The organism is Brenneria izadpanahii (assembly GCF_017569925.1).
GTDB classification, from domain to species: Bacteria; Pseudomonadota; Gammaproteobacteria; order Enterobacterales; family Enterobacteriaceae; genus Brenneria; species Brenneria izadpanahii.
Genome location: NZ_CP050854.1, coordinates 1,379,239 through 1,609,924 on the forward strand (window position 1 = coordinate 1,379,239; position 230,686 = coordinate 1,609,924).

General features: G+C 53.9%; 205 protein-coding genes, 2 tRNA genes, 2 pseudogenes and 1 riboswitch (1 of these 210 cut by a window edge). Of the genes and pseudogenes, 119 read left to right on the plus strand and 90 right to left on the minus strand.

What is annotated here, in order from left to right; genetic code table 11:
• Positions 1-200: 200 nt before the first annotated feature.
• Together HC231_RS06120 and HC231_RS06125 are read left to right on the plus strand one after the other, a co-directional pair.
• Positions 201-446, plus strand: a complete 246-nt coding sequence (locus HC231_RS06120; RefSeq protein WP_208230177.1) for a helix-turn-helix domain-containing protein — start codon at positions 201-203, stop codon at positions 444-446.
• A 251-nt stretch (positions 447-697) separates the two neighbouring features.
• The gene (locus HC231_RS06125) at positions 698-1,084 is read left to right on the plus strand and encodes a hypothetical protein (protein WP_208230178.1); all 387 of its coding nucleotides are present in this window, start codon (positions 698-700) and stop codon (positions 1,082-1,084) included.
• 21 nt (positions 1,085-1,105) lie between these two features.
• Here HC231_RS06125 and HC231_RS06130 read toward each other — a convergent pair whose 3' ends face one another.
• The 7 genes from HC231_RS06130 to HC231_RS06160 form a co-directional block, all read right to left on the minus strand.
• Positions 1,106-1,690, minus strand: coding sequence for a DUF4303 domain-containing protein (locus HC231_RS06130; RefSeq protein ID WP_208230179.1), 585 nt, complete (start codon positions 1,688-1,690; stop codon positions 1,106-1,108).
• Positions 1,691-1,892: 202 nt separating this feature from the next.
• Positions 1,893-2,264: a hypothetical protein gene (locus HC231_RS06135; protein ID WP_208230180.1), complete on the minus strand. Its 372-nt coding sequence runs from the start codon at positions 2,262-2,264 to the stop codon at positions 1,893-1,895.
• Between the two features lie 735 nt (positions 2,265-2,999).
• The gene (locus HC231_RS06140) at positions 3,000-3,614 is read right to left on the minus strand and encodes a hypothetical protein (RefSeq protein WP_208230181.1); all 615 of its coding nucleotides are present in this window, start codon (positions 3,612-3,614) and stop codon (positions 3,000-3,002) included.
• The gene (gene hisP / locus HC231_RS06145; RefSeq protein ID WP_208230182.1) at positions 3,614-4,426 is read right to left on the minus strand and encodes a histidine ABC transporter ATP-binding protein HisP; all 813 of its coding nucleotides are present in this window, start codon (positions 4,424-4,426) and stop codon (positions 3,614-3,616) included. The genes HC231_RS06140 and hisP (HC231_RS06145) overlap by 1 nt, the downstream gene beginning before the upstream one ends.
• A 258-nt stretch (positions 4,427-4,684) precedes the next feature.
• A complete protein-coding gene (locus HC231_RS06150; protein WP_208230183.1) occupies positions 4,685-5,518 on the minus strand; it encodes a lysine/arginine/ornithine ABC transporter substrate-binding protein in 834 nt (277 codons plus the stop codon).
• 232 nt (positions 5,519-5,750) lie between these two features.
• Complete coding sequence (locus tag HC231_RS06155; RefSeq protein WP_208230184.1) at positions 5,751-6,470, minus strand: ABC transporter permease; 720 nt, start codon at positions 6,468-6,470, stop codon at positions 5,751-5,753.
• Positions 6,467-7,192 carry an ABC transporter permease gene (locus HC231_RS06160; RefSeq protein WP_208230185.1) on the minus strand — a complete coding sequence of 242 codons (726 nt, stop codon included), beginning with the start codon at positions 7,190-7,192 and terminating at the stop codon, positions 6,467-6,469. Before HC231_RS06160 ends, HC231_RS06155 begins: the two co-directional genes overlap by 4 nt.
• A gap of 288 nt (positions 7,193-7,480) precedes the next feature.
• On the opposite strand from HC231_RS06160, the gene HC231_RS06165 reads away from it, so the two are divergent.
• The 4 genes from HC231_RS06165 (at position 7,481) to HC231_RS06180 (ending at position 11,554) form a co-directional block, all read left to right on the plus strand.
• Positions 7,481-8,389, plus strand: coding sequence for a LysR substrate-binding domain-containing protein (locus tag HC231_RS06165; RefSeq protein WP_208230186.1), 909 nt, complete (start codon positions 7,481-7,483; stop codon positions 8,387-8,389).
• 338 nt (positions 8,390-8,727) lie between these two features.
• Complete coding sequence (locus HC231_RS06170; RefSeq protein ID WP_208230187.1) at positions 8,728-9,018, plus strand: (2Fe-2S)-binding protein; 291 nt, start codon at positions 8,728-8,730, stop codon at positions 9,016-9,018.
• A 17-nt stretch (positions 9,019-9,035) separates the two neighbouring features.
• Positions 9,036-10,412 carry an FAD/NAD(P)-dependent oxidoreductase gene (locus tag HC231_RS06175; RefSeq protein ID WP_246494703.1) on the plus strand — a complete coding sequence of 459 codons (1,377 nt, stop codon included), beginning with the start codon at positions 9,036-9,038 and terminating at the stop codon, positions 10,410-10,412.
• Entirely contained in the window at positions 10,409-11,554 is a 1,146-nt protein-coding gene (locus HC231_RS06180; RefSeq protein WP_208230189.1) for an NAD(P)/FAD-dependent oxidoreductase, read from the plus strand. The genes HC231_RS06175 and HC231_RS06180 overlap by 4 nt, the downstream gene beginning before the upstream one ends.
• 223 nt (positions 11,555-11,777) lie before the next feature.
• Here HC231_RS06180 and HC231_RS06185 read toward each other — a convergent pair whose 3' ends face one another.
• Positions 11,778-12,347 (minus strand): hypothetical protein, encoded by a 570-nt coding sequence (locus HC231_RS06185; protein ID WP_208230190.1) that lies wholly within the window; start codon positions 12,345-12,347, stop codon positions 11,778-11,780.
• 66 nt (positions 12,348-12,413) lie between these two features.
• On the minus strand, positions 12,414-13,184 hold the full coding sequence (locus HC231_RS06190) for a nucleotidyltransferase domain-containing protein (protein WP_208230191.1): 771 nt from the start codon (positions 13,182-13,184) through the stop codon (positions 12,414-12,416).
• A gap of 188 nt (positions 13,185-13,372) precedes the next feature.
• On the opposite strand from HC231_RS06190, the gene HC231_RS06195 reads away from it, so the two are divergent.
• On the plus strand, positions 13,373-15,352 hold the full coding sequence (locus tag HC231_RS06195) for a tetratricopeptide repeat protein (RefSeq protein WP_208230192.1): 1,980 nt from the start codon (positions 13,373-13,375) through the stop codon (positions 15,350-15,352).
• A gap of 123 nt (positions 15,353-15,475) precedes the next feature.
• Positions 15,476-16,444, plus strand: a complete 969-nt coding sequence (locus HC231_RS06200) for a threonine ammonia-lyase (RefSeq protein ID WP_208230193.1) — start codon at positions 15,476-15,478, stop codon at positions 16,442-16,444.
• A gap of 90 nt (positions 16,445-16,534) precedes the next feature.
• Here HC231_RS06200 and HC231_RS06205 read toward each other — a convergent pair whose 3' ends face one another.
• Positions 16,535-17,407: a LysR family transcriptional regulator gene (locus HC231_RS06205; protein WP_246494796.1), complete on the minus strand. Its 873-nt coding sequence runs from the start codon at positions 17,405-17,407 to the stop codon at positions 16,535-16,537.
• A 139-nt stretch (positions 17,408-17,546) separates the two neighbouring features.
• Here HC231_RS06205 and HC231_RS06210 point away from each other — a divergent pair, with 139 nt between their 5' ends.
• Together HC231_RS06210 and HC231_RS24325 are read left to right on the plus strand one after the other, a co-directional pair.
• Positions 17,547-18,557 (plus strand): MFS transporter, encoded by a 1,011-nt coding sequence (locus HC231_RS06210; RefSeq protein WP_425490510.1) that lies wholly within the window; start codon positions 17,547-17,549, stop codon positions 18,555-18,557.
• Positions 18,494-18,757: a hypothetical protein gene (locus tag HC231_RS24325; RefSeq protein ID WP_425490511.1), complete on the plus strand. Its 264-nt coding sequence runs from the start codon at positions 18,494-18,496 to the stop codon at positions 18,755-18,757. Before HC231_RS06210 ends, HC231_RS24325 begins: the two co-directional genes overlap by 64 nt.
• A 205-nt stretch (positions 18,758-18,962) precedes the next feature.
• Here HC231_RS24325 and HC231_RS06215 read toward each other — a convergent pair whose 3' ends face one another.
• A complete protein-coding gene (locus HC231_RS06215) occupies positions 18,963-19,622 on the minus strand; it encodes a GntR family transcriptional regulator (protein WP_208230194.1) in 660 nt (219 codons plus the stop codon).
• A 348-nt stretch (positions 19,623-19,970) separates the two neighbouring features.
• Here HC231_RS06215 and HC231_RS24115 point away from each other — a divergent pair, with 348 nt between their 5' ends.
• From HC231_RS24115 to HC231_RS06240, 6 genes are read left to right on the plus strand one after another with little or no spacing between them, the layout of a single operon-like run.
• The gene (locus tag HC231_RS24115) at positions 19,971-20,102 is read left to right on the plus strand and encodes a hypothetical protein (RefSeq protein ID WP_281397392.1); all 132 of its coding nucleotides are present in this window, start codon (positions 19,971-19,973) and stop codon (positions 20,100-20,102) included.
• Positions 20,099-21,934, plus strand: coding sequence for an ABC transporter ATP-binding protein (locus tag HC231_RS06220; protein ID WP_208230195.1), 1,836 nt, complete (start codon positions 20,099-20,101; stop codon positions 21,932-21,934). Before HC231_RS24115 ends, HC231_RS06220 begins: the two co-directional genes overlap by 4 nt.
• 42 nt (positions 21,935-21,976) lie before the next feature.
• On the plus strand, positions 21,977-23,512 hold the full coding sequence (locus tag HC231_RS06225) for an ABC transporter substrate-binding protein (RefSeq protein WP_208230196.1): 1,536 nt from the start codon (positions 21,977-21,979) through the stop codon (positions 23,510-23,512).
• A gap of 35 nt (positions 23,513-23,547) precedes the next feature.
• Positions 23,548-24,513, plus strand: coding sequence for an ABC transporter permease (locus HC231_RS06230; RefSeq protein ID WP_208230197.1), 966 nt, complete (start codon positions 23,548-23,550; stop codon positions 24,511-24,513).
• A gap of 6 nt (positions 24,514-24,519) precedes the next feature.
• Complete coding sequence (locus HC231_RS06235) at positions 24,520-25,368, plus strand: ABC transporter permease (protein ID WP_208230198.1); 849 nt, start codon at positions 24,520-24,522, stop codon at positions 25,366-25,368.
• Between the two features lie 6 nt (positions 25,369-25,374).
• A complete protein-coding gene (locus HC231_RS06240; RefSeq protein ID WP_208230199.1) occupies positions 25,375-27,105 on the plus strand; it encodes a M14 family metallopeptidase in 1,731 nt (576 codons plus the stop codon).
• Between the two features lie 137 nt (positions 27,106-27,242).
• On the opposite strand, the gene HC231_RS06245 is transcribed toward HC231_RS06240, so the two are convergent.
• Positions 27,243-27,395 (minus strand): hypothetical protein, encoded by a 153-nt coding sequence (locus HC231_RS06245; RefSeq protein WP_208230200.1) that lies wholly within the window; start codon positions 27,393-27,395, stop codon positions 27,243-27,245.
• Between the two features lie 64 nt (positions 27,396-27,459).
• Complete coding sequence (locus tag HC231_RS06250) at positions 27,460-27,852, minus strand: ArsR/SmtB family transcription factor (RefSeq protein WP_208230201.1); 393 nt, start codon at positions 27,850-27,852, stop codon at positions 27,460-27,462.
• A gap of 103 nt (positions 27,853-27,955) precedes the next feature.
• Here HC231_RS06250 and HC231_RS06255 point away from each other — a divergent pair, with 103 nt between their 5' ends.
• The 4 genes from HC231_RS06255 to HC231_RS06270 all read left to right on the plus strand — a co-directional run bounded on the left by HC231_RS06255 (position 27,956) and on the right by HC231_RS06270 (position 30,511).
• Positions 27,956-28,123 (plus strand): hypothetical protein, encoded by a 168-nt coding sequence (locus HC231_RS06255; protein ID WP_208230202.1) that lies wholly within the window; start codon positions 27,956-27,958, stop codon positions 28,121-28,123.
• Positions 28,120-29,334, plus strand: a complete 1,215-nt coding sequence (locus HC231_RS06260) for an MFS transporter (RefSeq protein ID WP_208230203.1) — start codon at positions 28,120-28,122, stop codon at positions 29,332-29,334. The genes HC231_RS06255 and HC231_RS06260 overlap by 4 nt, the downstream gene beginning before the upstream one ends.
• A 139-nt stretch (positions 29,335-29,473) precedes the next feature.
• Positions 29,474-29,746 (plus strand): hypothetical protein, encoded by a 273-nt coding sequence (locus tag HC231_RS06265; RefSeq protein ID WP_208230204.1) that lies wholly within the window; start codon positions 29,474-29,476, stop codon positions 29,744-29,746.
• Positions 29,747-29,947: 201 nt separating this feature from the next.
• Positions 29,948-30,511 carry a L,D-transpeptidase family protein gene (locus HC231_RS06270; RefSeq protein ID WP_208230205.1) on the plus strand — a complete coding sequence of 188 codons (564 nt, stop codon included), beginning with the start codon at positions 29,948-29,950 and terminating at the stop codon, positions 30,509-30,511.
• 78 nt (positions 30,512-30,589) lie between these two features.
• Here HC231_RS06270 and HC231_RS06275 read toward each other — a convergent pair whose 3' ends face one another.
• Positions 30,590-31,501 carry a LysR family transcriptional regulator gene (locus tag HC231_RS06275; RefSeq protein ID WP_208230206.1) on the minus strand — a complete coding sequence of 304 codons (912 nt, stop codon included), beginning with the start codon at positions 31,499-31,501 and terminating at the stop codon, positions 30,590-30,592.
• Positions 31,502-31,611: 110 nt separating this feature from the next.
• On the opposite strand from HC231_RS06275, the gene HC231_RS06280 reads away from it, so the two are divergent.
• From HC231_RS06280 to HC231_RS06325, 10 genes are all read left to right on the plus strand, one after another.
• Entirely contained in the window at positions 31,612-32,886 is a 1,275-nt protein-coding gene (locus HC231_RS06280) for an SGNH/GDSL hydrolase family protein (protein ID WP_208230207.1), read from the plus strand.
• 3 nt (positions 32,887-32,889) lie between these two features.
• Positions 32,890-33,063 carry a hypothetical protein gene (locus HC231_RS24220; RefSeq protein WP_208230208.1) on the plus strand — a complete coding sequence of 58 codons (174 nt, stop codon included), beginning with the start codon at positions 32,890-32,892 and terminating at the stop codon, positions 33,061-33,063.
• Between the two features lie 25 nt (positions 33,064-33,088).
• Positions 33,089-34,075: a GlxA family transcriptional regulator gene (locus HC231_RS06290; protein WP_208230209.1), complete on the plus strand. Its 987-nt coding sequence runs from the start codon at positions 33,089-33,091 to the stop codon at positions 34,073-34,075.
• Positions 34,076-34,150: 75 nt separating this feature from the next.
• Positions 34,151-35,161 (plus strand): type I glyceraldehyde-3-phosphate dehydrogenase, encoded by a 1,011-nt coding sequence (gene gap, locus HC231_RS06295; protein ID WP_208230210.1) that lies wholly within the window; start codon positions 34,151-34,153, stop codon positions 35,159-35,161.
• A 398-nt stretch (positions 35,162-35,559) separates the two neighbouring features.
• On the plus strand, positions 35,560-36,162 hold the full coding sequence (locus HC231_RS06300; RefSeq protein WP_208230211.1) for a CDP-alcohol phosphatidyltransferase family protein: 603 nt from the start codon (positions 35,560-35,562) through the stop codon (positions 36,160-36,162).
• A complete protein-coding gene (locus HC231_RS06305) occupies positions 36,155-37,084 on the plus strand; it encodes a phosphatidate cytidylyltransferase (RefSeq protein ID WP_208230212.1) in 930 nt (309 codons plus the stop codon). Before HC231_RS06300 ends, HC231_RS06305 begins: the two co-directional genes overlap by 8 nt.
• Before the next feature lie 9 nt (positions 37,085-37,093).
• Positions 37,094-37,726 (plus strand): lysophospholipid acyltransferase family protein, encoded by a 633-nt coding sequence (locus tag HC231_RS06310; protein ID WP_208230213.1) that lies wholly within the window; start codon positions 37,094-37,096, stop codon positions 37,724-37,726.
• Entirely contained in the window at positions 37,723-39,486 is a 1,764-nt protein-coding gene (locus tag HC231_RS06315) for a bifunctional alpha/beta hydrolase/class I SAM-dependent methyltransferase (protein WP_208230214.1), read from the plus strand. Before HC231_RS06310 ends, HC231_RS06315 begins: the two co-directional genes overlap by 4 nt.
• On the plus strand, positions 39,479-40,795 hold the full coding sequence (locus tag HC231_RS06320) for a phosphatase PAP2/dual specificity phosphatase family protein (RefSeq protein WP_208230215.1): 1,317 nt from the start codon (positions 39,479-39,481) through the stop codon (positions 40,793-40,795). The genes HC231_RS06315 and HC231_RS06320 overlap by 8 nt, the downstream gene beginning before the upstream one ends.
• Positions 40,777-41,163, plus strand: coding sequence for a hypothetical protein (locus HC231_RS06325; protein WP_208230216.1), 387 nt, complete (start codon positions 40,777-40,779; stop codon positions 41,161-41,163). Before HC231_RS06320 ends, HC231_RS06325 begins: the two co-directional genes overlap by 19 nt.
• Before the next feature lie 140 nt (positions 41,164-41,303).
• Here the strand turns inward: HC231_RS06325 and HC231_RS06330 are convergent, their stop codons facing one another.
• The 8 genes from HC231_RS06330 to HC231_RS06365 form a co-directional block, all read right to left on the minus strand.
• Positions 41,304-42,293 (minus strand): LacI family DNA-binding transcriptional regulator, encoded by a 990-nt coding sequence (locus HC231_RS06330; protein WP_246494705.1) that lies wholly within the window; start codon positions 42,291-42,293, stop codon positions 41,304-41,306.
• Between the two features lie 147 nt (positions 42,294-42,440).
• Positions 42,441-43,904, minus strand: coding sequence for an inositol monophosphatase family protein (locus tag HC231_RS06335; RefSeq protein ID WP_208230218.1), 1,464 nt, complete (start codon positions 43,902-43,904; stop codon positions 42,441-42,443).
• A 208-nt stretch (positions 43,905-44,112) separates the two neighbouring features.
• Positions 44,113-45,216 carry an ABC transporter substrate-binding protein gene (locus tag HC231_RS06340; protein ID WP_208230219.1) on the minus strand — a complete coding sequence of 368 codons (1,104 nt, stop codon included), beginning with the start codon at positions 45,214-45,216 and terminating at the stop codon, positions 44,113-44,115.
• Positions 45,217-45,280: 64 nt separating this feature from the next.
• A complete protein-coding gene (locus HC231_RS06345; RefSeq protein ID WP_208230220.1) occupies positions 45,281-46,360 on the minus strand; it encodes an ABC transporter ATP-binding protein in 1,080 nt (359 codons plus the stop codon).
• Position 46,361: 1 nt separating this feature from the next.
• Entirely contained in the window at positions 46,362-48,185 is a 1,824-nt protein-coding gene (locus HC231_RS06350) for an ABC transporter permease (protein WP_208230221.1), read from the minus strand.
• 755 nt (positions 48,186-48,940) lie between these two features.
• On the minus strand, positions 48,941-50,488 hold the full coding sequence (locus tag HC231_RS06355) for an efflux transporter outer membrane subunit (protein WP_208230222.1): 1,548 nt from the start codon (positions 50,486-50,488) through the stop codon (positions 48,941-48,943).
• Between the two features lies 1 nt (position 50,489).
• Positions 50,490-52,058: a DHA2 family efflux MFS transporter permease subunit gene (locus HC231_RS06360; RefSeq protein ID WP_208230223.1), complete on the minus strand. Its 1,569-nt coding sequence runs from the start codon at positions 52,056-52,058 to the stop codon at positions 50,490-50,492.
• On the minus strand, positions 52,055-53,188 hold the full coding sequence (locus HC231_RS06365; protein ID WP_425490512.1) for an HlyD family secretion protein: 1,134 nt from the start codon (positions 53,186-53,188) through the stop codon (positions 52,055-52,057). Before HC231_RS06365 ends, HC231_RS06360 begins: the two co-directional genes overlap by 4 nt.
• Positions 53,189-53,891: 703 nt before the next feature.
• On the opposite strand from HC231_RS06365, the gene tsuA reads away from it, so the two are divergent.
• The 4 genes from tsuA to HC231_RS06385 all read left to right on the plus strand — a co-directional run bounded on the left by tsuA (position 53,892) and on the right by HC231_RS06385 (position 57,429).
• Positions 53,892-54,947 (plus strand): thiosulfate utilization transporter TsuA/YeeE, encoded by a 1,056-nt coding sequence (tsuA, locus tag HC231_RS06370; protein ID WP_208230225.1) that lies wholly within the window; start codon positions 53,892-53,894, stop codon positions 54,945-54,947.
• Between the two features lie 18 nt (positions 54,948-54,965).
• The gene (tsuB, locus tag HC231_RS06375) at positions 54,966-55,190 is read left to right on the plus strand and encodes a thiosulfate utilization sulfurtransferase TsuB/YeeD (RefSeq protein ID WP_048637947.1); all 225 of its coding nucleotides are present in this window, start codon (positions 54,966-54,968) and stop codon (positions 55,188-55,190) included.
• A 279-nt stretch (positions 55,191-55,469) separates the two neighbouring features.
• Entirely contained in the window at positions 55,470-56,243 is a 774-nt protein-coding gene (locus tag HC231_RS06380; protein ID WP_208230226.1) for a DUF3750 domain-containing protein, read from the plus strand.
• A gap of 406 nt (positions 56,244-56,649) precedes the next feature.
• Positions 56,650-57,429: an L-threonylcarbamoyladenylate synthase gene (locus tag HC231_RS06385; protein ID WP_208230227.1), complete on the plus strand. Its 780-nt coding sequence runs from the start codon at positions 56,650-56,652 to the stop codon at positions 57,427-57,429.
• A gap of 21 nt (positions 57,430-57,450) precedes the next feature.
• On the opposite strand, the gene HC231_RS06390 is transcribed toward HC231_RS06385, so the two are convergent.
• Together HC231_RS06390 and HC231_RS06395 are read right to left on the minus strand one after the other, a co-directional pair.
• Complete coding sequence (locus HC231_RS06390) at positions 57,451-58,347, minus strand: LysR family transcriptional regulator (RefSeq protein WP_208230228.1); 897 nt, start codon at positions 58,345-58,347, stop codon at positions 57,451-57,453.
• A 49-nt stretch (positions 58,348-58,396) separates the two neighbouring features.
• Complete coding sequence (locus tag HC231_RS06395; RefSeq protein ID WP_208230229.1) at positions 58,397-58,975, minus strand: TetR/AcrR family transcriptional regulator; 579 nt, start codon at positions 58,973-58,975, stop codon at positions 58,397-58,399.
• A 165-nt stretch (positions 58,976-59,140) separates the two neighbouring features.
• Between HC231_RS06395 and HC231_RS06400 the strand changes: the two genes are divergently transcribed.
• Positions 59,141-59,602, plus strand: a complete 462-nt coding sequence (locus HC231_RS06400) for a hypothetical protein (protein WP_208230230.1) — start codon at positions 59,141-59,143, stop codon at positions 59,600-59,602.
• Between the two features lie 193 nt (positions 59,603-59,795).
• Complete coding sequence (locus HC231_RS06405) at positions 59,796-60,605, plus strand: isocitrate lyase/PEP mutase family protein (RefSeq protein ID WP_208230231.1); 810 nt, start codon at positions 59,796-59,798, stop codon at positions 60,603-60,605.
• 21 nt (positions 60,606-60,626) lie between these two features.
• On the opposite strand, the gene HC231_RS06410 is transcribed toward HC231_RS06405, so the two are convergent.
• Positions 60,627-61,520: a LysR substrate-binding domain-containing protein gene (locus HC231_RS06410; RefSeq protein WP_208230232.1), complete on the minus strand. Its 894-nt coding sequence runs from the start codon at positions 61,518-61,520 to the stop codon at positions 60,627-60,629.
• A 139-nt stretch (positions 61,521-61,659) separates the two neighbouring features.
• On the opposite strand from HC231_RS06410, the gene HC231_RS06415 reads away from it, so the two are divergent.
• On the plus strand, positions 61,660-63,033 hold the full coding sequence (locus HC231_RS06415) for an MFS transporter (protein ID WP_208230233.1): 1,374 nt from the start codon (positions 61,660-61,662) through the stop codon (positions 63,031-63,033).
• Between the two features lie 57 nt (positions 63,034-63,090).
• Here HC231_RS06415 and HC231_RS06420 read toward each other — a convergent pair whose 3' ends face one another.
• The gene (locus HC231_RS06420) at positions 63,091-64,236 is read right to left on the minus strand and encodes an alpha/beta fold hydrolase (protein ID WP_208230234.1); all 1,146 of its coding nucleotides are present in this window, start codon (positions 64,234-64,236) and stop codon (positions 63,091-63,093) included.
• Positions 64,237-64,337: 101 nt separating this feature from the next.
• Between HC231_RS06420 and HC231_RS06425 the strand changes: the two genes are divergently transcribed.
• Positions 64,338-65,234: a LysR family transcriptional regulator gene (locus HC231_RS06425; RefSeq protein WP_208230235.1), complete on the plus strand. Its 897-nt coding sequence runs from the start codon at positions 64,338-64,340 to the stop codon at positions 65,232-65,234.
• Between the two features lie 9 nt (positions 65,235-65,243).
• On the opposite strand, the gene HC231_RS06430 is transcribed toward HC231_RS06425, so the two are convergent.
• A complete protein-coding gene (locus HC231_RS06430; RefSeq protein ID WP_208230236.1) occupies positions 65,244-65,885 on the minus strand; it encodes a helix-turn-helix transcriptional regulator in 642 nt (213 codons plus the stop codon).
• A gap of 25 nt (positions 65,886-65,910) precedes the next feature.
• Here HC231_RS06430 and HC231_RS06435 point away from each other — a divergent pair, with 25 nt between their 5' ends.
• From HC231_RS06435 to HC231_RS06445, 3 genes are all read left to right on the plus strand, one after another.
• Positions 65,911-66,093: a hypothetical protein gene (locus tag HC231_RS06435; RefSeq protein ID WP_208230237.1), complete on the plus strand. Its 183-nt coding sequence runs from the start codon at positions 65,911-65,913 to the stop codon at positions 66,091-66,093.
• Between the two features lie 595 nt (positions 66,094-66,688).
• Positions 66,689-67,591, plus strand: coding sequence for a winged helix-turn-helix domain-containing protein (locus tag HC231_RS06440; RefSeq protein ID WP_208230238.1), 903 nt, complete (start codon positions 66,689-66,691; stop codon positions 67,589-67,591).
• Between the two features lie 137 nt (positions 67,592-67,728).
• Positions 67,729-68,055: a hypothetical protein gene (locus HC231_RS06445; RefSeq protein ID WP_208230239.1), complete on the plus strand. Its 327-nt coding sequence runs from the start codon at positions 67,729-67,731 to the stop codon at positions 68,053-68,055.
• Between the two features lie 71 nt (positions 68,056-68,126).
• On the opposite strand, the gene HC231_RS06450 is transcribed toward HC231_RS06445, so the two are convergent.
• Positions 68,127-68,492, minus strand: a complete 366-nt coding sequence (locus HC231_RS06450) for a hypothetical protein (protein WP_208230240.1) — start codon at positions 68,490-68,492, stop codon at positions 68,127-68,129.
• 331 nt (positions 68,493-68,823) lie between these two features.
• On the opposite strand from HC231_RS06450, the pseudogene HC231_RS06455 reads away from it, so the two are divergent.
• The 8 genes and pseudogenes from HC231_RS06455 to HC231_RS06490 all read left to right on the plus strand — a co-directional run.
• Positions 68,824-69,354, plus strand: a pseudogene (locus HC231_RS06455) (LysR substrate-binding domain-containing protein); the annotation flags it as partial.
• Positions 69,355-69,579: 225 nt separating this feature from the next.
• On the plus strand, positions 69,580-69,906 hold the full coding sequence (locus HC231_RS06460) for an HMA2 domain-containing protein (protein WP_208230241.1): 327 nt from the start codon (positions 69,580-69,582) through the stop codon (positions 69,904-69,906).
• 17 nt (positions 69,907-69,923) lie between these two features.
• Positions 69,924-70,046: a hypothetical protein gene (locus HC231_RS24120; protein WP_281397393.1), complete on the plus strand. Its 123-nt coding sequence runs from the start codon at positions 69,924-69,926 to the stop codon at positions 70,044-70,046.
• Positions 70,046-70,615, plus strand: coding sequence for a YtxH domain-containing protein (locus tag HC231_RS06470; protein ID WP_246494708.1), 570 nt, complete (start codon positions 70,046-70,048; stop codon positions 70,613-70,615). The genes HC231_RS24120 and HC231_RS06470 overlap by 1 nt, the downstream gene beginning before the upstream one ends.
• Complete coding sequence (locus tag HC231_RS06475; protein WP_208230244.1) at positions 70,599-70,913, plus strand: magnetosome protein MamC family protein; 315 nt, start codon at positions 70,599-70,601, stop codon at positions 70,911-70,913. Before HC231_RS06470 ends, HC231_RS06475 begins: the two co-directional genes overlap by 17 nt.
• Positions 70,900-71,193 (plus strand): YtxH domain-containing protein, encoded by a 294-nt coding sequence (locus HC231_RS06480; RefSeq protein WP_208230245.1) that lies wholly within the window; start codon positions 70,900-70,902, stop codon positions 71,191-71,193. Before HC231_RS06475 ends, HC231_RS06480 begins: the two co-directional genes overlap by 14 nt.
• Complete coding sequence (locus tag HC231_RS06485; RefSeq protein ID WP_246494710.1) at positions 71,190-73,280, plus strand: heavy metal translocating P-type ATPase; 2,091 nt, start codon at positions 71,190-71,192, stop codon at positions 73,278-73,280. Before HC231_RS06480 ends, HC231_RS06485 begins: the two co-directional genes overlap by 4 nt.
• A 103-nt stretch (positions 73,281-73,383) precedes the next feature.
• A complete protein-coding gene (locus HC231_RS06490; protein ID WP_208230246.1) occupies positions 73,384-73,947 on the plus strand; it encodes a GNAT family N-acetyltransferase in 564 nt (187 codons plus the stop codon).
• An 89-nt stretch (positions 73,948-74,036) separates the two neighbouring features.
• Here HC231_RS06490 and HC231_RS06495 read toward each other — a convergent pair whose 3' ends face one another.
• Entirely contained in the window at positions 74,037-75,380 is a 1,344-nt protein-coding gene (locus HC231_RS06495) for an NCS2 family permease (RefSeq protein ID WP_208230247.1), read from the minus strand.
• A gap of 27 nt (positions 75,381-75,407) precedes the next feature.
• Positions 75,408-77,198 (minus strand): adenine deaminase, encoded by a 1,791-nt coding sequence (locus HC231_RS06500; RefSeq protein ID WP_208230248.1) that lies wholly within the window; start codon positions 77,196-77,198, stop codon positions 75,408-75,410.
• 131 nt (positions 77,199-77,329) lie between these two features.
• Between HC231_RS06500 and HC231_RS06505 the strand changes: the two genes are divergently transcribed.
• The 3 genes from HC231_RS06505 to thiD all read left to right on the plus strand — a co-directional run bounded on the left by HC231_RS06505 (position 77,330) and on the right by thiD (position 80,100).
• The gene (locus HC231_RS06505; RefSeq protein ID WP_208230249.1) at positions 77,330-78,268 is read left to right on the plus strand and encodes a LysR family transcriptional regulator; all 939 of its coding nucleotides are present in this window, start codon (positions 77,330-77,332) and stop codon (positions 78,266-78,268) included.
• Between the two features lie 98 nt (positions 78,269-78,366).
• Positions 78,367-78,462: riboswitch (TPP riboswitch) on the plus strand.
• A gap of 40 nt (positions 78,463-78,502) precedes the next feature.
• Positions 78,503-79,297 carry a hydroxyethylthiazole kinase gene (gene thiM / locus HC231_RS06510; protein WP_208231241.1) on the plus strand — a complete coding sequence of 265 codons (795 nt, stop codon included), beginning with the start codon at positions 78,503-78,505 and terminating at the stop codon, positions 79,295-79,297.
• Positions 79,294-80,100 (plus strand): bifunctional hydroxymethylpyrimidine kinase/phosphomethylpyrimidine kinase, encoded by an 807-nt coding sequence (gene thiD / locus HC231_RS06515; protein ID WP_208230250.1) that lies wholly within the window; start codon positions 79,294-79,296, stop codon positions 80,098-80,100. The genes thiM and thiD overlap by 4 nt, the downstream gene beginning before the upstream one ends.
• A gap of 204 nt (positions 80,101-80,304) precedes the next feature.
• Here thiD and fbaB read toward each other — a convergent pair whose 3' ends face one another.
• Positions 80,305-81,354 (minus strand): class I fructose-bisphosphate aldolase, encoded by a 1,050-nt coding sequence (fbaB, locus tag HC231_RS06520; RefSeq protein WP_208230251.1) that lies wholly within the window; start codon positions 81,352-81,354, stop codon positions 80,305-80,307.
• Positions 81,355-81,905: 551 nt separating this feature from the next.
• Between fbaB and psiE the strand changes: the two genes are divergently transcribed.
• Entirely contained in the window at positions 81,906-82,313 is a 408-nt protein-coding gene (gene psiE / locus HC231_RS06525) for a phosphate-starvation-inducible protein PsiE (RefSeq protein WP_208230252.1), read from the plus strand.
• Positions 82,314-82,378: 65 nt separating this feature from the next.
• Here the strand turns inward: psiE and yegS are convergent, their stop codons facing one another.
• From yegS to idnO, 12 genes are all read right to left on the minus strand, one after another.
• Positions 82,379-83,278 carry a lipid kinase YegS gene (yegS, locus tag HC231_RS06530; protein ID WP_208230253.1) on the minus strand — a complete coding sequence of 300 codons (900 nt, stop codon included), beginning with the start codon at positions 83,276-83,278 and terminating at the stop codon, positions 82,379-82,381.
• 597 nt (positions 83,279-83,875) lie between these two features.
• Positions 83,876-85,240, minus strand: coding sequence for a prephenate-dependent tRNA uridine(34) hydroxylase TrhP (gene trhP, locus HC231_RS06535; protein ID WP_208230254.1), 1,365 nt, complete (start codon positions 85,238-85,240; stop codon positions 83,876-83,878).
• A 137-nt stretch (positions 85,241-85,377) separates the two neighbouring features.
• On the minus strand, positions 85,378-86,340 hold the full coding sequence (locus HC231_RS06540) for a glutathione S-transferase family protein (protein ID WP_208230255.1): 963 nt from the start codon (positions 86,338-86,340) through the stop codon (positions 85,378-85,380).
• A 328-nt stretch (positions 86,341-86,668) separates the two neighbouring features.
• The gene (baeR, locus tag HC231_RS06545; RefSeq protein WP_208231242.1) at positions 86,669-87,388 is read right to left on the minus strand and encodes an envelope stress response regulator BaeR; all 720 of its coding nucleotides are present in this window, start codon (positions 87,386-87,388) and stop codon (positions 86,669-86,671) included.
• A gap of 291 nt (positions 87,389-87,679) precedes the next feature.
• Positions 87,680-89,062, minus strand: coding sequence for an envelope stress sensor histidine kinase BaeS (baeS, locus tag HC231_RS06550; RefSeq protein ID WP_208230256.1), 1,383 nt, complete (start codon positions 89,060-89,062; stop codon positions 87,680-87,682).
• 8 nt (positions 89,063-89,070) lie between these two features.
• Positions 89,071-90,474: an MFS transporter gene (mdtD, locus tag HC231_RS06555; RefSeq protein WP_208230257.1), complete on the minus strand. Its 1,404-nt coding sequence runs from the start codon at positions 90,472-90,474 to the stop codon at positions 89,071-89,073.
• 113 nt (positions 90,475-90,587) lie between these two features.
• The gene (mdtC, locus tag HC231_RS06560) at positions 90,588-93,668 is read right to left on the minus strand and encodes a multidrug efflux RND transporter permease subunit MdtC (protein ID WP_208230258.1); all 3,081 of its coding nucleotides are present in this window, start codon (positions 93,666-93,668) and stop codon (positions 90,588-90,590) included.
• On the minus strand, positions 93,665-96,784 hold the full coding sequence (locus tag HC231_RS06565) for an MdtB/MuxB family multidrug efflux RND transporter permease subunit (RefSeq protein ID WP_208230259.1): 3,120 nt from the start codon (positions 96,782-96,784) through the stop codon (positions 93,665-93,667). The genes mdtC and HC231_RS06565 overlap by 4 nt, the downstream gene beginning before the upstream one ends.
• The gene (locus HC231_RS06570) at positions 96,784-98,004 is read right to left on the minus strand and encodes an MdtA/MuxA family multidrug efflux RND transporter periplasmic adaptor subunit (RefSeq protein WP_208230260.1); all 1,221 of its coding nucleotides are present in this window, start codon (positions 98,002-98,004) and stop codon (positions 96,784-96,786) included. Before HC231_RS06570 ends, HC231_RS06565 begins: the two co-directional genes overlap by 1 nt.
• A 291-nt stretch (positions 98,005-98,295) precedes the next feature.
• Entirely contained in the window at positions 98,296-98,769 is a 474-nt protein-coding gene (locus HC231_RS06575; RefSeq protein ID WP_208230261.1) for a NanQ anomerase/TabA/YiaL family protein, read from the minus strand.
• A gap of 67 nt (positions 98,770-98,836) precedes the next feature.
• A complete protein-coding gene (locus tag HC231_RS06580) occupies positions 98,837-99,367 on the minus strand; it encodes a gluconokinase (RefSeq protein ID WP_208230262.1) in 531 nt (176 codons plus the stop codon).
• A 33-nt stretch (positions 99,368-99,400) separates the two neighbouring features.
• Positions 99,401-100,165 (minus strand): gluconate 5-dehydrogenase, encoded by a 765-nt coding sequence (gene idnO, locus HC231_RS06585; protein ID WP_208230263.1) that lies wholly within the window; start codon positions 100,163-100,165, stop codon positions 99,401-99,403.
• 735 nt (positions 100,166-100,900) lie between these two features.
• Between idnO and HC231_RS06590 the strand changes: the two genes are divergently transcribed.
• The 4 genes and pseudogenes from HC231_RS06590 (at position 100,901) to edd (ending at position 105,790) form a co-directional block, all read left to right on the plus strand.
• Positions 100,901-101,848, plus strand: coding sequence for a 2-hydroxyacid dehydrogenase (locus tag HC231_RS06590; RefSeq protein WP_208230264.1), 948 nt, complete (start codon positions 100,901-100,903; stop codon positions 101,846-101,848).
• A gap of 181 nt (positions 101,849-102,029) precedes the next feature.
• Entirely contained in the window at positions 102,030-103,346 is a 1,317-nt protein-coding gene (locus HC231_RS06595) for an MFS transporter (protein ID WP_208230265.1), read from the plus strand.
• A gap of 124 nt (positions 103,347-103,470) precedes the next feature.
• The gene (locus HC231_RS06600) at positions 103,471-103,983 is read left to right on the plus strand and encodes a heme-degrading domain-containing protein (RefSeq protein ID WP_208230266.1); all 513 of its coding nucleotides are present in this window, start codon (positions 103,471-103,473) and stop codon (positions 103,981-103,983) included.
• A pseudogene (gene edd, locus HC231_RS06605) lies at positions 103,980-105,790 on the plus strand (phosphogluconate dehydratase). The gene HC231_RS06600 and the pseudogene edd overlap by 4 nt, the downstream one beginning before the upstream one ends.
• 132 nt (positions 105,791-105,922) lie before the next feature.
• Here the strand turns inward: edd and HC231_RS06610 are convergent.
• Positions 105,923-107,113: a NupC/NupG family nucleoside CNT transporter gene (locus HC231_RS06610; RefSeq protein WP_281397415.1), complete on the minus strand. Its 1,191-nt coding sequence runs from the start codon at positions 107,111-107,113 to the stop codon at positions 105,923-105,925.
• A 366-nt stretch (positions 107,114-107,479) separates the two neighbouring features.
• Between HC231_RS06610 and dsdA the strand changes: the two genes are divergently transcribed.
• A complete protein-coding gene (gene dsdA / locus HC231_RS06615) occupies positions 107,480-108,808 on the plus strand; it encodes a D-serine ammonia-lyase (protein ID WP_208230268.1) in 1,329 nt (442 codons plus the stop codon).
• 17 nt (positions 108,809-108,825) lie between these two features.
• Here dsdA and galR read toward each other — a convergent pair whose 3' ends face one another.
• A complete protein-coding gene (gene galR / locus HC231_RS06620; RefSeq protein ID WP_208230269.1) occupies positions 108,826-109,845 on the minus strand; it encodes an HTH-type transcriptional regulator GalR in 1,020 nt (339 codons plus the stop codon).
• Between the two features lie 329 nt (positions 109,846-110,174).
• Here galR and galT point away from each other — a divergent pair, with 329 nt between their 5' ends.
• Positions 110,175-111,215 (plus strand): galactose-1-phosphate uridylyltransferase, encoded by a 1,041-nt coding sequence (gene galT / locus HC231_RS06625; protein WP_208230270.1) that lies wholly within the window; start codon positions 110,175-110,177, stop codon positions 111,213-111,215.
• A gap of 9 nt (positions 111,216-111,224) precedes the next feature.
• On the plus strand, positions 111,225-112,391 hold the full coding sequence (galK, locus tag HC231_RS06630; protein ID WP_208230271.1) for a galactokinase: 1,167 nt from the start codon (positions 111,225-111,227) through the stop codon (positions 112,389-112,391).
• A 37-nt stretch (positions 112,392-112,428) separates the two neighbouring features.
• Here the strand turns inward: galK and mgtE are convergent, their stop codons facing one another.
• From mgtE to HC231_RS06650, 4 genes are all read right to left on the minus strand, one after another.
• Positions 112,429-113,853: a magnesium transporter gene (mgtE, locus tag HC231_RS06635; RefSeq protein WP_208230272.1), complete on the minus strand. Its 1,425-nt coding sequence runs from the start codon at positions 113,851-113,853 to the stop codon at positions 112,429-112,431.
• Positions 113,854-114,283: 430 nt separating this feature from the next.
• The gene (locus tag HC231_RS06640) at positions 114,284-114,466 is read right to left on the minus strand and encodes a YfgG family protein (protein ID WP_425490513.1); all 183 of its coding nucleotides are present in this window, start codon (positions 114,464-114,466) and stop codon (positions 114,284-114,286) included.
• A gap of 247 nt (positions 114,467-114,713) precedes the next feature.
• On the minus strand, positions 114,714-115,946 hold the full coding sequence (locus tag HC231_RS06645; protein WP_208231243.1) for an MFS transporter: 1,233 nt from the start codon (positions 115,944-115,946) through the stop codon (positions 114,714-114,716).
• A 557-nt stretch (positions 115,947-116,503) separates the two neighbouring features.
• Positions 116,504-116,839, minus strand: coding sequence for a hypothetical protein (locus HC231_RS06650; RefSeq protein WP_208230274.1), 336 nt, complete (start codon positions 116,837-116,839; stop codon positions 116,504-116,506).
• Positions 116,840-117,334: 495 nt separating this feature from the next.
• Here HC231_RS06650 and HC231_RS06655 point away from each other — a divergent pair, with 495 nt between their 5' ends.
• Positions 117,335-118,579: a Zn-dependent hydrolase gene (locus HC231_RS06655; protein ID WP_208230275.1), complete on the plus strand. Its 1,245-nt coding sequence runs from the start codon at positions 117,335-117,337 to the stop codon at positions 118,577-118,579.
• Here the strand turns inward: HC231_RS06655 and HC231_RS06660 are convergent, their stop codons facing one another.
• A complete protein-coding gene (locus HC231_RS06660) occupies positions 118,580-119,467 on the minus strand; it encodes a helix-turn-helix domain-containing protein (protein ID WP_208230276.1) in 888 nt (295 codons plus the stop codon).
• 419 nt (positions 119,468-119,886) lie between these two features.
• Between HC231_RS06660 and HC231_RS06665 the strand changes: the two genes are divergently transcribed.
• Both HC231_RS06665 and HC231_RS06670 read left to right on the plus strand, forming a co-directional pair.
• Positions 119,887-120,687, plus strand: coding sequence for a dihydroorotate dehydrogenase electron transfer subunit (locus HC231_RS06665; RefSeq protein WP_208230277.1), 801 nt, complete (start codon positions 119,887-119,889; stop codon positions 120,685-120,687).
• Positions 120,684-121,616 (plus strand): dihydroorotate dehydrogenase, encoded by a 933-nt coding sequence (locus tag HC231_RS06670; RefSeq protein WP_208230278.1) that lies wholly within the window; start codon positions 120,684-120,686, stop codon positions 121,614-121,616. The genes HC231_RS06665 and HC231_RS06670 overlap by 4 nt, the downstream gene beginning before the upstream one ends.
• Before the next feature lie 87 nt (positions 121,617-121,703).
• On the opposite strand, the gene ppx is transcribed toward HC231_RS06670, so the two are convergent.
• Both ppx and ppk1 read right to left on the minus strand, forming a co-directional pair.
• Positions 121,704-123,239 carry an exopolyphosphatase gene (gene ppx, locus HC231_RS06675; RefSeq protein ID WP_208230279.1) on the minus strand — a complete coding sequence of 512 codons (1,536 nt, stop codon included), beginning with the start codon at positions 123,237-123,239 and terminating at the stop codon, positions 121,704-121,706.
• Complete coding sequence (ppk1, locus tag HC231_RS06680; protein WP_208230280.1) at positions 123,239-125,311, minus strand: polyphosphate kinase 1; 2,073 nt, start codon at positions 125,309-125,311, stop codon at positions 123,239-123,241. The genes ppx and ppk1 overlap by 1 nt, the downstream gene beginning before the upstream one ends.
• Before the next feature lie 390 nt (positions 125,312-125,701).
• Here ppk1 and HC231_RS06685 point away from each other — a divergent pair, with 390 nt between their 5' ends.
• The 4 genes from HC231_RS06685 (at position 125,702) to HC231_RS06700 (ending at position 130,919) form a co-directional block, all read left to right on the plus strand.
• A complete protein-coding gene (locus HC231_RS06685) occupies positions 125,702-127,867 on the plus strand; it encodes an ABC transporter permease subunit (protein WP_208230281.1) in 2,166 nt (721 codons plus the stop codon).
• On the plus strand, positions 127,864-129,516 hold the full coding sequence (gene pstA / locus HC231_RS06690) for a phosphate ABC transporter permease PstA (protein ID WP_208230282.1): 1,653 nt from the start codon (positions 127,864-127,866) through the stop codon (positions 129,514-129,516). Before HC231_RS06685 ends, pstA begins: the two co-directional genes overlap by 4 nt.
• Before the next feature lie 24 nt (positions 129,517-129,540).
• Positions 129,541-130,347: a phosphate ABC transporter ATP-binding protein PstB gene (gene pstB, locus HC231_RS06695; protein ID WP_208230283.1), complete on the plus strand. Its 807-nt coding sequence runs from the start codon at positions 129,541-129,543 to the stop codon at positions 130,345-130,347.
• A gap of 134 nt (positions 130,348-130,481) precedes the next feature.
• The gene (locus HC231_RS06700; RefSeq protein WP_208230284.1) at positions 130,482-130,919 is read left to right on the plus strand and encodes a helix-turn-helix domain-containing protein; all 438 of its coding nucleotides are present in this window, start codon (positions 130,482-130,484) and stop codon (positions 130,917-130,919) included.
• A 200-nt stretch (positions 130,920-131,119) separates the two neighbouring features.
• Here the strand turns inward: HC231_RS06700 and HC231_RS06705 are convergent, their stop codons facing one another.
• From HC231_RS06705 to ppiB, 6 genes are all read right to left on the minus strand, one after another.
• A complete protein-coding gene (locus HC231_RS06705; RefSeq protein WP_208230285.1) occupies positions 131,120-132,487 on the minus strand; it encodes an L-serine ammonia-lyase in 1,368 nt (455 codons plus the stop codon).
• Between the two features lie 69 nt (positions 132,488-132,556).
• Positions 132,557-133,840 (minus strand): HAAAP family serine/threonine permease, encoded by a 1,284-nt coding sequence (locus HC231_RS06710; protein WP_208230286.1) that lies wholly within the window; start codon positions 133,838-133,840, stop codon positions 132,557-132,559.
• Between the two features lie 458 nt (positions 133,841-134,298).
• Positions 134,299-135,369 carry a 5-(carboxyamino)imidazole ribonucleotide synthase gene (purK, locus tag HC231_RS06715; RefSeq protein WP_208230287.1) on the minus strand — a complete coding sequence of 357 codons (1,071 nt, stop codon included), beginning with the start codon at positions 135,367-135,369 and terminating at the stop codon, positions 134,299-134,301.
• Positions 135,366-135,875: a 5-(carboxyamino)imidazole ribonucleotide mutase gene (gene purE / locus HC231_RS06720; RefSeq protein ID WP_208230288.1), complete on the minus strand. Its 510-nt coding sequence runs from the start codon at positions 135,873-135,875 to the stop codon at positions 135,366-135,368. The genes purK and purE overlap by 4 nt, the downstream gene beginning before the upstream one ends.
• Positions 135,876-136,097: 222 nt before the next feature.
• Entirely contained in the window at positions 136,098-136,820 is a 723-nt protein-coding gene (lpxH, locus tag HC231_RS06725; RefSeq protein ID WP_208230289.1) for a UDP-2,3-diacylglucosamine diphosphatase, read from the minus strand.
• Positions 136,821-136,830: 10 nt separating this feature from the next.
• Positions 136,831-137,325: a peptidylprolyl isomerase B gene (gene ppiB / locus HC231_RS06730; protein WP_208230290.1), complete on the minus strand. Its 495-nt coding sequence runs from the start codon at positions 137,323-137,325 to the stop codon at positions 136,831-136,833.
• Between the two features lie 402 nt (positions 137,326-137,727).
• On the opposite strand from ppiB, the gene HC231_RS06735 reads away from it, so the two are divergent.
• Together HC231_RS06735 and cysS are read left to right on the plus strand one after the other, a co-directional pair.
• Positions 137,728-138,147: a DoxX family protein gene (locus HC231_RS06735; protein ID WP_208230291.1), complete on the plus strand. Its 420-nt coding sequence runs from the start codon at positions 137,728-137,730 to the stop codon at positions 138,145-138,147.
• 232 nt (positions 138,148-138,379) lie between these two features.
• On the plus strand, positions 138,380-139,765 hold the full coding sequence (gene cysS, locus HC231_RS06740) for a cysteine--tRNA ligase (RefSeq protein WP_208230292.1): 1,386 nt from the start codon (positions 138,380-138,382) through the stop codon (positions 139,763-139,765).
• Positions 139,766-139,950: 185 nt separating this feature from the next.
• On the opposite strand, the gene ybcJ is transcribed toward cysS, so the two are convergent.
• The 3 genes from ybcJ to HC231_RS06755 form a co-directional block, all read right to left on the minus strand.
• Complete coding sequence (ybcJ, locus tag HC231_RS06745) at positions 139,951-140,163, minus strand: ribosome-associated protein YbcJ (protein WP_208230293.1); 213 nt, start codon at positions 140,161-140,163, stop codon at positions 139,951-139,953.
• A gap of 31 nt (positions 140,164-140,194) precedes the next feature.
• A complete protein-coding gene (gene folD, locus HC231_RS06750) occupies positions 140,195-141,061 on the minus strand; it encodes a bifunctional methylenetetrahydrofolate dehydrogenase/methenyltetrahydrofolate cyclohydrolase FolD (protein ID WP_208230294.1) in 867 nt (288 codons plus the stop codon).
• 167 nt (positions 141,062-141,228) lie between these two features.
• Entirely contained in the window at positions 141,229-142,506 is a 1,278-nt protein-coding gene (locus HC231_RS06755; protein WP_208230295.1) for a DUF1835 domain-containing protein, read from the minus strand.
• Between the two features lie 476 nt (positions 142,507-142,982).
• Here HC231_RS06755 and HC231_RS06760 point away from each other — a divergent pair, with 476 nt between their 5' ends.
• Positions 142,983-144,017 carry a CAP-Gly protein gene (locus HC231_RS06760; RefSeq protein ID WP_208230296.1) on the plus strand — a complete coding sequence of 345 codons (1,035 nt, stop codon included), beginning with the start codon at positions 142,983-142,985 and terminating at the stop codon, positions 144,015-144,017.
• 379 nt (positions 144,018-144,396) lie between these two features.
• Positions 144,397-144,723 carry a PTS lactose/cellobiose transporter subunit IIA gene (locus tag HC231_RS06765; protein ID WP_208230297.1) on the plus strand — a complete coding sequence of 109 codons (327 nt, stop codon included), beginning with the start codon at positions 144,397-144,399 and terminating at the stop codon, positions 144,721-144,723.
• 255 nt (positions 144,724-144,978) lie between these two features.
• On the opposite strand, the gene HC231_RS06770 is transcribed toward HC231_RS06765, so the two are convergent.
• A complete protein-coding gene (locus HC231_RS06770) occupies positions 144,979-146,571 on the minus strand; it encodes a methyl-accepting chemotaxis protein (RefSeq protein ID WP_208230298.1) in 1,593 nt (530 codons plus the stop codon).
• Between the two features lie 597 nt (positions 146,572-147,168).
• Between HC231_RS06770 and HC231_RS06775 the strand changes: the two genes are divergently transcribed.
• The 3 genes from HC231_RS06775 to HC231_RS06785 all read left to right on the plus strand — a co-directional run bounded on the left by HC231_RS06775 (position 147,169) and on the right by HC231_RS06785 (position 148,587).
• Positions 147,169-147,570, plus strand: coding sequence for an H-NS family histone-like protein (locus tag HC231_RS06775; protein WP_208230299.1), 402 nt, complete (start codon positions 147,169-147,171; stop codon positions 147,568-147,570).
• 77 nt (positions 147,571-147,647) lie between these two features.
• The gene (locus tag HC231_RS06780; protein WP_208230300.1) at positions 147,648-148,091 is read left to right on the plus strand and encodes an acetyltransferase; all 444 of its coding nucleotides are present in this window, start codon (positions 147,648-147,650) and stop codon (positions 148,089-148,091) included.
• A gap of 145 nt (positions 148,092-148,236) precedes the next feature.
• Positions 148,237-148,587: a YybH family protein gene (locus HC231_RS06785; protein ID WP_246494798.1), complete on the plus strand. Its 351-nt coding sequence runs from the start codon at positions 148,237-148,239 to the stop codon at positions 148,585-148,587.
• A gap of 240 nt (positions 148,588-148,827) precedes the next feature.
• Here the strand turns inward: HC231_RS06785 and HC231_RS06790 are convergent, their stop codons facing one another.
• A complete protein-coding gene (locus tag HC231_RS06790; protein ID WP_208230301.1) occupies positions 148,828-149,658 on the minus strand; it encodes a hypothetical protein in 831 nt (276 codons plus the stop codon).
• Positions 149,659-150,396: 738 nt separating this feature from the next.
• Positions 150,397-150,473: transfer RNA gene (locus HC231_RS06795), tRNA-Arg, on the minus strand.
• A 377-nt stretch (positions 150,474-150,850) separates the two neighbouring features.
• On the opposite strand from HC231_RS06795, the gene HC231_RS06800 reads away from it, so the two are divergent.
• Complete coding sequence (locus tag HC231_RS06800) at positions 150,851-153,292, plus strand: DUF3772 domain-containing protein (RefSeq protein ID WP_208230302.1); 2,442 nt, start codon at positions 150,851-150,853, stop codon at positions 153,290-153,292.
• Between the two features lie 301 nt (positions 153,293-153,593).
• Here the strand turns inward: HC231_RS06800 and HC231_RS06805 are convergent, their stop codons facing one another.
• The 5 genes from HC231_RS06805 to HC231_RS06825 form a co-directional block, all read right to left on the minus strand.
• Entirely contained in the window at positions 153,594-154,454 is an 861-nt protein-coding gene (locus tag HC231_RS06805; protein ID WP_208230303.1) for a D-amino-acid transaminase, read from the minus strand.
• Positions 154,455-154,496: 42 nt separating this feature from the next.
• Positions 154,497-155,477 (minus strand): N-acetyl-D-Glu racemase DgcA, encoded by a 981-nt coding sequence (gene dgcA, locus HC231_RS06810; RefSeq protein ID WP_208230304.1) that lies wholly within the window; start codon positions 155,475-155,477, stop codon positions 154,497-154,499.
• Positions 155,474-156,475, minus strand: coding sequence for an N-acetyltransferase DgcN (dgcN, locus tag HC231_RS06815; RefSeq protein ID WP_208230305.1), 1,002 nt, complete (start codon positions 156,473-156,475; stop codon positions 155,474-155,476). The genes dgcA and dgcN overlap by 4 nt, the downstream gene beginning before the upstream one ends.
• Positions 156,476-157,090: 615 nt before the next feature.
• Complete coding sequence (locus HC231_RS06820; protein WP_208230306.1) at positions 157,091-158,563, minus strand: coniferyl aldehyde dehydrogenase; 1,473 nt, start codon at positions 158,561-158,563, stop codon at positions 157,091-157,093.
• A gap of 72 nt (positions 158,564-158,635) precedes the next feature.
• Positions 158,636-159,667, minus strand: coding sequence for a zinc-binding dehydrogenase (locus tag HC231_RS06825; protein ID WP_208230307.1), 1,032 nt, complete (start codon positions 159,665-159,667; stop codon positions 158,636-158,638).
• An 856-nt stretch (positions 159,668-160,523) separates the two neighbouring features.
• On the opposite strand from HC231_RS06825, the gene HC231_RS06830 reads away from it, so the two are divergent.
• The 9 genes from HC231_RS06830 to HC231_RS06870 all read left to right on the plus strand — a co-directional run bounded on the left by HC231_RS06830 (position 160,524) and on the right by HC231_RS06870 (position 172,258).
• Positions 160,524-161,405: a LysR family transcriptional regulator gene (locus HC231_RS06830; RefSeq protein ID WP_208230308.1), complete on the plus strand. Its 882-nt coding sequence runs from the start codon at positions 160,524-160,526 to the stop codon at positions 161,403-161,405.
• A gap of 625 nt (positions 161,406-162,030) precedes the next feature.
• The gene (alaC, locus tag HC231_RS06835; protein WP_208230309.1) at positions 162,031-163,272 is read left to right on the plus strand and encodes an alanine transaminase; all 1,242 of its coding nucleotides are present in this window, start codon (positions 162,031-162,033) and stop codon (positions 163,270-163,272) included.
• Positions 163,273-163,465: 193 nt separating this feature from the next.
• Positions 163,466-164,299: a prepilin peptidase gene (locus HC231_RS06840; RefSeq protein ID WP_208230310.1), complete on the plus strand. Its 834-nt coding sequence runs from the start codon at positions 163,466-163,468 to the stop codon at positions 164,297-164,299.
• Positions 164,300-164,344: 45 nt separating this feature from the next.
• The gene (locus HC231_RS23860; RefSeq protein WP_246494712.1) at positions 164,345-164,827 is read left to right on the plus strand and encodes a hypothetical protein; all 483 of its coding nucleotides are present in this window, start codon (positions 164,345-164,347) and stop codon (positions 164,825-164,827) included.
• Positions 164,828-164,916: 89 nt separating this feature from the next.
• Positions 164,917-165,414, plus strand: a complete 498-nt coding sequence (locus HC231_RS06850; RefSeq protein ID WP_208230312.1) for a YbaK/prolyl-tRNA synthetase associated domain-containing protein — start codon at positions 164,917-164,919, stop codon at positions 165,412-165,414.
• A gap of 216 nt (positions 165,415-165,630) precedes the next feature.
• Entirely contained in the window at positions 165,631-167,013 is a 1,383-nt protein-coding gene (gene dbpA / locus HC231_RS06855; protein ID WP_208230313.1) for an ATP-dependent RNA helicase DbpA, read from the plus strand.
• A 1,106-nt stretch (positions 167,014-168,119) separates the two neighbouring features.
• Positions 168,120-170,330, plus strand: a complete 2,211-nt coding sequence (locus tag HC231_RS06860) for a bifunctional diguanylate cyclase/phosphodiesterase (protein ID WP_208230314.1) — start codon at positions 168,120-168,122, stop codon at positions 170,328-170,330.
• A gap of 141 nt (positions 170,331-170,471) precedes the next feature.
• Positions 170,472-171,335, plus strand: a complete 864-nt coding sequence (locus HC231_RS06865) for an amino acid ABC transporter substrate-binding protein (RefSeq protein ID WP_208230315.1) — start codon at positions 170,472-170,474, stop codon at positions 171,333-171,335.
• 14 nt (positions 171,336-171,349) lie between these two features.
• Positions 171,350-172,258, plus strand: coding sequence for an amino acid ABC transporter substrate-binding protein (locus HC231_RS06870; protein WP_208230316.1), 909 nt, complete (start codon positions 171,350-171,352; stop codon positions 172,256-172,258).
• A gap of 24 nt (positions 172,259-172,282) precedes the next feature.
• Here HC231_RS06870 and HC231_RS06875 read toward each other — a convergent pair whose 3' ends face one another.
• Positions 172,283-173,686, minus strand: a complete 1,404-nt coding sequence (locus tag HC231_RS06875; RefSeq protein WP_246494713.1) for an aminotransferase-like domain-containing protein — start codon at positions 173,684-173,686, stop codon at positions 172,283-172,285.
• A 224-nt stretch (positions 173,687-173,910) separates the two neighbouring features.
• On the opposite strand from HC231_RS06875, the gene glyA reads away from it, so the two are divergent.
• Positions 173,911-175,182: a serine hydroxymethyltransferase gene (gene glyA, locus HC231_RS06880; protein ID WP_281397395.1), complete on the plus strand. Its 1,272-nt coding sequence runs from the start codon at positions 173,911-173,913 to the stop codon at positions 175,180-175,182.
• A gap of 171 nt (positions 175,183-175,353) precedes the next feature.
• Here the strand turns inward: glyA and HC231_RS06885 are convergent, their stop codons facing one another.
• Together HC231_RS06885 and dalD are read right to left on the minus strand one after the other, a co-directional pair.
• Positions 175,354-175,782 (minus strand): SemiSWEET family sugar transporter, encoded by a 429-nt coding sequence (locus HC231_RS06885; protein ID WP_208230319.1) that lies wholly within the window; start codon positions 175,780-175,782, stop codon positions 175,354-175,356.
• Position 175,783: 1 nt separating this feature from the next.
• Positions 175,784-177,193: a D-arabinitol 4-dehydrogenase gene (dalD, locus tag HC231_RS06890; protein ID WP_208230320.1), complete on the minus strand. Its 1,410-nt coding sequence runs from the start codon at positions 177,191-177,193 to the stop codon at positions 175,784-175,786.
• Positions 177,194-177,621: 428 nt separating this feature from the next.
• Between dalD and HC231_RS06895 the strand changes: the two genes are divergently transcribed.
• Positions 177,622-178,530 (plus strand): DUF808 family protein, encoded by a 909-nt coding sequence (locus HC231_RS06895; RefSeq protein ID WP_208230321.1) that lies wholly within the window; start codon positions 177,622-177,624, stop codon positions 178,528-178,530.
• 72 nt (positions 178,531-178,602) lie between these two features.
• Positions 178,603-178,788, plus strand: a complete 186-nt coding sequence (locus HC231_RS06900) for a hypothetical protein (RefSeq protein ID WP_208230322.1) — start codon at positions 178,603-178,605, stop codon at positions 178,786-178,788.
• A gap of 126 nt (positions 178,789-178,914) precedes the next feature.
• Here the strand turns inward: HC231_RS06900 and HC231_RS06905 are convergent, their stop codons facing one another.
• Positions 178,915-179,166 (minus strand): putative hemolysin, encoded by a 252-nt coding sequence (locus HC231_RS06905; RefSeq protein ID WP_208230323.1) that lies wholly within the window; start codon positions 179,164-179,166, stop codon positions 178,915-178,917.
• A 665-nt stretch (positions 179,167-179,831) separates the two neighbouring features.
• On the opposite strand from HC231_RS06905, the gene HC231_RS06910 reads away from it, so the two are divergent.
• Positions 179,832-180,383: a nucleotidyltransferase family protein gene (locus HC231_RS06910; protein ID WP_208230324.1), complete on the plus strand. Its 552-nt coding sequence runs from the start codon at positions 179,832-179,834 to the stop codon at positions 180,381-180,383.
• 334 nt (positions 180,384-180,717) lie between these two features.
• Entirely contained in the window at positions 180,718-181,200 is a 483-nt protein-coding gene (locus HC231_RS06915; RefSeq protein WP_208231244.1) for a YjjA family protein, read from the plus strand.
• A 72-nt stretch (positions 181,201-181,272) separates the two neighbouring features.
• Here the strand turns inward: HC231_RS06915 and HC231_RS06920 are convergent, their stop codons facing one another.
• The 3 genes from HC231_RS06920 to HC231_RS06930 form a co-directional block, all read right to left on the minus strand.
• Positions 181,273-181,671 carry an H-NS family histone-like protein gene (locus tag HC231_RS06920; RefSeq protein WP_208230325.1) on the minus strand — a complete coding sequence of 133 codons (399 nt, stop codon included), beginning with the start codon at positions 181,669-181,671 and terminating at the stop codon, positions 181,273-181,275.
• A 611-nt stretch (positions 181,672-182,282) separates the two neighbouring features.
• A tRNA-Arg gene (locus HC231_RS06925) sits at positions 182,283-182,357 on the minus strand.
• Positions 182,358-182,451: 94 nt separating this feature from the next.
• Complete coding sequence (locus HC231_RS06930) at positions 182,452-183,390, minus strand: formate/nitrite transporter family protein (protein ID WP_208230326.1); 939 nt, start codon at positions 183,388-183,390, stop codon at positions 182,452-182,454.
• Positions 183,391-183,757: 367 nt separating this feature from the next.
• Here HC231_RS06930 and mlaA point away from each other — a divergent pair, with 367 nt between their 5' ends.
• Both mlaA and mqo read left to right on the plus strand, forming a co-directional pair.
• Positions 183,758-184,519: a phospholipid-binding lipoprotein MlaA gene (gene mlaA / locus HC231_RS06935; protein ID WP_208230327.1), complete on the plus strand. Its 762-nt coding sequence runs from the start codon at positions 183,758-183,760 to the stop codon at positions 184,517-184,519.
• A gap of 373 nt (positions 184,520-184,892) precedes the next feature.
• Entirely contained in the window at positions 184,893-186,482 is a 1,590-nt protein-coding gene (gene mqo / locus HC231_RS06940; protein WP_208230328.1) for a malate dehydrogenase (quinone), read from the plus strand.
• 60 nt (positions 186,483-186,542) lie between these two features.
• Here mqo and fadL read toward each other — a convergent pair whose 3' ends face one another.
• A complete protein-coding gene (gene fadL / locus HC231_RS06945) occupies positions 186,543-187,856 on the minus strand; it encodes a long-chain fatty acid transporter FadL (RefSeq protein WP_208230329.1) in 1,314 nt (437 codons plus the stop codon).
• 514 nt (positions 187,857-188,370) lie between these two features.
• On the opposite strand from fadL, the gene HC231_RS06950 reads away from it, so the two are divergent.
• The 3 genes from HC231_RS06950 to fadJ all read left to right on the plus strand — a co-directional run bounded on the left by HC231_RS06950 (position 188,371) and on the right by fadJ (position 192,375).
• Positions 188,371-188,667, plus strand: coding sequence for a YfcZ/YiiS family protein (locus HC231_RS06950; RefSeq protein WP_208230330.1), 297 nt, complete (start codon positions 188,371-188,373; stop codon positions 188,665-188,667).
• 208 nt (positions 188,668-188,875) lie between these two features.
• Positions 188,876-190,189, plus strand: a complete 1,314-nt coding sequence (gene fadI, locus HC231_RS06955; RefSeq protein WP_208230331.1) for an acetyl-CoA C-acyltransferase FadI — start codon at positions 188,876-188,878, stop codon at positions 190,187-190,189.
• Positions 190,186-192,375, plus strand: coding sequence for a fatty acid oxidation complex subunit alpha FadJ (fadJ, locus tag HC231_RS06960; RefSeq protein WP_208230332.1), 2,190 nt, complete (start codon positions 190,186-190,188; stop codon positions 192,373-192,375). The genes fadI and fadJ overlap by 4 nt, the downstream gene beginning before the upstream one ends.
• A gap of 11 nt (positions 192,376-192,386) precedes the next feature.
• On the opposite strand, the gene HC231_RS06965 is transcribed toward fadJ, so the two are convergent.
• From HC231_RS06965 to HC231_RS06985, 5 genes are all read right to left on the minus strand, one after another.
• Positions 192,387-193,349, minus strand: coding sequence for a Csu type fimbrial protein (locus tag HC231_RS06965; RefSeq protein ID WP_208230333.1), 963 nt, complete (start codon positions 193,347-193,349; stop codon positions 192,387-192,389).
• A gap of 4 nt (positions 193,350-193,353) precedes the next feature.
• Positions 193,354-195,750, minus strand: coding sequence for a fimbria/pilus outer membrane usher protein (locus HC231_RS06970; RefSeq protein WP_208230334.1), 2,397 nt, complete (start codon positions 195,748-195,750; stop codon positions 193,354-193,356).
• 25 nt (positions 195,751-195,775) lie between these two features.
• Positions 195,776-196,561 (minus strand): fimbrial biogenesis chaperone, encoded by a 786-nt coding sequence (locus HC231_RS06975; protein ID WP_208230335.1) that lies wholly within the window; start codon positions 196,559-196,561, stop codon positions 195,776-195,778.
• A gap of 18 nt (positions 196,562-196,579) precedes the next feature.
• The gene (locus tag HC231_RS06980) at positions 196,580-197,107 is read right to left on the minus strand and encodes a Csu type fimbrial protein (protein ID WP_208230336.1); all 528 of its coding nucleotides are present in this window, start codon (positions 197,105-197,107) and stop codon (positions 196,580-196,582) included.
• Between the two features lie 179 nt (positions 197,108-197,286).
• Positions 197,287-197,832, minus strand: coding sequence for a Csu type fimbrial protein (locus tag HC231_RS06985; RefSeq protein WP_208230337.1), 546 nt, complete (start codon positions 197,830-197,832; stop codon positions 197,287-197,289).
• Positions 197,833-198,678: 846 nt separating this feature from the next.
• On the opposite strand from HC231_RS06985, the gene sixA reads away from it, so the two are divergent.
• Entirely contained in the window at positions 198,679-199,164 is a 486-nt protein-coding gene (gene sixA, locus HC231_RS06990; protein WP_208230338.1) for a phosphohistidine phosphatase SixA, read from the plus strand.
• Between the two features lie 42 nt (positions 199,165-199,206).
• Here the strand turns inward: sixA and smrB are convergent, their stop codons facing one another.
• A complete protein-coding gene (gene smrB, locus HC231_RS06995; RefSeq protein ID WP_208230339.1) occupies positions 199,207-199,743 on the minus strand; it encodes an endonuclease SmrB in 537 nt (178 codons plus the stop codon).
• Between the two features lie 170 nt (positions 199,744-199,913).
• Between smrB and prmB the strand changes: the two genes are divergently transcribed.
• The 6 genes from prmB to HC231_RS07025 are packed head-to-tail and all read left to right on the plus strand — an operon-like array spanning position 199,914 to position 204,504.
• Complete coding sequence (gene prmB, locus HC231_RS07000; protein ID WP_208230340.1) at positions 199,914-200,846, plus strand: 50S ribosomal protein L3 N(5)-glutamine methyltransferase; 933 nt, start codon at positions 199,914-199,916, stop codon at positions 200,844-200,846.
• Positions 200,847-200,892: 46 nt separating this feature from the next.
• On the plus strand, positions 200,893-201,978 hold the full coding sequence (gene aroC, locus HC231_RS07005) for a chorismate synthase (protein WP_208230341.1): 1,086 nt from the start codon (positions 200,893-200,895) through the stop codon (positions 201,976-201,978).
• A 6-nt stretch (positions 201,979-201,984) separates the two neighbouring features.
• Complete coding sequence (mepA, locus tag HC231_RS07010; protein WP_208230342.1) at positions 201,985-202,815, plus strand: penicillin-insensitive murein endopeptidase; 831 nt, start codon at positions 201,985-201,987, stop codon at positions 202,813-202,815.
• Between the two features lie 3 nt (positions 202,816-202,818).
• Complete coding sequence (locus HC231_RS07015; RefSeq protein ID WP_208230343.1) at positions 202,819-203,619, plus strand: sulfite exporter TauE/SafE family protein; 801 nt, start codon at positions 202,819-202,821, stop codon at positions 203,617-203,619.
• A complete protein-coding gene (locus HC231_RS07020; protein ID WP_208230344.1) occupies positions 203,619-204,182 on the plus strand; it encodes an elongation factor P hydroxylase in 564 nt (187 codons plus the stop codon). Before HC231_RS07015 ends, HC231_RS07020 begins: the two co-directional genes overlap by 1 nt.
• Positions 204,183-204,216: 34 nt before the next feature.
• Positions 204,217-204,504 (plus strand): YfcL family protein, encoded by a 288-nt coding sequence (locus HC231_RS07025; protein ID WP_208230345.1) that lies wholly within the window; start codon positions 204,217-204,219, stop codon positions 204,502-204,504.
• Between the two features lie 57 nt (positions 204,505-204,561).
• Here the strand turns inward: HC231_RS07025 and HC231_RS07030 are convergent, their stop codons facing one another.
• The 4 genes from HC231_RS07030 to mnmC form a co-directional block, all read right to left on the minus strand.
• Positions 204,562-204,873, minus strand: coding sequence for an AzlD domain-containing protein (locus HC231_RS07030; protein ID WP_208230346.1), 312 nt, complete (start codon positions 204,871-204,873; stop codon positions 204,562-204,564).
• Positions 204,870-205,520, minus strand: coding sequence for an AzlC family ABC transporter permease (locus HC231_RS07035; RefSeq protein ID WP_246494799.1), 651 nt, complete (start codon positions 205,518-205,520; stop codon positions 204,870-204,872). Before HC231_RS07035 ends, HC231_RS07030 begins: the two co-directional genes overlap by 4 nt.
• 294 nt (positions 205,521-205,814) lie before the next feature.
• A complete protein-coding gene (locus HC231_RS07040; protein WP_208230348.1) occupies positions 205,815-206,672 on the minus strand; it encodes a helix-turn-helix transcriptional regulator in 858 nt (285 codons plus the stop codon).
• A gap of 71 nt (positions 206,673-206,743) precedes the next feature.
• Positions 206,744-208,762 carry a bifunctional tRNA (5-methylaminomethyl-2-thiouridine)(34)-methyltransferase MnmC2/FAD-dependent 5-carboxymethylaminomethyl-2-thiouridine(34) oxidoreductase MnmC1 gene (gene mnmC / locus HC231_RS07045; protein WP_208230349.1) on the minus strand — a complete coding sequence of 673 codons (2,019 nt, stop codon included), beginning with the start codon at positions 208,760-208,762 and terminating at the stop codon, positions 206,744-206,746.
• Positions 208,763-208,921: 159 nt separating this feature from the next.
• Here mnmC and fabB point away from each other — a divergent pair, with 159 nt between their 5' ends.
• Positions 208,922-210,136: a beta-ketoacyl-ACP synthase I gene (gene fabB, locus HC231_RS07050; protein WP_208230350.1), complete on the plus strand. Its 1,215-nt coding sequence runs from the start codon at positions 208,922-208,924 to the stop codon at positions 210,134-210,136.
• A gap of 285 nt (positions 210,137-210,421) precedes the next feature.
• On the plus strand, positions 210,422-211,621 hold the full coding sequence (locus HC231_RS07055) for an MFS transporter (RefSeq protein WP_208230351.1): 1,200 nt from the start codon (positions 210,422-210,424) through the stop codon (positions 211,619-211,621).
• Here the strand turns inward: HC231_RS07055 and flk are convergent.
• Positions 211,601-212,773, minus strand: a complete 1,173-nt coding sequence (gene flk / locus HC231_RS07060; protein ID WP_208230352.1) for a flagella biosynthesis regulator Flk — start codon at positions 212,771-212,773, stop codon at positions 211,601-211,603. The genes HC231_RS07055 and flk overlap by 21 nt on opposite strands.
• A 171-nt stretch (positions 212,774-212,944) precedes the next feature.
• On the opposite strand from flk, the gene pdxB reads away from it, so the two are divergent.
• The 14 genes from pdxB to hisP (HC231_RS07130) all read left to right on the plus strand — a co-directional run bounded on the left by pdxB (position 212,945) and on the right by hisP (HC231_RS07130) (position 226,526).
• Positions 212,945-214,081, plus strand: coding sequence for a 4-phosphoerythronate dehydrogenase PdxB (gene pdxB, locus HC231_RS07065; RefSeq protein WP_208230353.1), 1,137 nt, complete (start codon positions 212,945-212,947; stop codon positions 214,079-214,081).
• 97 nt (positions 214,082-214,178) lie between these two features.
• A complete protein-coding gene (locus tag HC231_RS07070) occupies positions 214,179-215,189 on the plus strand; it encodes an aspartate-semialdehyde dehydrogenase (protein ID WP_208230354.1) in 1,011 nt (336 codons plus the stop codon).
• Entirely contained in the window at positions 215,189-216,010 is an 822-nt protein-coding gene (gene truA / locus HC231_RS07075; protein WP_208230355.1) for a tRNA pseudouridine(38-40) synthase TruA, read from the plus strand. The genes HC231_RS07070 and truA overlap by 1 nt, the downstream gene beginning before the upstream one ends.
• Before the next feature lie 75 nt (positions 216,011-216,085).
• On the plus strand, positions 216,086-216,748 hold the full coding sequence (locus tag HC231_RS07080; RefSeq protein WP_208230356.1) for a DedA family protein: 663 nt from the start codon (positions 216,086-216,088) through the stop codon (positions 216,746-216,748).
• Between the two features lie 229 nt (positions 216,749-216,977).
• Positions 216,978-217,892, plus strand: coding sequence for an acetyl-CoA carboxylase, carboxyltransferase subunit beta (accD, locus tag HC231_RS07085; protein WP_208230357.1), 915 nt, complete (start codon positions 216,978-216,980; stop codon positions 217,890-217,892).
• A gap of 90 nt (positions 217,893-217,982) precedes the next feature.
• Positions 217,983-219,251, plus strand: coding sequence for a bifunctional tetrahydrofolate synthase/dihydrofolate synthase (gene folC / locus HC231_RS07090; protein WP_208230358.1), 1,269 nt, complete (start codon positions 217,983-217,985; stop codon positions 219,249-219,251).
• On the plus strand, positions 219,241-219,954 hold the full coding sequence (gene dedD / locus HC231_RS07095; protein WP_208230359.1) for a cell division protein DedD: 714 nt from the start codon (positions 219,241-219,243) through the stop codon (positions 219,952-219,954). Before folC ends, dedD begins: the two co-directional genes overlap by 11 nt.
• Before the next feature lie 160 nt (positions 219,955-220,114).
• A complete protein-coding gene (cvpA, locus tag HC231_RS07100) occupies positions 220,115-220,606 on the plus strand; it encodes a colicin V production protein (protein WP_208230360.1) in 492 nt (163 codons plus the stop codon).
• A gap of 30 nt (positions 220,607-220,636) precedes the next feature.
• Positions 220,637-222,154, plus strand: coding sequence for an amidophosphoribosyltransferase (gene purF / locus HC231_RS07105; RefSeq protein WP_208230361.1), 1,518 nt, complete (start codon positions 220,637-220,639; stop codon positions 222,152-222,154).
• Positions 222,155-222,395: 241 nt separating this feature from the next.
• Entirely contained in the window at positions 222,396-222,965 is a 570-nt protein-coding gene (locus HC231_RS07110) for a UbiX family flavin prenyltransferase (protein WP_208230362.1), read from the plus strand.
• Between the two features lie 406 nt (positions 222,966-223,371).
• Complete coding sequence (locus HC231_RS07115) at positions 223,372-224,151, plus strand: lysine/arginine/ornithine ABC transporter substrate-binding protein (protein WP_208230363.1); 780 nt, start codon at positions 223,372-223,374, stop codon at positions 224,149-224,151.
• A 186-nt stretch (positions 224,152-224,337) separates the two neighbouring features.
• Positions 224,338-225,027 (plus strand): histidine ABC transporter permease HisQ, encoded by a 690-nt coding sequence (gene hisQ / locus HC231_RS07120; RefSeq protein ID WP_208230364.1) that lies wholly within the window; start codon positions 224,338-224,340, stop codon positions 225,025-225,027.
• Positions 225,020-225,736 carry an ABC transporter permease gene (locus tag HC231_RS07125; protein WP_208230365.1) on the plus strand — a complete coding sequence of 239 codons (717 nt, stop codon included), beginning with the start codon at positions 225,020-225,022 and terminating at the stop codon, positions 225,734-225,736. The genes hisQ and HC231_RS07125 overlap by 8 nt, the downstream gene beginning before the upstream one ends.
• 16 nt (positions 225,737-225,752) lie before the next feature.
• Positions 225,753-226,526 (plus strand): histidine ABC transporter ATP-binding protein HisP, encoded by a 774-nt coding sequence (gene hisP / locus HC231_RS07130; RefSeq protein ID WP_208230366.1) that lies wholly within the window; start codon positions 225,753-225,755, stop codon positions 226,524-226,526.
• A gap of 158 nt (positions 226,527-226,684) precedes the next feature.
• Here the strand turns inward: hisP (HC231_RS07130) and HC231_RS07135 are convergent, their stop codons facing one another.
• Positions 226,685-227,590: a TIGR01777 family oxidoreductase gene (locus tag HC231_RS07135; protein WP_208230367.1), complete on the minus strand. Its 906-nt coding sequence runs from the start codon at positions 227,588-227,590 to the stop codon at positions 226,685-226,687.
• Positions 227,591-227,831: 241 nt separating this feature from the next.
• Entirely contained in the window at positions 227,832-228,221 is a 390-nt protein-coding gene (folX, locus tag HC231_RS07140; RefSeq protein WP_208230368.1) for a dihydroneopterin triphosphate 2'-epimerase, read from the minus strand.
• Positions 228,222-228,684: 463 nt separating this feature from the next.
• Between folX and eat the strand changes: the two genes are divergently transcribed.
• Together eat and HC231_RS07150 are read left to right on the plus strand one after the other, a co-directional pair.
• Complete coding sequence (eat, locus tag HC231_RS07145; protein ID WP_208230369.1) at positions 228,685-230,070, plus strand: ethanolamine permease; 1,386 nt, start codon at positions 228,685-228,687, stop codon at positions 230,068-230,070.
• 177 nt (positions 230,071-230,247) lie between these two features.
• Positions 230,248-230,686 carry the beginning of an ethanolamine ammonia-lyase subunit EutB gene (locus HC231_RS07150; protein WP_208230370.1) on the plus strand. 953 nt of this gene lie beyond the right edge of the window, so only the first 439 of its 1,392 coding nucleotides appear in the window; its start codon is at positions 230,248-230,250; its stop codon lies off the right edge, out of view.

Consider the following 230,686-nt stretch of genomic DNA (forward strand, 5'->3'; position numbering starts at 1 on the left):
TTTCAGAGATAGTATCAACATGCTTCTTCCCGTAAATAGGATGGGGGAGAGATTTTCTTAAACCTATCACCAGATCTTACACGCGCGTTACTCATTTTATTAAAAATATCCTCTTATGTGACTCATCGTCCGTGGTCCGACAGCTAATAAACGGCAAGACTATCTCCGCAGAAATAAATTTTTTTATGTGTGGAGGGGATATGGAACCACATGACTGGCATCCGGCGGATATTATTGCGGGTTTAAAAAAGCAGGGAACAACGATGGCGGCGATTTCCCGAGGGGCGGGGTTGGCATCGTCCACGCTGGCGAATGCATTGACGCGACACTGGCCGAAAGGCGAACGCCTGATCGCCGAGGCGCTAAATAAACGCCCCGAAGAGATCTGGCCTTCGCGCTACCGAAACATCGGGAGCGGGCAGGGCGGGGGAGGGAAATCAGAATGAAAAATAGCCAATAGCGATTTGCGAAATTTTGTGTTTTGCATAGGTAGATTTCGGCGCTGCACACTTGATACGGGAAAGCTGGCGCGGTGCATTATCGTTGCCGCAAGCTGCATTCTGTTCGTAAAGCTACCGCTTCGCTGTTATCCGCCTACGCGCTGATGCGTATTCACATATCAAACATTGCAACTTTTCGGTAAAAATTTAGGTATCCGGGTATATTAAACGGCTGAAAGGATAAGGGGGGAGCGGATATGCAACCAATACGGCGAATGGGTGATGGATATGAACCGCACGTCGATCAGTTTGGCGAGCGGTTGACCTACTCGCTGCCTGTCGACTCGGGGTTTGTCAGCTTCAGCTTCTCGTTTGAGATTCGCCAGACCGATCTGGATGTCCTGCTTTGCGATGACTACCGGCGTGCCGTTCTCGAAGTCACCGCGCATACGTTGCTACAGCGTTCGACGCTGAAGGGAAATAACCGCTTTACCCAAAGCGACTTCGATAGCCTTGTCACCGATGCGCTTCACTCCGGGGGCGATTTTCTCCAGGCATTTATCGCGCGGGTGAGCCGGGAAAATAACATTGCTATTGATCACTATGTGAAAGAAGTTATGAACCGGCGCTCCGCTGCAAGCTGAGCCTGCTATGACAAGATCCGTTCAACTGAAAATTTTAGACAGCAATGCGCCATTGACCGTTTGCCGCATGATACTGAGTAAACGATCGTCATCGGCATCATGCAGGGTTACAAAAGCGATAAAATCCGCATGTTGATCAAACCGGGCTAGCGCCGTCTGCGTCTGCCTAATCGCCCCGGCAGCGCAGGATACGATCTCTTTTTCGACCACGGATTGATAATATTGCTGATAAAACTCGGCGCCTTTTTCATCATACAATGGGCCCAATTGGTCCATGATCTCGCCAAGCGCCTGATCGAGCCCGTCATCATCGTCATCCAACTCATCCAGATGGAACGAAAAGTCGCCCGAATTATATTTGATGCCGCTGACGCCATCGATATCCAGTGCGCAGTGCCGATTCTCATGCTGGCGATATTCTGCCAGCGTGGCGTCGAAGGCATCCTGCGTATTCCAGGAGACTCGACATCCGCCGTTTTCAATATCCAAATCCAGACAAAAAGCATAAACCTCTCGGTTTTCCGCATGTGAAGAGAATACCAAAGCCGCACGTTCAATTTGGCGAACAAAACAAGACGCCACCCGGTCAATATTTAAATTAATCATTCTGCTTCCATTATTTTCAGTCACGGCTCCAATCATCGGCAAATCCGTTAACGCCACTCTTATCGCCGAATTATTATGTCATCCTCAGTTATAAGGGTAACAATTCGATATTCTTCGGCAAGGCAGCCAACGACAGCTGTGCATAAAGTCGCCGCTGGCCCGCAACGCCGGGTAGCGAAAATAGCGCCCCCCGAGTGAACGACTACTCGTCGAATATCAGCAAGTCGGCGATCTTCCAGCCATCATTGGTCAGCTTAAATAGCCATAGCTCGCGACATTCCCTATTGAGTTCACGACGTTGAATAACGATAAATACCGCATCATTAAAGTTCTCACCCGATTCGATCAGCATGCTGTCATCGAAAGTATATCTCGATGTGTCGCCATACGAATTATCCAGCCAGTAATCATCATTACGGCACCAGTATTTCTGATAGATCTCCGCCCGCCGCGGCGTCATCTTTTCCAGCCGGGCATTTATTTCGTTGTCATCCGCTGGTAGTGGCAAATAGAGATCGTCAAGCGCCTTCATTTCGGCAAAATAATTTTTAATACATGCTAACGGCGTATCCACTTCTCTCTCCGAACATGATGGTGTGCTAAAAGCGATGTCAGCGGCCCAACAGCATAGCGCACGCGCCGCCATCGTTGGGTACGAATTTGAACGCCACAAACGGTGATTTCGCGCAGAAACCAGGGATTGACCGAGTAAGGCGTTTGCAGTGGTATCTACTGAGTTCCGCTAACCCCTGAAATCGCCAGTAGAATCCGGCGATTCTATCTTATGATGACTATCGACTTCCATCCTGTTCCGTTCATTTTTACCGTGAGGTTTACGGCAAAAAACAGAGCAGGCCGCGGGGGGACGGTATGTTGGCGGAAACTAATCTCAGGGCGTTAAAACTCAAAGACAAACTTTGCAAGGCGACCGACAGTGACGGCTTGTATGTTACTGTCGCTAAATCTGGCCTGATCGCCTTTCGTTTTGACTAGCAGATCAACGGCCGTCGTGAAATGCTGACGATGCCAACTACAAAGACGGTACGCGCCGGTGATATCTCGCCGGATCGGCGGGCGTCTTAGGCACGCCTTCGCGCTCAAGTGCGTTGTTGGTTGTTGTGGCACTACTGCTCACGGCATGGAGCGGCTTTCTGGACCGCAAGGCTTTGGCTGAAAATAGCGAGTAGAAACATGATGCAGATTAGAGCGAATATCCCCTCGGCCATAGACCTGATACGGGTTCCCGGCCAGTTCGCCTTAACACAACAGAAAATGCTCAAAAGTAGATTATCGCCGAAGGCAGAGTTGTCTACTTTATAACTACGTATTGGTCTGCACCAACGGAATACTGGTATGGTATTCCTCCTGTGGCAGAAAAATCCCCATCAGGGGGATTTATGCCATTTAGAGCAAGAAAGTGAATTAGATAAGTGCCTGAATTTTCTATGCTATGTACGAATGTGAGCTCATAGGTCTCACTGGCTCCAACATTAACGAATTGTAATGGTATACGGCTGAGCGTTCCCGCGTAGCGACCAGAAAGGAGACTGATCGGTTTCTGGTAGATTGGCTTCCCCTCAGAAAAGGTAATGGGCACCAAAGTCAAAGCATCATCGTCCAAGGTAACTTTGCTTTCTTCATTGCCAAGATTAGACAGAATGACCTTAACTTGAAGCAGATTTTTTCCATTATCGAGTGGTTGAACCGTTGATTCGACCTTTGCTTGGATATGTGGTTTTTGCGTGGTCTTCTGAGCCAACTCCTTCAATGTATATTCTGTGACTTGTTTTTCCTTTTTCACATATATGGTTGAATAGACTCCCCATACCGCGACGGCTATAGCAGCAATGATCGTTGTAGCTTGTGAGAGGATTTGAAACCGTAGATGGATTTTTTCAATTTTGCTGAGCGAATTCTCCGTCATTATTGGCTCCTTGTTAAAATAGGTGAGGCATTATCGGAGGCGGTCAGCGCCCCCGACAAAAACCTCTTCAGACGCGGACTTTGTGGATTGTCGAACACGGCTTCCGGGGAGCCTTGCTCTTCAATTTTCCCTTGATCCAGGAAGATCACCTGAGTGGACACTTTACGGGCAAACTCCATTTCGTGGGTCACAACGATCATGGTTTTGCCTTCTTCAGCCAGCTTCTGCATGATTTTCAAAACTTCTCCCACAAGCTCCGGATCCAACGCCGAAGTGGGTTCATCGAATAGCAGCGCTTCTGGCTCCATCGCCAGGGCGCGTGCAATGGACACGCGTTGTTGCTGGCCGCCGGACAGCTCAGAAGGATATTTACTGCACGCCAATTCATCGATGCCGACTTTATTCAGATATCGTATCGCCCGTTCCCGCGCTTCCGCCTTGCTGATGCCCAGCACATGTACCGGGCATTCCATCACGTTTTCCAGTACGGTCATATGGGTCCACAGGTTAAAATTCTGAAACACCATGGCAAGACGAGTACGTAGTAATTGTAGTTGTTTACTGTCGAACACCTTCAACTGGCCGTCTTTGTCCCGAACCATACGCACTTCTTCGTTATTGATGCGGATAACGGCTTCACTTGGTTTTTCCAAAAAATTAATGCAACGCAGGAAAGTACTTTTGCCAGATCCTGATGAGCCGATGATAGAGATTACGTCCCCGGCTTTGGCGGCCAGCGACACGCCTTTAAGCACCTCCTGTTCTCCATACTGTTTGTGCAGTTCGGTTACGATTAATTTATGTTCTGACATGTGTGTGATTCTCGTTGATATAAGCAGTTGAATCTGCTTTCCCTTGCTGATCTCACAGGCGGGAACCTTCGCTGCGCACAGGGATTGAGTACAAATTATTATTTAAAATAAATGAGAGAGAATAGTGTTAGCTGGTTTATCCCGGGACGGAGTAATAGCCGAAATTCCGCTATTCCTCCTCCGGGGTGATCAAATTCATCAGGCTGGTATTTCGATATAAATTTATTGATCCCAAATAGGGATGAAAACCATGCCGTATTAATCTTTGGGTGTAATGTCAAAACCAAACCATTTTTCGCTCAGTTTTTTGAGTGTCCCGTCCGCACGCATCTCTTTTAAACCCGTATCCAACTCTGATTTCAGGGCTGTATCTTCTTTACGCAGACCTATCGCGACTGCGCCAAAGGCTTTTCCGGAAAATAACGGCCCGGTAATGTTCGCATCCTTCATGTCTGGTGTTTTCAGCGCCTCCTGAAGTACCGTGACGTTTGCTAATATCGCATCAATGCGTCCGGCTATTAGATCCAGATTTGCCTCATCGATCGTTTTATACTCCCGCACGTCTGTACCTTTAAAACGGTCGGCGAGAAATGAAGCTGCTGTGGTTGATGTCTGAACGCCGATAACCTTGCCTTTCAGTTGGCTGGAAAGTTCGCTAATGACGGCGTCCGCATTAGCCTTGTCGGCTTCTAGCCCAAGACTTTCGCCCTTACCGGCAAGAGAAGGAAGCGAACCGTCCTTGAGCGTCAGGAAAGTATTGACTGCAACGGCATAGGGTTCAGAAAAAGCGATGACCTCTTGACGCTTTGGCGTAATGCTCATTGATGCAATGATGACATCATATTTCCCTGTTTTGATCGATGGAATAATGCCATCCCAGCTTTGGGCATAAATAGCGCAGTCGGCTTTAATGCGGGCACAAAGTTCATGGGTGAGGTCAATCTCGAATCCGTCAAGCTGCCCCTTGGCATTGGTGAAGTTCCATGGCGCAAAGGCGCCTTCGGTGGCGACACGTATTTTACTCTGCGCAAAAGCCGGGGCTGTGATAGTCATGGCGACGGCGGTAATAAGAGTGAGTATGGTGAGTCTCATATTATTGACCTTTTATATTATCATTGCAGTTATCAGCTAATTTGATTTTTTCATGATGCGGTAACCGAGGAAACTACATCAACGCGCTGGATATTTTGTTGTCAATGTCATTTATTGTTGAATTTATTCCCCTTGATGTTTTGGCGATGAAATTTTTTATTGCTTGCTTCCAAATTTCATTCGCCATGTTGATACTTCCCAAAAATAAATGGCGTCTCATATCAATTTGTATTCAGAAGTAATTCCTACTCTGGCATTGTTTGGCAACGGCGGATGTGGGAGACATACGGGATTCCAGTAAACGGATGATGTATACGATTGAGAAATTTAGTCCCAGATAAATCAGACCGGCGACGGCGAATATTTCAACGGGACGATAGGTTTCAGAAATCGCTTTCGCCGCAAGCCCGGTAATCTCCATTAATGTAATCGTTGACGCCAGCGCCGTTGCCTTTACCATTAGTATGATTTCATTGCCATAGGCTGGCAGCATGCGAACAAACGCTTGCGGAAGGATGACCCGCCGATACGTCAGTCTGGTCGTCATACCGAAAGCTAGCGCCGCCTCAATCTGCCCTCTGGGTACGGTAATAATTGAACCTCTAACGATTTCAGCGACGTAAGCAGCCGTGTTCAACGATAAAGCGAAAACCGCACACCACCAGGGCTGACGGAGCAATGGCCAGATGACGCTCGAACGAAGCTCAGGAAACTGACTAATCCCATAGTAAACAAGGTAAATTTGTACCAGAAGCGGCGTTCCCCTAAAAAGCGTCATGTAGCCCTTGGCGATCAGATCGAGGGGGCGTATCCCTGAGGTTCTCATCAGCGCCAGAATCAGCCCGAGAATTCCGCCGAAAAACACCGAGCAGGCGGTCAATTGAATAGTTAAAGGAATGCCTGGCAGCAGACGCATTAACATCTCATGCAGGAAATTCAGTTCGGTCATCATGATTTATGCTCTGTGCCGCGGTTGATTGAACGCATTGAGATCTTTTCTGCTTTATCAAAACATTGCCCTGAGAGCCAGGAAATGCAGAGGTAAAGTAGCGCCGCAGCCAGGTAAAAAGTGAAGTACTGATGAGTGGAGCCGCCGGCAATCTGCGACTGGCGCATGAGTTCAACAACCCCAATGACAGAAATGAGAGCCGTTTCTTTTAACAACATTTGCCAAATATTTCCTATTCCCGACAAAGCATGACGCGCGGCAAGCGGCAGCACTATGCGTCTTATACGCTGCATCACACCCATACCAAATGCCAGGGCGGCCTCTATTTCTCCTTTGTCTATTGCCTGAATGGCTCCCCTGAAAATTTCGGTCAGATAGGCTCCGGAAACGATCCCTAGCGCGCAGACGCCGATAGCAAAAGCAGGGACGCCGACAAATCCCTCGCCGCCAAAAAATCGGCTGACTGCCGTCAGGGCGCTCGAAGAGCCAAAATAGAATAGGTAAATCACCAAGAGATCGGGAATACCGCGAAACACGGTTGCATATACTTTGGCGAGGCTGCGGAAAATCGGAATACCAGAAAGCATGGCGAGCGAACCACACAGGCCCAGTAGCGTGCCGAAAATCATACCGGAAATCGCCAAGGCGAATGTGGTTCCCAACGCTTCTATCAGGAAGAATCCCCAGCCTCCTTCACCGAAAGACAATAGTTGTAAACTGGACATTGCTAATACCTTCTGTGTATCTGAATTTTTAATACTGTGTCCCAGCAGTGTTGCAATGGATTACGGGATCTGGAAAATTAAAATTTAAACGCCTTGCATTACATAATGTTATGCTTTTACATTAACCATTGAATGATAATGGATTATTGGCGGATCTACTCTGCAACTCGACGATTTTGCCGATTAACTTAGCATTTATCATGCTCATGCAATCCCGCGGAATGCTTACATAAAGCAATACCGGAACAGATTGAGTTTTATCCATTTACCATGTCATAAGGAAATATTATGTTCCAATCGCACCGACTTAATCTCAGACAGGTTGAAGCATTTCGCGCAGTCATGCTGACCGGTCAGATCACGGCGGCCGCGGAGCTCCTGTTTGTGACGCAGCCGGCGGTCAGCCGTCTGATTGCTGATTTTGAGCGCAGTACAAAACTGCATTTGTTTGATCGTAAAGGAAACCGCTTAGTCCCCACGTCGGCGGCGTTTGCATTGATGCATGAAGTTCAGAATGCTTTTATCGGCCTGGACCGGATCGGAAAGGCGGCGGAAGATATCGGACGCAATTTTGCAGGAACATTACGCATCGTGGCGATGCCCGCATTGGCAAATGGCATTCTCGCCCGCTTTCTCGCACAATTTGTGCGTGAGCGAGAAGGGCTGCATGTTTCACTTGATGCATTACCGTCGCCAACGGTTATTGAGCGGATTGCTTCAGGTAATGTGGAACTTGGATATGTTGACTTCCAATTTGATCGTGCCGGAATGCTCTGCCGTCATCGTTCAATTGCCGCTGTTGTTGCATTGCCATCCGGTCATCCACTTTGTATGAAGCCTTTTTTGACGCGCAGTGATTTAGTCGGTGAAAAGCTGATAGACATTGAGCCCGGCTCGATTTTCTCCAAACGTTTGAGCGTAGAGCTGGAGGGCATCGACAAGGCTTCCATGATCGAAACCTATTATTCTCATACCGCCTGTTCCATGGTCATGGCGGGGGCGGGTTTGGCCGTGACGGATCCCTTTTCCGCCCATGAGTTTCTGGGGCGCGGCCTGACAATCCGTCCTTTTCAGCCATTTCTTGAGGCGGGGTTTACGGAAATAAGATCGGTTGATCATGCAAACGGCGATCTAACCTCGGAATTTACCGATGCATTTTGGGTTTTTCTTCAGACCGAGTTAGATATTGCTGGGTGAAAGCAAACGGCAGACGAGCCAGTCTGCTCCGACATTATTCCAGTTTGGTTATTATAAAAGCATTACGCTTCCCGGTTTATATATCACCCATTTCCCCCCTTGGTTAATGAACCCCTATTTGTCATAGAAGTTTTTCTTATATTCTCAAGGTCACTCTGTTTAGTGAATTATATTTGTCGCGATGTCCATAATATTCAGGCATGGAAGCCCCGCCTAAACTCATTTGAATTATCCTCGTTTGGGCGGTTTGATTGTAACCATTGAAAGCGGAAGAGGAAAAGTTCACAGACTTCGCCCCTGACGCGTTATTCGAAGGTTTATTATCCGGAGATTTAGTCATGCCTAAACGTATTGAGAATATGGATACGGTAGTCACTTTTACTTTCGAAGGGCAAACCGTCAGAGCTCAGGCGGGCGATAGCGTCGCCGCCGCTTTAGTGGGCGCCAATCTGCGTAGCCTGCGCGATAGCGTCGTTAGCGGAGCTCCGCGAGGTGTTTTTTGTATGATGGGCACATGCTTCGATTGCCTGGTGGAAATTGAAGGCGTAGCCAACCGTCAGGCCTGCATGACGCCCGTTCGCGAAGGCATGAATGTACGTCGCCAGCGCGTTTATGAGCAGGTGAAATAATGATACGAGTTGTCGATGTGGCGATTATTGGCGCCGGTCCCGCAGGCATGGCGGCCGCTATTGAAGCATCAAGGGCGGGGCTGTCGGTTATCGTGTTTGACGAACAGTCATCCCCGGGCGGGCAGATATATCGGGGAATAGAAACAGCCAGCGGCGCGCGCCATAAAATACTCGGCAAGGACTATACGTCGGGGCTTGCTTTGGCAGAACGTTTCCGTGACAGCAGTGCCGAATATTTTTCCAATACCACGGTTTGGAACATCGGTACAGACAAACTCGTTGAATTTAGCCAGAACGGTCAGTCAAAAAGCATCCGCGCCAAATCAATTGTCTCTGCGACGGGCGCGCTGGAACGTCCTTGCCCGCTCCCCGGCTGGACGTTGCCCGGTGTGACCACGGCTGGCGCTTTACAGATACTACTTAAAGCCGCTGGTATCGTTCAGGAGGATACGGTTCTGGTCGGATCCGGACCGCTTTTATGGGCGATTGCCGCACAGATGGTTGATGCGGGTATCCCGCCAAATGCAATCGTCGAAAATTTACCTAAAGGCCGGATGAAAGCCGCGCTGCCGTATCTCCTAAAGGCGCTTAGGGCGAAGGAATATCTCATCAAGGGGGTTATGTTGATGCAAAAAGTCCGCCGCGCCGGGGTTCCTGTTTATCGCCATGCGACCAATATTAAAATTGAAGGCGAGGGGGCCGTCGAGGCGATTACTTTTGCGGCGAAAGGCAAACGTCACCACATTGCGGCGAAATATATCGCTCTGCATCAAGGGGTTGTGCCAAACCAGCAGATCACTCGGCTTCTATCCTGCAAGCACTTCTGGGACCAGAGCCAATACTGCTTTCGCCCTGAGGTCAATGAAAGGTACGAAACTTCAGTGCCGGATGTTTATGCGATTGGCGATGGCGCGGGGATCGGCGGCGCGAAGGCCGCTGCGCTTCAAGGACGCCTTGTCGGGCTAAGCCTTGCGGTGAAAGCTGGCAAGGCAGACAATCGGGACATTGCGCGCATTCGCAAGGCGTTATCCCGTGAGGGCAGCATTCGTCCCTTCCTTGAGGCGTATTATTCTCCGGCGCCGGATATCCTTCAGCCCGCGGATGAAACCATCGTCTGCCGTTGTGAAGAAATTACGGCGGGTACGGTGCGAAACTCGGTAAAATTGGGCGCCACGCGGCCAAACGAGGTGAAATCGTTGTTTCGAACGGGAATGGGGCCCTGCCAGGGCCGTGTCTGTGGTCTGGCCGTCATGGGCATCATCGCCGCTCAGCGCAATGAAGATCCGGAACTCGTGGGCTATTACCGCATACGAGCGCCACTCAAACCCATCCCGCTTGATGAACTTGCGCATTATGCCGTCGAACCTGGCGCTTCGGAAGGTCGCGCCGTATGAATAATTCTTCTAATACTTCAAAAAACTGCGACCTCCTTGTCATCGGCGGGGGCATACAGGGCTGCGCAACGGCGCTTTATGCCGCAATGAACGGCATGTCGGTCATTGTTCTGGAAAAGGACAGCGTGGGGCGCCACGCGTCGGGAGTCAATGCCGGCGGCGTTCGGCGCTTGCAGCGCCATATCGCTGAACTGCCGATATCCAATATGTCCATGGGGATCTGGCATGACATCGAAAATATCCTGGATGATGACTGCGGTTTCAAGATTGCGCCGCAGATTGAGGTTGCTGAAACCGAGTCTGAAATGGAACTGCTGAAGTCCCGCGCCGCACTGATGCGCAGTCTGGGTTATGACAACGAGGTCTTACTCGACTGCCGTGAACTGAAGCAATATTTGCCGGCCGTTTCGGACCATGCCGTTGGGGCGCTGGCCAGCCTTCAGGATGGTTTCGCCCAGCCATACAAAACGATGTTGGCTTTTAAACGAAAGGCCGAAGCATATGGCGTTCGTTTTAACGAAAACATCTCAGCTCGTCGGCTTGACAGGAAAGGCGCGTTCTGGGAAGTAACCACTTCCGCCGGCGTATTTCGGGCGCCCAAAATTTTGAACGCGGCCGGCGCTTGGGGAGGAGATCTTTCCGCGTCGCTTGATGAGCCCGTACCTCTCGAAGCCGTTGCCCCAATGATGATCGTCACCGCTCGACTGCCGCATTTCTGCGATGCCGTGGTTTTGGCGGCGGCGCGGCCCCTCTCTTTCAAACAGATGCCTAACGGAACGGTGGTCATCGGCGGTGGGCGTCTTGGGCGTACGGACAGAGACTGCAACCTCTCGGAGGTGCTTTTTTCCAACCTGCGTCCAACGGCCGAAACGGCAATCGACCTGTTTCCCATTATGAAGAATGCGACGATAGTCCGTACATGGTCCGGTGTGGAGGGGTGGGTGCCTGATGGCATTCCGGTTATTGGTCCTTCCTCAAAACATGAAGGGCTTTATCACTGTTTTGCCTTTTGTACTCACGGATTCCAGATGGGGCCGGGTGTCGGTAAGGTGATGAGCGATCTGATCGCCACCGGATCGACGGATTTTGATCTTTCACCCTTCGCCATCTCACGTTTTCAGCGTGAGTCAAAAAATCTATAAAACAAAAGCGTTAGCCGGTTTGAATCTTTGTACATTGGAAAGACCTGACCGGCAAATATACGATAACTTCCCAGCGTCTCTTTACGGTTTGTTTGAACACAAACGCGCCGCCAGTCCAGTCGCGCTTTATCATCGGCAATTTCCGGCCAGGCCAATGGCGGGGTTGTGCTGGCAGGCATCGGTTTGTTGGTATTTGAATTCCTACCTGACCCTGGTTTCAAGATTAATAACTCTTGCTGTCGATAGAGAATAGATAGTTGATATCGATCTCCGGCATCGGGTGAGGGTGTTCCGTTTTCTTCAAAACGAACTCAAAGGCGGGCTCGTAGTCATCGTTTCTGAGAATCTCTCCGCCCAGGATCTCGACATCATAAATGCCGTTCTCGATTTCGATCTGTGGTCGGCCCGGTTCGCGATAGCGTTCTTGAAGTGTGTTGATGGCATCATTGGTGAAGTTTTGCAGGATCCGCCAGGTGAAGAGGAGAATCTGCCGATTTTCGACCCGCAAGAGATAGCCGCCGCGCCGGTGTTGCAAACGGTTCTCCGGTTTGAGTAGTTCCGGCGTGTCATTCGAACGATTGAAAATAATCGTGTACGGGTAATTTTCAATGCCCGCTAATGGTATGACGATACCGTCCTGAACAGCCCGGTCGGCGCTATCATTACTGACGAACTCTGATGCCAGATTGTCAGCAAGCGCGTGGTCTTCCTGGTATTTTTTCAGAAGGCGAATATCGCCGAGCAAAAAATAATCAACCAGATCGTTGAGGACTTCAACGAATTCATCACGCATCAATCCGCTCCTAAAACAGTTTCTAAATTAGTTGTGAGAAAAATAGACTAGGATGTGGGCATGCATTTAACGATGATGCCCGCTGGCCTCAGTCAACCATCCCATAAATGCTTTCAGGTTTGCTGTGAACTTCTTTGCTTCATCTTCTGGAGCATTGCTTTCACGCAAAAAGTATCTGATTTCATGCTCCCGGGACGGGTATTTTTTTACAAATCTTGATACATACTCATCAAGCGTATCAGGCCAGTCTGTATCTTCATCAGACCGTAGCAGATTAGTCGAGCGGATCAGCTTTCTGGATGCGGCTCTTTGCAGCGGCTTACGCTGATGATCGTCGCCAGCCTCACCCAGTCTTCTTATATAGTCTTCCAGAACAGCGATAAAATCACCGTTGACAGCAACGGCTATCGCCTTCGAGGGTTTGAAGCGGTCAAACCTTTTGGAAAGGTCTTCGCCATAAATACATCTACAGTGATGTTTTAACCAGTAACCCCAGCTGTACAGATTATCGGGGTTAAGCGCTTCTGGCAGAATGCCGACGTCAAAATCAATCTTGCACACAATAGGATGATTTAAATCAATATTTTTACGAATTTCAGATAAGGTGTGGGTTTCGATGTTATTCGCCCGGCGAGTCAATAATATGCAGACATCCAAGTCTGAAACTCCCGCCACCGCCTTTCCTTGTGCAACGCTGCCATATAAATAAACGCTATGGAGTATGTGTTCCAATCTTAGCGTCAGATGGTTCGTCACTTCATCCACCACCTCCTGGAACGGGGCCTGAAGCCTGACGGGCGGCGAAATGTTGATATATCCCTCTGCATCAAGGGTCATGACTTCTCTCCCAGAATAAGCTGGCCGTACTTGTAATGTGAACGCACATTCAGCTTCATGCGGTTTGGCTAAACTATAGGCCGACGCAAAGCGTCATCCGCCTGATTGTATGCAATAGACGAAGCCTTGGTTTTATGCCAGTCTTTTGCCTGATGTTTTTTGTCCCCATTAATATGACGACTTCACCTATGTTCAAACGTATCCTGTCCGCCCTGCGCGGCAAAAAAGATAGCGCGCATGCCGCCGTTTCCGAGCACGCCAATGAGGCGGAACCCGCGGCCGCTAACGACGAACCGATTGTCGCCTATGACGCTTACGGGCGGGAAATGCATATTACTCGCGACGACTGGCACGACAAGATCTTCCTGCCGGCTTTGCAGCAAAAGTGGGACAACGCTGACGAACTCTATAATGCGATCCTATCAGGTTTGAACGACGGTTTTGCCGCCGATTTGATACCGGCCGCCGAACGTCTCGTTGAGATTGACGATATTCCCGAGCGCAGTCATGTCATCCTGGGTATTGTGCTGATGAAAAATGGCCGCCTTGATGACGCCGAGCGCGCGCTGCGTGCGGGCATTGAAAAATCAGGCGCGACCGGAACCCTGTTGACGAATTTGGCTAAGGTATTTGCCGAGCGTGGTGAAGACGCTCGCGCGGACGAAACGCTTTGGCAGGCGATTCAGGCCGATCCGAATCAAGACAATGGATTGCTCTGGTGGGCGGCCATTCAACAGGAGCGCGAAGGCGAGGCGGGCTATCTGACGGCCCTGCGAACGGTAGCGGCTTTGCCCGGCAGTTGGCGAGCGCAACTGTGGCTGGCGCGCCATTATCTGGAACACAAGGACGTTGAAGCCGCCCGGGCCTTATATGCCGAAGTGCTGGCCGGCGGTATGTTTGACGATAGCGCGTTGATGATGATTTCCGGCGACCTCGGCAATAATGGCCAGATTCCGCCGATCGTCGAACTTGTCGCGCCGGTTTACGACGAGCGCCGGCATGACCCTATGGCTGGTATCAACGTGCTGCGCGCCTATCAGGAACTCGGCAACGCCGAGGAGGGCGAAAAGCTGCTTGCGCGCATGTATTCGCTGGGGCTCGCTCCAATCAAACAATATCTTGATGGGTTCGCTCAGGCCTTTCAGGAGATGCGTAATCAGGCCGAACAGGGGATTCCAACCGATCCGGACAAGCTGAAGATCAGTACGTTGGCGCTAACCCAGCCGATCTGGCATTACGGCTTGCGTAAGGCCGATTGGTTGTTCAAACAAAAAACTGAGAGCGCGCAAAAAATAGGTTTCTTTGCGCTTTCAAAAATCGCGGACGGCGCGCCACGCTCCGAATCGCAGCGTGAAGACGATCTTGGTCGTCTGACGCGCGCTATTCCTCTCTATCTTGCCGAAGCGGCACACTATTGGAGCGAGCACGCGACAAACTGCTATATCTCAGTCGCAGAGGGCGTCGGTCCGGTGGTATCGGCAGGCGAAACCGATGGCAACGCGCTTTTCGATATAGTGCCGCCGGAGATGACCTATTTTGTCACCGGTGAAATTGGCTGCACTGGTGAAGACGAGCGGCGGCAATGGCAAATATCGTTAAGTCTCTGGAACTGCGCCAGCCGAACGAAACAGGCGTCGGAAAGCGGCAACGCAATTCATTCAGAGCTTGGCGCTTTGGTGCTGAACCTTGAGCAACGCTTGCTCGCCCACGTTGGCCTGACGCGTGAACAGCCTTTGGATGCGTTCTACCTGCGTCCTTCCGTCGAGGCGATGCCAATTTATCTGACGGCGTTGGGTCAGGCTTTCATGCTGACGCTGGCCGCCAATGAACGGATATCCCGCACCTCAATGTGGGGTGAAAGAGCGATGCTGGATTGGCCGCTCAATATGGCTTTACATTGGCCCCAGGCGGAAGTGCCTAAGCTGATGTACATCTCCGGGCTGGGTAAAGCTTTCGACTATCAGTCTGATGCGCTTGCCGAATATAAGGAGCGAAGCCTGGGGCTGCTGCGCGAAGCCGAGGGGGCGGACAGCGCCGCGGCCCGCCTGGCGCCGCTCATATGGAAAATCTTCGCGATGCGCGAAGAGTTCAACGCCCATCGCCAGAGTTTGCCGGCTGATTCAAACGCGGCATATCTAGCGTGGCTGGCGCGCGTGGCGGAAAAATAGAAACCGACGCGCCAATAAACAATTAACGGGCCTGCATATTCATGTGGCGACGGGATATGCAGGCCGGGTAAATTCGACGCCGAATCAGCATATTGCTAATCCACTGACAAGAGCCGGATTTCGATGATTAATTTTATAAGTTCCAGGTCCATAGCCGAGGCCGCTGAGCGATTAAGCGGAGCGGTGATTCGAACGCCGGCCGTATTTTGTCCGGCATTGACGGATAAGTTCCAACGAACCGTTTATCTCAAGCTCGAAAATATGCAAATTGGCGGGTCGTTTAAGGCCCGTGGCGTGCTCAATCTGTTTTCGGCTTTGGGAAAAGAGATGAGCGAAGCTAAATTTGTCGCAGTAAGCGGAGGGAATTTCGGCATCGCAATCGGAGAAGCCGCGAGAACCTTTGGGGCCGATGTCACCGTCATCATGCCGCGGAGCGCGCCATCGTCGTCAGTTAAACGGATTCGCGACACCGGCAGCGTGGTGATTGTGGAAGACGATGTAAATTCTGCATTTGCCCGCGCCAGGGAACTTGAAGAAAAAGGATATCGGGTAATAGATGATTGCCGCGACACGCTCATAGCCGAAGGGCACGGGACGCTTGGGCTTGAGTTCATTGCCGATTGTCCTTCACTGACCGATGTCATTGTCGCCGTTGGCGGCGGAGCCATGTTGGCCGGCGTGGCTACGGCATTGAAATCCATCAAACCCGAGATTAGGGTTTGGGGCGTGGAAACTGCCGGCGCCAGCTCAATGTATCAGGCTTTGCAAGCCGGAAAGCCGACTAAAGTCGATATCAGCTCAATCATTTCAACGCTTGGCGTGCCGGTCATAGATGAACTGATGCTTGCCCACGCGCAGCGTTATGTTGAGGAGATCGTCGTGGTTTCTGATGATGATGCCATTAACGGGATGATCTCTTTCGGCGAAGCGGCCAAACAGTGGGTTGAGCTTGCCTCCGGGGCTCTTTTACCCGCCGCCGCCGCCATCTCGATGAAAGTTCCCGAGAGTGCGGTCATCGGACTCGTCGTTTGCGGGGGAAATATTTCACATCAGGATATGAATAAATGGCTCACCTTCAGACAAAATTCCTGATTTGGGCGACATCGCCGTCATTCCGTCTGCGCCTGCGGTGAAACGCATAAGCCCGAATCGGATACGTTAAAAAAACACTAGACCGGCTGTTTAACCCACACGGCATCGTTCCGCGATAAAGTCGAGGAAGACGCGGACACGGGTCGGGAGCCGTTTGCCTGGCCCGATAAAAACGGCGTGTATTTCTTCCCGATCGCCAGGATTGTAGCCCTCTAATAGCGGTACGAGCCGTCCGGCTTCTATGTCCTTTTTAACATGAAAATGCGCTAACCGGGCCAGGCCAAGACCGTCGATCGCGGCGTTGCGCATGGTTTCGCCGTCGCCTAACAGCAAATTCCCGGATGGAGGAAGCAGGCGTGGTTCATCAACGCCATTGAAGGGCCACGCCTTGGTATGGCGGGTAAAACCAAAGCCGAGCCGGTGATATCTCGCCAGATCGGCGGGCGTTTTAGGCACGCCTTCGCGCGCAAGGTAGCCGGGGGAGGCAACCACCACCATTCGGCTGCCGCCCAGGCTGCGCATAATCAGACGCGAATCGGTTAAAGGACCGGTGCGGATGGCGACGTCGGTACGATCGTCCAGTAGATCGACTATCTGATCGCAAAGAACGATATCCAACGTTATTTCCGGATACTGTTTAAGGAACGCCGGGATTTGCGGCATCAGATAGTGCTTTGCGAATGCAACGTGCGAATTGACGCGGATACGACCGCGTGGCGTTGCGCCTCGCGCCGCTTCCCTCTCCGCCGAAGAGATATCGTCCAAAATACGCAGGCAGCGCTCATAGAATAGGGAGCCTTCCGGGGTGAGTTGATGCTTGCGCGTGGTGCGGTTGATCAGGCGAACTCCCAGCCTGGTTTCAAGCCGGTGAAGAAGTTTGCTTACCGCAGAAGGCGTCATGTCCAGTTTCCGCGCCGCAGCCGAAATGCTCGTCGATTCCACGACCTGAACGAAGGTCGCCATTTCAGTAAAGTGATTAGAACGGTTGTACTGGCGCACGGATTCGTGAATTTTTTTCCAAGGTCCATTAACCGTTGAATTATAGTTCAAAAGCACGGGGTCTTCTAAAGTTACCGCTACACTTTTCTGCTTGGAGATAAACGTGCAAATTCGTTCGCATAACCCGGCATTGTGGGCGTTGATGCTCAGCGCTTACGGCATCGGAACCACGGAATTCGTCGCGGTAGGCATTTTGCCTAATATCGCTTTTGATATGGGCGTTGATATTTCTGCCGCGGGCCTGGTGGTAAGCCTATATGCGCTGGGCGCTACCGTTGGCGCGCCCGTTTTGACCGCGTTGACGGGGCGGGTGCCGCGCAAGACGTTACTGCTGGCGCTGATGGCATTGTTCACCATCGGCAACATGGCCGCGGCGACCAGCGCCAATTATGGCATCCTGCTTGGGGTAAGGGTTGTGAGCGCATTTTCGCACGGCGTATTTTTTGCCATCGGCGCTACGATCTCCGCGAGTTTAGTTCCCCATGACCGTCGGGCTTCAGCTATCGCGATGGTGTTCTCCGGGCTGACTATCGCCATCGCAACCGGGGCGCCGATCGGCACCCTTGTGGGTCAACAATGGGGATGGCGGGCCACTTTCTGGATGGTCGCCGGCCTGGGGTTGATTTCATTCATCGGTATCGCCGTGCTGTTGCCGCGCACGATTAACGTTGACCGTCCGGGGAGCCTGCGCGACCAAGCCAAGGTATTGAGCAGCGCACGGCTGTTAATTGCATTTTCCATGAATCTGTTCGGTTATGGCGGAACGTTCGTGGCATTCACCTACTTAGCGCCATTGCTGGAACAGATCGGCGGATTCCAGTCGAACAGCATCGGGAAGATCCTGTTTCTCTACGGGCTGTCGGTGATCGCGGGAAACGTTATCGGCGGGCGTATCGCCAACCTTAAACCGATACCCGTACTCGTCGTGCTGTTCACGCTACAGGCTTTGGGGCTGCTGGTATTCGGTTTTACCGCCTATTCCCAGACAGGAACTCTGATTACCTTAGCGTTCCTGGGGGGCTTTGCTTCGCCAATGTTCCGGGGCTGCATTTGTATGTTGTCCAACTGGCGCAGAAACACCGGCCGAAAGGCGTCGATGTCGCCTCGGCGTTGAACATTGCCGCCGCCAATTTGGGGATCGCACTGGCCTCTTTTATCGGCGCGCGCGTGGTTGCCTCGCCTTTGGGCTTACAAGCCACCCCGTGGATCAGTGCGTTGCTGGTTGCTGTGGCATTGCTGCTCACGCTATGGAGCGGCGTTTTGGACCGCAAGGCTCAGGCTGAAAATAACGGGCAAAAATGTTATGCGGATTAGAACGCGCATCCCCTCGGTCATAAGTCTAATACGGGATTAACGTGAGGGATTGAACGCCCTGTGGACGATGACCGGTTTGCCGGTGCTGAAACGGTACAGCAACGATCGCGCTGTCCGGCGCGGTCTGTTAGCACGTTAGGCTTGCAGGCCGCCGATTGAGCCGGCGCGTTGCCGGTCGTCGCGGCGGCATCAATTCGGGGCGAAGCTATGCAGTGCGCCGCGACCAGGCGGCGAGGATCACCCGTTCCGATTGGTCGAGATAGCTCGCCAGCGCATCGGCGGACTCCGCCGCTTTACCCGCTTCAATCAGCACCAGAATATGGGCGTTCATTTCGATGTAGGGCACATGCAGGTGTTCGGGGTCGTCCAGCAGGTCGAACGCCAGTCGCAGCTCGGCGGAGACATGGCGATAGAAGGTGTTGAGCCGCGGGCTGTCGGCCAATTCAACGATGGCGGAGTGAAACGCCATGTTGGCGGTGCCTATGCCTATCCAGTCGCGGCGTTGACGGCAGACGTGCGCCTGTTCCATCGCCCGGCGCATTTTTTCCACCGCCGGGTGCATGGGATACGAACAGGCCAGCGCCTGGCACTCCACCAGACGCCGCACCCGGTAGATATCCACAATGGTGGCCATGTCCGGCGTGGCGACGAACACCCCGCGGTTCGGCTCATATTTCAGCAGCCCCTCCAGCGTCAGAATGCGGAAGACTTCGCGCAGGGTGTTGCGGGAGATATCGAGGCTCTCGCTCAGCGCGGCTTCGGACAGCCGCTGCCCCGGACGAAGCTCGCCGTGGGTGATTCGGTTACGCAGCGCTTCGGCTACGCTATCGCTCAGGGTACGGTTTTCGGTGCTCTCTTTTTTCATTTGCTGTGATCTTTATTCCTGTATCGGGCGCCGGGGGGAATCTGGCGATGCCGTTCATCTTCACATAAACCACTGATTATCGCCAGCCAACCGTCGCTAATAACCACTTGATTTTTATGCATTATTTCGGTGCGAGTTTTATCTTTTTGCGCAATTGTGGTGCATCTGGACAACCGTTTTCTTGGCGCTTTTTTCTGGCAGCGCAATATTGTCATACATCTATTTCTTTATTGTTCAACAATTTAATCTTGCCCTCCCGTCGGTAAATATTCTTTTTAAGATCAATGGCATTAATTTTGCTTGTTGCCTTTCCTCAGTATCATTCGTCAGACAGGCGGGAACAGGGCGATGAAACGTATCGATTTAAACAGCGAGTTAGGAGCGCGCGCCGGCGTCCGGCGCCGCTGGATGCTCATCAACAGCGACGCGGCCAAGGCTGCAATTAAAACCGTCCGAACTGAGCTGGAGACACGGGCATGATCGCTCCAACCGGTGATAACAAAAATAGTAAATCGCTTCTATCGGTTCAGGGGTTGAGCGTTGAGTTTGGCGAGAGCCGCGTTGTGGACGATCTCTCCTTCAACGTCGCGCCGGGCAAAACCGTCGCCGTGGTTGGCGAGTCGGGGTCCGGCAAGTCGGTAACCTCGTTGTCGGCCATGCGCCTTGCCGACATGATGGGCGCGAAGTTTACAAGCGGGCGCATTTTGTTTGGCGAGAAAGATCTTCTACAGGCTTCGCAAAAGGAGATGATGTCAATCCGCGGCAAGGAAATTGCAATGATCTTCCAGGAGCCGATGACGTCGCTGAACCCGGTCTTCACCATAGGGGACCAGATTTGCGAGGTGTTGACGCTGCATGAAAAAATGGACAAAAAGGGGGCGATGGCTGAGGCCAGGCGGCTGCTTGATATGGTTCGTCTGCCGGACTCCGCGGCGCTTTTGCATCGTTATCCGCATCAGCTCTCCGGGGGGATGCGTCAACGCGTGATGATCGCTATGGCGCTAGCCTGCCGCCCCAAACTCCTGATCGCCGATGAACCCACCACGGCGCTTGATGTGACAATTCAGGCGCAGATCCTCAACATCATGCGCGACCTGCAAAAAAGGCTCGGCATGGGGATGATCTTCATCACTCACGACATGGGCGTGGTGGCCGAAATGGCTGACGACGTCGTCGTTATGTGGCGGGGTAAGAAGGTTGAGGAGGGGCCGGTCAGGGAAATCTTCGCCAACCCGCGGCATCCCTATACGCGCACGCTCCTTGCGGCCGTCCCTCGCCTTGGTTGCATGGCGGGCGAAGCATTCCCGAAGCGCATGCCGCTAACGGTAATACAAGACGGCAAACCGACCGTGGTTGGCGAAGAGCGAGTGCAAAACACGGCGAAATACGACGGGAAACCGCTGCTTGCGGTTAAGGATCTCTTCGTCCGCTTTGATATCCGCAAGAATCTATTCGGCAAGGCGACGCACCGGTGCAGCGCGGTCAAAAAGGTCAGCTTTGACATTTATCCAGGGGAAACGCTGGCGCTGGTCGGCGAATCCGGCTCCGGGAAATCGACCATCGGCCGTACAATCCAGCAATTGCAGTCGGCGATATCCGGCGATATCGCCTTCAACGGCAAAAGCTATTCTTCGCTGACGGCGGCAGAGCGTTTTCGCCTGCGCCAGGAAGTGCAATACATCTTTCAGGATCCCTTCGCTTCGCTTGACCCTCGGAAGACCGTCGGCTTTTCGATTGCCGAACCTATTAATACACATGGTTTGATAACCGACCGCAAGGCCGTGCGCCGCCGCGTCGACGAACTGCTTGAGCGCGTTGGTTTGAGCTCCGGCCTTGCCGGGCGTTATCCGCATGAGTTTTCCGGCGGCCAGCGTCAACGAGTCTGTATTGCCCGCGCGCTCGCTTCCGAGCCGAAATTGATCATCGCCGACGAAGCCTTGTCTGCGCTCGACGTTTCCATCCAGGCGCAAATCATCAATTTGTTTATGGATCTGCAAGCGGAGAGGGGACTGGCTTATCTCTTCATCAGCCACGACATGGCGGTGGTGGAGAAAATGAGTCATCGCGTCGCGGTGCTCTATCTCGGCCAGATTATGGAACTCGGTTCGCGCCGCCAGGTGTTCGAAACGCCGACGCATAACTATACACGCCGCCTGCTATCCGCCGTGCCGGTCGCGGATCCGATGCTTAAACGCGATACCGCGCTGATTGAAGGAGAAATTCCTAACCCGGTTCACCGCGTCGGCGACGAACCGGCAATCCTTACCCATGAAGAAATAGAACCAGGCCACTTTGTGGCGAAAAGCGCCTGAAAAGCCGCGAAAAAATCATAAATATCCGAAGAGGAGCAGATAATGACAACCTTCACCAGGGGACTGAGCGCGACCGTTATCGCGCTGGCTTTATCGGGCGCGGCCTTCACCGCTGCTCCCGCTTACGCAGCGGGCAAGATAACCATTTCGACGCCGCAGGATCCGGGCAGTTGGGATCCGGTTGATACTTTCCTTGTGCAGTGGGCCAGCGTAGGCACTAACATCTTCGACGGTTTGACATACCGAGGCCCGGATCTCAAAGTTGTGCCCGGCCTGGCTGAAAGCTGGGAAGAGTTGGATGGCGGCACGCGGATTCGCTTCAAGCTGCGCCACAACGTCAAGTTCCACGATGGCGAACCCTTCAACGCCGCGGCGGTAAAATTCACCTTCGACCGGCTTCTTGGCGAACAGGGCGCCAAAGGTCCGCAGCGGTCTAACTACATCACTATCGATAGTGTCGAAGTCATCGATGACTACACGGTCGATATGAAGTTGAAGGCGCCCGATCCGGTGCTGTTAACCAAACTGGCGGGCTATGGCGCGATGATCGTGCCGCCGAAATATATCCAGGAAAAGGGCGAGGACAACTTCAACGTCAACCCGATCGGCACCGGCGCGTTCAAGTTCGTCTCCTATCAGCCGAAGATCAACATCAAGCTCGCCGCCAATCCGGATTATTGGGGCGGCGCGCCGAAGCTTTCCGAACTTGAGTACCGCTTTATCACCGAACCCTCAACCGCGGTTGCCGAACTTCAGGCCGGCCGGGTCGATCTGGTGATCCCGCCGACCATTCCGATCGGCATGATCCCCGTCATCAAGGGGAACGCCAAGCTTGAGGTCGTCAGTGTTCCAAGCCCGACCGTCGATGCGCTGCGCTTCAACACGCGCGATGGCGTTACCGCCGATCCGCGCGTTCGCAAAGCCATCATCATGGCGGTAGACCGCGCCACCATCGTCAAATCCATCCTTGCCGGCCAGGCTTCCGAGATCGCCAGTTTCCAGAGCGCGCTCTCTTTCGGCTACGATCCGAACCTTAAGCCGCTGCCTTTCGATCCGGCCGCCGCGAAGCAGCTGTTGGCCGAAGCCGGGGTAAAACCGGGTACGACGCTGCAAATCGACATCCGCGGTAACGACGCCACCATGAACGAAGTCGCGCAGGTTATCTCCAGCTACCTGTCGATGGTCGGCCTCACGGCGACCATCAAGCCTTATGAAACCAACGTTCTCACCAACGACATCATTCCGCAGGGCAAGACCGGCGCGATGTTCCAACAGAAGTGGGGCGGCTGGACTTTCGATTTCGATAACACCGCCTACGCCATGTACCACTCAGGCGAAAAATGGAACCCGTACGATAAAGACGAAAAGATGGACAAACTGCTGGAATCGCAGCGTCCGCTGACTGACCGCGCCGAGCGTGAAAAGATCCTCAGGGAGATCGGCGCTTATGCCGCCGAACAGGCTCTTGAACTGCCGCTTTATAATTCCAATGCCATTTTTGGCATCAATAAGCGGGTTAAGGGGTTCGTGGCTCCGCCGGATAACCGTTTGAAACTTAACGAAGTCAGCGTCGATTGAGCAGACGTTTCATCTGATAACAAACCTCACCCGCGATGGTTCGGGCGAGGTTCAAATTTCTCTTTAAGGAAAACAACGTGGCCGGCTTCCTTATTAAACGATTGCTACAGGCGATCTTCGTCGTCATAGCGATTACTCTCATCGTTTCTTTCGCCATTCGCCTGACCGGCGATCCGGCATTGATGATGTTTCAAGGCGGCGGCAGCATGACGGAGGACGATCTGGCGCGTATTCGCGCGTCGCTTGGAACCGACCAGCCTTTCATCGTCCAATATTGGCACTTTCTCACCGGTCTGCTCTCGCTCGACTTCGGTCACAGCTTTTCCGGCGGCGCCTCCGTTGCGCGGCTGATCGGCGACGCCGTGCCCGCCACCCTGCTGCTGGCTTTCGTATCGATGGCGGTTTCGATCGCCTTGTCGATCCCCCTTGGGATCAAGGCGGCGACGGCTCGCGGCAAGTTCGCTGACCAAGCGATCCGTATCCTATCGCTGGTCGGTCTGTCGTTCCCGAATTTCTGGCTTGCGACTATGCTGGTCCTGCTGTTCGCCATCGTGCTCGGCTGGCTTCCTCCCAGCGGCATGTCGGGCGTGGCAAGTTATGTGATGCCCGCTGTCACCATGGGCGTCATCCTGACGGCGACCAATGTGCGCCTTGTGCGAACGGCCATGTTAGAGACGTTGCAGTCGCAATATATCATGGTGGCGCGCGCCAAGGGCTTGAGCGAAAACAAGGTGCTTTACAAGCACGCGCTGCGTAACTGCGCAATTCCGTTGATCACCTATTTCGGGTTGCAGTTTGGCGGCCTTCTCGGCGGCATTGTCGTCATTGAGCGGGTATTCAACTGGCCGGGCATGGGCTCGCTTGCCTTCGACGCGGTTGCCGCGCGCGACTATCCCGTGCTCCAGGGCGTCATCACGGTGCTATCGCTGATGATCGTCGGCATCAATCTGTTGGTCGATATCGCCTATGGCGTTGTCGATCCGCGTATTCGCACGGAGTAATCGCTAATGGCTAGCAGAACCTCACGCCTTTCACGCTTCGCGAACCTGGAATTCATTCTGGGGACGTTACTCACCGTCGTTATTTGTCTTGCCGTTATCTTTTCCGACGTACTCTTCCCGGGCGGGGCGGATAAGATCGACCTGATGGCGCGGTTGGTAAAACCCTTCGCCGACGGTGCGCATCCGTTTGGCACCGATCCTCTCGGCCGCGACGTGATGGCCAGGGTTGTCGCCGGCGGTAAAATTTCGCTGCTTGTCGGCTTCACTTCGGTTATCGGCGCGGTGATTTTCGGCGTCATGATGGGGCTGATCGCCGGCTATTACCGCGGCTTCTGGGATATGTTGGTCATGCGGTTCGCCGATCTGCAACTCGCCATGCCGTTCATCCTTCTGGCGATTACTTTTATCGCTATCGTCGGCGGCAGCTTGACCAATACCATCATTCTGCTGATCGTCTCGCAATGGGTGCAATATGCCCGCCTGGTGCGCGGCTCGGTGCTGACGTTGCGCGAACGAGAGTTCATTCTGTCGGCGCGGGCGATCGGCGTGAAAGACTGGCGTATTATCCTCCAGCATCTGCTGCCGAACCTGATCGGCCCGGTGATTGTGCTGATGACGCTCAACATCGCCAACAATATCCTGCTGGAAAGCAGCCTGACTTTTCTTGGCCTCGGCGTCGATCCGACCATTCCGAGCTGGGGAGGCATATTGGCCGACGGCCGGACTTATCTACAGACCGCCTGGTGGATTAGCGTATTTCCTGGGCTTGCCATCCTGCTCACCGTGCTCGGTCTTAACCTGTTGGGAGACTGGCTGCGGGATAGTCTCGATCCGACCGGCAGAACTTCAAGGTAATTGGACATGACTTCTATCTTCGAGAAATCTTTTAAGCGCAGCCTCGATCAACTGATGGATCGCGCGGTTTCCGGCCAGTCCTTCGAGGCCTGGACGTTCGATGACGCAAAGAGCCGCCGCGCCGCGGAACGGCGACTGCAAGCCAGGGGAGTCACGGCGCGTATTCGCAGCGCCTATAAGCCGCTGCTCTTCGCTTTTCTGGAAGAGATCGATCTTGACGGCGTTACGGCGATCGAGGTGTGTTATCCGGTGCATGAGCATGCGCCGGCCAACCGCTTTCTGCTGGAGGCCTATCCGCTCGCCTCTCTGGTGGGCGACCGGGAGATCGCGTTTATTGCGCGCAAAGACGGCGCATTCTTCTACGATGTGACGCTAACGCGGCGCGGAACGCGTGAAACATTGCAGGTAGCGGCGCCGAATCGCGTTCACTCCGATATCGTCGGCCAAACCAACGTATCGCCGAGCGGCTGGTTCAGGCTGGCCGGAGAGGAAAGCGGCGAGAGGTTAGAGACGGATTACGAGCTGCTTTTCGCCGAAACCGTTCAGGCTATCGCCGAACATGATTGGGGGAACGACGAGCCTTATTTCGAGGAGCTTAACATCCGCGCGGCGTATCCGGCCGAAGACCTTCCGCTTGCCGTCGGCGACGAGGTCGTCAGCCTTCGCGAGGCGCTGCACGAAGATCTCTATTTCTCGCTGCTGGAGTTTTTCCAGAAGAAATCAGGCAGACCGCTCGGCGACCGCGGTTTGCGGCCTGGTCAAATCGTGCCGGAAATCGTCGAAAGCGAAGGGGAGGTATCGGTCCGCGTCGCTACCCGGCCGCTCGCCACCGCCTTTTTTGACGGTGCCGACCAGTCGATCGATCAGGCGGTGGAACCGCCCGCGGCGCGGCAGATCGCGCAGCTGCTGGCCGAGATCGGCGGGGAAGCGTTCCATGCCAGGTCGCGATCGGGGCGCGAGTCGTCGGCGCGCTATATCGCCGGCAGTGACGCCGCGGTCATGATTAGCGGCGGACAGCATCCGAACGAAACAACCGGCATCGTCGGCGCGATCCGCGCCGCGCGCAAATTGGCGGAAAAACCCAACGCGCATTTCACCATCTCGCCGCTTGAGAACCCGGATGGATATGCGCTGCATCAGCGCCTGCGCGTCGATAATCCGCGCCATATGCACCACGCCGCCCGTTATACCGCTCTCGGCGACGATTTAGAGTACCGCACCCGCGAGAATGCCGGCGCTTATCTCAACGAGAAGGAAATTCGTTTCAAGGCGCAGGCATTGAGCGGCGCGAAGCTGCATGTCAATCTGCACGGCTATCCCTCGCACGAATGGACGCGTCCGCTGTCAGGCTATGTGCCGCACAATTTCGCCATGTGGACCCTGCCTAAAGGCTTCTTTTTGGTCGTTCGGCACCACCAGGGTTGGGAAAGACAGGCTGAAATGCTATTGGATCACTTGACGCGCCATCTGGGCGCGATCCCCGGACTTCTCGACTACAATAATCGGCAGATTGCGCTTTACGAAATTCATGCCGGCGAAACCGGCTTCCAAATCATCAACGGATTCCCCTGCTTGTGCTCCGTGGATGATCGGCATGACGTGCCCATGACGCTGATCACCGAGTATCCGGACGAAACGATCTACGGCGAGGAGTTCATCGCCGGTCATACCGTACAGATGGAAACCGTTATAGCGGCTTATGCTATATGGCAGACCTTGCAGGCGAATATCGCCTGAGCTGAAACGTTTTGAGCGAGGGAGCATCACGGCGGCCGCCGGCGTCGAAATCCGCTGGAACCGGGAGTTTGACGCCAGCGGCCGGAAACTGAAACGGGCCGGGCCTTACCAGCAAGGGGCGGTATAAAAATTATCGCTTAAGACAGTGGCTCATCCGGCGGGGCGTCATGATGCTCGACATCTTCAACGATCAGTCCATCGCTGCCGTTCAATATGGTGCGATAAAACGCTCTTGTTTTATCGAACTCGTCTGCGTTAACAAAAACGCGGGTGTAAGAATCAAGAATCATAGTAAACCATCTCTGACGGCGAACATTGTCAGATCTTCTGGCTTTCTTTGCTGACTTGGCTATTTCAGCTATCCGAAACTTTTTCCCCCGGCGCCGGCGCTTTTCCCGGCTGGGCGGGGGTTAATTGCCAATGCTCGATCAAACTCAGCAGACTAGGAAAACGCGCTTCGATATCTTCTCGGCGTAATCGGCTGCGCCGTTCTAATCCGTATTGGCGTTGGCGGATCAAACCCGCTTCCCGCAGCGTTTTGAAGTGATGGGTCAACGTCGATTTTGGGCGATTGAATCCGAACCAGCCGCAAGGATGGTCATAAGCGTCCGACTCCAGCATCAGCTTGTGGATGATTGTCAGGCGCAAAGGATCGGCCAGCGCGGCGAATATCGTTTCTAACTTTAAATCCTTCGCCGCAGGTTCTTCCAGCGGTGGGGGCAGATTGGTCGGTTGTTCTATTTTCATCACGAAACTATATGGTTGGTTAATGAGTATCAGTCCATCATAGCACTTGTACGAATTTTTTCGAACATGCTATAGTTCGAAAAAATTCGTACAAGGAAAGGCTATGTCTGTTTATCATACTACGACTTGTCGCCGCTTATCCCGATCTGACCCCGCCACGATCGAATTCGGCTTGGGCTACGATCTTGGCGGTATCGAAGCTATCAATCCGGCTGATCATGCCCGCTCCTATTTCGAGCGCGTTTTACAACGCGAAGGAGATGAACAATGACGGGACGCGCATCGCCGGCTCTTATGGTGAGCGCCGCATGGGTGGTAACGGCGGTATTTATGTTGTCGAACCTGCCCACGCCGCTTTATGTTCACTGGCAGCAATCGCTCCATTTTTCTACCGCCACGCTGGCGATTATATTCGCTTTCTATATTGCCGGGCTGCTTGGTACGCTGCTGGTCGCGGGGCAGTTATCCGATCGTTATGGACGAAAAATAGTTCTGCTCCCCGGTTTGCTGGCGGCGTTGACGGCCTGCGTTTTGTTCTCTATCGCGCAGTCAGTGGCGGTTTTGGCAATAGCCCGCTTGTTAACCGGCGTTGCCGTGGGAACGGTGGTATCGGCGGGCATGGCGGCAGTCGGCGATCTGGGGGGCATAGCGCGTAGGCGGCAGGCGGCTTTGCTGGCGTCGGTGTCGATGGTGCTTGGCGCGGGTCTGGGGCCGCTGCTGGCGGGAACTATCGCCCAGTGGCGAGCCGCTCCCATTACGCCGATTTTTGGCGCGGAGTTTGTCATTCTGATTAGCGCGCTGATCATCATCTTGTTACTGCCGCTGCGAGCCGCTTCGCAAAAAGAGACGAAAACCATACGGCTGCGCCTGCCGACGGTTCCCGCTGAAAATCGCCGGCATTTGCTCTACGGCATCGGTACGTTCGGGCCGGGAATTACCGCCACATCCTTTATGCTGGCTCTGGGGCCGTCGGTATTATCCCGGTTGCTGGATGTCAGCAGCCCTATGATCGCGGGCGGCATGGCCTGCGCCATGTTTCTCACGGCGACGGGCGTACAGTTTATGGTGCGCCAATGGAAGGTGCAGTCGATTTTCCTGGCGAGCGCGCTGGCGACGATATTGGCAATGATCGGTCTAATCATCACCGTGCATGCTTCGCTTGCCGTTGTTCTCGTTCTGGCTGCGCTGTGCGCGGGCGTAGGGCAAGGGTTAGGGCAGTTGGGGGGGCTGACGTTGATCGGTCTGTATGTTGCTGACGGACGCCGCGCTGAAGCAAATGCGGTTCTGAATATCGGCGGATACATTCCGGCTTGTCTGCTGCCCGTCGCCGCCGGCTATGCGATCGATCTATTCGGATTGGCGAACGGCGCCAGCGTGTTTGCAGTAATACTGGGCCTGATTGCGGGCATCTGCGGTTTATTTATCTATAAAAGCCTTAGCGAAACGCTGGCGTCGCCAAATCCGGCGCAGGCCGATGAATAAGTCCGCATAATACAACTTGGCGGAATGGCGGCGAAATGTCTTAAAGCCCTTAATAAGTTTAGGTGAAAAAGATATTTCCCACCCCGCTGGCCGCTCGATTATTGTCGCTACATCCATTGGTTTCCCTACGAGCGGGCAAATGAGAAACGTCATCCCTTTCAGATTGCTTAAGCATTTCATTTTGATGACGGCAGGCGCGTCAATATTGCTGTCGGCTTCTCTGGCGTGGGCCGAAGGCCGGATTCGTATCGCTTATCAGTTTGGCATTAATGAACTGCTGCTGCATGTCGCTAAGGATCAACGGCTGATAGAGAAACGCGGCGAGGCGCAAGGGCTGAAGATCGACGTTGAGTGGGAGCAGCTTGCCGACGGGAGACTGGGTGCGCGTCGATCCGCAAAGGCGCGCTATTAGCATTATCGGCGACCGGCGGTAATGGGTTCCAGTTCGCAGATCGCGATCTCTTAACCACGAAGCCGCCAAACGCGCCAGGGGACGCAACGCTTCGCCGTCGCCGGCCTCGATGGTCGCGCACTATCGGGGTGATAGGCTTAGGGTTATACTTGGCGATTACGGACATTCTGATTATTACAGATGGAACAAGAAGTTATTGCTATGTCTAATGTTAAACGCCGCCTCTTTTCCCGCAAAATAGCTTTCGTCGCTTGCATACTGTTTGGCCTGTATGCCTATACCCTGGCGATGGCCAGACTGGGGAGCGGCACGCCGCCGGAATCCGCCCCTGCCGATCGGCTGGCCGATCGGATCATCGTATATAAAGCTAAACGCGTGCTGCTGCTGATGAAAGACGGAAAGGAACTGGCTCGCTATCATATCGCTTTGGGGAGGGCGGCCGATCGTGGCCCGAAACGTCGCGATGGCGACAAGAAAACGCCAGAGGGCGATTACGTCATCGACTGGCGTAATGCGCATTCGCGCTTTAGTCTTAGCCTGCACATTTCCTATCCGGATAGTCATGATCGGCGGCGTGCGGAGGCCGCCGGAGAGAAAACGGGCGGCAATATCATGATCCACGGAACCGCCAATGGTTGGCAATGGCTGGAGCCAGTGCTTCAACGGCTGGACTGGACCGATGGCTGTATCGCCGTGACGAATGCGGAAATGCGCGATATCTGGTCAAGAGTGCCGGTCGGCACCCCGATCAGCATTGAGCCGTAATCAGCGGCGTTATTCCCGCGATTAAACGCCATCGCGCCTTTAGCCCCGACGCTGAGTTTATCGTCTCCCTCGACAAGATTACGCTTCGCCGATCCTGACTCGCTCGACGAGAAAGTCGAGCAAGGCGCGTACCCGCAGCGGCAGATAGCCGCCCTGTCCGACGAAAACCGCGTGGATCTCTTCGATATCGCCGGGGTTACACGCCTCAAGCACCGGCAGCAGCCGGCCGGCTGCGATATCCTCTCGCACCTGAAACGCCGCTAAACGCGCCAGCCCCAGGCCGGAAAGCGCCAAACGTCGCAGCGCTTCGCCGTCGCTGGCCTGCGCGTTGCCGGTTGCTGGAACGATAATGTCCTCGCCAGCGTGACGCAGCAGCCAGCCGGGTTGGGCGCGTGCATAGTTGGCGTCCAGGCGGTTGTGATGCGCCAATTCATCCGGCGTGGTCGGCATGCCGTTGCGGGCCAGATAATCCGGCGCGCCGACGATCATCATGCGCGTCTGGCCGAGTTTGCGCGCCACCAGGCTGGAGTCTTTGAGCGGGCCGGCGCGCACGGCCACGTCGGTGCGCTGTTCCAGAATATCAATGACCTCATCGGTCAGTACGATATCTAACGCCACATCGGGGTAACGGGCGAGAAATTCCGGCGCCAGCGGTAACAGAAAATGGTGGCCGAACGGCACGTTGGCGTTTACCCGCAGCCGCCCGCGCGGCGTCGAGTGGGCGCTGGCGCAGCGTTCCGCTTCAGCCAGATCGGCCAGGATGCGCACGCCGCGCTCGTAAAAGGCGCAGCCTTCCGGCGTGAGCTGGAGCTGGCGGGTCGAACGGTTCAACAGCCGGGCGCCCAACCGGCGTTCCAGGCGAGTGATCAGCTTGCTTACGGCGGAGGGCGTCATCCCACAGGCGCGCGCAGCGGCAGAAAATCCACCCTGTTCAACAACCTGCACAAAAACGTCCAGTTCGCCGGAACGGTTGATTTCCAACCGGGCCATCGCGGCCTCCTTGTGACTTCAATTCATAAATGTTTTTCCTTAAGGCAGTCTAGTGCATTTTAGCCGTTAGGTTCACCCTTTAGCGACACATTGCCATTGAGATCACCAGGATGAAAAACGCCAAAACCCTATCGGCAGGCATGCTGTTAGCCAGTGTATTCAGCGCAGGAGGCGTGGCGGCATCCGCTTCCCATTGGGTGGCCAGTTGGAGCGCCAGTCCCCAGCCCGTTTGGGCTGCGGATTTTTTATTTCCGCGCAATACGCCCGCGCAACTGCACGATCATACCGTGCGCCAGGTGGTGCGCGTCAGTTTGGGCGGGCCGCGGATACGCATCGTCTTGTCCAACGCCTACGGCGGCCGGCCGCTTTTTTTGGGCCAGGCGACGGCTGCCCAGCCGGCGCCCGACGGGGCCGTACACGTTGAGAGCCTGCGTACCATTACCTTTGGCGGCCAGGCGGCGGCGGTGATCCCTCCCGGGGCCGTTCTGCTTAGCGATCCGATCGCGCTGCCGGTGCCCGCCTTGGGGCAGGTGGCGGTGAGTTTGTACCTGCCGGCGGCTACCCCCATCAGCACCTTCCACTGGGATGGCCGCCAGACCGGCTGGATTGTGCCGGGCGATCGGGTCATGGCGCCGGCGCTATCCGGCGGGGAAACCACGACGACGCGGCTGCTGCTGGCCGGGGTTCAGGTCGAGGCGCCCGCAGCGGCGCGCGCGGTGGCAGTTATTGGCGATTCGATCACCGACGGCGCCGCCGCCAGCCTGGATAACAACGCGCGCTGGCCCGATTTCCTGGCCGCCCGCCTGGCGCCGTATGGCGTTGCCGTGCTCAACGCCGGTATTTCCGGCGGGCGTTTGTTATCCGACGGCATGGGCGTTAATGCGCTGGCGCGCTGGGAGCGTGATGTGCTGGCGCAGCCGGGCGTGCAAAGCGCCATTGTGATGCTGGGGATAAATGATATTGCCTGGCCGGGAACGGCATTCGCGCCGGCAAGCGCGCCCCCCACGCTGGCCGCGTTAACCGCGGGCTACCGCCAACTGATTGCGCAGGCGCACAGCCACGGCGTGCGCGTCATCGGCGCCACGCTGACGCCGTTCGAGGGCGCATTGCCCGGCACGCTGCTGGAGGATTACTACCAGCCGGCCAAGGATGCCCTGCGCCGGCAGGTGAATGACTGGATACGCCACAGCGGCGCGTTCGATGCGGTGATCGACGCCGATGCCATCCTGCGCGATGGCGCGCACTCCGCCCGCCTGGCGGCCCGTTTCGATTCCGGCGATCGCCTGCACCCGGGTGATGAGGGCAACCGCGCGCTGGCCGCGGCCGTCGATCTACAGGCCTTGTTACCGGATCTCAAACTGCCGGCTACCACACAGGAGCACTAACCTATGCTTTTTACCCCTTATCGAATGGGCGATCTGACGTTACCCAACCGTATCGTGATGCCGCCGATGACCCGTTCGCGCGCCGGCGCCGCTTCCGTTGCTGTGGATATCCCGCCGTGTGAGCGGGTGAAAAGCGTCGTTGCATTGCCGCGCCGTAAACGAGTAATATTGGCTTAAATTGTATTTTTATATATTTTAGGTCATGCATACTTTTCTAATTATCGTCCCCGACGGGGGAATGCTGTTCGAAGCAACGGGCGTCGCCGATATTCTGATTCAGGCCAATCGGTTGCAGCCGGCGGATGCGCATCAGCCGCTCTACCAGGTGACGATTGCGACGACGCAACCTCATAAAGTGGTCCAAGGAATGTCGGGGCTAAATCTCCTGGCGGACCAGCGGTTGTCCGATCTCGACCCCAAGATTAAGCGTGACACCATCATGATCACGGGCAGGGGCGTGACAGAAGAAGAACGGGACGGTGTCGCCGCCTGGGTGCGTCAAGCCGCTCCTTATGCCGGACGCGTCGTTTCCGTCTGCGGCGGCGCGTTGCTGCTCGCGCGGACCGGACTTCTTGATGGACGCCGCGCCACCACACATTGGCGTTTGCTGGACACTCTGCAAACGGATTTCCCCAGCGTGAAGGTCGAAAGGGGGCCGATTTACGTTCAGGATGGCCCGATATGGACTTCCGCAGGCGTCAGTTCAGGCTTCGATCTTACCCTGGCGCTGGTCGAAAACGATTATGGTTTTCCCTTGGCCCGCGATGTAGCGCAAGATCTCGTCATGTTTCTGCGCAGACCCGGCGGGCAGTCTCAGTTCAGCCGCTATCTGCTGAAACAGGCCAGGAGGCCGGGGCCAATCCGCGACCTGCAGTTTTGGATCCTGGCGAATCTTGCTGGCGATTTATCTGTCGACAAGCTGGCCGAACGGATCTCCATGAGTCCGCGTAACTTCACGCGGGTGTTTACTCGTGAAGTGGGGACGCCGCCGGCCAGATATGTGGAAGAGGTGCGTTTGGACGCGGCGCGGCAGCTTCTGGAGCAAAGTACGGACGGGATCGAGATGGTGGCGCAGAGCACCGGGTTTGGCAGCGGTCTTAACCTGCGCCGCGTTTTTGAAAGGAACCTACAGCTTACCCCGACGGAGTACCGTGAACGGTTTCATGCGCGAAATTTTGGCGTAAATTGATCTTTTTATGTCGTATGCGCCATCGTTATCCTGCGCTAAATTTAGCGCATAGACGGATAACAAAGGAGTTCTGGTATGGTCAATGTAGGTATTAACGGGTTCGGAAGAATCGGTCGCAATGTTCTGCGCGCCGCTTTAGGAAACGATGATTTCCGGGTCGTCGCAATCAACGACCTAACGGATAGCAAAACCCTGGCCCATCTTTTGAAATACGATTCGCTTTCAGGCGTTTTGCCGGCCAGCGTCGAAGCCGCTGAGGACAAATTGATTATTGATGGCGAGCCGGTGCGGGTTTTCTCGGAAAGAGATCCCGGCGCGATCCCATGGCAAAGCGCCGGCGTCGATATCGTGATTGAGGCCACCGGGTTCTTCACCGACAAGGCTCAGGCCGAGGTACATATCACCAAAGGGGGAGCTAAGCGGGTTATCATTTCCGCGCCGGGAAAGAACGACGATCTCACCGTGGTGATGGGCGTGAATCACGATAAATACGATCCGCGCCATCATACGGTCGTCAGCAACGGCAGTTGCACCACCAATGGCCTGGCGCCCGCGGCTTTGGTCCTTCATCAGTCTTTCGGCATCGAATATGGTTTGATGAACACCACGCATGCCTATACCAATAGCCAGGCGCTGCACGATCAGCCGGAAAAGGATCTGCGCGGCGCCAGAGCCGCGGCGCTGTCAATCGTTCCCTATTCCAGCGGCGCGGCTAAGGCGATCGGCAAAGTTATTCCAGAGTTGGATGGACGCCTGACGGGGTACTCTTTGAGAGTTCCGGTGCCGGTCGTCTCTATCGTCGATTTGTCGGTGACGTTGAAGCGTGCGGTGACGGCGGATGAAGTCAATGCCGCCTTTCGTCGCGCGTCCGAGTCGGGCCCGCTGAAGGGCATTCTCGGCTATAGCGACGAGCCGCTGGTATCGAGCGATTACAAAGGCGATCCGCGTTCGTCGATCATTGACGGGCTATCCACGCTGGTGATTGGCGGCAACATGGTCAAGATCCTCGCCTGGTATGACAACGAATGGGGTTTTTCCAACCGTCTTATCGATCTGGCTCTCTGGATGGAAAAGAAAGGATTGTGACGGCTGTCCTTTTATAAGGTTCGACCGGGTTATTCAAATACTAACCCGGCTTTTCAATCAGGCCGTCAATTCCGGCGGCCTCCGCTCCGGCATCATTATTCTCCCGCGGCTGGCTTGAAGCGCGGAGCCCGCAATTATTCCCTCTCTACCGGTAAAACGCGCCTTATTATATCTACCGTATCCGACCCACGAAACGCGCCGCAATTCGGGGATCGCGATAAAAACGGCGGCGTTTGAGTATATTACAGTTGATTACCACCGGCGCCGTCGGCATAGTGCCACGGTAGACCCGGCTTGATAAAATTTGAAGAAAGCAAACTCGTTTATGGCTAGTAGGTCTACTGTTGCTGAGCACATTTTAGCGATGCACTACTTTAAACAACGACAGGAGCCGCCAAGTGACGTTGTATGATATTAAGCCGAAGTTTCAAAATCTATTAAGACCGATAGTTATCAAGCTGCATCATTGGGGAGTATCGGCAAACCAGGTGACGCTGTCGGCGATGTTGATATCGGTGGTTCTGGGCGGATTATTGATGTTATTTCCGCTTCCTCTCTTATTTATTTCCCTGCCGATTTATTTATTTTTTCGTATGGCGCTCAACGCGATTGACGGCATGTTGGCGAGGGAGTTTAACCAACGGACAACGTTAGGCGCCATTCTGAATGAAGTCGGGGATATTATTTCAGATGCGGCGCTGTACCTCGCTTTCGCCTTCCTGGCAGGGGTTTGGCCCTGGTTGGTCGTTCTCGTTGTTTTGCTCTCCTGGCTAACTGAGTTTTGCGGCGTCGTCACGCAAACGTTAACGGGTCAAAGGAACTATCGCGGTCCGCTTGGCAAAAGCGATCGCGCATTTCTGTTCGGCGCATTAGGTCTTGGTATTGCGCTATGGCCTCAGTATGCGGCTTTTGCAAATATCGTATTTATTATTGCCGCATTATTACTGGTTTGGACCTGTATCAACCGTTGCCGTAGCGCGTTGGAGAGCCGGCATGTCTAATACAACACAAACTTTATATTATTGTCTGGGCGGCATTTTCAGCATTCTGATGCTGGCGACCGTCACGATATTCATATTGAAACGCTGTCGTCCTCAGCGTGACTGGCTTGAATTGCAGCAGCGGATTAACAGCTGGTGGGTGATTATTTGTCTGTTTTCTCTGGCGATGCTCTCGCCCAAATGGCTGGCGCTGACTTTCTTTGGATTCATCAGCTTCTTATCCCTAAAAGAATATTTGACGCTGGCGCCAACGCGGCGTTCGGATAATGTTCCCCTGCTATGGATGTATGCGGCTATTCCATTACAGTACATCTGGATAGGAATGTCCTGGTACGGCATGTTCATTATCTTTATTCCCATTTATGTATTTTTATTTTTACCCGCTCGAATGGTGATCATCGGCGATACCAAAGGCTTTTTGCATTCCGCATCGGTTATGCACTGGGGCATGATGACGACCGTGTTTGCATTAAGCCACGTCGCTTTTTTGCTGGCTTTGCCGGGAGAGGATGTCAGCGCGGGCGCATTGCTGGTGGTTTTCCTCGTCGCGCTGACCGAAATAAATGATGTCGCTCAGTACCTGTGGGGCAAGTCGCTGGGCAGAATTAAGGTTACGCCGAAAGTCAGCCCGAATAAAACGCTGGCCGGGCTGCTCGGCGGGGTATGCACCACCACTCTCCTGGCGGCCATCCTGGGGCCGGCGCTAACGCAGATGGACTGGCTCCATTCATTAGGGGCGGGCGTTATTATCGGCGTTAGCGGATTTTGCGGCGATGTCGTGATCTCTGCCATTAAGCGGGATTTCGGCGTTAAAGATTCCGGGAAACTGCTGCCTGGGCACGGCGGCATTTTGGACCGTCTGGACTCGTTGATTTACACCGCGCCGCTGTTTTTCCACTTTTATTACTATTTCTATATTTAAGGAGCGCTCATGAACCGCATGTTGCGCTGGTTGTTCACTCTGTGCGTCGCTTATCCCGTAGTATGGATTTGGCTTGGGGTTTCAATTTCCAATAGAAAAAAACTACCGGTCAGCGGCCCGGCCATTATCGTGGCTAACCACAATAGTCACTTGGATGTACTGACGTTATTTACGCTCTTTCCTCTCTCCACCCTTGTTAATGTGCAGCCCGTCGCCGCGGCCGATTACTTTTTAAAGAATAAACTGATCGCCTGGTTCGCCCTCAAAGTTATCGGCATCATTCCTGTTTATCGCGGAGCCCATAAGGCGAATCCATTACAATCCTGTGTTGATGCATTGGCTGAAAATAAAATAATTATTCTGTTTCCTGAAGGAACCCGCGGCGAGCCGGGCAAGTTATCAGACATTAAGTCGGGCATTTGGCATTTAAGTCAGCAATGTCCTGAAGTCCCCATTATTCCCGTCTATATGCATGGGCTGGACAGATCGATGGGGAAAGGCCAAAAAATACCCGTGCCGTTTTTTATCGATATTTATGTTGATGACCCGCTATTTTTTGAGGCCGATAAAACGTCCTTCAAAAATAACTTATTAAACCGCTTTCTTGCATTACAACAGAATGCCACAAGGAAAATATTATGAGTCGTGATGCCCGTTTATTTAAGGAGGGAACATTCTCAACCAGCGACGATACATCGTTGTATTTTCGTCATTGGCCGGCAGTGGAAGGCGATGGCCGTAAAGTCATTGTGCTATTTCATCGTGGACATGAGCATTCTGGCCGGTTACAGCACGTCGTTGATGAGCTGGTAATGCCGGATACGCATTTTTACGCCTGGGACGCGCGCGGGCACGGGAAGTCTCCCGGAGATCGCGGCTATAGTCCTAGCCTTGCCCGCTCGGTGCGGGATGTGGATGAGTTCGTCCGCTTTGTGGCGGCGGACGCCAATGTCGCTAGTGAAGATATTATTGTGATCGCGCAAAGCGTGGGCGCGGTGCTGGTCGCCGCATGGGTTCATGATTATGCGCCCAAAATTCGCGGCATGGTGCTGGCGTCTCCGGCGTTTAAGGTCAAACTCTATGTGCCTTTCGCCCGCGCAGGCTTGGGATTATTGCAGCGGATACGCGGCCTGTTTTATGTAAACTCTTACGTTAAAGGGAAGTATCTAAGCCACGACCCCGAACGTATCGCCAGCTTTGAACGGGACGAATTAATCACGCGGCAAATCGCCGTCAATATTTTATTGGACCTCTATAAAACCGCGCAACGTATCGTTTCCGATTCTTCAGCCATCACGCTGCCTACCCAACTACTTATTTCCGGCGATGACTTCGTGGTGCACGCAAAGCCGCAAAAGCGATTTTATGCCGGTTTACGCAGCGCGATAAAAGAACAGCATATTTTACCGGGTTTTTACCACGATACCTTGGGTGAGAAAGCGCGGCATATCGCCTTCGATAAAATGAGGGATTTTATCTCGCGCCTCTACAGCAGCGACGTTTACTCATTCGACTACAGTCATGAAGATCGCTGGAGCCCAAGCGCCGATGCCTATCGCGAATTGCAGGCTCCGCCGAAATTGCTTTCGCTGGAAGGGATGTACTACGCCGCGTTGAGTTACTGCATGAAAACTATCGGCAGACGCTCAAAGGGAATGCAACTGGGCTATGATACCGGTTTTGACTCCGGCAGCACCCTTGATTATGTCTATCGCAACGCCCCGGAAGGGAAAGACGCTATTGGGCGGATGATTGACCGTAACTATCTTAACAGCATCGGCTGGCGCGGCATTCGCGTACGCAAAATTCATATCCAGCAGATGATCCAACGGGCCTTGGCGACGTTGAGAGAAAAAAATATGCCGATACGCGTCGTGGATATCGCCGCCGGGCATGGCCGCTATGTGCTGGATGCATTGGAAAAACAGCCCGATATTGAAAGTATTCTGCTGCGGGATTACAGCGAGCTGAATGTGACAAAAGGGCAGGCTATGATTGAGGAGCGGGGACTAAGCCAGCTTGCTCAATTCAAAACGGGAAATGCCTTTGACTACGACTCCCTCGCGTCAATTGAACCGGCCCCTACGTTAGGGATAGTTTCTGGTTTGTATGAACTGTTCCCGGAAAATGAGTTACTTCGCGCTTCTTTGGCCGGGCTTGCCGCATCAATTCCTCCGGGCGGCGTATTGGTCTACACCGGACAGCCCTGGCATCCGCAGTTAAAAACGATCGCCTATACCTTAACCAGCCACCGGAACGGCACTCCCTGGATGATGCGGGTTCGCAGCCAGCAAGAGATGGATTCGCTGGTGGAGCAGGCCGGTTTTGAGAAATGCGGGCAGCTTATCGATGAGTACGGCATCTTTACCGTATCGATGGCGGTAAGAAAACGGCATGACTGAGTTAGCCATTTCACGCGATCAATTTAGCCGTTGGAAACACGGACTGTGCTGGCTGTTATTGCTGGGGCCGCTGTTTTTTCTTACCTATGGGCTAGTCAACCAATTTACGGCGACGAGGCATGATGTCGGCTGGATCGTATTTAGCTGGGAGCATGCGATCCCGTTCATGCCGTGGACCATCGTGCCATACTGGAGCATTGATATTCTGTACGGCATTTCACTGTTTATCTGTAGTTCAAGGCAAGAGCTGACGCGACATGGATATCGGCTATTGGCGGCATCGCTGATCGCCTGTTGCGCCTTTCTATTGTTCCCGCTGAAATTCACCTTTGTCCGCCCGGAAACCGAGGGGATATTTGGCTGGCTGTTTCGCCAGTTGGAGCAATTTGACCTGCCTTATAATCAGGCTCCGTCGTTACACATCATTCTCGCGTGGTTGTTGTGGCTGCGTTTCCGGCAACATCTGCGCGGCTGCGGGGCGCAAGCGGTATTGGGCGGCTGGTTTTTACTGATCGCAATATCCGTTTTAACCACCTGGCAGCACCATTTTATTGATGTGCCCAGCGGAATGGTTACGGCGATTTTTATCAGCTATGCGATTCCGATCGCGGGGAAATGGCGCTGGCGACGCCCATCCGCTCAGGCGGTTCGCCTGGCGTTAAAATATGCGATAGGAGGCGCGGCGCTTCTGCTTGCCGGCTTAACCATCCCTTATGGCGAGATATTGCTGTGGCCGGCGCTATCCTTGTTTATTGTCGCTGTCGGCTATGCCGGATTGGGCGCCGCCGTTTTCCAAAAAAACGCGCAAGGACAACTATCTCTTTCCGCGCGGCTTCTGTTGCTGCCTTATTTAGCCGGCGCCAGACTTTCCATGCGCTGGTTTTCCCGCCGCCTGGCCAAAACATCCGCCATTTGCGATGGCATCTACCTTGGCGGTTTCCCTGAAACTGAGGTGCGGCAAAGCGCCGTGCTGGATCTCACGGCTGAGTTTCACAAAGAGATTAAACAGACCTGGTGCGCCTATCCGTTAATGGATTTAGTGGCGCCCGATGAGCGAAGTATTTCGAACGCGGTGGCGAAACTGAGCTGCTTGCGGCAAACGCACGATACGGTTCTGGTGTGCTGCGCGCTCGGTTTATCCCGCAGCGCGACGATTGTCGCGGCCTGGTTACTGGCTCAGGGGAAAGTAACCAGCGTTAAGCAGGCCGTTGAGCTGATAAGATCTCAGCGTCCGCAGGTTGTGTTAACGCCAGCCCACATGCGTGCGCTGGAACAGTTTCAGGACAGGTTATGCCAAACATCGCGCTGACGAACCGCATCATGCAAATCCATCTTTCGAGCTGGCGTTATTTGGCGCTGCTGACGCTCCCGCCTTTAGCTATCGCCTTCAACTTTTTGTCTTCACCGTACAGCGTTTTGCTGCTTATTTTGTTTTTCATCACCCACTATTTTTGCTGGCGTTTATGGCTTGATGAGCGGCTTTTTGCGTTACTGAATGACGAAAGCGATCTCGCTTCATTCGATGACGGAATGTCGCGCTTGTGGCCAATAAAACAAGGTAAAACGCGGACGCTGGCCGAGCGTTGGCTGGGCGCCCGCCGGTTATTGCGCCGGGCGATGTTTGCCACGGTTGTTTTGTGGCTGGCCGCCTTGATCCTGGCGCTCTGGCAGTCTTAAGGCCGGAATGGCGCTCATCGGCAGATTGCGTCGGCTCACTCTTCGGATAACCCGGATTTTCAATCAGGCCGTCAATATCGGCGGCCATCGTTTTGATCTGCAACTCGGCGTTCATCGGGTATAGATTGCGCCGGATTGATTCATTCAAGACGCACCGTTTTACGCCATACCGGCGCGGCCTGAAACAGCCGCTTGCCCGGCACGCGCGGCGTCGGCGAAGGGTGCAATAACTCGATGATGGCGTTTGCCATATCCGCCAGCGGTTGGGAAAAGGTTGTCAACTGATAGCCGACCCAACCGGCCTGTTCAATGTCATCAAAACCGATAACGCAGATGTCCTCGGGAATACGCAAACCGAACTCATGACGCGCTACGTCGATAAAACCGCAGGCAATCAGGTCGGTAACGCAAAATACGCCGTCCGGCCAGTCTGGATCCGCCAGCAGTTTTCGTGCGGCGGCCGCGCCGGTTTCATAGCTGGCCGTTCCTGGGCGGATTAACCGGCACGGTTCCTGGGCATGGACGGCGGCTTCAAGAAATTTGGTTTCCCGGATGACCATACTGGGCGATCGGGCGCAGGAGGAAACGAGCGCGATGCGCTGGCAGCCCGCCTGGGATAGCATGTGGTAAGCATCCGCCATCGTCGAGGTATAGTCGATTTCGATGTTGTCGGCGCCATCAAACTGCCCCATGCGGTTAATCAGTATGACCTGCTGACCGCTTTGCAGACAGGTTTCAATCAGCGACGCCTGAGGCGTGCCTGACAAAACAATGGTGACGGCGGCGCGGTAATTAAGGGTTTGGCGCAATGCCGCGTTCGAACTTTCTTCTCCTCCGTCGGTATTGATCACCATGACCGCGCGCTGCGCCTGATGCAGCCGCCGGGTGATCTGGTCAAGCAGACTCGCCTGATAAGGGGCGCTGAGATTGCCGCCCAGGATGCATACCGGGCGGCAAGCCTCTTTAGACAGGCCGCGCGCCAGGTGGTTGACGTGGTAGTTAAGCGTTTCGGCGGCGGCCAGAACTTTACGGCGCGTTTCGGCGGAAACGCTGCCGCCGGGGGTAAAGGTGCGCGAAACCGCCGAACGGGAAACCCCGGCCAGGCGGGCCACCTCCGCTGCGCTGGACATACATTTATTCGGCAAAGAAGACATCCATTTACCTCTTATCGATGGGGTGCGGATCGCTGACCGGCCTGCCGTCCGGGGACTTTAGGGAGAGAGGCGCTCTCCCCGCGCTCGTCCCGGCGGCAACCGGCGTTATCATCGAACTCTTGCCTACCCGGCCTGTTGTGGAGCAACGCCCAAACCAGCCGCCCTTAATGCCTGCTCCATCTCAATGGCGCGCTGCGCCAGTGCAATCAGCGCCGGCTTCGGCGTTTCATACCACTCATCCGGGTGCAACTGGCGTTTATCCCGAACATGCGCGATAGCCGATTCTAACGTTGGGTAGCGTTCCGGGCACTCCAAATGCATAAATAAGGCGACTAACGCCACGGAACGGCTGCGTCCGCCTCGGCAGTTGACCAAAATATTGCCCCGTTCCCGGTTACGGTAAGACGGCTTGTCGGGAATTTGCTGCAGCAGGGCGGAGCGCATCAGGTGATAGCCCGCGTGCAGCATGGCCGGCTCGTTTCCTGAACCGTCGACTAACCCCAGTTTATAGTAGCGGATCGGGCCTGAGCCGTGGTTGAGCAGGTGAGCGCGCATATTCGCTTCCGGGGAAGAGACCCAGTCGATATCGAGATTAACGGCGCAGTTAATCACGGTTTTGATGCCGTGCTGTTCCAGCAGCGCCAGGTCGGTTACTCCTGCGCTGCCGCCGATATAAATATCTATGCCCCAACCGGGAAAATCGGACGCTATCAGGCTGATAGCGGGACGGTCATAGCGCGGCGCGGCTGATTTGGCGTCGCGCTGTTCAGCTACAGGCGGGATATCATCGGCGGCGAGCGGGATCCCGGCGGCGCGCGCCAACGCATTCGCCACGCCCGGCGCCGCCGCTAAAACCGGCCAGCCGTTAAAGATCCCCGCGGCGTCAGCGGGGATCTTTCCGGTGCTGCCGCCGGCTTCACGCACCAGCAGCAAACCGGCCAGACAGTCCCAGGCGTTCATATGCAATTCGGCGTAGCCGTCGGTACGGCCTTCCGCCACCCAGGCCAGCGCCAGCGCGCCTGACGATCCGCGGCGCACGTTTGCTCCCTGGCTCAGTATCGCGGTCATTACGTCCAGATAACGCCGCTGGGCGACGCGGGTGGACCAGCCAAGTTCGAAGGTGGCGTTACGTGCGTCGTCCGTTTTAGCGGTATGCAACGCCTGACCGTTTTTCTGCGCATAGCGGCCGCGACGCGCCATATACAGTTCCTGGCTCGTTGGGTTGTAAATCGCGCCCAGTTCGGCGATGCCCTGGTTGACGAATGCGATGGCGATGCAAAAGTGTTCGATGCCGCGCGCAAAATTGGCGGTGCCGTCGATCGGATCGACCACCCATAGCGCCGAGGCGTCGCAGGTTTTACTGCCGGTTTCTTCGCCCAGCAGGGCGTCTTCAGGAAACTCGTCGGCAATGGCGCGGCGGATCTGTTGTTCCACCAGGGTATCGGCTTCGGTCAGAAAGTCCTGGTGGCCTTTAAGCGAGAACTCTCCCGGCCGGCGGGAACGGAAATGCCGGAGTGCGGTATCGCCGGCGTCGAGAATAATGCGTTGTAAAGCGGCTTCGCGCCGCTCCAGGTTAATTTGAATCAAGTAGCGCTCCTGATACGAAAATAATAAAGAGTGCGGCAATCGCTGAAACTGCCGGCAAACCTTCTGGCTCTAACCCCACCTCGACCCTCCTCTTCGCAGGGGAGGGAGGGGGTCGCTAACGGCAAGGTTTCGAGCGTTGTCATCAAACTTACCCTCGACCTTCCCGCAGGCTCCCGCCTACTGTCGCGCCGCTCCCCCGCGAACGCGCTTATTTCTGGTAGTTCAGATTCCACAGATCCTGCCAGTCCTGGCGGCTCTGCCAGTCGGCTTTTGCCGTCGCGGTTTTGTACACCATTAACTCATCGCGATATTTTTCGATACCGGAGGCTTCATCCGCAGGCAGTTTTATCGTCTGGTTGGTGGACATCTTGCCGTCCACACCCTGCGGCGCGATGCCTTCGGCGGTCATCAGGTAATGCATAAACAGTTTGGCGGCGTTCGGGCTATGGCTGCCGGTGGCGATAACCCCCATGCTGGGGTAATTCCAGCCGATGAACGGTTTCATGCCGTGGCAGAGGCCCAGTTTCATGCCGTTCTTGTTATCGCGGAATTTCGCCGTGGAAACCAGACCGACGAAATCGCCTTTACCGTCCGGCGCGCCAATCGCTTCCGCGGCATCGTTGTCGGAATGCGTCAGCAGCGGACGGTTGGCCGCCAGCGCTTTCACGAACGCCGCCATCGCCGAGTTTTCATCCGTTTGCAGCGGCTTGCCGAATTCCTGTTGATAGGCATCGCGCACTAATTGATCGTAGTTGGCGGACATCTGATTGAACCAGTCGGTGTAGGCCGGCTTGCTGGTGGGATCCTGCATAGCCACTTTGCCGCGCCACTTCGGTTCGGTCAGTTGCCAGATATTGGTGATCGGACAACTGTCGTAATGCGCGGTGTTATAGGCGAAAACATTCGGCGCCAGCACCACCGTCAGCGGATTTTGATAGTGCGCCGGGATATTGGCCTTCATGTCGTCGGGCACCCAGCTTTGCACATAACCTTTGCTCAGCAACTGCTCCATGCCGGCGGGAGCGTCTTCTATTATCGCCACGTCGGCTTTGACGTTATGCGCCTGCGCTTCGCGGCTGATGATCTCGATAACCTGCGGCGCATCGGCCTTAATACCGACCGCATTAACGCCGTATAGCTGGCTGAAATCTTTAGCCTGTTGGACGATCTTGCCGGTTGACGCGTAGACGGTGATCGGCGCTTCTTTTTTGGCTTCGGCAATCAGTGATTGCAGATCGAAGGACTCCTCCGCGTGCGCCCCGGTCGCGCACGTTGCGAGGATGACCAGGCTCGTTATCAATTTACGGTTCATAACATTTCCTATGGTGGCGAGTTTCGGTTGGTCTTGAACGAATACGTTTACTCTCGGTTTGCCGTTAGCTCACAACGTGTTCCTGGCGTTGTCCCTGCTGGTTGAAAAAGTGCAGCGAAGCGTCGGGCAACCGACAGTACACTTGCTGATTGGCCTGCCAGCGCGGGCGCAATTGCGTGGAGTGGAGCAGGCGATCGCCGTCTCTGACCAGCTCAATCACCCAACTGCCGCCGGTTGGCATGATGTTGTCGATAATCATCGGCACGCTATCGATCTGCGGCTGTTCGCATAGCGCGACTTCTTCGGGGCGAATGCCGCAGACATGCATGGTGTTACGCAGGGAAAAGCGCTGTTGAATATAGGCCGCCAACGCGCTGGACGGCTGATTAAGCGGGATCATGTTCAGTTTCGGGGTGCCGATAAACTCGGCGACAAATCGGTTGGCGGGTCTGGCGTAGATCTCATCCGGCGTGCCGACCTGCTGTAAATGCCCGGCGCTCATTACGGCGATGGTGGTGGCGAGAGTCATCGCTTCCCACTGATCGTGGCTGACAAAGACGATGGTGGTGCCGAAGGTTTCGTGCAGACGGCGCAACTCGGCGCGCATTTCCAGGCGCAGGGTGGCGTCAAGATTGGATAGCGGTTCGTCGAGCAGCAATACGCCGGGATTGACCGCCAGCATGCGGGCCAGGGCGACGCGCTGTTGCTGACCGCCCGAAAGTTGGGCCGGGTAGCGGCCGGCATACTCGGCGATGCGCAGCTTTTCCATCACATCCTGGCATCGGGCCACGCGTTCCGCGGCCGGGACTTTCTGTAGCCGCAGGCCGAAATCGACGTTCTGCTCAACCGTCATATGCGGCCACAGGGCGTAGCTCTGAAAGACCAGGCCGACGCGGCGCCGCTCCGGCGGAACAAAGGTCGATTGGGCGACGGAATCCATCACCGCGCCGCCGATGGCGATTTCGCCGCCGCTGGCGTGTTCAATACCGGCGATCATACGCAGGATGGTGGTTTTACCGCAGCCGGATGGACCAAGCAGACACATGAACTCGCCGTCTTTGACCGTCAGGTTGATGGCATCCACGGCGGGTTTCTGGCTGCCGGGGTAGGTTTTGATCAGATTGGTTAAGGTAATCTCAGGCATATTAGCTCTCCAGGCCTTCAGCCAAACCAGTACCGGAAATCTTCTGGATCAGTACCGTTCCGGCCCATGAAATCAGCGCGATCATCAACACCACGGCGTTGGCCGCCTGTTGGTAGTTGTAATCAATCAAGCGCAGGGAATAGGTGGTGAGGACGTCGGTGGCGGGGATCGCCAGAATGATGAACAGGCTGACGCCTTTAATTCCTGAAATAAACGGCAGCAGAATGCCGGTAGTCAGCGGCGCCGCCTGGATGGGGATCACAATCCGTCCGATACGGGTAAACCAGCCGGCGCCGGCGATACGCGCGGCTTCTTCCGGCTCTTTGCCCAACTGGGTCATCGCGGCGATGCCGGAGCGGCTGGCGTACGGCATCTTTTCCGCGATCAGCGCAATCACCAGTATCAGGGGCGTGCCGTACAGAGCGGGCACCGGGCCGCGCGCCACGGCGAACAGGGACAGAAAGGCGGCGGCGAACGCAATGCCGGGAACCAGATAAGGCAGGAAGGTAATCTGGCGTAAAAATCCCCCGACCCAGCGGAAGGAGCAGCGTATCACCGCATAGCCCACCAGCAGACCCAATATGCCCGAAGCGAGCGAGGCGGAACCGACGATAACGACGGTATTCCATACCGCGCGCCAGAAATCAGGCGTGATCAGAATACCGTTGTGCAGGGCGACCGTATCCAGGTTATGACCAATCCAGAAATCAAAGGTGAAGTTATCGGCGGTAAAGCGTCCGGGCAGCTTCATGATGGTGGAAAAGAACAGGGTAAGGAGCGGAATGGCCACTCCCAGCAGCACGAACATCAACGCGATGCCGGATGCGGCGATACGCCACCGGCCCAATTGACGACGGCGATCCATGCCGCCTTTGCCGCTCACGGTTACAAAGCGCCTGGCTTCGCGCAGCATGCGCATATCCAGCAGCAGCGTGATCATGCCCATCAGCATAATGACGGCGGCGATCACGGCGGCAACCCCGGTCTGGCGCGATCCCAGCGCCCGGTACAGACCGGTGGAAAGCGTATCGAAGCGCACGGGTAAACCGAGAATGTAAGGGATGGCGAACTCGCCGATGCAGTCGGCGAAAATCAGCAGCGCGGCCGACAGCAGGGCCGGGCGAACCAGGGGCACCACAATATTAAGCGCGATGACCCTGCGCGACGCGCCGAGCACCCGCGCGCAATCCTCCAGCTGGGTGTCCACCCGTTTCAGGGCGTTACCCACGATCAGGATAACCAGCGGCGCGTAGTGGAGCACCATGATCGTCACAATAGGAAAGTAGCCGTAAGCCAGCCAGTCCGGAGTATGGAAGCCGAGCGTTTCCAGCCAGCCGGGCTGGCCGCCCACGGTGTGGTTCTTAAAGAGGGTGGTCCAGGCCAGGGCGAAGGTCCAGGATGGCAACATGAACGGTACAATCAAAGCGGTTGCGAACCATTTCCGCCCGGCCATATCGGTGCGGTTGACCAGCCAGGCCAGCGTTACGCCGATGACCAGCGCGCCGAATACGGTACTGGCCGCCACCGCCAGGGTATTGATCAGCGGCGTCCACAGCAGCAGCTCGGACATGCGCGACGTCAGCGTGCGCAGCAGATAATAGTCGGTAAAGGCGCCTTCGGCGGCGTGTACGCGCGCGCTATCGCCGTTTTGTACCACGATAGCGTCAAGCAGAATGGATAATACCGGCGCCAGAATAATCCAGGTGAACAGCATTATCAGCACGATACCGATTAGATTCGCCGGCTCGTGGCGCGCTATCGCAAAGGCGTGCCGTAATTTGCGCCACCATGAGGGCTCTACCTGGTTAATCGCTTCGGATGTCACTTGGCTTATCTCTTTTCTGGTTTCAAACAGAAAAGGACTATATCGGCGCTTTATTACGGTTCGGTGATCGCTTTGCACATATGTGCAATTATTTTTTTATTCGGTTTTGGGCTGTTTGACCGCCGGAGGATGATCTGCGCCTGCGAAGGGGAGGGTCGGGGCGGGATCAAGCAGAACATAAGCGATGCCAGCGGCTACCCCCTCCCTGCCTCCCCCTTGTCAGGGGGAGGCGCTGAACTCCCGCGCCTGCGAAGGGGAGGGTTGGGGCGGGGTCAGGCAGAATACAAGCGATGCCAGCGGCTACCCCCTCCCTACCTCCCCCTTGTCAGGGGGAGGCGCTAAACGCCCGCGCCTGCGAAGGGGAGGGTTGGGGTGGGGTAAAGCAGAACATAAGCGATGCCAGCGGCTACCCCCTCCCTACCTCCCCCTTGTCGGGGGGAGGCGCTAAACTCCCGCGCCTGTGTAGGGGAAGGTTGGGGCGGGATCAAGCAGAACATAAGCGATGCCAGCGGCTACCCCCTCCCTACTTCCCCCTTGTCAGGGGGAGGCGCTGAACTCCCTCCCCTGCGAAGGGGAGGGGGGGGGGTCAGGCAGAATACAAGCGATGCCAGCGGCTACCCCCTCCCTACCTCCCCCTTGTCAGGGGGGAGGCGCTAAACGCCCTCCCATGTGAAGGGGCGGGTTGGGGTGGGGTGAGAACCAGAAAGTTTGTCATCAAAAGGGTAATGCCACCGCTCTTAATGGAATACCGCCGATCAGCCATTCTGACTATCGGCCGGGCCAAACACCGGATACTCCGGCAACTGAAGCTGCTGATAGGGCTCCCAGCCGCCGCCCAGCGCCTTATACAAGGCGACCAGATCCAGGCTGCATTGTACGCGCGCCAGGATGGCCTGCTGTTTCGCCTGGGAGAGCTGACGCTGCGCGTCCAGCGCGTCAATAAACGACGATAGGCCTTTGCTGTAGCCGTCGCTGGCCAGTTCAAATGCGTTTTGCAACGCGCCGACGCTGCGATCGAGCTCTTCAACCTGTTGCTGGTCGGTGCGATAGCTAACCAGCGCGTTTTCCACATCTTGCAGCGCGGTCAACACCGTCTGGCGATAGCCTAACGCCGCGCTGGCCTGTTCCGCCCGCGCCAGCTTGACGCCGGAGATCAGCCGCCCGCCCTGAAACAGCGGGATCGACACGGAGGGGCCGAAGCTATAGAAATGGCTGCTCCAGTTATCCAGATAGCTGGCGTCGGTATTACGCACGCCGAACTGGCCGGTGAGCGACAGATCGGGGAACAGTTGCGCGATAGACACGCCGATATTGGCGGTGGCGGCATGCAGTTGCGCTTCCGCTTCACGGACGTCCGGTCTGCGTCTGGCCAGCGTTGACGGCACGCCGACCGGTACGGCTTTGGGCAGCGTCGGCAAGGATTTGTCCGCCGCCAGTTCGCCGTCAAGGGCGCCGGGAACCCGGCCGATCAGCACCGCCAGGCCGTTCATCGCCTGGCGTATCTGCGCTTGATACTGCGGCAGTTGCGCGCGCAGCGAACTAAGCTGAGCGCGGGCGTTCTCTACGTCCAACTGCGGCGCCAAACCGTTGCGCTGTTGGCTTTGGGTCAGTTCCAGCGTTTGCTGCGCGATTTCGATCTGGGTTGCCAGCGTCTGGCTGGCGGACTGCGCGCCGCGCAGTTGCAGATAGGTTCTGGCGACTTCCGCCTCCAGTGAGACCAGCGCATCGTTCCGGCTTTCAATCGACTGCTGCTGCTGGGCGTCGGCCATTTCAACCTGGCGGCGCACTTTGCCCCACAGATCCAGCTCCCAGGAGGCGTCGAAGCTGCCCTGGTACAGCCCGACTGGCTGAGTCAGGCTATCGAGAGCCGAATGCAGGTCGGGGTTGGCTTGATCCACCTGACTGTAAACATGGTGGGACTCCAGCAGTCCTTTCAGCCCCATTTGCTGACGTTTCGCCGACAAACCGCCGTTGACCGACGGCAGCCAGGCGCCGCGCGCCTGATTGAGCTGCTGGCGCGAACCGGCAATACGCAGCACCGCCTGTTGCAGAGTCAGGTTGCCGGCGATGGCCCGATCGATCAGACCGTCAAGCTGCGGATCGTTAAACGATTTCCACCAGTTCGGATCGGTGGCCGTCTCCTGCGGTTTTGACGCGCTGTTCGATGCGATGTCATTGAACTTGCCTGGCGTGGCGGGAGTAGGCGCCTGATAATCGGGTCCGACCGAACAGGCCGACAGCGTCAGTAAGGCCGCCATCAACATGCCGGATCGTGAATATGAAAATGATGGAGAAACCTTCATGTCAGTGTGCTCCAGCGCTGCCTTTGCTCTTGATCGGCGCAAGCAGTAAACAAAACGGAATAAGAAGCAGGGCGATAATACTCAGACCCCTGAAAATGTCGATGTAGGCAAGCATACGTGCCTGGACGATCATCTGTTTATACATTTGGCCGGTGGCGAGCGCGACGGGATCGCCCGCCATCGTGGAAAAATCTCTGATCGCATGCGCCCAGCGTTCAACCGTCTGGTTGAACGGCTCGTTCAGCGTGGACATGTTATGCACCATACTGGCGCTGTGCGCCTGCTGCCGTTCGGTAAGCATCGCCGTGGACAGCGAAATGCCGATCGATCCCGCCACGTTGCGGCACATGGTGAACAGCGCCGACGCATCCGCATTCAGCCGCCGTGGAATGGTGACGAAGGCGATGGTGGTCAGCGGCACAAACAAAAAGCCGAGCCCGATAGTTTGCGCGCTGCGCATCAACACCAGCGTGGTGAAATCGATATTCGGCGCCAGCGTGGACGAATAGACAAAAGAGGCGGCCAGCGTGGCGAAGGCGCCGGCGATCATCCAGCGCGTTTGCACCAGCGGCATCAGTTTTAACGCTATCGGGATAGTCAACACCACCAGTACGGCGCCCGGCGAGAGGATCATCCCCGACCAGGTGGCGGTGTAGCCTAAGTCCTGCTGCGCCAACTGCGGGATCACCACCGCGCTGGCGTACATAATCATCGCCATGCCCGCCATCAACACGCTGGAGGCCGCGAAGTTGCGGTCTTTCAGGCAGTAAAGATCCACCACCGGCTTTTTGGCGTACAGCAGCCAGTAGACCGCCCCGACCAGACCGATGGCCGTCAGCACGGCAAAGGTGATGATAAAGTTGGAGTGAAACCAGTCGTCATCTTCGCCACGGTCGAGCATGACCTGCAAACAGCCCAGCCCAAGGGTCAGCAGGCTGATGCCGATATAGTCGATACTCAGCTTATCCTTCGCCATCTTGCGCTCCCACGGCGGATCCTCAAGCAACTGATAGATGGCGAGCACGCTGAAAATGCCGATCGGAATATTGATGAAGAATACCCAGCGCCAGCTGTAGTTATCGGTGATCCAGCCGCCCAGCGTCGGGCCGAGCACCGGGGCGACGATCACCGCGATCGCCGCCAGGCCGAACGCCTTGCCGCGCTCTTCCGGCTTGAAGTAGTCCAGCAGCACCGATTGCTGCACCGGCTGCAGGCCGCCGCCGAAAAAGCCCTGCATCACCCGGAATAGGATGATCTGCCATAGCTCGGTGGCGATGCCGCACAGAAAGGAGCAGACGGTAAACATCACGATGCAGATCAAAAAGAATTGCTTGCGGCCGAATACCCGGCTCAGAAACGCCGAAATGGGCAGCACGATGCCGTTGGCCACCAGATAGGAGGTCAGTACCCAGGTGGACTCGTCATAGCTGGATGAGAGGGAGCCGGCGACGTGCGGCAGCGCCACGTTAACGATGGTGGTGTCCAGGATCTCCATGAACACCGCAAGCGTCACCGTAATGGCCACCAGCCAGGGATTGCCCGCCGGCCGCCAGCTCTGATCCTGGCTCATTCCACCGTCACCTTGGGTTCAACCGACAGGCCCAACGGCAGCGGATTATTCGGATCCAACCCCTTATCGATGATAATTTTCACCGGCACGCGCTGCACGATTTTCACATAGTTGCCGGTGGCGTTTTCGGCCGGGAAGGCGGAGAAACGCGAACCCGATCCCATCTGAATACTATCTACGTGGCCTTGTAGTTTCATATCCGGCCAGGCATCGACGGCGATTTCAACTTTGTCGCCCGGCCGCATCCGTTGCAACTGGGATTCTTTAAAGTTCGCGTTGATCCATACCTCCGGTGAAACCAGGGAGAACAGCGAACTGCCCGCCTGCACCAGGCTGCCGACCTGCACGTTGCGCCGGGTGATAAAGCCGTCATAAGGGGCGCGCACTTCGGTATAGGAGAGGTTGAGATTCGCGGTATTAAGCTGGGCCTGCGCCTGTTGCACCTGCTGTTGGCGCGCTTCAACGGCGGTTTCCTGCTGGCGGATTTGCAGCGCGACCTGCGAGGCGATTTCCACCTGCGCTTTGGCGTTTTCCCATTCGGCCCGCGCGCTTCTTAACTGTGCGCTGGCCGCATCAATGTTGCGTTGCGATGTGGCGCGCGGATCGACGCCCCGTTGCCGTTTGTAATCTTCCTGCGCGTTGAGAAAGGCGGCTTCCGCTTTCGCCAACTGAGCCTGCGCCTGATCTTTTTGCGCCGGGTATTGAACTCTGGCAAGGTCCAGCGTCGCCTGCGCTTGATGGAGCTGCGCGATAGCCAGCCCCAACTGAGCCTGGGCTTGATCGCGCTGGGCGGTGCTGTCGCGCGGGTCGATCACTATCAATAAGTCGCCCTGCTTCACGCGCTGGTTATCTTTCACCAGCAGTTGGGTGACGTAACCGGACGCTTTTGGTGCGATGGTGACCGCATCGGATTCGGTAAAGGCGTCGTCGGTGGTTTCAATGTTGCGTGTGGTCAGCCAGAACCATAGCGCGGCGATCAGCATAATCACCACCACTATCGCAAGGATAATCAGAGGCTTTTTGCCGGGACGCCGGCGTTCGGATGGTTCGTTGTCGGGATTATTCTGCTGCTGGTCGCCATCTTGGTGACGCAGGTCATCCTCTGACGGTGAAATCGATTGATTAGCCATAGTTCTCATCGTTATACGGCGGACTCAGGCCGAGTCCTCTAAATTAACGCTGCTATTTGAGACGGATAACTCATCCGGCATCACCAGGTATAACTGATTGCGGACTGATGTGATTTGTATAGCTTACGCCGTCTTAATCTTTAATAGCGCTTAGGCATACCTTCCGGTTTTATATTTCACCGATGGTGTTTTTGACCATATGACTAACGGCCCGCTCAATCAAGGTGTGGGCGGGTAAATGACTGGTAAGAAAATGAAACGAGGAGCGGCAAAATGTTATTTCCTGAGTCCATTTGAGTTCACCGTCCGCAGACGTTTTTTTCGTCAATATGCTGTCGGCAATGACTTTATTATGACCACAAAGGGAGCCTGTAACCGGCGTATAGACCGATGGTACGGGGTTATCCGCGCGATTCCGGCGCGCGGGCGCCGATGTATCCGGGGGCTGGCGGGGTATGGCGGATATAAGCGGGATAGATAGCCTATGGAGAAAATAGCGACATGATTTGTAACGGTATTTTGATTACCTGTACGCTGCCGGCGTGCTGATCGCCCGCGATGTCCTCTAAGTCCGCACGGCGGAAACGGCCGGCGCGCGGGCTAATTTCATTTCTCTATATATTATTTTATTTGGTTATTTGCTGGACGGCGGCGGGAGGAGAATACTTTGCTCTCCATATAGTTTGAATGCGATCGATTTACTATGCTGCAAATGATTTTCACCGGGCTGCTGTGCGGCGCTCTGCTCGGCTTCGTCATGCAACGAGGCCGATTCTGCCTTACCGGCGGTTTTCGTGATATGTACATTGCCAAAAATAACCGTATTTTTTACGCCTTATTAATCGCCATCTCTATTCAGAGCGTAGGGGTTTTCGCTTTAATCGCCGCCGGACAGTTGAACTATGACGCCGGCGCTTTCCCGTGGTTTGGCACCATTGTGGGCGGCTATGTCTTCGGTATCGGCATTGTGATGGCGGGCGGTTGCGCCACCGGCACCTGGTATCGCGCCGGGGAAGGGCTGATCGGTAGTTGGATTGCGCTGTTCGCCTATATGCTCGCCAGCGCCGTCATGCGCTCCGATCATATGGCTTCGTTCAATCGTCAGATAAAGTCTCTGAGCACGGAGCATAACTCTATCGCCGATACGTTTGGCCTGTCGCCGTGGCCGTTTATTGCGCTGCTGGTTGTGGCGACCCTCTGGCTGGCGGCGAAGGAATTGAAAAAGCCGAAGCTGAAGATAGCTTCTTTGCCGCCGAAGAAATCGGGCCTTGCCCATCTGTTATTCGAAAAACGCTGGCATCCGTTCGTCAGCGCCGTGCTGATTGGCCTTATCGCGCTGCTCGCCTGGCCGCTCAGCACCGCCACCGGCCGTGTTTTCGGCTTAGGCATTACCGCGCCCAGCGCCAATATTTTGCAGTACCTGGTGGTGGGCGACGGCAAGTTTCTTAATTGGGGCGTTTTCCTGGTGCTGGGGATTTTCCTGGGGGCGTTTATCGCCGCGAAAGGCAGCCGGGAGTTTCGTATTCGCGCCGCCGATGCCGCCACCTCGGTACGCAGTTTTATCGGCGGTATCCTGATGGGGTTCGGCGCCAGCATTGCCGGAGGATGCTCTATCGGCAATGGTCTGGTGATGACCGCCATGATCACCTGGCAGGGCTGGGTTGGGTTAACGTTTATTATCCTGGGCGTATGGACCGCGTCATGGTATCTGTTTGTTCGTCCAAAACGCCAGACGCGCCTGCAAGCCGCGTCTGTCTGATAAGTAATTGGGGTTGTTATGATTAAAAAACTCGATGTGGTAAATCAGGTCTGTCCGTTCCCGCTTATCGAAGCGCAGGCGGCGATGGCGGAATTGCAATCCGGCGATGAACTGGTGATTGATTTCGACTGCACCCAGGCAACGGAGAGCATTCCGCTGTGGGCGGCGGAAGAGGGACATACCGTCTCCGACTATCAACAGGTCGGCGACGCGCAATGGAGCATCACGGTGAAGAAAGGCTGATTCGGCTTTCATTCTCAATACGGTTGAAAACAACGGGCTGTTGCGAACGCAACAGCCCGTTGTTGCATTGGCGAAGGCATAACCGTCGGCCCCATGCGATGCGGCGTTGCGAGCGCGCCATTTTTTGACGGTATCTCTTTTCAATTGTTGTGATAGATTGAAAAACATACGGTATTAAGTGATGGTATCAGGTAAAGGTTCTGACTACCGGCCCGGTGACGGGATTGAAATGGTTAATATCCTTCATTTTTATTTCTTTTCATTGGGTTAATTGAATATATGAGTTATATCAAGGCGCTGAGTATCGGGTTTATCTGTATGTTGCTGCTGTCGTTTTGGCAGAGTTATGCTAAAACGACGCAGCGCGGGGAGGCATTAACCGGCCAGAGTTTTTGGCATGCCCGCAGAGATTCCGCGGGAATAGCGCCGGACCCGGTGAAATTTCGCCAAACCGCGATAGTGCAAGTCTATGCTGCGCCCACTTACGGCTGGCGCGGCCTGCTGGCGGTTCATCCCTGGATCATCTTCAAGAAGGCCGGCGAAACCCAATACAGCCGCTATGAGGTTACCCGCTGGGGCGATGATAATGTTATTCGCCGTAACCGTTCGATCCCCGATGGATACTGGTATGGCTCACGTCCCGAACTGCTGGCGGACCATCGGGGGGCCGGCGCCGAGGCGATGATCCCGCAGATTGAAGCCGCGATCAAAAGCTATCCCTATCCGCATACCTATCGCGTATGGCCCGGCCCAAACAGCAATACCTTTATTGCGCATATCGGCAGGGAAGTGCCGGCGTTGAAGCTGGATATGCCGGCTAACGCGATCGGCAAGGATTACCGGCCGTTAACGCGTCCGATTGGTTTACCCCCCTCCGGCAAAGGCGTGCAGCTCTCGCTGCTGGGCGTGCTGGGCTTGACGCTGGGCGTGGAAGAGGGCGTTGAGGTCAATGTCTTGGGGCTCAATGCGGGAGTGGATATTAAATCCCCGGCGTTGCGTTTACCCTTTATTGGCCGGCTGGGCAGCGACGATTTGAAAAAAGATGAAGGCTGACTATTTTATACTCGTCATGCCTCCCCGAAAGATGAAGGAATATCGTCATATTTTTTTCCGGCTATTATCAGGGAAACGAACCACTGTTTCCTGACGGAAACAATGCCGGCCAATTGACAATACTCATTGTCAATCTTCTCTATCTCGTTATGATAATGCTTAATTTAAATTAAAGGGGTAATTATCATTAGTTAATTTATGGTTTTATACTCGCTTTAGTTATTTAAATATATGGGTTCGGGCTGAAGTTTTATTGCAAGGTTTTCGGTTAATCCTTTTATATAGTGCCGTTATTAACGAAAAATATATTTTCGGCGTTTTGCTTCGTGCTGAAAATTTATTTTTTGACCTCCTATTGCTGCTGAATATCGTTTTTAATCAGCATAACCATGATGGATGAAAGTCAATGACCAAAGAGAAAACGATTAAGTGGAATGGCGGCGTACAGCAGGAAGCCGTGGATATTTTATCCGGCAAAGGCGGGATGATCGTCAGCCCCACCAAAGTGGGCTATATCATTATGACTTCGGATGCCGAAGGGTTGGAGCGCAAATTCGAAGCCAAACAGCGCAAGCGAAATAAGCCGGGCGTGGTGCTGTGCGGTTCGCTGGAGCAGGTGAAAGCCCTGGCGCAAATGACGCCGGAAATCGAGCGGTTGTATGAGCAACACTGGCGGCAGGATATTTTATTGGGCTGTATTTTGCCCTGGAAGCCGCAAGGGAAAGCGTTAATCCCGAATGACGGCTGTCAGGCGTTGATGATGGACGGCCGGGAAACCAGCTGCTTCGTGATCAAGTTTGGCGTGCCGGGAGAGAATATCGCCCGTACTTTGTGGGAACAGGGGCGTTTCTCGTTTGCCAGCTCCGCGAACCCGTCGGGGAAAGGAAACCGGGGTATGGTTGAAGGTATCGGCGAGCGAATTGCGCAGCGTGCGGATTTGATTATCGAAGCCAACGATTACGTCAAATCCATTCAGCCTAACGAATCAGACGAAACCCGTTATGAACAGGGCGTGATGGTTTCGCTGGTCGATGAGACGGGAAAGCTGGTGCCGGAACAGCACGGTCAGCGTGGGGTAAGCCCTTGTCCGATATTGATTCGTAAGGGGTTACAGGCGGATCGGATCATGGCGATTATGAGCGATATTTTCCCTAGCTGGGACTACCGCCACGGGAATTACTACTGAGCCGGTTAGAGAACGAAGCTCTTAAGACACATGCAGCGCGTGTTGCAGACTCTCAATAAAAAGCGCGATCCGCGGAGCATTGAATTGCGACTTCTTAAACAGCGCATAGGATTTGTAGACCTCCATTTGCCACTGCGGCAATAGCCGGATGATATCGCCTTTTTGTACGTGTTCATCGGTGATATAGGCCGGAAGGTAGGCGATGCCGAGGTTATCCAGCGCCGCATTTAACAGTGCGGTGCTGTTATTCGCGCGCAATCGGCAATGTACTTCGATATTCAGTTTCTGTTTATCTTTATGAAAGGGTAAAGCGATAGTATGCGCATTACCGCGGAATAAAATATAGTCATGGTGCGGTAATTCGTCGGGATGAGTAATATCAGGATACGCGCGCAGGTATTTCTCAGTGGCATATAATCCCCACTCGATATCAATAAGCGGTTTAAATGATGCGTTTTCCGGTAATTCCCGCGCAATAGCGATGGCAACATCGTAATTCTCATCTTCTATATTAATCGGCCGATCGGTTAAATCGAGATCGACGGTAATATGAATATTGTTCTTAATAAACTGATTAACAACCGGCATAACGCACTGGGTGCCGAAAGTGACCGGCGCCGCGATACGAAGGCTGCCGCTGGGATCTTCATGAACTTGCCTTATGAATCGCTCCGCGCTTTTTATCTCCTGCAGAATACGATGGCAATATTGATAGTAAGTTAATCCCAGTTCGGTAACCTGAATTTTTCTGGTGGTTCTCTGTAGCAGTTTAGCCCCCAACCTGATTTCGAGTTGGGAAATTTCTTTGCTAACCGATGATTTGGCAATGTTTAATTGATTAGCGGTATCGGTATAGCTCAAGGTTTCGACAACGTTGGCAAATATAATCATCGCGGTGAGATTATCGAGTTTGTTCACCTCTGCTCCTTAATGGCTTTAACCCTGGATATAATCGGCGGCGCTAACGTCATGCTCTGTCTGGCGAAAGCAGGTGGTCTAATAACCCGGTTAGCCCTTCCTGTGTGGCGGCGAGCTGCCGTAGCTCAAGATATTCAAACCCGATCACTGCCGCATACAGTATTTTTCCGCGCAAGGCCGCGCGTTGATGGGAAAAACCGGCGCGAACAAATTGCGCGGTCAGATAATTCAGTCTCTCGGTATCAACCTCAAACTGGGCGGCGGCGACGCGGCTGTTGGTCACCGACCATTGTCTGATCGCGCTTTCGGAGCGTAGCCCTCCATCGGCGGCGTTACGCAACCCTGCGATGATACGCGCCAACTCCTGTAGACCTTCTTGCGGCGATTTTCCCGCCGACGCCACTGCCGCGATCACCTCTTCGTTCGCCCGCGCCCGCCAATAAGCCAGCATCGCGCTTTCAAAGTCGGCGACGTCCTTGAAATGCCAGTAAAACGACCCTTTGGTCGTTCCGAGTTCGCGCGCCAGCGCTTCCGCCTTGAGAGCGGACGAACCGGAACGGGATAGCGCCCGGAAGCCGGCTAATATCCAGTCTTCACGGGACAGTCTGTTTTTCTTTTGTTGCGTCATGTCGCTAACCATACGCTAGCGTATTGACACTTTCAATCGAATAGGCAATACATACGTATCCGTATGGTTTTGGCGCTGTCCGCATTGGTTCGATCTTTGTCGGGCGGTATTTCTTGCCATGTCGCCGTCCATGTTATGGCGAATGAGATTTTCTGGAGAGGATCTATGGCCGATTTACGTGGAAATTCGACGCCTGTACCTGCCAAATACAATGCGTTATTGATTGTTGCCGCCGGGCTGAGCGCCATTGCCGCTGTGCTCCATGTCGCCATCATTATTGGCGGCGCGTCCTGGTATCGTTTTTTCGGCGCGGGAGAACGCATGGCGTCGGCCGCCGCCGCGGGACAGTGGTATCCGCCGTTGGTCACCGCGCTCATCGCATGCATCCTGGCGATTTGGGGGCTGTATGCGCTTTCCGGCGCTGGCGTTCTCCAGAAACTGCCGATGCTTAAACCTGCTCTGTGCGCCATTACGGCCGTCTATTTACTGCGCGGGCTGACGATACTTCCGCATTTGGTCATCGAGACCGGCCCGATCGCGCTTTTCGCTATATGGAGTTCCCTTATTTGCCTGGTTTATGGCGTACTGCATCTTTTCGGTCTTCTCCAGGTCTGGCGGCGGATTTGAGTTATTTCAACGTGCCGGCGGACCGGGAAAATGAGCCATAACTATCATGGCGCTATTATCAGTCGCCTCGCGGTAGGTCTATTTTCCCTATGCTAAGTATTTTTTCTTGCGAGCCGGGGGCTTTGCTTCTATTTTGAGCACCGGAGCATGCCGTTGTTAACATAATAAATGTATTGGCTAACATGGAGGAACAATGGAGAACGCCGGTAAGATTTTTCGACAGTTACATGAAGGCCCCCGCGCATTTATCATTCCCAATCCGTGGGATATTGGCACGGCTCGAATTCTGGCCGCGATGGGGTTTCAGGCATTGGCGACGACCAGTGCGGGTATGGCTTTCTCGATGGGCGTCAGGGAAGGGCGCGTTGAGTGGGAAAACGTGATAAAGCATTGCCAATCACTGGTTGAGGCAACCCCGCTCCCTGTTTCGGCGGATCTTGAAAATGGGCTCGGCGACAGTCCTGAAAGCGCCGCCGAGACGATCCGGGTTGCCGCCGGCATTGGTCTTGCCGGATGCTCTTTGGAAGATTATACCGGGAACGCCGAACACCCTATTTATGATTTCCAACTTGCGGTGGAGCGCATTCAGGCCGCCGCTGAAGCCTGTCGTCATTTATCGCATGACTTTGTGCTCACCGCACGCTGTGAAAATTATCTGTGGGGTAAACCGGACCTCGACGATACCATCAGACGGCTACAGGCTTTTGAAAAAGCGGGGGCGGATGTGCTTTATGCGCCCGGCTTACGCGATCTCGATACTATCCGAACCCTATGCCAGTCACTCACTAAACCGGTTAACGTCATTACCGGCATTCAGGGGACAACGTTCAGCGTCGCTCAGTTAGAAGACGTCGGCGTGAAGCGCATCAGCGTCGGATCCGCTTTGGCTCGTCTGGTTTTTGGCACGTTTATCCGGGCGGCCGGGGAGATGAAAGCGGGTGGTGATTTCTCCTCTCTTGACGCGGCGATAGGGTTTAGCGAAATCGAGCGTTACTTCCCTTAATGCCTATCGGGGCGCCAGGTTTTATACGGTTTCTTTCATTTTACTGAGCAGCCAGCTTCTCAGGCTGGCGATATCCTCCCGAACGGCATATTCCGGCAGGGTCACCAGATAGTAATTCGCGCCGGGAAGTGCATGTGCAAACGGCGCGGTGAGAACGCCTTGTTGAATGAAATCGTGGGCCAGCAGGCTGCTGACGATCGCGACGCCCTGACCGGCGACCACCGCCTGAATGGCATGGGTTTCATCGGTGAAGTGTAAGCCGGTTTCAATATTCAGATCGGCGGGGCCAAAGCGATTGCGCCAGTTCTCCCAGCTTGGCGCAAGCGCGGGGACATGGCGATTATCGACGTGAAACAGCGTTGCCGATGGCAAATCCCTAAGCTGTTTGATTTCCAGCATCGGGCTGGCGACCAGGATAAAGCGATCTTTATAAAGCAGCGTCGATGCTAATGTTTCCTCTTCTTCCTCACGGTAGCGGATTGCCGCATCCACCGTTTTTTTCGTCAAATCAATTCGTTCCACGCTGGTATGCAAGCGTAAATCGATATCTGGCAACGCTGTCTTCAGTTCGGCTAGACGCGGCACCAGCCAGTGAGTAAGAAAGTTCGACGTGGTGGTGATGGTTAACGCCGGCGGCGCGGTATCGGCATGAATACTTGCTATGGTGTCCTGTAGTTCGCTGAATACACGCTCTGTGGTGTGGAAAAGTTTCTCTCCGGCGGAGGTTAACGTTACGCCTTTGGCGCTACGTTCGAACACTTTCGTCGCCAGTTGTTCTTCCAGTACGCGTATTTGATGGCTGATTGCCGTGGCGGTGACGCCAATCTCATCGGCAGCCAGTTTGAAGCTGCGATGAACGGCAACGGCATTGAAGGCTCTGAGCGCGCCTAACGGCGGCAGACGTTTCTTTTTCACGCTGAATTTATCTCATCTATGGATGAAATCAATGACTTTGAATCGGCTTTATCAATGGATATAAGCTGATTAAACCCTGTATCAATGATGAATTCAATTCATTGTTGATGGTTTGATTTTTTCCGATGGATAGAGAGCGATGACAAATTGTATTCCTAAAGATGACAACCTTCTGCCGCGTTTATCACTCACGCTGATAGTGCTGTCGCTGGCGCAGTTTGTTATCGCGCTGGATTATTCGATTATTTATGTCGCCTTGCCCAATATCGCCAGTAGCCTGCAATTGGCCGATTCGCATGCGCAATGGATCGTTTCCGCCTATGGGGTGATATTCGCCGGATTTTTGCTGGTGGGCGGCAGGCTCTGCGATGCGATTGGCGCTAAAAGCATGTTTATTTTTGCGCTTACGTTGTTCAGCCTGGCGTCATTGCTGGGCGGGATGACCACCTCCGCCGCCGCGCTGATCGCCGCCCGTGGTATTCAGGGACTGGGGGCGGCGTTTTTGCAGCCCGCCATTATCGCGTTGATTTCACACCATTTCAGTCCGGGACGAGAGAGGGCGAAGGCGTTAACCGTATGGAGTGCGGTGGGGGCCGCGGGATTGGTTGCCGGCGTCGTGCTGGGGGGACTCTTTACCCAGCTCAGTTGGCGGCTGGTGTTTTTGGTCAATGTGCCGATCGGGCTGATGTGTATCTGGTCTGCTCGCCGCTATTTTCACGCTATCGTTCGCCCGGCGCAGCGTCAAAGGCTACCGCTATGGTCATCATTATTGGGAACCCTGAGCGTACTCAGTATCGTGCTGGCGATGACGTCGTTAGCCGATCATGGCCTTCACCATATCAACACGCATCGTTGGTTCGGTATGACCGCAATATCCCTATCACTGTTTCTCCTCGGCGAGAAATACGGCAAACAACCGCTGGTCGGCCGGGGCGTAAGGCGATTGGTCTCGTTGCGGCGCGGCAGCCTCTCCAGCGCGTTATACATGGCTAGCGTGGGGACCGAACTCTTTCTGCTTACCTTACTGATGCAGGATCACTATGACTACAGCGCGTTGCAGACCGGGCTGCTTTTCATCCCGTTGACGCTGATGATTATTGCCGGCAACGCCGTAGCCGGTAAGCTGTTTACGCGAATGGCGGCGCTTAGGGTGTTGCGCTGGGGGTTTCTGCTTGGGGCCGCAGGGTTATTGCTTATCGTTTTCTCTCTCGAAGAACAGATCGACTGGCTTTGGTTTATCCCCGGATTGATACTGAGCGGCGTGGGACATGGGATGATCTACACCGCCAAATTCGTTGTCGGCATGCATGAGGTGCCGGATGAGCAGCAGGGGATAGCCAGCGGACTGATGATTACGGCGCAGTACGCCAGCGGTGCGATTGCTCTCGCCTTGATGGTGATCGTTCTCAATCTTCATCCCGGTATGGCCGGCTTTCAATACGGTTTTGCTGCGTTGATCGGCTTTGCTTTGCTGGGCGCGCTGCTGACGGAGGAAATAAACAACACCGTATGAGCTAAGTCATCGTCGCACCGGTTATTTTCGCATCGGCAGGGATGTTCGCGCGGATAGTCACTCCCGTTCATCATTTTCGGCCGCCAGGAAGCGGCTTACGGCGGACAGAAACTGGCCTCTGCCGGCCTCGTTCCGGTCGAGGTGGACGAAATGCGTGGCCGCCGGGATGGTCAGCGCCTGCGCGTTGGGCGCTTCTTGCGCCAGCGCGTCGGCATCTTCCGGGCGGCTCCAAAAGTCTCTCTCCGAGCGGATCACCAGCACCGGCATGGTAAGGCGCGACGCCTGCCACTGTTTGTTGCCAATCGCCAGTTCAAAGCTATCGGCCATCGCGCCGGAAGGCGCTCTGAAGCCGGGCGGATCTCTGCGGTAGGCTGTATCGTCCGATGCCAGCGCCGCATCGGCATACGCCTGCGCGATCCGCTCATCCCGCCAGCGCGTCTTGTCCTGCAGCGGAATGCTGTTGTCCCAGGCGGGAAACAGGCTGTCGCGGCTATTGACCCGGTAGCCGCCGAAGCGGGGGGCGTTAAAAATGCCGGGATTGTCGGGGGTGTCGAGCGGCGAACCCAGGCCGAGCGTGTCGTGGTGGCTGCTGCCGCCGTAAAGCGTGTTGTAGAGCACCAGCCGATCGACCTGCTGCGGATATTGCGCGGCATAAGCGCCGGCCCAGTGTCCGCCGGTCGCCCAGCCGACGATGCTGACTTTGTCGCTGTGGCTCCACTGCATAATGGCGCCGATCGCGGCGCCGATGTCGTCGACGGCATCGGCGGTGCGCATTAGCGGCGCGCTGCGCTCCGGCGGTTCGCTCATAGCGGGCGGGCGGCTGGAAAAACCGTAGCCGCGCAGATCCATGATATAAACGCGATGGCCCGCCGCCGCGAGATCGCCGGCGAGCGAGCCGCCCGGCGCCGGCAGATCAAAGGAGGCGACGCCGGGCACGCGCGCGCCGTGCAGCAACAGCACTGGCGCTGCGCGGTTGCCGCCGGGTAATGACGCCGGTCTGACTTCCCGGATGAATAGCGACGTTCCCGGTTGCAAAGCAATGCGCCGATCTTCCCTGAGCAGCGCTGTTTCCGCCGCCGTCGTCGATGTGATTCGCGCTTGTTCCGAACCGTCCGCCGCCAACGGAGCGGCGGCCAGCAGCAGGCTCGCCAGCGTCTTTCCGCTGCGGCCCGCGCAAGAAGGTGAATTGCCTGAATGCGTCATCTTGGTATTCCCTGAGTGAAATAAGATTTATCATCGGCAAGGGATAATGATATGTCTAATACTATTGATCTTGTTATTTAATACATTAAAGGTATTGCTTTATGTTAAGCCTGCGCCAACTACAGCAATTTCTGGCCGTCGCGGAGACCATGAACTATCACCGGGCGGCCGAACGGTTGAACATGGCTCAACCGCCGCTGACGGCCGCTATCCGCAACATGGAAGAGGCGCTGGGCGTCCGCCTGTTTGAACGCACCAATCGTATTACCGGTTTAACCGCCGCCGGGGCGGTGCTGCAACAGGAGGCGCGCCGGACGCTGGCGCAGGTGGCGCGCGCCGAAGCGCTGACGCGGCGCGCGGGGCAAGGGCTGACCGGATCGCTGCGCGTCGGCTTCGTCGCCAGCGCGGTGCGTCACCGCTTGCCTGAGATAGTCGCCGGTTTCAGCAGGGAGCATCCTGATGTGGCTCTGGAATTACATGAGGCGACCACCGCGCGGCAGGTTAAAGCCCTGCTGGAAGATCGGCTCGATGTCGCCATCGTCGCCCTGCCTGTACCGGAGTATGCCGCCCCGTATCTGGCCTTGCAGCCGTTGTTATCCAGCCAGTTGGTTGTAGCTTTGCCGCGGGATCACGCGCTGGCCGCGGCGGCGACGTTGACGATCGGCGCATTGGCGAATGAGCCCTGGATTATGTTTCCAGAGAGCGAAGGGCCGGGTCTGTACCGCGTCATTCATTCCGCCTGCGAACGGGCGGGGTTTACGCCGCGCATCGCTCAGCGGGCGGTGCAGATGGAAACTATCATAGGGCTGGCGGCGGCGGGATTGGGCGTCGCGTTAGTGCCTGAATTCATGCGGGGCGGCGGCTGGGATAATGTCGCCTTTCGCCCGCTGGAAGGGCAGGGAGCCCCGGTGGCGTATGAGACGGCTTTAGCATGGCGCAAACAGGACGACGCGCCGGAATTGGCCGCGTTTCGCGCCGTCATTAGCCCGCCGCAATAATGCCGTTTCTTAGCAACCCACCCAGCAGATGAGTTGATTTAATAATGAGGTCAACTCAGTTTTATTTTTCGTACCGGTTTTACCTAATATTATTTTTATACGCTGACGGGCATGTTCATAGGTAATACCGATCATCTGCGCGGATTCGATTAAACTACATCCTTTTGCCAACAGGCGGCAAAGTTTCGCTTCAGTATTCGTCACCTTGTAAAGGTTCTTTAATAGATTTATATCCAGTTCTCCTTTGCGCAGGCTGGCATCTATTATTGAAAATAAAATCAATTCGGATGCATTTAATAAAGGATTGCCGAGATCTCTACTGATGCGAGTAAATTTTATAATTAAACTTTTAAAACCGCACTGTACCCCAAGCATTTGCGGCGAACCAAGCGGCGAGGCATTTAGCATTTTAACTTGCTCGACGATAATATTATTCAATGCATCATTTCTGAAACTAATCAGCCCCTGACGACAGCGAACGAAACTCCCTTTAGAAATAAGCGTCTCAGCGTGAAAATTCATCTCGAAAAGTTTCATTTTTTCATCCACAACGAATGACGCGTCCGCTAAAGATAAGGAGATCGCCGCTTTCGCGGCTACACGCTGTCGTATGCTATTAACGCGTTTTTCTTCTACGGGAACTCTTAACATCTGCGAGAACCCTTAACTGCGGCGTGTGATTGATGATGCGGTAACGATTGCCGGGCAGCCGGCCATTGAAATATTGAATGAGGATCCCCCGGCAAAATTTCCGACGCTGCTCAACGAGGCTGGAGATACATTACCCAGCGATACTGACGCGCTGGTTCCGCTTGAGTCCATCGAGTTGGCTGAATTAAGCGCTGTGCCAGTGAAATAAATAGCCTCGTCAGCAGTAGAAACGGTTTGCGCCACTAATCGAGCGTAGGCCGGAACAGCAGTCCGAATAATGGTTGCTAATGACATAATATACCCTTTCTGTTAATAAAAAACTCTTCTCATTAATAAAGAGATATCTTTTTAAGGAAAAGTTCCTGGTGGTTGACCTTTGTAATTTCTGATTTTTTGAAATATTCAAATCAGAGAGTAAATTTTGTTTTTTGAGCCTGGTTTATTTTATCTATTTAGAATGTATGTATTCTGTTTTTTACCTGTTCTATTTGTGCTGGATTGTATTTATCAATCTAACTTTATAAAAATGATTTTTTACTTAAGATTACTGAATTTATTCTTGAGTTATAGACGATTGATGTGTTGATTATCACTTAATGAATTGTTTTTTATTGTGTTTTTTCATTAACTACGAGAGATGGGGAAATGATTGAAAGGAGGTGGGATATTTTAGTTAAGGGAATCGGTTGTTTTATATCGCTAAAGATCATTATCATACAGTGGATGTAAAGCTAGACAGAATGATTATTGGGGATCCTATTCGGTAGATGAGGCTGTTCCCTGTGTTACATTGAGATAATGTTATGTATAAGGTTTATCGTATTAATGGAGTGGTTGATTTTTATGTCAATAGAAATCAACTAAAATCGCTGATTAGCGATAAAACGGAGGTTCTTAATAAACCAGTAGGGCGCTGCCTGCTGCTGCTGATCGAGAAAAGATATGAAATTATTGAACAAGCGACTTTTTTCTCTGAAGTCTGGAATAAATTTGGCGTTTTTGTTACGCCTAATACTTTTTATCAAAATATTTCGCTACTAAGGAAAAGCCTTAGTGCCGTTGGTTTGGGCGATGACGTAGTAAAAACCGTATCGCGCAAAGGACTGATGCTTTCTCACAATATTGAAATAGAATTTATTGATTATGAAAGGAATTTTCTTTCGTCCAGCGCTGAGCCGGCTGAATGCCAACCGCTCTCCGATGCCGAGGTTGAACCAGCCGGCGAGTCTGAATTCATATCTGAATCGGAAGTTAGCGATGAACCTCAACTTGAACCTGAAGAACCTGAACCTGTCCTGGAGGAAAGGGGAGAGAGCGACGAGGAGATTCCTCGCCGGCGGACGGCGGGAAAAATACGTCATATAAGGTATTTATGGCTTATTGCGCTATTGATTTTCCTGATTGTATTGTCGTACGGTCTTCATCATTCGAACGTTCGCGTTAGCGGCTATTTTGATAATTACGCTTATCTTTTCGAATATAAAGGATGTCATCTTTTTTCCAATGCCCTGGCGCCCAAAGGAAAAGTATTGAATATCATTGACAATGACGAGATTTCTTGTTCAGTGAATAAGTATTCCTATATTACGACTTATGATTTTTCAATCGTGAGTTCTGTTGTGCAATGCCAGTTCGAGCTTGGTGATGAAAATAAGAATAATCATTGTGTATCACATTTATTTGTTGGCGAAGGAATGGAAAAGTGAGGCGCGTTAATAAACATATCGTTATTATTTTATCGGTGACGATGATATTCTTAGTTGCGTTAATTTATATTTATCGCCCTAGACCGACAAAGTTATCTTGTGATGCGTCATTTGTTCTGCACAAAAACGGACACGTCATGAAATTATTAGTGAGTTACATTTTTCATGATAAAACCGGAATAGCTATGCTAAATGGCGCAGAGACCACGCCGGATGGCTTAACAATCACGCTGAACAGAAAAACGGTCTTCACCTATACGAATGTGAACAATAGCTATTTCCTCACGTCAACGGACTCTTATGCAATGCCTAATCAGGTGGCTAATCCGGTTTTTAGCGAACAGTTGCCGGAATTCTATTTTAAAAAGGATATTAATTTTAATATTAATATATATCCGCAGGGTAATGAGGGGTGGGTTTTTTCAACCGATCCGGCGCCTTCGTTTCTGTGTGAAAAACGGTGATATGGAAAAAGAGAGGCGTGGCGTAAAGCAAGGCGCCTCGCTTACTATTCGTCATCTCTTATTGGGGGGCATTAACGGGCCAGCACGCTCATCGCCATAATAATCGGGCCGCCGACGGTGCGTTTTAATGCGCCAATAGCCAGCCCTTTCAGCAGCGTTTTGGCGCCCCGGCGAATCGTACTATCGATGTAATCTTGATCTTTGGTCGGGGTTAGCCAGCCAAGCCGTTCGAATTTTTCCAGCAATTCAGCGGCGGCGACTTTGCGGCTATCAAAACAGATAGCGACGGACCCGGCATAGATACGATGAGTTACTTCCTGCACGCCATCTTGTAGATGCAATTCCCTGACGATCCGCTCTACCTGCTTGGGATTCCGCTGTATGTAGTCGGAGCGAACGCGAATACGATTCTGAGTCTGGTGCAGGTAAGGTTTCATGGCGACCTCTGATAGGCAAATAACGATCTATGTGCAAATAACAATTTATATGCAAATAACAATGCGAATAATTTACGTTACCACTCCTGGCTTGTCTACTTAGTTGGCAACGGAAACGCCGTTTTTGTGATCGGCCATCCCTGGCCGTCATCCTGCGGGCCGTCGCGGCGCGGCGTTATTGACCTACGGCGGGCAGAGCGGCATCGGCGATGTGGGCCATCAAACCCGTTTGGTTGGGCACGACATGGCCGGCCAGCACATGGCGATCCTGATAGTCGCCGCCGTTCTGCGGACGGAATGCAATCGGTGCGTCCTCGAACAGCCGTTCCACTCGGCTGCGCCAGCGACACGCCTGGCCATCATGCAGAGCGTTCCTTCGCAAGTGGCGAGAAAAGCGGAGCAAGGCGACATCGATCTGGCCTCCCTCATCGGTTCCGAAGCGTCGCCAGATATGCGGCGCAGGCCGATGTTCACGGAACGCTATGTCTTGGCCGGCCGCGCCGGACATCCTCGTTTGACGCGCCGTCCAAGCCTGGCGCAGTTCTGCAAACTCGATCATGTCATCGTATCGCCGGACGGCGGCGGATTTCATGGCGTTACGGATACGGAACTTGCCAAACGGGGCATGACGCGCCGCGTCGTGCTATCCGTGCCGCATTTCCTGTTTCTTGACGCGGTGCTGACGAGCACCGATCTGGTCGCGATGGTGCCGTCCCGCTTGGTGCGCGGCAATACCGCGTTGCAAGTGGTCGAGCCTCCGCTCGACGTTCCCGGCTTCGAGATGCTCATGCTCTGGCCTGAACGGCTCCACCGCGACCCCGCGCATCAATGGTTGCGGGAACGCATCGCAAGCTCGGTATAAACGCCAGTATCGGGGGCATCCGATAGATGATTCATATGCCCGCCCAATCTCCTTCGTCCCTTCGCCGCAAACGGCGTTTTTTTACGCCGTACCTAACAAAAACTAAAGCTGCTTGATGAACCGCAAAGAATCCCCCTTCCATCGGCTGATAATGGCAAGGTCGTGTTTTTTTTCTGCTTGTCCGCTGTTAATTCTGGGCAGGTTTTCGCAGATGTAGGAAGCAGTATGGAGTCAGAAGAGTTAAGCGGACTGATGATGTTGCGTCGCTTTGTTACGGTGGAACATCACATACCGGGGCGTATACGTTTACGTTTCACTAACCGGTTGATCCCCAGTCTTGGCAAGGGAAAGCTGGAAAAACTGGAGGCGTTATGCCGCCCCGATGGTACGTTGCGTAGCTATAGCCTCAATGCGCATACCGGAAGTTTGCTGCTGGAATATGACGCGAAGCAAATCAATCCGGCGGTGCTGACGCAGCTTTTCGGCGCGGATGATACCGCGGCCCGGCAAGCGCTGGAACAGTTGATTCAGTCGCTCTCGCCGTCATCCTAATCATTAAGGAAATGAATATGAGCAATGATAATAGCAATTCAGCCAATCAGGGGGAGCCTATTATCCGCCGTTTGGCTACCCATACTATCCGCCTGTCGCTCCGGCACCAGAGGCCGCCGCACCGCCCCAGCAACCGGTAATGTACTGGCCGCAACCGCCGATGTGGTATCCGCCGCAGATGATGCCGGGCTTTCCGCCGATGGGATACCCTATGCCGCCTCAACCCGGTACGCCGCCGCAGGCCATGACTCCTCCGCCATATCCCCACCATCATCATCACCCCCATACGCAGCCGCAGCCCGCTTTTGACTGGAACAGCCAGGCGCAAAATATGGTGGAAAACATGATGGGCGAACAGGCCGGTATACTTAAAAACATCATCGGCGCCATCGGCATGGATGATAAGGAGTTCTGGAAAGGGGCGATGATCGGCGCGGCGGCGACGCTGCTGTTAACCAATGAAAGCGTGCGCAATATGCTGCTGCAAACCGTCGCCAGCACCGGTGATTTACTCAAAACGGGCGGCGCTAAAGTTAAGGACGGCGTGAAGAGCGGCGCGGAAACGCTGAAAGAAACCGCTACCGCCAGTTCGACTATTTTCCGCGATACGCTGAAAGCGGGAAAAGAAGGCTTCAATGAATCGGTAGAGCGCCACCGCCAACAAGGACAGCCCGCAAGCGAGGAGCCGCACAATGAGCAACAATCGTGACAGCCTGAGCCCGGTAAGCCGGGCGGTCATCGCGGGGGCGCTGGTCGGCACCACCGCGTCCTGCGTTGAGCAATGGCGTCGTTATCAGAACGGCGAGAAAACCCTGCATCAGACGGCCGCCGCCGTGGCGTGTGATGCGGCGAAAGGCGGTCTGGTGGGGGGCGCGGTGATGGCCGTAGCGAATGCCACCGCCGGCCGGCCGGTTTTGACGTTGCTGACGTTGTTGAGCGCCGGCGCCGCCGGTATCTATCTGATGGATGCGATCGGTAAAAAGGATGCAGATAATGAAACAGCCTAACTATCCGTATGGATACTACCCGTATTACGCGCCTTATGCCCCGGCGCCGCAAACGCCGTATCGCCAGGCCGACGGCCGAGCGCACTTGATTACCGGCGTGGTCGCCGGAGCCGCCATTGCCTATTTGCTCAGTAATCGTGAAGTTCAGCAGGGCATCACGACAACGGCCAGCAAGGCATGGGGCACGGTGCGTGGCGAAGTGGAAGAGTTAAAAGAACGGTTAGCCGATTTACAGGCTGAACTGGAGTATTACCGTAGCCGTGAACAGGATGCTGAGTGATCTCTCATTTGCCTGAAACCATTACGTTGGTTCATCAATTGCCGGGGCGGGTACGTTTGCGCATTCCGCAGATACGGCGCTACCCGCAAAGTTTGGCCTGGCTGAAACGTCAGTTGCTCTCTTTTCGCGGCGTTAACGGGGTACGTCTGCGCCCTGAAGCCTGCTCAGCCGTCATTACTTACGATCGCCAGCAGACCAAAGGCCAAACCCTGCTGCAAAAAGCGCTGGCGTTGGACTGGCAGGCGAGCGCGCCGGGCGATTATGACGCGGAATATAGCAGCAGCGATAATCTAATCAACCTTGGCGGCATCGCGCTGGCTTGGCTGCTGCCCGGAAACTGGGCCGCGCTGCCGGCCTTGGCGCTCACCGCGCCCACGTTGGCGGAAGGGGCGGAGAGCCTGGCTCACGGCCAGTTGAAAGTGGACGTGCTGGACGCCATGGCGCTGGGTTTGTCCATGGCGCGGGGCGATCACCGTACGGCGATGATCACCCAGTCGCTGTTGACGTTGGGCGAGTATCTGGAGCAGGAAACCAGCCGTCATTCCGATGCGCTTCTGGCCGATCTGATGCAGCCCAGAGAGCACCCGGTCTGGGTTGAGCGGCAAGGCGTGCGTGAAGAAATTCAGAGCGGCGAGTTGGTCAACGGCGATCTGATGTTGCTGGGGCCGGGGGACAATATCCCCGCCGACGGCGCGGTTCTGCGCGGCGTGGGGCTGATTAATCAGTCCTCGATGACCGGCGAAGGCGTACCGGTACGCCGGGAGCGCGGCGCCTGGGTTTATGCCGGCACACAGGTGCAGGACGGCAATATCGTCGTTCGCGCCGAGCGGGTCGGCGATGAATCCTCCACGGCCAATATCCGGCGTTTTATCAGCGAATCTCTGAGTCAGCGCAGTGAAACGCAGCGCGTGACGCAACAAATGGCCGATCGGCGGGTCGCCATCACTATGGGCGTCGGCGCGGCGGTTTTCGCCTTAACCCGTGACTGGCAACGCCTGGCCGCCGTCTTCCTGGTGGATTATTCCTGCGCCCTGAAGCTAAGCACGCCCATTGCCTTTAAATCGATCATGAGCCGGGCGGCGCGTCAGGGACTCCTGCTGAAAGGGGGACGGGCGATTGAACAACTGGCCGCGATCGATACCGTGGTGTTTGATAAAACCGGCACCCTGACGCATGGAGATATGCAAGTGACCGATGTCGTCAGTTTCGATCCGCAAAAAGCCTGGGCCGAGCGCTTGCTGGCGATTGCCGCGTCCGTTGAGGAACACAGTAATCACCCGTTGGCGAAAGCGGTGGTTGCGGCAGCGGCGCACCATGCGTTGCCGCACATCAATCATGGCGAAGTGGAATACGTTATTGCCCACGGTTTACAGTCCGAAATGGACGATCATCGTATGGTGGTGGGGAGCCGTCATTTCCTTAGCTGCCATTATCAGATTGATTTTTCAGAATTTGAAGATGAGATCGACAGGTTGGAGTCGCAGGGGCGTCACCTGTTGTTCATCGGCCTGGATGAACGGCTGGTCGGCATGATCGGCCTGCAAGACAACGTGCGGCAAGAGGCCGCGCAGGTGATCCAGCGCCTGCGTCAACAGGGAATAAAAAATATCGTGCTGCTGACCGGTGATAAAGCCGAGAAGGCGCGGCAGCTGGCGCAGGAATTATCCATCGACCGTTTCTTTTCCCAGGCGACGCCGGAAAGCAAAGTCGATGTGGTGCGCGATCTGCAACAGCAGGGCCATCGGGTGCTGTTTATCGGCGACGGCATCAATGATGCCCCGGTATTAACCCAGGCCGATGTGGGCATGGCGATGAATCAAAGCACCGAGCTGGCGCAGCAGGCCGCCGATGCCGTATTGCTGCGGGATAACCTCGAAGGGGTGGTGACCGCCTGTGAAATGGCTCAGGAAGCGATGCGCCTGGTTAACAGCAATATCCGCCTGACGGAGTGGGTGAATAGTTCGATTATGCTGGCGGCGGCCATGGGCTGGCTGAAACCGGCGGCCAGCGCGTTATTGCACAACGGCACCACGCTCGGCGTGTTACTGCGCTCGCTGGCGGCAAAAAACCGCAAGTATCCAGACTGATGACAAAGCCAATTATTACTCGCCGCGGGTATCTCGGCTTTACAGACAGGTTTGCCTGCAAACTCAAGTCTCCTGATTTGCCACAGCGATAAGAGACAACAATTTGATTATTGATAATAAAGCATTTGAGAAAAATGGACTGACCTATGTCATTCGCTCCGCCATTGCCGCCGATGCGAAAGCGTTGTCTGCCTTAAGGCCGCAGATCGATGGCGAGACGCAGAATATGGATCGGCAGCGCGGCGAGGGTTTTATTGATGCTCCGGGCTTTGAACGGTTAATTCGGATGGATACGGCCAGTCCGGTGAATTTATTTTTGGTCGCCGTCGTCGATAAACGACTTGTCGGTTTTTCGCGCTGCGAAGGATCTAACCTCGCGCGGCTGGCGCATAAGGTCGAATTTGGCGTGTGCATGCTGAAGGATTTTTGGGGATACGGCATCGGGAAAAACTTACTACAAACATCTGTCGCCTGGGCTGACGCCTGCGGTATCAAAAAGATGGCGCTGAGCGCGTTGGAAACTAATGTCAAGGCGATTGAACTGTATAAAAAATTGGGTTTTGAGGTTGAGGGCATACTGAAAAACGACAAATTGCTTGCCGATGGAAAGTATTACAACACTATTGCGATGGGGCGCTGCCATGACATCGAAAGCGCGTTTCGTTGAGAGCGGCGGGGCGGATAACCGGGTTCTGAGCGCAAAGAAGGCCCGGTTTTCGCATAACGCCAACCGGGCCTTCCGCAATACGCCGTTTATTAGTGCTTAACCAATGTCGCGAAGTAGTAAACCAGCGGCACGGCCATAATCCACAATCCGATAGGAATTTCCCGCCACTTGCCGGCGATGGCCTTGATAAGAATGTAAAACAGCAGGCCGCCCGCAATCCCGGTGCCGAAGCTGTTGGCGATCAGCGTGATCATCACCATCATCAGCACCGGCAGCCCGTCGGTGAAATTGCCGAGATCGACTTTCCGTAATCCGCTGAACATATTCAGGCCAATCAGGATCAGCGCCGGCGCCGTAGCTTCTTTGGGGATCATCAGCGCGACGGGCGTGAATAATAGCATCAATAGAAACATGATTGCGGCGGCCAGCGCGGTCATGCCGCTTTTGCCCCCGGCTTCGGCGGCGGCGGAAGATTCAATCAGCGCCGTCGCCGCTGGAATGCCGACCCACGGCCCCAGCGCGGCGGCGATGGAATCCACCATAAACGGACGGTTGATCAGCGGCATGTTGCCTTCTTCGTCCAGCAGGCCCGCCTCGCCGCCCACCGCCAGCGTCGTGCCCATGGTTGAAAAAAACTCCGAGGCGAAAAAAACGAACAGGAACGGCAGGAAAGCAATATTCAGCGCGCCCAACATATCGATATGGCCGAGAACCGGGGCCAGCGAATGGGGCAGCGCGATGAAACTTTCCGGCAATTTCGTGACGCCGGCCGGTATGCCGACCAGCGTGGCAAACAGAATGGCCCACAGGATGGCGCCCGGTATGCGCCGCGCCTGTAGCGCAATCGCCAGAAACAGTCCGCATAGCGCCACCAGCGCGCCCGGCGAAAGGAAATTGCCCAGCATCAGCGCGCTGGTCTTGGCGTTGGCCAGCACCAGACCGGCGTTGCGAAAACCGAGTACCGCCACAAACAGGCCGATAGACGCGGTTAATCCCAGCTTAATGGATTGCGGAACGGAGCGCGTCACCACTTCGCGCAGGCCGAATTTCGTTAGCAGAAAGAATAAAATCCCGGACCAGCAGGCGATGCCGAGGCCAATTTGCCAGCCGATGCCTTCGCTTCCGGCCAGCGTCACGCCGACCAGCACCGAGCCGCCAATGCCCGGCCCGACGATAAACGGCAGGTTGGCGTAAAACGCCATCAGGAGCGTCCCGGCCACAAAGACCAGAATGGTGCCGGTGGTGGCGGCGCCTTTGTCTATGCCGCCGACGGCCAGCAATCCGGGGATCACCACCAGCAGGTAAGCGGCGGCAAGAAAGCCGGTGACGCCGGCCAGACATTCTGTTTTTGCCGTACTGCCGCGGGAGTACAACGCGAAACGGCGTTCTAACCAGCTCCCTGGCGCTGGCGTGTTAACGGTATTATCGGCCATTATCCGGCTCTCCTGTTGCTCTTCTATTTAGTGTTGTGGTTGGTCTGGAATTTCCCGCCAGTCGATAAGCGGGTCGATAATCTGTCGCGTGGCGCCGTCCGTCAGGCCAAGATCGGTCAGATGCGGGCCTGCGTTGCAGGCAAGGCAGGTTCCCTCAATGGCCTTAAACACGCGGTAGGGCGGCTCCCAGTCGGCGATATCGTTACTGCGTTCACGCAATTGACGAAACTGAGCGGCCAGCTCCGCCGCCGGCAGATCGGACAGCATACCGGCTATCGGCATCGCCACGTGCGCGATGATGTCGCCATTCCTGGCCAGCGCCATGCCGCCGCCGCTGTCGATCAGACGATTTGCCGCCAGCGCCATGTCAACAGGATCGCGCCCCAGAACCACCAGGTTATGCGAATCGTGCGAGTAGCTGGTGGCAATGGCGCCGCGCAGTTCGCCCCAGCCTTCCAGCAAGGCCATCTGCGGCTGCGCCGCGTGACGGCCGTGGCGATGCCGTACCCAGATCAGGCTGAAGCCGTCCGGCAATCGCACCTTGCCATCGCGCACTTCGACTTCTTTTTCTCCCCATTGGGTAAAGCGCGCCCCGCGGATATGCCGCAGGCGGGCAACGCCGTGGCGCAGCGTGGCGATGCGCATAATAAAATCATTATCCGTCACCGGCGCAAGACGCAGGGTATCGCGCGGAGGAAGTACGTTTTCCGGGCCGCTGATGCCGTTTAGCATGGCGCCGTTGTCGGCGGTAAGCTTGCCGGCGACGTAAACCCGCCGCGCCTGAAGTTTCTCCAGCGAGTCGAAAACCACCAGATCCGCGCGCCGGCCGGCGGCGATCAAACCAAGATCGTTGCGACGCAGCCGAATCGCCGCGTTCAGCGTGGCGAATCGCAGCGCATCCATCGCCGGCAAGCCGTGTTCAATCAGCAAGTTGAGCAGGGCGATAACGCCGCCTTTTTCCAACAGCATGTCGGGCGGAACATCATCGGTGCAGACGGTAATTTGCGACGACAGATGCGGCAGGGTTTTCAGCGCCGCGACGATATCAGGCAACAGATAGGGATGAGAACCGCGTATTTCGAGGGTTAACCCGGCGCGCAGCTTTTCCAGCGCGTCGTCGGCGGAAGTCAGTTCATGATCGGAAGTGACGCCCGCCGCCAGATAAGCCTGTAAATCTGCGCCGTGCAGACCGCGCGCATGGCCTTCAATCAGTTTACCGCTGGCAAGGCCGGCATGAAGAATTTCCATCATGCGTTCGCTGCCGTGTAGTACGCCGTGCATGTCCATCACTTCCGCCACGCCGGATACCTCAGGCCAGCCGAGCATGACCGCCATCTCTTCGCCGGCGAAGTCGGCGCCGGACATCTCCAGTCCGGGCGTGGAGGGCACGCTCGACGGCGCGGCGACCATCACCTGCAGCGGCAGGCCGCGGCTGGCGGCAACGGCATAGCGCACCCCTTCAACGCCCAGTACATTGGCCAGTTCATGCGGATCCCAAAACACCGCGGTGGTGCCTTGCGCCAGTACGATCTCGGCGTAGCGCGCCGGCGGCAGGTGCGAACTTTCAAGATGTACGTGGGTGTCCATCAAGCCGGGCGAGAGATACGCCTTCGCAAGATCGTGAATTTCCCCGGCGTCAGTGCGGCTGCCGCGCGGATGAACGCTGGCGATCAGTTCCCCGACAATCCCGACGTCCGCATCGCGGATCTCCCCGGTCGCCATATCGACAACCCTGGCCTGGGTCAGCAACAGATCGAAGGGGCATTCTCCCCTGGCGGCCAGTACCGCGCGTCGGCGCGTGTCTGCTGTAACGCTCATGAATAAATACTATCCGGCAAACAAATAATGACGATACTCTAGGCACGTAGCAAACGTTTGCCTAGCTGAATAAATTTATCGCCTGATAAGAAAGGGTTATCCTGAAGCAAATATCGACAGCGAACAGAACCATGACAGAACCCTGGCTGCGCCTGCCCGCGCTTTCTTTAAAACAGTTGCAGTATTTTGTGACGCTGGCGCAACTGCGTCACTTTACCGAAACCGCCAACCGTCTCGCCATCAGCCAGCCGGCGTTAAGCAGCGCGCTGCGGCAAATAGAAACGGTGCTTGGGGGCAAGCTGGTTAACCGCACGGCTTCATCCGTGACCCTGACGGAGCTTGGCGCGGCTATTCTGCCGCATGCGGAAAGGGTGCTCAGCGTCGCGCAGCGGTCATTTCAGGATATGCGGCGGATTGTCGAGGCCGGGGGCGACGGCACCGTGCGTATCGGTCTGGTTCCTTCCGTTAGCTCTCTGCTGTTTCCTGATATCCCGGCGAAGCTGGCGCAGCAGTTTCCGCGCCTGAAAGTGGAATTTCACGATCAAACCAATGACTCGCTTACCGCCCAATTGCTGAAAGGACAAATCGATTTTGGTATCGGCGCATTGGATAGCGCCGTTCCGCCGGAGTTAAAGGTGTTTTCCCTGCAGGAAGATCCCTTTGTCGCCGTCCTGCACCGCGATGACGTTCTGGCGCAGTCGGCGCATTTGCCGTGGAAACTGCTGACGGGACGCGATGTCGTGGTATTTTCCAAAGGCAATATCCAGCGGCTGGTCGCGGCGATGGCGGAGAGCAACCGGCTTACGCTGCGCACCCGCTATCAGGTCGATTACATCGAAACCCTGTATGGACTGGTGCGCTCGAAACTGGCGGTGGCCATCCTGCCGCAACTTTACACCACGCATTTACAGGACGCGGAGCTGACGGTGGTGCAATTACAGCAACCCGCGCTGACGCGAACCGTGGCGTTGATGCGCGGCCCTCAGCCTCTGCCGCATTTGATCGAATCCTGTTTTCAGCTTCTGCTGGCGACGCTGCGTCCAGGGGGAAATCAGCGTCCCGGCGTTTGATCGAACGCCGTTACTCCAGCCCTGCATTTACAACTCATTAGACGGGCAGTATTCTGTCTGAGGCGAGGCCGTATGCCTGCTGTAAAATCTGATGATTTTTCAACGACTCGGGGTGCCCTTCTTTGTGAAGGCTGAGAAATACCCGTTGACCTGAACTGGATAATGCCAGCGTAGGGAAGTCCCGGTATGCCAACCAACCGGTTACCGCCTTCTTAAACGCCGGTTGGGGGAATGATGAACACTCGACCTGTCGATTTACCGGCCGCCCATGCGGCGGCGTCGTTAACGCAATTCCATGCGTTGTCTCCTTTAGTGCACTGTCTGACCAACGATGTGGTGCAATCATTTACCGCTAACGTTTTACTGGCGCTCAATGCTTCGCCCGCGATGGTGGTGGATCCCGCCGAAGCCGCGCAGTTCAGCGCATTGGCCGATGCGCTGCTGATTAATGTCGGAACGCTGGAGCGCCATCGCGCCGACGCCATGCTGGCGGCGGTTAACGGCGCCAATCGCTCCGGTACGCCCTGGGTGCTCGATCCGGTTGCGGTCGGCGGGCTGACGTTTCGTACCGAATTCGCCCGTGAACTGCTGCAATTAAATCCGGCGGCCATTCGGGGAAACGCTTCCGAAATCATGGCGTTGTCCGGGCTGAGCGCGCAGGGGCGCGGCGTCGACAGCGCCAACGACTCGTTTACCGCGCTGCCCGCCGCGCGCGAATTGGCTCATCGTCTCTCTACGGTGGTCGCGGTGACGGGCGAAGTGGACTACGTAACGGACGGTTCCCGCGACTGGGCGATCAGCGGCGGGGATAAAATCATGACCCGCGTGGTGGGCACCGGTTGCGCGTTATCCGCGGTGGTCGCCGCTTTCTGCGCGCTGGAGGGCGACCGTTTGCAACATGTGGCGACGGCCTGTCGCGTTATGGCGCGGGCGGGAGAACAGGCCGCCATGCAGTCTCAGGGGCCGGGCGGCTTTATTCCGGCCTTTCTCGATCGGCTGTACTGTCTGCGCGGGGAGGATCTGTTATGAAACAACGTATTAATGCATTAACCATCGCCGGCACCGACCCCAGCGGCGGGGCGGGGATCCAGGCCGATTTAAAAACGTTCTCCGCGCTGGAGGCGTACGGCGCGTCGGTGATCACCGCGCTGGTGGCGCAGAATACCCGCGGCGTGCAGTCTGTTTACCGGATTGAACCGGCGTTCGTGGCGGCCCAGTTGGATTCCGTGCTGAGCGACGTGCGTATCGACAGCGCCAAGATCGGCATGCTGGCGCAGGCGGATATCGTCGACGTGGTGGCGGAGCGTCTGCGTCACTACGCCGTACCTTATGTGGTGCTGGATACGGTCATGCTGGCAAAAAGCGGCGATCCGCTGTTATCGCCCGACGCGGTGGAGTCGATTCGGCGGTTGCTGTTGCCTAATGTCTCCCTGATTACCCCTAACTTACCGGAAGCGGCTGCCCTGCTTGACTGTCCGCCGGCCGGCAATGAGCGGGAGATGCGCGCTCAGGGGCAGGAACTGCTGGGTATGGGCTGTCAGGCGGTATTGATGAAAGGCGGACATTTAAGCGAGGATGAAAGCCCGGACTGGCTGTTCCTTCAGGGACAGGCGCCGCAGCGCTTCACCTCTCCGCGCGTCGATACCCGCCATACGCATGGCACCGGCTGCACGCTCTCCGCGGCGCTGGCGGCCCTGCGGCCGCGTTATGCTGATTGGCCGGCGACGGTCGCGGCGGCGAAAAATTATCTGCAACAGGCGCTTGAGCAGGCCGATACGCTGGAAGTCGGGCAGGGGATTGGCCCGGTGCACCATTTTCATGCCTGGTGGTAAGTTCGGGGGAAGAGCGCGCGGCGTTAACCTGATGCGGCTCACTAGGGGCAACACGGCGGAGAGGTTTTCGCAGGAAGCCGCGCGCCGGGGCCGCTAAAGATAACTCGATCCTTAAGCGCGCGGTATTACGGCGCAAGCCTGAATTTTATCGTACGGGATTGCCCGGCAGCGGCAAAATCCGCCGGCCGGACAATCCCTGACGGATTACGCGATGGTTATACTTTTATCAAGATAGGTATCCTGCACGGCGTTGATCAGCGCCACGCCTTCTTTCATTGATTTTTTGAATGCCTTGCGGCCGAGAATCAGGCCCATGCCGCCGGCGCGCTTATTGATCACCGCGGTACGCACGGATTCCTGTAGATCGTTATTGCCGGCGGCGCCGCCGGAGTTAATGAGCCCGGCGCGGCCCATATAGCAGTTGGCCAACTGGTAACGAACCAGATCGATCGGGTGATCGGTGGTCAGTTTGTCGTAGACGCGATCGTCGGTATAGCCGAATTTGATGGCGCGGTAGCCGCCGTTGTTTTCCGCCATTTTCTGCTTCACGATATCGGCGCCGATGGTGGCGGCAATGTGGTTGGCCTGGCCGGTGAGATCGGCGCTGGAATGGTAGTCTACGCCGTCTTTTTTGAAGGCCGGATTGCGCAGATAGGCCCACAGCACGGTGACCATGCCCAACTCGTGAGCGCGTTCGAATGCGCTGGAGATCTCTTCAATCTGGCGGCGCGACTGCTCAGAGCCAAAATAAATGGTGGCGCCCACGGCGACTGCCCCCAGATTGAACGCCTGCTCAACGCTGGCGTACAGCGTTTGGTCGTACTGGGTCGGATAGCTCAGGGTTTCGTTGTGGTTGAGCTTGACCAGAAACGGGATTTTGTGCGCGTAGCGGCGCGAAACCGCGGCCAGTACGCCATAGGTGGACGCCACGCAGTTACAGCCTGCCTCGATCGCCAGTTCAACGATATTTTTAGGATCGAAATAGAGCGGATTGGCGGCGAAAGACGCGCCGGCGGAGTGCTCGACCCCCTGATCGACCGGTAAGATTGACAGATAGCCGGTGCCGGCCAGTCGGCCGTGGTTGAACAGCGTCTGCATTGAACGCAGTACGCTGTTGGGGCGGTTGTTATCGATCATCACCCGATCGACAAAGTCGGCGCCCGGCAGGTAGAGGTTTTCAACAGGGATTGTGGTACAGCGGTGTTGCAGTAGATCTTCCGCTTCCTCACCTAATAACTGTGCAATATCAGTCATGATTAGCTCCTGGTTTGGCTTTTCCTTATCGCCGTCTCAGGTAATTTCGCTTGTTATTCTGAGGTGGTAGCCTTTACGACCTCTATCTGCCCCAGGATGACAGGTGAAAAATGGTCACGGCGTTAATGAAAAGCGATGATTTGATTGAAGTCGTTAAGGCAGGATGAATGAAATCCTGACGATCACAGAAGAAACAATAGATGCGATCGCCGATAAATGCCATTTTGTGCCGCAAATTAACCGCGTTTTGTGAGCGCCTCCGGGGTTGTTCCGTCTGCGGGGGGCGATGCGGCGGAACGCTTTGCCTGGCGAGGGGAAAAATGAAATATCGGAATCTGCGGTTGACGCAACCGCGGCGCGGCGTTGTTATCGCCGGCGGCGGGTGAAGTGTCAACGCCGCCGGCTCGCGAAATGAAGGGCCGGCTGTTCGGGAATATGTTGTCGCGGGTAATTTTGCTTACAAATAAGCAGGTTGTCTCCCTGATGATGGATAAGGGTGGTAACCTGTAAACGCTAAGGCGACAGATTTAATTGGATGTGAGGGAATAAGTATGGCGGCTTCAACGCGCAGCATTATGGTTTCAAAAGGACTTCAGACGATACTCAATATTGGATTGCTGATATTGGCTATTATTCTGGTGATTTTTCTGGGGAAAGAGACCTACCATTTAGCGCAGGTATTGCTGATTACCAATGAGAAGGATTCATCCTATCAATTGATTGAAAGTATTGTAATTTACTTTCTGTATTTTGAGTTTATCGCCTTGATCGTGAAGTATTTTCAGTCGGGATATCATTTCCCGTTACGTTATTTCGTTTATATCGGCATCACGGCGATTATCCGGCTGATTATCGTCGATCATAAAAATCCGCTTGATACGCTGATTTACGCCGCCGCCATTCTGTTGCTGGTGATTACGCTGTATCTGGCGAACAGCAACCGCCTGAAGCGCGAATAATCTCCCGGCAGCCCCAGCCCGGCCATTCGCCGGGCGCATCGCATATCCGGCGATGGGTTGCCGGATCATCCCAGTAATGGGCACTGCGGCGGCAGACGGCAATAAATGGCAGCCGGAACCACTTCAATCAGAAACCGTTTGGCTTTAAACGGTTCGCCATCCAGATTAAACGTCATGTCATTCGGCGCGGTAATTTCCAACCAGGGCAGGGCGGCTGAAATCATGTTGGGATTTTCGGTGCCGGTAAACCAGGCTTGCAACATATTGGGCAGCAGCTCTTGCGCCGACAGGATGCTAAGATCCAGCAGACCGTCGTTTACCAGCGCATCCGGGCAAAGGCGCTGACCGCCGCCGGCCTGACGGCCATTGCCGATCGCAACAACCCAGGTATCCCCTGACCAGTCAAAATCCGGGCCGCGGATTTCACAGCGTTCGGATTGCAGCATATCCATGCGCAGCAGCGCGTTTAAAACATAGGATGCGCCGCCCAGCGCCGCTTTCATTTTCGCCGGAGTTTCCGTGGTAATACGGGTGGCGAATCCGCCCGTCGCCATGTTGATGAAGTAGTGTTCATCATTCACTTTGGCTAAATCGATAGCGGTTGCCCGTCCCTTGATCGCCAGCGCCAAAGCGTTATGCAGGTCGATGGGGATCTGGCAGCCGGTGGCGAAGTCATTGGCGGTTCCCAGCGGGATGATCCCCATACAGGGACGAACCGCTTCGGGCTGTTCCGCCAGCGCGCCGGCGACTTCGTTGATCGTGCCGTCCCCTCCGGCGGCGATGACGTTATCGACGTTCAGTCGTACCGCTTCTTTCACGTAACGGCGTGCATCGCCAGACTCCCAGGTCACTCTGACATGCAGTACATTTCCATCCTTGCGCCACTCTCCAATGGCCTGACGGAGCTGATCATTATCGGTGTTTTTTCCATTCAGAATGAGCAGCGTAGCAGGGGTTTGATCCATGGAGTTCTCCCAATTAGGTGTTTCAAATTTAATAGGCCTTAATGGCAGACCCGCGACGACAGGGGAGAGATATTGGCTTCCTCTCGGAAAATAACAAGTTTTATCAACAATCTGTTACATGTCGTAGGGGGAATGCACTCTAATAATACTCAGTAAATACAATTAGTCAGTAAAAACAGGGATTGAAATCAGAAGATTCGGCGAATGGCCGCGGCTGGCACATGAGCGGAGGGTTATGGGCGGATCGCAATCGGGGCGCGTTGAAAAAAGAAAAAGCCAGCTCAAGGGAGATTGAGCTGGCCAAGGAGGTGGTTCCTAGTAGTATCACTACGCTTATTTTTCGTTCTACATTTTCTCAGCCACACAATACTAACTTTAAGGCGCAGTCATTGATGTGATCTGATTCTAATATTTGTCTAAAGACACCAATCTTTGTGTCTGTATCCGGCATTTTCCAGCCGCTGGCCCTAGCCTCGTAGCCTAATGCCGCCCGCTTAAGTTTGATCTTTAAGAGAAACGCGACGATGAAATTGCCTCTCTTCGCGCTTGCTCTGTTATCTCGCTCCTTAAACGTTCGGCATTAATGTCTAACCGGGATTAGGCCGCGTTTGGATTTCGGGTGGTGGCGGCGTTCGGCAGATTGCGCAATAACAGCGCATATTCCAGCTCGATATCTTCCGGCACCGGCAAATAGACGATATGCCCGTTGCCTGGCGCGACATCCGCCGCTTGCCCTTTGGCGTTTTGCATCGCTTCGATGGTGAATTGAACATTGCCTTTGGGCGTCATCATTTCCACGCTGTCGCCGCAGGAGAATTTGTTTTTCACCGCGACTTCCGCCAGTCCGTCGCGCCGCGCGCCGGTGAATTCGCCGACGAACTGCTGACGGTCGGACACGGAATAGCCGTAGTCGTAGTTCTGATAATCCTCATGCACATGGCGACGCAGGAAACCTTCGGTATAACCGCGGTGGGCCAACCCTTCCAGCGTTTCCAGCAGGGTCGGGTCAAAGGGCTTACCGGCGGCGGCGTCGTCAATGGCGCGGCGGTAGACCTGCGCGGTGCGCGCGCAGTAGTAGAATGACTTGGTGCGGCCCTCAATCTTCAGCGAATGAATCTGCATCTGCGTCAGACGTTCCACGTGCTGAATGGCGCGCAGATCGCGCGAGTTCATGATGTAAGTGCCGTGTTCGTCTTCGAAGGCGCTCATGTATTCGCCGGGCCGCTGGCTCTCTTCCAGCATAAAGACCTTATCGGTCGGCGCGCCGATGCCCAGCGTAGGCTCAACGTTTTTCACCGCGATAGGCTCATGCAGATGAACGATATTGCCGGCTTCGTCTTCTTTCCCTTCCTGTACCTTGTATTCCCAGCGGCAAGCGTTGGTGCAGGTTCCCTGATTGGGATCGCGTTTGTTGATGTAGCCGGACAGCAGGCAACGGCCGGAATATGCCATGCAGAGCGCGCCGTGCACGAAGATCTCCAGTTCCATATCCGGCACTTTGCTGCGGATTTCGGCAATCTCTTCCAGCGATAGCTCGCGGGACAGAATGACGCGGCTCAGCCCCATCTGTTGCCAGAACTTCACCGTCGCCCAGTTAACCGCGTTAGCCTGAACGGAAAGGTGGATCGGCATCTGCGGGAAGTTTTCCCGTACCAGCATGATCAGCCCCGGATCGGACATAATCAGCGCATCCGGCCCCATGTCTATCACCGGTTGCAGGTCGCGCAGGAAGGTTTTCAGCTTGGCGTTATGCGGCGCGATATTGACCACCACATAGAATTTTTTACCCAGCTCATGCGCTTCATTGATGGCCTGCGCCAGCGTCTGATGGTTGAATTCGTTGTTGCGCACCCGCAGGCTGTAGCGTGGTTGGCCGGCATAAATAGCGTCTGCGCCATAGGCGAAGGCGTAACGCATATTTTTCAGCGTTCCGGCCGGAGAAAGCAGTTCCGGTTTAAACATGATGTCTCTCGATTCTGATTACAAGTCAGGCTGCTCCCGATGGGAGCAGTAAAGGCGGGGAATTCTAACGCTAATGAATGAAAAATGCAGCAGACGGCCCACAAAAAGTAGGCCTATTGCCGGCGTGATTGAACTAATCAGCGTTTGAGCGCTACGCGGGAAGCGCCAAGCCGTTTGCGATCGTGCGGCCGTTCGAAATCCGCCGCCGGACCTAATGGCACGATACCGGTAGGGTTCAGCCATCGGATGCCATAATAACCGGCCTTAATATGCCCGATATTGACGGTCTCTTTCACGCCGGGCCATTGATACAGTTCGCGCAGGTAGTTCGAAAGATTGGGGTAATCTTCGATACGGCGGAGATTGCACTTGAACGCGCCATGATAGGCGACGTCAAAACGCACCAGCGTCACGAACAGACGCCAGTCGGCTTCGGTCAGCGTATCGCCGGCGATGTAACGGTGCGACGCCAGATGCGCCTCTACCTTATCCAGCGTGGAAAACAGGGTGGTGGCCGCCTGGTTGTAGCTCTCCTGCGTTTTGGCGAAGCCGGTTTTATAGACGCCGTTGTTGATGCCGTGATAAATGATTTCGTTCCAACCGTCGATGTCGCCGCGCAGCGCGGGCGGATAGAAATCGAGGTCGTTGCCGGTCAGCTGGTCAAAGCCGCTGTTCAGGATACGGATAATGTCCGCCGATTCATTGTTGACGATGCGCCCTTCCTGGCGATCCCATAAAACGGGCACCGACACTTTCCCGGTGTAGTGTTTATCGGTTGCGGTGTACAACTGATGAAGGAAACGAATAGGGCCAACCCGCTCGCCCGCCTCCTGCGGCGCGCTGAATTCCCAGCCGTTGTCCCCGATGCATGGTTCCGCGATGGAAAGTTTGATGACGTTCTCCAGCCCTTTCAGCTTACGGAAGAGCAGGGTGCGAGAAGCCCATGGACAGAGGTAGGAGACAAAAAGTTGATAACGGCCGGATTGCGCGACAATTTCGGTTTGGCGGAATGTCGTTTCCTGCCGATGAAATGCGCCGTTTTTAATTTCTTCGGCCGCGACGTCGCCGCTAACCCATTTTCCATCCACTAAGCCTGACATTACGCCTCTCTGTTAAATCTGATAATTATTGCCATGCGATAAAGCCTATCAGCCTGAGATAAAGAAAAAATGATAAATATTTCACTAAGTCGGACAGATTTTTTGACCGGCGGTGAAGGTTGGGGATTACCGCCGTTTACTGATCGGTGACGCGCCGTCTTCTCCACGCTGAAGCCAGCAGTCCGTACAGCGCGGAGTCTGAATCGTGGTTGTCGCGGAAAATAACGCTATAACCCTTATCCCTTTAATCGTAAGTTATCGGTTTTTTAGCGCCGCCGGGGCTGAAAATAATCGGTCTATTGCGACAGCGCAGGCCGCCAGAGAAGGTCTACACCAGCTCGCAGGGGGCGGCTTCCCAGCGGTATCCCATACCGTAAACCGTGCGAATGAAAGAGGTGTCCCCGTCAATTTGCTCCAGCTTGCGGCGCAAATTTTTGATATGGCTGTCGATGGTGCGATCGGTGACGACGCGGTAGTCGTCATAAAGTTTATCCAGCAGCTCTTCGCGCGAGAAGACTTTGCCCGGTTCGGTGGACAGCGTTTTGAGCAGACGGAGTTCTGCGGGCGTCAGGTCAAGATTCTGCCCCTGATAGCTGGCCTGAAAACTGCTTTTATCAATCAGCAGGGCGGATTTGTCCGCCGGTTTTTTGATTTCCGACTGCCAGCCGCAGCGGCGCAGCAAGGTTCTTACCCGCACCACCACTTCCCGCGGGCTGAATGGCTTACAGATATAATCGTCCGCGCCGATTTCCAGCCCCAGCAGACGATCGATCTCTTCGCTGCGGGCGGTGACCATAATGATGGGAACGTTGGAAAACTGGCGGATGGTGCGGCACAGCGTCAGACCGTCGACGCCCGGCAGCATCAAATCCAGCAGGATCAGCGCCGGCGGGTTTTGCTTGACCCAGTCGAGCACTTCGTTGCCGTTGTTTATCCAGTGCGTCTGATAATCCGCGGCCTGTAGATAATCAATCAACAACTGCCCCAGCTTGGGTTCATCTTCAACGATCAGCACCGGTAAAGGATTAGCGCAAATAGGTTCTGTCATCATTATTTCAGTTCTGTCATGGAAGGTTTCTATACCCGTCATACTTCAAGTTGCATGTGCGTTGGCTGCGCTACTCGGTTCTTCCCTGGACCTCGCCCCGTTGGGGCCGCCGCACGCGGCGTTCAAATCTGCTTCAGGCAGATTTGTCAGTCACCCGAATCACTTACTTGAGTAAGCTCATCGGGATTGATGAGAGACATCCTGTCTCTCACCGAAGGCCAGCCGCTGGCTGGTCAAATTCGTTCCCGACGAATTTGTCCTTCGATTGCCGTCTTCCTGCAACTCGAATATTTAGGGTATATCTGGCGAATAATATAAGGGAAGCTCGACGGTAATCAGCAGGCCGCCCAACGGAGAATGCTCAGCATACAGTCGTCCGCCATGCGCCTCAACGATATTGTTACAGATAGCCAGCCCTAGTCCGGAACCGCCGCTGGCGCGGTTACGCGAGTTTTCCGCCCGGTAAAAACGTTCAAATATCAGCGTAAGTTGCTCGTCGGTCACCCCAGGGGCGCTGTCCTGCCAGGTGATCGCCAGCAGTTTCTGGCGAGGGACGGCCCGTACTTCCAGTCTACCCTGTTCGTCCGTATAACGCAGGCTGTTTTCCAGCAGGTTGTTAAACAGCTGGATTAAGCGATCCGGATCGCCAAACGTGCTGGCTTGGGCGGGGAAATCTACCGTCAGCGTGATGTGTTTTTTCTGGAAGCGCTCGTTAAAGGCCGCGATGGCGATGTGCAACAGCTGTACGACATCCACGGCGCTCTTGCGATAGGTCAGCGTTCCCCGATCGGACAAAGAGAGTTGGTGAAGGTCGTCCACCAGCTTGGTTAAGGTCGTCACTTCCGCCTGTAACGAATGCAACGAACCGGCATCGGGTTGACGAACGCCATCCTGTAGCGCTTCCAGCTCGCCGCGCAATACCGCCAGCGGCGTGCGCAGTTCATGGGAGATATCCGCCATGAACGCGCGGCGGGAGTGCTCGTTTTTTTCCAGCGCGCCGGCGAGCTGGTTGAAATCCTGCGCCAGCCGGCCCAATTCGTCGTGCGAGGTCGCGGTGACGCGGGCGCTGAAATCACCCGCCGCCAGACGGTGTATGCCGTTGACCAGCCGTTTGACCGGCGCCAACAGGCCGCGGGCGGTCAGCCAGGTGGCGAGGATCGCCAGCAGAGTGGAGAGCGCCACGATAAGCCAGCTGGTTCGCTGCTGTTGCCGGTCAAAATTGATATCGGCATTACGCGTCAGGCGTTCGACGGGGGGCGCGACGACCCAGCCGACCGTTTGGTTTTGAACGTCGATCGCCCGCCATATCCCTTCCGCCGGAAGCGACTGCGGGGGGCCGAACAATATTTTTTTGCCGGCATCCAGTACCCAGAGCCGAACGCGCCAGCCTTGCAGAGCGTTGTTGACGCCGTCTTCATTATTCTGCTCCATCGAATGCAGTATCTTGGAGACGAAACGTTCGTTGTTGCGTAAAAATGACCAGTCGCCGTGCTGCTGGTACTGTTCCGCCAGCGTATCGCGTAACTGCACCACCCGCTGTTCGTTGCCGCGTTTAATGTAGTCGGTGAATCCGCGTTCAAAACTGATGCGGACGCCCCAATGCATGGTAATCAGCACCAGCATGCAGGTGGCGAAAATAGCGAGGAACAGTTTAGCGGTAATGCCGAATTTCATGGCGGGCCTCACGACCGACGGGGCAGCGTCGACTGTTTAACGGTATCTGGCGGCACGCGGTTAAAGATTAACGCGGGCAAAGCAATAATCACCGCCATGCTGAGATAGGTATAAAGGAATACGCTGTGTTTTTCCGCGGCGTCCGTCATCAGATGGTGCTGGGAAAAAATGCCCAACAGTAACCCCGCAATGCTGACGCCCAGACTCATGGAAAGCTGCATCGTCATTGACAGCAGACTGTTGCCGCCGCTGGCGAGGGTATCGGGCAGATCTTTCAGCGTCAGCGTATTCATGGTGGAAAAACGGATGGCGTTCATTGAACCGAGGAAAAACAGCACGATAGGGATCAGCCAGACCCAATTCATCATCGCCACCAGCGCGAATAGCAGGGTAACGAGGGCCAGCAGCAGCGTTGAGGTTATCAGCACCCGACGGTAGCCGAAGCGGTTAACAATGCGCACGACTATCCGCTTGATCCCCATATTGCCCAGCACCATGGGGATCATCATAAGCCCGGCGTGAAAGGGCGAAAATCCCATGCCTAACTGTAGAAACAGCGGCGTCATAAAAGGCAGCATGCCGTTGCCGATGCGCGCCAGAAAACCGCCGGTCAGCCCGACTGAAAAGGTCGGGGTATTGAACAAATTCAAATTAAACAGCGCACGGCTATTATTGCGGGCATGGAGCCAATAGCTCAGCAGAGAAATCAGCCCGGCGGCGATCAGCGCGAAAATCACAATGGGCGGGATGCCGAGATTGTTGTGCCCGTCCAGCGCCAGCGTCAGGGTCGCCATACCCGCGGCGAGCCACAAAAAGCCGCGAATATCGAAACGCTGGGTCTGCATGGTGTAATTAGGCATGATCAACCAGGTGGCTATCGCTCCGGCGATGCCAACCGGCAGATTGATAAGGAAAATCCAGTGCCAACTGGCGTACTCGACCAGAAAGCCGCCAAGCGCCGGCCCCATCAACGGGCCGATCTGGCCCGGCAGCGTCACGAACGTCATGGCGGCCATATACTGATCGCGCGGCACGATTTTCATTACCGTCAGCCGCCCTACCGGCACCATCATGGCGCCGCCGACCCCTTGCACCACCCGCGAGAGCACCAGTTCATTCAGGGTTTCCGCGCGCGCGCACAGCAGCGAGCCAAAGGTGAACAGCAGGATAGCGGAGAAGAATATGTTTTTGACGCCGATGCGGTCCGCCAGCCAGCCGCTGGCGGGCAGCATAATGGCGACCGTTAATACATAGGAGACAATTACGGAGTGCATATGCAGCGGGTTTTCGTTCAGACTGACCGCCATTGAAGGCAGCGCGGTATTCACGATAGTGGTATCCAGCGTCTGCATAAAAAAGCCAAAAGCGACAATCCATAGTTGCCAGCGAACGGAAGCGGACTGAGTCGGCATTATTCAGGATGCTCCTGATTGGGGATCTAACAGAAAAACATTGCAACTTTCGCGCACCAAACTTTCCTCTGTGTGACATGTTTCCTTTATGAAGGCTGACGATGAAGCATCGGTCACGATAGTGACACGCTCTTTTCCGGCGCCGTGCGCCGCCAATGGCGCAGTTTATCGAAAAACAGATAAACCACCGGCGTGGTATACAGCGTAAGCAACTGACTCATCACCAAACCGCCGACGATGGTGATCCCCAACGGCTGGCGCAGCTCCGCGCCGTCGCCGCTGGTAAGCGCCAGCGGCAGCGCGCCAAACAACGCGGCCAGCGTGGTCATCATAATCGGACGAAAACGCAGCAGGCTGGCCTGAAATATGGCGTCTCTGGCGCTGAGACCGCCGCCACGTTGCGCCGCCAGCGCAAAATCCACCATCATAATGGCATTTTTTTTGACAATGCCGATTAATAGCATAATACCAATTAGCGCGATCAGGCTAAACGGCGCGCCGAACCACTCCAGCGCCAGCAAAGCGCCCACCCCGGCGGAGGGCAGGGTGGAAAGAATGGTTAACGGGTGCACATAGCTTTCGTACAGCACCCCCAGCACGATATAAACCGTCATAATGGCGGCCAGGATCAGCACCACCTGCGATGATTGCGATTGCTGGAAAGCCAGCGCGGTGCCGGAGAACTGGCCGCGTACCGCGGATGACACCCCCAGCGACGTCATGGTTCTTTCAATCGCCGCCGTGGCGTCGGAAAGCGTGCCGCCTTCCGGCAGGTTAAAGGAGATGGTTGAGGCGGCCGACAGTCCCTGATGATTGACCGACAACGGCGCATTGATCGGCCGCCAACTGGCGAAATAGGAGAGCGGAATCGGCTTGCCTTCGCTGTTGATCACAAACATTTTGTCCAGCGAGCTGACATCCTGCGTGTACGCGGAATCCACCTCCATCACCACTTTGTACTGGTTTAATGGCTGATAGATGGTGGATATCTGACGCTGGCCAAAGGCATTGTTCAGTAAGGCGTTGGCGGTCGACACGCTGATCCCAAGCTGGGCCATGGCGTCGCGATCGTAAGTCAGCGCCATTTCCGCCCCTTTATCCTGTTGGTCGGAGTTAATGTCCGCCAGTTCGGGCAATTTACTCAGCGCCTGACGGATTCTCGGCTCCCAGATGCGCAGTTCGCTGAGATCGTCGGACAGCAGGGTATACTGGTAACCGGCGCTGGATTCGCGTCCGCCGATGCGTATGTCCTGCTCGGCCATTAAAAACAGGTTCGCCCCCGGTTCTTTCGCCAGTTTGGCGCGCAGGCGGCTGATGACCTGCTGGGCGCTGACGTCGCGTTCAGACAGCGGCTTGAGTGAAATAAACATGGAGCCGCTGTTGGTGCGGGAACCGCCGGTAAAGCCGGTGACGTTAGCCACCGCCGGATCGCTGCGCACGATGGTCATAAAGTCCTGGAGCTTCCGCTTCATGGCCTGAAACGAAATGCTCTGATCGGCTTGGATAAAGCCCATCAGTCTGCCAGTGTCCTGCTCAGGGAAAAACGTTTTCGGAATGCTGATATACAGCCAGACATTGAGGGCCACCGTAGCCAGCAGCAGCACCAGTACCCAGCGCGCATGATTGAGCACCCAGTTAAGCGATCGGCCGTAAGACTGCTGTAAAGCGACTAATACGCGGCCGAAGCCGCGTTTGCGCTGCAGGCTGCGTTTGGGCGCCGCGCGCAATAGTCTGGCGCACATCATGGGCGTCAGCGTCAGCGAAACCAGCAGTGAAATCATAATGGCGACCGACAATGTAACGGCAAACTCACGAAACATCCGGCCCGGCAGCCCCTCCATCAGCAGCAGCGGAATAAACACCGCCACCAGCGAGAGGCTCATCGATAGTACGGTGAATCCGACCTCGCGCACCCCCTGCAGCGATGCCTGCAACGGCTTCATTCCCGCTTCAATATGGCGTGAAATATTTTCCAGCACCACGATGGCGTCATCCACCACAAAACCGGTGGCGATGGTCAGCGCCATTAACGACAGATTATTCAGACTGAAACCGCACAGATACATGGCGGCAAAGGTGCCGATCAGCGAGACCGGCACCGCGACGGCGGGGATCAGCGTGGCGCGCCCTGAGCGCAGGAACAGAAAAACCACCAGGATGACCAGCGCGACGGCGATCGTCAGCGATTGTTCCACCTCGTTCAGCGAGGCGCGGATCGTCGGCGAACGATCCTGCGCGATATTAAGCTGAATCGCGGCGGGCAGGCTGGCGCGCAGTTCGGGCAACGCCGCGTGGATACTGTCCACGGTGGTGATGATATTGGCGTCGGACGCGCGGCGGATGATGATCAGTATCGCCGGTTTGGCATCGGTCATGCCGGCATTGCGCGCGTTTTGCACGGAATCTTCTACCGTGGCGACATCGCTCAGCCGCACGGCCGAGCCGTTGTTATAGTGGACGATCAGCGGTTCATAGGCGGCGGCGGTTTTCAGTTCGTCATTGGTCGTTATCTGCCAGCGCCGCTGCGGGTTTTCGATGCTGCCCAATGGCTGCCGCACGTTCGCCTGGCTGATGGCTTGCCGAACCTCATCCAGCGAAACGCCCTGATTAAACAGCGCCTGCGGATTGAGCGCCACGCGCACGGCAGGCAGCGAACTTCCGCCGATGGAGACGTCGCCCACCCCCTCCATCTGGGAAATTCTCTGCGCCAGCCGGGTAGAGGCGTAGTCATACAGTTGCCCCTGACTGTAGGTATCCGAGGTTAGCGTCAGGATCATAATCGGGGCGTCGGAAGGGTTGGCTTTCCGGTAGGTCGGCCGGCTGGCCATGCCGGACGGCAGCAGACTCTGCGCCGCATTAATGGCGGCCTGCACATCGCGCGCCGCGCCGTTGATATCCCTGTCGAGATTAAATACCAGAGTGATGCGCGTACTGCCCAACGAACTGGTGGAGGTCATTTCGTTGACGCCCGCGATTCTGCCCAATGCCCGTTCCAGCGGCGTCGCGACCGAGGACGCCATGGTTTCCGGCGATGCGCCGGACAGCGAGGCGCTGACCGAAATCACCGGAAAATTCACCTGCGGCAGAGGCGATACCGGCAGCATGCGAAAACCAATCGCGCCGCAGATGGCGATAGCCAGCGTCAGCAAAATGGTGGCGACCGGCCGGTGGATGAACAGGGCGAAGAATCTCACTCGATCTCCTCCTGTCGGGGCGTCCGGCGGAAATACAGCGACATGCGATCGAACAGCAGGTAGATCACCGGCGTGGTGAACAGAGTCAATATCTGACTCATGATCAGACCGCCAACCATGCAGATTCCCAGCGGTTGGCGCAATTCGGCGCCGACGCCGGTGCTCAGCATCAGCGGCAGCGCGCTGAGCAAGGCGGCCATGGTGGTCATCAGGATCGGACGAAAACGCAACAGACAGGCCTGGTAGATGGCGTCATACGGGGTCATGCCCTGTTCGCGTTCGGCGGCCAGCGCGAAATCGATCATCATGATGGCGTTCTTTTTCACAATGCCGATCAGCAGAATGATGCCGATGATGGCGATCACATCCAGTTCGTTGCCCGCCATCATCAGCGCCAGCAGCGCGCCGACCCCCGCCGTCGGCAGCGTGGACAGGATGGTCACCGGATGGATAAAACTTTCATACAGCACGCCGAGAACGATGTACATGGCGACAATCGCGGCGATAATCAGCCACACGGTGCTGCCCAGCGAGGACTGAAAGGCCAGGGTGCTGCCCTGAAAACGGGTCGTGATATCCGAAGGCAGGTTCATTTGCTGCTCTGCCCGCGTAATGGCCTCTACCGCATCGCCCAGCGAATAGCCGCCGCTCACATTGAAGGAAATCGTGGTGGCGGGAAACTGGTCGAGATGGTTGATGGATAGCGGCCCCAGCCGTTCCTCGATGGTTGCGATGCTGTTGAGGGGAATGGTTCCGCCGTCGCTGCTGATTAAACGGACATCGCGCAGGGCGTCCAGCCCATTATTCCGGCTTGTATCGTGTTCAAGCACCACGCGGTACTGGCTGGATTGGGTGTAGATGGTGGAAATCAGCCGCTGGCCGAAAGCGTTATACAGCGCGCTATCCACATCGGACATGCTGATCCCCAGACGGCTGGCGCTGTCGCGGTCGACGTTCACATAAGCGATGGGCGCCTGATCCTGCCAGTCGCTGCTGACATCCTGCAACTGCGGCAGTTGCCGCAGTTCGGCCATCAATTCGGGCACCCACAGACTCAGTTCATCCAGCGACATCGCCTGTAGCGTGAACTGATACTGCGTCCGGCTGATTTGCGTATCAATGGTGAGATCCTGCACCGGTTGCAGATAAAGCTGTATGCCGGGGACTTGCGCGGTTTGCCGTTGCAGCCGGGCAATAATCGCCGGAACCCTTTCGCTGCGCTCGCTAAGCGGCCTCAGATTGATTTGCAGACGGCCGCTGTTAAGGGCGGCGTTGGCGCCGTCGACGCCGACGAAGGAAGACACGCTCTGCACCGCCGGATCCTTCATGATGATGGAGGCGATCTGCTGCTGACGTTGCGCCATGTTGCTGAATGACACCGACTGCGGCGCCTGCACTGTGCCCTGAATAATGCCGTTGTCCTGTATCGGGAAGAACCCTTTGGGGATCCACAGATAGAGCAGCACGGTGAGCAACAGCGTTCCCAGCGCAACGCTCAACGTCAGCCAGGGGTGATTCAGCACCTTGCGCAACCAGACGCCGTAAGTATCAATCACTCGCGTGAAAAAACGCTCGCTGGCGCGGGTAAAGCGATTCTGTTTGCGCAGGGATTGATGGCTAAGCAGCCGGGCGCACATCATCGGCGTGAGCGTTAGCGAAACCACGGCGGAAATCAGAATGGAGACCGCCAGGGTAATCGCGAACTCGCGGAACAGCCGGCCGATGACATCGCCCATAAATAGCAGCGGGATCAGTACCGCGATCAGCGAAAAGGTCAGCGAAATGATGGTGAAGCCGATTTCCCCGGCGCCTTTTAACGCGGCGTCGAGCGGCTTTTCGCCTTTTTCGATATAGCGGGAGATGTTTTCAATCACCACGATCGCATCGTCCACCACAAAACCGGTGGCGATGGTGAGGGCCATCAACGTCAGGTTATTAATCGAAAAGCCGAGAAAGTACATTGCGGCGAAGGTGCCGACCAGCGACAGCGGGACGGCAATGCTGGGGATGATGGTGGCGACGGCGTTACGCAGAAACAGATAAATCACCATCACCACCAGGGCGATCGCCAGCAGCAGTTCAAACTGCACGTCTTTTACCGACGCGCGAATGCTGGTGGTTCGGTCGGTCAGCGTGGTGACTTCAACCGATTTAGGCAAGCTGGCGGTAAGCCCCGGCAGCATCCGGCGGATACTGTCCGTGGTGGTAATCACGTTGGCGCCCGGCTGACGCTGAACGTTGATAATGATCGCCTGCTGACGGTTGGCCCAGGCCGCCAGATAGGTATTTTCCGCCGCCTGCTCGATGACGGCGACGTCGCGCAGACGTACCGGAGCCTCATTGCGCCAGGCGATGATTAACTGACGATAATCCTCAATGGATTTCATCTGGTCGTTGGCCGACAAGGTTACCGAACGCGTCGGCCCGTCGAGGCTGCCTTTGGCGGAGTTAACGTTGGCGGCGGTGATGGCGGTACGGACTTCTTCGCTGGTCAGTCCGTAAGCCGATAGGGCCGGCGCATTCAGCTTGACCCGAACGGCCGGGCGCTGTCCGCCCGCCAGAGAAACCAGACCGACGCCCGCCACCTGTGAGATTTTCTGCGCGATACGGTTATCCACCATATCTTGTAACTGCGTCATCGGCATGGCGCTGGAGGTGACGGCCAGCGTCATAATCGGCGGATCGGCGGGATTGACCTTACTGTAGATCGGCGGATTGGGCAGATCGCCGGGCAACAGATTGGTGGCGGCATTGATGGCGGCCTGTACGTCTTGCTCGGCGATATCCAGCGAGAGTTCGAGCTGAAATTGCAGCGTGATGACGGATGCGCCGCCGGAACTTTGGGTCAACATCTGTTTCAGCCCGGAGATTTGTCCGAACTGGCGCTCCAGCGGCGCGGTAATCGCCGACGTCACGACTTCGGGGCTGGCGCCCGGATAGAGCGTGACCACCTGGATGGTGGGATAGTCAACCTCCGGCAGCGCCGACACCGGCAAAGCCCGGTAGCCGATGATGCCGGCCAGCAATATCGCCACCATCAACAGCGTGGTGGCGACCGGCCGCAGGATAAAAGGCCGCGATGGGCCGCCGCCGCTGGCGGGAACGGTATCCTGCATCAGGGTTTCTCCCCGCTAATCGTCGGCGTTTTCGTCGTGGAGGCGGACGCTATCACTTCGACCTTAGCCCCTTCGGTCAGGCGGTCAATGCCGTCGGTGACGACCTGGACATCCTCTCCCAGACCTGCGGTAATCACGATCTGTTGGCCATACTGAATGCCGGTGGTCACCAGGCGCTTGCTGACTTCGTTTCTGTCGTTCATTATCCAGACAAAATGGCCTTCATTACCCATTTGCACCGCCGCCGCCGGGGCGACGATCGCATTTTGCAGCGTATCCACCTTCATGCGGATGTTCACGAACTGGTTGGGGAATAACGCGTCGTCGCTATTCTCGAAGCGGGCTTTCAGCTTGACGGTGCCGGTGGTGGTATCGATCTGGTTATCCATACTCAGCAGACTGCCTTGCGACAGCTTCTGCTGATTGGTTCGATCCCAGGCTTCAACAACCGGCGCCGGCCCTGATTTCTGCGCTTTCAGTACGGTGGCGATTTCACCCTCCGGCACGGTAAACACCACGTCGATAGGGTGTGTCTGCGTGATAACCACAATGCCGCTCGCGTCGCTGCTGGTGACGTAGTTGCCCACATCCACCTGTTTCAACCCCACGCGCCCGCTGATGGGGGCGGTAATTTTACTGTAAGCCAGCTGTAGTTCGGCGCTGGCCACCGCGCCTTCATCGGCCTTTACCGTACCTTCAGACTGGCGTACCAGCGCCAGTTGCGCATCCAGCTCCTGTTGGGAGATCAAATTGGTTTTCACCAGTTTCTGATAACGGGCGAAATCCTGCCGGGCGTTGGCCAGTATCGCCTGATCTTTCGCTAACTGCCCCTGGGCCTGCGTCAACTCCACCTGATACGGCCGGGGATCGATTTCGGCTAACAGCGCGCCCGCTTCCACCTGTTGGCCTTCCTGAAAGTGCAGCGCCATCAGTTCACCGCTTACCCGGCTGCGGATCGTTACCGTGTTGGCGGCGGTCACGGTGCCCAGCCCGGAAAGATAGTAGGGCACCGTGACCGATTGCGTCCGCGCCGCCTGAACCGGGGGCTGGGCGCTCATCGCCGACCGGCGGCCGCTGGCGCCCGGTCGTGACGGGGGGCTTGCCTGAGTCTCTCTCTGGCCGGACGTGGCCGAGGGTTGAGTAAAATGACGCCAAAGCAACAGAGCAGCAATAACGACGACAAGAAGTATTAACAGGCGAGTGAGGCGTTTGGCATTCATAATAATGGGATAATCTCTCCAGATTGCTCAGGCGCGGAGCTGGTCCATGGAACAATTTTTTATCATACAAGTTTAAACAGGGTATACCGGACAAAAATGAAGGAAATATGGAATATATGTCAGGGTTTGTTGGCGAATCGCGGGTTGTTAGCAGGAGATCCTGCGAGGCGATAATAGAAATGCCGCCTTGTTCCGGCAGGGTAGAAGGCAAGGCGGCATTGGCGATGCGTTATCCCCGGCGGCTTTTACCTCGCCGGGAAGTCGCTCTTTTGGGGCGCGAAGCCAGCGGAGCTAGTCGCGCAGTAGATGCGCGGCAATTTTGACGACCAGCTTGCGCAGCGGCGCGGGCTGCGTCAGGGTCGCCATCGGCCGGTGCAGTTCGCCGGGAAATAACAAGGCGAAATCGCCGGGCGACAACGCCAGCAGCGTTTCATTGCTGATGCCTTCATAGAAGCCATAGTCCCGTTCCGTATCGAACTCCATACTGGGGCGCTGGCCCTGGACGCCGGGCGCCGCGCCGATGTATTCATGGCCTTCGATCGGAAAATGAAGGTCTATATAGTAACGGTGCAGTTCCGGCTGCTGTTCGTGCAGCGGTTTGGTTTGGCCGATAATATGATTCAGATAGATTTCACGGCCTTCAATCTCCTGCTCTCCGGCGGGAAGGGCGGCGAAATCCAGTTTGCTAATCGCAACCAGCGTCCGGCGGATGGCGTCGGGATAGCATGGGTTATCCAGCGCATTTTTAAGTTCGTCAACGATCATAATCAATCCTGTTGTTAGCGTTTATCCGGGTCTCGGCGGCTATTTTTTCTTTCCCGCGCGGAACTTTTCACGCGCACTGCGGCGCGGCGGCTTTCTGTGACAGCGCGCCGATGCAACGGTCGACCACGCCGTCGAATGACGTGCCGATATCGATCGGTATCACGTCGGTTTCCTGCTTATCGGGCGGCTCCAGCGTGGCGAACTGACTTTTCAGCAGGCTTTCCGGCATGAAATGACCGGCCCGCTGTTTCATCCGTTTTAATACCAGGTCGTAGTCCCCGTTCAGCCACAGGAAGGTCATGTCGTTATTCCCTTCCCGCAGCCGATCGCGGTAGCGCTTTTTCAATGCGGAACAGACCAGAAAACCGGTTTCGTGTTTTTGCTGCAGGCTATAGGCCACGTCGCTCAGACGCTCAAGCCAGGGCTGCCGATCGTCGTCGTTTAGCGGCTGGCCGGAGGCCATTTTTTGAATGTTTGCTCGCGGGTGCAGGTCATCCCCATCAATGAACTTGGCATTGAGGCGATTGGCCAACGCTTGGCCGACGCTGGATTTTCCCGTGCCGGACACGCCCATGATAATAATGCATCTACCGGACATAATATCCTCTTCAGAGTCAGTGAGCGGCGGCCATCACACCGCGACCAGCATGCCGCCGTCAACGAACAGCAGGTGACCGTTGACAAAATCCGATGCTTTGGAAGAGAGGTAAACCGCGGCGCCGATTAACTCTTCCGGATCGCCCCAGCGGGCGGCGGGCGTGCGCTTGCATAACCAATCGGTAAACGCTTTGTCATCCACCAACGCTTTGGTCATATCCGTTTTGAAATAGCCGGGAGCAATGCCGTTAACCTGAATGTTATAGCGGGCGAGTTCCACGCACATTCCGCGGGTCAGCATTTTTACCGCGCCTTTGGAGGCGGCGTAAGGGGTGATGGTGTCGCGCCCCAGTTCACTCTGCATGGAGCAGATATTGATGATTTTTCCGCGCTGGCGTTTGACCATATAGCGGGAGACGGCCTGAGAAACCAGGAAAACCGATTTCTGGTTAACGTTAATCACGTCATCCCACTCTTGTTCCGGAAATTCGGTAAAAGGATGACGGCGTTGGATCCCGGCGTTATTAATCAGTACGTCAATTGCGCCGATATTGTCTTCGATATACTGAATGGATTCCTGAACGGCATCATGGTCGGTCACATTAAACGCCGCCGCATAGGCCTGATGGCCGGCATCACGTAATTGCCCGACGGCTTTTTCCGCCCGTTCGGCCGTAATATCATTAATAATAATTTCCGCGCCGAATTCGGATAAACCTTTAGCCAGCAGAAAACCAATGCCTTGTGCGGATCCTGTAATAAGCACTTTCTTTTTTGACAGGGAAAACAGATCTTTCATAAAAATAGTTCCTGATGGCCGTTTGAATGAATTTACGAAACTCAGAATGATATTTAATATTTTCGTTTCGCTATGCATAAATAAAACGCCGGAAAATTTCGCCAGACCGAAAAATAGAATCATCGGACGTTTATTTATTTCGCATTTTTCAATAAAAATATCATCGTAAATGACGTGGAATTATGAAACCGTTTTATGCCGGGTAAAACTGTGATGGAGATCACTTTAAATTATGTTACTGCAAGCTGTTACAGATTACGTGACCGCTATCCGTTCAAGGAAGGGGAATATCGCCTATCGTCGCGGCGTAAAAAAATGAAAATCGGCGATTAATTATAATAATTGATTGATAAATGAAGATTTTTATTTTTACCGCCGCTATGTTACCACCAGTGTAGTTACCCGTAACATCCTGGCGGGCGGCGAAGAAATGTTGCACGAAAGACGAGGCTTTTTTACCTGAAAATAACCTATTGAAACAATCCTCCGGGGGAAATGTCGACACGATCACGTTACCGGTAACATGTTTTCTTAACATGGTTTGCAGTGATATTCGTCACAAAATTAGCCATCAAAAACAGGTTTTATAACCGTACCGAAAAAAAGGCCATATCAGGAAAACGAAATAGCGTGTTGGCGGCCGCTGGAATTAACGTTGAACGCGGCGGCGGGCGGATAACGCGGCTTTCCGATAGTGCTTTTATTAATTTAATCAAAATATCAGGTGGTTATAGAATGAAAAATGATGCTCAGGCGGTTCTGGTCATCGCGCCGATTTTGGCGCATCTGATGCAAAATCTGGAAGAGAACTTCGTGGTTCATAAACTCTATGAACAAGAAGATCAGCAGGCTTTTCTCTCCCGGCAGGGTAAAAATATCAAAGGCATTGTTACCCGCGGTGACATCGGCGTCGCCAACAGCGTGCTGGAACATCTGCCGAATCTGGGGATTATCGCCATTTTCGGCGTGGGAACCGACGCCGTTGATTTGGACTATACCCGTCAACGGGGCATTACCGTCACCACCACGCCGGGCGTTCTGACCGATGATGTCGCGGATACCGCATTAGGGCTGATACTGGCGGTATCCCGCCGTTTATGCCAGGCCGATAAATTCGTGCGTGACGGTCAATGGCTGCATGCGGGGCTGCCGCTGGGAACGAAAGTGACGGGCAAACGCGTCGGTATTTTCGGCATGGGAAACATCGGACGAGCCATTGCGCGCCGCACGGCGGGTTTCGACATGAAAATCGCCTATACCGATCTGCGGGAAGATACGTCGCTGCCGTATCAGTATGTGGCTGATTTATCTGAGCTGGCCGCCCAGAGCGATATCCTGGTGATATCCATTTCAGGGGGAAAGGGCAGCGAAGGCTTAATCAATGCCGACATTTTCTCGGCTATGCCGGATAGCGCTTTTCTGATTAACATCGCCCGCGGCAGCATGGTGAATCAGCCAGAGCTGATTCAGGCGCTGCAACAGAAAAAAATCGCCGGCGCCGGTCTGGATGTTTTTGCTGATGAGCCCAATGTTCCAGAGGAATTAATCAACATGGAAAATGTGGTTCTGTTGCCGCATATCGCCAGCGCGACGGTAGAGACCCGTATTCGGATGAGCGAGATCGTCTTTTCGAATATTCAGGCTTATTTCAAAGGCGAGCCGGCGCCGACGGCCATTAAATAATTACACTCAATAAATTTCAAAATACCGGGAATCGATACTCCTGCAATTTGAAATATGAGAGGCAATCTGATTTCAGAGAATTAATACCGCTATTTTTTTAAATTAATGCAGCACGCGGAACTCTTCTGTTTATTTATTAACAGGGGGCGGTTCTCTCTTATTCTGAAAAGGCGTAATAAGTATGGACAATAAGATCCCTAATGCTCGCTGGTTGCGTGTCATTGTTCCTATCATGATCGCATGTATTATTTCTTTTATGGATCGCGTAAATATTAGCTTAGCGCTGCCGGGAGGAATGGAAACCGATTTAGACATGGGTAGCCAGATGGCGGGGTTAGCCGGCGGTATTTTCTTTATCGGCTACCTGTTCCTGCAAATCCCGGGGGGAAGAATGGCGGTGCACGGCAGCGGCAGGAAATTTATCGCCTGTTCCCTGCTGGCCTGGGCCGTTATCTCCATATTGACCGGTTTTGTGACTAATCACTATCAGCTACTGGCGCTGCGCTTTTTGCTCGGGGTGTCTGAAGGGGGCATGCTGCCGGTGGTTTTGACGATGGTCAGCAACTGGTTTCCCGAAAGGGAGATCGGCCGGGCCAACGCATTTGTGATGATGTTCGCCCCGTTGGGCGGAATGTTCACCGCGCCGCTGTCCGGTTTTATCATCAATATGCTTGACTGGCGCTGGCTGTTTATTCTGGAAGGCGTGCTCTCGGCGGTCATCATGGTGATGTGGTGGTTTGTTATCAGCGATCGCCCGGAAGAAGCCAAATGGCTGTCCGCGAAAGAGCGCGATTATCTGGTGACGGAACTGACCCGTGAACGCGAAGCGCGTATAAACATCGCGCCGGTGACCAACGCGCCGCTGAAGGACGTATTCCTGAACAACGGATTGGTGAAGCTGATTATCCTGAACTTCTTTTATCAGACCGGGGATTACGGCTATACGCTCTGGCTGCCCACCATTTTGAAAAACCTGACCGGCGGTAATATGGCTTCCGTGGGGATACTGGCCATTCTGCCGTTCGTCGCCACCATCCTGGGGATTTACGCCATTTCCGTGCTGGTGGATAAGACCGGGAAACGCCGCTTATTCATTATGCTGTCGCTGTTCTGTTTCGCCGCCGGATTGATTTGCTCGGTCATCTTTAGAAGCAATCCGGTCGCCTCTTATATTTCGCTGGTGGTATGCGGCTTCTTCCTGAAAGCGGCCACCGGCCCCTTCTGGTCGATTCCCGGATGTATCGCGGTTCCGGAAGTCGCCGGAGGGGCGCGCGGCGTGATTAACGGATTGGGTAATCTCGGCGGGTTCTGCGGCCCCTATCTGGTGGGCGTGGTGCTCTACTTCTTCGGGCAGGCGACGGCGGTTTGCGTGTTGTCTATCTCTCTGATTATTGCCGGACTCATTACCTGCATGTTGCCGAAACACTGCGATATGGCCGTCGGCGGTCAGGGGAAAAAAGCCGGAGTAAAGCCGCTGGGCAGCGTTGAGCGTACCTAGCTGGACACGGACGGCCGCGGCGAGGGAGCGTTACCGCCGCGGCCGGGCGGTATGAAAAATCGCCGCTTGCGGCGGTCGGAAGGGGGAGGGGCAGGACGCCCGCCATAATAAATCGGAGTGGGTTATGAATGCGCAGTATCAATTCGAATTATGTCAGCAACAGCAAAAGCTGATTGTTTTACCGGCCTTCGATCGGCGACTGGCCTGGTCATTGGGCGAGGCGCTCAAAAATCAGGCGGAGCGCCAGTCTCTGTCATTGGCGATCGCCATTACCGTTAATCATCAAACCTGGTTTAGCTATGCCATGCCGGGCTCGACGGCGGAAAATATTGATTGGCTGCGCCGCAAACGTAATGTGGTCGATCTGCTGGAAATGAGCTCATACGCCGCCAATCTGATGTTGCAGATTCGCCAGACCACGCTGGCGGAACGTTATGGCGTCAACGAGCGCGACTACGCCGCCTTTGGCGGCGGTTTTCCGTTACAGACCGGAAATGCCGGGATTATCGGCAGCGTGGTGGTTTCCGGCGCTCCCCATCGGGACGATCACGATTTTCTGGTTGGCGTGCTGGCCCGTTTCGCCGGCCTGGATCCGGAAACCGTTAGTCGTTTGACCCAGGCGCAGGAGGCGGTATGAATCCGGTCGTATTACAGGTTACACAGCGCATCGCCGCACGCTCGGCCGCTACGCGGCAGGCCTATCTCGATCGGATCGCCGCCGCCAGAGACGGTAAAGTCCATCGTTCCCGTCTGGCCTGCGGTAATTTGGCGCACGGCTTTGCCGCCTGTACGCCGGATGATAAAGCCATGCTTAAGAATATGGTCCGCAGCGATATTGCGATTATCACGGCGTATAACGACATGCTTTCCGCCCATCAGCCTTACGAGCGCTACCCTGAGCTATTGCGAACGGCCTTACGCGACGTGGGCGCCGTGGGGCAGGTCGCCGGGGGCGTGCCCGCCATGTGCGATGGCATTACCCAGGGGCAGGACGGCATGGAGCTGTCGTTAATGAGCCGGGATGTCATTGCGATGTCGGCGGCGGTGGGGCTGGCGCACAATATGTTTGATGGCGCCCTGTACCTCGGCATTTGCGACAAAATCGTCCCCGGTTTACTGATGGCGGCGCTGTCGTTTGGTCATCTGCCCGCGCTGTTTGTGCCGGCCGGTCCGATGACCAGCGGATTGCCTAATAAAGAGAAGGTGCGCATCCGGCAGCTTTATGCCGAGGGCAAGATCGACCGCCAGGCATTGCTGGAATCGGAAGCCGCTTCTTATCATGGCATCGGCACCTGCACGTTCTACGGAACGGCCAACTCGAACCAAATGGTGATGGAGGTCATGGGGCTGCATTTGCCCGGCGCCTCTTTTGTGCACCCGGACACCCCGCTGCGCCAGGCGCTGAATGAAGCGGCGGCTCGGCAGATTGTGCGTATGACCGAGGTTTCCGGCAACTACTTGCCCGTCGGCCGGTTGGTTAACGAACAGACGATCGTCAATGGGATTGTGGCGCTGCTGGCCAGCGGCGGTTCCACCAATCTCACCATGCATTTGGTGGCTATCGCCCGGGCGGCGGGCATTATCATCAACTGGGACGATTTTTCGCGCCTGTCGGAAGCGGTTCCGCTGTTGTGCCGCATCTATCCGAACGGCCCGGCGGATATCAACTACTTCCAGGCTGCCGGCGGCGTCTCGCTGCTGGTTCGTGAATTGCTCGGCTGCGGTTTGCTGCATGAGGATGTGGACACCGTGGCCGGGCGGGGTTAGCGCGTTATACCCAGGAGCCGTATCTTTCGCGCGAGGGCTTACAGTGGCGCAACGGCCCGGAGGCGTCTCTGGATCCTGCGGTGATCGCGTCGGCCGATCGGCCCTATTCGCCTCACGGCGGATTAAAGGTATTGTCGGGGAATATCGGCCGCGCGGTGATGAAAACATCCGCCGTGCCGGATGAATCATTGGTGATTGAAGCCCCGGCGGTGGTGTTCGATAGCCAGCACGATGTCGGCCCGGCGTTTGAAGCCGGCGCGCTTGATAAGGACTGCATCGTTGTGGTGCGTTATCAGGGGCCGAAGGCGATAGGTATGCCGGAGCTGCATAAGCTGATGCCGCCGCTTGGCGTGCTGATGGATAGGGGATTCCGGGTCGCGCTGGTGACCGATGGCCGTTTGTCGGGAGCCTCCGGGAAAGTGCCGTCCGCGATACACGTTACGCCGGAAGCCTGCGATGGCGGCGTGCTGGCGAAAGTGCGAACCGGCGATATGATGCGCGTTGACGGGCTGCACGGGGAGATCTCGCTGCTGATCGACGATGCGGAATTGTCGCGGCGGGAGGCGATTCCCTACGATTTAACCCCTTATCATCAAGGATGCGGCAGAGAGCTGTTTAGCGCGCTGCGTGAGCGGCTTTCCGGTGCGGAACAGGGAGCCTGCTGCATCCCTTTCTAAAGCGATACCGGTCTCTGTGTTTGCATATAAATATGACTAAGTGACTGGCCTTGCCGGGGGCGATGGAGGAAGGACCAGGCTATCAATATCATGACGTTGATAGCCTGGCTCTTAGTGAATCAAGCCGGCCGTTTACAGCACCAGCCCGGCGATGGCGGCGGAAAGAATGCTCACCAGCGTTGAACCGTACACCAGTTTCAGGCCAAAGCGGGAAACCACGTTGCCCTGGTGTTCGTTCAGCCCTTTGATCGCGCCGGCAATGATGCCGATAGATGAAAAGTTCGCAAAGGAAACCAGGAATACCGACAGGATGCCGACGCTGCGCGGCGAAAGTTCACCGGCGACCTTTTGCAGTTCCAGCATGGCCACGAATTCGTTGGAAACCAGTTTGGTCGCCATGATGCTGCCGACCTGCAAGGCTTCATTGGCGGGGATGCCCATAATCCAGGCGAACGGGTAGAACACATATCCCAGAATATCCTGGAAGCTCACGCCGAAAATAGCGCTACAGATAGCGTTGATGGCGGCAATCAGCGCGATGAAGCCAATCAGCATAGCGGCAACGATAACCGCAACCTTAAAGCCCGCCAGAATATATTCGCCCAGCATTTCGAAAAAGCTCTGGTTTTCATGGATATTGCCCAGTTGCAATTCGGGTTCGTCGCCGACTTTGTACGGGTTGATGAGCGACAGCACAATAAAGGTGCTGAACATGTTCAACACCAGCGCGGCCACAACGAACTTGGAATCCAGCATCGACATATAGGCGCCGACGATCGACATGGATACGGTCGACATCGCCGTTGCCGCCATGGTGTACATGCGTTTTTCAGACATCTTGCCCAGAATGTCTTTGTAGGCGATGAAATTTTCAGACTGTCCGAGGATCAATGAGCTGACGGCGTTAAACGATTCCAGTTTGCCCATACCGTTAATTTTGGAAAGTATGGTGCCAATCAGCCGGATAATAATCGGTAATACTTTGATGTATTGCAGAATCCCGATGAGGGCGGAGATAAATACGATAGGGCAGAGCACCTTAAAGAAGAAGGAGATTAGATTCTTATCAGTATTGACCATATCGCCAAAGACAAAATCGGTTCCCTGACCGGCAAAGCCGAGTAATTTATCGAACAGGGCGGCAAAGCCTTTCACCACGCCTAATCCGATATCAGAGTAAAGGAAAAAGTAAGCAAGTAGAATTTCAACAACCAGCAGCTGGATGATAAACCGGATGCGGATGCTTTTACGGTCGCGGCAAATGAGTAATGCCAAAACAGCAACGACAACCAATGCTAATGCAAATTGTGCAATATGTGACAGAGACATGTTTGCTCCAAATATGAGGCAGGCCGAGTTTTCCAGGTCATTCTATGTAACGAGTGCACTAAAAATGAGATGAAGAACGCAAAAGCGTGATTATATCTTGGATTATTGTGCAAACTAAATGCTGCGTCTTGTTATCGCTTCATTTTTATTCATTCATTATTTTGATATCACCGGGCAATGGCGATATTTCCATCAATAAACGCATAAAATAACGCTCCGGTTGAATGATGAAGGACGAAAGCGCCATAACAGGAGGTTATGGATGATGGAATTAACGGAATAATTGAGAGCCAAAATGAGGCGCAACGCGCTTGGCGCGGTTTGCTGACCATCGATATTGTGAGAGTAAAGAGAAACGCGATGAATAAGAGTGAAATTGAAAAACTTGTTAAGCAGTATCCTTTGGTTCAACGCCTCATCGATCTGGACGACGTCGCCTGGTTTAATCCCAATGCCGCCTCGCTGAAACAAGGACTGCCTTATGTCGGGCTAACGGCTGCGGATGTCGATGACGCGCAAGCCCGGTTAAAACGTTTTGCTCCCTATCTATCCGTGGCTTTCCCGGAAACCGCCGAGGCGCAGGGCATCATTGAATCCGACGTGGTGGCTATTCCGGCGATGCAGCAAGCGATGACGCAACGCTATCGGCAGCCGATCCCCGGTCAGATGTGGTTGAAAAAAGATAGCCATCTGCCGATTTCCGGCTCTATCAAGGCGCGCGGAGGGATCTATGAGGTGCTGGCTCACGCGGAGAAGCTGGCGCTGGATGCCGGTATGCTCAGCCTGGATGATGATTACCGCATTCTCTACTCCGATAAGTTCCGCCGGTTTTTCAGTCAATACCGTATCGCCGTGGGATCAACCGGCAATCTGGGCATGTCGATTGGCATTATGAGCGCTAAGCTGGGGTTCAGCGTCAGCGTTCATATGTCTGCCGATGCGCGCGCCTGGAAAAAGCAAAAGCTGCGCGATAACGGGGTAAATGTGGTGGAGTACGCGGAGGATTACGGCGTGGCTGTGGCGCAGGGACGTAAAGAGGCCGAGTCGGACCCGCACTGCTTTTTTATTGATGACGAAAACTCACGTACCCTGTTTCTGGGTTACGCCGTGGCCGGCAGCCGTTTACGCCGGCAGTTCGAACAGCTTGATAAGCCGGTAGATAAACAGCATCCCCTGTTTGTCTATCTGCCTTGCGGCGTAGGCGGCGGTCCCGGCGGCGTGGCGTTTGGCCTGAAGCTGGCGTTTGGCGACCATGCGCACTGTATTTTTGCCGAGCCAACGCATTCGCCCTGTATGTTGCTGGGCGTCCATACCGGGCTGCATGACGAGATCGCGGTACAGGATTTGGGGATTGATAATCAGACCGCCGCCGATGGCCTGGCGGTGGGGCGGGCGTCCGGTTTTGTCGGTAGGGCGATGGAACGGCTGCTGGATGGTTTTTATACCTTGAGCGACCGCGAAATGTACCATCTGCTTGGGCTGCTCAATAGTAGCGAAAACATTCAGTTGGAACCGTCCGCGCTGGCGGGTATGGCCGGGCCGTTGCGGGTGTGCGGCGCTGCGGAATATTTGCGCTTTATGGGCATTGACGCCGAAACGCTGCAACAGGCGACGCATCTGGTTTGGGCGACCGGCGGCGGGATGGTGCCGGCGGACGAGATGGCGCAATATCTGGCGCAGGCGCAATAACTATGTAACCGTTTCCATTAAATGCGTTGTTTCCCGCGCGGCGGCGGACTGACGGAGTGACGGCGAACCAGCGTTGGACAGAACATATTGGTGGTTTCTTTCAGCGTTTTCCCCTTATGCAAAGCGAGCGCCAGCTCAGCCGCCTGCGTCGCCATCGCGGCAATGGGATAGTGCACCGTGGTCAGCCGGGGACGCAGATAGCGGGCGATCAGCACATCATCAAATCCCACTACGGACATATCCTGAGGAACGTTGATGCTGTTATCGCTAAGTACGGATAGCGCGCCCGCCGCCATGGAATCGTTGTAACACACCACCGCCGTCATATTACCGCCGCGGCTCAGCAGCTCGATCATGGCCGATTCGCCTCCCACTTCATCGGGGGCGGCGCGGGCGATCAGCCGCTCATCTACCGTGAAATGGTGCTCATGCAAGGCATCGATATAACCCTGTAAACGATCGAACGAATCGGAAATCTGGTGGTTCGAGCAAATAACGCCAATCTTCCGGTGTCCTTCCTGAATCAGATGGCGGGTGGCCAGCCAGGCGCCATAGCGATCGTCCAACGCGACGCAGCGGCTTTCATAGCCCGGCAGCGTGCGGTTGATCAGCACCATATCGGGAATATGATTCATCAATGCCGCCAACTCCTGATCTGCAATCATTTTGGCGTGAACCACCAGCCCGGCGCAGCGGTGGCGGATCAACTGTTCAATCGCTTTTCTCTCCTGCTCGGCGTTGTGGTAGCCATTGCCGATGAGCAAAAAATTGCCCGTCGCCTGGGCGATCTGTTCCACCGACTTCACCATAGTGCCGAAGAAAGGATCGGAAACGTCCGCCACCACCAGGCCCAGCGTTTCCGCACTCTGGTGAGCAAGCGCTCTGGCGTTGGCGTTAGGATGATACTGCAATTCAGCCATGGCCTTATGTACGGCCTTCCGCGAGGCATCGCTGGCTTTGGGCGAGTCGTTGATGACGCGCGAAACCGTTGCGACGGATACGCCGGACAGGCGGGCGACGTCTTTTATTGTGGCCATGTATGATTCCTGAACAATAGGTTGCCGAATATGCCGATGTTACCTACTCATTCTTGCCGCTGCGGCAGGCAGAAGGCGCTTATGTGATCGATGTCACGACCAGAATAACTCGCCGCTTTCCAAATATCATCCCGAGGTTTAAATTTAGGGTAAACGGTTACACAAAAAGTGTAAGCGGGAATACGCTGGCCGGCTACAGGCTGTTATCAACATGATTATGCCCGTTATTTTTCAGACAACAAACAAACGAGCATGGGCATGACTCCGTTTGCCGCTGGCAAGTATCGCCGCAGTGAGAAAGGGCTATCTTGTTTTGAGGAGCGATCTCTATGTTATTTGCACCCGCGGAGCACCCGCATCGCCGCTTTAATCCGTTGAGAGGCGAATGGATTCTGGTTTCTCCTCACCGGGCTAAACGTCCATGGCAAGGGCAGCAGGACGAACCCGATCGCCGGACGCCGCCGCCGCATGACCCGAACTGTTATCTGTGCGCGGGGAATAAGCGCATCACTGGCGATGTTAACCCGCAGTATCAGGGCACCTTTGTTTTCACCAATGATTTTTCTGCTTTGCTGGAAGATACCCCGGCGGCGGCGTCTGGCGACGATCCGCTGTTTCGGATACAGAGCGCCCGGGGCGTTAGCCGCGTGATCTGTTTCTCGCCCGATCACAGTAAAACTCTGCCTGAATTACCGCTATCGGCGCTGAAAAAAGTGATCGATACCTGGAGTGAGCAGACCTCGGAACTGGGACGGCGCTATCCCTGGGTTCAGGTTTTTGAAAACAAAGGCGCGATGATGGGCTGTTCCAACCCTCATCCGCATGGACAGGTCTGGGCCAACGACTTCTTACCAAATGAAGCGCTGCGCGAAGATCGGGAGCAGCGCGCTTATTTTGAACGCTACGGCGGCGTGCTGTTGCTTGACTATGCGCGGCGTGAACAGGCGGACGGCAGCCGTTTGGTGGTGGAAACCGAGTTCTGGCTGGCGGTGGTGCCCTATTGGGCCTCCTGGCCGTTTGAAACGCTGCTGCTGCCCAAGTTCGCCGTGCGGCAGTTGCCGCAGCTAAGCGAGCCGCAGCGTGAAGATTTGGCGGTGGCGCTGAAAAAATTGACCAGCCGCTACGATAACCTGTTTCAGTGTTCATTTCCGTACTCGATGGGGTGGCACGGCGCGCCGTTTAATGATGCGGATAATGCGCACTGGCAACTGCATGCCCACTTCTATCCGCCGTTATTGCGTTCGGCCAGCGTGCGTAAGTTCATGGTCGGTTATGAAATGTTGGCGGAGGCTCAGCGCGACCTGACGGCGGAGCAGGCCGCCGAACGCCTGCGCGGCGTTAGCGATATTCATTTTCGTGAACAAGTTTGAGGGCGTTTTATGAACCGTATCGATTTTTTGCGTCAGTCGGGCAGGTTAGCTTTCGAACGCCTGTTTGGCTATACGCCGCAGGCGGAGATTCAAGCGCCGGGGCGAGTAAACCTGATTGGCGAGCATACCGATTACAATGATGGGTTTGTTTTACCCTGCGCGATTGATTACCAGACGGTGATCGTCGCGGCCGTCCGGCGGGACAACAAGGTGCGCGTGGCGGCGCTAAATTTTGACGAACAGCTGGATGAGTTTGATCTGAGCCAGGAGATCCAGCCGCATGCGCAATACGCCTGGGCAAACTATGCGCGGGGCACCGTAAAATTTTTGCAGGCCCGCGGCCTGCCGATTAGCGGTATGGATATGGCGATCGTGGGCAATGTACCGTCTGGCGCGGGGCTAAGCTCATCGGCGTCCCTTGAAGTGGCGATCGGGCAGACCTTCAAGACGCTTAATCATCTTAATATCAGCCAGTTGGAGCTGGCATTGACCGGTCAGCAGGCGGAGAACGATTTTGTCGGCTGTAGCTGCGGCATTATGGATCAGTTTATTTCGGCTCATGGGCAGGCCGGCCATGCGTTATTGATCGATTGCCGAACGCTGGAGGGAAGGGCGGTGCGTATGTTGACAGGATTCGACATCCTGATTGTCAATTCCAACGTGCGCCGCGGGCTGGTGGACAGCGAATACAATACCCGCCGCCGGCAGTGTGAGTCGGCGGCGCGTCATTGCGGCGTTAAAGCGCTTCGCGATCTCTCTTTAGAACAGTTTGAGGCGAGGATGGCGGGACTGGATGCGCTGGCCGTTCGCCGCGCCCGGCACGTCATTACGGAAAATAACCGCACGCTGGAAGCGGCCGACGCGCTGGCGAAGCAGGACGCCCGCCGTTTGTTTGCTCTGATGGCGGAATCGCACATTTCCATGCGTGACGACTTTGAAATCACGGTTCCCCAGATTGATACGCTGGTTGAATTGATCCAGTCATATGTCGGCGATCAGGGGGGAGCCAGAATGACGGGCGGAGGTTTTGGCGGCTGTGTGGTATCGCTGGCGCCTTCCGCATTGACCGGCGGCGTTTGCCGGATGCTTGAACGCGAATACCCGGCGCGCACGGGATTGCAGCCTTCAATCTATCTCTGTCGGCCCTCTAATGGCGCGGGGCCATTGACCGATTGATGGCCGCCGCCCGTCGACGGGCGGCTAAACCAGCCGGCTAGGGCAACAGAAACAGCGTCGCCAATCCCAGGAAGATGAAAAAACCTCCGGTATCGGTAATCGCCGTAATCATCACGCTGGAGCCAATGGCGGGATCGCGCCCGAATTTGTCCATAATCAATGGGATCAGCACGCCCATCAGCGCGGCCAGCAGCAGATTGAGCAGAATGGCCAGCATCATCACGCCGCCCATTTTGAGGCTGCCATAAAGCGCGAAGGTGACCACGCCCATAACGCCGCCCCAGATCACGCCGTTGACCACCGCCACGCCCAATTCTTTCAGCAACAGATAAGACTTCCTGCCATGATCCAACTGATGCAGCGCCAGCGCGCGAACGATCATGGTGATGGTCTGATTGCCGGTGTTGCCGCCGATCCCCGCTACGATCGGCATCAGGGTCGCCAGCGCCACCAGGTGCGACAGCGTGTTTTCAAACAGGCCGATCACCCGCGAAGCCACCATCGCGGTACACAGGTTGATGGCCAGCCAGGTCCAGCGATTACGCACCGCTTTGTAGACTGGCGCATAGACATCTTCGGAGGGGGTTAACCCGCCGGAACGGCGCAGGTTACTGTCGCTCTCTTTATTAACGACATCCACGATATCTTCCACCGTCAGACGCCCCATGAGCTTGCCCTTGCTATCCACCACCGGGGCGGAGATCAGGTTATACCGTTCAAACGCCCCCGCAGCGTCGGCTACCTGGTCTTCCGGCTGAAACTTGGTCAGTTGCTTATCCATAATGGCGGATACCGGCGTTTCCGGCGCATTCAGCAGTATATTAGCCAGCGATAGCTCGCCAATCAGCGCATTTTTGCGATCGGTGACGAACAGCTTATCGGTGGAGTCCGGGATGACTTTTCGATAGCGCAGATAACGTTGAACGACGGCAAGGGTAACATCAGGACGTATGGTGATCAGCTTGAAGTCCATGATGTGGCCGACGCACTCTTCGTCATAATTGATCGCTCCGCGTAATTGCGCGCGCTGTTTCGGCTCCAGCGAGGTGAGTATTCGTCCCAGTAGACTTCGGGGAAGAATGCGCGCCAGATGGGCCTGTTCATCGATATCCAGCACGCGGACCGCTTTCAGAATGTCTTTATTCCGCATATCGCTGATGAGATCGTCTGAAATGCTGTCAGAGACTTCGATCAGCACGCGCCCACGCCGCTCAATGGGAATCAGCCGCCAGAGCGCCAGACGCTCATCATAGGGCAGCGATTCCAATAGGTCCGCCAGGTCGGCGGCGTGCAGCCCGGTGATTGACTGGCATATTTCGGCCGTCTGGTCGAGTAAGACTTTATTGTCTGTGGCGGAGTCATTGTTGCGCCGGTTGAGAATGTCATCAACCAAATCACTGTTTTCTAAAAGTAAAAGAGAAATACGGCGCCGCAAGGCGGAAACTTTTTTTGTATTCGACATGGGTTTTTATGCTCGGTACGGTTTCATTTCTGATGTGTCTATAGCACTGAGATACCCGTCATATTTTAAGTCGCGGATGTGTTGTTTTTATTTACCCAGGCAAGCAACTGGGGATCGGCGGCGAAAAAGCCTTCCGGCAACTCGAATTATTCAAGGTATAACGCACCCGTTTTCCGTCTGATTTATTATTCTCGAACTGTCGCGGATGGGCGGCGTTTGTTTTATTCACGGAGACAGGCATGTGCTAAACATAGCGCAAAATCAGTAAATTAAGAATAGACCGGTTTACGATTAATGCCGCTAAATATTGGAAGGCATGAATTACCGGCGGCGGAAAACGCGCATGACGAAGCGTGACATGACAAGATGCCGGATGATGGAGTTACATTTGCGAATGCGGTCTAAACCCGCCGTTAATTAACGGTAAACGCTATTCTTTCTTATTGATGAGCACATCAGAGATAGTAAAAGATTGTTCGATACGCTGTTGCTGTTTGTCCTGATGGTAAGCAATCGCGCTGATGGTGGAGTAAGTGAAGCGGCCTAAAAGAATGATAAAACTGATAAGTAACACGGCACGAGCAATACGCGTACCACTTCGTCGTGGCCGCATGGATATTCGTCGTTTGTGGGTAAGCGTAGACATTACCGGAAAATCTCCTGTGGAAGCGAACATTCGCTATTAATTATTTATGCACAAGCATCAGGTCAGGTCAATCGTTCAGCATAAAAAAATGGCTATCGTGACGAAATGCGTCCGTAACTGGAGAAGTTAACGACGTTCGCGGCTGTTGAGGGGGATTAAGAAGAGGCCGACAGGGAGTGAATCACTGCCTGGCCTCTTCGCCGACTTAACGGAATCAGTCGAGTTTTTTGCCTTTTAGTTCCGGCACCAGGAACAGGGTCGCCAGGATATCAAGGACGTAAATCGCCGCCAGTAAGGCAATGGCCACCTGGAATGAATACAGGCTGATTATTGCGCCGATAACCACCGGGCCGAAACCGCCAACGGCGCGGCCGATGTTGAATAGCACGTTTTGGGCGGTGGCTCGGGCCTCGGTTGGGTAGGCTTCGGACATCAGCGCGCCGTACCCTCCCATCATTCCGTTGACAAACATTCCTAGCAGCGCGCCGGCCCATAGCATGGCGACTGGATCGGATAGCTGCGAATAGGTCAGAACCATGATCAGCGCGCCGCTCTGAAACAGTAGAAAACTGGGTTTTCGTCCGATGCGATCGGCCAATTGCCCGAAGACCCAAATACCGACAATCATCCCCATGATGGTGACAGACGTCCACATGGCTGATTTGGTCAGGTTGAATCCCAGCGTTTTGGCGAGAAAGCTTGGCATCCAGATCATGATGCCGTAATAGCCGAAATTCTGTACGGAAGTCAGGATGATAATCCCTGCGCTGACTTTGCTGGCCGCCTTGTCCTTGACCAGCAGTTTGAACGACTCCAGCGCCGGTTTTCTTTTTGTGGCCTTACGGACGAACACCTCTGGCTCATGCAGACGATGGCGGATGAACCAGGCGACAAACGCCGGGATCACGCCGACAATAAACATGCCGCGCCAGCCGATATGCGGTAGAAGAAGCGGCGTCAGTATGGCGGCGGCCAATACGCCGGTCTGCCAACCCAGTGCGACATAAGAAGAGGCGCGTGCGCGATGACGGGCCGGCCATGCTTCGGCGGCCAGCGCCATGCCGATACCAAATTCGCCGCCCAGACCGATACCGGCGATCGTGCGATATAGCAGTAAATCCCAGTATCCCTGGGCAAAGGCGCACAGGCCGGTAAACACGGCAAAAAGCACGATGGTCCAGGTCAGTACGCGGATACGGCCAAAGCGGTCGCTCAACGCCCCAAAAATAAGGCCGCCGATCACCGCGCCGATCAGCGTCCAGGTGACCAGCGATCCGGCCTGACCCGATGTCAGGTTAAGATCGGTTGAGATGGCGGTCAGCATGAACCCAAGGATCAGCAGATCGAAACCATCCATGGCATAGCCTATCGCCGATCCGGCCAGCGCCTTCCAACTATAACTATCAACAACTTGTTTTTCCTCGTATTGAGGTGTCGCAGAGGACATTTTATTAGGACAGGTTGGGTCCATGGGTTCGCTCCTGGTGTTCGCAATGTAAATGTCAAAGTTAAATTATGTTGTAATGCTCGTTGCTTTAGTGAGTGTGAGCAATGGAAGTATCAATTTTGATACAAAACATTAAGCAATAATGGTGCCAAAATTTTATCTTAAAGTTATCTCTGGAATGGGGGCGCATTATTATGCCGAGTCGATGGGGTGTGTTCTTAATTGATTGATATGTAACTATTTTTGTGCTTTTAAATGAAGTTGTTCCGCACGAAAATTAATAAGATTCGACAAGCCCGCCGCTATGGGGAAAGGTTATTAGTGGCAGAGGTTGCACTAAAATAACACTCGACTGGCACCAAATTGGTGCGCAATACGGCGTACTGCACTAATTTGGTTACCACATTGACTAGGCTAAAGAAGTGAAACGGCGATGGTATTAGACGCTGAAAACGAAAGTTGTTTCATTTTTGATACGATAGACGGTGAAAACACCCTGGCAGGCTGATGAGGCGCGGCGGGTCAGGTATCGTGACGCCGAACCTGACCGGGGCGTTTTAGAAGTGTTTTTTGCCAGACCAGTAGGTGACGACCAACCGGTTAATTGCATGGTAACGTTGTTCCGCCGTTACGTTATCGCCAGACAAAATGTCTTTAACGATATCCAGAAGCTGCGTCATTTCCTTTTTGGCTCTGGACGCGAAATCAGGCGTGATCGCCTGGTCGGCGTAGAGCGTGACATAACTGTCGGCCAGGCCGCGCAGGATGTAATAAGACACCGCATTATCGGGATCGCTGCTGATCAAATCGTCTAAATCCTTCCGCAGGGAAACGTAGCTGTCAGTCCCGTCGAGACTTTCAGTAAATGCATGATATACGTTTGTAAAATCCATCGCTGCCACCTTTGATTAGCATCATCCGGCTATATTCATCAGATGAGCTACCGTGGTTTTGGTTTCCCTTCCATTCCGCTACTCGCCACGCGAGTTAAGTAACGGAAACGGGGAAACGAAATATCCGCCTGTAGCCTGATATCTGTTGAGTATAGATTTGGAAAACTTCACTTTCTAAAACTAAAGCCAGGTCTTGTCAACCGCTCTCTGACACTTTTGTATAAAAAAAGATACAAAATCAGTCAAAATATGAATTTTCGCTATTCCATTAAATCAGTATTAAAAAATAAATCCAAAATAAACAAAAAGATAGTCAATCCTGTTGAGACTGGTGAAAATTAATTGTCTAAATTTTTAGACAAAAATATTGACTCGCCCTGGATAAGCGAGCAACACTGAAATCCCCCGCCATCTGAATGGCGGGAAGTGCGATCGAAAGTTCGATCCTGCTAAAGCAGGCCGAATAGTGCTTGAGCGAACGAGCGGAGTGTTGTTATGGGGCCGTATTTTGGTGCCGAAGAAATCGGATGTTTACTGGAAGAGCTGAGTCTTTTTTCCATAACGACGGGAAAAAGCGGCGTAACGCGGCTGGCTTTCGGTGAAGCCGATGAAACTGCGCATCATTTTCTGGCGGAGAGAATGGCGTCGTTGGGGCTTAACGTGAGCCGCGATGCGATGGGCAATATTTTTGCGCGCTTACCGGGGCGGGATCGATCGCTACCGGCGGTGGGTACGGGTTCTCATATTGATACCGTGCCGTCCGGCGGTCTCTACGACGGAACCCTGGGGGTCGTCGGCGGCTTATATTCGCTGTTGCAGTACCGGCCCGGAGAACTGCGCAGAGATTTGGAACTTGTTGTTTTCAGAGGCGAAGAGTCAAGCCGCTTTGGTTTCTCCTGCATTGGCAGCAAGATTTTAACCGGCCATAGCGACGAGGAAAAATGGCGTGAGAATACCGACGATCATGGCTTGAATGTTTTTCAGGCGATGGAGCAGAGCGGTTATTCCGCGAACCAGCTGGCGCGCTGCGAACTGGAGGCTCAACGCTATTCGGCATTTGTGGAGCTGCATATTGAACAAGGCCGGATACTGGAAAACGAAGAGAAGGCCATCGGCATTGTGTATGGCATCGCCGCGCCGACCCGTTATCGGGTAACGGTGACCGGCTGCGCCGATCACTCCGGCGCCACGCCGATGTATCAACGGCACGATGCGCTGGTGGCCAGCGCAATGATTATTAACGATATTAATCATGCCGCCTGCAAAGAGATTATTTATGGAACGGTAGGCACCGTCGGCAAGCTGGATGTTTTACCGAACGCGATGAACGTGATCCCCGGACTGGTGAAATTTTATGTTGATATCCGTGGCGTCGACCCGGCCAGTATTCGGCGCGTCGCCGAGCGTCTGAAAGATTCGGTCAGTAAAACCGCCAGAGAAAATGACGTTGATATTTCACTTGAGCTGGTCGCGGAGGAAACCCCGGTTCCGCTTGATAATGCTATTTGCGATGTGATTGAAAACGTCGCTCTTGAGCAGGGGGTCAGCTACCGGCGCATGTTGAGCGGCGCCGGGCATGATGCCATGTATATGGCCAGCAAATATCCTACGGCCATGATATTTGCGCCGTCGAAAAACGGCATCAGCCATCATCCGGACGAATACACCAGTCCGCAGGAGATTATTACCGCGGCCAAAGTGTTGAAGCAGACGCTAGGGCAGTTAGCCAATGCGGATTGATTAGAAACGGTCCAGCGTTTCCTGTAATAACCGGCAGGCTTCTTCGCCTTTGGCGGCGTTATTCCAAAGCCCATCAAACAGCGACTGGTGATGAAGAATCGCCTCTTTTGATGAAGAAACCCAGGCTACGCCTGAATGAATATTAGGGAGTTCGCCGAGGCGGAACGGGCTGGAAGCAACCGAGAGCGGTTCGCTGTCTTTATAAAAAATTTGAAATGTGGATGAGGGAATAGTCTCGGTTGTGATCGCCACCTGAACAATGTGCTTTTTCTCTTCAAGAACCTGCAGCAGGTGTTGAACTTCCTGCCGCGCCAGCAGAACACGTTCCATTCTGGCGCTGGGGGAAATATTCAGCGTGCCGATGAGGCCCAAATGAATAAATTTTTCAATATGTTGAATGCCAATAAGGTTATGGATTTTGGGCAGATGTTTATTCAGATGAGATTTTCGTTCAAACAGGATATCAAGCGTTTGCAGCGATTTTTCGTCCAGATCATCTGAATGCGCACGATTATTATCTGCTTCCAGTAGCATCTGTTTCAGATAGTCATCGTAGTGTTCGGACGTCAACAGATAGGAAAAAGGATCGAAATGGGAATAAATACGCGTGGAGTTCTCTTCAAGCTGGCGCATTCTTTCAAAGAAGCCGCTGGCATGGGAATAGTATTCCATCCCGACGCCAAGCAGCGTTTCGAATGTGGTATGCAGGCACTCGGCCAGACGTTCAAGCGTTTCGATTTTCTTTATATCGCCTTTTTCAAGCCGATATACGGCGGCACGGGATATGCCAAGCGCCGAGGCAATTTGCTCGGCATTTAATGAGGCCGCTATGCGATAAGCTCTCAGTCTTTGTCCGATAGCCAGATAATCGATCGCGGTATTTTTCATGGTACTCTATATGCCAAAAATTTGCGTGATTTTAACACTAAAGGATCAACCTGACAATGTGGCGCGCCCGTGCGGCGGCCGAGTTCATCGGCGGATACCTGACGGGAAAACCGTATTACCGGCGGCGGACCGATTAACTGTAGTACGAACTTCGTCCAGGGGGATATAACCTCGTTGGCGATATAACGGTAATGGTGAAATTGATTAGCTCTTTATTTTAATTATGGTTGCCTCACCAGGGAAACCGAATAAATTCGCGCCGTAGGATTGCGGCGTAATAAGGATTGCTGCTCTATCGCTACGCCGTTTTATAAAAACAAGATGCCATTTTAATTTTACGTTTTTTTATTCCTTATGCGGATAAACACCAAAAGCGAGTTATTGCGTAACAATGATTCTGATTATTAAACGGAGACATCATGACTGTTATAGATGGGACCGCTCGGGTTATTAGTAACCAATGGGTAAACAGTGAATACAAGCACATGGTGATTCACGTCGGGCAGGTTGCATCGCAGGTCAAGCCGGGGCAGTTCTTTAATCTGCTGTGTCCGCAAACCGATGCCGACAAACCCTTTTTTCGTCGTCCCATGAGCACCTGGTTTGCCGATGAGCAGCAAGGGCGGGTGGATTTTCTCTACAAGGTTGTGGGGGCCGGCACGCGCGGGCTTGCCACGTTGAACCCGGACGATCGGTTGAACTATCTTGGCCCGCTGGGGAAAGGGTTTACGCTGAAGCCCGGCTACCGCCATATTCTGGTGGTCGGCCGGGGCGTGGGGCTGGCGACGCTTGCTCCGCTGGCGGAACACGCGGCGGCGATGAATATTCAGGTTACGGCGTTGCTCAGCGCCAAAGATCGGGAACGCCTGATGTCCCAGCGCCGTTTTCTGGATAGCGGCGCGCAGCTGATTGAAGTGGTGGATAGCGATGGTTCCAGCGCGACGGAAAACGTGGAGCGCCTGATTCGCGTGTTGCACCAGCGCCTGCCGATTGACGCCGCGTATACCTGTGGTTCGTCGCGCCTGATTCGCTTGCTGCAAAAGCTGTCGGCGGAACTGTATTTTGAAGGGGAAGTGGCGCTGGAACAGCAGATGGCCTGCGGCCTTGGCATGTGTTACTGCTGCGTGCGCCCGATGAAAGTCGGTATGAGTGGAAAGCTGGAAAGTAAGCGAGTGTGCTATGACGGTCCCGTTTTTAACTTACGGGAGGTGGCGCTGTGATCGATCTATCAGTCAATATCAATGGGTTAAAGTTGGCTAATCCGATTATGCCCGCTTCCGGCACCTTTGCTGAGGGGCTAACCGAGGTGATGGATGTTAATCGGCTGGGCGCTTTTGTCACTAAAACGTTTACCCTGCATCCGCGTGGCGGGAATCCCGTTCCCCGGGTTTGCGAGCTGGATGGCGCGATGCTCAATTCGATAGGCATCCCAGGAAAGGGCGTTGATCACTTTATTCAGCATGTGGTGCCGTTCTGGCGCCGCTATCAGCCGCCGCTGGTTGTCAGTATTTCCGCCAATACCGCGGATGAGTTCGCCAAACTGGCCGAGCGGCTAAGCGATGTTGAAGGTATTGCGGCAATTGAAGCCAATATTTCCTGCCCCAATATAGAGGCGGATGGTAAAGCTTTCGCCATTGAGGCGGCGTCAACCGCCAACGTTATCAGGGCATTACGCCGCGCGACGCGTTTACCGCTGTGGGCGAAACTGACCCCCAATACCGCCGACATTGCCGCTGTTGCCTTGGCGGTTGAAAATGAAGGCGGCGATGCGATTGTGGTCGGCAATACCTTGCTGGGGATGCGTATCGATATTCAGACCCGCCGTCCTAAATTGGGCAATATTATGGGCGGGTTATCAGGGCCGGCGCTTAAGCCGATTATGCTGCGTATGGTTTATCAGTGCCGCAAGCAGGTATCCATTCCGATTATCGGCTGCGGCGGCATCAGTCAGGCGGACGACGTGATTGAATATTTTTACGCCGGGGCCAGCGCGGTTCAAGTGGGGACGGCAACCTTTATTCATCCGAAGGCGATGATCGCCATTCTTGACGATCTTAACGCCTATTGCCGGCAGCAGGGGATTGAGCGCATCGCCGATCTGACCGGCGCCATTATTGATGACGTTACGCCGTATGACGGGCTTTCCTGAATAACCGGATGCGGACGGCGCAACGGCGTCCATCTGCTGGCGGCGGGCGCGAGAATAAATCGCGCCTCGCTCCGCCGTCGGTACGGATTAAGCCGGCTCTTCCTCGATATTCAGTTTCCAGCCGGCGACATCCTGCCAGAATTCCTGCTCCCGCTCTAAATCCAGTTGGACGAGATTATTCTGGGCGAAAAAATCGCGCGGGAATATCAGCGTCCAGTGGTTATCGTCGGTGCTCAAGCGCAGCGTTTCCGGCGTGGTGGTGGCCTGTCGCTGATTATTCAAGAGCGTGGCGAGACGCAATAGCTGAATCATGGGCAAGTACTGTTTCTTTTTGAACAGATTCAGGCGCGGCAGCTCTTCCAGCTTGATGGCCTTGCGGTGATAGCGCACGATCAGGGAAAGCAATAGCTGCTGTTCCTGATTGAAGCCGGGCAGGTTGGTATTTTGCAGAATATAGGCCGAGTGGCGGTGCATGCCGCTCTGGTTTATTCCCAACCCCACTTCATGCAGCATCGACGCCCAGTTCAGAATCGCTTTAAGCTGCGGATTAACCTGATTGGGATTTTGCTCCGCCCATTGCGCGTATAACAGCTCCGTGGTTTCCAGCACCCGGCCGGCCTGTTCGCGATCGATATTGTAATGGCTGGCAAGACTTTGCGCCGTGCGGATACGGATATCTTGATGGCGGAAACGGCCTTCCATTTCATACAGCACGCCTTCGCGCAGCGCGCCGTCGGACAGACGCAGTTCGTTGATTGATAGCGCGTCAAAGATGCCGCACAGGATCGCCAATCCGGGAACCAGCACCGACTGCCTGTCTTCCGTCAGCCCCGGCAGGCTCAACGATTTGAACGATTTGAACTGTAGGATCTGATCGCGCAGCATTTCCAGCCGTCCCGGCGTAATCAGGCCATCTTTCTTACCCATTTCCGTCAAGATTTCATGGGTGGCTTTAATGGTGCCGGACGCTCCCAGCGCATATTTCCAGCCGTAGATGCGGTATTCCCAGGACAGCGTTTCCAGTTTTTGGGCCGCCGCCAGGCGAGCGCGCTTAAAGTTGCTTTCGCTGATTTCGCCATTGGGGAAAAACTGCTGGGCAAAGCTGACGCAGCCCATGCGGCGGCTTTCGATCAGCATCGGCTCAAAGTCCTCCCCGATGACCAACTCGGTGGAGCCGCCGCCGATATCGATCACCAGCTTGCGGCCTTTCTCCGGCTGAGTGTGCTCCACGCCCATGAAAATCAACCGGGCTTCTTCATGACCGGAGATGATTTCGATCGGATAGGGGATGATATCAGCGGCCCGGCGCAGAAACTCCTGTACATTTACCGCCTGACGCAAGGCGTGAGTGCCGACAATCGACACGTTCTGCGGAGGAAACCCCTGCAGCCGTTCGGCGAACAGCGTCAGACAATTCAGGCCGCGCTCCATGGCTTCTTCGCTGAGCACGTTTTGACTGTCCAGTCCATCAGCCAGATAAACGCGCTGTTTTAAACGGCTAAGCACCTGAAGTGCGCCGTTTACCACGCGGGCGATTACCATATGAAAACTGTTGGAACCCAGATCGACAGCAGCAAATTCCTGGGGTTTTACGACATTGGTCTCTTTGCTAGTTAATGGCATTATTCAGGTTTTTCTCCGGGTTGCTCCAGCGCTTTAATGTAATCATAGACGGCATTTTGTCCGCGCACCTTACGACGGTTGCCGCGTGATACATAACGATTACTCAGCTCTTTATCAATCACACGGGCTTTCACCGTATCGCTGAACAAAATATTAAGGATGTCCAGAATGCGATGTTTCAAAATGGGATCGAGAACTTCGACGGCGACCTCAATACGGTAATCGATGTTACGCGTCATCCAGTCGGCTGAAGAGAGGTAAACTTTTTTATCGCCCCCGTTATTAAACACATATACGCGGTCGTGTTCCAGATAACGATCGACGATGCTGATAGCCTGAATATTTTCACTTACGCCCGGTAAATTGGGGATCAGCGAACACATGCCGCGCACCAGCAGATTGATTTTTACGCCAGCGGCAGAGGCCTGATACAGTTTTTCCACCAGCCCTTTATCCACCAGATTGTTTACCTTAAGGGTAATGCTAGCCTCAATGTTCGCTCGCGCATTTTCGGTTTCTTTATCGATCAGCTTATACAGTTTATCACGTGAGTTCTGGGGAGAAACCAGTAGATACTCAAAGGAGACCGGGCGATAGGGGTTTTCGATGAAGTTAAATACGCGGCGAACCTCATTGGTAATACGTTCATCCGCGGTAATCAACGAGTAGTCGGTATAGATCCGCGCGGTCTTCTCATTGAAGTTGCCGGTGCCGATGTGGGCGTAACGCACGATGCCATCCCCTTCCCGGCGCGAAATCAAAAAGAGTTTGGCGTGAATTTTCAGTCCCGGCACCGAGAAGATTACGTGAACGCCGGCTTCGGTCAGCCGTTTGGACCACTGAATGTTGGCTTCTTCATCGAAACGCGCCTGCAGTTCCACCACCACGGTGACTTTCTTGCCATTGTGGGCCGCATGGATCATGGAGTTAATGATGCGGGAGTCTTTCGCCACGCGGTAAATGTTGATTTTGATCGCCAGAACGCTGGGATCGAACGAGGCCTGACGCAGCAGTTCCAGCACGTGCTCGAATGTGTGGTACGGATAATAAAGCAGCACGTCGCGTTCGCGGATGGCGTCGAAGCCATTGCGGAAGTGGTTGAACCCGTCGTGGCGCAGCTGCGGCAGCGCTTTATTGACCAGATTGGCCCTGCCGACGTTGGGGAAAGAGATAAAGTCTTTAAAGTTATGGTAACGGCCGCCGGGTATCACCGAGTCATAGGAGGAGATCCCCAGTTTTTCCTGCAATACGGCGACCATCGCGTCCGGCATATCACGCTGATAAACAAACCTGACCGGTTCCGCCGTCAACCGCTGTTTCAGGCTGGAGGACATCAGCTCCAGCAGGCTGGATTCCATTTCGGTCACCAGATCGTACTCGGCGTCGCGCGTCATTTTCATCGAATAGGCGTTCAGCGCGTCGTAGTCGAAAAAGCCTTTGAAGATGTCATTCAGACAGTAGCGCAGAATGTTATCGATCAAAATCATGGTTTTCCGGCGGCGAGGCGCTTCCGCCGGCAGGTTAACGAAGCGGGGCACTTTGTCTGAAGGGATTTCCAGCAACGCGTAGTTCGTCTCGTCGCCGCGAATAATTTCGACCGCCAGATAGGTGTAGTCGTCTTTCAGGAACTGCACCAGATTGGTGTCATGCAGGATCAGGATCGGCGTGATGTGCGGACGTAAATGCTGTCTGAAATATTCCCGCAGCCACTCCTGCTGGTTCGGGGAAACCTGGCGTTCGTTAACCAGAAAAATCTGGTTACGCGCCATTTCCAGTAATAACTCGTTGTAAAGACTATCGAATAGCTGATCTGTTTTCAGGACGCGAGCCTGAATTTTTCCCAAAAGGTGTCGTAAATTATCGCCTGAACCTTGCTCTTCGTTAATTAGAATTCGTCTTTTCAGATCGGCAAAACGAACTTTATAGAACTCATCAAGATTGTTGGAGTAAATGCCAAGAAAGCGCATACGCTCAATCAGGGGGTTGCTTTTATCTGCCGCTTCCTGAAGTACTCGTTCATTAAAGGATAACCAGCTTAACTCTTTCTCAATGTAGAGTTTATCCTGACTCATTTTCACTCCGTTAGACTATGTGCTGAAGGTCTATCTATATCCAATAAACACAAGATGTAGCCGGCCGGCGATCGTGCGCTCTCCCTAAGTTTAGCCAACTCGGTGAACCGGGTTAAAACCCCGCCGAAGGAGGATTCAAACGCGTCATACAGCGACCCCGAAAGGAAGAAGTCTGGTGAGAGGTCGGGTAATTTTGACAAGCCGACACCGCTACAACTTGAAAGACGAAGGATATAACAACATTATGGCGCGCTCATGACGATAAAATCCAATACGCAGACAGACTTACCGTTGTCATATTATTAGGGTAAAGGCAACATATGCTACCCCGTTTTATGCGGGATGAACAAATAAAGAAACTCTGACGGATTGAATATCACGGCGAGCGCGATGGAAAACACAGATAACAGATTACAGCACCGGGATCGCCGGCGGGCGTGGATAGATCGTCTGACGCGCCGCGTCGTGGCGGGCAGCGGCTTATTGGTGCTGATCACGCTGTTGTCGATTTTTTTCTATCTGCTGTATGTCGTGACGCCGATTTTTCTTTCCCCCTCCATCAGCGAACAAAAAACGATCCCGATGACCGCCTCGGCTCCCGCTCTGGCCGTGGGGATCGGCGATAACGGGCGGATGGGGTTCCGTATCGACCGGCAAGGCTATGGCGAATTTATCGAACTTGCTTCCGGCCGGACGCTACAGCGTATTCAGCTTGCGCCATCAGTGGATTTATTGGTGGAAAGCCACGGCGACCGGCACATTTATGCGCTCAGCCAGCCAGACGGCCGGATCCGTCTGGTGCAGCCGTTACTGCCGCTGAGCGGCGATTTCGCTCCGCAGTGGCGTTTCCCCTTTGGTGAAAAACCGCTGTCGCTGGGGCAGCCCGCGCAACCGCTGCGTCAACTGGCCGTAGCGGCAATCGCGGAAAAACGCCTGATAGTGGCGGCCGTCACCCAGGATTACCGTCTGGTGGTTAGCGAAGTCGGGGAGGCGGGGATACGGTTAAAAGCGCAGGTTGAACTTCCCGGTAAATCGGCGGATCAGTTGCTGATCGCGCCGGACGGCCGGCAAATTTATCTCCTTGACGGTACGCGGCTCAGCGTGTGGCAAGCGGACGATCGGCTGATACTGCGGGAAAACCGCCGGTTGGCCGAACAAGGCGCGTTGCGCTTGAGCCTGTTGTCCGGCGGACGTTCTCTGCTGGTTCAGTCCGCCGACGGGCAAATCACCCAGTGGTTCGATGTGCCGGCGGAAAACGGCATGCAGTTGACGGCCATTCGCCGATTCCCTCAGATGGCGGACGCGCCGGTATTGTTAGCCAGCGAACCGCAACGGCGGGTATTCGCCACGCTGACGCCGCAGGGCGACCTGTCGCTTTTCGCCAGCAAACAATCAGACGCGCTATTGACTCAAAATATCGCGCCGGATGCCCGGTCGCTGGCATTTTCCCCGCGCGGCCAGACCATGCTGGTCGAAACGGCGGATAGCTGGCGGACGTACAACGTGGATAATCCCTATCCTGATATCGGCTGGCGCGGGCTGTGGCAAAAGCTGTGGTATGAAAATTACCCTGAGCCGGAGTATGTCTGGCAGTCTACGGCCGCCGATGACGGCTATCAGGCCAAATTCAGCATGATGCCGCTGATGCTGGGCACGTTAAAAGCGGCGATGTACGCCATGCTTTTCGCCACGCCGCTGGCGCTGTCTTGCGCCATTTATACGGCCTGTTTCATGTCGCCGGCTCTGCGGCGCTGGATTAAACCGGCGCTGGAGATTATGGGAGCCTTGCCGACGGTGGTCATCGGGTTGATCGCCGCCATCTGGCTGGCGCCGCATTTTGCCGCCTATCTGTCGGCCATCCTGGTCATGCCGGTTTTATGCGCGTTATCCGTGCTCGGCGGCGGCTGGTTGCTGGAATCGCTGCCCGCCGGCTGGCGTAAATTTTTTCCCGCCGGCTGGGATGCGATATTTCTGCTGCCGATCGTCTTATTGACGCTGATTTTCGGCTGCTGGCTGGGGCCGATTCTGGAGATAGGGATATTGGGTCAGCCGTTATATCAATGGATGGGGGATGATTTTGTTCAGCGCAATGCGCTGGTGGCGGGCGTCGCCTTAGGTTTTGCTTTGATCCCGCTGATTTTTTCGCTGGCGGAGGATGCCTTATTCAGCGTTCCTTCCCGTTTAAGCCAGGGATCGCTGGCGTTGGGGGCCACGCCCTGGCAAACCCTGTGGCGCGTGGTGTTGCCTTCAGCCAGCGCCGGGATCTTTGCCGCGCTGATGCTCAGTTTCGGCCGCGCGGTCGGGGAAACCATGATCGTGTTAATGGCGACGGGCAATACGCCGATTATGGATGCGAGATTACTGCAAGGGCTGAGGTCTCTGGCTGCCAATATCGCCATTGAAATGCCGGATGCCGTCATCAATAGCGGCCACTACCGGGTGTTGTTTATGACGGCGCTGGCGTTGTTCGTTTTCACTTTTGTGGTGAATACGCTGGCTGAGTCGATTCGCCGGCGTTTGCGCCGACGCTATCTTGACGAAGGAGAGAACGCGTGAGGCGCTGGTTTCAGTCCGGCAAGCCGTGGGTGTGGCTGACGGCATCATCCATTAGCATCAGTCTGCTGGCGATGATGACGATTTTCGTTCTGTTGGCCGGTCAGGGCATGCGCTACCTGTGGCCGCAACCCGTATGGCTGTTTACGTTAAAACCGGAGGCGGGCGAGCCCCCCGCGCTTATCGGCGAGATTTATGACCGGCAAACGCTGTCATCGCAACAGCTCAGGGATGCCGGCCTGCTGTCGGGGTCGTCGCCGGAAGAAACGGCGACGCGCTACCTGATCAAAACCGGCCAGCGGGAAATCTATGGCCGGAGCTTTCGGACTCTGCTATCCCGTGATGTCGTCGGCCTCAGCAAGCCGGCGGATATTCTGGTGCTGAAGCTGGCGAACAACAGCACGGTTTACGGTTATCTGGCGGGAATGCTGGAGGAGGAGCAGCCGTTGCTGGCCGACGATCTGCCCGGAACATTGTATCGCCGGGTGAAGCAGGTTCAGGCGTTGTCGCAGATGGCGCAGGATATCCGCTTGGGCGAGATGGCGAAAATCAACCAACAGTTTGAGGCATTGCGTCTGGAAGAGAAAAAACGGCGGCAGGCGGATACGCTGGACAGCCGGACCCAGGCGCAAATCAATGCTGAACGAAGCGAATTGCATCGGCATTTTGAGGCGTTGTCTCAGCAATTAACCGAGCTTAACCAGGATATCGATCGCGATAGGGTGCAACTGCGCGATGCGAACGGCGCTCTGCATCTTTTTCCGCTCAAAGACATTGAGCAAGTCTGGTATCCCAATGCGATGAGCCTGAGTCAGAAAATAAAGCATTGGACGCAGCAGGTCAGATACATGCTGGCCCACTATTCTCCCGACAGCAATCATCCCGGACATCTGTTCCCGGCGATTTTCGGCACGGTATTGATGGTGGTGCTGATGTCTATTATCGTCATGCCGCTTGGCGTGATTGCCGCCGTATATCTGCATGAGTATGCCGGTAAAAATATGCTGACGCGCTGGGTAAGGATCGCGGTGGTCAATCTGGCCGGCGTGCCGTCGATCGTCTATGGCGTATTCGGGCTGGGATTTTTCGTTTATCTGGTCGGCGGCACGCTGGATAGGCTTTTTTATGCCGAAGCGCTGCCTAATCCGACATTCGGCACGCCGGGGCTGCTGTGGGCATCGCTGACGCTGGCGTTGCTGACATTGCCGGTGGTGATTGTCGCCACCGAAGAGGGATTATCGCGTATTCCCATGTCGGTGCGTTATGGTTCTCTGGCTTTGGGCGCCACTAAAGCAGAAACCTTATGGCATGTGGTGTTGCCGATGGCTATACCCGCGATGATGACCGGGCTGATCCTGGCCGTCGCGCGGGCGGCCGGGGAAACCGCGCCGCTGATGCTGGTGGGGGTGGTGAAATCGGCGCCGGCGCTGCCGGTTGACGATCTTTTCCCTTATCTTCATCTGGAACGGAAATTTATGCACCTGGGATTTCAGATTTACGATCTGGCCCTCCAGAGTCCGGATGTCGAAGCGGTGCGGCCGCTGGTCTATGTCACGGCTCTGCTGCTGGTATTGATTGTTGTCGGGCTGAATCTTGCGGCGATGGGGATCCGTCACGTACTGCGTGAACGATATCGTACGCTGTCGCTCTGAATTTAGGATGAAGTGGTGGGATTTATGAAGCAGGCGAAGACATTGTCGATTATGGATACTCCCGCGTTCAGCGACGAGCGGGTCGCGCTGGCGGTGGAGCATCTGAATCTGTATTACGGCGTTAAACAGGCGCTGAATGATATTTCCCTGCGTATCGCCAAAAATCAGGTGACCGCGCTGATCGGTCCATCCGGCTGTGGAAAATCGACGCTGCTGCGCTGCTTTAACCGCATGAACGATCTGGTCGATGATTGCCGTACCGAGGGCAATATCTGGCTGAACGGCACGCCGATTACCGATCCGCAGCTGGATGTGGCGGTATTGCGCCGCCGGGTCGGAATGGTGTTTCAGCGTCCGAATCCTTTTCCCAAATCTATTTATGAAAACGTTATTTATGGTCTGAGGCTACAGGGCGTTCGGGATCGGCGTTTACTGGATGAGGCGGTGGAACAGGCTTTGCGTGCCGCGGCATTATGGCATGAAGTGAAAGATCGGCTGGGGGATAACGCGCTGACCCTTTCCAGCGGGCAGCAGCAGCGCCTGGTGATCGCCAGAGCTATCGCCATTAAGCCGGAAGTGCTGTTGCTTGATGAGCCGACCTCCGCGCTGGACCCTATCTCAACGCTGGTTATTGAAGAGTTGATCGGCACGCTGAAGCGGCATTTCACGCTGGTGTTGGTGACGCATAATATGCAGCAGGCGGCGCGCGTCTCCGATTACACGGCATTTATTCATCAGGGCAGATTAATCGAATATAATCAGACGGATGATTTATTTACTTCACCGGCTCAACGGCGAACGGAAGATTATATTACCGGACGATTCGGTTAAAAACGGCGGCAATTGCCGCGCCGTTTTATGTGCTCGATCAATTTAATGAAAACTGTGTGGGAATTGTCCGTGCCATTTGAAAAAGTGATGGTAAAATGTGCGGCACTTAATCGGGCGGGCGAATGGCGGGTAACATGAGATTTAATACCATGAGTGAAGGCGAAATTATTACCGAACTTTGCCGAAGAATAAAAGATGCTCGCATCCAGCAACGTTTATCGCAGGTTGATCTCGCAGAGCGGGCCGGTTTAGGCGTCGCGACGATTAAACGCGCGGAAATGGGCGAATCGATAACGCTCAGCAGTTTATTATGCATTTTGCGTGGACTTAATCGCCTGCATCAATTGGAAGGTATTTTATTTGACGCCGAGGTTGAATCCTTTAATGCCCAGATAAGCGGCGAGAAGAAACATACGCCGCTGCGGATCCGTAAGAAAGCAGCTTCTTTCCCTGCAAAAACAGTCCGTAAGCATGAAGCGATGAAAGAAAAAACGGCCAGCACGGTTGACTGGTATATTTCCGCCGCTGAAAATAATATTGTTTGGTCTTTGCCGGATAACGGAAAAAAATAGTTATATATATCAGCGCGCTTTTGATTTTTTATTATGAATTTCTTATCTGTTTTATTTCCTTTTTACAAGACACCGGTTAATGATTTAATAAAAGCATTAACCGGCGTTTGATAAAACGGCACCTGAATAATCAGATATAAATTTCGTTATCCTGATTCATTTAAATAATTATGAAAAGTTTTTTAAATACTAATTGGTTATTATTCACATAACACGACCTTGATGGCCAATCCCCCCCGCGATGTTTCACGATATTTGGCGTTCATATCCTTACCGGTTTCATACATCGTTTCAATGACCTTATCTAATGAAACGCGCGGTTCGCTGGTGCGGCGCATCGCCATACGGGCCGCGTTAATCGCTTTTACCGACGCGATGGCGTTACGTTCGATGCAGGGAACCTGAACCTGACCGGCGACCGGATCGCATGTCAGCCCCAAATTGTGTTCCATCCCGATTTCCGCTGCGATACAGACCTGTTCCGGGTTGGCGCCAAGTAACTCGGCCAGACCGGCCGCGGCCATCGAACACGCCACGCCGACTTCCCCCTGACAGCCGACTTCGGCGCCGGAAATGGAGGCGTTCATTTTATATAGCAGGCCGATGGCGCCGGCGGCTAAAAAATAGCGCAGATAAGATTCGGGCGTAACGGGCTGGATGAAATGGTCGTAGTAAGCTAATACGGCGGGAATGATGCCGCAGGCGCCGTTGGTCGGCGCGGTGACGACGCGTCCGCCCGCGGCGTTTTCCTCCGCGACCGCCATCGCAAACATATTGACCCAGTCCATCGCGTCCATGGGATCGCTGGAAAATCGATCGTTAATGAATAACAAACGGTGCAGGGCGGAGGCGCGGCGAGGCACTCTCATCGGGCCGGGCAATACGCCTTCGGTGTTCATGCCGCGATGAATGCCATTCTGCATCGTCTGCCAAACCTCGGCGAAATAGTGTTCTATCGCTTCCCGGCCGTGTATCGCTATTTCGTTTTTCATGACGATCGCCGACACTGAAAGACAGTTATCGTGACAATGACGCAGTAACTTTTGCGCCGAGAAGAACGGGTAGGGCGCGCGTTCGGCCTCCACGTTTGTCTTGCCGAAATTCTCCTGATCGACGACGAATCCGCCGCCGATGGAGTAATAGGTTTTGCTGTAAAGCAGCTCCTGATGATTATAGGCGCGGATGATCATGCCGTTTTCATGTAACGGCAGATTTTCCGGTTGAAAACACAGGGCGCTTTCCAACGGGAAACTCACCTCGTACCGGCCATTCAGGAGCGGCAGCTTGCGGGTGTCTTTTACCTGCTGAATAAACGCGGGGATCGCGTCAATGTCGACGCTGTCCGGCAGATTGCCGGCCAGTCCCAACATGATGGCGATATCGGTATGATGACCTTTTCCCGTCAACGACAGCGAACCATAAACATCGACGGCGAGCCTTGTGACCGATGAAATAAGCGATTTACTGACCAGGTCATCCGTGAACATTTTGCCAGCTTTCATCGGGCCAACGGTATGTGAACTGGAAGGGCCGATACCAATTTTGAAAATTTCAAATACGCTGACCATAGCGACTTCCTTTAAAAAACGCCAGTACGGAACTGGCGTTGATATCGATGGCTAATGAGATTGTCTGGATTAACCAAACAGGCTGTAGACGATAGCGGAGATAGCGATCAGCCCCATGATGGTAACGAATACGTTACTGATATGGCCGCTGTATTTTTTCATCGACGGGACTTTATGAATGGCGTACATCGGCATCAGGAACAACAGACAGGCGATGATAGGGCCGCCCAGCGTTTCAATCATGCCCAGAATGCTTGGGTTCAGCGTCGCCACAATCCAGGTGGTGATCAGCATGAACAGGGCGGTGAGCCGGTTCAGTTTGCCGTTGGATATGGTTTTCCCTTTACCGCGCAGCGATTTCACAATCATGCCGTTGAAACCTTCGCTGGCGCCCAGATAGTGGCCCAGGAACGATTTTGAAATGGCGATGGTGGCGATGATCGGCGCCAGGTAGCCCATCATCGGGTTATTAAAGTGGTTGGCCAGATACGAGAGAATGGAGATGTTCTGTACTTTCGCTTCCATCAGCTCGGCGGGAGACAGGCTCAGCACGCAGCTGAACACGAAGAACATTACGGTAATGACCATCATGATATGGCTATAAGAGAGAATGCGGGAGCATTTCTTCTCGGCTTCTTCGCCGTACTCTTTACGCTTGGCGACGGCAAACGAGGAGATAATCGGCGAATGGTTGAATGAGAAAACCATTACCGGGATCGCCAGCCATAATGTCGCCAGTAAACCATTGCCGGTTATGTTATTGGATAAAGAGATATTTTCAAATACGGACGTATTCCAGTGCGGGACTAAATACAGTGCCAGCATCATTAAAACGGCGACAAAAGGATAAACCAGAATGCTCATTGCCTTGACGATCATCGCTTCGCCGAAGCGGACGATAAACATTAATCCCAGAATTAATATTAGCGATAACAGCGCTCTTGGCGGTGAGGGCAAATGCATTTGGTGAGTAATAAAACTATCCACCGTATTGGTAATCGCCACGCTGTAAACCAACAAGATGGGATAAATTGCGAAAAAATAGAGCAGAGTGATTAATTTACCAGCGCCAACGCCGAAATGTTCTTCAACGACTTCGGTGATATCTTCGCCGCCTTTTTTACCTGATAATACAAAACGGCATAATGCGCGGTGGGAATAATAGGTCATTGGGAAAGCAATAATGGCCATAATTATTAATGGGATAAGACCGCCAATGCCCGCATTTATCGGTAAAAATAATACACCAGCGCCAATGGCCGTGCCATATAGGCCTAACATCCAGACTGTATCGCTTTTACGCCAGCCCGAGGCTCGCTCTAATACCTGGCTGCTATCTTGGATTGTGCTCATGCTAGTTTCTCCTTAGTGAACACAGTGTATAAAAAATACAGTACCGGCAAGTTGCCGTTACAGGGATAAAAAATGAACAGGACATGTAAATATGTCGATGGGGCATACTGTTTTGTGGCCGCATTCTATATCGCGACGCTCGGTAAATAATATTGAGGCGATCACACAAATGAATTAATAACTATTATTTTGATGAGTTTTGTAAAAATTTAAAATATCAATAATGATACTTTAAATTTATTATTTTTAATGGCTCTTTCATGATGCGTTAATTAGTGTTGAAAGGATGAAAAATAGCCAAAATATTAATGGGCAGAAAGTAAGCTGAAATAAATAGTAAACTCAAATTTAGAGATGTCACGCTGAAAGTCACTTTTTTTATACGGCGGATTATTAAAACTACCGGGGCCGGTCAGGCATACGCCATCGTATGCCTGACCAAGATAATGTCCGGTCGGTTAGGCCGATAACTTCTTCTGCGCCCAGATTAAGCCGGGTTGGTATTCATCCGTCAGCATTGCCGCCAGCGACCGTAACGTTTGCCGTAGCTGAGCGCTATCCTGCGCCTGTAAATTCAGATGTCCAACCTTGCGTCCGGGACGCACCTCTTTTTCATACCAGTGCAGGCGCACCAGCGGCAGAGACAGCCAGTCGATGTTGACCTCCGTCCCGATCAGGTTGACCATCACCGACGTGGCATCCACCGCGGGAGCCGGCATTGGCAGATCCAATATTGCCCGCAGATGTAGTTCGAACTGGCTGATAGAAGCGCCATTCTGCGTCCAGTGCCCGCTGTTGTGCACGCGTGGCGCGAGTTCATTAATCAGCAGACGATCGCCGACAATGAAGCACTCCATCGCCATTACGCCAACGTAGCCCAGTTCATTCATAATGGCCGACAGCATTTGTTCCGCCTGCTGTTGCAACTGCGGAGCCGGATGCGGCAAAGCGACGCTGGCGCGCAGGATCCCGTCTTGATGCAGATTATGCGTCAGAGGATAGAATACGCAGTCGCCGTGGACGTTGCGCGCGCCAACCAGCGATACTTCGCCGGAGAAATTGATGCCTTGTTCGACAATGCATTCGCCGTAGCAGTCCGCGGGAAGCGTATGCTGCTCGCCGTCGCGCAGACGCCATTGTCCCCGGCCGTCGTAACCGCCGACGCGGCGTTTGACGATGGCAAGTTCGCCAAGCCGGGAAAAAATCTGCGGCCACTCGTTGGCATCGGCAAGTAATTGCCAGGGCGCGGTAGCCAGATTCAGGGAATCCAGCAGCTGTTTTTGCGTGAGACGATCGGCCAGACGCGGGAAAATATCACGATTGACGAATGCGGTATGCTGCGCCAGCTCGCGCGTCAGCGCGGTTTCCGGCCAGCGTTCAATTTCCGCGGTAATCACGCTGTTCTGGAACGGGACCGATTCCGGTTCCGCATTCAGCCCGACGGGATAAACCGCAATACCCAGGGGTTCTCCGGCCTGGCGCAACATTCTTCCCAACTGGCCGTCGCCTAAAACGCAAATCGGTTTCATGCGTCCTCCCGCGGATCAGGATGAGAAAGCACTTCGTCAGTCTGGCTTTGCCGCCACGCAGCCAAACGGGCGGCGAGCGCGCGATCGTGCAACGCCAGGATCTGCGCCGCCAGCAGCGCCGCGTTGGCGGCGCCGGCTTTACCGATGGCCAGCGTGCCGACCGGAACGCCGCGCGGCATTTGCACAATGGAGTACAGGCTGTCAACGCCGCTTAACGCAGCGCTTTGTACCGGCACGCCCAATACCGGAACCAGCGTTTTGGCCGCCAGCATGCCGGGTAGATGCGCCGCGCCCCCCGCGCCCGCAATAATCACGTCAAAACCGTTCTGTGCGGCCTGTTCTGCGAAACTGAATAGTTTATCGGGCGTCCGGTGAGCGGAGACGATCTCTACATGAAAAGGGATATTCAGCGTGGTGAGGATTTCCGCAGCAAACTGCATGGTGGCCCAGTCACTCTTTGAACCCATGACGATGGCGATTTTTGCCGGGGCAACGTTGGATGACATGCCTGTAAAGCTCCTGTGATTTACATGATGGTGACGTCGATGGTGGCGCGTCGGCCGGATATTCCCTGGCGCCCGTCCCGACGTTAAATATCAGACGAATGACGTTGGCTGCCAACAGGGGCCGGCTTTGAGGGCGTAGAGCATATCACGACCTTATGGTGAGGAAAACGGTTGCGTCGATTGGAAAAACGAATCATGCGCTAAAATAACCGGGGAAAATGGCTAGAATGGAAATGAAATCAGTTCGATATCCTGGGCGGTCACTTTTATCATCGATCCTTCATGATGCCAGGCTCCCAGCACCGCGCGCCGCGCGCTGAAGCCATCGCTGACGATTTGATGAATGGCCGGACGATGGGTATGTCCATGGATCATGGTGTTGACCTGATAGTGCCGCAAACGCGCGATGACCTGTTCAGGATTGACATCCATAATGCGTATTGATTTATGCTGGTTAGCCTGCTGACTGGCTGAACGCATGCTTGCGGCGATTCTGAGCCGGATAGCCAGCGGTAAAAGAAGGAAAAGGCGCTGGATCATTGGGTTGTGAACCCGGCGGCGGAATTTCTGATAGGCGAGATCGTCAGTACATAGCGTATCGCCATGCAAAATCAGTATTCGCTGGCCGTACAGGTCGAGAACCTTCTCTTCGGGAAGCAGCGTGAGGCCGCTTTGTTTGGCGAAGCGCCGGCCGAGCAGAAAGTCGCGGTTACCGTGTATGAAATAACAGGGAACGCCTTGCTGATGTAGCTTCAGCAGGGCATTGGCGATGGTCGTATGCAGTGGTTGCGGGTCGTCGTCGCCGATCCAGGCGTCGAACAGATCGCCCAGAATATATAGCGCGTCCGCATGCACGGCTTCATGGCGCAGAAAACGCAGAAAACCGGCGGTAATCGCCGGTTCATGAATATTTAAGTGCAGGTCGGCAATAAAGAGTGTCGCCATGCGACTGCAATTATTCGCTAACGGTTACGGAGTTGATCACGACGTCTTCTTTAGGCACATCCTGATGCATACCGCTGCGGCCCGTAGCCACGCCTTTGATTTTATCCACGACGTCCATGCCTTCGACGACTTCGGCGAATACGCAGTAGCCCCAGCCGTCGGCGCGTTCGGAACGGAAGTTCAGGAAATCATTATCCACAACGTTAATGAAGAACTGCGCGGTGGCGGAATGCGGATCGTTAGTGCGAGCCATGGCCAGCGTGCCGCGGGTATTTTTCAAGCCATTGTTGGCTTCATTCTTAATTGCAGCTTTGGTCGCTTTCTGCTGCATACCCGGTGCAAAACCGCCGCCCTGGATCATAAAACCATTGATAACACGGTGGAAAATAGTGTTGTCGTAGAAGCCGCTGCGGCAGTAATCCAGGAAGTTTTCTACGGTAACCGGCGCTTTGTCTGCGAAAGTGTTGATGACGATATCACCATGGTTTGTATGAAACGTGATCATAATAATGAATCCTACATAGGCGTAATAATAGTAATGAGGAACGATGCTCACAGAATGCATGAACAATCAAGAGCGCACTTATAACATAACTGGCCTGCTGAGTCAGTATGCGGCGTAGCTTTCAAGCCGCTCTTCTAATTATCCGGCGTGGCCGGATCGCCGGGTGAAATTTATCGGCGCGCCGAAGGAATGAGATGCCGTGAAATCGCGGCGATTAGCGAGGAAAAGCTAATATTCAAATAAACTGATTATATATCATAAAGTTATATTGTTTATTCGAATGACATTTTTATTGCACCGGATCACTATTTTCCATAATTAGCTTGTTCTTTCGTTGTAAGCAGGATTAGTCTGAGAAGGATTCTTATTACCCTGAATTATCACTAAATAGATAGGTGAATTATGCTGGACAGTATCAATCGAGTATTCGATAAGCCGGATTTCGGAAAGCTGTTACTTCGTTTGTCTTTTAGCATTTTAATGTTGTTTCACGGCTGGCATAAGGTACATGGCGGCATTGGCGGCGTAGAGAGCATGCTGACGGCCGCCGGAATTCCCGCTTTCGTCGGTTACGGCGTCTACATTGGCGAAGTTATTACGCCGGTGCTGATGATCCTGGGGATTTTTACCCGTCCCGCCGCGCTGATTTTCTCTTTAACGATGGTGGCGGCCACATATCTGTCAACACCGAATTTATTCTTATTGACTAAAACCGGCGCATGGATCGCCGAACCGGCAGCGGTATTCTTCTTCGCCGGTCTGGCCATCGCTTTCCTGGGCAGCGGTAAATATTCCGTGATGTCCAACCCTCGCTGGCGCTGATCGCGTTTTTTTTCAAATTATTGCGGTTTCGTTCCAGGCCCGGATAATACCGGGCCTCTTTATGCTTATTCCTTATCGATTATCCGCTTATTCCGCCGACGCAGTCTTGCAATAGCGCAGGGTTCAGGTTTCAATACGCCGTTAGGGGTGCAAAACCCCAAGTAAATCGATGTTGCTCACGCATACAGCGAACAATGATTCACCTATCCTGCGAATACCATGGAATGCCCTGATGCTAAAGATTTTTAATACGCTGAGTCGCCAAAAAGAGGAATTCAAACCTATCCACGCTGGTCATGTGGGGATGTATGTGTGCGGCATTACCGTTTATGACCTGTGTCATATTGGCCACGGGCGTACTTTTGTGGCGTTTGACGTGGTGGCGCGCTACTTACGGTATTTAGGATATTCGCTGAAATACGTGCGCAATGTGACTGATATTGACGATAAAATTATCAAACGTGCGGCGGAAAATGGTGAAACCTGCGAGCGGCTGACCACCCGGATGATTGCGGAAATGCACGCCGATTTTGATGCATTGAATATTCTGCGCCCGGATGTCGAGCCGCGCGCTACGCATCATATCGCGGAGATCATCGAACTGGTTGAAAAACTGGTTGAACGCCGCCATGCCTACGTCGCTGCTAACGGCGACGTTATGTTTTCCGTTGATACCGCTCCGGGTTATGGCGTGTTGTCCCGTCAGGATCTTAACCAACTGCAGGCCGGCGCCCGGGTAGAGATTACGGAAGTTAAGCGTAATCCAATGGACTTCGTTTTGTGGAAGATGTCCAAGCCCGGCGAACCGCACTGGTCTTCTCCGTGGGGCGAGGGGCGTCCTGGCTGGCATATCGAATGTTCCGCGATGAACTGCAGGCAGTTGGGCGAGCATTTTGATATTCACGGCGGTGGTTCGGATCTGATGTTCCCGCACCATGAAAATGAAATCGCCCAATCCACCTGCGCCCATGACGGCCCATATGTGAACTATTGGATGCACTCCGGCATGGTGATGGTCGATCGGGAAAAAATGTCGAAGTCCCTCAATAACTTCTTCACCGTGCGGGATGTTCTGGCGTATTACGATCCGGAAACGGTGCGTTATTTCCTGATGTCGGGCCACTATCGCAGCCAGCTTAACTACAGTGAAGAAAATCTCAAACAGGCCCGGTCGGCGCTGGAACGTTTATACACCGCGCTGCGCGGTACGGACGGCAGCGTGGAAGCGAAAGGCGGGGAAGCGTTTGAAGCCCGTTTCCGTGAGGCGATGGACGATGATTTCAATACCCCGGAAGCCTATTCCGTGCTGTTCGACATGGCGCGTGAGGTTAATCGCCTGAAGTCGGAAGATCCGCATGCGGCTAACCAACTGGCGGCGGCGCTGCGTAATCTGGCGAAAGTGCTTGGTTTGCTGGAGCAGGATCCCGAATTGTTCCTGCAAAGCGGAGCGCAGGCGGACGATGACGACGTCAAAGAGATCGAAAGGCTGATTAAACAGCGTAAAGACGCCCGTCAGGCAAAAGATTGGGCGTTGGCGGATGACGCGCGCGATCGGCTCAATGAGATGGGCATTATTCTGGAAGATGGACCGCAGGGAACAACCTGGCGCCGTAAGTGATTTTCCTATTTCCGAACCTTGGCTTCGCCGCGCCCGCTCAGGCGGGCATCTCAAACAACGGCGGACGGTAAGCCCCGGCCTGCGCGGCGTGCCTCTGTACGGCCAGGGCGGAATTGCGGAATATATAGCGCATAACGCCGCTCCCCCGCTGCGGCGGGGATTCAACGTTATGCTTTAGCATCTTATCAGGCGATAACTTCCACCGTCGCGCCGTCAAATTGCACTTTCTGTCCGGCAACGATTTTGCAGCGCTTGCGCGTTTCTTTTTGCCCGTCAACGATGACCGCTCCCGCGGCGATAGCCATTTTGGCGGCTGCGCCGCTTTCACTCCAGCCCAGCAGCTTTAATAAATCGCACAGTTCGACGTGCGGATGATTGTCGAGATGAAAAGTTTCCATAATATCCTGATTTTTATACTTTGAACGTCGCTTACTGCGTAACGCTGTCGTGATATTCCTCGCAAGCCTGCAAGGTGTTTTGAATCAAGGTCGCCACCGTCATCGGTCCTACGCCGCCTGGTACCGGGCTGATATAAGAGGCTCTTTCCTGAGCGGTTTCGAATTCCACGTCGCCGACGACTTTGCCGTTATCCAGGCGATTGATGCCGACATCGATCACAATCGCGCCCGGCTTGATCCATTCACCGGGAATAAAACCGGGTTTACCCACGGCCACGACTAACAGATCGGCGTGTTCAATGTGGTGACGCAGGTTTTTGGTGAAACGGTGGGTAACGGTGGTGGTGCAGCCAGCCAGCAGCAGTTCCAGACTCATGGGCCGGCCGACGATATTGGATGCGCCGACAACCACGGCATTCAAACCAAAGGTATCAATATCATAGCGTTCCAGCAGCGTGACGATCCCACGCGGCGTGCAGGCGCGTAAACGCGGCGCGCGCTGACAAAGACGTCCGACATTATACGGGTGGAATCCATCGACATCTTTATCGGGAGAGATGCGTTCAATCACTTTGGTGTTATCAATGCCGTCAGGCAGAGGAAGCTGAACCAGAATTCCGTCAATCGTGTTATCCGCATTGAGCTGGTCAATAAGGCCTAATAGCTCAGACTCTGTTGTGGTGGCGGGTAAGTCATAAGAACGTGAGATGAAACCGACTTCTTCGCAGACTTTGCGTTTGCTGGCGACATAAATCTGTGATGCGGGATTCTCACCGACCAGGATAACTGCCAGACCCGGCGCTCGTTTCCCTTCTGCCAAACGTTGTTTTACCCGTGCAGCGACTTCGTCTTTGACCTGCTGCGCAATCGTTTTACCATCAATAATCTTTGCTGCCATCTGAGATGAGATCCATCAATTTTAAATACGGAGGGAGTGGCGCTATTTTGTCAGAAGCTGGGCGTGCTGTCAGGCATTGCGTAAATATAATCATAAGAATGGCGGCAAATCAGCCGGTTATCTTTCGTATTGCATAAAGTCCGTCTATCTTGCCGCCATGACATAAGCTATGCGGTCAGCACCAGCAGCTGCCGTTGCGAATGCCAGCGCCAGCAGGGGCGGCTGCCATCAATACGCACTCCGCCAAGCCAGCGGACGGCAGGATGGCACCGCATCCAATCCAGGCGGTTCGCCAGCAGAGCTTGGCCAACCGGCGTCAGAGATAGGATATTTGACGCCGTATCCAGAGAGAGCGCCGGTTTCGGCGCCAGCCGCAGGCCGTCGATAATCTCATCCAGCATGATATCCCCCAGCCAGGGCAGCGGTTCATACTGTTCCATCAGCCGATGAAAGATCTGCTTATTGGTACTGGGACGTTCAGACAAGCAGCGCAGCACCAACTGTTCGGTCAAGCCTAATCCATTGCTTGCACAGGGAAATTCCTGACAATGGCGCCGCAGCGCCTGGGGAAAAAAGGGAAGGTCGTCCGCGGCGGTGTCGGCCAAAGACAGCAGCGGCGCGGGATTGTCTGAACGAAGTTGCTCCCAGAGTTGATAACCCTTGCGGCATTGTCGATCGGTAACGGGCTGGCGCGCCTGCCACAACAACAGCAAAGCCTCTGCGGGCAGTTGTCCGAGCCCGAGAAAGCGGCGGCTGCCCGGATAGCGATCGACAGTGACCATCTCAAGCCGCGGGGCGGGGTGGGTGTGGAAGTGGGCCAGACAGCGAGCCAGAATCAATTGATCGTAGCTGTCATGTTCAAACCACAACACTATGCGTTGGTAGTGATTGACCGCGGATAGCAGCGTACGTTCTTCCTGTTCGCGCTGTTGTAGAAGCTGTTGCAGGCCGACCCCCATGCGGGAAGCATAGTGCGTGGCGAGAAATTCCACGCGTTTTTGCAGCCAGTCATCACCGGCAAGCACCGGACCCTGGCAAAACGGATCGCTATAGGCCAGATAGTCGCCTTTGAAACCCGCCAGTTGAAGAGCATGCTGAATGTCGGAACCGCAGCGGATATGTAAGGTGGAAAACGCGCGATCCGGCGCATGACGCCGTGTATTAATCGCCGATTTCGCCTGTTCCATCGCTTCTACATGCGCTTTCAGTTTCGGCCAGCTTGGCAATCCCAACTCTTGGGCGATGATCCATTGCGCATCGCTCAGTTGTCCATACTCCTGGACCAACTGTGCCGGCGTTAGGTCTGGATGGTAGCGTTGAAAACGGGCGATAGCGTCAGGCTGAGATTGCCGGATTGCGTTACGTAACGTTTTTGCGCGTTTACGCTGTTGTTCAAGGTTAATGCGAAATGGCGAGGAATATACAGCAGGCTGGGATGTTGTCATCGTTGCGCCCCTTTTCTAAGGTCTGCGTCCGCCAATCAGACAGAAAAGGGAAAGCCATAAGGCATACCGTTTCATCGATCATGGGCGCAGCCCTTTCCGCGGACGAGGAGGCGTTGATCACGCGGCGCCATGTTAGCAAGGCCGTCCGCCATTTTCAATGGCTGGCATGACGTTAAACGGCCCTAGTCCGACATTGTTATTTGAAAGTTTAATAAATTAATCTAATCATTATTAGATTTTTTTATTAGTAATGATTACTGTTTATGGTGTGAGTAAATGCCCGTATTATAACGAGGCGTGACTTGGTCATTGAAATATAATTGTATGTATTATCATATATTGTTGTTTATTTTTTTATCTTTTTTACTCATCCCTTGTTCTTTTTAAATAACGACTATACTTCACTTGTTTTAATGTTTTGTTGTTCCATAACATGCTTATTGCTTAAGCAATGTGGCATATAAAGGAGTTGGGGTATGAGCGTTACGAATGAGCTGCAGGTGGCAAAAAAAATATCATGGGGGAGCATTATCGGCGGTGTCGTAACGGTATTAGCGGTTTCGTTATTACTGTCTACGCTTGGCACCAGTCTGGGGTTTTCGGTTGTTGACCCGCTATCCGATGAACCGGTTAACGGGGTTGGCACCACCGTTCTGATTTGGTCCGCCATTTCCATCATCATCAGCCTGGCCGTAGGGGCGTTTATCGCCGGCCGACTGGCCGCAATGGATGGTTTAATTCATGGCTTTCTTGTCTGGGCGACGGCGCTTATTGTTGCCGCCGTTCTCGGCAGCGCCCTGTTGGGCGGCGCGATGAAAGCGACGGGTAATGCCTTGGGTTCGGTGGCGTCCTTAACCGGGAATGTCATCTCTGGGGCGGGCTCTGCCGTAGGCGGCGGTCTACAGGGGATCGCCAATATGGGCGGAAGAGCGTTTGATAACCTCAACCTGGACACGACGTTGCAACCTGAAGCGATGAGCAACGAAGTAGCGGCCGCGCTACGCAAAAGCAATATTGCATCGTTGCAGCCGGAATTTATACAAACACAATTAGAAGGAGCCAAGGCGGAAATTGGCGAAGCGGTAAAAGCGATCGCAATCAACCCAAAAAGCAGCGACGAGATTATTCAGACTCTGACCGACAAACTGAAAAAACGTGGCGAAGCATTATCGCAAGATGTCGATCGTAATAGCCTGACCAAGGCGTTGTCCGAAAACACTTCCATGACGCAAGAAGAGGTTAATAAAACCGTCGATAACCTGATTGAAGCCAAGAACAAGACTGTCCAGGTGGCTAATCAACGGTTGAATGCTATTGAGGCCAATATCGAACAGGCGAAACAGCAATATGCCGAGCTGAAACAGCAGGCCCGTGAGGAAGCCGCCGCCGCCGCTTCAGTATTGGCTCATGCGGCGCTGTGGTCATTCTTTGCTTTGCTGATCGGTGCGATTGTCAGCGCGCTGGCGGGGCTGTGGGGGGTTAAAACCTGCAACCGGCACATTTCCAACTGATATTAACGGCTAGTTAACAACGCAAACAGGGCGCCGCAATGTTTTTATGTAAACAGGCGGTGCCTTTCTATTGGGGAAGGCGTTGCCGTCCTGCGTGTTTTCCCTGATATCAAATTAAATGCACTATACTGACATTAAGATTTTATCGCCCAATATTCAGCAGCCTGAACAGCGGTGAATACGGATGTTTTACTGTGAGCGTGTTCCGTTTGTTCCTATATATTCCGGCTTTCTTGATTTTTCCTATCGCGTTTTTCGGTATTCCTCATTTATCTCATTAATTTTATTGAGATTATGACTGACCGATAAATAAAAAGGTGAAATAGCAGCGATTTTTACTTCAGGAAACGACCAAATAAATAAACCGGAGGTAACGAAAATGGATATAGAAACACGGATGATTGAGCTGATCGTTAAGTCTGGTGAAGCCCGCTCCTGTTCCATGGAGGCGTTACGCGCCTCCAGTAAAGGGGAATGGGAGCAGGTAAACCAACTATTAAAGATGGCGACAATCGCTATTCGCAAGGCGCAGGCGATCCAGACGGAATTTATTGGCGGTAATGGCAATAATGGAAAAATCAATTTTGACCTCATCATCGTACATGCGCAGGATCACCTGATGAATGCAACATTGTGTCGTGAGTTGGCGGAAGAGATCATTGCTCTCAGAAAAGAGTTGCATGCAGCGAAGAACAATAATAGTTAACGTATTATCACGCTGATTTTTATATTAATTTATATATTCTGAATACGCCGTAAAAATTTATAGCGCAATTTAAATAAAAATAGACTTTCAATGTCTTGGTTTTTCATTGTTATTAACTATTAAACGATAGTCTAATGGGCGCAACAGCATCCAAATAACAGAATGACAGGGGCGCTGCATTTTTGATGGGCTCAATCTGCGCGGGTTGTTCCGTTTTTGACCGAACGGAACAACCCGCATCCACAGATCGCGCGATTAGGCTTGGGTAATGCTTAATGGGGAATCTGACCGTTCATCGACCTTAAACGCGGCCATAGCCATAACTAACTGCCGGGACTGCTCCTCAAGGGAGCGGGTCGCCGTCGCGGATTCCTCCACTAAAGCCGAGTTTTGCTGGGCAACCTCTTCCATCTGATTAACCGCGACGTTGATCTGATCAATGCCGTGACTCTGCTCTTTAGACGCATTGGAAATCTCTTTCATCAGCACGTTGATATTGATGATCTGCTCCGCAATCGCGGACATGGTTTCGTCGGCTTTGGCCGTGAGCTGAGAGCCTTCGCTAACGTGCCGGTTGGAGTCGGCTATCAGTCCGTGGATCTCTTTTGCCGCTTGGGCGCTGCGCTGCGCCAGCGTCCTGACTTCATTGGCGACCACGGCGAATCCGCGGCCTTGTTCGCCGGCGCGAGCTGCTTCAACCGCCGCATTTAACGCCAGGATATTGGTTTGAAATGCGATTCCATCAATGACGCCAAGAATGCCGGCGATGCTCGTGGCGCTTTGGGAAATCTCCTTCATTTTATCCATCGCGTCTCGTACTACCTGATTCCCCTGTTTGGCTATCTTCGCGACGTTTTCGGCAAGTTCATGACCCTGTTGCGCATTATCAGCATTGTGTTTAACGGTTGCGGTCAGTTGTTCCATACTGGCTGCGGTTTGTTCCAGCGATGAGGCGGAAATTTCCGTACGGCGAGAAAGATCGTCATTGCCTAATGCCAGTTCACGGCTGCCTACATCAATTTGCAGGCATGCATCACGAACGCGGATAACGGATTCGGCCAGAGATTGCTGCATTGTCTGCAAGGCTGCATTGAGCCGGCCCAGTTCATTGCGGCTTGGCGCGGGCGCCTCTTGGGTTAAATCGCCGGAAGACACGAACTCCAGATGGTGGATAGCCGTATTGAGCGGCGTAAGCAGCATTTTCCGCAATACAATCCAGGCGAGCAAGATCAGAATAAATGTCAGCAGGCAACATAGCCCAATCATCAGCAGCATCTGTTTTCTGTCATTGCTGGCTGTCTGTAATTGTTCCAATCCCGCCTTTTGGGCGTACTCGAAAAACGTTTTATTGGCGGTATCGAATTTTGTTCCTAAAGGACGCAGGCGGTTTTCAATTAAGCTGTAGTATTCCTGGATATCCTGTTTATTCAGCGCATCCAGCATAGGTTGAATACCCTGCGCGAAATATTCCTGATAGGCCTGGTTAATCTCATTCGCCAATTCTTCTCCTCGTCCGGTTCCTTTAGCCGCGGCGAAAAAACGCTGTAGATCTTCTTGCGCCGCATCGGCATATTGCGCCGAACGTCCTGCGGCTGCGGCCGCATCTTGTGGCTTGTTGACTTCCATGTTTCGCACGGCGAGCGAGGCGGCGACGCGAATTCGCTGCATGTTGGTATTACTGCTTGCCAGGTTGCCCAACTGAATCCCCTGTGTCAGGTTGACGGCATTAAGCGACTCATAGCTCTTATTAATGGCAAAAATCCCGATTGCGCTGACGCTAAGTAATAAAAAGGCCATTAACGTCAATAAAATCAATAAGCCAGTACGAATAGATAGTGCTTTTAACATAGTGATACCTGCCTGGACGCGATAATGGAAAAGAGAAGGGGCCTTAACCCTTTCATCGACGCCAGCAGAAATAACTTTAGTTAATTATATTGATGGATGTCAGCGTGAACTGAATGTGGGAGGTGTGCTGTATCTTATTAAAATTAAAAGAATAAATTAATGTTGTGAATTTTTGAATTAATAGATTTTTTGCATTGGTTTCTCCTGAAAAATTATGTATACGGCAAAGGTCATGAGAAACATTTTCCTACATATCTGTTTAATTTATCGCTGATGGTCATTCCCGCCACCCGCGCCAGGCGCACCGGCTCGATTCATTCAGGTTGCGCAGCCATTCCGAGAGGTTCAGCTTTACGCTTTCTTTTCTTCAATAAGATAGATGTCGTCTTCCTTATCTATTATGACGATTAACAAATGAGAAATTTTATTAGCCTAATACAAAGGGACTATCCATAAACATGCCAGCGAGCATTTGAAAATGATTTCTGATGAGGTTAGGTATATTCTTTTATCATAAATTTAATATCACTAACTCGTTTTATTATTGAATATCTTGTATGCTATATATGTCTTCTTTAACCATCAGGATAGAAACCAATGAGTGAAGCTCTAAAAGTATTAAATAACATTCGTACGCTGCGTGCTCAGGCGCGTGAAATCGATCTGGAAACACTGGAAGAAATGCTGGAGAAGCTTACTGCCATTGTTGAAGACCGCCGTGAAGAAGAAGCATCAATCCAGAAAGAGCAGGCTGAACGCCAGGCTAAAATTGATGCCTTGCGTGCCAAACTCCTGGAAGACGGCATTGATCCGGCTGAACTCCTCGGTTCTGTGTCTACCAGCAAATCAGCAAAAGCCAAACGTGAACCTCGTCCTGCCAAATATAAATATATTGATGAAAATGGCGATGAAAAAACGTGGACAGGTCAGGGCCGGACGCCTAAGGCTATAACTGCCGCCCTTGAAAGTGGTAAAACCCTGGATGATTTTAAGATCTGATGCGGAAATAACACATAAAGACCCCGGAAACCGTTAGCAAATAACATTGTTGACGGTTATATATACCGAGATTATATATGTTTAAAATTCGCCCATCTACAAAGCAAGACACCCCGCGTATTATGGAAATATGGCGTAAAGCTGTTGATGCTACGCATCATTTTTTAACCATAAAAGATCGCTCGGCTATAGAAAAGGAACTTGCTTCATTCTTTCCAACAGTAGAGCTTACGCTCGGGTGTGAATCAACCGGTCGTGCAATTGGTTTCATGTATTTACATGACGGACATCTGGAAGCGCTTTTTATTGACCCTGAATATCATGGACGAGGCGTGGGCAAGGCTCTGCTATATGCCGGGCTTTCACGATATCCGCAGTTGACCACTGATGTAAATGAACAGAATACACAAGCCGTAGGATTTTATGAACGCATTGGCTTTGAGCGTATTGGCCGCTCTGCAACTGATGGCCAGGGACGCCCTTATCCATTAATTCATCTACAATTCCATTCGGATTCATAGTGATCCTGAATGAGTCCTATTTACAACGTTTGCCATAGCCCGGCTCCTGCGTTAAATAAACGACAATGCACTATCGTGGATTATGACCGGGGGATAAATGAATAATCAACAGATAAAGAAAGTGATAGAGGCTTGAGATAAAGCCATCTCAACTGAAGATTTTCAATCCCTAATGAATTTTTATGCTGAAGACGCCGCGATGGTTGTAAGACCCGATCTTGTTGTAAAGGGTAAAGAAAATATACTTAAAGCGTTTATCGCAATTGCTGAACATTTCCAACATAAATTAGTCGTCACCCAAGGTGAAATGAAAATTATCGAAGGCGCAGGAAACGCGTTGATTATCATGGAAACCTTGTTAGATATTCCCGCCTCTGATGGAACCCTATCTCAAATAACACGCCGGGCCACATACGAATTTCGTCAAGAGGCTAATGGCGAATGGCTTTGCACTATCGATAACTCTTACGGGACCACGCTCTTAGATACGTTTTAATGTATTAACCTCCGCGGCTTTTACGGCGATTACCGTTGTTGAACCTGCCAGTAGCCAAACATATTCCGAGCGGTTCCAGTCAAGAGAGACGGCAAGAAACTTATTCGTACTGCGTTGCCGCCAATTAATCCCCTATTTCTGCCGGATATTCTGTCATAGCGTCAGTATCGATAAATGCGTTGTTGAGTAACCCATATTTGAAACTCAGCAACGCTATTCGCTTGTTTACTCTGTCCCTGATTATTTACATCCTAAACTTTCACGCATGCGAGCTTTTAGCTCTTCATCTACTTCGGGTTGTAAATTCGAGTGCATTTTTTCTATTTTTTCGCAGCCCTTGGGTTGGGGAGGCGGTAAAGGCTCGGTTCTCGTCAGGCGATTCCACAAGCCGCTTATTATGAATACGGCTAGAACAGGAAGCACACACCAAAGAAAAATGCGTTGCAGCCAGACAAACAGGTAAGCAAACTCCGAGTCATCGGATGCCTTTTGCTTATTGAACGACGTCCCCTTGACTGTCGGAGCGACAGCGTCTTCGGCAACGAACTGGTATCGATACGGTATGAAGTAGGCTGAAATATGCTCTGGCCGATAACACTGTTCTACGCGCTTCCACGCTGTCGAGGGCATGAGCAGCAACGACATCATATCGCTGGGTTCGCCCTCGCAGTACACCCTCAACGCATACCCGCTTTGCGCTAATATGTTTTCAATTCGCGCCAGTTCGGCCTCAAAACCTTCCGTTTCAATCTGATAGTGATGAAACACGTGCTGCTTTCCAGCTATGTTTATCGTTGCTGATTCAATCTCGCTGTCGTAATCGAATTCGATGGGGAAAATCTCCTCACCTAAAATATCTGATAGCGCTTCCAACAAACTGAAAATTCCCTCTTTCCAGTCAAGATGAACGCCATAGATGTTGATGAATGTCGACTGATAATCTTCCAGTGCGGATTCAACCTGCTGCCACTCGCCATGCTGTTTTAAAAATGCCTCGCGTCTTTCACTAGCCGGCTCATCGTCCTGAGCGGCAAAGAAATCAGAAAATGCTTCCCAATTAGGTGATTCCATTATGATTCCATCTGCTATTGGTCTTTTCGCCAATTAACGCATAGTGCTACAACGTTGGCAAATGGCTTTTTGTACTGTGAATAATGTTAATCGAGGCGGATGATGTCACTGAGTCAGTCATTTTAAATGCGCGGTTAATTTGTATCGTCCGCGAATAGCGCCAAGATGGCTAATTTAATGTCGGCAGGGGAAGCGACCGGCCCCGGATTCGGGGTGGCCGGCCAGCAAGACCGAAAAGAAATGCATTGAGTCGCGCTATTATCAGGACAAACACCTTGAACAACCCCGCCTGGTGTTGAAATGGCGGGCTGATTCTGTGGATACCAAGTGTCAAGGGAGGGGAATGCCGATTGAGTTGTGCATAAACACTCATCCGTTATTGCCTGTTTTATATTTATTGAAAAATAACACGCAATGAATATCAATGTACTGGTGAATGATATGGTTGAAATGATAAGCGATAACTATCTTTGCCGCAGAGCGACGAATTGATGACGCGGAAACGGGACTTTACTACAACCGACATCGCTACTATAAGCGCCATATGCTGCTCTCGGTTGCTGGTTGTTGGTATAAGAATTCATTGAACGGGCTTGCACCGTCAGATGTACCAACAAAGATTACTTGATGTACATTGATGTTAATAGAGTTCAGTAGAGTGGAAATAGCCGAACTAATGCTAATTTACTGAATTTTAGGCGTAAAAAAGAGGATAACTGACGTCTGTTTACTTTGAAATGGTACGCCCTACAGGATTCGAACCTGTGACCTACGGCTTAGAAGGCCGTTGCTCTATCCAGCTGAGCTAAGGGCGCATTGCGAACGGATCTAGCTGTTCGTTGTAACAACAGTGGGCTGGATTATACCCACACGTCTCGGTGAGTCAACGGATTGGCGTCTGTTTTACGCCATACGGTGAATCCCTGTACAACCAGGATGGATACCTCTCGCCTGTTGCCTGTTTTTTGTACTTTTCACGATTGCGGGCGCCATTCACGTCAAATGGTAATGAGGATGAATATTTCATCCTTGTCTGCTGCCCTTATTCAGTAATTCTTTGTAGGGTGTAGGCTGGCATGTTCGTTAGGATCTGCCATTGATATACTCATCGCTGGTATAATTTAACCAGTCTGGCGCGTCGTTGCTGTTTTGAAATCAACTGTTTCTGTCGAACTTGGGAATTTTTCAATCTATGCGTACCTTGCTATCTGCACTATTGCGTATTTTCTTGTTGGCGATATTTGTAATGCCTGCCGGATATGCGGCTGCGGCGGATTCAGATCCTCAGCCAGCACAGGCTGAAGCGCCAGTAAAAATAAATATTGATGCTGAACTGGTGAGTCTGCAAAAACAGCTGGACAGTATTAAGCAGCAGGTGTCGGGCACCAATAGCGACAGTAAATTTGGGGCGTTGAATGATACGACGCAGCAGTTGGTCAGCAGTGCGGACGATCTATCCGCGGCCGTCGCTCCGCTGCGCACGCAGCTACAGGCTCAACTGGATGTTTTAGGGCCGGCGCCTGAACCTGGCTCCACCATTAATGAAACGAATGAGGTGACGCGAAAGCGCAATAGCCTGAATGCCCAGAAGGCGAAGATGGATGCGCAGATTGAACAGATTCAGGCTCTGCGTACCGGCGCGGCCAACCTTTCCGCGCAGATTATTACGCTGCGGCGTAATGCGTTGAAAACGCAGCTGGCGTTAAATTCCGGCAGTGTTTTGGGCTCGCGCTTTTGGTCGCCGATTGTGACGCCTCAGGCTGAAGATTTGCGCAAACTTAGCGTATTTCAGACTCAGCTAAGCGATGCATTTATGGCTTCCTGGCAGCCTGAGTGGCGGTATGGTTCCATTTTCTTTCTGCTGATTGCCATCGCCTTGGTCACCGCCGGTCGCCGTTATATGGAGAAATACCTGGCCTGGGCCGGGATCCATCTGCTGCCGGAAGGGCGTCTGAGACGAAGTTTTCTGGCGACGGCAAGCGCCATGTCCACCGTACTGACTATCGGTATCGCCGCGAATTTATTGTATTTCACCTTTACGCGTCATGGTGAAGCGGTCGAGCGGGTGGAAACATTTCTGGATACGCTGACGAAGCTGGCTGTTTTTTGTTCGATGATTGCCGGGCTGGGGCGCGCATTTCTTTCGAACCAGCGTCCTTCCTGGCGGCTTCCGGCAATCTCTAACCCGGTTGCTAAGGCCATGGATCGTTTCCCGGTGATTACTGCGCTGCTTATTTTGCTGTTCGGCGTCATTGAACAAGTGACGGCCACCGTGGGAACGTCTGTATCGGCCACCATTATGGTGAACGGGTTATCCGCATTGTGTCTGGCGCTGACGGTAGGCGTCATTGCGCTGAAAAGCGATCAGGTTCGCCGCCAGATGGTGATTGAGGGGGCGCAACCAGAAGCCCGCTCAACGTTGGCCGGCATGGTCCATCTGGCGGTGTTAGTGACGTCGTTCTCTGTTCTGGTTTCATTGGTGATCGGTTATATCTCGCTGGCTCGTTTCCTGACCTATGAGCTGGTGTGGATTGGCATGGTTTTTTCGTGCCTCTATCTATTTTCGACATTTATCACCGATATTTGCGAAAGCGTTTTTTCTCCCAACAGCGCCAGCGGACGGAGAATTAAAAACTCCCTCAATCTCGACGATCGACATCTGGCGCAGGCGACGGCGTTGCTTTCCGCCAGCGGGAAAGTGTTGTTGATTTTGATGGCCGCGGTCGCTTTGCTGAATGGCACCTTTGGCACCACAACGCCGCTGGAGCTGGTGCAGAAGGCCGTTGAGTTGTGGGGCGGCAAGGGGCTGGAAACCGTGAGCATTGTGCCGGCCCATTTGGTGAATGCGGTGCTTTTTCTGCTTATCGGAATATATGTGCTGCGTTCTTCAAAGCGCTGGCTGGAAGAGGAGTTTCTTCCCAAAACGACGCTGGATCGCGGTATTCGGGCGTCACTGGTGACGTTATTTACCAATATTGGCTATATCCTGATTATTCTGCTGACGCTGGCGACGCTCGGTATTCAGTGGAATAAGCTGGCATGGATTGTCAGCGCGCTGTCGGTAGGTATCGGTTTCGGCTTACAGGAGATCGTAAAAAACTTTATTTCCGGTTTGATTTTGCTGACCGAACGCCCGGTTAAGGTCGGCGATCTGGTGAATATCAGCGGTGTCGAAGGGGACATCCGGCGGATTAACGTTCGAGCCACGGAAATTCAGTTGAGTGACCGTTCAACGGTCATCGTGCCTAACTCGCAGTTTATCTCACAGAATGTACGCAATATTACCATGGGGAATGCGCTTGGGGTGGCTACGCTCGCATTGACGTTTCCGCTGGATATCGATCCTGAGGAGGTCAGAACCATCCTGATGGATGCCTATACCGAGCATGAGTCAATCCTCGACGCGCCTGCGCCGTCCGTCACGTTCAGTCAGTTAACGCCGACCGGGATGGTGCTGAGCGTGACGGGCTATGTCAACAGTCCGCGTCTGGTTGCCGGAGCGAAAAGCGATCTGCTGTTCGATATCATCAGACGATTAAGAGCATCTAATATTCCATTGGCGGTGCCGCAGAGGATGGTGCTGGAAAATCCGGTAGCCGGCTTGCCGGAGGATATTGAGGTTGAAGAAAAATAACGCGAGAGGCTTATGACCGTCGGGTGCCATCCCGGATGGCTGCGGCATGTTATGGTTGACCTGCGGCGAGGAGACAGGATGTCTCTCATTCATTCCCTGGACCTGGCTGAAATCACGTAGCCGGGGTGAGTGGCAAATCTGCCGGAACCAGATTCAAACGCCATTGGCAGCAGCGGCCGCAGAGGGGCGAGGTCCGGGGAAGGGCGGCGTGAGGAAAGCCGATTTGAAGCACGACGAGCATATAAAGCAAGAAGGCCTCTGTATGGCGGCAGAGGCCTTCTTAACCGAAGCGGTCCATATCTTATTTGACCTGTTGCTTCACCATTTCAATATAAATTTCTCTCAGCCGGCGGGCTACCGGGCCGGGTTTCCCATCGCCGATGATTCTGCCGTCGAGCGTGACCACGGGCAAAACGAAGGTGGTTGCCGAACTGATGAAAATTTCACTGGCATGATAGGCTTCTTCCGGGGTGAAGAGACGTTCTTCCAGTTTGATATCATCGCTAGCCGCCAGCTTCAATAGCGACTGACGGGTGATACCGTGCAGGATATCGTTACTTAACGGGCGCGTCACCACGGTTTTATCGTGCAGGACGATATAGCAGTTACAGGAACTGCCTTCGGTAACAAATCCGTTTTCTACCATAAAGGCATCGTCGGCATGCTGGGTATGGGCGTACTCTTTCGCCAGGCAGGCCGCCAGCAGGCTGACCGTTTTAATATCTCGGCGATGCCAGCGGATGTCCGGGCAGGTTACGACGTTCAGGCCGCTGTCCGCTTTAGGATTATCCAGGACGGCGCGAGCCTGAGTAAACAGCACCAGGGTGGGTTTCACTTCGGCCGAAGGAAAATGGAAGTCACGATCGCCGGCATTGCCACGGCTTAACTGCAGATAAATCGCGCCTTCTTTCATGCCATTTTTTTCAATCAAGGCATCGTGGATATCCTTGAGTTCGGCCGGAGTTACGGGCAACGTGAGCGACAATTCATGGCAAGAGCGTTGCAGACGCGTCATATGGCCGTCAAACTCGGCCAATTTGCCATTCACTACCGCAGTCACTTCATATACGGCATCAGCGAAGAGAAAACCGCGGTCAAACACCGAAATTTTTGCCTCGCTTTCCTGCACATATTGCCCATCAACATAAACAAGACGTTGCATTACAACACTCCTCAATAGTCGTTTAATGCAGCTTAACGCATTTTAGCCCCACAGAGCCGCTTCTGACGCGTGTATTTGGCTGCCGTCATAACGCAGCCCGTTGGTACGGTCACGCTGTAATAACAGAGGGCCATCCAGATCGACAACCTGTGCGCCCTGAGCCACGATAAAGGCCGGCGCCATTGACAGCGAGGTGCTCACCATGCAGCCGACCATGATCTGCATCCCCCGTTCCAACGCGCTGGTTCGCAGGCGAAGAGCTTCGGTCAGGCCGCCGGTTTTGTCCAGCTTGATGTTGATCATGTCATAGCATCCGGTGATGGCTTCAAGCGAATGACTGTCATGACAGGATTCATCGGCGCATATCGGGATCGGATGCGGCAGTTCGGCCAATACGCTATCTTTTCCGGCGGGAAGCGGCTGTTCAATCATCGCGACGCCTAACGCAGCCAGTTCCGGCACCAGTTTTAGGTACAGTTCGGCATCCCATCCTTCATTGGCGTCTACGATCAGGCGTGCGGATGGCGCGCCTTTGCGCACCGCCGCCACTCTGGCCAAATCGTCTTTGTCCGCCAGTTTCAGCTTGAGCAACGGTCGCTTGGCGTGTTGCTGCGCGGCCTGTTGCATCCGCGCCGGCGTATCCAGCGACAAGGTATACGCTGTTTCCAATACATTCGGCGCCGGTAGATTCAAACGCTGCCAAATCCGCTGGTTATGCTGTTTGCATTCCAGATCCCAAAAGGCGCAGTCAACGGCGTTACGCGCCGCGCCGGCTGGCAGTCGGGTTTGCAGATGTTCACGATCCAGACCATGACGGATGTCGTCGCTCAGTGCGGAGATTTGCGCCATCACGCTTTCGATGGATTCGCCGTAACGCGCATAAGGAACGCATTCCCCATAGCCGGTTGCGTCGCCGGATCGGAGAGCGACAACCACTACGTCGGCCTGACTTTTACTGCCGCGCGAAATGGTAAATGTACCCTGCAGCGGCCAACTTTCATGGAATAGTTCGAGCTCGGTCATAGGCTGGCCAATTGGTCGACAATACGCCCTACGCCCTGGCGGAACGGATCGACCACCGGCAGGCCGAATTTTTTCTCAAGTTCAGCCATCAGTTGTAATGCGTCTTTTTCGTTGAGTGCCGCCGTGTTAACGGAGATCCCGACAAAACGAGCTTTAGGATTGGTTAAATGTGCGACCGATAAGTTTAAAGCCATGCAATCGGCGATATCGGGAATAGGGTAGTCAACGCCGCGCATGGTTTTACGGGTCGGTTCATGGCATAGCACCAGCGCATCCGGTTGCGCGCCATGAATAATTCCGGTGGTCACGCCGGCAAAAGACGGGTGGAACAGCGATCCCTGTCCTTCGATAACATCCCAGTGATCTTCATCATTTGCGGGAGCGATGGTTTCAACCGCGCCGGCGGTAAAGTCGGATACCACGGCATCAATACTTACGCCCGCGCCGCTAATCAGGATCCCGGTTTGGCCGGTGGCCCGGAAGGTCGCTTTGCCGCCCCGCGATAAAATTTCTTTTTCGATCGCCAGCGCGGTATACATCTTACCGCAGGAACAATCGGTGCCGACCGGCAGCAAGCGTTTACCTGCGCGTTTGCGTCCGTTGGCCACCGGGTACGTTTGCGACGGATGGCGAACGTCGAAGAGCGAGCGGCCAAGTTTGGCGGCCAGTTCGCTGAGTTCCGGCACATCGGCCAGGCGATTATGCAGACCGGCGGCCAGATCCATGCCGCTTTCCAGCGCTTCACGCAATACGGCGATCCATTGTTCTGAAATGATCCCGCCGCGGTTGGCGACCCCGATGACTAACGTTTTCGCACCTGCCGCGCGGGCGGCGCTGATGTCCATATCCGGTAAATCGCAGTCGGCATGGCAGCCGTCCATACGATATTGACCAACACAATATTCCGGGTGCCACTGTTTAATTCCGATAGCAACTTTTGCCGCTAACTGATCGTGTGCATCGCCAAGGAATAATAAATAAGGTTTTTTGATATCCATTATTCATCCTCATAAGTACTAGAGCGTAAGTCATTAATAAAGTGAGTGGGTAAAACTCATCGGCATAAACATAATCTGCTAATCGATAATAACTATAGCAATATAATTGTCAATAACAACGATTGTTAAGTGATAACGTCTAAGTTTTTGCCGATTTATTGAAGTTAAATTCATATATATGCGATTTTTGTGGAATTAAATATTGTCATTGGCTTTTATTTTCAAATGTTGCGGTTTTTTATAAAAAGCGAACGATGATGTTTGAATGAAAATATTTTATTTGTTTGATTTTGTTGGTTTTTATCTTTTTTGTATTATTGTTTCTTATGCTCTAATTTGGTGAGTTGACTTATTATGGTGCCCCAAAATAATGCATTTCTATTTTTTGTTTTTTATTTGTTAATCAGAAATGGGGTTTATATTATCAATATCGATGATACTAATGTTTTTACTGCTTGCCAGAAGCGTAGTTAATATGACAGTTGGAAGGCCGTCGCGTGATTAGAATGCTTCCGCTAAATAAGAGAAAGTGTAGTAGGTGAGAATAGCGCCATTTTCCCGGGACGGCCAACGGGTTAACGTTGGCCGAACGGTATGCGCGCAGCGGCAAGTCCGTCACGCTTTCGCCGGATTACCCATACTATCGAGTTGCTGATCCACAAACGCTCTGACCTCATCGCCGTATGGCGCGCGCATGGGGAGATTGGAATGGCCTTGCGCGCTCTGGATGAATACCGGGCGCGCGTGGCTAAAACGTTTGAAACCTTCTATGCCGTGGTAGGCGCCTATTCCCGATGCCCCGACGCCGCCGAAGGGGATATCATGGAGCAGAACATGAGACATAACGTCGTTTATCACCAGCGATCCGGAGAGAGTATGCTCACGTAACTGGTCGATTTCAGCCTGTTCGTGACCGAAGTAATAAGCGGCCAGAGGCCGCGGCATACGATTGATGGTATCGATGCATTCGGCATAGGTGGCATAGCCCTGTACCGGCAGCACCGGGCCGAAGATCTCTTCCCGCATCACAAGCGCCGAATCGGGAACATTCACCAGCAGCGTGGGCGCCATTTTATGCAGCGCTTCACTGTCCAGATTTTCATTGGCCGGGTTAAGCTCGAAGACCTCAGCGCCCAGACTGGCGGCCTCTTTGACAAGCCCGTGTAACCGCCTGAATGCCTTCGCGTTGATAATGGCGGTGTAATCCGGGTTATCCCTGAGCGTCGGATAGGATGACGCGATGAATGCCTGTGCGTGTGCGACGAATTCCCCAATTTTACGCCGGGGCACCAAGACGTAATCCGGGGAAATGCAGATCTGGCCGGCATTAAACGTTTTCACCGTCAGAATACGTTCGACGGCTTGACGTAAATCGCTGCTTTCGGAAATGATGACCGGTGATTTGCCGCCAAGCTCCAGCGTAACCGGGGTGAGATTTTCCGCCGCGGCGGACATAATCTGTTTACCGGTCGCCGTGCTGCCGGTAAACACCAAATGATCGAAGGGTTGCGCGGCGAAAAATGTCCCGGCGTTGTGGCCCTGCACCGTCGAAATCTCTTCTGGGGAAAAGTGTTCGCCAATAAGCTTGCAGAGCAAAGCGGAGCCGTTCGGCGTTGAGCTGGAGGGTTTGATCACGGCGATATTACCCGCGGCGATAACGTCCGCCAGCGGCCCAAAGGTGAGCACCAGAGGAAAATTCCACGGACTGATGATGCCGATGACGCCGAGCGGGCGATAGTCGATAAATGCCTGGGTATCCGGAAACGGCGAGTCGCGCGCTTCGCTTTCCATCCAGGCGGGTAGATGGTCATAAGCGTACTGCAACGCGGCGACCGAACCCAGTATATCGGAAATCAGGGTATTAATCGGGCTTCTGAAGCCGAAGTCCTTGCTGTAAGCCGCGGCGAAAGCCTCTTTGTTCTGTTTTAACAGGCGGATCGCGCGCAGCAGGCGATTGCGCCTCTCCTCGGCGGAAGGAGGGGAACTGATATGACGTTTTTTGAGCAACGCCAGTAACTGAGTAAAATCCTCATGCGACGCCGGGCGGTTATTCACGATTAGCGCCGCAGGTGATGTTTGATTTGCCATGATGATTGCCTCTTAGTCAATATTCAGGGGTATTTACAATAATAAAAGGGAGAGCCTTGTCCGCTTGACGCCTTAACCGGCCGGTTCCCCGATCGTCATGACGATGCGGAAACGGGCTTCGTTGCGCATCATCTTCGCATATCCTTCCGCCGCCAGCTCCAGGGGGATTGTCTCGATTTTGGCGCGGATATTTTGCAGCAGACTGAAGTTGAGCATGGTTTCGGATTCGCTCGGCGAGCCGGTAACCACGCCTTTAACCGAACGTTCGCCGGATAACAGATCGCCCACATTGATGCTAATCGGTTCGTTTCCTACGCCAACGATAACCAGGCGTCCATGAGGATTGAGGCCGCGCAGCAGCGGCCCGAACGTGGCCGGATTCGATGCCGTCGCGACGATCACTTCCGCGCCCCCTAAAGCGACGAGCGCCTCTGCGGGATCCCCTGACTGGCTATCGATATAGTGATGCGCGCCAAGTTCGAGGGCCAGCTTCTGCTTTTCGATGCCGCGGGCAATGGCGATGGTGCGTAAGCCCATGCTCCGCGCATATTGGATACCGAGATGACCCAGCCCCCCGATCCCTTGAATGACTGCGGTCTGACCCGCTTTCACCCCCGACTTACGCAGCGCGTTGAAGGTGGTAATGCCCGCACATAGCAGCGGGGCCGCGCTGATCGAATCCAGATCGTCGGGAATGGCGATAAGACCATGCTGGTTGGCGACCATGGCCTCGGCGTATCCGCCGTCGCGATGGACGCCGGTTACCTGCTGATCGGCGCAGTTGATAAAGTCGCCGCGACGGCAGGATTCGCATTGGCCGCAGCGTCCTGCGAGGTATCCTACGCCGACGCGCTGACCGATGCGCCAGCGCGAGTCGATGCCTTCGCCGCATTGCGTAATTCGGCCAATGACCTCATGACCCGGAACTCTGGGATAGGTTAATCCGGCAAAACCATATTCCACCGTAAATGCATCGGTGTGACAGATCCCACAGGCTTCGACGGCGAGCAATACCTCGCCGGCGCCAGGGGCCGGCAGAGGGCGTTCGATAAGTTCAAGCACGCCGTTGCCTGTCGCTTGCACTGCGCGATACTTAGCGTTCATAGGTTTAATCCTTCTATTGTAAGACGTTAGATTTGTCTTATTCATTAATCGTTCAAACACAATGAAGTTTTGTGTTTTCCGTTTTTCCAGCACTGCCTGCTGGCAATATTCAGTAATATCAGCGTGTTAATTTTTTAAGAATTGATGAGTGAACGATGATGATTACTGAATTTATTAATGCGGCCGCTATATCCGCCATACGTCAAACTGTATATGTGCCGGCATTATTATCCGTCGTCCATGGGATTCGTTCGTAAAGGGCCAATGCTTTGCGCTGTTTGAAACAACGATGTTTTGTCCTGCAAATCGAATTATTTAGGATGTCTATGCAACAAATCGTCGCTATTGAAAATATCCCCTGATGCCAGCCATTAACATAACGTGTTGATAAAAATAGTTTAGATAGGATGAAATAGTTATGCTGCAATAAAAAATTAGCTGAATCCTATTTATTCCTTGTGATAATTATCACATTGTCGTTGTTGTTGTTTATTGCGGTAAAAAATTATTGTAGGCGCAATAAATTTTAGATAAAAACATGCCTAGCTAATTAAATGCGCCAAATATCAGTGCGTTTTTAAAAGTAATATCTGTGTTTATAGAAACGTTTTTACGACATATTATTCCTCTCAATAGGTTAGATGATTACGCCGCCGTTCATTCAGCCTTTTTATGGAGAGTGCGGCAATAAAACGTTGTCATGGAAATCCAGAACGTTGCGGGCGCATATTTTTTCCGGCCAATGTTGAACTTGTGGCGAGCGTTGCATGATTTGCTCCTGAGCTCGAAATAAAATGGCGATAACGGGATACATGAACCTGCGGGTTAATCGTGGTGATAAAAAGGGGAACCGATAATGCCAATGCCACAAACAACGCTTGAACAATGGTCGGTACTGCGCACCGTAGTTGAATCCGGCAGTTTTGCCAAAGCGGCCGAACAACTCAACCGCAGCCAATCTTCGGTTAGTTATGCGGTTAACCGTCTGCAAGAGCGGCTGGGAGTGGCGTTGTTGCGGATTGACGGGCGTAAGGCGCGGCTGACGGAGGCCGGACGCACGCTGCTGGCTGACGCCACGCCGCTGATCGAAGATATGATCATGCTGGAAGTCCGGGGGCGTTCGCTGCTGGCGGGGCATGAAGCGCAGGTGAGGCTGCTGGTGGAATGTATCTTCCCGCGTCCGTTGTTGTTCCGGATATTGACCACCTTTCAGCAACAGTATCCGGCGGTGCAGATCGAACTCAGGGAACTGGTGCGTCAAGCGCTGCCCGATCCGGCGACGCTGGCTTACGATCTGGCCGTCAGCATGTGGGATATAACCAGCCAGAACGCCAGAAAAATGTTTGATGTTGAGCTGATTGCCGTCGCCCATCACGGCCACGCGCTGCATCAGCGGGGTATCAGCCTGACGCAGGCTACGCTGTCGCGTTATCCGATGGTGTCCATTCAACATCACGATAGCAATCCGGTCGTTCTGCATGCTCCGTCTATGACCAGCCGGCAATGGCGGGTAAACACGGTGGAAGCGGCCATCGGCGCGGTGAGCAGCGGTTTGTGCTACGGCTGGTTGCCCCGCCACATGATTGAAGCCGAGCTGAAAGAGGGACGTCTGCTGCCGTTGCCCTTGCTGAGCGGCGCTTCGCGCCAGATCCCGTTGTGTCTGAGCTACTCCAGCCGGGAACGCGTCGGCATCGCCACCCAGGCGCTGGCCGAACTGCTGCTGGCAAGCAGCGGATGAAGGTTTATTGCTGCCGGCGGGTAGCTCCGTTGATAACCCGTTTCGGCGCGTTGACGGCATTGCGTTTATACGCGGTATCGCCAGCGTGTCGAAATAGGTGGATTGGGATGAACCTGCCATCTCGCATTCCCCGCCGTGGAGTAGGATAAAAATCATCCTATCCCGCCGGTAAAGAGATTAAAAACGGAAATTTTAGCCTGAAATCCATCGAAAAATCAGATTGATTAACATAATGAGGCCGTTATTATTGCCTTGACTTAACCTCCTGTAACATCTTCCCAGGGAGATGTGAGCCAGCGGCGGTGGAGTGAAAACATATGCAAAAACAGCTAATTACGCGCGCCTGACCGGCTCGGAATCAATTTGTTCACATCCTGAGCGGCCATCACTAGACGGCCGGACGAATCAACCTCGGCCGTTCTGAACCGAACGCCGCAACACGTCATCCGCCCGCTGGGCAATATCGCAAAATGTGACGAAGTTATCCGATCTCCGCGCCGGAAAAAATTTATCAGGCGCCGTCTCGACAGGATCCCGAATCTGGGATAGCTTGAATAGCGGGTTCGTAACTCGAACCCAGGCGTCGCTCGGACGGTCCGGGCGCTCACGTTATTTCGAGGATGTTATGGCTGATTCTACTTCTTCGCGCCGCTTTACGCGCATCGATCGTCTTCCCCCCTACGTATTTAATATTACTTCTGAATTGAAAATGGCTGCCCGTCATCGCGGCGAAGACATCATCGATTTCAGTATGGGTAACCCGGATGGCCCAACGCCGCCGCATATCGTGGAAAAACTCTGCACGGTGGCTCAGCGTGAAGATACGCACGGCTACTCGACATCCCGAGGGATTCCCCGTCTGCGCCGGGCGATTTCGCGCTGGTATGCCGATCGCTATCAGGTGGAGATCGATCCGGAAAGCGAAGCGATCGTGACGATTGGTTCCAAAGAGGGGCTGGCGCATTTGATGCTGGCGACATTGGATCATGGCGACACCGTACTGGTGCCGAACCCAAGTTATCCGATTCACATATACGGGGCGGTGATCGCCGGAGCCCAGGTTCGTTCGGTGCCGCTGGTCGAAGGCGTCGATTTTTTCAATGAACTGGAACGGGCGATCCGCGAAAGTATTCCCAAACCTAAAATGATGATCCTGGGTTTTCCCTCCAACCCTACGGCGCAGTGCGTTGAACTGGATTTCTTTGAACGCGTGGTTGCCTTGGCGAAACAATACGGCGTGCTGGTGGTTCACGATCTGGCCTATGCCGATATTGTGTATGACGGCTGGAAAGCGCCGTCGATTATGCAGGTGCCCGGCGCCAAGGATATCGCGGTCGAGTTTTTCACGCTGTCGAAAAGCTACAATATGGCCGGTTGGCGCATTGGCTTCATGGTGGGGAACCCGGAGCTGGTCAGCGCTTTGGCGCGTATCAAAAGTTATCACGACTACGGCACCTTTACGCCGCTTCAGGTCGCGGCGATTGCGGCGCTGGAAGGCGATCAGCAGTGCGTGCTGGATATCGCGGAGCAGTATCGCCAGCGGCGTAATGTGCTGGTGCGCGGATTGCATGAGGCGGGCTGGATGGTTGATGAGCCAAAAGCCTCAATGTATGTCTGGGCCAAAATTCCAGAGGCGTATGCCCATTTGGGATCGCTGGAATTCGCCAAACGCCTGCTGTCTGACGCGAAGGTGTGTGTGTCGCCGGGGATCGGATTTGGCGATTATGGCGATACGCATGTGCGCTTCGCGCTGATTGAAAATCAGGATCGTATCCGTCAGGCCGTGCGCGGCATTAAATCGATGTTCCGCGCTGATGGCATTTTGCCGCCGTCAAAATCTTCCGCAGGCAAGGCTTCCGCCGTCTAAGCCGCGCCCCGGTCTGCTGACCGGGGCATCATCCCGATAGTGTTTTTCCCCTCTCTTATATTTCAGGCTTCTTGCGCGATAATTGCGTGAGGCTGCGCAATTGTCAGATAACATCGCCTGAACCGGTTGGTGTCCGATACCGACTATGCGAGCATAGCGTTTAGATTAGGTCTTTACAGAACCGGGGCTGGGTATGGAGTGGCTGACGGCGTTTGCTGAAGGGGCGCATGGATGGTGGCTGATTTTATTGGCATCAGTCGGGCTTATCGCGGGTAGCTTTCTGAATGTGGTCATTTTCCGTTTGCCGATCATGTTGGATCGCCGCTGGCGGGATGAAGCCCATGCGTATTTGGCGATGCCGGCGCCGGAGAAGAAATCGACCTTCAATCTGTGGTGGCCGCCTTCAAGCTGCCGCCACTGCAACCAGCGGATTATGATAAAAGACAATGTTCCGGTGATGAGTTGGCTATGGTTGCGCGGGCGGTCGCGCTGCTGCAATCGGCCGATTTCCTGGCAATATCCGCTGATTGAACTGCTGGCGATGCTGCTATTCCTTTTGGCGGGAGTCATGTGGCCGCCGGGAAACGCGCTGTGGGGAACATTGGTGTTATGGTCTTTTTTGCTGGCGCTGGCCGCCATTGATGTCAAAACCCAGCTATTGCCGGATTGCCTGACGCTCCCGTTGCTATGGCTGGGGCTGCTGTTTAACCTGTTTGAAACCTTTGTACCGCTGAGAGAGGCTGTTTTAGGCGCGGTTGCGGGCTATCTGTCGCTTTGGGCGCTGTATTGGGGAGCCAGGCTGCTTAGCGGAAAAGATACGCTGGGTTACGGCGATTTTAAACTGCTGGCCGCATTGGGTGGCTGGCTAGGGTGGCGCGAATTGCCGAATCTGGTGCTGACGGCGGCCCTAAGCGGATTGGCCGTCACCTTATTGTGGCGAATGCTCAGGCATGAAAGCACGGCTCAACCGCTGGCGTTTGGTCCGTGGCTGGCGTTGGGATGCGTGGCGGTTATGTTGACGCACTGATGCGTAAGGCGTAAGGAGTAAGGGGACGAGGGGGATGGATGTGGCGTGAATGAAAAACGGGCTGAGGGAGAGGCTGCTTTCAACCCGTTTCTGATGCCTAAATCGACAAATTTGCAATTTGTCGCACAGCTTTCGCTTGTGTGCATTGACATCCTTGCCCGTGGTCTTAATTTTCCCTGTCAGATAATAACTGGTTATTCAACCATTAACATAAAAGCGCTCATCCAAACGACCAGACAGAATGAGATGCCCATAAAAAAATACTTCACCGCTATATTCTCCAGAAGAAAACACGCCAGCAACGATCCCGATTGTGCGTTTTATTATGAAAGGGAAAATGTTGTACCGTTCGCACTGCGCAATCGGATAAGCGTTTTCCCCGTTGTCATCACCAGGGCTCACACCAGTTATGACGAGATCGGCGCTCAATCTACGCTTAGTGAGGGGCATAATTCAAGTGGTCTTCAGCACTATATTTATAGAAATAGCATTAAAAAGCGTTCACTGCATTCAGGCGCCGCGATGTAACAATCAACTTAGGGCAAGGCTGCGCTGACGCCGGATTTGGCTTACGCTGTTTATCGAAGATGCAACAATCAAGCATTACGGGAAACACCATGAAATCTAACGATATTTATCAACAACTGCGCGCGCTGTTGGATCAACGGCAGGCTCGCTACCGGGTTGTGACCCATCCCAGCGCAGGGCGTTCCGAAGAAGTGGCGCAACTAAGGGGAACGCAGCTTGGTCAAGGGGCGAAAGCCCTGGTGTGTCATGTGAAAGGTAATGGCGTGCGCCAGCATGTTCTGGCCGTTTTGCCGGCAGACCAACAGGCTGACTTATCGCGTTTGGCCAAAGGCATCGGAGGGAGCCGCGCTTCGCTTGCCAGCCCGAAGGAAGTGGATGATTTGACGCATTGCGTGTTCGGCGCTATTCCGCCGTTCAGTTTCCATTCAGAGTTGTTACTGGTGGCCGATCCGCTGCTGTTTACCCGTTTTGATGAACTGGCGTTCAATGCGGGCTCGCTTGAGCGATCGGTGATCCTGAATACGCAAGATTATCAACGTATTGCGCAGCCGCGTTTACTGTCTTTCATTCGTCAGCCGGACGCGTGAGGCGCGTTTACCTTGGCGCTTGATGGGGCAATGGCGCAGATATCCCGGCCGGAACGGCTTCAGGAAACGCGGTTGCTCCTTGATATTTTAGCCGCCGAACGCCATGTAAATCGGGCAATGGCGATCATCTCTGTTATCATGGCCGCAAATCACGCGCCGGTTCGCTGAACCGGCGTCGCCTTTCTTACGTTGCCTTTGGTAATAAGAGTAATCATTGTGAGTACAACCTCTTTTTCTTCCCTCCCGCTGCCGACTGAGCAGTTATCCAACCTTGATGAGTTGGGCTATACCGCCATGACGCCGGTACAGGCCGCGACACTGCCCGCGATCCTGAACGGCGGCGACGTTCGCGCCAAAGCGAAAACCGGAAGCGGGAAAACGGCCGCGTTCGGTATCGGTTTGCTTAATCATATTGTGGTCGGGGAGTTTACTACCCAGGCGCTGGTGCTGTGTCCGACGCGCGAACTGGCCGATCAGGTGAGTAAAGAGCTACGCCGTTTGGCCCGCTTTACGCAAAATATCAAGATCCTTACCTTATGCGGCGGTCAGCCGATGGGGCATCAGATCGATTCGTTGGTTCATGCGCCGCATATTGTGGTTGGCACGCCGGGGCGTATCCAGGATCACCTGCGCAGACGATCGTTATCGCTGGATGATCTGAAAGTGCTGGTGCTGGATGAAGCCGATCGTATGCTGGATATGGGATTTAGTGAAGCCATCGACGATGTGATCGGCTATACGCCGTCTCAGCGCCAGACGCTGCTGTTTTCCGCAACCTATCCCGCTGAAATTGAGCAAATCAGCGCTCGCGTGCAGCGTCAGCCATTAAACGTCGAAGTTTCCGATAATGATGACGAACCCGCCATTGAGCAGCGTTTTTATGAAACCGGTAAAGAGCAGCGTCTTCCATTGCTGATTTCCATATTGAACCACTATCAGCCGGCGTCCTGCGTGGTGTTCTGCAATACCAAACGGGATTGCCAAAGCGTATTCGACGAGTTAGACGCGCGAGGCATCAGCGTACTGGCGCTGCACGGCGATTTGGAGCAGCGCGATCGCGATCAGGTCTTGGTGCGTTTCGCCAATCATAGCTGCCGCGTGCTGGTCGCCACGGATGTTGCCGCTAGGGGGCTGGATATTAAAGATCTGGCGTTGGTGGTGAATTTCGAACTGGCTTTCGATCCCGAAGTGCACGTTCACCGCATCGGCCGAACCGGTCGCGCGGGTATGGAAGGGCTTGCCGTCAGTCTGTGTACGCCGCAGGAGATGAGCAGAGCCCATCTGATAGAAGATTATTTGGGTACGCGCATCGACTGGACGTCAGCGGCAGAGCTTGGCCGTAGTGAAGTGACCGCGCTGGAGGCGGAAATGATGACGCTGTGTATTGATGGCGGGCGCAAAGCCAAAATCCGTCCCGGTGATATTCTCGGCGCGTTAACCGGCGATGCGGGCTTAACGGCGGCGGAAGTCGGCAAAATCGATATGTTCCCGCTTCATGCCTATGTCGCTATTCGTAAAGCCAGCGCGAAACGGGCGCTAAAACAGTTGCAACAGGGAAAAATCAAAGGGAAGAACTGCAAAGTAAGACTGCTGAAGTAAACGCTGGGAAATACCGTTCAGGAACCGGATAGTCCTGAACGGAACTCCGCCATCCCCATATCCCCAAAGCGCAAACCGATATTCCGCCCGCGAGAGAAGACGCAAAACACTAACGCATTGACTCTAATCGGCTGAAACGGTAAAAATTGAGTAGGATGATAAGAATTTTCTACGGTGATAATCATCCTGAGCGATTTTGACTACGAAGCGCGGGGCCCAAAAGGTTGAACTGGTTAAGCGCGGAAGGCCAATGCCGCAACAAGGCGAAAAGGATAAGGGGTTATACCCAATAGATTTCAAGGTGGAACAGGGCGGTCGACGCGCCTGCAATCTGAAAGGCGGAGGATATAATAATACTGATACAAATCAGATGTTGTGTGGTAGGCTGAGAAAACTGGCTTTTTGACGGAGCCGCAATGGGAATCGGCACATTATACTCAATGGAGGGAGCGCGCAGGCATAAATTATTCTCCAAATATATCAAGGGCAAACAGGGTATCCAAGATAGTGATTTGCGCTGCCTATTAAATTACGCACGATATGCGCGTTTATTGATTTGATTGTGTTTAAAAAACATCCGTTTTATTAAACTGGAATAATAATTTAGTCACTTTTAATTTGTTCATTTATTATTTTATTCCAGATAGGTATTGTAAATATATTAACGTATCGTTTTGACGTTATGTTTTCCTTCTGCCATAACAATAACTTCTTTCAGATAATGTGTTGTAGACCTTATTTTTGGTGGTATAAAAGGGAGAGGGATATAGGCGTTTTATTATATTAATTTTCATTTAGCTGCTAAGTACCTATACCCTATGGGTATCTGGATACGTGAAAGCAGCGGCGGTATACGTCTTCGGGAGCAGGGGGCGCGGCCGCCGTATCATCCAGACCCAGCCCGGCCAGAGAGCCGTTTAGTAAAGTTAATAACGCGAAAGATTAATGGAGAAAGGATATAAAAAATAGTCCCTTATCCGATTAATAATAGATGGAAGCTCCAGATTTTTCTTCTTTGACCGTTCGTGCTCTTTTTTATTTTTTAGCTGCAATATATTTCACTCTCAAATACACAAACATTTGTAACGGATGAAGAGTTTTGGCTGATGATATCCCGGACCAGAGTAACTGAAGAATTAAAACAGGAAGTACCGGAGGGAAAAGGCTCTGCTTCTCTGTATCGTCGGCATGGTTGGCGCCGTTCGATTTTAGGGAGAGTTACGTTATTTCTTCTCATTGGTATTCTTTTTTCATATGGCGTGGGGGCGGCGGCGGGTTGGTTTATTGTCGATAAAAACTCGCAGGAACAGTGGCGGCGTCAGGCGGATACCAATGCCCATATCATGAGTTACATTGTCCGAAGCATATATACATCGGTTGTCGCCCGTATGGATGAGGCCGGTCTGATCACGGGCATCGTGACGGAAAATTTTCTGGGCGATGACGAGTCCATTCTGCAAACGGGGTTTAATCCCGTGGATGTGCTTTCCCTGATTGCCATGCAGACCAATAATCGCGTTTGGCTGTTTCATTACCGTGAAAATGAGGGATTCGCCAGCATTACGGACGCCAGCGGCAATGAAGGGGGAGACGTTCTAGAACTGGAGGAACGGAAACCGGTGGCGCCGGATACGATGATGAATACCTTCGCTGGCTTTATCCGTATTAGTGGTAAAACCTACTTTGCCAGCGTTCTTCCTATTATGACGCCGTCGGGTAAATTGCTTGGCGCTTTGGTGAGCAGCATCGGCGAAAAGCAGGCGCTTTACCGCACCCATAATACTTTGTTGCGTAATTCGCTTATCGGTCTATGGGTGGTGTTGCTGGTGACGGGATTGATTATCAGTCTGCTCATGCGGCAGTTTTTCCACTCGGTTCCGACGCTGATTCAAGCCCTGACGCGCATCGCTCATGGCGATACCGCGAATATCACGCCGCTCCAGCAGAGAAACGATGAAATCGGCCATCTGGCCTTTGCCATCGAAAAATTGCGGCAGGCGATGGTGGAGCGGGAACATCTGCAGCAGATCAAAGATACCGCGCGGAAAATGGAATACATGGCTCATCACGATCATCTGACCGGTCTTCCCAACCGTACTTTTTTCAGCGGCGCCTTGGAGGGTTCCATCGCCAGGCTGAAATCTAAAAACGCGTATTTTAATTTGATGCTGCTCGATCTGGACTATTTCAAAAACGTCAACGATACCTACGGCCACCCGGTGGGGGATGCGCTGTTGATTAATGTCAGCGAACGAATTTCCTTATTGATCGGTAATGAAGACGTCGTTGCCCGGCTGGGAGGGGATGAGTTTGCGCTGATCCAGCAGGTGAAGGAAAAACCGATACAGGAGGCGCGCCAACTGGCGGAGAAGGTTATCTCGGCGATATCCGCGCCTTTTTACTGTCAGGGACATGAGTTTTGCGTCGGGATCAGCATTGGTATCGCCAGCGCGCCGCTGCATGGCGAGACATCGAATAGCCTGATGAAAAATGCCGATGTGGCGCTTTATGCTTCTAAAAGCTCCGGCCGGAATAATTATCACTATTTTGAATATGGGATGGCTATGCCGAGTTCGGCCCAGAATATCAAAGAACTGGATATTGAAGGCGCGATGTCCCGCAAGGAGTTCGAACTTTATTATCAGCCGCTGATACGTCTGTCGGACAACGCCGTTGTCGGTTATGAAGCGCTGGTCCGCTGGCGTCATGACTCCAGTAATTTATTGATGCCGGATATGTTTATTTCGCTGGCGGAACAAACCGGGCTGATTGTTAAACTGGGCGAGTGGGTTATTCAACAAGCCTGCTCCGATGCCATGCTGTATTTTTCCGAGCGGCAACGCGTTTCGGTGAATGTATCGGGGATTCAGATTCACTATCCCGGACTTACCGATACTCTGGCCCGCGCACTGGAGAAAAGCGGATTGCCGGCTTCGCGCATTGAACTAGAGGTAACGGAGTCTATTCTGCTGGATCGCCAGAGCGCGCTGCCCGTATTACAGCAGATACAATCCATGGGAATCGCGATCGCGCTGGATGATTTGGGCACCGGCTATTCATCGCTGGATTGCCTTGCCGATTTTCCTTTTACCCGGGTTAAGTTGGATAAAGGGCTGGTCGCTGATTTGGAAGAGCGCGAGTCGAAGCGCGTTATTGTGAGCAACATCATCAGGTTGGTGAATCAACTGGGGATGGAGTGCGTTGCGGAAGGCGTGGAAACCGAACGGCAACTGAATCTGTTACGTCATGCAGGGTGTCAATATGTACAGGGTCACCAAATAGGTGAGGCGCGACCAGTAACGGCGATAATAGGTTGAACTATGCGGTATTTATTAAATGGCTCTCAAACCCGAATAATCAGATGTGCGCAGATAACCTATAGGATGGCGTCACGTATTTTCACTATGGCATGCCGTTATCGCCAGGCGAACTCCAGACGAAGGATTCTAATTTCCATCATGCTGTTGCTACCGTTGCAGCAGGCCGCCGCCGACGTGCCAATGGATAATACGCTGACAAAAATCGCACAGACCAAAACGATAAAAATCGGCCACCGTGTTGATGAACCGCCGTTTTCCTATACGGTGGACGGCCGCGCTATCGGTTATACGGTCGATCTCTGTCTGCGCGTGGTGGAAGGAATAAAAAGGTATCTGGACATGGATGATATACAGATTGCTTTTATCCCGGTGACAACGGCGACGCGTTTTCCCCTTATTCGCAATCACGGAGTCGATCTGGAGTGCGCCGCGACGACGAATAACCGCGAAAGGCGGAAAATGGCCGAGTTCTCCTATCCGCACTTTGTCGCATCGACCCGCTTTGTTGCCTTGAAGCGGACCGGCATTAAAAGAATTGCCGATCTGGCCGGACGCAGCGTCTCGGCGAGCAGCGGTACGGTCAACTTTGAGCAATTAAATGCAGCGAATAGCCGAATGAAGCTCAATATTTCCGTCGTACTGAAAAAGCTGAATAAAGATGCCTTTAATCTGGTGGCGAAAGGCAGCGTATCGGCCTTTGTGATGGATGATATTCTGTTGGCGGGGCTGGTGGCGTCTTCCGACAATCCATCCGATTTCATCCTTTCCGAAGATTATTTAAGTCGTCCTGAACCCTACGGCATTCTGCTGCCGCCGGGAGAACCTGTTTTCAAGCAATTAGTGAATGAGGAACTGCGTCATATTTTCACCCAGGGCGAAATAAATGCCATTTATGACAAATGGTTTCTCTCGCCGATCCCGCCGGACGGCGTCAATCTTCGTTTCCCTATGCCGGACAGTCTTAAGGCGGTTTTGGCGCAGCCGGAAGAGTACCTCGACTAAAGGAGAGATGAGCGATGTCCGGATATAGAAAACGCTTGCGTCATTTTCTTATTGTCTTGTTTATCGTCGGGGCTACGGGAAGCGATTTGTCGCAGGCTGCCGACATTGATTCCACGCTCGATCGGATCCGTCAGACCGGAACGATCCGCATTGGCTATGGCGATGAACCGCCGTTTTCCTATGTCGGCCCGGAAGGCGTGGTGATCGGCTATTCGATTGATCTGTGCAAACGTATCTCCGAAGCGCTCAGAGTCAGGCTGGGATTGGACAAGCTCGATATTGAATATGTATTCCGGACGCCGGCCAACCGCATACGGCAGGTCAGCAATGGCGCTATCGATATTGAATGCGTGACCAGTACCAATTCGTCCGAGGAGCGGCGCCGCAACGCCGCATTCTCCATCAGCTACTTTATGGTGGGCACCCGCTATGTTTCCTTGCGTAAAAACAATTTGCATTCGCTGGAGAACCTGCGCGGCCGGAGCATCAGCATCGTTCTCGGCACAATCAACGCCAGCCAAATCAATCGGGTCAACCGGGAAATGAAGTTGAATCTTTCCGCCGTGGTCACGGACAGCATACAGAAAGCCTTTGATATGGTCGGTCAGGAACAGGTTTCGGCTTTCGCCATGGACGATATATTACTGCGCACCATGGTCGCCCGCACGCCCAACCCGCAGGATTACGTCATATCCGATGACGTCATTGACGATGATGCAAAATATGGCTTTATGATGCGCCGTGACGATGAGGCGTTTCATCATGCGGTCAATGACGCGTTGCGGCAGATTTACGCCAGTCATGAGATCTATGATATTTATGCGCGCTGGTTTACTCAGCCGCTTCCCGGTATTCAGATCAACCTTAATTATCCATTGAGTGAAAAATTGAGGCGGATTTTCATGACTGGCGATGGCGAATAGCCGCCGTCCGCTTCGCTATTTTCGTCAGATAAGCCGTCGGCACCACTGGGCCAAGCGTTGTAATGCCTGATCGACGTCTTCGCTCCAGCCAAACCCGGCATTCAGCCGCAGGCAGTGGTCGTAACGTCGATCGGTGGAAAAAAGATAGCCGGGGGCAATACCGATGCCTTGCTCGCGCGCTTTGATAAACAGCTCATGGGCGGGTACGCAGCCCGGCGGCAGTTCGAGCCACAGAACATATCCCCCCAGCGGTTTCGAAACCCGCGTGCCCGGCGGAAAGTAATTTAACACGGCGTTGCGCAGCAGCGTGATTTGGCGCGACAACTCGCGTCGTAGCCGGCGCAGATGGGCATCGTAACCGCCGGTTTTCAGAAACTCGGCGACGGCGGTTTGCGGCAGCATGGTGGTTCCCATTGTGGATGTGTATTTCAGCGACGCGATTTTTCGATTCCATTTCCCGCCGCTCAGCCAGCCGAGCCTGAGCCCCGGCGCTACCGTTTTGGAAAAACCGCTGCACAGTATGACATTGGGGCTGAAAGCGCGGAGCGGGAAAGGGCGCGAGTCGCCGAACGCGGTATCGCCAAAGGTGTCGTCCTCGATAATGGTGACATCATGTTCATCAGCCAATTTAGTGAGATAGGTTTTTCTTTCGTCGGAGATAATACTGCCGACCGGGTTGTTGACGTTGGCGAGCGCCACCCAGGCTTTTACCACCCGTTGGCTGAACAAGGCGGCCAATTGCCCGGCATCGGTAGTACCGCTGTCGTCATGACCGACTTCCACCACCTTTAGCCCCAGATTACGCAGCATTTGCAGCAGGACAAAATAGCAGGGCGAATCCACCGCCACGCTGTCGCCAGGCTCGGTCACGGCCCGCAGTGCCAGCGACAACGCCTCAAGACAGCCGTTGGTGATAATGATCTCATCGGCCTTAAGGTTACAGCCGTAATCCAGCGCCCGGCGGGCAATTTCCGCCTGTAACGGTGGATAACCTATTCCCTTGACCGGATGACCCAGCAACTGCGGCTGACGGTAGCTGAACTGGCGCATCAGCCGGCTGATTTTACGGATGGGGTAGAGGTCGCCGTCGCCGTTAGCCAGATCCAGCCGTACGCGGCAATCGCTGCCGACCATCGCCAGATGCAATTCGGTTTGCGGATCCAGCGGGGTAATCGTTACCGGCCGCAGCGGCGCGGGCGGCGCCTTATCGGGAAGGCAGGCATAAAAGCCGGATTGAGGGCGGGCCTGGGCGTAGTGTTCGTCCTCAAGGGTGCGCAGCGCTTTTAACGTGGTCGTAACGCTCGCGCCATATTGTGCGGCCAGCTTTCTGACCGAGGGGAGCCGTTGACCCGGCGATAACGTTCCGTCAATAATCGCCCGTTTGATCATCTCGGCTATCCACCGGTAGCGACACGTTTGCTCTTCCATCTGTTCTGCCTTATATCGCGCCCAACTGTTCATATCGTCGGGCCTGCTTTAGATGTACATTTTCTCCTACGCCAACGGCGAAAAAAAGATGATGTAATCATTTAAATATCAATTAATTAATACCATATGCCAGCGAATCGATGCGGCGCAAAGAAAGCCGTATCGACGTTTAAAGCGCGGCCGACGAAATCGGTTTCTACGGTCTGCGCTGCCGCTGGTCAATTATGGGTAATAAGATTTTAATGGAAAAACGCATGGAACTTTCAACTATCGATCCTGATATCGCGCCTTTGCTGGCCCGTGAGCTGGCAAGACAGGAAAATAATATAGAGCTTATCGCCTCAGAAAATTACGTTAGCCCGGCCGTATTGGAGGCTCAGGGATCGGTGCTGACCAATAAGTACGCGGAGGGTTATCCGGGCCGACGTTATTACGGCGGATGCCATGTTGTCGATGAAGTTGAAACGCTGGCGATAGAGCGCGCTAAGTCGCTGTTTAACGCTGAATACGCCAATGTTCAGCCCCATTCCGGTTCTCAAGCCAATCAGGCGGTGTTTCTCACGGTATTGAAGCCCGGCGATACGATTCTCGGCATGGCCTTGTCTGATGGCGGTCATTTGACTCATGGTGCCGGCGTAAACTTTTCCGGCCGTATGTATCGCGCCTTTTCCTATGGGCTGGATCCGCAAAACGACGAAATTGATTATCAGCAGGTAGAGCGGTTGGCAAAAGAGCATCGGCCGAAATTGATTATCGCCGGCGCATCCGCCTACTCGCGCACGATCGATTTCGCTCGTTTCCGCCGCATCTGTGACGACATCGGCGCTTATTTAATGGTGGATATGGCTCACTACGCCGGGCTGGTGGCTGCGGGAGTCTACCCATCGCCGGTAGGGATCGCCGATTTTGTCACCTCGACAACGCATAAAACGCTGCGCGGCCCGCGTGGAGGGCTGATTCTGGCTAAAAAAGAGTTTGGCGCCGCATTGGATAAAACGCTATTCCCTCTCTATCAGGGCGGACCGTTGATGCACATTATCGCCGCCAAAGCGGTGGCTTTTCGTGAAGCGGCGACGGACGGTTTCAAAAGCTATCAGAAACAGGTTATTGCAAACGCCCGCGCTATGGCTCAGGTGCTTGAGCAGCGCGGACTACGCATTATTTCCGGCGGTACGGACTGCCATATGTTTTTAGTGGATCTGCGCAGCAAAGGCATCAGCGGGAAAGCGGCGGAAGCGCTGTTGGAACAGGCTCATATCACGCTCAATAAAAACGCCATTCCCGGCGATACTCAGAAGGCGAGCGTCACCAGCGGTATTCGCATCGGCGCTCCGGCTATTACCACGCGGGGATTCGGCGAAAAAGAATCGCGCCTGTTGGCTGATTTGATCGCCGATCTGCTTGATGATCCGCAGGATGAAGCGGTGCTGACTCGCGTTCGTGATGCGGCGTTGACGCTGTGCGCGCAATTTCCGGTATATGGCGCGGGCCGCTAAAAAACATATCGGACGATTGGATGCCGTCTGATATCACTCACCCCGCTGGTTTTGCCGTTAAATTAAACCACCCGCGTATATAGCGGGTGGCTTGTGGAATCGATGAGATAACCGGTTTGCTGTCTCTATATGGCCTAAAAACGCGTAGTTCAGCTTATGGTCGTTATTGATTCAAACCTGCTTACTTTTCAGTACGCCGGCGGCGGACAAATGGTTCTGAGTCGACGTTGGCGATAAAGGCGCGGTTTTTACTTTACGGCGTTTGCGGGGCTTGATTTCCCGTTCGTTGTAGAGTTTTAACGCAATGACCACCAGGGCCAGTAACGTGGTGATGCCATTTGCCGTCATTACCGGCACATCCTGAACTTTAAAACCGTAAGCGGTCCAGCAGGAAACACCGAAGAACAGCGCGGCATACATGCCCAATGAAATACCGGTGGTATCTTTATTACGAATAATGTGAACCACCTGCAAAAAGAAAGAACCGGTGGTTACCCATGCGGCCAGTGTCCCCAACGCAATCGGCCAATGATAAAGAACCAGTATCGACAGCGCAGCGGCGATAAACGTCCCTGACACAATCATCAAATGCTTTTTCATGTCATTCCCCCTTAGGTAATGCATGGAAAGTTGTCCGAATCTCATCAACGGCCGTGCGTAAATGGTCGATAAAGGACTCTTGACGACGAACCATGCCGAATAATGCGGACTGGCCGGCGAACGCGGCCAGCGGGTCTTCCGCGGTGAAAATACTTTCCACATCTACGCTGTCCATCGCGCGATCTTCATAGCTGAACGGCAGCGAGTTATTGTGGTACTGCTGCAGAAACAGAAAAAACAGCGCCGGTAAACGCAGCGTTGCCCGCGGCACTTTGCCCTGACGGTAACAATCCTTCAGGGTCGGAACGATAAACCCATGCAGCTTGGCGATGCTGTCGGATGACACGCGAGCGACGGTGTCGCGAACCCAGCGATTACCAAAACGGGCGAGTACGCTGTCGCATTCGGCCGGCAGATCGAGCTCGATACCTCGCTGTTGCAGCGCGGGGCCGACATCCTGCAGGACGTAATCGCGGATCCAGTTCGTCACATATTGAGGAAGGCTTTCATCAATATAGCGTTTGCCCTGCAGCGCTCCGGCCCAGGCGATGCCGCTGTGGCTGGCGTTAAGCAGGCGAATTTTAGCCTCTTCGACCGGCGTAACGTCGTCGACAAATTCGACGCCGACCTGTTGCAGCGCGGGGCGTTTGCCGGCGAAGCGATCTTCGATCACCCAGCGGGCGAAACTTTCGCAAGACAAGGGCGCGGCATCGTCGGTAATGCCTTGCTGCGCTAAGCGCTCATAGAGCGAATCGTCGAATTTCGGGGTGATGCGGTCGACCATACTGTTCGGCGCGGTCGTTTGTTCCGCCATCCAGTCAATCAGATCTGCGCGTTGCTTAGCTTCCAGAAATTCACGCATCCCCTGAGAAAAACTGTCGCCGTTCTGGCTCAGATTGTCGCAACAGAGCAGAGTAACCGGGCCGCTTTTTTGCTGCTGGCGGGCGGTCAGGATCAGCGTCAGCGCTCCATATAAAGTATTTATTTCACCTTCATCATGGAGGTCGGCCTTTATCGCGGGGTGAGATAAATCAAGGTGACCGTCGTCATCCAGGAAGTATCCGCCTTCGGTAACGGTGAAAGAAATAATTTCAGTGCTTGGGGCTGCTCCCACGGCTACGGTTGAAGCGAGACGGCTATCCCACAGCAGGATTTGATCCACTGCGTCGATGGTTTCATAGCAACGTTCCCCTTCGGGAGAGATGGTTTCGAGTGTATAGAGGCCGTTTTGGGATTTGAGCTGTTGCAGTGTTTTTTGAGTAGAGCTATTGCGGATGTTGGATAACGCCATATGCCAATGGTTGTCACCCTGTCGTCGCAACTGATTTAGATACCAGGCCTGATGCGCCCGGAAAAATGCGCCTGCACCAAGGTGCAGCCAAGTTGAAGTGTTTTTTGTCGATATCGGCAAACCTTATCCTTACTCCAATGTGGAGATTATTTATCCACTGTTAAGGTTAACATTTTTTTTCAGATAATAAAAATATAATGATTATTAATAAGTTAGTAAGCTAAGGGGCGGTTTTTAAACATTTTTTGTCGATTAAATAACCTATGCTTCTACAAAGCGTAAGTTTTTTAGCCGGATTCACTGCGTGATCTGACTAACATTGACGGGTGTTGTATAACAATTTGATTTTATTGTTTTATTTTTGAGGCCGTTAGTGGCGCCGAACGTAACTTCGTCCGCTTCGGGCGTAAAACGGAAAAACGCTGCGGCCACCGGGAACCGCCGGGGGCGAATGGGAATCTGTAAGGATTCCGTTTATGATGGTGATGAAATCGCAGGCTTGTCTTTGCCGTTAACATAATAAATGTGAATCAATGAGGAGCAACACTTTGGCTGGAGCTAGTTTATTAACGCTTCTGGATGATATCGCCACGCTGCTGGATGATATTTCCGTTATGGGAAAGATGGCCGCTAAAAAGACAGCCGGCGTATTGGGGGATGACTTATCGTTAAACGCCCAACAGGTCAGCGGGGTTAAAGCAAACCGTGAATTACCCGTCGTCTGGCGGGTTGCAAAAGGTTCCTTGCTCAATAAAGTATTTCTTGTGCCGGTAGCTCTGCTTATCAGCGCATTTATTCCCTGGGCGATTACGCCTTTGCTGATGGTCGGCGGCGCCTACCTGTGTTACGAAGGCGTAGAGAAGGTGGTGCATACGCTGCGTCACGGCAAAGAAGAGAAAACGCAGGAGTCCCGGCAGCAGCGGTTACTCGCGGCGGCTCAGTCTGACTCGTCCTCTTATGAGAACGATAAGGTAAAGGGCGCGATCCGGACCGACTTTATCCTCTCGGCCGAGATTATTGCCATTACGCTGGGTATTGTTTCTGAAGCGCCGCTGCTTAATCAGGTTGTGGTGCTGGCGGGGATTGCGCTTTTGGTCACCGTCGGCGTGTACGGTATTGTGGCCGGCATTGTTAAGCTCGACGATCTGGGCATGTGGCTTGAACGGAAATCTTCTGTTATTGCCCAAAAAGTGGGAGCCGGGCTTCTGGTGATCGCCCCCTGGCTGATGAAAACGCTTTCAGTGGTTGGGACGTTGGCGATGTTTTTAGTCGGCGGCGGCATCGTGGTGCATGGCGTACCGTTGTTGCATCATACGGTTAGCGATTTTGATGCGCGCTTCGGCGGGTTCACCGGCGCGCTGATGGTCAATCTGGCAAATTTGGTGATTGGTTTTATCGTCGGCGCTGTTGTGTTGTTTGTGGTGAGTTTGATTTCCCGTATATCAGGCAAGAAATAAAAACGTTTCCCGACCTGACTTCTTGCGGAGTCTTAGGGTTCTGGCGAATGTATTTAACTAAAGGGGGATAGAATGAGACCGGATATTACCAAAGAAGAGATCTCGCAGCTCAATGACGATATCAACCTGTTGAAGCAGGTTGGTTTCCTTGATGACGAAGTCTATGACGCTTTACGAACCCTTGAGTTGCGGCGCCAAACGGCCAAAATGGAGTTTATCAAGCGGGCGCTGTTTGATAAAAAAGCCGAGCAAGCGTGATAACGTCTGAGTGGACCTTTGTCGTGTAGGATCTTTTACGATGTACCTGTGGGCATAATTCCTATACATTGAAGAAGATGCCCACAATAACCATGTATCTTGTTTAAATTTAAAGGTTTTCCGCGGTTAGCGGTTTTTATTATCGCGGCGATAAAGCGTCCACTCTTCAATGCGCTCACCGTTTGGCAGCAAACAATATCCTACCGTTCCGTTATCCGTACTAACCATCTCTAATTTACCGCCTTTCCCTTGACAATATACCGATGCCGGGTTGGGCATGCCGACGGATTTTGGGGCGCCGCCGTTATTCCGAGTGCTGCATCCAGCGACCGCCAATACCGATAAAAATACGCCAGCACATGCTATTACGAGTTTCATTTATATATTTCCTTGCGTATCCCCATGCCGCGTCTATCACCATGGAAATGGCGCTGTATCTCTCATATACATAAACACACCGGCCAATAGGGCGATGATGGCAATAAATATAACCGTAAGCCTCAAAAGCACTTCCTCTTATTCAAATTATCCTGAAGCAGGCAGGGTGGCTAAAACTATTACCGCGGCGATCGTACAAGCATACAAGCGATTGCCGGTTTGCCCTTGCCTACGGGAATCGCATTGAACCCAACATTCGTTAACTATGGCTTACCCATGAGCCCGGCTTGAATAACAATGCGTTGCATGAGGATAAAATAAAGATTGCAAATGATCCACCGACATCTATCACCGTGAACCAGCGTCTGTTTTCTAAGCCCGTTACATGGATTAAAGGGCAATGCGGAGACGCGGCTAACGTTCAGCAGGTATCGGATACTCGTTACTGGTTCGGCGTTCTTCCCCATTATGCATGAAAGCTGTATTCCACGGCATTCCTGTTACGGTATTGATGTGGCCGCTATACGCTCCTGGCGGCTGTTATCTTATTTACTAAAATAAATAATTTTTATATGTTTTGGCATAAAATATGACCGATTGACTTCTAATGCCTACGCAATGATATTGTTCATCAGTGATGAAAATCTCATTTTCAGGAGGCGGAGATGGATTGTGAGGCGCAGATTAGATTATGGCTAATGCAAGACGAAATGAGACTAAAAGTCATTAAGATTGTATCTTCGCTAAATATTCCCGACTGTTGGGTCGCCGCTGGTTTTATTCGTAATTTGGTTTGGGATAGGCTACATAATTACGCTCATCCCACCGCGCTGAATGATATCGATGTTATTTATTATAATTCAGAAAATATTGATGAATCAGAAGATCTTCTTTATGAATCTCAATTAAAGTTATCAACAAGTAAAACGCTTGATTTTTCAGTAAAAAACCAAGCGAGAATGCATTATAAATTGAAAAGAAAGCAATATAAAAACATCCATGAAGCCATGTCATACTGGCCGGAAATCGAGACGGCGGTGGGCGTGAGATGGATAGATGGACGCATTCAGTTCATTGCGCCTTTTGGCCTTGAATGCCTGTTCAATAAAACGGTTACATACAATGCCAGGAGTAGTTTTCAAGCATTTACGCAGAGAATAAATAGTAAGCGATGGCTTGAAATGTGGCCGGAATTAATTGTGAAAAATAATGGTTAAGCAAGACATGGGCCATGCTGCACATGCCATTCCATCTGTTTGTTGATTTTGTTAGCAAAGCTAAATACTGATATTCCTATTTGTTTTACGCCTTAACAATAAACACGGTTAAAAATGTGTTTAAACCGCAAGGGCGGCGATGAGTTCAGAAGGATAAGATCGCGAATTTAAGGCACATAAAATACGGACGATGGCGTTTAGCTCACAAATCAATATTCCAGTAATCATATTCTGATTTTTGGCCAAACCGCGTTGGAGCTCTGGTTGTGATTGACGCAATGTACTACGCTGTATTTTTCCCTGTATGTTAGATCAAATAAAGAGTAAGCGTGTTATGAAAGCAATTAGAGGCGTAGTAAATATTGTTGGTTTAGCAACTTTTATGGTGGCAGGCTACGTTCAGGCCGCAAGTTTGCAGGATTCGCTTTCCAGCGCCGTTGGTCAATTAAGTCAGAATAGTTCTTCATCTGGAAGCCTGAGCGGATTGACGGGCTTGCTCAATGGCGGCAATCAAGCGTTGAGCGCTGATAATATGAACAACGCGGCTGGGATTCTGCAATATTGTATGAAACAAAAGTTGGTTTCAGCAACCAATACGGAAAATGTCAAAAATCAATTATTGGATAAGCTTGGCCTTACTTCCGCGCAGGAGCAACAACAACAGACGGATTATACGCAAGGGTTGGCCGGCTTGCTCAATACCAGCGACGGCAACCAGTTGAACCTGAATAATATCGGCAATACGCCGTTGGCCGAAAAGGTTAAAACCAAAGCGTGCGATCTGGTATTAAAACAAGGGGCAAATTACATTTCATAATAAGCGGCCCTGTTTCTAAGGGCCTATTGAGCGGCCCTTCCACTGTATATTTCCGCCGTACTAGCGCAAGCGTTAGATCTCAAACTCTTCCAAAGTCTTCCCGTTTTCAAGCGCGGCGGCGATGGTTTTGGGAGTACGGCCCTGGCCGGTCCAGGTTTTTTCATCGCCATTCTCATCAATATATTTATATTTAGCGGGACGAGGCGCGCGCTTGGCTTTAGTCGGTTTAGGTTTTATACCTTCTAATAATTCAGCCGGATCGATACCGTCTTCCAGAAGCTTGGCGCGTAAGGCTTCGATTTTTGCCTGACGTTCAGCCTGTTCTTGTTGGATCTTCGATTCTTCTTCACGGCGATCTTCAACAATGGCGGTAAGCTTCTCCAGTATTTCTTCCAGTGTTTCCAGAGAGACCTCGCGGGCCTGCGCTCGTAATATACGAATATTGTTTAGTATTTTGAAGGCTTCAGTCATTTTTTTCCATCCTGATGGTTGAAAGGACATAAATAGCATACAAGATATTTTATAATAAAACGAGATTGAGTAATCGGTATATACAAATATTTTTACGCCGGATGACAGCATGGGACGAAAACCTATTTTCAGTACACCTCAGTCGAGGCTTTGACCGCTTTTCTATTTTTGTTAATGGATAATTACGTGAATAAAAAAGGATGCGCAAAGTGTTTAACATAATAGAGCAGAGCGCGCGCTCTGTTAGCGGTTGTTTGCTTGGTTGGGGGCTGAGAGTAACTTTCGTGCGGTTTCAGGATATGAAGTATGAATATGTAATCATTCTGGCAACCATATGAAAATAAACATGCCTTAGTATCATTGACGGTAATTTCTCGGCTCAGTGATGGGAGTTGATCCGCTAACTCGGTTATGTTATTAGCGCCTAAATATTAGACCTCAAACCTTATTATTACTTCCTTGTATATGTACGGATATATATCTTAAGTCTAACCGCGTTTAGCCGTTGTTATGGCTCCGGCGCTTCAGGTTCAATAGAGCGTTATGCCCGCATGAGGCGTTATAAGAAGGACTAATCAATTCTGACGAACATCGGCGTGTTTGAAGGCTGATGGCGTCCCCAGCAGGAATCGAACCTACAATTAGCCCTTAGGAGGGGCTCGTTATATCCGTTTAACTATGGGGACGCAAAACCGGGGGTATTATACTCATTTTAGTTCTGAGAATAAGCGCCTAACTGCTCGTTTGCTTAAACTGTCAGCAGTCAGGCCTCTTTTTTTATTAACGCGGGGGGCGTTTTTCCTGCCCGGACGTCTCTTGGGCGGCGTTATTGCTCATGTCGTTGCGGGTTTGGGCGTGGCTAATCAGGGCGAAAATAAAAGTGCCGCCGATGATGTTGCCCGCCAGCGTCGGCAGAGCAAAAGGCCAGATGAAGTCCTGCCAGGCGATTTTGCCGATAAACACCAGGTAAAAAATTTCCGAAGCGCCGGCAACAATATGGGTGAGATTACTGAATGCAATCATCCAGGTCATAATGATGATGACCCATATTTTGGCTGAACCGGAGTGCGGCAGCATCCAAACCATGGTGGCGATAATCCAGCCGGAGACGACCGCGTTGGCGAACATTTCCGTCGGTGAATTTTTCATTACCTTCATGGAGATCTCAATCAGCGCGTCGCGGGTTGCGCCGTCAAATACCGGCATATGGGTGAACGCCAGTGCGGCCAGCGCCGTTCCCACCAGGTTGCCCGCCAGCACCAGTCCCCATAAGCGGAACAGCAGGTAGAAATTATGGCGCGCCGGCTTGTGCATAACAGGCAGCACCGCGGTAACGGTATTTTCGGTAAACAGCTGCTGGCGGGCCATAATGACGATCACGAAGCCAATGGTGTAGCCAAAACTTTGCAGCAAAAAACCGCCGGGAACGCCAACCAGATTAATATGCAGCATTCCGATAGCCATGAAAGAGGTGCCCATGGATAGGCCGGCGGCGATAGCCGACCAGAAAAGCGCCAGGGCGTCACGTTCCAGTTCTTTCTGTCCTTCCTGACGAATTTCTTCATGTATGGCGGCGGCGGGGGAGGGGAGCATCGCTGCATTAAGTTCGATTTCTTTTCCCTGGCTCTTTTCTTTGCTTTCTACTTCAATGCTTTTCTTATCATGATGATGTTGGTTCGCTTTCTCTTTATGGGGGGATTTTACTGACGGATGACTCATCGGTACTCTCTCTGTTGTCCTCTTTATTGTTATAAGCGTAGTCGTTTTCAACCTGTGCGGCGGCGTTTGCGTTATCACCCGCTTGCGGTCCCTATGCTATTCTCGTCAGGCCGGCAGGGGGAAAGTGTTGCGGCTGGCTGCTAAACTGTGCGTGACGCCGGTATTTCGGTTATATGACGATGGATTGAGGATCGTCTGATAAATACCTGAAAATGCACAAGCTAGCGTAGAAGCGGGGCAATAAAATGTTACACTGTCGGGCGATATTCCGCCCTTTGCTTCCCATCCTGATGGGCCGAGCAGGTTCTGGGAATGCCCCATTCTCAGCCTCGGGTATAACGCAAGATAATCAGGGAGAACAAAAAATATGAATTACCGCCTGAGCGGGGTGCTGCTTGCCAGTTTGTTACTTATCGGCTGTGCCAGTTCCGGGGATCGGTCTCAAGAAGGGCGTTCAGACCCGCTTGAAGGATTTAACCGTACCATGTTCAGTTTTAACTATGACGTTCTGGATCCGTATCTGGTGAGGCCGGCGGCCGTTGTATGGCGAGATTATGTGCCATCGCCGGCGCGTAATGGGTTAAACAATTTCTTCGGCAACCTATCTGAGCCGGCGACAATGGTGAACTACTTTGTCGAAGGCAAACCGTATAAAGCCATGGTGCATTTCAACCGGTTTTTCCTGAATACCCTGTTGGGGATGGGCGGTTTGATTGATGTGGCGTCAATGGCGAATCCCAAACTGGCGAAAGAGGAACCCCGTCGTTTCGGCAGTACGCTGGGTAATTACGGTATGGGCTATGGGCCGTATGTGGTTCTACCTGGTTATGGCAGCGCCACAATTCGTGAAGACGGCGGCGGCGTGGTGGATACGCTTTATCCGCCGCTGAGCTACCTGACATTCTGGATGTCGGCGGGTAAATGGGTGCTGGAAGGGCTGGAAACACGCGCGCAACTGCTGGATTCCGACGGACTGTTGCGTAATTCTTCCGATCCTTACCTGATGGTGCGTGAAGCCTATTTCCAACGGCATGATTTCCTGGCCGGCGACGGGAAAATCACTCCGCAGGAGAATCCCAATGCCGCGGCGATTGAAGATTCTCTTGGTGAAATCGACTCCGCTAAGTAAGCGTATTATCTTTTCGTTCTGCTAAGGCACCTTCGGGTGCCTTTGTCTTTTATAAAATGCTGTTTAGCGCCGTTCCCGCCGATACACAAAAGTCTTTGTTTCACAAAAGTTATTTCATTGTTGATGGTTTATTTACTTACAAAAGTGTCATTTCTCCCCACAGGTAACAATAATGTTACACCGGCAGCCGGTATTGGCGCCCTTTGTGCTGAAAAGAGTCAGCCAATTGATTTTTTTGTTAAAATCCTTATTAACAAAAGGGTCATGAGCGACAATTTTTTGCTACGGGGATGATGATTGCGCTGGCGGCAAGGGATGCCTGGAAAGTCTATTTGCCTGCAATTATAAAAATTCAATGAATAGAGATATAAGCATGAAGAAACTACTCACTATGATTTTATGCCTTGGTGTGGCTGGCGTTTCTCAGCAAGCGCAAGCAGCGGCGGAAGAAAGTAATGCAACCGAGAAAACCACGGATGTTGTGCTGATTGGCGGCGGGATTATGAGTTCGACGCTGGGCACTTATTTGCAAGAGCTTCAGCCGGACTGGTCCATCGACATGGTCGAGCGTATGGATAATGTGGCGGAAGAGAGTTCCAATGGCTGGAATAACGCGGGAACCGGCCACTCGGCCTTTATGGAGCTGAACTATACTCCTGAAAATCCTAATGGCCCGATTAATATCAGCCAGGCGGTGGCCATCAGCGAAGCATTCGAAATTTCGCGCCAGTTCTGGTCATATCAGGTCAAAAACGGCGTTCTTCATAACCCTAACTCTTTTATCAACAGCGTTCCGCATATCAGTTTTGTCTGGGGAGATGAAAATACCCGTTTCCTGAACCAGCGTTATCAGGCGCTGCAACACAGTACGCTGTTCCGCGGTATGGAATTCTCCGACGATCCGAATACGATTAAAGAGTGGGCTCCCCTGATTATCGAAGGCCGCGATCCGGCGCAGAAGATCGCCGCCACGCGTATGCCGATCGGTACTGACGTCAACTACGGTGAAATTACCCGCCAGTTGGTTGATTCGTTGAAGAACAAACAGAATTTTGCGCTGCACCTCAATTCTGAAGTCAGGGCTATCACGCGTAATGCGGATAAAACCTGGAGCGTGACTTACGCCGATTTGAAAAACGGCGAGAAGGAAACGGTCATCAAAGCCAGGTTTGTCTTCATTGGCGCCGGCGGCGCCGCACTGCCGCTGTTGCAGAAATCCGGCATTCCCGAAGCCGATGCCTATGGCGGTTTCCCGGTAGGCGGCGAATTCCTGGTGACGGATAATCCCGACGTGGTAAAACGGCATATGGCGAAAGTCTATGGCAAAGCCTCTGTAGGCGCGCCTCCGATGTCGGTTCCCCATCTGGATACCCGTATTTTTGACGGCAAGCCCGTCGTGCTGTTCGGGCCATTCGCCACTTTCTCCAGCAAATTCCTGAAAAACGGCTCGCTGTGGGATCTGATCGGTTCGGTGACCTTCTCCAACGTCTTGCCAATGACGCACGTCGGGCTGGATAATTTCGACTTGGTTAAGTATTTGATCAGTCAGGTGATGATGAACGACGACGACCGTTTTGCCGCCTTGCAGGAGTATTTCCCCGACGCGAAGAAGGAAGATTGGAAACTGATCGTTGCCGGGCAGCGTGTCCAGGTCATCAAGAAAGACGCGGATAAAGGCGGGGTGTTGAAGTTGGGCACCGAAATCGTCAGCTCGCAGGATGGTTCAATCGCGGCTTTGCTGGGAGCTTCTCCGGGCGCTTCCACCGCTGCGCCGATCATGCTGAACCTGATGGAAAAAGTGTTTAAAGATAAGGTCGCTACGCCGGAATGGCAGGCCAAGCTGAAGGAAATCATCCCTTCCTATGGTCATAAGCTGGATGGAAATATTGAAATGACCAACGACATTCGTCGTTACACCAGCAGCACCCTGAACTTGAACTACATTGAAGTTAAACCGGAATAACGGTTGAAAGTATCCCTTTAAGGCCGCGTAAGCGGCCTTTTTTACATCCTGAATGAGGAGTTAGAACGCGTAGTTAAGATTTACGCCATACAGCCAGGCTTTCCCTTTTGAGGTGAACTGATAGCTGGGCGACCCTGCCTGATCGGAAACCGATTCATTAATCGATACTTTCTGTCCGTGCATATAGGAAACGCCGACATCGACCGACGCGTCTTTATTAAAGGCGTAGGTAGTGCCTGCGCTCAGCCAGAAACGGTCCTGATCGGGGATTGAGATGGAGCGTTTGTCCGCCGGAACCGGACTGTCGTCAAAAGCGATGCCGGTACGGAAAGTCCAGTTGTCGTCATGATAATAGGTGGCGCCCAGGGCGATACGGTAAGCATCGCGGAAGCCCTCTTCTTTGCGGAATAACGTCTGTCCGTTGCCGCCGGCGGCCCTTAACTCCTGGAACTGGCTCCAACTGGTGTAAGCCAGGCTGTAATGCACCGCCCATTGCGGCGCGACGCGATGGTAAGCCGAGACTTCCCACATCTCCGGCAAACTCAGTCTGAGTTCGCCAGGGATGACGGCGCCGCCCGTGCCGACGGGAGGGCCAGGCACAATCGCCGGCAAATCGCTGCGATAGTCGCCGTTGAAATCAATATTGACTTTGGAGCGGTAGGTCAGCCCGAAGCGGTGTTTTTCATTCACTTCATACAGGATCCCGGCGTTCCAGCCGTAGCCCCATTCTTTGCCTTCCAGATGCGCCACTTCGGACGACGGGCCCGCCACGATACCTTGCAGCCCGCCCATTGACGCGGGAATGTTGGCTAATTCGCCCGCGCGGCGCACAATTTTCGCATCGGCATAGACGGCATTGACGCCCAGCCCAAAGCTGAAATGCTGATTCAGACGATAAGCGGCGCTCAGATTGAGATTAGAGGTGACCAGATCGGTTTGCCCGCCGATGGTGCCTGCCGGGTAATTATCGTTAAACTCGGTCGCCAGGCCGTAGTTGGTCACCGCGGAAGCGCCGATGGCCCATTTATCGTTTAGGGGCATAATAAAATGCAGGTTCGGCACCCAGGCGTGCGGAGCGATATTTTTCGCGCTGGTATCCTGACCGGTAAGTGAGTTTTCGCCTTTTACGTCAATATCGGGATTAATGTAGGTCACACCGCCAGAGAAAGCAGGGCGATCAAATAGGGTCATGGTCGCCGGATTACGGCTAGCGGATGTCGCATTATCCGCTATCGCCGCATCGCCGGAAAAAGCGCGTCCCAGTCCGGATGACGAATACTCATTAAGTTGAAAGCCGGCAGCGGATGCATTGGCCGATATTATTGTCACTAACACAGCAATTGAGGATTGTTTTAACGGGTTTTGGGGACTCATAACCAAAATCTCTATATAGGGGCGGTAATTAACATTTGTTACTCGATGTAACAAGGGCCGCGCATTGTAGGGGGCGGATTCGGCTTGGCAAATCAGACCAGTTGGCAAAGTATATGTATGGAATACTTTGTTGTTAATAAAATGTATTGTTTATGTGTGTAAAATGATAAGAAACAAGATCGCCATAACATTACGGCTGTTTTTGTCGAGAGGAAGTTACGGTAATTTCACAATGACATAACTCTGGAATGTGACGAATATCACTAAATGCCCCTATGGACAGTAAGTTCTAGTGCTATGGCGACTCGGTGAGTAGAATAGGAACGAATAATCGTTTTTTTGAACCGGATCATATCTGCATATATACCCAATAGATTTCAAGTTGCAGGACAAAACGTTATCGTTTTGAACAACGCGAAGCGTTGGCCCTTTATGGGCGAGGCTCACGGATGGGCCGAGTGCCTGCGGCTTGAAAGATGAAGGGTATAGGTTACTGCCCGTAGAGGAGCAAATAATGACGAACTCGATCAACAAATGTAGTGCTGAAGAAACCGCCGCTTGCTGCTGCGTAGATGTTGGCACGGTGATGGATAATACCGATTGCACCGCGTCGTACAGTAAGATTTTTGCCGATCGCGCCGAGGCTGAAGCGATGCTGAAAGCGTTGACGGACAAAGCCCGTTCCGTGGAATCCGAACCTTGCCAGATCAACAGCAAACTGGACGCCGTGGAAGGCGGAGTGAAGCTGGACATTGATTTTATCTTTAGTTGCCAGGCCGAAACGATGATCTTTCAACTGGGCCTGCGTTAATTTGCGCGATGTTTATGGGGGCGGTACAGCGCCCCCATTTTTATTCTCTCTCTGCCTGCTTCCTCTCTCCCTCGCCCATTATTTCCCTACGTTGATGCTCACACTTTTGTACTGCGCGCGTTTGCGTAATGTAACTATCTGGTTAACAATGAAATCAGGTCTGACCTGCTGTGCGGCTATTTGATTTTCTCAGTTAGCAGGAGCGCTTATGAGTGAGGTGTTACCACTGAGAACCTGTCGTGGCGATCGCGTGGCGATTGTGAGCGGGTTACGCACTCCGTTTGCCCGTCAGGCAACGGCCTATCATGGCGTCTCCGCGCTGGAACTGGGCAAAATTGTGGTGAGTGAGTTGCTCATTCGTTCCGGCATCGCTCCCGAACTGATTGAATTACTGGTTTTCGGCCAGGTGGTGCAAATGCCGGAAGCGCCCAATATTGCCAGAGAAATCGTGCTGGGAACCGGCATGAGCGTGCACACCGACGCCTACAGCGTATCCCGCGCCTGCGCGACAAGTTTTCAGGCTGTCGTCAATGTCGCTGAAAGCATTATGGCGGGGACTATCGACGTGGGGATAGCCGGCGGCGCAGACTCTTCTTCAGTGCTGCCGATCGGCGTGAGCAAGCCGCTTGCCCGGATACTGCTTGATCTGAGCAAGGCGCGCACGCTGAGCCAGCGTCTTAAGCTGTTGACCCAATTACGCCCCAGGAATTTATTGCCGGTAGCGCCGTCGGTGGCCGAGTATTCCACCGGCCTGCGGATGGGCGATATCGCCGAGCAGATGGCGAAAACCTACGGCATCACGCGGGAAGCGCAGGATGCGCTGGCGTATCGTTCTCATCGGCTGGCGGCCCGCGCGTGGGAAGAGGGCAAATTGCGTAATGAAGTGATGACGGCCTATGTGCCGCCTTACTTACAGGCGCTTGGCGAGGATAACAACGTGCGCCGAAACTCGGCGCCGGAGCACTATGCCCGGTTGAGCCCGGTTTTTGACCGCAAGCACGGCAGCGTAACGGCGGGCAACAGCACCCCGCTGACGGATGGAGCGGCGGCGATCCTGATGATGAGCGAGTCCAAAGCCAGACATTTGGGTTTTACTCCGCTGGGTTATCTGCGCAGCTATGCCTTCAGCGCGATAGGCGTGCAGCAGGATATGTTGTTAGGCCCGGCCTATGCATCGCCCGTTGCGCTGGAGCGCGCCGGAATTAGGTTGTCCGATCTGGCGTTGATCGATATGCACGAAGCGTTCGCCGCCCAGACGCTGGCGAATCTGAAGATGTTCGCCTGTAAGGATTTTGCGCGCGACAAACTTGGACGCGGCGCTCCGCTGGGCGAAGTGGATATGGATAAATTCAATGTGCTCGGCGGCTCTATTGCCTACGGGCATCCGTTTGCGGCTACGGGCGCGCGCATGATCACTCAGACATTGAATGAACTGCGTCGCCGCGGAGGCGGTCTGGGACTGGCGACCGCCTGCGCGTCGGGAGGATTGGGCGCGGCGATGGTACTGGAGGTGACAGCATGAGCGAGCGGCAACCGTTATCAGCCCCGTCGGAGAACGTTTCGGCTTTTTCCCTGACTATTCGTCCGGACAATATCGGCATCGTCACTATTGATGTCCCAGGCGAAAAGGTCAACACGCTGAAAAGCGAATTCGCCGGGCAGTTCAGGAAGATCCTTGAGCAGGCCCGGCAGCATCTTTCGCTCAGGGGGCTGGTGCTGATTTCCGCCAAGCCGGATTCGTTTATCGCCGGCGCGGACATCGGTATGCTGAATCGCTGCGCCAGCGCGGAGCAGGCGGAAAATCTGGCGAAACAGGGACAGGATACGTTCGCATACCTTGCCGCGCTGCCTTTCCCGGTGGTTTCGGCCATTCACGGCGCCTGTCTGGGGGGCGGATTAGAGCTGGCGCTGGCCTGTGATTATCGGGTGTGTTCGCTGAGTGATAAAACGGTATTGGGCCTACCGGAAGTGCGGCTAGGTTTATTACCCGGCTCCGGCGGTACGCAGCGTTTGCCCAGGCTGATCGGGGTGGATAACGCACTGGATATTATCCTGACCGGACGGCGTATTCGCGCGCGTCAGGCGGTAAAACTGGGACTGGTTGACGACGCGGTGCTGCACAGCATTTTGCTGGAAACGGCAACCGGGATGATCAAACAGGGAAAACGTAAAAAAACCGCGCCGCTGAACTGGCGTTCCCGTGTGCTGGGCTGGCCGGTGATCAGGCGGTTGTTATTCAAATTCGTCAAAATTAAAACGCGGGCCAGAACCCAGGGTAATTATCCGGCCGCGGCGCGCATTATTCAGGTGATTCGCCGGGGAATGGAAAAGGGCGCGGAGGAAGGCTACCGCCAGGAGGCCAGAGCGTTCGGCAAGCTGGTGATGACGGCGGAGTCAGCGGCGTTACGCCGCCTGTTTTTCGCTTCAACCTCGTTAAAAAGGGAGTCCGCCGCTGCGGCTGATGCGCGGCCTATCCGCCTGGTCGGGGTTCTGGGGGGCGGATTGATGGGCGGCGGCATTGCCCATATAACCGTCATGCGCGGTGGTTTACCGGTCCGGATTAAAGATATTAATGAACAAGGCGTTAACCATGCGCTGAAATATAGCTGGCAGTTGCTGACGGCGCAGGTTCGGCAAAAACGCATGAAGCCTGGCGAGCAGCAACGGCTGATGGCGTTGATTTCCGGCAGCACGGATTACCAGGGATTCGAATATACCGATATGGTCATCGAAGCCGTATTTGAAGACCTGCCGCTGAAACAGCAGATGGTGGCGGAGGTTGAACAACACGCCGCCCCGCATACGATTTTTGCGTCCAACACCTCATCATTGCCTATTCATCAGATCGCACAGCGCGCGCGCCGCCCGCAACAGGTGATCGGTCTGCACTATTTTAGCCCGGTAGACAAGATGCCGCTGGTCGAGGTTATTCCTCATGCGCAAACCAGTGCGGAAACGATCGCCGCTACGGTGGCGCTGGCGAGAAAGCAGGGAAAAACGGCGATTGTGGTTGCCGATCGCGCGGGTTTCTACGTTAACCGCATACTGGCGCCGTATATTAATGAAGCGGCCTACTGTCTGCTGGAAGGCGAACCGGTCGAGTCTATTGATTATGCGCTGGTGCGTTTGGGATTTCCCGTCGGCCCGTTAACGCTGCTGGATGAGGTCGGCATTGATGTCGCCACTAAGGTGGTTCCGGTTCTCAGCCAGGGACTGGGCGCGCGCTTCAAATTGCCTCCCGCGTTTGACGCCATTTTGCAAGACGGCCGCAAAGGGCGAAAAAATGGTAAAGGATTTTATCGATATAACGAAAAACGCCGCTTTTGGCGCGCTGAAAAAGAAGTGGATAACGCCATCTATTCGCTGTTGGGCGTGACCCCGAAAGCCCACCTCGATCCTGCGCTGATCGGTCAGCGCGGCATGATGATGATGTTGAATGAAGCCGCTCGCTGTCTCGATGAAAACGTGATTCGCTGCGCCCGCGACGGGGATATCGGCGCCGTGTTCGGCCTCGGTTTTCCGCCGTTTCTGGGCGGCCCTTTTCACTATATGGATCGCCTCGGGATGGAGACGGTGGTGAAAGCGTTGCAGGTATTGCAACAGCAGTATGGCGATCGCTTCGCGCCCTGTGAACGCTTGCTGACCATGCGGGAAAATCAGCAAACGTTTTATCCGGCCCAGGACGCCATTCCCGCGGGTTCCCCGTAATGAAGGGGAGCCTAGTTAATGGTCACGGTTACCGTGACGGTATCGGTATAGACGCCCGCCGGCTGGTTGGCCTGGGCGCTATTGATGCGTGCGGTATAGGGAATACTCTGCACCAGTCCCAATCCGGTGGCGGTGTAGTCGGCATTTTCGGTCCAGGCGATGTTGTCCCGATAAATCTGGTATTGCAGATAATATGGCGTGCCGTTTACGCTGGCCGTCATTCTGCGCCAGTTGTCATCATCGGGATGCGTGCTGGTCAGCTTCACCGTATAGGCGCCGTCTTTGGTGCAGTTCACGCCGATGCTGCTGCTGATCGGCGGAAAATCGGCGGGCAGCGCCGCGATGCCGAAATTAATATCGGGGGCGCTGGCGATCAGGCAATCGTTGGTGATGGTCATCGACAGACTCAGCGTGGATGTAATGGTGCCTTCGCTGTAAACGCATAACCCCAACACTCCGACGCTGCACACTTTGTAATCCCATTTGATCGTAATGACATCGGTATAGGTTCCGGCGGCGACGTTATTGCCCACGCTGGTTTTGATGTAGATGGGCAACGTGCCGTCGGAGGCATTGAACAATCCCAGCAGCCCCAGAAAGGTGGTCTCGCTCCAGGTATTGCTGGAGCCGATGTCGTAGAGCGATGCGCAGCCGGAATCCATGCACAACGTGTAGGGAATATAGTCGCTGCTGCTGTCGCGGCGTAGCCGCATGGTGTTGCCGGCGGCATTGGTGTCGCCGATAATCGTCGCCGTGATGGTGTTGGTGCTGATGAGACTCAGAAGACTGCCGCTGCAACTGAACCCGCTGCCGGAGGTGACTATCTGCGATGTGCCGTTGACGCCTACGACGGAAGAGGCGTACGGACCGAGAACCGTGCTGCTGGCGGGCGCCGTGCAGGCGGAAAATCCATACGGCGCGACGCTCAGCCCCAGCAGCAGAACGACGATGCGTAATAGCGAACTCTTCAGCATGGTTTTATCCTTTATTGTCTATTTGGCAGGTCAGCGGGCCGATACTCGCCATCATGGTCAGGTTTTTGGGCAGGGTGAATTCAACCCGGCAGGTCCGACCGTCTTCCTGTTTAAACCGTAAACGGTTGACGGCGCCAAGATTGGAAAAATACACCAGCCCATCGTGGCCGCTGATGGTCGTAGCGCCGCTGACCTCCTCGGTAACCCAGGTGCCGATAGCCAGCGGCTGGCCCTGGCTATTGCGTAAAGCGACATTGGCGGAAAGCACCTGATGGACGGGGAAAGTCACGACGATACCGCTGCCTTCCTTGACCGAAATGCGATCTTCCACGCGGGGTGTTTCCACATTGGCGGGAAGCGGCAGCGGATCGATGGCCACATTGGCCGAGTAGTTGGATGTCACCCAGGGCACCAGCAGATGTCCGCGCCGGTTGGTTACTCCCACCAACTGGTTTTCGTACTTGACCGGCACCCCTTCGTAGCCTTCGGTATCGACGATGATGAAGGCATCGTTAATACGGTTGCTGGGAAATAGGCTGCCGTCCATATAGATCAGCGAACCGCTGCTTTCCCCCCACTGCGTGGTGTTGCCTTCATTACCGTAGACGCCGCCCTGCAGCAGATTGTAAGGGCCGCGCCAGCTCAGCGAGCCCTGGTGATAAGGATTTTTCCCCGCGGCGTAAGCCAGGTTCCAGCCGAACCCGCCGTCGGTAGGGGCGGCGCGGGTGACCCCCAAGCGGGGAGCGTAATTGCTGTTCGCGTCACGCTGCACGCCGGCGTTGATGGTGTCGCGTGAGCCAAAGGGAACAACCAGTTGGATTTGCGCGCTGTAGTCATTTTCTCCCAACGTTTTGTTGAGCGCTGCGTAGATCGAACTGTTTTTCCACAACTGACGGCTATAAGACAGGTTCAGTAATTTGATGCGCGAACGATCGGACGAGGTGATATCGAAATAGCCGACGCCCAGCGTGCCGTTTCCCTTGCCGAACAGCTGGGTGCTCAGCGTGGCCTGATTGCTCTCGCGGCTGAGGGGCATATCGCTGTAAATGGTGGTCAGATCGCGATACGACGGGTTGCGTTTGGCATGTTGCAGATTCAGCCCGAACAATTGGGCGTAATAGGAATATCCCAGCGTGTATTGTTGGCCGCTGGCGTTTTTTTCGCTTTGGCTGTACGACGCGCTGACCGTTCCCCAGCGGCCAATGGTAAAATCGGTGCCTGCGCCCGCCAGATACAGATCCTGCATCGCTTCCGCATGGCTGGAAAGCGTCAGCCAGTTGGTGAGGCCGTAACGATAAATGCCGCTGAAAGCCGGGGTGGAGGAATAGGCATCATTCCTGAACCCGTAGTCCTGGCGCAGCGCGCCCACCGATAAGTCGAAATCGCTCAGTCCGGCGCGCAGCAGTTCGTTGGATACATAAAACGGGATGGTGGTGGACACCTGCCGCCCCTGAGCGTCGGTGGTAATGACCGTCGCTTCGCCGGCGCCGTTGAGATACGGCGTATTGGTTAGCGTGAACGGGCCGGGATTCAGGTTGGTGCTATTGGCCCTATACCCATTGATAAACAGATCCAGCGTGCTGGGAACCGCCGCCGAGCCGGTGTACTGCAACATCGGATAGGTCACGATGTCGGGGCGCAGACCAAAATTGCGGCTGATGCGCGCGCCGCCCATGCGCACGGAATTGCTCCAGGTCAGCGAGTTGCTGACCAAATCCCCCACCTGATAAGTCAGTACGCGATCGCTGTCGCTGTAGCGCCAGTAAGTATCGAAGCGTCTATAGCCGTCGGGCTGGCCGCCGGCTCCGCTTTCGGTTCTGAAGTTGTAAATGCCGGTATTGGACACAATGCCATAGTCGCTAAACAGGCGCTGTTCCATTAGGGTATTCAGCGTGTCTGCGCCGCCGGACGGGGCGGAGTAATAGGCGTTATAGTTAAATAACATCCCCACGCTGCTGCGTGGTCGGATACGTTCCGAACCGATAGCGCCGCCCTCGACGCTCTGTTCGGGGAGCCAGGAAGGCGGTACGGTCAGTTTTAATCGCTGTTGACTGGGATCGTACTCCGCTTTAACCCCTGGCAGTTGATTGACATTAACCTGTCCCCAGGTTTTTTTCGGCAACCTGATTTTATTTTCTTCCAGTACCGAGGCATCTACATAATAATTTCCATTACGATAATTAACCGGTACAACGATATTATTACTCTGATCGTTGACGACAAGAGTTAAATAATAAACGGCTTCATCAATTGATGGTCGGACTCGCGGCGGCGGCGGCAGATCGGAATATTCTTCCGCATAGGACGATGCAGAATAAAGAAATAATAGACAGACGGCAGAGGCCAATAATGCGTGAGATATCGCGATGGCATATTTTCTCACATTAATGACTATCTTCATTATATCCTTGCTAATAAAGAGCACGTTATTTACGTTTAATCAGAACCGGTTCGGCAATATCGGATAAATTGGTAAAAAGCTGCTGGGAGCTTCCCGGCACCGCGGCGCCCGCCGGCAGCGGCCAGCGCATTTCCTGTCCGGGCAAGACATAGCCCAGAAAACCGCTGGTCATGGTGATTTTATTGCTGGCGCCGTCCGGCGTCGTCGACCAGTACACATTACTGAGCCGGGCGTGAACCCGTCCGTTATTACGCAGGGAAAGATAGGGTTTCCCCGCAACCGACACGATACTCCAGTACAAATCTGGCCGAATCGGACCATCAATGGCGCGTTTTTTACCGGGACGCTCCTGCGTCCATATGCCTTCGCCGTCAATAAATAACGGCAGTAGATAGCGCATTTGAAACTGCAATCCCATTTTCGGCGTTTGCTGATCGCGATAGGGTTCGGCGATCTCGTCAATAATGATGCGATAAGCGCGTTCGGTATTGGCCGGCGCCGGGGTGGTGCGCATCAGCCGAATCATATGGCGCTTGCCGGGATCGAGCGAGGTGAAGGGCGGCGTGGCGATGACGTCCTGCTGTTCGGCATAGCGATCTTTAAAATCCACCTGCTTCCAGGCCATAATCCGGATTTGCATTCCCACGGGCGCGCTGCCCTTGTTTTCCAGCCACAGGGCGGAGGCGTTTTCATCGGACTCGATAACCTGATAAATCGGCCAGACGAGAATATTGCTGGCGGCGAAACAACGCGCGGCGCTGAACGCTAATATCATAATAACTAATTGAATAATAATGACTAATTTCTTCATGTTTTTATTATGCCTATTTTAATAGGTCACACTGACGGTTACGCTATCGGTATATTCCCCTGCCGGCGGCAGCGGCGCGGCGCCGAAATATCGTGCATACACGGTGTAGGTCTGCGTGGCGGCGGGAAAAGATGAAATGCTCATCGCCAAATCACCGGTTCCCCATACCTGCGTACGCGACGCGTCGCGATAGAGCTGGTATGGAAGCGAACTCGTTCCCGTCGTATTCATGACGTAGCGCCGCGAACTGTTTCCGCCGTGCAGCCCATAGTCCAGTTCGATGGACACCGTTATGCCGGGCGTGCAAGTCACGACAATCGATCCGTTTCCCGCCGAACTGGCCACGTCAACATTGGCCACGGCGGCGCTTTGCGTACCGAAATCGATGTTTCCCAGATCGGATATGCTGCTGCCGACGTTATTGCCGAACGCGCATCCTTTCTGAATTTCCGCGCCTACGGTAAAGGTGCTGCTCACGGTCAATGCCCCGGCTGGAGCGGCGGCCAGCGGCAGCAAGGCGATGAACAGCATTGGTCGGCATGACATTCTGCTTTCCTGCCGTTAATCAAGGGGGGCAGTAATAACGGGGACATCGGGCCGAAAAGGGCGAGGCTGCTCCCACTGCCTGACGGCATAAGGGAAAAATTCGGGCTGCATTGGCGCTTCCTTGTGATTTAAGCATCATAAAAAAGGCCAAAACCAAACGGTGATGGCCTTGAATATCACTACCATTCAACGGTGGCGGCAACCGTATCGGTATAGGTGCCGGCGCTCGGCGCCAGGATAGTTTGATCCGAAGGCAGAATACGGGCATGAACGGGAATGGATTGCGCGCTCCCGGTGGCGGTGAGGGCGATGCCGTCGGCGTCGTTCAGCGGTATTTCCGTGGTCATATTGGCGTCGGTATATAAACGATAAGGAATATTGTAGGTGCCCCCGCTTGATGCCAGGGTTCGTAGCGAGCTGTTGTCGTTTGCCCCCGTACCGATGCGCACGGTTGCGGGCGTGCCGGTTGAACAGGTTACCGTTAATCCGTTGCCGGAGGTGCTGGTCACCTGACCGTCAATATTGGTGGCCAGACTATCGTGCGTACCGAAATCGATGGTGCCCCATGTGCTGCCGCTACTGGTGCCGCTGTCCACCGCACACGCGGTGGTAATGGTTAACGTCACTCCGATGTTGCCAGTGACCGTTTCGCTATGCGCGACTGAAGCGCCGCCCAGCGTAAATAACGCCACCAGGGGAGGTAAGAGCGTTTTCTTTGCATTCATATTAACTCCTTTATATTTAACCGCATTTATTTCACCAGTAATAAGAAACAGGCCGAATAATTCATCGGCATAGCTGTCGTTTCCCGTTGCTGGTGGCGTATTAACCATTTATTAATAACGATAAAGATAATCATTATTATGAATAATATTAATCGAATGGCTGAGCTTTCTGTGTTTACAGCGTATTTTGATTTTTCTTCATGGTGAAATAAAAAGTACCGCAAGGAGACTAATATGAGGTTGATATATTAATCGTAGCGTTCCACATAATTAATAGTGGCGAAAGCTCTTTATGATGCCAATGGCTATTTCTCCGCGTCTGCTGATTCAATTATCTGTGACGGGATTTTATTTTTGTTTAATAAAGGTATTAGCCTATTAAAATAAAGATAGAAGCAGAATGAATGTTTAACAATGTGTGCATATTGATATGTAATAAAAAAGTTTAAAAGATAATGATGTTGCTATTTTATGTGTTTTTATCCCTTATTATTGGTTTTTCATAGTGTTTTAATCCAAAATCATGATCTTTATCTCTGCCTTGGCTAAGGGGGCGCGAGCGGATGTTCGGTGAGCTTGAGATGGCGTTTGAAAGCGGCTACCGGCTTATCGTGGGTTGATTTTTGTGGAAATAACCTGCTCGCCGCCGCTTGCCATACTTGGCGAACCTGCGGGGGTTACGCTAAAACGCTCCCTTTATTTAGTGATTAAATTTACAACAGGAATCTGTAATAATACCCTTTCGTTGTAAGCTGACATTGTATCAGGCTGGCCTGTTGTACATATCAACTTATTGATTCGTAATCGTTTTGATTACAATATTTGTCATCAACAAAGCGGTGTGATATGCAAGTTTTGATTATGCGTCATGGTGATGCCGTGCCTGATGCCGCCAGCGATTCGCAGCGGCCCTTGAGTGCGCGCGGTTATGATGAATCGCAGAAGATGGCGTTTTGGCTGAATACCCAGGGAATGAATATCGATCGCATTCTGGTTAGTCCTTACCTGCGCGCGCAGCAAACGTTGAAAGCGGTTAGGGATATTTTGTCATTGCCGGTGGAAGACGAGTGTTTGCCGGAGCTAACGCCCGGCGGCAATGCCAAATTAGTCAGTTATTATCTACAGACGCTGGCAAAGGAAGGGACGGAATCGGTGCTGATTATCTCTCACCTGCCATTGGTCGGCTACCTGGTCGCGGAGTTATGCCCAGCTGAAACGGCCCCCATGTTTGCGACCTCGGCCATTGCCTGCGTAAATATTGATGAGCAATCGGGCAACGGCGTGTTTGACTGGCAGGTCAGCCCGTCTCAGCTAGAACGGAAGATTTCATAACAAGGCGCTTCTTGCCAACCGAAGGCGCTCCCGCCCAGGGGGCTACGAAGGCGCATCCAGGGCGACGAGCACCAGTAACGCGGCGCTCCCGCCAAACTCCTTGGGCGCTTGGTGAAACGCCAGCACATCGGGATGTTGCGCCAGCCACAGCGGCGTCTGCTGTTTTAGAATATGTTTGCCGTGACCGTGCATAACGCAGGCGCAATAAACATGTTCCCGGCGGCAGGCGGCCAGCAGCGCGCCCAGTTCCTGTTTGGCCTGCAATTGCGTCAGACCGTGCAGATCGAGAAATAACTCAGGGGAATAATCTCCCCGCCGCAGTTTCTTCAATTCATAGTGGTCGACGCCGGGGCGAACGTAGCGGGTCGGGCCGTCGCTTTCCAACTGCGGCTGAAATTCGTCTGAAAAATAAAAACTGGCGTCGACCTGCTCCTGCAATGCCCGTCTGGGCGGCAACTCGCTGAGTTTGCGGCGCGCCGGCTTATGGAGATAGGTATCCTGGCGCAGCTTTTTAGCGCCGGAGACTGAAGCACGAAACAGCTGTAATTCTTCGTCATTCAGTGAGTATTTATTCTTCATCGGTTTGTCACTCTACATCAACATTCCGCCAGTTTACCTTTTCTCTGTTCCGCCGCTAAATAAAAGTCTGCTAAACCTTAGCTCGGCAGGTTATAACTGCTGATTTGTCGCGGGCTTCATGGCAAACTAGGCGTCAATTTTCCATTCGGATGTGTCTGCGGAGGATAACCTTGGACAAAATTTTCGTCGACGAGGCCATCAACGATCTTCATACCATACAGGATATGTTGCGTTGGGCCGTCAGCCGGTTTAACGCAGCCAATGTCTATTATGGTCACGGTACGGATAATCCCTGGGATGAAGCGGTTCAGCTGGTTCTGCCCAGTTTGTTTTTACCTCTTGATATTCCAGAGGATATGTATACCTCGCGTTTAACTTCCAGCGAGCGTCATCGCATTGTCGAACGCGTTATTCGCCGGGTAAATGAACGCATCCCGGTCGCCTATCTGACCAACAAAGCCTGGTTCTGCGGCCTGGAATTTTATGTCGATGAGCGGGTTTTGGTGCCGCGTTCGCCTATCGGCGAATTAATCGGCAATTACTTCGGCGAACTGCTGCCGAAAGCGCCCGCACATATTCTGGATATGTGCACCGGCAGCGGCTGTATTGCGATTGCCTGCGCCCAAGCTTTTCCGCAAGCGGAAGTCGACGCGGTGGACATCTCTGCGGATGTGCTGGCGGTGACCGAACAGAACATACAGCAACACGGCATGGAACATTGCGTTACGCCCATCCGTTCCGATCTGTTCCGCGACTTGCCCGCCATCCAGTACGACCTGATCGTGACCAATCCGCCTTATGTCGATGAAGAAGACATGTCGGATCTGCCGCAGGAATTCCGCTATGAGCCGGAATTGGGGCTGGCGGCAGGGAGCGACGGCCTGAAACTGGTGCGCCGTATTCTGGCTTGCGCGCCGGACTATCTCAGCGATGACGGCGTGCTGATTTGCGAAGTGGGCAACAGCATGGTGCACTTGATCGAGCAATATCCCGATATCCCGTTCACCTGGCTGGAGTTCGACAACGGCGGAGACGGGGTATTCATGTTGACCAAATCTCAACTCGTTGATTGTCAAACGCATTTCAGCATATATCGTGACTGATTCGATACATAAGTTAAAACCATTATTGATACGCTAAGGAGTTGTGATGGCAGGCAACAGTATTGGGCAGTTTTTCCGCGTCACCACATTTGGTGAGTCTCACGGAATTGCCCTGGGCTGTGTGGTTGACGGCGTACCGCCAGGGATCCCGCTGACGGAGGCCGATCTGCAACACGATCTGGATCGCCGCCGCCCAGGGACGTCCCGTTACACGACCCAGCGTCGTGAACCCGACCAGGTTCGTATTCTCTCGGGAGTATTTGACGGCGTAACCACCGGAACCAGCATTGGCTTACTGATCGAAAATACCGATCAGCGTTCTCAGGATTACAGCGCCATCAAAGACGTTTTCCGCCCAGGTCATGCCGATTACACCTATGAACAAAAATATGGTCTGCGTGATTATCGCGGCGGCGGCCGCTCTTCGGCGCGAGAAACCGCGATGCGGGTCGCGGCCGGGGCGATAGCGAAAAAGTATCTGCAACAGCAGCACGGCGTGAAAATTCGCGGCTATCTATCCCAGATCGGCGATGTGGCCTGTGAGCTGAAAGATTGGGATCTGGTTGAACAGAATCCTTTTTTCTGCCCGGACGCCGACAAATTGGATGCCTTGGACGAGCTGATGCGGGCGCTGAAAAAAGAAGGCGATTCCATCGGCGCCAAGGTCAGCGTGGTGGCCGAGTCGGTTCCCGCCGGGTTGGGTGAGCCGGTATTTGATCGTCTTGACGCCGATCTGGCGCACGCCCTGATGAGCATCAATGCGGTGAAAGGGGTGGAAATTGGCGACGGCTTCGCGGTGGTGACGAAACGCGGCAGCGAAAACCGCGATGAGATTACCCCGCAGGGTTTCCAGAGCAACCACGCCGGCGGCATTTTAGGCGGCATCAGCAGCGGACAGCACATTATTGCTCATTTGGCGTTGAAACCGACGTCCAGCATTATGGTGCCGGGAAAAACCATTAACCGTCAGGGCGAAGCGACGGAAATGGTAACCCGCGGACGTCACGATCCCTGCGTGGGGATCCGCGCGGTGCCGATTGCCGAAGCGATGATGGCGATTGTATTAATGGATCACCTGCTGCGCCAGCGTGCGCAGTGTGGCGATGTCGAAAGTCAGGTTCCCCGCTGGTAACACATAATGAAAAAAGGGTTAGTTGGGTTTATCGCGTTGGTATGCTGCGCACCGCTATGGGCGAAGACCCCCTGGCAGGAAATAACGCACCCGGTTGCGGGCGCGCCTCAGGCCATCGGCAGTTTTTCCAATGGTTGCATCATCGGCGCTCATCCGCTGCCGCTGCAGTCGCCGGATTATCAAGTCATGCGCGTCGATCAGCGGCGCTACTATGGTCATCCCGATCTGCTGGCTTTTATTTCCCGCCTGAGCGCAACGGTTAAGCGCCGTACGGCCGCCAATGTATTGATTGGCGATATGGGGATGCCGGCCGGCGGGCGTTTTAGCAGCGGCCATGCCAGCCATCAGTCCGGCCTGGATGTTGATATCTGGCTGCAATTACCGAAGCGGCGCTGGAGCGAGCAACAGCTTCTTAAGCCGCAGCCTATCGATCTGGTCGCGGGAAATGGCCGCCAGATTAATCCCCGCGTTTGGCGGCCTGAAGTGGCGACGCTGGTGAAGCTGGCGGCGAAAGATAGCGAAGTGACGCGCATTTTCGTTCATCCGGCGATAAAAAAACAGCTGTGCGTCGAAGCGGGTCAGGATCGTGACTGGCTACGCAAAGTTCGTCCGTGGTTCGGCCACCGCGCGCATATGCACGTTCGTCTGCGCTGTCCGGCCGATAGCCTGGAGTGTCAGGAGCAGGCGCCGCCGCCCCAAGGCGATGGATGCGGCGCTGAGTTAACCAGTTGGTTCCAGCCTAAGCAGCCGGGACAGGAGCAGCCGGTCAAAACCTCGCCGCCGCCTTTACCCTCTACATGTCAGTCTTTAGTCGATAAGCATTTTGCAGCGGAATAATTTATGGATTGGTTTGTTGTCGGTCCGGAAATGCTGGGCATTCTTTTTTTGGTCGCCGTTCTGGCTGGATTTATAGACTCTATCGCCGGTGGCGGCGGTTTATTATGCGTACCGGCTTTGCTTGCCGTCGGGCTGTCGCCCGCGCAGGCGCTGGCGACCAATAAATTGCAATCCGTCGGCGGTTCGTTTTCAGCCAGCCTCTATTTTATCCGCCGCCGGGCGGTTAATCTGGTCGAGCAGAAGCTGGCAATCGCCTTGACCTTCATCGGTTCGACGTTTGGCGCCTGGCTAATCCAGCAGATTCACGCCGATTTTCTGCGGCAGCTGTTGCCCGTGCTGATTATTGGCATCGGACTCTATTTTTTGCTGTCGCCGAAGATTGGCGATGAAGACCGGCAGCGCCGTCTTTCCGGGCTGCCTTTTGCCGTGATTGCCGGCGGCTGCGTCGGGTTCTATGACGGTTTCTTTGGTCCGGGAGCCGGCTCGTTCTATGCGCTGGCTTTTGTCACCTTGAGCGGTTTTAATCTGGCGAAGGCGACGGCGCATGCCAAAATCCTTAATTTCACCTCTAATTTCGGCGGGCTGCTGTTTTTTATGCTTGGCGGTAAAGTGGTGTGGGGGCTGGGCGCGGTGATGCTGGCGGGGCAGTTTATCGGCGCGCGTCTCGGCGCCAAAATGGTGTTGAGCAAGGGGCAAAAGCTGATTCGCCCTATGCTGGTGATTGTTTCCGCCATCATGAGCTGCAAACTTATTTATGACAACCATGGGCATGACATCGCACATTGGCTGGGGCAATTTTTCTGATGGCGACAAAAACAAATACGAGTACGCATCACTATCAGCAGTTAATCGATATTTTTAATGATTGCTTTAGCGAAGAGTACAACACCCGCCTGGTCAAGGGCGATGATGAGCCAATCTATCTGCCGGCGGACGAGCAGGCGCCGTATCATCGGATTATCTTTGCGCACGGTTTTTACGCCAGCGCGCTGCACGAAATTTCCCACTGGTGCATTGCCGGCGAAAAACGGCGTTTGCAGGTCGATTTCGGCTACTGGTATTGTCCCGATGGGCGCGACGCCATGACTCAGTCTCAGTTTGAGTCCGTTGAGATCAAGCCGCAGGCGTTCGATTGGCTGTTCTGCGCGGCGGCGGATTTTCCGTTCAACGTCAGCTGCGACAATTTGAATGGCGACGTCGAGCCGGATCGCATCGCTTTTCAACGCCGGGTGCATGCGCAGGTGATGCAGTATCTGCAGCAGGGGATCCCGGCGCGGCCCGCGCGCTTTATTAATGCGTTACAATCGTTTTACAATACGCCGCCGCTGACGGCCGAACGCTTTCCCTATCCAGCCGATCTCTGCTGAATCGCGCTGAAAACCGATTAACTGAGGATGATAAATGATCGCAGAATTTGAGGCGCGTATTCTGGCGCTGATTGATGACATGGTGGAGCATGCCAGCGACGACGAACTTTTTGCCGGCGGCTATCTGCAGGGTCATTTGACGGTGTCGGTGGCGGAAGCGGAGGAGAACGGCGAGCATACTCCCGAAGCGCTTTATGCGCGGGTCAGCGGCAGCATTGATAAAGCCATCAAAAACGGCGAGCTGTCTCCTCCGGATCAAGCGCTGGTGAATGATATGTGGGAAAGGCTATTCCAGCAGGCGATGAGCCGGAAAACGCATTAAAGGTATGGTTCTACTGTTCCGGCGGGGGCGGCCCGCCGGAACGGATAGCGTTGTTTTTTAAAACCACGCGCATAACAGATAAAAGAACAGCAAACTGACCAGAACGCAGATAACCATGCTGCGGATAAAAAACGCGATAACGGCGCTAAAGATCGCTCCCCAGAAATAAGGATTATCGGGAAACGGCCGTAAATCTCCCTGGGCAAACAGGATCACGGGGCCGCAGATCGCGCTGAGCAGACAAGGCGCCGAGTATTTCAGCGCGTCATGCGCTAGTCCCGGCAGTTTTACCGGCGTTCGGGGTTCAAGAAAGATGTAACGGTTGAAAAATACGATCCCGGCCAGCGCGCACAGCAATAACCAACTCATACTTCCTCCCTCGCTATGCGCGAGACCATGACGGAAAACATCATTCCGCAAAGACCGGAAATAATAATCGCCCCTTCAATATGATAGTAAGACAGCAGCATAGAGCCGAGCAGCGAAAACAGCACGCCGGAAAAAACGCTGAGACGATTAATCATCGGTACGATTAGCGTAATAAAGGTGGCGATAATTGAAAAATCGAGGTGATATTTTTCCAGATCGGGAATGGCGTTCGCCATAAAAATACCCAGCAGTCCGCATATATTCCAGCAAAGATAAAATACCAGTCCGGCGCCAATCAGATAACCCGGCGTCAGCGTTTCTTTATTCTTTTTCGCCATGCTCAGCGCAAAGAGTTCATCCGTAAGCAGAAAACCGATTGGAATACGGTAACGGGCGCGTAATAGGGAAACGAACTCCCTGAGCGTCAGTCCGTAAATAAAATGTTGGGCGGTCAGAAAAAAGATCGAGACGACGATGGTAAATAAGCTGGCCCCGGACATCAGCAGGCCGAGAGTGACGAGCTGCGCGGCGCCGGCAAAGATGATGGCGGACATTCCGACGGCCTGCCATAGGCTCAACCCGGATTGTATCGCCATGGAGCCGGCCAGGATCCCCCATGGAATGACCGACAGGCACAGCGGCAACATCGCCACCGCTCCGGCGGTAAAGCCATGCCATGGGGACGGCGTTTTATTGTCATCCGGCGATAACACGTCAGCCTCAGGCGTATTCATAGATAATCATATCCTCAAAAAAAACGATGAATGCAGCCTACGGCGATAGCGTAATAATGTATTGAATAAAATTGCTCAGTATACTCGTCATACTTCACGTCGCAGGTGCGTTGGCCGCGCTCAGCCACCCGAATCACTTACCTGACGGGATTCCTTCTCTTGCCGCCTTCCTGCAACTCGAATTATTTAGCGTATAAATAAATGCCGCTAACCTTTTATCTGATAATTCGCAGGGAAATTCAGCGAGCGTATAAATTCGCCCGGCGTGATGCCCAGGGCTTTTTTAAAGTGCCGATTGAAATGACTTTGATCGGAAAATCCGCACAATGAGGAAACGGTTAATATGCTGTGTCCCGCCAGTAATAATGATTTAGCTTTTCGCAGCCGGGCATGAACTAAATAAGCGTGCGGCGTCATGCCCACCGTTTTTTTAAACTGGCGTAAAAAATGCCACGGGCTGAGCGTCGCGATATTAGCCAGTTCGATCAGCGACACATCCTGTTCGGGGCAGGCATCGATTAATGCTTTAACGTTGGCGATATGGTTAGCGGAATCCGGTAAGTCGCGTTCGAAGACACGGCTTTTCCCATATCGCATGATCAACCAGGCCAGCGATGAGAAGAGCAGCGTTTCTTTCAATAGCGAGTTGCCCTCCTGCGTTAATAGAGTAAATGTCAGAAGCAGTTGCTCCGACAGACCGGGATCGTGCACCACCGCATCTGGAAACCAGGGAATCGCCCCCTGGGATTGTTGAAGGTCGCGGGAAAGGGAACGCAGCAAATCAAGGGTGGGGTAAATCGCCCGATATGACCATCCGCCGGCCACGGCTGAATGTCCGGTATGAATTTCATCGGCGTTCACCAAAATAATGTCGCCTTTGGGCGCTACGTGATCGCCGCCGGTGCGATAAAAACGCTGCGCGCCTTCTTCAATGACGCCGATACAGAAATTTTCATGCGCGTGGCGGGAGAAACGCTGCTGTTTGTAATGCGCTTGCAGCATTTCCAAACCGCCGAACTCTTTAAAATGGCGAAAATGGGCTTGTTCCTTCTCTTTCTCCGCCATTGAGCGCCTCCCGTGATTTTGCCCGTTTGGTATAAAATTGCCTCAGTGTTTAATCTGTGCCCGCTTTATCGTTAAACCGGCCTGCCTTTCAACAGTTTTCTGATCCAGAAACGATTAGGATTTAGCGCCGCCAGCGTTTCGCTATCCAGCGGCAGCGGCTCATCATAAATCTGAGAGGCCAGAATTTCGGCCGCCAATGGCGCGGAGCACAATCCCCGGGAGCCCAAGGCTCCGATAATAAACAGGTTGCGGTAGACCGGCGCCGGCGGGAGATCTTCCTCGTGGCGCCGCTGTCGCGCCAAATCCTGATAGCACTCAAGCGTTTGCCTGTAATCCGCTACGGCGCCCACTAACGGCAAATGATCGCGCAGCGCGCAGCGAACGCCCTGACGCGCCTGGCGGCCGCTGATATCAATCCGCCGCGCCCATTCCGCCTGCGGCAGACAGGCTAACAGGCGCTGACGATTTTCCTGCTGCTCGTCTTCCCGGTAGTCGGTGGCGCTATCGCCGCGCTGATAGCTGGCGCCGATGCAGTGCTCCTGATGCTGCGGACTGACCGGCGTCAGATAGCCGTCATAGCAAAGCACCTGTTTGAGCCGCCGCAGCGCCGGCGTCGTCGGGATATGGCTTACCTGGCCGCGAACCGCATAGCATGGCAAATGCCGCGTTTGGGGCCAGTCCGACAACTGATAGCCGTTAGCTAACACCAGTACGGCGTGTTCCGCCTGCCGATGATTGTCCAGAGTCAAACGCCAGCCCGCGCTGGTTTGCTCAAGCGCGGAAACCCCGGTGTTCATGTGCGCGACAAGCCCTTGCCGCCGGGCCAGTTCCAGCGCCGACGCGGTTAGTTCCGCCGGGCACAGCCAGCCGCCATCGGGGTAGGTGACGCCTCCTGCGCCGAGCATCAGGAGATTCAAGGCTTCAAGCTGTTCCGCCGTGACGCCGAAAACCAGTTCCGGCGGCCATTCGCCTTGCAAAATTTGTTCAATTTTACGCGCGCTTTTCTCATCATAGGCCAGTTGGCTGACGCCGCACCACTGATGTTCAAAGCTAACGCCCTGTGCCGCCAGTTCGTCATATTGGCGGCGCGCGAAAGTAAAGGCGGCGGCAAAGAAACGCGAAAGCGCGTCGTGTTTGTTGTTCAGCAAAGGATAGAGCGCGCCTTGCCGGTTGCCCGACGCGCCCTGCGCCGGTTGCCGATCGGCGCAGTACAGCGTCACCTTCGCCCCGCGTCTTTGCAGCGCCAGCGCGGTTAGCGCGCTGGCGATGCCGCCGCCGATAATGGCGATGTCGTCGGTTGCGGCGGCCGGCGGACGGGCATACCAGGGGGCGGCGGACGGCGCGGCAATGGATACGGGAAGATCCCCGCTCAGCATTTCGCGCTTCTGGCCGAATCCTTTGATTTTGCTGACGTTAAATCCCGCCTGCTGGAGTCCGCGCCGTACGAATCCGGCGGCGGTAAAGGTGGCGAATGTCCCTTGCCGTCGGCCGAGACGCGCCATAGCGTTGAACAGATTATCCGTCCACATATCCGGATTTTTGGACGGCGCGAAGCCGTCAAGGAACCAGGCGTCGACTTTCTGATTCAGCGATTCATCCACCTCCGACAGCAGCGCATTGACATCGCCGAACCAGAGATCGAGGGTGACGCTGCCTTGCGCCAGTATCAGACGATGGCAGCCGGACACAGGCAACGGCCATTGCCGGCGTAATTCCTCGGCATATTCAGCCAGTTCGGGCCATTGGGCATGCGCTGCGGACAGATCGTGCCGGCGCAGCGGAAATTTCTCGAAGCTGATGAAGTGCAGGCGACGTAGCGGCGCTTGCGGCGACCGGGAACGGAAATCTGCGAAGGCCTGCCACAGGGTAAGAAAATTGAGGCCGGTGCCAAAACCGGTTTCCGCCACCACGCACGCCTCGCGCGGATGCGTCATAAAGCGTTCGGGAAACCGGTTGCCTTTTAAAAATACGTAACGGGTTTCCGCCAGCCCATCCTGATTCGAAAAATAGACGTCATCAAACTGTTGCGATACAGGTGTACCCTGTTCGTTCCAACGTAATGACGCGTGTTGGATGGAGCGGTTATTCACGGCAACTGACTCATTATTCAAGCGGTGGTGAGATTTTAACGATCGGAATGTTGAGGCGCAAATTTAGTAAAAGTTCGGCTGATCGGACTTGTTCAGCTTACAACTGTACGCTAAAGTGCGATGCGAAATCCCAAACTTTATAAGTGGAAGAGGTATTGAATGAAACGTGCAGTGATTACTGGTCTGGGGATCGTATCAAGCATAGGTAATAACCAGCAGGAAGTTCTGGCGTCTTTGCGGGAAGGCCGCTCGGGTATTACTTTCTCTCAGGAGCTGAAAGATTCCGGCATGCGTAGTCACGTCTGGGGTAACGTTAAACTGGACACCACAGGCCTCATCGATCGCAAAGTTGTGCGCTTTATGAGTGATGCATCGATTTATGCTTATTTGTCTATGGAACAGGCGATTAAAGATTCTGGTCTGAGCGACGATCAGGTTTCCAACGATCGCACTGGTCTGATCGTTGGTTCCGGCGGCGGTTCTCCGCGTAATCAGGTTGCCGGTACTGACGGCATGCGGGCGAAAGGTCTGCGTGGCGTTGGTCCTTACATGGTCACTAAATCCATGGCCTCCGGCGTTTCCGCCTGCCTGGCGACGCCATTCAAAATCCGTGGCGTTAACTACTCTATCAGTTCGGCCTGCGCGACTTCCGCGCACTGTATCGGCAATGCGGTAGAGATGATCCAACTGGGCAAGCAGGACGTGGTATTCGCCGGCGGCGGCGAAGAGCTGTGCTGGGAAATGGCCTGCGAGTTTGACGCCATGGGCGCGCTGTCCACCAAATATAACGACACGCCGGAAAAAGCCTCCCGTACTTATGACGCGGATCGCGATGGTTTCGTCATCGCCGGCGGCGGCGGCATCGTGGTGGTTGAAGAACTGGAGCACGCGCTGGCGCGCGGCGCGCATATCTATGGCGAAGTTATCGGCTATGGCGCGACCTCCGATGGCGCGGATATGGTCGCTCCGTCAGGAGAAGGCGCAATGCGTTGTATGAAGATGGCGTTGCAGGGCGTGGATGCGCCGATCGACTACATCAACACGCACGGCACCTCTACGCCGGTCGGCGATGTGAAGGAACTGGGCGCGATCCGTGAAGTGTTCGGCGAGAATATTCCGGCTATTTCCGCCACGAAGGCGATGACCGGCCACTCGCTGGGAGCGGCAGGCGTTCAGGAAGCGATTTATACGCTGCTGATGCTGGAGCACGGCTTTATCGCGCCGAGCATTAACGTTGAAACGCTGGACGAGCAGGCCGTCGGCATGAACATTATCACCAAGCCGACAGAACGTAAGCTGACGACGGTGATGTCGAACGGTTTTGGTTTCGGCGGCACTAACGCCACGCTGGTCATGAGCAAGTTTGATAAGTAATAACGCATAGCCTGTCATCGCTCGCTTTGCATGAGCGAGCCTCACGCCCCGTGAACATAAGGTTGACGGGGCGTTTTACTTTCAGCCGGCGGAAATCTTGACAGGCCGCCGGCTTCCTTGTTTACTTAGCAGGTTCCACAGCGGCCGGTTCTGGCGCTGCGTAAGCGTTCACGTGATCCAACGCGCCCACTGTCTGCGGTTTCCCCGCGGATGGAGAGGGTGTCTGCGCCTGTGAACGGCTCCCGCCCTCTCTAATCTCAATCTGCTATGGATTTGGAGTAAGAGATGTCCTTCAGTTTTTCCCGAGCAAATCATGACCGGCCGGCGCGCTCCTTGCTGATACTGACCTGCGCCGTTTTCCTTTCCTACCTGACCGCCGGGATGGCATTGCCGGTGATCCCGATCTATGTGCACAACGAATTGGGGCTAAATAACACCATGGTGGGCATCGCCGTCGGCGTGCAGTTTTTAGCCACCGTTCTGACGCGAGGGTATGCCGGGCGTTTAGCCGATCAACGGGGGGCGAAACGTTCGGCGCTCCAGGGAATATGCGCTTTTTCCCTGGCGGGCGTGACCTATCTGCTGGCGGCGTTTGTGCCGTTGCCGGTTATGGGCAAATTCGCGTTGCTGGTGGTCGGACGTTTGATCCTCGGTTTCGGCGAAAGCCAAATGCTGACGGGGACTCTCAGTTGGGGAATAGGGCTGGTCGGGCAACAGCGCTCTGGTAAGGTTATGTCGTGGAACGGCATGGCGATTTACGGCGCGCTGGCCGCGGGAGCGCCGCTGGGCCTGTGGCTGCATCAGTCATGGGGATTTATGGCGCTGGGCGTCGCTTCATTGCTGCTGCCGCTGGTTTCCCTGCTGCTTGACTGCCGTATCCGTGCGATTCAGCCTTGCGGCGGCGTTCGTCCTTCCCTATGGAAAGTGGTGGGATTTATATGGCAACCCGGCACGGCGCTGGCTTTGCAAGGGGTCGGGTTTGCCGTTATCGGCACTTTCGTTTCCCTCTATTTTACCGTACAGCAGTGGGGGAATGCCGGGTTTGCGCTAACGGCCTTCGGCGTCGCCTTTGTGCTGATGCGCGTGCTATTCGGCCATCTGCCGGACAGAATCGGCGGCGGAAAGGTCGCCATTATCTCTCTGATGATTGAAGCCGCCGGCCTTGTGCTGCTGTGGCTGGCGCCGTCCGCGACGCTGGCGCTGACCGGCGCGGCATTGACCGGTTTTGGCTGTTCGCTGATTTTCCCCGCCCTGGGGGTCGAAGTGGTGAAACGGGTGCCTGAGTCGGTACGCGGCACGGCGCTGGGAGGATACTCCGCCTTTCAGGATATTTCGTACGCTTTTACCGGCCCGCTAACCGGCGTTTTAGCCACCACGCAGGGATATGCTTCCGTGTTTGTGGCCGGTGCGGTTTGCGCCGTGCTGGGCATCGCGATAACGCTGAATTTCTCCGTTAACCAGCGGTTAGAAGAGAACCCACAATAGAAATATCGCTACGCAGACGCCGACGATCACCGTAAACATAGGTTTTTGGAATAGGGATTGCCAGTTCGGCGGTATCGCGGCAATAAGCGGGTTTAGCAGCGGCTGCGGCGCTGTCCAGCCGCTCTCCTGCGATCGCTGTATGCGCTGGCTGAACAGAAATGTCAGCGCTTCACTGAGCTGCATGGGCGTCATCGGTAGCGGCGCGCCGGCGTTAAAACGGTTTTGCATATAGTCCAGCATCATTTGCTGTTCCTGCGCATCAAGGGGACGCGGCAAAACAGTCTGCAATAGCGAGAGGTTCGCTAGCGCGCTGTTAGACGCCGCTGCGGGGGTATTGGCGGCGTTCGGCGCGTTTGCCGCGGGCGAACCCGGCGCGGCGTCGTTGGCGGCAAATGCCGTCGGCGCAGCCTGTCGTGAAGCCGTCGCTTGCGTTTGATGCAGCGATGCCTGCGCCTGTAGAAACTGCGTCAGCAATTGCAGGTTTTTCGCCGGTATGGCATCGCCTGAATTTAGATTTTGCATCGTCATCAGCGCAGCCCAGATTTTTGCCGGTTGTTCCCCGGTCTGCGAGGCCAGCCGAACGACCAGTTGATTCAGGCTGTTCTGTTCGGCGGGCAGCAGGGGACGATCGAGAGGATTTGACGGCGAGGGCTGTTGCATGGCCGTCGTGCCGGCCGCCGGTTGAGGCGTCAGCCCGTTTTGTAAAAACGCAACGACCTGCTGTAGCTGCGTTTTGTTCAGCGAGCTCAAAACGGTATGACCGAACTGCTGGCGGATGAAATCGCTTACCGCCTGACGGTTGTTCCCTTCAGGCAGCATCTCCGTTAAACGCTGTAGCAACTGCTGACGGCCGGCATTATCCTGACGTTGTACTTCGGTTAATCGTGTTTGCAGCAGTTGTTCCGCAGGCTGATAGTGGCGCGACATCAGTTCGGCGTTTTCCGTCAATCCCAGCCCCTGTTTTACTCCGTTCCAGATCTCCGCCGTTTTTAACGTGCTGAGCGACGCAATTTTAACGATCAGATTCTCAAGCGTAGTCCGTTGCGCCGGCGTTAGCGGTTGATCGCCGCCGCCGGCGTTTATCGCCGGCGAAGTCGGGCCGGTAGCGCGCTCGCCCGGCAGTGGGGCGCCTGGGCCGCTTACAGGTTGCATCGCGATTATCCTCACTGCTGGCTGCTGATGGCTGGAATCATAGCAAGCTCTATGACCAACAGATAGTCTCGATACCGCGCTCCGCTAACCAATAGCGTTTGGGCTTCATCCCCATTCAGTGGCAAAATAACCCCCTCTTTTGAGCAGGGTAACAGGTTATCGGGGAAGACAATGAAGATTCTGGTTGATGAAAACATGCCGTATGCACGCGATCTATTTAGCCGACTGGGCGATGTTCAAACCGTGCCGGGGCGTCCGTTGCCGCGTGAAGCGCTGAATGGCGCGGCCGCATTGATGGTTCGTTCAGTAACGAAAGTCAATGCCGAACTATTGACCGGAACCTCCGTTAAGTTCGTCGGCAGCGCCACCGCGGGCACCGATCATGTCGACCAGAACTGGCTTGACGCCCACGGCATCGGTTTTTCGGCGGCGCCGGGTTGCAATGCGATCGCCGTTGTCGAATATGTCTTTTCTTCTCTGCTGATGCTTGCCGAGCGGGATGGATTCCAACTGCGCGATAAAACCGTCGGCATCGTCGGCGTCGGTAACGTGGGCGGACGGCTGAACGAACGTCTGAAAGCCTGGGGGGTAAAAACGTTGCTATGCGATCCGCCCAGAGCGGAACGGGGAGACGATGAAGATTTTCTGCCGTTCGAAACGCTGGTGCGGGACGCCGATATTCTGACGCTGCATACGCCGCTATATCTTGACGGCCCCTATAAGACGCGCCATCTGGTGGATGCGGCGGTGCTGGAGGCGTTTGCCGACGGCCGTATCCTGATTAACGCCTGCCGCGGTCCGGTGGTGGATAACGCCGCTTTGCTTAATGTGTTGAATCAGGGGAAAAAATTTAGCGTTGTTCTTGATGTCTGGGAGCCTGAGCCGGCGTTATCCACGGATTTGCTGGCGTTGGTCGATATCGGTACGTCGCATATCGCCGGGTATACGCTGGAAGGCAAGGCCCGAGGCACCACGCAGGTTTTTGAAGCCTGGAGCCGATTTATCGGCAACCCGCAGCAGGTGGCTTTGCCTTCCCTGTTGCCGCAACCGGAAGTCGCCGAAGTGGTACTGACGTCGCAGTTGGATGAAGCGTTGTTAAAGCGTCTGGCGCATCTGGTGTATGATGTGCGCCGGGACGATGCCCTGCTGCGTCATGCGGTGCATCAGGAGGGCGGATTCGATCGCCTGCGTAAAAATTATCAGGAACGACGCGAGTGGTCGTCACTTCATGTTGTCTGCGCCGACAGTGACAGCGCGGACTGTCTGAACAAGCTGGGATTCAACGCTACAGTGGCGGTTAATCGTTAATCACATTTTTATTGAAACCTGTTAATGACCACTCAATTCACGGGCGATGGGTCATCGCCCATGGATGTTTCATTCATAAATTTGGGGAGAAAACCAAATGTCTGACGGCTGGAATATTGCCCTGCTGGGCGCAACGGGGGCGGTGGGCTCGGCGTTGCTGGAGTTATTGCAGGAGCGTGAATTTCCGGTGGGTGAACTGTATCCGCTGGCCAGTGAACGTAGCGTGGGTGAAACCATCCGTTTTAACGGCAGATCCTGCCCGGTGGAAGATGCTGCGGATTTTGACTGGGCGCAGGCTCAACTGGCGTTTTTCGTCGCCGGACAGGAGGCCAGCGAACGTTATGCCGAAGAGGCGGGCAATGCCGGCTGTCTGGTTATCGACAGCAGCGGCCTGTTCGCTCTGGAGCCGGATGTTCCGCTGGTGGTGCCGGGAGTGAACGCTTACGCGTTGGCGGATTACCGTAACCGCAATATCGTCGCGGTGGCGGATAGCCTGACCAGTCAACTGCTTAAGGCCATTAAGCCGTTGACGGATGCGGCGGGCTTATCCCGACTGCATGTAACGAATATGCTGTCGGTTTCCGCACGCGGCAAGGCGGCGGTGGATGATTTGGCCGGACAGAGCGCGCGTTTGTTGAACGGCGTTCCGCCTGAGGCGGGCTTTTTCCCGAAACAGTTGGCATTCAATCTGTTGCCGCTGTTGCCGGATAATGAAGGCAGCGTGCGGGAAGAGCGCATACTGGTGGATCAGGTGCGGAAAGTATTACAGGATGACGGGCTGCCGGTTTCCGTTACCTGTATCCAGTCGCCGGTTTTCTACGGCCATGCGCAGGTGGTTCACTTTGAATCGCTGCGTCCGATGTCTGCGGAGGAAGCCCGTGATGAGCTGTTGCAGACCGATGACGTGCAGGTCAGCGATGAGCAGGATTATCCCACCCAGGTTGAAGATGCCTCCGGCAATGTGCAATTAAGCATCGGCTGTTTGCGTAATGATTACGGTATTCCTGAGCTGTTGCAGTTCTGGTCGGTGGCGGATAATGTCCGGTTCGGCGGCGCGCTGATGGCGGTGGAAACGGCGGAGCGTCTGGTGCAGGAGTATTTGGGGTAATGTCGGAATTGATTCAGGCGGAGGAAACGGCCTCGCTGAAAATTGCGTTGGGGATTGAGTATGACGGCAGCCGCTATTATGGCTGGCAGCGTCAGGCCGAGGTCGGCAGCGTTCAGGAATGTCTTGAGAAGGCGTTAAGCAAGGTCGCCAATGAGCCGATTGGCGTGTTTTGCGCCGGTCGAACCGATGCCGGCGTACATGCGACCGGGCAGGTCGTACACTTCACCACGCGGGCTGCGCGTCAGGATGCGGCCTGGACGATGGGCGTCAACGCCAATCTTCCGGGCGATATCGCGGTGCGCTGGGTAAAAACGGTCGATGATGACTTTCACGCCCGTTTCAGCGCCACGGCGCGCCGTTATCGTTACGTCATCTATAATCATCGCTATCGCCCCGCGGTGCTGGCGCGGGGCGTCACGCATTTTTACCATCCGCTGGATGCGGAGCGGATGGAGCGCGCCGGCCAATGTCTGCTGGGAGAGAACGATTTCACCTCGTTTCGCGCCGTACAATGTCAGTCCCGCAGCCCCTGGCGTAATGTAAATCATTTAAAGGTTACGCGTCATGGCGCTTATATCGTGGTAGATATCAAGGCCAATGCATTCGTGCACCACATGGTTCGCAACATCGTCGGCAGCCTGATGGAAGTGGGATGCGGTAATCGGCCGGAAGCGTGGATCGCGGAGCTGTTGGCGGCAAAAGATCGAACGTTGGCGGCCGCGACGGCCAGGGCGGAAGGGCTGTATCTGGTCGCGGTGGATTATCCGGCGCGTTTCGCGCTGCCTCAGCCGGCGATGGGGCCTTTATTTTTAAATGATTAGCTTTTAAACGCCGAGTTTCCGGCCGACTGAACGGGGGCCGGAGACCGAGAAGCGACATCAAGAGAGATGTTTTTAATGGAATTTATACATTTTATTATTGATTTTATCCTCCATATCGACGTTCATCTGGCGGAACTGGTGGCGCAATATGGTGTCTGGATTTATGCCATTTTGTTTTTGATTTTGTTCTGTGAAACCGGGCTGGTGGTGACGCCGTTTTTACCGGGAGACTCGTTACTGTTTGTCGCCGGCGCTTTGGCCGCGTTGCCGTCTAACGAACTGGACGTTCACCTGATGGTTGTCCTTATGGCCGTGGCGGCGATTCTGGGCGACGCGGTGAACTACACCATCGGCCGCCTGTTCGGGGAAAAACTGTTCAGCAATCCGGATTCAAAGATTTTTCGACGCAGCTATCTGGATAAAACGCATCAGTTTTATGCCCGTCATGGTGGTAAAACAATAATTCTGGCGCGTTTTGTCCCTATTGTGAGAACATTCGCGCCGTTTGTCGCCGGTATGGGACATATGAGCTACCGGCATTTCGCCGCTTATAACGTCATCGGCGCTTTGCTGTGGGTACTGTTGTTTACTTACGCGGGTTACCTGTTCGGTGATTTGCCCGTGGTGCAGGAAAACCTGAAATTGCTGATCGTCGCTATTATCTTCGTCTCAATTCTGCCCGGAGTGATTGAAATCATCAGGCATAAAAGAGCGGCGGCGCGTGGCAATGTAAAGTAAATGAAATAAACTTTAACATCCGGTTTTACCAGTTTTTTATCCACAGCGCCGGAACGTTATGGTTTAATGAACGGCATTTATGGTCTGTTCCTGGAACAATCCCTGGCGCCGATGCCCGGTATCGCTATCAAGGCGCGTCTCAGGCATTTTTTAGTTGGTTGTGTTGTCAGGGGATAGTTAACGTGAACAGCGGACTGGCGTTTGCCAGGTTCAAGCAGAAAGGTTATCAATGAGCTGGATTGAACGAATTCTTAACAAAAGCAATATCACGCCGACCCGTAAAGCGAATATTCCTGAAGGCGTTTGGACAAAATGTGATAGTTGCGGTCAGGTTCTTTATCGCGCGGAGCTGGAACGTAATCTGGAAGTTTGCCCGAAGTGCGATCACCATATGCGTCTCTCCGCGCGCGCTCGTCTACAATCGTTCCTGGATAAAGAAGGAATGGTGGAGTTAGGCAGCGAGCTGGAGCCGAAAGATATCCTGAAATTCCGGGATTCTAAAAAATATAAAGACCGTTTGGTTGCCGCGCAAAAGCAATCTAACGAGAAAGATGCGCTGGTTGTAATGAAAGGCACGCTATACGGTATGCCAATCGTCGCCGCGTCGTTTGAATTCGCCTTTATGGGCGGTTCTATGGCATCGGTGGTCGGCGCGCGTTTCGTTCGTGCCGTTGAGCAGGCGATTGAAGACGGCTGTCCGCTGGTGTGTTTCTCCGCCAGCGGCGGCGCCCGTATGCAGGAAGCGCTGATGTCGTTGATGCAGATGGCGAAAACCAGCGCCGCATTGGCGAAAATGCGTGAGCGCGGTCTGCCCTATATTTCAGTATTGACTGACCCGACCATGGGCGGCGTGTCCGCCAGTCTGGCGATGCTGGGCGATCTGAACATCGCCGAGCCCAAGGCGCTGATTGGTTTTGCCGGGCCACGCGTGATTGAGCAAACGGTACGTGAGAAATTGCCGCCGGGCTTCCAGCGCAGCGAGTTCCTGATCGAGAAGGGCGCTATCGACATGATCATCCGCCGTCCGGAAATGCGTTATAAACTGGCGAAGATCCTCGCCAAGCTGACTAACTATCCGGAGCCGAGCGATGAAGTGGTGGAACATCATCATGATGAAGCCTCCGAATCTCAGGATGAAGCGTAGTTGAACTAATGAACGGGAAGCATGAACGCCGCGCTGAGCAAAATTTATGCTTCCTGTATAAAATGAACCGTAAGCCAGTGAACGGGACTCATGGATAATCTTCAAATACCCCAAGCCACGTCGCCTTTGGTCACGTGGCTTCATTATCTTGAGCACCTGCACGGCCAGGCCATTGATTTGGGACTGGAGCGCGTAAGACAGGTTGCTGAGAATCTTCAATTGTTACGGCCCGCCAATGTGGTCTTTACCGTCGCAGGAACCAATGGCAAGGGCACAACCTGCTGTACGCTGGAGTCCATACTGTTGGCCGCCGGATTGCGGGTAGGCGTGTACAGTTCTCCGCATCTGCTGCGCTATACCGAACGGGTGAGAATTCAGGGAAAAGAACTGCCTGAAGCGATGCACTGTCAGGCATTTGCGGATATCGAAGCCGGGAGAGGGCGCGTGTCGTTGACCTATTTCGAATTCGGAACCCTGGCGGCGTTGCAGATGTTTAAACAGGCCGATCTGGATGTCGTTATTCTGGAGGTTGGTTTGGGCGGGCGTCTTGATGCGACCAATATTATCGATGCGGATGTCGCCGCGGTAACCAGCATCGCGCTGGATCACACCGACTGGTTGGGCAGCGACAGAGAAAGCATCGGCAGAGAAAAAGCGGGCATATTCCGTCGGGGCAAACCCGCGGTGGTCGGCGAGCCCGATATGCCGCTATCCATTGCCGAAGTTGCCGGTGAAAAAGGCGCGCTATTATTACGGCGCGGCCGGGACTGGGATTTTTCCATTCAGCGCGACGGATGGAGCTGGCAGAATAAGCAACGGGAGTTGTCCGGCCTGCCGATGCCGAATGTGCCGTTAGCCAATGCGGCGACCGCCTTGACCGCGTTGAATTATTCGCCCTTGAATGTGAATGAAGAGGCGATTCGTCAGGGGCTGCGTCTGGCGTCGCTGCCCGGTCGTTTCCAAATCGCCGGCGAACATCCGCTGTTGATTCTGGATGTCGCCCATAATCCTTACGCCGCCGCTTATCTGGCGAGCCGGCTGGCGGCGTTGCCGAAAACCGGGAAAGTTCGCGCCGTGGTGGGAATGCTGTCGGATAAAGACATCGGCGGCACGCTGAATCATTTAAAACCTCTGGTTGACGAATGGTACTGCGCACCGCTGGAAGGCCCGCGCGGGGCGACGGCGCAGCAGTTGGCCGAACATCTGGCGCACTGCCGGCAGTTTCCCGATGTAGCCAGCGCCTGGCGGCAGGCGATGGCCGCGTCGGCAAAACAGGATATCGTCATTGTCTGTGGATCTTTTCATACGGTAGCGCATGTTATGGAAGCGCTGGATGAGGGAAATGCGTATGGCGAGTAAATTTCAGAATCGGCTAGTGGGAACGATCATCCTGGTTGCGCTGGGCGTTATTGTGTTGCCCGGCCTGCTGGATGGTAAGAAAAAACACTATGAAGACGAATTTGCGGCGATTCCGCTGGTTCCCGCGCAGGATGAAAGCAACGAAATGGATTCTCTGCCCGCGCTGAATCAATCTTTGCCCAGCCAGCCGCCGGAAGGGGCCGAGGCGGCAATGAAAGATAATGCGGCCGAATCTGATACGGAAAATAGCGGGACGGGCGCCAAACCGGAACGCGCGTCTCCCCCAGCCAACGCGCCAGCGGTGGTGACGCCGCCGCCGGCGGTCGTTGAGCGCCCGGCGCAAAAACCGGTGGAAGCCAAACCGCAGCCGAAACCGGAGGTTAAGCCTAAACCCGAACCTAAGCCGGAAGCTAAACCAGAGACGAAGCCGGAACCCAAACCGGCGGAACAGGCGCCCGTCGGGCAGGCCTATGTGGTGCAGCTCGGCGCGCTGAAAAACGCGGACAAGGTTAATGAGATCGTCGCCAAACTTCGTCTTTCCGGCTACCGGGCGTATACCGTGCCTACGACGCCGGTTCAGGGGCAGATTACCCGGATTTATGTCGGGCCGGATGCTTCGAGGCAGAAATTGCAGTCCTCGCTGGCGGAGCTGCATCAGCTCAGCGGGTTAAACGGCCAGGTTAGGGCGTATAGCGTGCGTTAAGGGATTAACGCGGCGATGAGCTGTTTTTTTGTTTGGTTCTCTATTAATAAAATCGGCGGAAATACGCTACGCAAACGTTTTCTTTTTCTGTTAGAATGCGCCGCGAACAGGATGACGAGGCGATCTGACGGTTGGCATCGTTCATTATTTAGGATGACTCATGGTTTGGGTTGATTACGTCATTATTGGCATCATCGGATTTTCGGCGCTGGTTAGCCTTATCCGGGGGTTTGTACGTGAAGCGTTGTCGCTGGTAACCTGGGGATGTGCGTTTTTTATCGCCAGCCACTACTATGTTTACCTCGCTGTGTATTTCACCCGTTTTGATGACGAACTGGTACGTAATGGTATTGCTATTGCCATTCTGTTTATTGCGACATTGATTGTGGGTGCTATCGTCAACTATGTGATTGGTTCATTGGTTGAACGCACAGGGCTTTCGGGCACCGATCGCGTATTGGGCATTTGTTTTGGTGCGCTGCGCGGTGTGCTGATTGTTTCTGCGCTGCTATTCTTTCTGGATACCTTCACCGGTTTTTCACAGAGCGCTGACTGGAAGCAGTCCCAGTTAATACCGCAGTTCAGTTACATTATCAGGTGGTTTTTTGACTACCTGCAAAGCACGTCAAGTTTCTTGCCGCAGCATCTATAGCTGCGGTAGCGCTGATGAGGAAAAGACACCATGTGCGGTATTGTCGGTATCGCCGGTTTTACGCCGGTCAACCAGTCGATTTATGACGCGTTAACGGTGTTGCAACACCGTGGGCAGGATGCCGCAGGCATCATCACCATTGATGCCTTAAACTGTTTTCGCCTGCGCAAGGCCAACGGCCTGGTGAAAGATGTGTTTGAAGCACGGCACATGCAACGTTTACAAGGCAATATGGGTATTGGCCATGTGCGTTATCCTACTGCGGGCAGTTCCAGCGCTTCGGAAGCGCAGCCTTTCTATGTTAACTCGCCGTTCGGGATCACTCTGGCGCATAACGGTAACCTGACCAACGCGCACGAACTGCGTAAAAAGCTGTTCGAGCAAGAGCGCCGTCATGTCAACACCACGTCGGATTCTGAAATTTTATTGAATATCTTTGCCAGAGAACTGGACCGTTTTCAGCACTATCCGCTGGAAGCCGATAACATTTTTGCGGCAGTTGCCGCGACGCACCAGCAGATTCGCGGGGCTTATGCCTGTGTGAGTATGATTATCGGTCACGGAATGGTGGCCTTCCGCGATCCGAACGGTATTCGTCCTCTGGTTATCGGTAAACGCGATCTGGAAGACGGGCGCAGCGAATATATGGTGGCGTCGGAAAGCGTCGCGCTGGATACGCTGGGCTTTGAATTTTTGCGTGATGTGGCGCCGGGAGAGGCGATTTACATCACGGAGAAAGGGCAACTGTTCACCTGCCAGTGCGCCGAGAATCCGAAAAGCAATCCTTGCCTGTTCGAGTATGTGTATTTCGCGCGGCCGGACTCATTCATCGATAAAATTTCCGTCTACAGCGCGCGCGTGCGGATGGGGCAGAAGCTGGGCGAGAAGATCGCCCGCCAGTGGGAAGATCTCGACATCGACGTGGTGATCCCCATTCCTGAAACCTCTTGTGATATCGCGCTGGAAATCGCGCGCATCATTAACAAGCCGTATCGTCAGGGATTTGTGAAAAACCGTTATGTCGGCCGTACCTTTATTATGCCGGGCCAGCAGGCTCGCCGTAAATCAGTGCGCCGTAAGCTGAACGCCAACCGCGCCGAGTTTCGCGATAAAAACGTCCTGCTGGTCGATGATTCCATCGTCCGCGGCACGACGTCGGAGCAGATTGTGGAGATGGCGCGCGAAGCGGGAGCCAAGCGTGTCTATCTGGCCTCGGCCGCGCCGGAAATCCGTTTTCCCAACGTTTATGGCATTGATATGCCAAGCGCGAATGAGCTGATTGCCCACGGCCGCGAAGTGGAAGAGATCCGCCAGCTTATTGGCGCAGATGCGCTAATCTTCCAGGATCTTGACGATCTGATCGCCGCCGCGCGCGAAGATAACCCGGATATCACCCAGTTTGAATGTTCGGTATTCAACGGCGTGTACGTGACCAAGGACGTCGATCAAAGCTATCTGGACTATCTGGAAGTCCTGCGTAATGACGATGCGAAAGCGCTGCGTAGCCAGAATGAAGTGGAAGATCTGGAGTTGCACAACGAAGGTTAGAAGGTGAAGTAACAATCTTTTAGCGGTGTAACGAAAGGGGAGTTCGCTCAGGCGCGCTCCCCTTTCTGTCGCTGAGCCTTTTGACGTTATGCTATATCATTGGGTTGTTCCTGGACTGACGCCCATACATGGGCCGCCGCGAAGCGGTATTCAAAAACATCCCGGATGTTTTTGCCGCAGGAACGACGAAGATGGATAACGAAGAAAGGGATTTACACATTGTTGGTCAGAGGCCGTATTGATGAAGCGACTTATTATAGGTATTTCCGGCGCCAGCGGGGTGATTTATGGCGTTCGCCTGCTGCAGGTTCTACAGGCGGTCGACGGTATAGAAACGCACCTGATTATAAGTCAGGCGGCCCGGCAGACGCTCTCTTTGGAGACTGATTTCAGCCTGCGCGATGTTCAGGCTCTGGCTGATGTGGTGCATGATACCCGTGATATTGCGGCCAGTATTTCTTCCGGTTCGTTTACCACCGGCGGAATGGTGATTCTGCCCTGTTCAATAAAAACCCTGTCCGCGATTGCCCATAGTTACAGTGATAATCTGCTGACGCGCGCCGCCGACGTCGTGCTGAAAGAACGCCGGCCACTGGTGCTCTGTGTTCGTGAAACGCCGTTGCATCTGGGGCATTTGCGCATTATGACCGCGGCCGTGGAATTAGGCGCGATTGTCATGCCTCCGGTGCCCGCTTTTTATCATCGCCCGCAAAGTGTGCAGGATATCATCGATCAAACCGTAAATCGGGTTCTCGATCAGTTTGATATTACATTGCCGGAAGATCTCTTTACTCGCTGGCAAGGCGCATGAGCGCTGCATGTTTTTTGCGCATGAGTTAACGCGGTGGCGCCAGTAGACGCCCAGTTCAATGCCCCATTTTGGGGCTTTTTGCCGACGATGCATTATTTTGTTGCCTTGCTGCACCTTGATGGTGCTAAAGAATTGCCGTGATTGCCGTTCTGAAACCGGCGTTCGTCGTTCCCTATGAGAAATTAAGCCTAAAAGTTTTATTAATCATTGTGTTAGGCGGTTTGATGCGTCATTGCCGCAATGTCATTTTGTTAATGTGACTTTCCTATTGTGGCATGAAAACTGCAGGGCTTCAGAGCGGAAGAGTAAAGTCATTAATCTCGTTAGCTGTTTTTAACGCAATAAATCATCCAGATGTCGATAAATAATTTTTGACCTTCAATCACTCATTGGTAAAGGTAGCAATATGAAAAAACTAATAAAAGTTTTACCGCTGGCATTAATTCTGGCCGCAGGAAGCGCCATGGCTGATATTCCCAAAACGCTTAAATTGGGGACCGATCCTACCTACGCGCCGTTTGAGTCTAAAAATGCCAGTGGTGAACTGGTTGGGTTTGATATCGATCTGGCGAAAGAGCTATGCAAACGTATCGCAACCAACTGTACTTTTGTCGAAAGCGACTTTGATGCGCTAATCCCGTCGCTAAAAGCGAAAAAGATCGATGCCATCATTTCTTCGCTTTCCATTACGGAAAAGCGTCAGCAGGAAATCGCCTTTACTGACAAACTCTACGCCGCCAATGCGCGACTGATCGCCAAAAAAGGCAGCAGCATTCAACCTACGCTGGAATCCCTGGCCGGCAAACGCGTTGGCGTATTGCAGGGCACCACTCAGGAATCCTACGCCAATGCTAACTGGCAGCCCAAGGGCGTGGATATCGTCGCTTATCAAAACCAGGATCTGGTCTATGACGACCTGAGAGCCGGCCGTATTGACGCGGCATTCCAGGATGAAGTGGCGGCTAGCGAAGGTTTTCTGAAGCTGGATGTGGGCAAAGACTATGAGTTCGCCGGCCCGGCGGTGAAAGACGATAAATTTTTTGGCGTGGGCACCGGTATCGGGTTGCGCAAAGAGGATTCAGAATTGAAAGCCGCGCTGGATAAGGCATTTGCCGAAATGCGCGCTGACGGCACCTACGACACTTTTGCGAAAAAATATTTCGATTTTGACGTCTACGGCGGTTAATTCTTCATTAGTTTTTAAGGTCGGCAACGGGGTGTAGCCACCGGTTTCATCCCGTTTCCCCCACTTTGTCCCGGCGTTCAAAGATATCGGGGATATTTTTGAACGCTGCTTGCGGCAACATAGAAGATACGTCAAAGAATCATACTTCGTTATCAACTTCTTTTTTACCTTAAGCGGAAATAAGCGATGTTCTACGGCTATTCCCAATTAATTCTGGATGGTGCGGCAATGACGTTAAAGCTGGCGGTGAGTTCACTGCTGCTGGCGCTAGTCATTGGCTTGATTGGGGCGAGCGCGAAGCTGTCCAACAATCGGCTGCTATCCGGCAGTTTCTCCTGCTATACCACGCTGATTCGCGGCGTGCCTGATTTGGTGCTGATGCTGCTGATTTTCTATGGCTTACAGATAACGCTGAATAGCGTCACTGAGGCGATCAATTTCAAGCAGATTAATATCGATCCGCTCACGGCAGGCATTATCACGCTGGGCTTTATCTACGGCGCCTATTTTACCGAGACATTCCGTGGCGCCTATTTGGCCGTGTCGCGCGGTCAAATTGAAGCGGCGATCGCTTTCGGTTTTTCGCCAATGAAAGTATTTCGTCGCATCCTGTTTCCCTCAATGATGCGTTTTGCTTTACCCGGAATTGGCAATAACTGGCAGGTCATTTTAAAAGCGACGGCGCTGGTGTCGCTGCTGGGTCTGAACGATGTGATTAAGGCGACGCAACTCGCGGGCAAGGGCTCGCATGAGCCGTTTTATTTCGCGCTGGTGGCCGGAGCCATGTATTTGATTTTTACCACCCTCTCCAACGGAGTTCTATGGTGGCTGGAAAAACGCTATTCGCAGGGAGTCAGAAAGGTAAGTTATGAGTGAGATTTTACAACAATATTGGCAGCCCCTGCTGTGGAGCGACGGTTATCGCCTGACCGGTTTGGCTATGACGATGTGGCTGCTGATTTCCTCCGTGGTGATTGGCGGCGCGCTGGCGATAGTGTTGGCGGTTGCCAGAGTCTCGCCGCGGCGCCGGTTTAGTTTGCCGGTTTGGGTCTTTACCTACGTTTTTCGCGGTACGCCGCTTTACGTTCAGTTACTGGTTTTTTATTCCGGTGTTTACAGCCTGGAAGTGGTGCGCGGAACCGATCTGTTGAATGCTTTTTTTCGCAGCGGTTTGAATTGCGCCATTCTGGCGCTGGCGCTGAATACCTGCGCGTACACCACGGAAATCTTCGCCGGTGCGATTCGCGCCATTCCCTACGGTGAAATTGAAGCCGCCCGGGCTTATGGCTTTTCGCGTTTTAAGCAGTATCGCTGCATTATCTTGCCGGGCGCGTTGCGTATTGCGCTGCCGGCTTATAGCAATGAAGTGATCCTGATGCTGCATTCGACCGCGCTGGCGTTTACCGTTACCGTGCCGGATATTCTGAAAGTCGCCCGTGATATTAATGCCGCAACCTATCAACCGTTTTATGCGTTTGGTATTGCCGCGGTGATCTATCTGGTGATTTCCTTTACGTTGATCGGGCTGTTCAGAAAAGCGGAACAGCGCTGGTTGCGTCATCTTTCTCCCCGTTCATCCCACTAAACGCAGGAACAAAAATATGTCGAATAACAAGCTGATGGTGACAGAACTGCGTAAGCGTTACGGCCAGCATGAAGTGTTGAAGGGTATATCATTGCAGGCTAAAGCGGGGGACGTCATCTCGATTATCGGTTCATCCGGTTCAGGTAAAAGTACCTTGCTGCGCTGCATCAATTTTCTGGAAAAACCCTGTGAAGGGGCGATTTACGTCAACGATCAGGAAATTCGGATGGTGCGCGACAATGATGGCCAGTTGAAGGTTTTTGATAAAAAGCAGCTTCAGATGTTACGCACCCGGCTGACGATGGTGTTTCAGCATTTTAATCTGTGGAGCTTCATGACCGCGTTGGAAAACGTAATGGAAGCGCCGGTGCAAGTGTTGGGGCTGAGTAAATCCGAGGCGCGCGAGCGTGCGATTTTTTATCTGAACAAAGTGGGCATCACGGGCGAGGCGCAGAATAAATACCCGGCGAACCTTTCAGGCGGACAGCAGCAGCGCGTGTCGATTGCCCGCGCCCTAGCGATGGAGCCGGAAGTGCTGTTGTTCGATGAACCGACATCCGCGCTGGATCCTGAACTGGTGGGCGAGGTGCTGCGCATCATGCAGCAACTGGCCGAAGAGGGGAAAACGATGGTGGTGGTGACGCATGAGATGGAGTTTGCCCGCCATGTTTCCAGTCATGTGATCTTTCTTCATCAGGGCGTCATTGAAGAAGAGGGGGCGCCGAGCGAGCTGTTCGGCAGCCCGAAGAGCTCTCGCTTGCAGCAGTTTCTCTCTGGCTCCCTGAAGTGAATGCAACCCCTTTTTCTCCATCGCCATCCCCGCGCAGGCGGGGATCTGCTTTTAAGTCGTGGATTGATAGCAGGGAAATTCCTGTTTACGCAGGAATGACGGATTTGGATTCGCTATGACCGAGGCCGCTTGATCGAAGGCTTAAGACGGACATTATGTCAGCCTGATTTTTTTGTTACGTCTTCCAGGGCTTCTTTCAGTTCAAAGAAACGAAAGCCGAAGCCCGCCGCCTCCAGCCGTGTCGGGATCGCTCTTTGCCCGCCGAGTACCAGTGTGGCGGCCTCTCCCATCAGCAATTTTATGGCGAATCCCGGCGCACGAAGGAAACCCGGCCGATGCAGAACTTCCGCCAGCAAGGCAGAAAACTGTTCGTTACGTACCGGGTAGGGCGAAACCATGTTAAACGGTCCGCTGAGCACCTCGTTATCCAGTAGATAAATAATCCCGTTCACCATATCGTCGATATGAATCCACGGCATGTACTGTTTGCCGGAACCTAACGGGCCGCCGAGTCCCAAACGAAACAGCGGTAACATCTTGGCCAGTGCGCCACCCTGGGCGGAAAGCACGATGCCGGTACGTAACAGGCAGACGCGAGTTTTGTCGCTTTCGGCGGACTGCGCCAGCGCTTCCCAACGGGCGCAAAGATGATAGGTGAATTCATTGGCGGGCGTTTCATCTTCCGTCACCAGCGCCGCGCCCTGATCGCCGTAATATCCCACCGCGGAGCCTGAGATGAAAACGGACGGCGGCTCGCTGCTGGCGTTAATCAGTTTGGCGAGCTGTTCGGTAATATCCCAGCGGCTCTGGCTCAGGCGCTGTTTCTGCTTTGGCGTCCAGCGTTTATCGGCGATGGGTTCGCCCGCCAGATTAATAACGCCGTCGAAAGCGTTCAGTGAGGTTGTATCATTCAGTGTGGACCAGTATTCCACCTGATCGCCCAGTAGCGACCGGGCGCGTTCAGGATTGCGGGTCAGGACGGTAATATGGTGGGAAAGTAGCTGTAGTCGTTGAATCAAATGGCGCCCGATAAGACCGGTGCCGCCGGTAACTAATAATTGCATGTCTGGCCTCGCTTATCCCCGTCATCTTTCAAGTTGCAGGTATGCCGGCCGCGTGATGAGGCTTATGAATAAGCCCGACCGCAAAGGGTCAACGCCTTGCGTTGTTCCAAACGCTAACCTTTTGTCCCGCATCTTGAAATTTATTGAGTATATCTCTTGTTTTTCAAATAAATGGCGTTGATTGCTCTTTCGAAACGGCTGGATAGACAGCCTATTTCACGGCTCGCCGGCTGCTGATGGGCTAGGTCTTGTGATGATGCGTTGCTTTGTAATAACGCATGGTCATAGAGACAGAGTCGGCATACCGCAGGGCAAACAACTTATCCACTTCTACTTCAGCATAGGTGATCCAGTCATGATTGCTGGCGATATCAAGCACATCCTGCGTTAATTTTTCCAGCAGGGCAAAACGATTCTCTTCAACGTGGCGAATTATTTTCTTGGTGATGGTGCGGTAATTCAGTGCATCGTTGATATCTTCGCTGCGGCGTGATTTTTCCGCCGGGTAGTGGATCTCGACGTTGATGACGATATCCTGCTTATTGTTGATCTCTTCTTCCTTAATTCCGACGAAGGTGCGTAATCGCAGATTTTTTATTCGAATGATGGCATCAGTATTACGGTGTGGCATTCATCGCCCCTTTTTTATTTCAAGTTAAGCGTTATCAGCAATGCCGCCGCAGGCGCGCGCATCTGCGCTCCGGCGCATTTTGCGGCGTAAGCGCACCGGGAGCCGCACTATATTTTTTATCACAGCACCAGTGGTTTTGGCCGTCGCTGCGCTTTATGCCGTTCAGGGTATAGGTTATCAACTCTGGCGGGAGTGCGTGAAATCTATCGGGTATAAGCCCTCTTTTGTTGTCTGTGATAAGAGAAAGATAAGCAGGACGCGGCGCTCTGTCGCCCCAAAATAGTGCGCGCCCTTAAATTACGCACCAAACGCATCATTGTGGATCGTGACGCGTTAACGTGGTGCGCCGAAGGCGGCAATCCATTTTTCGGAACCGCATTTTGCTGATATCCGCTTTTCTCTGGTATCTGGTACGCTCTTTGCAATACCCCTGCATATTTTATTGAAATCAGGGGATGGCTAGATGAAAAATAATAAGGCAGAACCAGGATTAAAACGTACGTTAGGTAGTTTTCATCTATGGGGCATTGCCGTTGGCTTGGTAATTTCGGGGGAATACTTTGGCTGGAGTTATGGCTGGGCGCAGGCCGGTACGCTGGGCTTTCTAATAACCGCGCTGGCGATCGCCGCCATGTATTGCGCTTTTATCTTCAGTTTTACCGAGTTGACCACATCAATACCGCATGCCGGAGGGCCGTTTGCCTACGCTTACCGCGCTTTTGGCCCAACCGGCGGCTTCGTCGCCGGGTTTGCAACGCTGATTGAATTTGTATTTGCGCCGCCGGCTATTTCGATGGCTATCGGCGCCTATCTGAACGTGCAGTTTCCGTCGCTGGATCCGAAGTGGGTCGCCGTCAGCGCTTATCTGATTTTTATGGGGCTGAATATTCTCGGCGTTGGCATCGCCGCCACGTTTGAATTGATGGTGACTTTGCTGGCGATTTTTGAATTGCTGGTGTTCATGGGCGTGGTGGCGCCAGGTTTCGAATGGAGCAACTTTACCAATCTGGGCTGGGCCGGTTCTGATGGATTTAGCTCGGCGGCGGTCTCCGGTATTTTCGCCGCGATCCCGTTCGCCATCTGGTTCTTCCTGGCGATTGAAGGCGCGGCGATGGCGGCCGAGGAAGCGAAAGATCCCCGCCGCACCATCCCTCGCGCCTTTATCTGCGGCATTCTGACGTTAACCCTTTTGGCGGTAGGCGTCATGCTGTTTGCGGGCGGCGTGGGAGACTGGCGTCAACTGTCGAATATCAACGATCCGTTGCCTCAGGCGATGAAATTGATTGTCGGCCATAACAGCGGTTGGCTGCATATGCTGGTATGGCTGGGGCTGTTCGGCCTGATTGCGTCGTTTCACGGTATTATCATGGGATATTCTCGTCAAATCTTCGCGCTGGCGCGCGCGGGGTATTTGCCGAAGCCTTTGGCGCGCATCCACACGCGTTTCCGTACTCCCCATCGGGCGATCCTGGCGGGCGGGGTTGTCGGTATAGCCGCGATTTTCTCTGATTCGCTGGTGACGATCGGCGGGCAGCCGCTGACCGCCAATATTGTAACCATGTCGGTGTTCGGGGCGATTGTGATGTATATCATTTCGATGGCTTCACTCTTCAAACTGCGTCGCAGCGAACCTGCGCTGAATCGTCCGTTTCGCGCCCCCTGGTATCCGTTTGCCCCGGCTTTTGCGCTGGTAATGGCGGTAATCTGTCTGGCTGCTATGGTTTATTACAATACCTTACTGGCAACGATTTTTGCCGCCATGATGTTGGTCGGCTATGGCTGGTTCCGTCTGACCAGCGCAGCGCGCGATTCCGCTGAGCTTGATCCGCAACTGACCGTGTCCAAATAAGCGTCCGGTGATAATTTTCACCGTGATATCGAGATATTCTGGCCTGTCACGAGATGAGGCGTCCCCGGCGGGAGCCTCATCCTCTCGTTCAGCCGATATCGATAAGCGTCAAATACCGAATAAACACGGCCCGCTGCTTTCATTGCGGGCTGTTGCCAACATGATCGAGGCGAAAGTATGTATCAGACTACGCTGAGTCACCGTAATTACCGCTTTAATGATTTGCGTGAGCTGATGGCGAAGGCATCACCGGCGCGCTCCGGCGATATTCTGGCCGGCGTGGCGGCAGAAAGCGCGGAAGAGCGGATGGCTGCCCGCATGGCGCTGGCTGACCTGCCGTTGGGCGTTTTTTTGCAGCAGGCATTGATTCCTTATGAGCAGGATGAGGTAACGCGGCTGATTATCGACAGCCACGATCGGGAGGCGTTTAGCCTTATTTCTCACCTGACGGTGGGCGATTTTCGCGACTGGTTGTTAAGTGAAAGCACCGATGGTGCGTTGCTGGCCCAGGTTGCTCCGGGGATTACGCCGGAAATGGCGGCGGCCGTCAGTAAAATCATGCGTAACCAGGATCTGATCCTGGCGGCTAAAAAATGCCGGGTAGTGACAAAATTTC

Excerpts from the sequence above, each read along its gene's own strand:
- HC231_RS06425 (WP_208230235.1), top strand. The coding sequence starts at position 64,338 with ATGTTAAGCCTGCGCCAACTACAGCAATTTCTGGCCGTCGCGGAGACC.
- HC231_RS06765 (WP_208230297.1), top strand. The coding sequence starts at position 144,397 with ATGGATATAGAAACACGGATGATTGAGCTGATCGTTAAGTCTGGTGAA.
- HC231_RS07020 (WP_208230344.1), top strand. The coding sequence starts at position 203,619 with ATGGCGACAAAAACAAATACGAGTACGCATCACTATCAGCAGTTAATC.
- HC231_RS06420 (WP_208230234.1), bottom strand. The coding sequence starts at position 64,236 with ATGACGCATTCAGGCAATTCACCTTCTTGCGCGGGCCGCAGCGGAAAG.
- purF (WP_208230361.1), top strand. The coding sequence starts at position 220,637 with ATGTGCGGTATTGTCGGTATCGCCGGTTTTACGCCGGTCAACCAGTCG.
- HC231_RS06345 (WP_208230220.1), bottom strand. The coding sequence starts at position 46,360 with ATGCCTGAGATTACCTTAACCAATCTGATCAAAACCTACCCCGGCAGC.
- HC231_RS06195 (WP_208230192.1), top strand. The coding sequence starts at position 13,373 with ATGTTCAAACGTATCCTGTCCGCCCTGCGCGGCAAAAAAGATAGCGCG.
- HC231_RS06640 (WP_425490513.1), bottom strand. The coding sequence starts at position 114,466 with ATGCGGCCACGACGAAGTGGTACGCGTATTGCTCGTGCCGTGTTACTT.
- HC231_RS06365 (WP_425490512.1), bottom strand. The coding sequence starts at position 53,188 with ATGGCTAATCAATCGATTTCACCGTCAGAGGATGACCTGCGTCACCAA.
- HC231_RS07040 (WP_208230348.1), bottom strand. The coding sequence starts at position 206,672 with ATGGCGGAGAAAGAGAAGGAACAAGCCCATTTTCGCCATTTTAAAGAG.
- mlaA (WP_208230327.1), top strand. The coding sequence starts at position 183,758 with ATGAATTACCGCCTGAGCGGGGTGCTGCTTGCCAGTTTGTTACTTATC.
- glyA (WP_281397395.1), top strand. The coding sequence starts at position 173,911 with ATGGGTAATAAGATTTTAATGGAAAAACGCATGGAACTTTCAACTATC.
- HC231_RS06380 (WP_208230226.1), top strand. The coding sequence starts at position 55,470 with ATGAGTTATATCAAGGCGCTGAGTATCGGGTTTATCTGTATGTTGCTG.
- HC231_RS06805 (WP_208230303.1), bottom strand. The coding sequence starts at position 154,454 with ATGCAACGTCTTGTTTATGTTGATGGGCAATATGTGCAGGAAAGCGAG.
- flk (WP_208230352.1), bottom strand. The coding sequence starts at position 212,773 with ATGCAACCTGTAAGCGGCCCAGGCGCCCCACTGCCGGGCGAGCGCGCT.
- HC231_RS06280 (WP_208230207.1), top strand. The coding sequence starts at position 31,612 with ATGAAAAACGCCAAAACCCTATCGGCAGGCATGCTGTTAGCCAGTGTA.
- HC231_RS06405 (WP_208230231.1), top strand. The coding sequence starts at position 59,796 with ATGGAGAACGCCGGTAAGATTTTTCGACAGTTACATGAAGGCCCCCGC.
- HC231_RS06970 (WP_208230334.1), bottom strand. The coding sequence starts at position 195,750 with ATGAAGATAGTCATTAATGTGAGAAAATATGCCATCGCGATATCTCAC.
- HC231_RS06470 (WP_246494708.1), top strand. The coding sequence starts at position 70,046 with ATGTACTGGCCGCAACCGCCGATGTGGTATCCGCCGCAGATGATGCCG.
- HC231_RS06360 (WP_208230223.1), bottom strand. The coding sequence starts at position 52,058 with ATGAGCCAGGATCAGAGCTGGCGGCCGGCGGGCAATCCCTGGCTGGTG.
- tsuA (WP_208230225.1), top strand. The coding sequence starts at position 53,892 with ATGCTGCAAATGATTTTCACCGGGCTGCTGTGCGGCGCTCTGCTCGGC.
- hisP (WP_208230182.1), bottom strand. The coding sequence starts at position 4,426 with ATGTCAGAACATAAATTAATCGTAACCGAACTGCACAAACAGTATGGA.
- HC231_RS06850 (WP_208230312.1), top strand. The coding sequence starts at position 164,917 with ATGAAATCTAACGATATTTATCAACAACTGCGCGCGCTGTTGGATCAA.
- cysS (WP_208230292.1), top strand. The coding sequence starts at position 138,380 with ATGCTAAAGATTTTTAATACGCTGAGTCGCCAAAAAGAGGAATTCAAA.
- HC231_RS06665 (WP_208230277.1), top strand. The coding sequence starts at position 119,887 with ATGACTGTTATAGATGGGACCGCTCGGGTTATTAGTAACCAATGGGTA.
- HC231_RS06885 (WP_208230319.1), bottom strand. The coding sequence starts at position 175,782 with ATGAAAAAGCATTTGATGATTGTGTCAGGGACGTTTATCGCCGCTGCG.
- HC231_RS06790 (WP_208230301.1), bottom strand. The coding sequence starts at position 149,658 with ATGGAATCACCTAATTGGGAAGCATTTTCTGATTTCTTTGCCGCTCAG.
- HC231_RS06225 (WP_208230196.1), top strand. The coding sequence starts at position 21,977 with ATGACAACCTTCACCAGGGGACTGAGCGCGACCGTTATCGCGCTGGCT.
- HC231_RS06600 (WP_208230266.1), top strand. The coding sequence starts at position 103,471 with ATGAATGCGCAGTATCAATTCGAATTATGTCAGCAACAGCAAAAGCTG.
- fadI (WP_208230331.1), top strand. The coding sequence starts at position 188,876 with ATGAGTGAGGTGTTACCACTGAGAACCTGTCGTGGCGATCGCGTGGCG.
- HC231_RS06540 (WP_208230255.1), bottom strand. The coding sequence starts at position 86,340 with ATGTCAGGCTTAGTGGATGGAAAATGGGTTAGCGGCGACGTCGCGGCC.
- HC231_RS07070 (WP_208230354.1), top strand. The coding sequence starts at position 214,179 with ATGTCTGACGGCTGGAATATTGCCCTGCTGGGCGCAACGGGGGCGGTG.
- HC231_RS07015 (WP_208230343.1), top strand. The coding sequence starts at position 202,819 with ATGGATTGGTTTGTTGTCGGTCCGGAAATGCTGGGCATTCTTTTTTTG.
- HC231_RS06780 (WP_208230300.1), top strand. The coding sequence starts at position 147,648 with ATGTTTAAAATTCGCCCATCTACAAAGCAAGACACCCCGCGTATTATG.
- HC231_RS06460 (WP_208230241.1), top strand. The coding sequence starts at position 69,580 with ATGGAGTCAGAAGAGTTAAGCGGACTGATGATGTTGCGTCGCTTTGTT.
- HC231_RS06770 (WP_208230298.1), bottom strand. The coding sequence starts at position 146,571 with ATGTTAAAAGCACTATCTATTCGTACTGGCTTATTGATTTTATTGACG.
- HC231_RS06860 (WP_208230314.1), top strand. The coding sequence starts at position 168,120 with ATGATATCCCGGACCAGAGTAACTGAAGAATTAAAACAGGAAGTACCG.
- HC231_RS06820 (WP_208230306.1), bottom strand. The coding sequence starts at position 158,563 with ATGGCAAATCAAACATCACCTGCGGCGCTAATCGTGAATAACCGCCCG.
- HC231_RS06900 (WP_208230322.1), top strand. The coding sequence starts at position 178,603 with ATGAGACCGGATATTACCAAAGAAGAGATCTCGCAGCTCAATGACGAT.
- HC231_RS07035 (WP_246494799.1), bottom strand. The coding sequence starts at position 205,520 with ATGTTGCCGCTGTGCCTGTCGGTCATTCCATGGGGGATCCTGGCCGGC.
- ppx (WP_208230279.1), bottom strand. The coding sequence starts at position 123,239 with ATGCCATTAACTAGCAAAGAGACCAATGTCGTAAAACCCCAGGAATTT.
- HC231_RS06160 (WP_208230185.1), bottom strand. The coding sequence starts at position 7,192 with ATGTCCAGTTTACAACTATTGTCTTTCGGTGAAGGAGGCTGGGGATTC.
- HC231_RS06495 (WP_208230247.1), bottom strand. The coding sequence starts at position 75,380 with ATGGCCGATAATACCGTTAACACGCCAGCGCCAGGGAGCTGGTTAGAA.
- HC231_RS06255 (WP_208230202.1), top strand. The coding sequence starts at position 27,956 with ATGTCTGTTTATCATACTACGACTTGTCGCCGCTTATCCCGATCTGAC.
- HC231_RS07030 (WP_208230346.1), bottom strand. The coding sequence starts at position 204,873 with ATGAGTTGGTTATTGCTGTGCGCGCTGGCCGGGATCGTATTTTTCAAC.
- HC231_RS06875 (WP_246494713.1), bottom strand. The coding sequence starts at position 173,686 with ATGGAAGAGCAAACGTGTCGCTACCGGTGGATAGCCGAGATGATCAAA.
- HC231_RS06240 (WP_208230199.1), top strand. The coding sequence starts at position 25,375 with ATGACTTCTATCTTCGAGAAATCTTTTAAGCGCAGCCTCGATCAACTG.
- HC231_RS07025 (WP_208230345.1), top strand. The coding sequence starts at position 204,217 with ATGATCGCAGAATTTGAGGCGCGTATTCTGGCGCTGATTGATGACATG.
- thiM (WP_208231241.1), top strand. The coding sequence starts at position 78,503 with ATGAACACTCGACCTGTCGATTTACCGGCCGCCCATGCGGCGGCGTCG.
- HC231_RS06920 (WP_208230325.1), bottom strand. The coding sequence starts at position 181,671 with ATGACTGAAGCCTTCAAAATACTAAACAATATTCGTATATTACGAGCG.
- smrB (WP_208230339.1), bottom strand. The coding sequence starts at position 199,743 with ATGAAGAATAAATACTCACTGAATGACGAAGAATTACAGCTGTTTCGT.
- HC231_RS07135 (WP_208230367.1), bottom strand. The coding sequence starts at position 227,590 with ATGCAATTATTAGTTACCGGCGGCACCGGTCTTATCGGGCGCCATTTG.
- HC231_RS06580 (WP_208230262.1), bottom strand. The coding sequence starts at position 99,367 with ATGTCCGGTAGATGCATTATTATCATGGGCGTGTCCGGCACGGGAAAA.
- mqo (WP_208230328.1), top strand. The coding sequence starts at position 184,893 with ATGAAGAAACTACTCACTATGATTTTATGCCTTGGTGTGGCTGGCGTT.
- galK (WP_208230271.1), top strand. The coding sequence starts at position 111,225 with ATGAACCGTATCGATTTTTTGCGTCAGTCGGGCAGGTTAGCTTTCGAA.
- folC (WP_208230358.1), top strand. The coding sequence starts at position 217,983 with ATGGATAATCTTCAAATACCCCAAGCCACGTCGCCTTTGGTCACGTGG.
- HC231_RS06340 (WP_208230219.1), bottom strand. The coding sequence starts at position 45,216 with ATGAACCGTAAATTGATAACGAGCCTGGTCATCCTCGCAACGTGCGCG.
- HC231_RS06450 (WP_208230240.1), bottom strand. The coding sequence starts at position 68,492 with ATGAAACCTTACCTGCACCAGACTCAGAATCGTATTCGCGTTCGCTCC.
- HC231_RS06120 (WP_208230177.1), top strand. The coding sequence starts at position 201 with ATGGAACCACATGACTGGCATCCGGCGGATATTATTGCGGGTTTAAAA.
- HC231_RS06660 (WP_208230276.1), bottom strand. The coding sequence starts at position 119,467 with ATGAAAAATACCGCGATCGATTATCTGGCTATCGGACAAAGACTGAGA.
- HC231_RS06575 (WP_208230261.1), bottom strand. The coding sequence starts at position 98,769 with ATGATCGTTGACGAACTTAAAAATGCGCTGGATAACCCATGCTATCCC.
- HC231_RS06310 (WP_208230213.1), top strand. The coding sequence starts at position 37,094 with ATGAACCGCATGTTGCGCTGGTTGTTCACTCTGTGCGTCGCTTATCCC.
- HC231_RS06200 (WP_208230193.1), top strand. The coding sequence starts at position 15,476 with ATGATTAATTTTATAAGTTCCAGGTCCATAGCCGAGGCCGCTGAGCGA.
- tsuB (WP_048637947.1), top strand. The coding sequence starts at position 54,966 with ATGATTAAAAAACTCGATGTGGTAAATCAGGTCTGTCCGTTCCCGCTT.
- HC231_RS07125 (WP_208230365.1), top strand. The coding sequence starts at position 225,020 with ATGAGTGAGATTTTACAACAATATTGGCAGCCCCTGCTGTGGAGCGAC.
- HC231_RS06385 (WP_208230227.1), top strand. The coding sequence starts at position 56,650 with ATGACCAAAGAGAAAACGATTAAGTGGAATGGCGGCGTACAGCAGGAA.
- HC231_RS06685 (WP_208230281.1), top strand. The coding sequence starts at position 125,702 with ATGGAAAACACAGATAACAGATTACAGCACCGGGATCGCCGGCGGGCG.
- HC231_RS06590 (WP_208230264.1), top strand. The coding sequence starts at position 100,901 with ATGAAAAATGATGCTCAGGCGGTTCTGGTCATCGCGCCGATTTTGGCG.
- mepA (WP_208230342.1), top strand. The coding sequence starts at position 201,985 with ATGAAAAAAGGGTTAGTTGGGTTTATCGCGTTGGTATGCTGCGCACCG.
- HC231_RS06415 (WP_208230233.1), top strand. The coding sequence starts at position 61,660 with ATGACAAATTGTATTCCTAAAGATGACAACCTTCTGCCGCGTTTATCA.
- HC231_RS06500 (WP_208230248.1), bottom strand. The coding sequence starts at position 77,198 with ATGAGCGTTACAGCAGACACGCGCCGACGCGCGGTACTGGCCGCCAGG.
- HC231_RS06290 (WP_208230209.1), top strand. The coding sequence starts at position 33,089 with ATGCATACTTTTCTAATTATCGTCCCCGACGGGGGAATGCTGTTCGAA.
- hisP (WP_208230366.1), top strand. The coding sequence starts at position 225,753 with ATGTCGAATAACAAGCTGATGGTGACAGAACTGCGTAAGCGTTACGGC.
- HC231_RS06975 (WP_208230335.1), bottom strand. The coding sequence starts at position 196,561 with ATGAAGAAATTAGTCATTATTATTCAATTAGTTATTATGATATTAGCG.
- HC231_RS06155 (WP_208230184.1), bottom strand. The coding sequence starts at position 6,470 with ATGATGACCGAACTGAATTTCCTGCATGAGATGTTAATGCGTCTGCTG.
- HC231_RS06150 (WP_208230183.1), bottom strand. The coding sequence starts at position 5,518 with ATGAGACTCACCATACTCACTCTTATTACCGCCGTCGCCATGACTATC.
- eat (WP_208230369.1), top strand. The coding sequence starts at position 228,685 with ATGAAAAATAATAAGGCAGAACCAGGATTAAAACGTACGTTAGGTAGT.
- HC231_RS06565 (WP_208230259.1), bottom strand. The coding sequence starts at position 96,784 with ATGCAGGATACCGTTCCCGCCAGCGGCGGCGGCCCATCGCGGCCTTTT.
- HC231_RS06830 (WP_208230308.1), top strand. The coding sequence starts at position 160,524 with ATGCCAATGCCACAAACAACGCTTGAACAATGGTCGGTACTGCGCACC.
- mdtD (WP_208230257.1), bottom strand. The coding sequence starts at position 90,474 with ATGCCGACTCAGTCCGCTTCCGTTCGCTGGCAACTATGGATTGTCGCT.
- sixA (WP_208230338.1), top strand. The coding sequence starts at position 198,679 with ATGCAAGTTTTGATTATGCGTCATGGTGATGCCGTGCCTGATGCCGCC.
- HC231_RS06250 (WP_208230201.1), bottom strand. The coding sequence starts at position 27,852 with ATGAAAATAGAACAACCGACCAATCTGCCCCCACCGCTGGAAGAACCT.
- HC231_RS06760 (WP_208230296.1), top strand. The coding sequence starts at position 142,983 with ATGAGCGTTACGAATGAGCTGCAGGTGGCAAAAAAAATATCATGGGGG.
- HC231_RS06170 (WP_208230187.1), top strand. The coding sequence starts at position 8,728 with ATGCCTAAACGTATTGAGAATATGGATACGGTAGTCACTTTTACTTTC.
- HC231_RS06705 (WP_208230285.1), bottom strand. The coding sequence starts at position 132,487 with ATGGTCAGCGTATTTGAAATTTTCAAAATTGGTATCGGCCCTTCCAGT.
- HC231_RS06180 (WP_208230189.1), top strand. The coding sequence starts at position 10,409 with ATGAATAATTCTTCTAATACTTCAAAAAACTGCGACCTCCTTGTCATC.
- HC231_RS06595 (WP_208230265.1), top strand. The coding sequence starts at position 102,030 with ATGGACAATAAGATCCCTAATGCTCGCTGGTTGCGTGTCATTGTTCCT.
- HC231_RS06265 (WP_208230204.1), top strand. The coding sequence starts at position 29,474 with ATGAGAAACGTCATCCCTTTCAGATTGCTTAAGCATTTCATTTTGATG.
- HC231_RS06645 (WP_208231243.1), bottom strand. The coding sequence starts at position 115,946 with ATGTCCTCTGCGACACCTCAATACGAGGAAAAACAAGTTGTTGATAGT.
- HC231_RS06275 (WP_208230206.1), bottom strand. The coding sequence starts at position 31,501 with ATGGCCCGGTTGGAAATCAACCGTTCCGGCGAACTGGACGTTTTTGTG.
- alaC (WP_208230309.1), top strand. The coding sequence starts at position 162,031 with ATGGCTGATTCTACTTCTTCGCGCCGCTTTACGCGCATCGATCGTCTT.
- truA (WP_208230355.1), top strand. The coding sequence starts at position 215,189 with ATGTCGGAATTGATTCAGGCGGAGGAAACGGCCTCGCTGAAAATTGCG.
- fadJ (WP_208230332.1), top strand. The coding sequence starts at position 190,186 with ATGAGCGAGCGGCAACCGTTATCAGCCCCGTCGGAGAACGTTTCGGCT.
- pdxB (WP_208230353.1), top strand. The coding sequence starts at position 212,945 with ATGAAGATTCTGGTTGATGAAAACATGCCGTATGCACGCGATCTATTT.
- HC231_RS06915 (WP_208231244.1), top strand. The coding sequence starts at position 180,718 with ATGAAAGCAATTAGAGGCGTAGTAAATATTGTTGGTTTAGCAACTTTT.
- HC231_RS06445 (WP_208230239.1), top strand. The coding sequence starts at position 67,729 with ATGAAATTATTAGTGAGTTACATTTTTCATGATAAAACCGGAATAGCT.
- ppk1 (WP_208230280.1), bottom strand. The coding sequence starts at position 125,311 with ATGAGTCAGGATAAACTCTACATTGAGAAAGAGTTAAGCTGGTTATCC.
- HC231_RS06270 (WP_208230205.1), top strand. The coding sequence starts at position 29,948 with ATGTCTAATGTTAAACGCCGCCTCTTTTCCCGCAAAATAGCTTTCGTC.
- HC231_RS06865 (WP_208230315.1), top strand. The coding sequence starts at position 170,472 with ATGCTGTTGCTACCGTTGCAGCAGGCCGCCGCCGACGTGCCAATGGAT.
- mgtE (WP_208230272.1), bottom strand. The coding sequence starts at position 113,853 with ATGTCGAATACAAAAAAAGTTTCCGCCTTGCGGCGCCGTATTTCTCTT.
- HC231_RS07080 (WP_208230356.1), top strand. The coding sequence starts at position 216,086 with ATGGAATTTATACATTTTATTATTGATTTTATCCTCCATATCGACGTT.
- gap (WP_208230210.1), top strand. The coding sequence starts at position 34,151 with ATGGTCAATGTAGGTATTAACGGGTTCGGAAGAATCGGTCGCAATGTT.
- HC231_RS06325 (WP_208230216.1), top strand. The coding sequence starts at position 40,777 with ATGCCAAACATCGCGCTGACGAACCGCATCATGCAAATCCATCTTTCG.
- HC231_RS06655 (WP_208230275.1), top strand. The coding sequence starts at position 117,335 with ATGGGGCCGTATTTTGGTGCCGAAGAAATCGGATGTTTACTGGAAGAG.
- HC231_RS06980 (WP_208230336.1), bottom strand. The coding sequence starts at position 197,107 with ATGTCATGCCGACCAATGCTGTTCATCGCCTTGCTGCCGCTGGCCGCC.
- HC231_RS24120 (WP_281397393.1), top strand. The coding sequence starts at position 69,924 with ATGAGCAATGATAATAGCAATTCAGCCAATCAGGGGGAGCCTATTATC.
- pstB (WP_208230283.1), top strand. The coding sequence starts at position 129,541 with ATGAAGCAGGCGAAGACATTGTCGATTATGGATACTCCCGCGTTCAGC.
- HC231_RS06330 (WP_246494705.1), bottom strand. The coding sequence starts at position 42,293 with ATGTCCAGCGCAGCGGAGGTGGCCCGCCTGGCCGGGGTTTCCCGTTCG.
- fabB (WP_208230350.1), top strand. The coding sequence starts at position 208,922 with ATGAAACGTGCAGTGATTACTGGTCTGGGGATCGTATCAAGCATAGGT.
- HC231_RS06950 (WP_208230330.1), top strand. The coding sequence starts at position 188,371 with ATGACGAACTCGATCAACAAATGTAGTGCTGAAGAAACCGCCGCTTGC.
- trhP (WP_208230254.1), bottom strand. The coding sequence starts at position 85,240 with ATGTTTAAACCGGAACTGCTTTCTCCGGCCGGAACGCTGAAAAATATG.
- HC231_RS06215 (WP_208230194.1), bottom strand. The coding sequence starts at position 19,622 with ATGAAAAAAGAGAGCACCGAAAACCGTACCCTGAGCGATAGCGTAGCC.
- HC231_RS06400 (WP_208230230.1), top strand. The coding sequence starts at position 59,141 with ATGGCCGATTTACGTGGAAATTCGACGCCTGTACCTGCCAAATACAAT.
- HC231_RS06440 (WP_208230238.1), top strand. The coding sequence starts at position 66,689 with ATGTATAAGGTTTATCGTATTAATGGAGTGGTTGATTTTTATGTCAAT.
- HC231_RS06395 (WP_208230229.1), bottom strand. The coding sequence starts at position 58,975 with ATGACGCAACAAAAGAAAAACAGACTGTCCCGTGAAGACTGGATATTA.
- HC231_RS06190 (WP_208230191.1), bottom strand. The coding sequence starts at position 13,184 with ATGACCCTTGATGCAGAGGGATATATCAACATTTCGCCGCCCGTCAGG.
- HC231_RS06475 (WP_208230244.1), top strand. The coding sequence starts at position 70,599 with ATGAGCAACAATCGTGACAGCCTGAGCCCGGTAAGCCGGGCGGTCATC.
- HC231_RS06165 (WP_208230186.1), top strand. The coding sequence starts at position 7,481 with ATGTTCCAATCGCACCGACTTAATCTCAGACAGGTTGAAGCATTTCGC.
- psiE (WP_208230252.1), top strand. The coding sequence starts at position 81,906 with ATGGCGGCTTCAACGCGCAGCATTATGGTTTCAAAAGGACTTCAGACG.
- folX (WP_208230368.1), bottom strand. The coding sequence starts at position 228,221 with ATGCCACACCGTAATACTGATGCCATCATTCGAATAAAAAATCTGCGA.
- HC231_RS06220 (WP_208230195.1), top strand. The coding sequence starts at position 20,099 with ATGATCGCTCCAACCGGTGATAACAAAAATAGTAAATCGCTTCTATCG.
- HC231_RS24115 (WP_281397392.1), top strand. The coding sequence starts at position 19,971 with ATGAAACGTATCGATTTAAACAGCGAGTTAGGAGCGCGCGCCGGCGTC.
- HC231_RS07115 (WP_208230363.1), top strand. The coding sequence starts at position 223,372 with ATGAAAAAACTAATAAAAGTTTTACCGCTGGCATTAATTCTGGCCGCA.
- idnO (WP_208230263.1), bottom strand. The coding sequence starts at position 100,165 with ATGAAAGATCTGTTTTCCCTGTCAAAAAAGAAAGTGCTTATTACAGGA.
- HC231_RS06905 (WP_208230323.1), bottom strand. The coding sequence starts at position 179,166 with ATGAAACTCGTAATAGCATGTGCTGGCGTATTTTTATCGGTATTGGCG.
- galR (WP_208230269.1), bottom strand. The coding sequence starts at position 109,845 with ATGGCCACAATAAAAGACGTCGCCCGCCTGTCCGGCGTATCCGTCGCA.
- HC231_RS06185 (WP_208230190.1), bottom strand. The coding sequence starts at position 12,347 with ATGCGTGATGAATTCGTTGAAGTCCTCAACGATCTGGTTGATTATTTT.
- purK (WP_208230287.1), bottom strand. The coding sequence starts at position 135,369 with ATGAAACCGATTTGCGTTTTAGGCGACGGCCAGTTGGGAAGAATGTTG.
- accD (WP_208230357.1), top strand. The coding sequence starts at position 216,978 with ATGAGCTGGATTGAACGAATTCTTAACAAAAGCAATATCACGCCGACC.
- dgcA (WP_208230304.1), bottom strand. The coding sequence starts at position 155,477 with ATGACCGAGCTCGAACTATTCCATGAAAGTTGGCCGCTGCAGGGTACA.
- HC231_RS06125 (WP_208230178.1), top strand. The coding sequence starts at position 698 with ATGCAACCAATACGGCGAATGGGTGATGGATATGAACCGCACGTCGAT.
- dedD (WP_208230359.1), top strand. The coding sequence starts at position 219,241 with ATGGCGAGTAAATTTCAGAATCGGCTAGTGGGAACGATCATCCTGGTT.
- HC231_RS06775 (WP_208230299.1), top strand. The coding sequence starts at position 147,169 with ATGAGTGAAGCTCTAAAAGTATTAAATAACATTCGTACGCTGCGTGCT.
- HC231_RS06205 (WP_246494796.1), bottom strand. The coding sequence starts at position 17,407 with ATGGCGACCTTCGTTCAGGTCGTGGAATCGACGAGCATTTCGGCTGCG.
- fadL (WP_208230329.1), bottom strand. The coding sequence starts at position 187,856 with ATGAGTCCCCAAAACCCGTTAAAACAATCCTCAATTGCTGTGTTAGTG.
- HC231_RS06735 (WP_208230291.1), top strand. The coding sequence starts at position 137,728 with ATGCTGGACAGTATCAATCGAGTATTCGATAAGCCGGATTTCGGAAAG.
- cvpA (WP_208230360.1), top strand. The coding sequence starts at position 220,115 with ATGGTTTGGGTTGATTACGTCATTATTGGCATCATCGGATTTTCGGCG.
- HC231_RS06235 (WP_208230198.1), top strand. The coding sequence starts at position 24,520 with ATGGCTAGCAGAACCTCACGCCTTTCACGCTTCGCGAACCTGGAATTC.
- hisQ (WP_208230364.1), top strand. The coding sequence starts at position 224,338 with ATGTTCTACGGCTATTCCCAATTAATTCTGGATGGTGCGGCAATGACG.
- HC231_RS06800 (WP_208230302.1), top strand. The coding sequence starts at position 150,851 with ATGCGTACCTTGCTATCTGCACTATTGCGTATTTTCTTGTTGGCGATA.
- HC231_RS06710 (WP_208230286.1), bottom strand. The coding sequence starts at position 133,840 with ATGAGCACAATCCAAGATAGCAGCCAGGTATTAGAGCGAGCCTCGGGC.
- aroC (WP_208230341.1), top strand. The coding sequence starts at position 200,893 with ATGGCAGGCAACAGTATTGGGCAGTTTTTCCGCGTCACCACATTTGGT.
- HC231_RS06245 (WP_208230200.1), bottom strand. The coding sequence starts at position 27,395 with ATGATTCTTGATTCTTACACCCGCGTTTTTGTTAACGCAGACGAGTTC.
- galT (WP_208230270.1), top strand. The coding sequence starts at position 110,175 with ATGTTATTTGCACCCGCGGAGCACCCGCATCGCCGCTTTAATCCGTTG.
- dsdA (WP_208230268.1), top strand. The coding sequence starts at position 107,480 with ATGAATAAGAGTGAAATTGAAAAACTTGTTAAGCAGTATCCTTTGGTT.
- dgcN (WP_208230305.1), bottom strand. The coding sequence starts at position 156,475 with ATGGATATCAAAAAACCTTATTTATTATTCCTTGGCGATGCACACGAT.
- HC231_RS06755 (WP_208230295.1), bottom strand. The coding sequence starts at position 142,506 with ATGACAACATCCCAGCCTGCTGTATATTCCTCGCCATTTCGCATTAAC.
- lpxH (WP_208230289.1), bottom strand. The coding sequence starts at position 136,820 with ATGGCGACACTCTTTATTGCCGACCTGCACTTAAATATTCATGAACCG.
- HC231_RS06930 (WP_208230326.1), bottom strand. The coding sequence starts at position 183,390 with ATGAGTCATCCGTCAGTAAAATCCCCCCATAAAGAGAAAGCGAACCAA.
- HC231_RS06480 (WP_208230245.1), top strand. The coding sequence starts at position 70,900 with ATGAAACAGCCTAACTATCCGTATGGATACTACCCGTATTACGCGCCT.
- yegS (WP_208230253.1), bottom strand. The coding sequence starts at position 83,278 with ATGGATCAAACCCCTGCTACGCTGCTCATTCTGAATGGAAAAAACACC.
- purE (WP_208230288.1), bottom strand. The coding sequence starts at position 135,875 with ATGTCATCCAACGTTGCCCCGGCAAAAATCGCCATCGTCATGGGTTCA.
- folD (WP_208230294.1), bottom strand. The coding sequence starts at position 141,061 with ATGGCAGCAAAGATTATTGATGGTAAAACGATTGCGCAGCAGGTCAAA.
- HC231_RS06260 (WP_208230203.1), top strand. The coding sequence starts at position 28,120 with ATGACGGGACGCGCATCGCCGGCTCTTATGGTGAGCGCCGCATGGGTG.
- HC231_RS06700 (WP_208230284.1), top strand. The coding sequence starts at position 130,482 with ATGAGATTTAATACCATGAGTGAAGGCGAAATTATTACCGAACTTTGC.
- HC231_RS06355 (WP_208230222.1), bottom strand. The coding sequence starts at position 50,488 with ATGAAGGTTTCTCCATCATTTTCATATTCACGATCCGGCATGTTGATG.
- HC231_RS06305 (WP_208230212.1), top strand. The coding sequence starts at position 36,155 with ATGTCTAATACAACACAAACTTTATATTATTGTCTGGGCGGCATTTTC.
- HC231_RS06140 (WP_208230181.1), bottom strand. The coding sequence starts at position 3,614 with ATGACGGAGAATTCGCTCAGCAAAATTGAAAAAATCCATCTACGGTTT.
- HC231_RS06430 (WP_208230236.1), bottom strand. The coding sequence starts at position 65,885 with ATGTTAAGAGTTCCCGTAGAAGAAAAACGCGTTAATAGCATACGACAG.
- HC231_RS06650 (WP_208230274.1), bottom strand. The coding sequence starts at position 116,839 with ATGGATTTTACAAACGTATATCATGCATTTACTGAAAGTCTCGACGGG.
- HC231_RS07110 (WP_208230362.1), top strand. The coding sequence starts at position 222,396 with ATGAAGCGACTTATTATAGGTATTTCCGGCGCCAGCGGGGTGATTTAT.
- ppiB (WP_208230290.1), bottom strand. The coding sequence starts at position 137,325 with ATGATCACGTTTCATACAAACCATGGTGATATCGTCATCAACACTTTC.
- thiD (WP_208230250.1), top strand. The coding sequence starts at position 79,294 with ATGAAACAACGTATTAATGCATTAACCATCGCCGGCACCGACCCCAGC.
- HC231_RS06825 (WP_208230307.1), bottom strand. The coding sequence starts at position 159,667 with ATGAACGCTAAGTATCGCGCAGTGCAAGCGACAGGCAACGGCGTGCTT.
- ybcJ (WP_208230293.1), bottom strand. The coding sequence starts at position 140,163 with ATGGAAACTTTTCATCTCGACAATCATCCGCACGTCGAACTGTGCGAT.
- HC231_RS06320 (WP_208230215.1), top strand. The coding sequence starts at position 39,479 with ATGACTGAGTTAGCCATTTCACGCGATCAATTTAGCCGTTGGAAACAC.
- baeR (WP_208231242.1), bottom strand. The coding sequence starts at position 87,388 with ATGACAGAACCTATTTGCGCTAATCCTTTACCGGTGCTGATCGTTGAA.
- baeS (WP_208230256.1), bottom strand. The coding sequence starts at position 89,062 with ATGAAATTCGGCATTACCGCTAAACTGTTCCTCGCTATTTTCGCCACC.
- HC231_RS06965 (WP_208230333.1), bottom strand. The coding sequence starts at position 193,349 with ATGCTGAAGAGTTCGCTATTACGCATCGTCGTTCTGCTGCTGGGGCTG.
- HC231_RS06505 (WP_208230249.1), top strand. The coding sequence starts at position 77,330 with ATGACAGAACCCTGGCTGCGCCTGCCCGCGCTTTCTTTAAAACAGTTG.
- HC231_RS06130 (WP_208230179.1), bottom strand. The coding sequence starts at position 1,690 with ATGATTAATTTAAATATTGACCGGGTGGCGTCTTGTTTTGTTCGCCAA.
- HC231_RS06230 (WP_208230197.1), top strand. The coding sequence starts at position 23,548 with ATGGTTCGGGCGAGGTTCAAATTTCTCTTTAAGGAAAACAACGTGGCC.
- HC231_RS06570 (WP_208230260.1), bottom strand. The coding sequence starts at position 98,004 with ATGAATGCCAAACGCCTCACTCGCCTGTTAATACTTCTTGTCGTCGTT.
- HC231_RS06985 (WP_208230337.1), bottom strand. The coding sequence starts at position 197,832 with ATGAATGCAAAGAAAACGCTCTTACCTCCCCTGGTGGCGTTATTTACG.
- fbaB (WP_208230251.1), bottom strand. The coding sequence starts at position 81,354 with ATGACTGATATTGCACAGTTATTAGGTGAGGAAGCGGAAGATCTACTG.
- HC231_RS06840 (WP_208230310.1), top strand. The coding sequence starts at position 163,466 with ATGGAGTGGCTGACGGCGTTTGCTGAAGGGGCGCATGGATGGTGGCTG.
- HC231_RS06910 (WP_208230324.1), top strand. The coding sequence starts at position 179,832 with ATGGATTGTGAGGCGCAGATTAGATTATGGCTAATGCAAGACGAAATG.
- HC231_RS24220 (WP_208230208.1), top strand. The coding sequence starts at position 32,890 with ATGCTTTTTACCCCTTATCGAATGGGCGATCTGACGTTACCCAACCGT.
- HC231_RS06870 (WP_208230316.1), top strand. The coding sequence starts at position 171,350 with ATGTCCGGATATAGAAAACGCTTGCGTCATTTTCTTATTGTCTTGTTT.
- HC231_RS07055 (WP_208230351.1), top strand. The coding sequence starts at position 210,422 with ATGTCCTTCAGTTTTTCCCGAGCAAATCATGACCGGCCGGCGCGCTCC.
- HC231_RS06315 (WP_208230214.1), top strand. The coding sequence starts at position 37,723 with ATGAGTCGTGATGCCCGTTTATTTAAGGAGGGAACATTCTCAACCAGC.